The organism is Corynebacterium jeddahense (genome assembly GCF_028609865.1).
Classification (GTDB): domain Bacteria; phylum Actinomycetota; class Actinomycetes; order Mycobacteriales; family Mycobacteriaceae; genus Corynebacterium; species Corynebacterium jeddahense.
This window is the reverse complement of record NZ_CP063194.1, coordinates 675861-900484: the sequence shown is the minus strand read 5'-3', so window position 1 is coordinate 900484 and position 224624 is coordinate 675861. Positions and strand designations below refer to the sequence as shown.

Here is a 224624-nt window from a genome sequence, read left to right as displayed (position 1 = left end):
GCAGTACCACCGCACCGCCCACAGGATGATTTCACGGGGGAAATGCCGACCGGAGAAGATGTCCATGGCCGTGATTATTTCACGCAGGTCTTCCTGTCGCCCGAACTTTGCAACAGCACCGGACTACATATGGGCGGACATATGCTAAAGCGTATGCCGTGCCATATGCCTAAACATACGGCATGTACTGTGGGGCGTATATTCACCCGCCCCATCGCGGTAGCTATGCGTTTTTCAACGCCCGATACACCGTAGGGCTTGAACGGAATTCATGTAGGCGCAATCAGGGGCTATAAAGTATCGCATTACTTGCATCCAAACCTGTACATTCAGAGAATTGCCTTGGACTGGCGGTAACAGGTACCAGATATGCGTTCGTAAAATTCGCGCGCGTTAATGTCGCTCCACGAAGGTCTGACTCGCTAAGAATTGCGTTCGTAAAATCTGCGTCGGTGAAATCTGCCGATTTCAAGTTAGCCCATGCCACCATGGAGCCGCGAAACGAGCATCCTTTGCATATGCTTCCTTCGAGATTGATATCCGTCAGGTCATAGTTGGACATATCTTTCCCGGAAATGTCTTTCCCAGCGAGCTCCGTGGCCCACGATTGAGGCATCGTTTTGTACATTTGCTATTTAATCTGCGGTGAATTGATAATCCATTGCGGGCAACGGCCTTGGTAGCCAAGACAGTGGGTGGTTACAACGGTGCTGTTGCAAAGTTGGGCGGAGAGCCGAGACGACCCAGTTTCTCATTTCCTGATGGCCGCTGCGTGCCGGCGTTCTCAGGCCGTCTCGAAGGCCCGGTTGACGATCACCGCGTCCGGATTGGGGTGCCCATAAGCAAACATCGTGCCCTGACCTTTCCGCAATGAATGCATCTTCCATCCCTTTCAACGTCCGGTAGGCAGACGTCCGATTTTTGAACGCCCCCTTCGGTCCGAGGATCCGTTTCAGCCGCCCATGATCTCCTTCAATGACGTTATTGAGGTATTTCACCTGCCGGTGTTCCACGGTCTGCGGGCAGATTCCCTCTGACTTCAACTCGGCGATTGCCCTGGCCAGGGAGGGTGCTTTATCGGTGTTGATCACCCGCGGGAACCCGGTTATCGTGTTCGACCTCAGGGTCTTGGCCAGGAAACGCTTCGCTGCGGCGACGTTACGCTTTGGGGAGAGATAAAAGTCCAGGGTCTGCCCACCGGCGGTAATAGCCCGGTAGAGATAGCACCACGTGCCGCCGACCCGAATATAGGTCTCATCCACCCGCTAGGACCGGGCCTGCCAGTCGGGTACCTGCCGGTACCACCGAGTGTGCTTATCCAACTCAGGGGCGTATTTCTGCACCCAGCGGTAGATCGTGGTGTGATCGACTGGCACACCCCGCTCGGTCATCATCTCTTCGAGATCGCGGTAGCTCACGCCGTAGCGGCAGTACCACCGCACCGCCCACAGGATGATTTCACGGGGGAAATGCCGACCGGAGAAGATGCCCATAGCTGTGATTATTTCACGCAGGTCTTCCTGTCGCCCGAACTTTGCAACAGCACCACTTCCCCCTTCCTTGCCGGTTCTTCATTTTGGCGTACACCTAGTTCAACGCTTTGATCTCTATTTTATTCCCGACCCGCCCCCAGGGGGTGGAGTGTTGCGTTTTCCCGAATGTCCCATTGGGTACACCGACCTCAACCGCGACATCGCCGCACAAACAGGGCAAACAGCCTTCGGCAAAAGCGTCGCTCCCAACTTTTGGGCGCTGTGGTGCGTGACCAGCTTCCCTCTCCTATCGGTGGTCTCACTCTGCCGGCGGCGAGCGACAACCCTCCCACATTCTCTAACTGCCGGGAAGCGCTTTCCTGGTTACGTTCGCAACCATCTGTCCTCCGTTTTGCACTAGCCATTTCCTGGCTTCTGGAGAAACTGCGGCCATGCCGGCCGCGCCAAATGCAATTCCAATTCCGAGGACTACCTCTTTGTTGACCTTCAACACTTCCAAGTTGAATCGTTTATTGTTCAACTCATGTTCAAATAGTTTGTCGTCGTACCGCTCTAGGCGGTTAAGTGCATCCTGGCGTTCCTGCTCAGAACTATTGGGGTTGTGAATAATTTGACGGAGTATTTCTTTTGACGTGTCTATTTGCGCGTAAAGATTGTCTGAACTCCGGTCATTGCTGGCAACAGCCTTTTGGACACTATCGTCCATCGCCTGGGCAAACTGGAACATCGTGTCGGGCGCGATAGATCGTAACGCCGTAAGGACCGCCTCGTTAACTCCCTCTTTCTGCACCATCTTGACGAGGTGAAGAACTTTGTCGCTACTCATTCGCCGCAAGTCCTCTACATTGAGAGCGACCTTAAGATCATCGACTGTCTCGATCACCGTTCCCCCTTAGTACGTGGAAGGCTCAATCTTACTCACCTTTAGCCTGCAAGGCTTTAGCTGAAAAGCGTAAATGGGTACACCCCAAGCGAACAATTTGTGAATGACAAAACTTCCTGTTCGCTAGGGTTAGTTCCAAGACTAACGGAACAGAACCGTCACTGCCTCTGGAGATCACTGAACAGTTGGGTGCGATCTCAGGACAAAAGGTGGGCTATGCCCGGGTGAGTTCGAAAGATCAGAACCTTGATCGTCAGATTGAACAACCCAAGGCAGAGAAGGTCTTCACCTAATACACGGATAAGGCCAGTGGTGGATCGCGTGAGCGCCCTGGACGTGATGAAGCAATGCGATATGTCCGTGCAGGAGATCAGCTTGTCGTCACGTCGATGGATCGGTGCGCGCGTTCACTGACGGATCTGTACGCCATTGTTGACGAGCTAGTCAGCAAAGGAGTGTCGGTGAAGTTCCTCAAGGAGGGACAGACCTACTCAAAAGACTCCACCCCGATCGCCAAGCTGATGCTAGGGCTGTTGGGTTTTGTTCAGTTGGGTAAGGCCGTGAAAGAGCTGGATCAACACCGTGGAATAGTTGAAAAAATAACCCCGCAGGTTTCCCTGCGGGGTGTCGTTGTTAGAACGGTGCTTCGTCGTTGTCGGCGTCAGCGCCAGCCAGGGCGGCGTTCGCCGCCTCGCCTCCGCGACGGGCTGCGCGCGCAGCGGACTCTTTCTTGGAGTCGATCAGCTGCACGGTGTCGATACGGGCGACCAGCGGGTACTGCTTCTGGCCGTCCTTGTCGGTGTAGACGTCGGTTTTCAGCGAGTAGCTCACCGCGACACGATCGCCGGAGCCGATGCAGCCGAATACGCCGGGGTTCTTAGCGTCCTGGACGTAGCCGGTCAGCTCCACGATCTCGCTTTCCACCTTGCCGGTGGCCTTGTTCTTGAAGGTGTTGCGCGCATAGACGCTGAGCTTCACCGTCGCACCACCGTTTGCGTGCTCGAACAGCTTCGGTGCGCGAGCTGCGTTGCCGACGATGGTGCCGTTGTTGAAGGGGTTGGACATGATGGTTCTCCTTATGTGAGTGAGTGTGATTTGCTGTGCAATTTGGGTACTTCAGCAGCGGCTTTGCTGCTGCGGGGGTTGCGCTGCCGTTACAGCACTGCCCAGGGCAGCGGTGTGCCTGCCGCCTCTAGGTCGCGCAGTTCTTGTGCTGCGCCCGGATCGGCGTCCTCGCCGTCGATGCCGTCGGCGAGCTGGTAGAGCAGTTCCAGGTCGGTGTGGGTGATGTCGCGCATCACGTGCCTCCTTGTTCGGATTGGTGGTCAATCCGTCTGTTGGAGACAGCTCTGCTGTCTAGGGGTCGCTCCCCTACCTCGTTGAGGTGTCTGTCGTCGCAAGCCACGGCCGACGAGAAAAAAGAAACCCCGTTGCATCGCTGCAACGGGGTATGCGGTGTTACTCGGCAAACAAGATCGTGCGGGTCTTCTCGGCGCCTTCGCGGACAAGCTCGACCATCCGCTCACCTTGGCCGATATCGGTTAGCTTCGCTACCAACGACGGGAAGTTCTCGTCTGGCCCGATCTCGGTGGCTCGCTGCGCAGCCACGCCAGCTAGCCCCGGCTGGCCTGTGGCGTGCGCAAGCACTGCAACAGTGGCTGTGAGCTGCGCCCGCATCCCTGGCCAGCTGGTCGGGACAGCGCGCATGACCTGCTCTATGAACGCAAGGCCCGCCTGCGGTTCATCGAGCAGCGCGGCAAGCAGCGTATCCCGCAAGCGCGGCGTGGTGAAGCATTTCAGCGCAGATCGAACAGCGCGAGTGCTCGGCTGGGTGATCCCTGCCGCCGCCTGCTCGTATTCACGCTGCAGCATGTCGGAGAACATCGGCGGGATATACGCCAGCGCGTCTTCGATGATGTCCGCGTGCTCGGCAGCGTCGATGCCGTGATCGGTGCTGTTCAACCGTGCCTCGATGTCGTCTTTGCTCGGCTCCGGCAGCTCGCCGGTGTGCTCTAGCATCTGCTTAAGCGCCGCCGATGCGGCGACCTCGCCGACAACGCCGTGGCGCGGCTCGTCGATGAGCGGATGCTGGTACACAGACCACCAGGCAGCCCCGGTGACGATCTCGGGCACCTGCACCACCCCGAGCAGCGGCGGTAGGTGCACTGCCCCGCTGGTGAGATACGTGGCGGTTTCGTCGAAGATCGGTTGCGCAATGTCATCGCTGATCATGTACGCGATAACAGCGTCGAGTTCGAGGTGGTGGACCCACGCTGCGAACCGCTCGCGGCTCTCGGTGAGCTTCTCCACGGCCTCGTCCAGGTCGAACCGTGCGACCGGGCCGAGGCGAACGGTGTCGACGCCCTCGTCGTCGACGAAGAACGCGAGGATCAGCGAGTTGTTCGGGTAGAACCCGAGGATGCCGGGGAGGTTCGCGAGGATCTCGCCGTGGGATGCAAGCGTGTGGGAATGAGTGGACATTGCAGTGCTCCTTTGCACGAATACGGGGTGTACGTGGTCAATCCCGTATTCGGTCCGGCTCTGCCGGTCGCGCCCTGCCACGGCACCACCGCACCTGAAGCGTGCTGAGCGTCGCTAGCGCAGCCTGATGCTCGCTCGCTGGGTGCGAGCGCTAGCGACGCAGCCTGTGATTAAGCGTCGGCTTCGATGCGCTTGAGAGCGCGATAGATCGTCGGCCGCGAGACGTTGAATGTCCTGCCTACTGCGCTGAGGGACTTGCCGCCCTCGATAAGCTCCTTAGCGATCTGGGCCTGCTCAGCGCTGAGCTTCGGCTTCGGGCCGGCGACCCTGCCCTGTGCGCGGGCGTGCGCCACGCCTTCACGGGTGCGCTGGACAAGCAGGTCACGCTCCCACTCGGCAAGACTTGCCATGACGTTGATGACCACCTTGTCGGTGGGCTTCGACGTGTCCAGCGCTGGCTCCAACACCTTGACGTTGATGTCGCGCTCGGCGAGGTCAGCGATGGTGTTCACGGTGTCCGCGAGGCTGCGGCCGAGCCTGTCCAAGCGTGTGACAACGAGCGTGTCGTCGGGGCGCATGTACGCCAGCGCGTCATCGAGGCCAGGCCGTTGCCATTTCGTGCCGGAGATGGTGTCTGAGTAGATGTGCTGAGGGTCGCAACCAGCGTCGATCAGGGCGTCGCGCTGGGTGTCGAGTGACTGCCCCTGCTTCGAGGTGGAAACGCGGGCGTAACCGATGAGCATGGTTAGTCACCTGCTCCTATGCGTTACCTTTGGCACGGTTGTGGGACTTGCAGAGCAGCTCGCAGTTGCTTTCCTCGGTCTTGCCGCCCTTCGACCAGGCGGCGACGTGATCGGCGTCCATATCCTTGAGCGGCCAGATCTTCGCCTTGCCCCCCTCGTGACCGAGGGCGCAATACGAGCAGTTCGAGACACCGTTCTTCTCGGCGGCGTCTGTCTGGCGCTTGTACACGCGCTTTTTGACGGCCTCAGTGAAGACACGCACGCTAAGCAGCCGCGTCTCTTTCTTGCCGCCGAGAAGGTACTCGTAGATACCCTTCTTCGACTGAACCTGCGAGTCGGAAAGCAACTCGCGTGCTTCGGCGGTCATCTCTGTTGCGTCGTAGCCCTTGTCGCCGTACTGCTCATAGAGCTTGTTCCATGCGATTCCACGCATGGAACTGTCCGTCATCTTGAACACGCTTGCGGCCCAGTCGATGACGGTGGTGAAGTACGTCTGCAGTTCATTGCAGTCGTCGTCATCGCGGTGCTTAGCCATGTAGTTGTCGATACTCACGCCGTCACGCTGAGCGATCCAGTCGAGGGCGACTTCAAGCACCTCCTGGCGGGCGGGTTCACCGCGCACGAAATTCGACCACTTCGACATCAGTCGCCAAGAAGTCTTCCGGTGGTGCATGCGCTACAACACCCGCAGACGGCACTCCTGGTGCAACGTTCTAGCCCCCAATGACTTCGAAGCACTCACATCAGCTACGCTGACCCAAGCAGCATAGCTAACCCCCGACGTGTCTACTTTCCGGGGGTCAGGCCCGTGCTCGACAACCCCAGCGGACTCAACGCCCACGCCAGCGTCGCGGACCATGCGGCCGGGTACCGGAAGGTGGCCAAGGCCGCGGGCATCGCGATTTAATCCCGCGCAGAGCCGGAGACTGTGACCTGGCGATCATTGATGCGCAAGGTGCTGTCAGCGGCAGCAATAACTGCGGCATCGTGCGTGGCGGCCAGAACGAGTGCGCCCCCGTCCGCAGCTCGCCGCAGGAGCGCGATAACTTGGTCGCGGTTAGTGGGGTCGAGGGAGGCGGTCGGCTCGTCAGCGAACACATAAGCCGCGCCGCGGAGCAGGGCTCGGGCGATCGCCAGCCGCTGCTGCTCGCCTCCGCTGAGAATAGCTGCCGGCCCGTCGAAGGGGACATCAAGACCGACTTCGCCGAGGGAGTGCAGCAATTCTTCTTTGGAGTATTGCTTCCTGGATAGCCCGAGGGTGAGGTTATCTTCGCAGCTTAGTTCGGGAATGATTCCGTGGTCTTGGTGGATTATCGCTGCGCGTTCTCGCCAGAACCTCCGCCTCCGCTTCATCCTCCACGCGGAGGCATTCTCACCGTCTATCCGGAGGAGGCCGTCCGCCGGCGGCAGGAGCCCGGCCAAGGTGTTGAGCAGCAAAGTCTTTCCGGAACCGCTGGCTCCACAGATGGCGACAAAGCCTGGCCCGGGTAGGGAAAACGTTGCATTTTCCACGAGGGACTTCTTCACCATCCGCGTGCTGCGCCCCACAGAAAAAGTCGACTCCGCGGCGAGACAGAGATGAGAGGTGGAAATCTCCGGCGGCAGAGTGGGGGACTGATTGGGGCTAGCCAATGACATTGTGACTCCTAGGGGAGGCGGACATGTGCTGAGAAATACTGAGACGGACAAAACCGAGGTAGACGATTAAGACAAGGCAGCTTAGCGCGGTGAAGGTGTAGAGGAACGGGTTGGGAAGCAGTAGCGGAGCCAGGACGGACAATATGACGACAACTGTCAGGCTGACCAGTTGGCTTTTGAATAGTCGCCACATTGTTTTGTCCGGTGATTGCCCAGCGCTGTGGAGGAGTACCAGGAGGCGACGGTGAACTCGGAGCTGGATGCGCGCCTGGACTATCAAGGCCGCAAGCGTGGCGAGCAAAGCTCCGAGGGCGCTCAGGATACTCAGCCAGAACAGCGCCGTGCTGGCTACTAGTTCGGCCAGACCGCGATCGGCGGCGCGTACCGGGTAGACGTAGCCTTCGAGGCCGGCAGCGGTAAGTTCTGGACCCAGTTCCGAGAAATCCGCGAAGAGCAAATTTTCACTCGAAGCTGTGGAGCTTAGGAAGTCTGCGTCGAAGCCGGATAGATCGTCCGTTTCAAGCACGTAAAAACAATCGCCGGGAACCAGTTCCCCCGACATTGTTCCACTAATGAATCCGACCGCATGATCGGCACTGACCGGACCAATTTGCGCAGATTTAAGGAGCAGGTCGCCGGATTCCTGAGCCCACAGATCCACGGAAGCTGCGAAATGCTCTTGGGCTGCGGAATAGTCGACCGAGTGGTTGTCGTCTCCGGGACGGAACTGATAATCCTGCAGATCGTGCCATTGGCGGTTGGCAAGTGCCACGGGGCAGGAGTCCGGCACACCGGTACCTTCTTTCGGCAAAGTATGGCTGAGGACAGCCCCGTGCTCCCGTTCCCAGCTGAGCGCGAAGTCGCGGAAGTTCTGCTGCAGACTGGGCGGCAAGAGCTCGCCTCCTTCCACGCGGCCAGCAGGGCCGTCGAAGTTGGCTGAAAAATGCAAGGCTCCAAACTCCGCGAGAGATTTCCAGGTCTGCTGGGCCTCGGATTCCTGCTGGTAGGAGCGGAGCGCAGCCGCTGAGCTAAGACCCGCTGCTACAAAGGTCACGCAGGTAAAGACCGAAATTACTTTCAGCGCTTTTCCCGCCGCCTTCTCTGCGGGGGCACGCTGCCCCAGCAGCGCTACTGCGCGGCGCAACAATGGGGCGGTGACGGCTACGGCCAAACCGGTGGTAGCCAGGGCCAAGCCTATCCCGGCGGCGTAGAACCTGAGGAACAGGAGGGCAAAAGAATAGCTCCCTTGGCGGGCGAGGAATGTACTCGCAAGGCCAATGAGAACTAGGTGCGGGAGGATGACAAAGGTCCATTGCCGCCAATTGCCTTTTTGACTGCGGTGCCCTCCATTTATTGTGCGCAGCGCTGCCAATCTAAGACCGGAAACCCGAAGAACAAATACCAGGGCAAAAAGGGAAACGACAAATAGAAACAGGATCGCCACCAACGCGGGCAGGCGGAATACGACCGATTGGATGAGGTGAAGGAACTGCGTCTTTTCGCTTAGCCTGAGCCCGTCATTCCTGGCCGATTCGTAGAAGTGGTTCGCATTGCCACCCGTTGCTTTGGGAACCAAGACGTAGTCACCGTGGTAATCCAGCGACCCAAGCTCACTGGCCGCTTGGCTCAAGGCATCCGGCCGGTTGAGCCGGGGAATGCGTTCCGGTGCTGGATAACTTTGCTCCAGCGGGATGAAAACCTCGTGGGAAGTCCCGCTTGCGTCATCGGTGCCAGTCAGCCGGTAGATGGAGTAGCCGTTCTGCTCGGCCAATGAAACCAGTGAGTTACGGATTACCGTCGGTGCGTAGTCTGACTCAAGTTCCTCCGCGAGTGAAGTCTTAGGCTCGACGTAGTCAAGACTAAAGGTTGATTCGACCCCTAAGGACAAGGGCTTGGTGGAGTCAACCAGGGCTGTCAGCAGCCACCCAGTAGTCGCGATGACTGCAGCAAGAAGTAGGCTCAAAAGCCCAAGTACTAGGGGTCGAATGCGCATGAGTTCTAGCAGAAGTTGTAGTAGTAGCTATGCACGACGTCCCAGCCGCGTTGCTCGGCGAGGGCTTCGCAGTCCTGACGCTGCCGGTCGATGGCGAGGCCGTCCATGGCAGCATCTAACGAGATACGGAGGTAAATAGCAGCGCGTGTAGTCATACGCTATTCATAGCGCATTTAGGTTACATTGAAACGAAACTCCACGACGTCGCCGTCGGCCATCACGTAGTCCTTGCCTTCCTGGCGCACCTTGCCGTGCGCGCGGGCCTCGGCCATCGAGCCGAAGGAGTCGAGGTCGTCGAAGGCCACGATCTCGGCCTTGATGAAGCCCTTTTCAAAGTCGGAGTGGATCACGCCGGCCGCCTTCGGGGCGGTGTCGCCCTTGCGGATCGTCCAAGCGCGCGCCTCTTTCGGCCCCGCCGTCAAGTATGTCTGCAGGCCCAAGGTGTCGAAGCCAGCCTTTGCCAGCGTCTGCAGCCCCGGCTCGTCCTGGCCGACGGCGGCGAGGAGTTCCGCGGCGTCTTCGTCGTCAAGCTCAAGCAGCTCGGTTTCGGTCTGGGCGTCGAGGAACACGGCTTCTGCCGGGGCGACGAGGGCGCGCAGTTCCTGCTTCTTGGCATCGTCGGTAAGCACTGCCTCGTCCGAGTTGAAGACGTAGAGGAACGGCTTCGCCGTCATCAGGTGGAGGTGGTGCAGCAGCGCCAGATCGATGTCGCCGGTCTTGGACGCGGCGAAGAGCGTGCGGCCGTCTTCAAGCACCGCCTGCGCCTTCTTGGCCTCCTCGGCCTGGGCGGCGATGTCCTTGTCCTTGCGGCCGTCCTTCTCCAGGCGCGGCAGGGCCTTCTCGATGGTCTGCAGGTCCGCCAGGATCAGCTCGGTGTTGATCACGTCGATGTCGGATGCGGGGTTGACCTGGCCGTCGACGTGGATCACATTGTCGTCGGCAAACGCGCGCACCACCTGGCAGATCGCATCGGCCTCGCGGATGTTCGCGAGGAACGCGTTGCCCATGCCCTCGCCCTCGGAGGCGCCCTTGACAATGCCGGCGATGTCCACGAAGGACACGGTCGCCGGCAGCACGCGCTCCGAGTCGAACAGCTCCGCGAGGCGGTCCAGGCGCGGGTCCGGCAGCTCGACGAGGCCGACGTTCGGCTCGATGGTGGCGAACGGGTAGTTCGCGGCGAGCACCTCGTTTCGCGTCAGGGCGTTGAACAGGGTGGACTTGCCAACGTTGGGCAAGCCGACGATTCCAAGAGTAAGGCTCACGGCGCAATATCCTAGCTCACTGACTGGGCGGGACCGCGGGTGGCCGTGAGGACGTCGCAAAGCAATGTGCGATGGTGCACAATGGTGCGCGTGAGCGAACCGATCCAGCAGCGCGCGACGAACGAGAACCGAGAAGACCGCGTCGACCGCAGCCTGGTGTTCAACGCCTGGATCGCTTCGGCGGCAAAGCTGACGCTGCGCATCCTCGTGATCGCGGTGTTCCTCTACGCCCTCGGCAAGCTCATCGGCGCGTTCTGGGCCGGCGTGCTGCCGGTCGTGCTCTCCCTCATCGTGTGCACGGTGCTCGGCCCCGTCGCAGCAGCGTTGCGACGCCACAAGGTCCCCGACGGTTGGGCCGCTTTCATCACGCTCCTGCTGTTCATGGGCGTGCTTGCCGGCCTCGGAATGATCATCGCCCCTGACCTCGTGGGCCAGTCGCGCATCCTCTACATCCAGGCGCTCGAGGGCATCCAGCGGCTGCAACTGTGGCTGCAGGGCCCGCCGATGAACTTCGACCCGGAGAGCCTCAACGAGGGCGTCGACGAGATCACCAACTGGGTCCAAAACCAGGCGGGCGCGATCGCCGGCGGCGTCTTCTCCGGCATCAACACCGCGGCCGGGCTCTCGGTGACGCTCATGGTGCTATTCGTGCTCACCTTCTTCTTCCTCAAGGACGGGCATCGGTTCCTGCCGTGGGTGCGCTCCTCGACGGGCGGGCGCACCGGCCTCTACCTCACCGAGCTGCTCACCCGCGCGTGGAACACCCTCTCCGGCTTCATCCGCGCGCAGGCGGTGTGCTCGCTCGTGGACGCCATCGTCATCGGCACCGGCATCGCCATCCTTGGCGTGCCGATGGCGTTCACGCTCGCGCTGATCACGTTCATCGCCGGGTTCATCCCGATCGTGGGTGCGGTGGTCGCCGGCGCGCTCGCCGTGCTGATCGCGCTGGTCACGCTCGGCTTCACCAAGGCCCTGATCACCCTCGGCATCGTGCTGGCCACCCAGCAGCTCGAGGGCAACATCCTCTCCCCGATGCTGCAGTCGCGTGCGATGAACCTCCACCCGGTGATCGTGCTCATCTCGGTCACCGTCGGTGGCGGCCTGTTCGGCCTCATGGGCGGCTTCCTCGCGGTACCGGCGGCTGCAATGATCGCGGTGGTCTACCGCTACTTCGTGGAGATCTTGCGCATCAACGCCGGCGAGATCGGCGCCGCGGACCTCGACTTCGCCACCCACGAAGGCCAGCTCATTGCGGAGATCGCCGAGGAGGAGTCCGTGCACAAGCGCCAGGAGTGGCGCGCCGAGCGCGAGTGGGTGAACGCGCCGGTGGCTGAGGACGACGAGCCGCAGGAGCGCTTCGGCACCACGAGCCTGAAGAAGCTCCGCGTTACCGGCGGGCGCGTCGGCCGCCTGCGCGGGACCCGGCCGTCCGAACGCACGATCGAACACGACGAGTAGGGCGTCGGGGCGGTGTGGTTGACTCGCATACATGTCAACCGCAACCGTCCTCCTCGTCCTTGCCACGGGCATCCTCGCCGGCTTCGTCGCCGGAGTGTTCACCGGCGGCGCGTGGATGCGCCGCTCCACCCCGCAGCCCGCGCCCCCGCCGGACATGCGCCCCGTGGCGCGCGCCCTGCGCGACCTGCACGAGCAGCTCGACAGCCTGGACAAGCAGCAGGCCATCTCCGCCTCCGCGCTCGCCGGGCAGGTCCAAGCCATCGGGCGAACCTCGGCACGGTTGGGTGACCGAACCGACCAGCTCATCACCGCCCTGCGCTCCCCGCAGACCCGCGGGCGGTGGGGCGAGGTGCAGCTCGAGCGTGTGGTGGAGCTCGGCGGGATGCTCGAGCACGTCGACTTCAACACCCAGGCGCACATGCGTGTCGACGACGCCAGCGTCCGCCCCGACATGATCATCCGCCTCACGCAGGGCCGCAACATCGTCGTGGACGCGAAGGTGCCATTCGGCGCCTACCTCGACGCCCTGAACACCGATGACCCGGAGGAGCGCCAGGCGTTCATGCGCCGCCACGCCCACCTCGTGCGCGCGCACGTGGACACGCTCTCGTCGAAGGCCTACATCGACGCGTTCCAGCCGACGCCCGAGTTCGTGGTCCTCTTCGTCCCCGCCGACCCGTTCCTCGACGCCGCACTCTCCCTCGAGCCGGAGCTGCTGGAGTACGCGTTCGCCCGCGACGTCGTTATTGCGACGCCGACGACGCTCTTCGCGCTGCTGCGCACCGTCGCGCTCGGGTGGCGCCAGGAGTCGCTCAACGAGTCCGCGAGGCAGGTGCAGCGCTTGGGCGCCGAGCTCCACCACCGGCTGGGCACGATGGCGGAGCACTACAACCGAGTCGGGGCGTCGCTGGAGAAGGCGGTGGAGGCGTACAACTCCACGCTTTCCTCCATAGAGTCGCGCGTCATGGTCACCGCGCGCAAGCTCGAGGAGGCACAGGTGCCCGCGCGGCGCGGGAGCGCACCCGCCCTGAAACCGGTCTCCGCGCGAGCCAGGCACGCTACCGAGGAACCAGACAGGTAGACTGACCCCTCGTGTCTCACGTCTCCAGCCGGAACTCCGCATCCCCGTCCTCGACCTTCGTCGGGCTGCCCACGGGTTCCGGCATCGGGATCGTCTTCGCCGCCCTGTTCACCGGCGTGCTGCTGTCGCTGTCTACAGCGGCCATCTCTTGGCCGCTGCTCACGCTGTACGCGGTATCGGTCATCGTGGCTACGACGCTGGTCAACCCGCGCGGGCTGTTCCTCACCGTCGCGAGCGCGCCGCTGCTGTTCGTCCTCGCGGTGATGGCCACGGGGTGGGTGATGTCGCGCGGCGAGATCGCGGCCGGCGGCGCGTCCGGCAAGACCGCGCTGCTGTTGGTGATCTACCCCGTTACCGAGTACTTCCCGCTCCTATTCGCCGTCACCGCGGGCTCCATCGTCATCGCGGTGGTGCGGATCCAGCTGATCAAGCGGCAGAACGCAGCGCGCGCCCGGCGCGAGACTGCCGCGCGCACCGAGATGAGCGAGAGCAACCGGCGCACGAACTCGCAGGGCCGGCGCGCCCGCGAGCGGACGAAGGCGGTGCCGGTGGAGGAGCTGCTGCGGCGAGCGGACGCCGAGCGTGCGCCGAAGCCCGCCCGCCGCACCGGCTCGACCCGCGTGGGCGAGCGGCTCGGCGAGGACCTCTACAACAGCGAGAGCTAAGACCGGCTACTGCGCCACGGCCGGGTTGTCCCGGCGCGGCAGGCGCAGGTCGCGCGGGAGCGCGAACGTGATGGTCTCCACGGTGGTGGTCACTTCCTCGACGTCGGCGTAGCCGCGCTCGACGAGGTGGTCAAGCAGCTCGCGCACGAGGACGTCCGGCACGGAGGCGCCCGACGTCACGCCGACGGTGTCGACGCCCTCGAACCAGGCGTCCTCCACCTGCGCGGCGTAGTCCACCAGGTGCGCCGCGCCGGCGCCGGCCTCGAGCGCGACCTCGACGAGGCGCTTCGAGTTCGAGGAGTTCTGCGAGCCGACGACGATGACGAGGTCGCAGTTCGGCGCGATCTTCTTCACCGCCGCCTGCCGGTTCTGGGTGGCGTAGCAGATGTCGTCGCTCGGCGGGTTCTCCAGGTTCGGGTAGCGCTCGTGCAGCTTGTCCACGATCTGCATCGTCTCGTCCACCGACAGCGTGGTCTGGGACAGCCACACGAGCTTCTGGTCCTCGGGGAAATCGGGCAGCGCGTCGACGCCGTCCACCCCGTCGACGAGGTAGGTCGCCGCCGGCGCCTCGCCCGCCGTGCCCTCGACCTCCTCGTGGCCCTCGTGGCCGACGAGGAGGATGCGGTAGCCGTCGCGGGCGAATCGCTTCGCCTCGTTGTGCACCTTCGTCACCAGCGGGCACGACGCGTCGAGGGTGAGCAGGTTGCGGGACGCGGCGGACTCGCGCACCTCCGGGGACACGCCGTGGGCAGAGAAGACGAGGTGGGCGCCCTCGGGCACCTGGTCGGTCTCGTCGACGAAGATCACGCCGCGGTCGCGCAGGGTTTCCACGACGTATTTGTTGTGCACGATCTCTTTGCGCACGTAGACGGGGGCACCGTACTTCTCCAGCGCCTTTTCCACGGTCTCCACCGCGCGGTCCACACCGGCGCAGTATCCGCGGGGCGAGGCGAGCAGCACTTTTTTACCCTGATCTGTCATGGAACCAACCCTAACGAATGCACGTCAAAAACAGTAGGCGGGCAATATCGGCCCGCCAGGTACTGTTTGATTCGCACGGGCAATGCCCGGCACGCCGGAGAACCCGGAGAAAGGAGCGCGCGGTGACGGAAACGCAGGACGCGAAGCCCAAGAGCACGCCGGAGGCACCGTGGTCGGTGTCAAAGCTGAATACCTCGGTCAAGGGGTGGATCGAGCGGCTCGGCTGGCTGTGGATCGAGGGCCAGCTCACCCAAATCAACACCAAACCGTCGTGGCGGCTGTCGTACCTCACGCTGCGCGACACCCAGGAGCAGGTCTCCGTCCAGCTCACCGCGGAGACGAGCCTGCTCACCGGGATGCAGGTGCCGCTTCGCGACGGCGACCGCGTCGTCGTCCACGGCAAACCCACGTTCTACCCGGGGCGCGGGACGTTTTCGATGCGTATCGACGACATCCACCACGTCGGCGAGGGCGAGCTCCTCGCGCGCATCGAGGCGCTGCGCAAGCAGCTCGCGTCGGAGGGCCTGTTCGATCCGGCCCGGAAGCGGCCGCTGCCCTACCTGCCCACGAAGGTCGGGCTCATCACCGGCCGCGGCTCGGCGGCGGAGCGCGACGTGGTCTCCGTCGCCCAGGGGCGCTGGCCGCAGGTGCGGTTCGAGATCATCAACACCCCGGTCCAAGGCCCCACCACCGTCCCCGCGGTGATTGAGGCGCTCGAGGTGCTCGACCGCGACCCGGATGTGCAGGTGATCATCATCGCCCGCGGCGGCGGCTCCGTCGAGGACCTCCTCCCCTTCTCCGAAGAGGCCCTGCAGCGCGCCGTCGCCGCCGCCGGCACGCCGGTGATCTCGGCCATCGGCCACGAGCCGGACAACCCGGTGCTCGACAACGTCGCCGACGTCCGCGCCGCCACCCCCACCGACGCCGCGAAGCGCGCGGTCCCCGACGTCGCGCAGGAGCGGTTGCTTCTCGACGACGCGCGTGCCCGCATGGCCGCCGCCCTGCGCGGTTGGGTGCAGCGGGAGCGAAACGGGCTCGCCTCGGTGCGCTCCCGGCCGTCGCTCGCGGACCCGATGACGGCGATCAACCGGCGCCGCGACGAGGTCGACCGCGCGTCGTCGCTCATCCGGCGCGACATCGGCCACCTCGTGCAGCGCGAGACTCAGCACGTCGCGGCGCTGCGGGCACAGGTGTCCGCCCTCGGTCCGTCGGCAACTCTCGCCCGCGGCTACGCCGTCGTCCAGGTCCTCCCCCGCGACGGGTCCGAGCCCGAGGTGGTCACCTCGATCGAGCAGTCGCCGCCCGGATCCCAGCTCCGCATCCGTGTCGGCGACGGGTCCATCACCGCCGCCGCAATGTCCACCACCCACGCCGATTAACCACCACACGCACGCAAAGGAAACGAAACACCATGGCAGACAACACGTTCGGCTCCGGCCAGGCAAACGAGAACGCGCTCCCCGACCCGTCGACGCTGAGCTACGAGCAGGCCCGCGACGAGCTCGTGGAGACAGTGAAGATCCTCGAGCTCGGGCAGATGAGCCTCGACGAGTCGCTGAAGTACTGGGAGCGCGGGGAGGCCCTCGCGAAGCGCTGCGAGGTGCTCCTCGACGGCGCCGCACAGCGCGTCGAGGACGCGATCAACTCCCGCCAGGTCAGCGCGGGGCAAGCGGAGTAGCCGCGAACGCCGCGGCGATGAGCTCCTCGAACTCGCTGTCGTCGCCCGCGCCGGTGAGGAGCAAACGCTCGTCGGACGCGTCGACGACCCACAGGTCGCGCACGTCCTTGTCGTCCGAGGAGTACACCTGCGCCTCGGTGCCGTCGACCGGCACGGTGCGCGCGAGCGTGCGGGCCTTGTCGTCCACCTCCGCCCGCGCCGTGTCCGCTGCTTCGCCGGTCTGGGTGAGCTGGATATAGCCCGTGTTCGGGGTGACCCAGCCGACGACGGGGGCGGGCTGCCCGCCGATCATCGAGCGGCGCGCGGAGTTCGTCGTCCACCCGTCCGGCATCTCGGGGTAGCGCACCGGGAAGTCCACCGCGCGGGACTCGAGCTCGAGGAACGTCTTCGCGTCGACCTCCTGCACCGGCCCCTGCTCCGGCGCACCCGGGTTGAAACTGCACAACCCCGTCGCGCCCACCGCCACGAGCATGAGCACGACGATGAGCACGACGTTGATCGCCATGTCGCGACCGTCCTGGAAAATGCGGGGTTTGGAGTTGCTAGCCACGGCCAGCATTATGGCACGCCACCCCCTCCCCCCTTAAAAGGTGGGAAAACCCACCAACTCCCCTCGCGGTAGTGCCACAATGGTGGGGTTCGTACGCACTGCCTGAGGAGGGCCCATTTCTATGTCTGCACCGTCTGATCTCTACCCCGACCGCAACCTCGCGATGGAGCTGGTCCGCGTCACCGAGGCCGCGGCGCTCGCCTCCGGCCGCTGGGTGGGCCGGGGCAAGAAAAACGAGGGCGACGGGGCGGCCGTTAACGCGATGCGCAAAATGATCAACTCCGTGGACATGGACGGCGTGATCGTCATCGGCGAGGGCGAGAAGGACGAGGCCCCGATGCTCTTCAACGGCGAGCAGGTGGGCACCGGCCACGGCGCACGAGTCGACCTCGCCGTGGACCCCGTCGACGGGACCCGCCTCATGGCGGAGGGCCGCCCAAACGCGATTTCCGTGATCGCCGCGGCCGACCGCGATTCCATGTTCAACCCGCAGGACGCGTTCTACATGAACAAGATCGCCGTCGGCCCGGAGGCGGCCGGCGCCATCGACATCACCGCGCCCGTAGCCCACAACATCCAGGCCGTGGCGAAGGCGAAGGGGGTGCGCTCGGACGAGGTCACCGTCGTCGTGCTCGACCGCCCACGCCACGCTCAACTTGTCGACGACATCCGTGCCGCCGGCGCGAAAGTCCGCTTCATCATGGACGGCGACGTCGCCGGCGCGATCGCCGCGGCGCAGGACACCAACTCCATCGACATCGCGATGGGCATCGGCGGCACGCCGGAGGGCGTCGTCACGGCGTGCGCCATGAAGTGCCTCGGCGGCGAGATCCAGGGCATGCTCGCGCCGCAGTCCGACGAAGAGCGCGAGAAGGTGCTCGCGGCGGGCCACGACCTCGACCGCGTGCTGGGCCTCAACGACCTTGTCACCTCCGACAACTGCTACTTCGCCGCCACCGGCGTGACCAACGGCGACATGCTGCGCGGGGTCTCCTACCGCAAGTCAGGCGCGACGACCCGCTCGCTGGTCATGCGCTCGAAGTCGGGCACGGTGCGCTACATCGAGTCCCAGCACCAGCTGTCAAAGCTGCAGGATTACTCGGTGGTCGACTACTCGGACCCCACGAATAGCCAGCAGGCATAATCGGCTCTGCACCCAACACTCACAACGAAAGGACGATCATGGCTGAACAGGAATACCGCATCGAGCACGACACGATGGGCGAGGTCAAGGTGCCCGTCGACGCGCTGTGGCGCGCCCAGACCCAGCGCGCGGTGGAGAACTTCCCGATCTCCGGCCGCGGGCTCGAGGCCCAGCAGATCCGCGCCCTCGGCCTGCTCAAGGTCGCCTGCGCGCAGGTGAACAAGGACCTGGGCAAGCTCGACGCCGAGACGGCCGACGCCATCATCGCCGCCGCGCAGGAGATCGCGGACGGCAAGCACAACGACCAGTTCCCGATCGACGTGTTCCAGACCGGCTCCGGCACCTCGTCCAACATGAACACCAACGAGGTCATCGCCTCCCTCTGCAAGGCGAACGGCGTCGAGGTCCACCCGAACGACGACGTGAACATGGGCCAGTCCTCGAACGACACGTTCCCGACCGCGACCCACGTCGCTGCCACCGAGGCGGCGGCGAGCGACCTCATCCCGGCGCTCAAGGTTCTCCACGAGTCCCTGGACAAGAAGGCCAAGGAGTGGCACGAGGTTGTCAAGTCCGGCCGCACCCACCTCATGGACGCCACCCCGGTCACCCTCGGCCAGGAGTTCTCCGGCTACGCCCGCCAGATCGAGCTGGGCATCGAGCGCATCGAGAACACTCTGCCGCACCTCGGCGAACTCGCCATCGGCGGCACCGCGGTGGGCACCGGCATCAACACCCCGGCTGAGTTCGGCGGCAAGGTCACCGAGGAGCTGAAGAAGCTCACCGGCGTCGAGCACCTCGCCGAGGCGAAGAACCACTTCGAGGCGCAGGCCAACCGCGACGGCCTCGTCGAGTTCTCCGGCGCGATGCGCTCCGTGGCCGTCTCCCTGTACAAGATGGCCAACGATATCCGCCTCATGGGCTCCGGCCCGCTCGCCGGCTTCGGCGAGATCCACCTGCCTGACCTGCAGCCGGGCTCCTCCATCATGCCGGGCAAGGTCAACCCGGTGCTGTGCGAGACCGCCACCCAGGTCGCCGCCCAGGTCATCGGCAACGACGCGGCCGTCGCCTTCGCGGGCACCCAGGGCCAGTTCGAGCTCAACGTGTTCATCCCGGTGATGGCGCGCAACGTGCTCGAGTCCGCCCGCCTGCTGGCCAACACCGCCCGCCAGTTCGCCACCCGCCTCGTCGACGGCATCGAGCCGAACGTCGAGCGCATGCGCACCCTGGCCGAGTCCTCCCCGTCGATCGTCACCCCGCTGAACTCCGCGATCGGCTACGAGAACGCCGCCAAGATCGCCAAGACCGCGATCAAGGAGGGCAAGACCATCCGCCAGACCACCATCGACCTCGGCTTCGTCGACGGCGAGAAGCTCACCGAGGAGGAGCTGGACAAGCGTCTCGACGTGCTCTCCATGGCCAACACCGACCGGAACTAGGCCGCAACTAGCGCGCCGCTAGAATCAGCCCCCAGCACACTCACCGAGCTGGGGGCTTTTCCATGCCTGATTCCTTTTCCGACCTGCGCACCGCCGGCGGCCCGAACAAACCGTGGGTCGTCGGCGGCGTGCTCGCGCTCGTCGTCGCCATCATCGGCGTCGCGCTCGCAGCGGCCTACTGGTCGGCGCACCCCGCGCCCGAGGCGTCGGACGAGGTCCCCGCCACCGTCACGGTCACAGCGCAGCCGCAGTTGCGTATCGACGGCTCCGCCCCCACCGGCACCTACTCCGGCACCCTGAACAGCCTCGAGCCCGACGCGAAGACCAGGTCCTGGCCCGCCGTGGCCACGTTCGGCGGCGGCACAGCAAGTGTGACGTACCCGCTCACGGGGTGCACCGCGCTCATCGGCGAGGACGGCGAAGCGGTTCCGCTCACGAAGGGCTGCCACGGCGGAGGAGGCCGTTGGGACGTCGATACGCACGAGCCCGGCCTCGTGCACCTGACGTACTCCGAGGACGGAAACGCGCTGGTAGAAGGCACGCTTTCCGCGGGTTTGCCATAAAGTGCACTGGGTGTAATATTGCACCCCGTGCAAAACGAGGAGTACGGGATCAGGGAGCGCAAGCGCCGCGAGACGAAGCAGCGTATCCGCACCGAGGCCGCCCGGCTCATCGAGGAGCACGGCTACGACAACGTCACCGTCGACGACATCTGCCGGGCCGCCGGCATCTCGAGGCGCACGTTCTTCAATTACATGGATTCCAAGGACGAGGCCGTCCTCGGCGCGTTCCCGTTCACGTTCGGCGACGAGGCCCTCGCCGCCATCCGGAACACGCCCGCGGACAACGTCCTCGACCTGGTGATCCGCTCGATCGACGTCGCCCCCGGCGCGTTCGACGGTCCGAGCTCCGAGTGCCGGCGCGACCTGCTCGAATCCAACCCCGGGCTGATGCAGGCGGAAGCCGCGCGTAAACGCGGCTTTCTCACCCAGCTCGGGCGCGCCATCTTCGACCACCTCGAGCGCTACCCGAACGACCGCCGCCACCCCGGCTCTGCCGCCGAAGAAGCGCACTCCATCATCGTCCTGTTCCAGGGCGCGGTGACGCGCTACCTCTGGCACCCGCCCGAGGCCGCAGACGGTGTCGACGCCGATCCGATAGACACGCTCCGCCAGTACGCGCTACAACTCTCCGAATACGCAAAGGACATGAAATGGTAGAAACCCGCGAGACCGCTCGCGATGAGGCGCAGAAGAGCGCCGACGCGACCGCGCAGTCGCCGCTTGTGGCCGCTCCGCCGAACGTCGGCGTCATCTTCGCTGCCCTCCTGCTCACCATGCTGATGAGCTCGCTCGGGCAGATGATCTTCTCCACCGCCCTGCCGACCATCGTCGGCGAGCTCGGCGGCGTCGACCACATGAGCTGGGTGATCTCCTCGTTCCTGGTCACCATGACCATCGCGATGCCGGTGAACGGCAAGCTCGGCGACGTCCTCGGCCGCAAGTGGCTCTACATCACAGGCATCGGCCTGTTCGTCATCGGCTCCACCATCGGCGGCTTCGCGCACACCATGGAGCTGCTGATCGTCGGACGCGCGATCCAGGGCCTGGGCGCCGGCGGCATGATGGTGAACTCGCAGTCCATCATCGCGGAGGTTGTCCCCGCCCGCGAGCGCGGCAAGTACATGGGCGTTATGGGTGCTGTCTTCGGCGTCTCGTCGGTGCTCGGACCTGTGCTGGGCGGCTGGTTCACCGACGGTCCGGGTTGGCGCTGGGCGCTGTGGATGAACATCCCCCTCGGCCTGCTCGCCATGACCGTCTCCACGATGGTGCTCAAGCTGCGCAAGGGCTCCGCGAAGGACATGCACTTCGACTACATCGGCACGACCCTCATGGTCCTCGCCACCACCTCGCTCATCCTCACCACTACCTGGGGCGGCACGCAGTACGACTGGTCCTCCCCCACCATCATCACCACCTCGGCCATCGCCGTGATCGCCGCGGTCCTGTTCGTCCTCGTCGAGCTGAGGGCGACGAACCCGCTCATCCCGATGGATCTGTTCAAGAACCGCAACATGGTGCTCACCACCCTGGCCGGCACGGTGCTTGGCCTCGCCATGACCTCCGGCCTGGCGTACCTGCCCACCTACCTGCAGATGGTGCACGAGCTCACCCCGACCGAGGCCGGCCTCATGATGCTGCCGATGGTCATTGGCATGCTCGTCACCGGCATGGCCGTCGGCTTCATTATCTCGAAGACGGGCCGCTACAAGATCTACCCGCTGGTGGGCATGCTGATCACCACCGTCGGCCTCTACCTGTTCTCGCGCCTGGAGCCGTCGACCACGCTGACCACGCTGGGCGTGTACATGTTCATCTTCGGCTTCGGCCTGGGCCTGGTCATGCAGGTGCTGGTCCTGATCGTGCAGAACTCGTTCCCACTGTCACAGGTGGGCACCGCGACCTCGACCAACAACTTCTTCCGCCAGATCGGCTCCGCCGTCGGCGCGTCCCTGTCCGGTTCGCTGTTCACCCACAACATGCGTAACAACCTCGAGGAGCGCCTCCCCGACGCGCTGGCGCAGATGGGTCCGCAGGGCGCCGAGATGGCAAAGCAGTTCGGCGATGGTGCTGCCAATAACCTCACGCCGGAACTGGTGACTCAGCTGCCGGACCCGGTCAAGCAGGCGGTGCTCACAAGCTACAACGACGGCCTCACGCCGGTGTTCCTGCTCATGGTCCCGCTCGCGATCCTCGCGTTCTTGCTCCTCCTCCCCGTCAAGGAGGAGACGCTCAAGGACGATCTGAGCTAGTTGGCGTTACGACGGCTGCGCCGCCGACGGCAGAATCAACTCGTAGATGTCGCAGTCGCGCCACTGGCCTTGGCGCTCGCCGTACGTCATCTTGGCCATCTTGTGGAAGGTGCCCACCTTCTCGAATCCGCGGGAGCGATGCAGCCCCGCGGATCCTTCGTTTTCGGGAAAGATCCAGGAGTGGATCGACCACTTGTGCAGGTCGATGCAGGACTGGATGAGGTGGTCGAGCAGCGCGCCGGAGACCCCCTTGCCGCGCGCGTCGGGGTGAGCGTAGATCGAGTCCTCCACCACGCCGTAGAACACGCTGCGGGTCGAGGCTTTCGCGGCGCCGACCCAGCCGAGGATCTTCGAGTCGTCCTCCGCGTCCACGGCCACGAAGACCGTCTCGATGATCTTCTTGCGTGAGAATTGCTCCCACGACTGGCCCTGCGTCTCGTAGGACGCGTTGCCGGTTTGCAGGCCAAGCTCGTAGATGTCGCGCACCTGCGGGTAGTCCCAGGGCCGGATGGGCCGGATGTAAAAGTCCGATCTTTGCATGCGCCCCATTGTCCCGAACACCGCGAAAGCCCGCAAGGAACGCAAAAAGCGCCGCCCCGCGCGGTGCGAGTGCGGCGCTGCTCCAGGCGCGCGAGAGAATTACTTCTCGGTGACAATCGCGGTGAAGGCGTCGTTGGTGCCACCGCGGGTCCACTCGATGGTGCCGCGCTCGAACTCCTGGGTCCAGCCGGACTTGTCGGAGTTCTCGGTCTCCGGAGCCAGCGGGAAGCCGAGCTTCTTGTCCAGCCTCACGTCGGTCATCCACTCGTTGGCGATCTGGCCCCAGGTCGGAGCGCCACCGGTGTTCGGGTTCCAGGTGATGTAGTGCTCCTGGTCGTAGGTGACGATCCAGCCGTCCTCGACCTCCTCGACTGCCATCGGCTCGCCCCATGCCGGGTCGGCGTACTTGTCCATGGCGGCCTTCACGCCTGCTGGGACCATGGCGGTGCCAGCAGCGGTCTTGATCTCCTCGGTGGCCTCAGCGTTCGCGGAGGACGCGGTGGCGGAGGAGGAAGCCGCAGAGGAGGCGGAAGAGGTGCTGGTGTTGCCTGCGGTCTCGGTGGTGGTGTTGGTCTCGGTGGCGGTCTCGGACACAACCTCGGTGGAGGTGGTGGAGTTACCGTCGTCGTCGGAGCAAGCAACCAGGCTGGTAGCGCCCAGGGTCAGCACGGCAGCGGAAGCAGCGAGTTTACGGGAAAACATAATGTAACACCTTTCCTTCGTTGAGCAAGTTCATCTTTCATTATGAACATTGCGTTAACGTCGAGCCCTCTTCCCACCCGAACGGGGGTGAGCAGCGCCACGCGAGGAGCGTGCCGTGCGCCCCTTCGCAACCCCGACAAAGTCCTGCACAGCGTCACAATCGTCGGTCTTTCGCCAAACGAGCGCGACGGGTGTCACGGGCCCTTCCCCCGCCGGGAGCGGCAGCGCGGTGACCTGTTTCTTGGACAGGTTCTTCAGCAGAGGTAGCGGCGCGTACACCACCCCGACGTTCGCCGCGACAACCTGGAGGGCTGACCTGAGGTCGTCGATACGCGGCTGCGCCTCAAAGTCGAGGTTGACGATCTCTTCGGCGAGGTCGGCGCGCGAGACCGTCCCGACCTCGGCGAAGACCGAGTCCTTCGGCACCGCCACACCCGGTGCCTCCTCGTAGAGGCGCACGACGTGGAAGTCGTCGGTGACGCGCGCGTCAGGCAGCCGGGTGAGCGCGAGCACGGCCTCCGACCCGAGGAGCGCGAACGGGTCGTCCGCGGGGGCCACCGCGAGCTCGTCTCCCGTGAGCTCCTTGTAGCGGCGGAACCATTTTCCCGGCTCGGTGCCGGTGGCGAAGGCGATGGTGAGCATGGTGGGCAATGCTACCGTTTCCGCCATGACACACGAGACGCCCTCCGGCACCGCCATGCGGCCGGTCACCGCCGCGAAGAAGCTCGGCATCCACCTGCCCGCCACCCCGCAGGAGTTCCAGGACGGCGCGGTGACCCACGCCGAGCTGCGCGAACTGCAGGACAACCCGCCCGAGTGGCTGCAGGAGCTGCGCCTTCACGGACCGCACCCGCGCGCCGAGGTCGCGCGCAAGCTGGGCATCTCCGTCACGGCGTTAAAGAACTCCGGCGCCGCGCAGGTGATGACAACGGACGAGATCCGCTCGCTTCTCGACGACCAGCCGGAGTGGCTACGCAAAGCCCGCACCACTCTCGCGGAGCAGCGCGGGCACGCGGTCGGCGAGGGCGAAGGCTCCTAGAGCATCTTCCAGTCTTCGAGACCCGGGTAGAGCGGGTACTTCTCGGCGAGCGCCTCGACGCGCCCGCCCAGCGCCTCGGTGTCGGCGCCGACGCCCATGATGAGCGTCTCGGCGATGATGTCGGCGACCTCGCGGAAGTCGTCCTCGCCGAACCCGCGGGTGGCCAGCGCCGAGGTACCGATGCGCAGGCCGGAGGTGACCTTCGGCGGGCGCGGGTCGAACGGCACGGCGTTGCGGTTGACGGTGATGCCGACGGCGTGGAGGAGGTCCTCCGCCTGTTGGCCGTCCATGGGCGAGTTGCGCAGGTCCACGAGCACAAGGTGGACATCGGTGCCGCCGGAGACGACGGAGATGCCGGCGTCGTGCGCGTCGTCGCGAAGCAACCGCTCGGCGAGCACCTGCGCGCCGTCGAGGGTGCGCTGCTGGCGGTCCTTGAACTCCTCGGTGCCGGCGATCTTGAACGCCGTCGCCTTCGCCGCCACGACGTGCATGAGCGGGCCGCCCTGCTGGCCCGGGAACACGGCGGAGTTGAGCTTCTTGTGCAGCTCGAGGTCGTTGGTGAGGATAAAGCCGGAGCGCGGGCCGCCGAGGGTCTTGTGGACCGTCGAGGACACGACGTGCGCGTGCGGCACCGGCGAGGGGTGCAGCCCGGCCGCGACGAGGCCGGCGAAGTGGGCCATGTCGACCCAGAGGTAGGCGCCGACCTCGTCGGCGATGGAGCGGAACTCGGCGAAGTCCTCGTGGCGCGGGTAGGCGGACCAGCCCGCGATGATCACCTTCGGCTTCACCTCGCGGGCCTGCTCGCGCAGCTTCGCCATGTCGATGAGGTGGGTGTCCTCCTCCACCTGGTACGCCGCGACGTTGTAGAGGCGGCCGGAGAAGTTGATCTTCATGCCGTGGGTGAGGTGGCCGCCGTGCGCGAGGTCGAGGCCCAGGATGGTGTCGCCCGGCTCCGCGAGCGCCATGAGCACCGCCGCGTTCGCCTGCGCGCCGGAGTGCGGCTGCACGTTCGCGTACTGCGCGCCGAACACCTCCTTGGCGCGGTCGCGCGCGAGGTCCTCGACGACGTCGACGTGTTCGCAGCCGCCGTAGTAGCGCCGGCCCGGGTATCCCTCGGCGTACTTGTTGGTCAGCACCGAACCCTGCGCCTGCAGCACGGAGCGCGGCACGAAGTTTTCGGAAGCGATCATCTCCAGGGTGTTGCGCTGGCGGCCCAGCTCGGCGACGATGGCGGCGTGCACCTCGGGGTCGTAGGTGGCCAGATCCTGGTAGCGGAGGTCTTCAGACACTTCCACCGGGTCCTTTCTTCTCACGTTGCAATGACGCTTCGAAGTATAGGGAAGCCCGGGGCCGCGTTTGCCCGGTTTCGCGGCCCGTTCGCCGGCCTGTGCAGCCGACCCGTCCGCGGGGTGCGACAATGTTCGCTATGTCACGAGCCGACACCTCGCCGTACCTCGACTTCCACCGCCGCGACTGGCGCGAACGGCGCGCCACGATGCCCCAGGTGCTCACCGAGGACGAGCTGGAGGCCCTCTCCGGCATCGGCGAGAACCTCGACCTGCAGGAGGTCGAGGACATCTACCTGCCCATCTCGCGCCTTATCCACCTGCAGGTACGCGCCCGGCAGAAGCTGACGAAGGCGACAGAGACCTTCATCGGCGACGACCCGGGGCACGTGCCGTTCATCATCGGCCTCGCGGGGTCGGTGGCGGTGGGCAAGTCCACCACCGCCCGCGTGCTGCAGGTGCTGTTGCAGCGCTGGGAGTCCCACCCGCGCGTCGACCTCATCACCACCGACGGCTTCCTCTACCCCGGCGAGGTGCTCAAGGAGCGCGGCCTCATGGCCCGCAAGGGCTTTCCCGAGTCCTACGACCGGCGCAACCTCATGCGCTTTGTCACCGAGGTGAAGTCCGGCCAGCCCGTGGTCAAGGCGCCGATCTACTCGCACGAGGCCTACGACATCCTCCCCGACGAGGTCATCGAGGTGCGCCAGCCCGACATCCTTATCCTCGAAGGCCTCAACGTCCTGCAGACCGGCCCGACCCTCATGGTCTCCGACCTGTTCGACTTCTCCATCTACGTCGACGCGAAGACGGAAGACATCGAGCGCTGGTACATCGAGCGCTTCCTCAAACTGCGCGACACCGCCTTCCAGGAGCCCGGGGCGCACTTCGCGCCGTACGCCGAGCTTGACGACGCTCAAGCGGCCTACGCCGCCCGCGAACTCTGGCAGACGATCAACCTGCCCAACCTCGTGGAGAACATCCTGCCCACCCGGGTGCGCGCCTCGCTCGTGCTGCGCAAGGACTACGACCACACGGTCCAGCGCGTGCGCATGCGCAAGATCTAGCTCCTTATTTGCCGAAGCGGCGGGAGCGCTGCGAGTAGTCGCGCAGCGCGCGCAAGAAGTCGATCTTGCGGAACGCCGGCCAGTACGTGTCCGTGAACCAGATCTCGGAGTACGCGGCCTGCCAGAGCAGGAACCCGGAGAGGCGCTGCTCGCCGGACGTGCGGATGACCAGATCCGGGTCCGGCTGTCCCGACGTGTACAGGTGGGCGGCGATCGACTCGACCGTCACCTCGTCGGCGATGTCTTGGGCGGCGACTCCGGCGGCAGCTTTGTCGTCGATAAGCGAACGCACCGCGTCGACGATCTCCTGGCGCCCGCCGTAGCCGACGGCGATGTTGACGGTGAGGCCGGGTTTCTCGGTGGTGGCGGCGGCGCTCTGGCGCATGCGCGCGGCGACGGCGTCGGGCAAGAGGTCGAGCTGGCCGACGAGGCGCACCCGGCAGGAGTAGTCCTCCGTGGCCAGGTCCTCGATGACGCCGGAGATGATGTCGAAGAGGAACTCCACCTCTTCGGTGGTGCGCTGCAGGTTTTCGGTGGACAGAAGGTAGATCGTGAGCACGTCGATGCCCATCTCCGCGGACCAGCGCACGAGCTCGCCGATCTTCGCGCCGCCGACGCGGTGGCCGTGGGAGATGTCCTCGAAGCCGGCCTCGCGCGCCCAGCGGCGGTTGCCGTCCGCCATCACCGCGATGTGCTTCGGGCGCTTCTTGCCCCGCAGCTCGCGCTTCAGGCGGGCCTCGTAGAGCGGGTACATGAGGTAGCGAACCTTGGACAGGACAGTCACGGTCTCGATCCTAACCCGCTAGAAGACGCGCTTCTTGTGCTGGTCGAGCAACCCGGCCTCGGCCATCGCCTTGTCCACGGCCTGCTCGTCGAACGGGTCGATCCCGTGCGCCTCGGCGAACGCCTGGCGGCGCTTGAAGCGCGAGAAGCGGCGGTGGAACGCGTAGCCGATAGCCAGCACCACCACGCCGAGCGCAACGATGATGAGCAACCCCACCGGGGAGGCTTTGCCGAAGTCCGGGCCGACCGGGTTCTCTGCGGGGGCCTGGGCGACGACGTACAGCGACGCGTTGGTCGCGGCCGTAATAAATGTCTGCATGGTCTACTCGCTCTCTTCCGGGATGCCGGCGAAAAGATCCGTCTCGGGCAGCTGCGTGTCCACCCTGCTGCGCGCGAGCTCGAACTCCTCGGTGGGCCACACGTCCTGCTGGTCCTCCACCGGGCTGGCCAGGAACGCGCCCGCCGGGTCGATCTGCGTGGCGTGGGCGGTCAGCGCCGCGGCACGCTGGCCGAAGTAGTCCCCGCACTCGACCTGGGTGGTCACCCGGTCAAACACGTCGCCCTCGGCCTCTTCCCACCGCTTGATCATGAGCTCGTAGGGGCTCTTCTCCCCGCGCTCGTAGAGCCGCTCCTGCAGCAGCTTCATGCGCTGGAGGATGAAGCCGTGCGAGTAGTAGAGCTTCAACGGGGTCCACGGCTCGCCTGCCTCGGGCGCGAACTCCGGGTCGCCCGCCTTGTCCCAGGCGATCATGGATACCGCGTGCACCATGAGGTGGTCCGGGTGCGGGTACCCGCCGTTCTCGTCGTAGGTGATGATGACGTGGGGCTTGAAGTCGCGCACCTGCTCCACGATCTTCACCGCCACCGCCTGCGGGTCCTGCACCGCGAACGAGCCTGCCGGCAGCGGCGGCAGCGGGTCGCCCTCGGGCAGGCCCGAATCCTCGTACCCGAGCCAGACGTGCTCGACGCCGAGGGCCTCGGCCGCGCGCGCCATCTCCTCGCGGCGCACCTCGAGGATGTTCTCGAGGACCCCGGGGCGGTCCATCGCCGGGTTAAGCACGTCGCCGCGCCGGCCGTCGGTGCAGGTGACCACCTTCACCCGGTTGCCCTCCGCGGCGTACTTCGCCATCGTGGCGGCGCCCTTGGAGGACTCGTCGTCGGGGTGTGCGTGGATCGCCATGAGACGGAACCCGGTCACTCGCTTGCTCCAACTTTCGTAGGGGTTAGTTCTTTACCTCCGGGCTATCTTAGTACCATCGACCAGGAATTCCCCCACCTGCAAGGAGCCGACAGTGAGCACCACGACATCCCGCCCAGCGCAGCGCTACGGTTCGTCGTCACGCGGCGGCACCACGGGCGGCAAGGTGGTTGCGGTGATCGCGGTGCTCCTCGTCACGGCCATCCTCGTCGTGAGCGCGCGCGCCCTCCTCGAGCGGTTCAACCGCCCCGTCACGGCCGAGTTCATTTCGCAGGAGCGTATCGACGACTCCACGGGCCGTCTCTGGATCGACGTCGACCGGAAAGACCCCTCGCAGCCCGCGTACTGCATCGTCACCGCGGTGGACTACTCGCACGCGGAAGTGGGCCGGCGCGAGGTGATCCTGCCGGCCGGCGGCGAGAAGCACGAACGCCTGGCCGTAGAGCTGCCCGTGCGCGAGCCGCTCGTCTCAGGGCGCATCTACGGCTGCTCCGACAAGCTGCCGTTCTACATGGACCCGGACAGCTCGTTCTACGGCGCCCGGTAGGCCCGGAAGCGCAGGCCCGTGTGGTAATCTTCTGCGCGTATATCTGCACATGCAGGCCCGCATCCGGCGGGCCCGTTTCACGTATGAGGGAAGGTTCTCACCCCAATGGCTGAATCCCAGCAGCAGTACATCACCCCCGAAATGAAGGCCAAGCTCGAGGCCGAACTGCAGCAGCTCATCGATAACCGCCCCGTCATCGCGGCCGAGATCAACGAGCGCCGCGAGGAGGGCGACCTCAAGGAGAACGCGGGCTACGACGCCGCCCGTGAGCAGCAGGACCAGGAAGAGGCCCGCATCAAGCAGATCTCCGAGATCCTCTCCAACTCCACGACGGAGCGCACCGGCGTCGTCGAGGGCGTCGCCCACGTCGGCTCCGTGGTCCACGTGTACTACGACGGCGACGAGAACGACCGCGAGACCTTCCTCATCGGCACCCGCGCCGCCTCCACCGGCAACGCGGACCTGGAGACGTACTCCGAGAACTCCCCGCTGGGCGCGGCCGTCGTCGGCGCCGCGGAGGGTGAGACGCGCACGTACACCGCCCCGAATGGCCGGGAAATTCAGGTCACGGTCGTTTCGGCCGAGCCGTATGATTCAGACAAGGCCTCCACGCCCCGTTCGAAGTAGCCGCACAACCTCTTTTTACAACGAAGGATTTTCCCCGTGATTTCCACAACTTCCCGCAAAGCAGTCGCCGGCATCGCCGCCCTCGCGGCGCTCGCCCTCGCAGGGTGCACCCCGCCCCACGAGAACTCCTCGGACGTCAAGGTCGACACCGCGAAGACCCAGGATCCGGATTCGCTCAAGGGTGCCACCACCACCGCGCCCACCTCCGCCACGAACGTGACCGAGGCCGTGGAGAAGAACAAGACCACCGGCACCGCCGAGCTGTCCCCGGAGAAGACTCCGATGTTCAACAACTGCGATGCGACCCACCTGCTGCGCCCGGCGAAACTCACCGTGGACTGCAAGAACCAGGACGACTTCCTCGAGGACATCGTCTGGGACAAGTGGGGAGAGGACCTCGCCGAGGGCACCGCGACGCGCGTGGTGAAGAACCCCGACAACCGCGAGGAAGGCATCAAGGTCGTGCTGGGCAACCCGCAGATTGTCAACGGCGACCTGGTGTTCACCACCATGTCCGTCAACGGCGCCCCGGTGAAGCCGGAGAACGACTACTAGAGCAGTAACGCCGAAGCCCCGCCCACGCGCGAATCGCGCGGGCGGGGCTTTGCCGTATTGCTGCTACCGCTCGTCGGCGAAGTAGGACAGCAGGCGCAGGATCTCCGTGTAGAGCCACACGAGGGTGACGGCGAGGCCGAGGGCGACGCCCCATGCCTCGCGCTCCGGCGCGCCGGTGCGAACAAGCTTGTCAGCGAGGTCGAAGTCCTGGAGGAACGACATCGCCGCGAGGATGACACAGAACACGCCGAAGATGATCGAGATGGTGCCGCCGTCGCGCAGCGGGCTCACCCCGCCGAAGATGGCGAGCAGCCAGTTGCCGATCGCCATGATGGCGACGCCGAAGACAGCGCCGGTGATCGCCCGGTTCAGCCGCGGGGTGACGCGGATCGCGCCGCGGCGGTAGACGAAGAGCATGCCGACAAACACGCCGACCGTGCCCAGGATGGCCTGGAAAATCATCTCGCCCGCGTCCGCGCCGCCGAGGGAGAACCAGCCGGAGACGACGAGCGAGAACCCGCCGAGGAACAGGCCCTCGAACACGGCGTAGATCAGCGTGACCGCCGGTGAGCCGAACTCCCGGCGGAACGCGTGGACGAGGGTGGTGATGAAGGAACCGATGATGCCGACGAACGTCAGCCCCGCCCCGAGGGCCGGGTCGACGTAGGCGTAGAGGAAGAAGTTGAGCAGCGCGACCGCGATGATGACGGCGAGGGTGATGCCGGTCTTGCTCACCACGTCGTCCACCGTCATGGGGCGGTCTTGGCGGACCTCCGGGGCGTATCCGGCGGCAGGCTGGCCGTCGTAGCCGCCGTCCGCCACCGCGCCGGGGAGGTTACGGAGTACTGGGTTAGTGCTTCTCAAGACGCACAAATCCTTTCGAGTCTTCTGCGGGTCCGATGTTGAACTCGGGTCCCATGTCACCGTCTACAACGTCACGCCACGCAAAAAGGTTCCCAATCCTAGAATCGGCGACCATGGGAGTCTTCGACCGGATGCGCCGCGGGCCGCTCACACAGGGCGACGCCGTGCGCGGGCACCTCGCCCGCGCCACCGCCGGGGCGGACGCCTACACGTACAACTACCGTGGCCTCGAGGTGCACGCGTACTTCGTCGACGAGCCACTCCCCCACATCCTGTACTGCACGTTCGGGGTGTCCGAGGTCGCGTCCTCGCAGCCGACGGCGGGAACGCAGACCGAGCTCACGCTGCGCGTCCCGGTCGCCGCTGGCCTGCCGCCACAGTGGCCCGCGGACCAGCTCGCCAGGCTCGCCGGCATGGGGCTGGCCCCGGGCCACCACGTCGCCGTCGCGAGCGGCCCCGGTTCCCTCACCGGGTTCGTGTGCGTCACCGACCCGGTGCTCGGGCTTCTCGACGCCCCCACGGGCCTCACCCGCTTCACCTACGCCGCCGGGCTCAACGGGGACGACTACGAGCGGATGCTGCGCTGGGACCCTGTCAAGTTCGCGGGGCTGCTCGGCGAGCACGTGCCCCTCGGGCTCACGGACCCCCGCCGCGCTCCGTTGTCGGCCCGCCCGGGGCTGCGCGAGCGGCTGGACGCGGCGGCGGGGGCCGAAGGGTCGTCGATACGCGCGATGCTCGCGGGCCGACTCGACGTGGATGCGGACGGCGAGACGGCGCTGGTGGCGGTGGATGCGCAGGCGGCGCGCGACCTCCTGCGCGCGGCGCGCTACCGGCTACTCAAGGGGCGCGCGTTCGCGCTCGTTCGCGGCGAGGCGTGGCTGCTGCTCGACCCAGGCGCGACGTACCCCGAGCTGGGCCCCGCCCACGCCGTCGTGCCCGCCCCGGCGGCGCTCGCGCACGAGCTGCTCGCCGTGCTCGACGCGGCGCCGGGGACGTACCGCCTGCGCACCGCGCCACTCACGCTGCGGGTTGCGTAGCGGCGATTATTTGAACACGGTGCCCCACTCGTCGCGCTTGTCCAGGAACTCCTGCGCGGCCTGCTTCGCGGCGTCGAGGTCGTGGTTCGCGCCCCAGCCGCACTGTTTCTCGTTGGCCGCCGGGACCTCGCTGGCGTTCGTGATGTCGGTGAGCGTCTGCTCGACGAGCTCCGCCACCTCCTCCTCCGACGGGTCGCCGGCGAGCATGAGGTAGAAGCCGGTCTGGCAGCCCATCGGGCCGAAGTCGATGACGTTGTCCGCGTGGTTGCGGGCGTGCTCGGCGAACATGTGCTCCAGCGAGTGCACCGTCTTCATCTCGAGGTGGTCCTCGTTCGGCTGCTTGAAGCGGATGTCGTATTTCACCAGCACGTCGCCCGCGGGCAGTTCCTTCCTGTCGGCGAGGCGGATGAAGGGTGCGGCTACCTTGGTGTGGTCGAGGTTGAACGACTCGACGTTCATGCGGGATTCAGTCATGGACCCGACTGTACTGAAAGGCTCGACATGCCCACCACCCTCGTCTGGTTCCGCGACGACCTGCGTCTTACGGATAACCCGGCACTGACCTGGGCCGCCGAGCGCGGCGACGTGGTCGGCGTGGTGGTGGACGAGACCACATCGAGGCCGCTGGGACGTGCGGCAACGTGGTGGCGCGACCACTCCATCGCGGAACTCAGCGAAAGGGTCCCGCTTACGCGCGCGGCAGGCGACCCGCGGGAGATTATCCCGAAGATGGCCAGCGAGCTTGGTGCGGAGGTGGTGTGGAACCGCCGTTACCACTCCACCGAGATCGACGCGGCGGTCAAGGACGCGTGCGGCGCGCGGTCCTTCCCGGGCTTCCTGCTGACGGAGCCGTGGGAGATGCGCACGGGCTCCGGCATGCCGTACCGCGTGTTCACCCCGTTTTATAAGGCCGTGCAAGCACACCTCGCCGCCCACCCGCCGTCGGTGCTGCCCGCGCCGGCACTCGAGGGGCAATCGCGTATCGACGTCCCCACGTACCCTGCCTGGGCAGACACACTCGCAGAACACAACACCCCCGGCGAACTGGCTGCGCTCGACCGCTTCCACGCCTTTTTGGACGGGTTGGCGGACGGCGCCCACTACTCCAACAACGACCTGACCCCGGGCGCGACCTCCGGGCTGTCGGCGCACCTGCGTTTCGGCGAGCTCTCCCCCGGCTACGTGTGGGCCGAGACGGTGGCGCTAGCTGAGGCGCACCCAGCCGCAGCAGCGGATGCGTACGCGTTTCTGCGCCAGCTGGTTTGGCGCGACTTCGCCTGGCACCGCTTCTACCACCTGCCGGATTTACACCTGCACAACGTGCGCAGCCAGTTCGACGCGTTCGACTGGGCGTGGAGCGAGCACGCCGACCCGATGGCGCACCCGTACGCCTTCGCGAGGCCCGAGATGGACGGCACCGCAGAGCACCTCGGGCAACTCGCCGCTTGGCAGCGTGGGGAGACCGGCATCCCCCTGGTCGACGCGGGCATGCGGGAGCTGTGGCTCACCGGGACGATGCACAACCGGGTGCGCATGGTGGTGGGATCCTGGCTGACGAAGAACCTGGGCATCCACTGGCGCCACGGCGAGGAATGGTTCTGGGACACGCTCGTGGACGCCGACGTCGCGTCCAACCCGTTCAACTGGCAGTGGGTCGCGGGCTCCGGCGACGACGCCGCACCCTACTTCCGCATTTTCAACCCCATCACGCAGCAAGAAAAGTTCGACCCCTTGGGTAAGTACGTGACCAAGTGGCGGCCGGCAGCGCTGCTCCCCGGCTACCCGGAACCCATGGTGGACGTCAAGGAATCCCGCAAGGTCGCCCTTGCCGCTTACGAGGACATCAAGGGCGTGTCGGGACCGCAGGTAGGGTGAGCCCTTGTGACTTCCCTCTTGCGCAAAGCCGTCGCTGTCCTCACCGCCGCCGCGCTAGTCCTCTCTCCCGCGCCCGCCGCCGCGCAGCCCGCCGCGGCGAACGTGGTGGTCTTCGGCGACTCGTTTGCCGCGAACCCGGACCAGTACCGGGCAACCGCGCTGCAATCTACGGGCGCTTCGAGCCTGTCGAGCATATTGGGCGCACCGGAGCGGATCTTCGAGTCGTACCCGCACCAGCGCGGGTGCCTGCAGGGGCCCGACAACTGGCCGCGGCAGCTGCAGGCCGCGACGGGCAGGCAGGTCGCCGACTGGTCCTGCACCGGCCACACCTCGGCCGAATTACTCCCGCGTATCGACGACGCCGTGCGCGCTGGGTCCCTCACCCACGCCACCCGGTCGGTAGTGATCTCAGTTGGGTTCAACGATTTCTGGCGCGGCCCGGCGGTCAACCTCACCGCGGGCTACGACACAGCCGCCATCCAGGACGCCTACCTGCGGAACCTGCGTGAGGCCGCGGGAAAGATCCGCGCGGCGGCGCCCGGAGCGAGGATCGTCATGGTCGGGATGTTGTCGGTGACGGAGGCCGCCGGCGCCCAACGGGTGTGCCTGCTCAACGTGGTGCCGAACTTGCCGCTTGGTATCCCGGTACCCCCTGTTCAACGGTTGGAGTCCCTGAACCAGGACAACCAGCGCCGCGCCGCGTCCCAGATCGGTGCCGCATTCATCGACATCAAGGCGATGTCTGCCGGGCACACTACCTGCGCGCCCGACTCGCAACGCTGGGTGGCTGGCCTCATTGACACCACCACGGACAGTTACAACATGGCGCTGCACCCGTCGCGTGCGGGATCCACCTTTGTCGCCCAGCAGGTAGCGGGTGCGCTGTGATCGAGTTTTGCCACGTACAAAAGCAGTACCCGGGCACCGACGCCGCGGCCGTCGTCGACTTTTCATACCGGGTGGATGAAGGCAGCGCTACCGTCTTCGTCGGCCCCTCCGGTTGCGGGAAGACGACGCTTTTGCGCATGGTGAACCGGATGGTGGAACCAACTTCCGGCGAGGTAATGGTGCGGGGCCGCAACGTCGCCGATGAGGACCCGGTGCAGCTGCGCCGTTCCATCGGCTACGTGATGCAGCATTCTGGCCTGATGCCGCACCGGTCGGCCGTCGATAATGTGGCGGACATCGCGCGGCTGGCTGGGGCGAGCAAGCGGGAGGCGCGCGAGCGCGCGATGGAGATGTTGGAGCTGGTCAACCTCGACCCCTCGCTGGCGAAGCGCTACCCCGCCGAGCTGTCCGGCGGCCAGGCGCAGCGCGTCGGCGTGGCGCGCGGCCTGGTCAACCGCCCCGACATTTTGATGATGGACGAGCCCTTCGGCGCCGTCGACCCCGTGGTGCGCCGCAAACTGCAGGAGGAAGTGCTGTCGCTGCGCGGGCGCTTGGGCACCACGGTGCTCATGGTCACCCACGACATTGACGAGGCCTTCATTATCGGCGACCAGGTCGTCGTCCTCGGGCCACAGGCACGCATCGAGCAGGCCGCGACACCTGCGCAAATCGTCTCCCACCCAGCCAACGAGACGGTGCGCGACTTCACAGGCGCGGCCTCGCGTGAGCTCTCCGTCGTCGAGCGCGACGGGAGCCGTCTGCTTATCGACGCCTCCGGCACCGTCAAAGGTGTCCTGAAATGAACTGGGGTTGGTTGAGCGCCAACAGCGGGCGCATCGGGTCGCTGGCCCTGGACCATCTGGCGATTTCCGCCCCGGCGATCCTGCTGGCGTTTCTCGTCGCGGTGCCGCTTGGGTGGCTCGCGCACAAATCCGGCCCCGCCCGCGAGGTGCTGGTGGTGCTCACCAGCTTGATTTACGTCGTCCCGTCGCTCGCCATGTTCATCCTCATGCCGCTGGTGCTGGGCACGTCGATCCTCTCCCCGCTCAACGTCGTTGCGGCCATGACGCTCTACGGCATCGCGCTCATGGTGCGCTCCGCCGCGGACGCCTTCGACGCCGTGCCTGCGGACGTGCGCCAATCCGCCACGGCTGCAGGTTACGCCCCGGCCCGGCGCGTGCTCGCGGTCGAGCTGCCACTCGCCACGCCCGGGCTCATCTCCGGGCTGCGCGTGGTGGCGGCGTCCACGATCAGCCTGGTCTCCGTCGGTGCGCTGATCGGCGTGCAGTCGTTGGGCACCCTGTTCACGGAAGGGTTCCAGCGCTCCTTTACCACCGAGATCCTCGCGGGCCTTGTCGGCACCGTGCTGCTCGCCGTGGTGGTGGATCTTCTCATCGTGGCGCTCGGCCATGCCGCTACGCCGTGGACACGGTCAGGGGGCCGATGAATGCAGTACCTCCTTGAGGCGTTTCACTACCTGTTCGACCCCACTCACTGGCGCGGCTCCTCCGGTCTCGCCGCGCGCGCAGCGGAGCACCTCGGCTACACCGCGCTCGCGGTCGCGGTGACCGCGCTCATTGCCGTCCCCGTCGGCGTGTGGGTGGGCCACACCCGCCGCGGGGCCTCCGCCGTCTTGAGCGTGGCGGGCGCCCTCCGCGCGCTTCCGGCGCTCGGCATGATCACGTTCCTCGCCGTGGCACTGCCCATGGGCGTGCGCGTGCCCCTCGTTCCGGCCACCATCGCGCTTGTCTTGCTTGCTGCGGCTCCCCTGGTGACCGGCATTGTGGCGGGCTTCGAGTCCGTCGACCCCGAGGTCATCCATTCCGCACGCGCCGCCGGCTACTCCGAGCGGCAGATCCTCACCCGCGTGGAACTCCCGCTCGGCGCCCCGGTCATGGTCGGAGGCTTGCGCTCCTGCGTGGTCCAAGTGCTGGCCACGGCCACCGTGGTCGCGTACATCGGGCTCGGCGGCCTCGGGCGGCTGCTTATCGACGGCCTCGCGGTCCAAGACTATTCCCGCATGGTCGCCGGAGCCCTCGCCGTGACCGCCCTGGCGCTGGTCGTGGACCTGTGCCTCGCCGCCCTGCAGCGCTGGGCCCGGCCGAAAGTCCATTCCACGGACTAACATGGGCGCGCATGCATACTAAACCCCTCGCGGCCGGGTTGGTCGCATTTGCCACACTCACCCTCGTCTCGTGCTCCAACGATGACCCGCTCGACTCCGCCAGCACAGATTCTGAGGCTGCCGCGCAAACGGTGGTGATCGGCACCGCGAACTTCCCCGAGTCTGAAATCATTGGCCAGATCTGGGCTGAGGCGCTGCGTGAGGAAGGCTTCGAGGTCAAGGTGAAGTCCGGCATCGGGTCGCGCGAGGTGTACCTTTCCGCACTCCAGGACGGCTCGATCACCATCGTGCCGGAGTACTCCGGCAACCTCACCCAGTTCTTCGGTGAGCTGCCGGAAGGCGCGGACGAAAAGCAGGTCCGCGACACGCTCGCCAGCGTGCTGCCCGCGGATTTGGCCGCCGGCGAGTTCAGTCCGGCCGAATCGAAAGACGCTTACCGCGTCACCCGCGCCACCGCCGACGAGTACGGCCTGACCACCATCGGCGACTTGGACAAGCTCAAGATGATCACCGTCGCCGCCCCGCCCGAGTTCGCGGAACGCCCATACGGCCCGAAGGGGCTTACCAGCGCATACGGTATCGACGCCGCAAAGATCTCCGTCAACCCGATCTCCGACGGCGGCGGCCCGCTCACCGTCGCCGCACTGACACAGGGCAAGGCTGACGCGGCTAACATCTTCACCACCTCGCCCGCGCTGCTGGACAACGGCGAGCCCGCAGACCTGGTGATCCTCGATGACCCGAAGCACCTCATCCCGCCGCAAAACGTCCTGCCCGTCTACCGCTCGGGTGAGCTTCCGGACGGCGCCATCGACGTGATCAACCGCATCGACGCAAAGCTGACCACGGAGGATCTCGTAGCGATGAACATGCGCAACGTCGGTGAGGAACGAGCGGAACCGAAAACCATTGCCAAAGACTACGTCGAAGGACTGAAGTAACCATGACGCCACTGCAGAAATTCCTCATCCCCCTTTTCGGCGGTGCGGGAGCCCTCCACTTCCTCAAACCCGAGCCGTTCGATTCCATTGTTCCCCCGCAGCTGCCCGGCAAGGCACGCACCTATACCGAGGTATCGGGAGTCGCCGAGCTCGCCGCCGCGTCACTGATTGCGGTGCCCAAGACCCGCAAGCTCGGGGGCCTGTTCTCTGCCGCGCTACTGCTCGGCGTGTGGCCCGCAAACTTTTACATGGCCTGGCAGTGGCGCGACAAGTCCTGGCCGCTGCGCCTCGGCGCCATTGCGCGGCTGCCACTCCAAGTGCCGATGATCAAGGCCGCGCTCGGGCTGCGAAAAGCGTCCGCGCGTGGCTGAGGGGCCGGATTTCCGGCGCGCGATCGTCGATAAGCTTGCTGCTCGCGCTGAAGCTTCTTCGATTTGCCCCTCCGAGGTGGCGCGCGAGCACGGCGGCGACGACTGGCGCGACCTGATGGACCCCGTGCGCGCGGCCGCGGGTGAGCTGGTGGATCGCGGCATCGTCGTTATCACGCAGGGCGATCAGACGGTTGACCTGGCGACGGTCAAGGGGCCGATCAGGATTCGACGTGGGCCGCATTGGAGCGGTGACAACGGTTGATGTGCCATTCGAGCTCTTGCTCGGCAGCCACTGTAGGCGTGAAGTAACGCAACGCTTTCGCGGGAAATGATGCATGTCTGTGCCTTCACGGGATGTCGGTGCCCAGCGTTTCCGGACACACAAGAACCTAAGCCGGCGAACCCTTGGTGACAATGGAAAAACCCCAGGTAGAGACCGACGTTTCCGGCATTGGAACGAAAGGCCAGACCCACCCCTCCCACGCGGAACTTTCTGTCCCCGACTTGTGCCCCCAGTCGGACTCGAACCGACACTGGGCGGATTTTAAGTCCGCTGCCTCTGCCAATTGGGCTATAGGGGCTCCGCGGGCAAGTGTAGTGTCGCCCCCGGCTCTCCCAGAAATCCGCTAGCGCAGGAACCGCCGAACGGGCTGCAGAAGCTTGCACTGCGAAGCGAGCTTCGACCCCTTAACCTAGCTGTGCGGGACATAAGTAATTCCTGAGCGCCCGCACATACACCTTGCTCCTACCATCACCTTGGGGTTTTCCATGCGCATTCAGCTTCCTCCCACGCTCCAATCTCTTATCCGAAATTTGAACCTCGAGCAGATTCTGGCCGCAGCCGTCGGGATCTTCGTCGCTGGCGGGCTCATCGGCGGCGCAATCGGTGCCGCGGCCGGTGCAGGCAGCTCTACGTCTCGCACAGGCATCGCGTCTGCCGAGACCACGACCTCCGTGTCCGCTACGTCTTCAGCCACTGTCGTATCATCCACCGCCACAACAGCAGCTCCCACTACCGCATCGCCCACCTCTACTGCGCCAGTTACCGGCACGACCACACCCGTCGAACCGACGACCACGTCTTCTGCCCTGAAGGGTCCACAGCTTGAGGCGAGGGCGAAGCTGAGCGCTCTCTATCTGGCTGAGGGCCCTACCTCCGGCAAGGACACCACCGCGAAAAACGGGCAGAACCCGCCGTATAACGGGCAGGTCATCCCTGGTTTCTCCGGCATGATCGAGATCGGCGACGGGACGTTCTACGGGCTCCCCGACAACGGTTTCGGTGCGAAGGCGAATTCCTCTGATTTCATGCTGCGCATTTACCAGGTGAAGCCGGACTGGGAAACCGCAGAGAACGCCAAACAGCCCGGTGATGCCGGTGGCGTGGAGGTGTTGCGCTACATCTCCATTAACGACCGCAACAACCTCATTGGCTGGGACATTGTGAACGAAGACACGAAGGACCGTCTCCTCACCGGCGCAGATTTTGATCTGGAGTCGTTTGTTCAAGACGCCGATGGCTCGTTCTGGATCGGCGAGGAGTTTGGTCCCTACATCCTGCACGTCGACTCCAACGGAACACTGCTTGATGCTCCGTACCCGTACCCAGGTGTGAAGAGCCCCTCGAATCCGACCCTTGGCGCCGCTGAAGAGCCCAACTTACGCAACTCGAAGGGATTTGAGGCGATGGCGTTCGACGGCCGCTATCTCTACCCGATCTTCGAGGGCTACCTCAACGATGCCGCGGACAAGAAGACCCGCGTGATCTCCCAGTTCGATACCACCACGGGCGCGTACACGGGCGCAACGTGGAACTACACCGCAGAACAGGATGATGCACTCATCGGCGATGCCTTCCTGACTGAAGACGGCCGCCTGCTCGTTCTCGAGCGCGACGACTTCTTGGGCACGAACGCAAAGCTGAAGAAGATTTTCGAAGTGACAAACTTCAAAAACGCGGCACCGGGTTCCATCCTGCAGAAGTCGCTCATGATCGACCTCCTCTCAATCCCGAACCCCGGCAAGATCGGCATGGTGTCGGACGCTCGCGCATACGGCATCGGAGATCCATTTTCGTTCCCGCTGCTCAGCGTCGAAACGATTATCCAGCTGGCAGACGGTCGCTACCTCACCGCCCTGGACAACAACTTCCCGGGCGATGACGCTCGCTACCGCGGCGTGCCGGACGACACCGAAATGATCATCTTCTCGATCCGCTAACGCAGGAACCGCCGCACGAGCTCCGCGACGGTGGCTGCGTAGCCCGCGCGCACAATGCGTGACGACGACTTCCGGACCCCCCACGCTCAGCACCGCATTCGACGCAGCAACGGCGAGCGCGGGCACCGGGGATTCGCCACGTTTCTTCTCGTTGGCGGCCGCCACGGTTGCGAGGACGGCCGTCGCAAGGTTGAGGGGCACCTGGGTGAGCGGCTTCCCGCTCACCACGCCAGCGGCGATTGCCGCCAGGTGAAGCGGGGTCGCCACCGATCCGTACCAAGCGGGGTCGGTGTCCTTCGCCGCGGCGCGCACCGCATCCTCGAACCGCATGTTGCCGCCCTCGGGCGCACCCACCAATTCCTCTAGGTCACGCTCCTTGACCACGGTGTCCACGCTAACGGATTCGAAAATCGGCAGAATCTGCTGGTAATCCAGCGGCGTGAGCTGGCCCAGGCCCCACGCTGCGAGCTTGCGGGTGAAAATCGGCGCGGTGACGTAGGGGCGGCGGCGAAGCCCCATCGCGTCCGCGTATCGCTGCATCATGTCCACGTACGGCATCGAATCCGGCCCGCCCACATCGAATGTGCGGTTGACCTCTGGTGGCAAGTCGGCTGCGCGCACGAGGTAGTGGGCAATGTCGCGGGCCGCGATGGGGGTGATGGAATTCGTGATCCAATCCGGCGCGATGAACGCTGGCACGCGCTCGGTGACGTGGCGCAGCAGCCTAAATGACAGGGAACCGTCGCCGATGACGACGCCCGCCTGCAGCACGGCCGTCGGCACGCCTGATGCGAGCAGGATCTCGCCGACACGGACGCGGGAGGCGTGGTGCTCGCTCATCTCCTCGCCCTCGGGGTGCAGGCCGTCGAGGTAGACGATGCGCCCCACACCTGCCTTTCTCGCTTCCTCACCGAACTAGCGCGCCATGTCCGCTTCCTGCTCGGCGAAGCCTGCACCGTCGTCCATGGAGTGCAGTAGGTACCACGCGCAATCGACGTCTTGGAGCGCGTCAGCCACGTCCGCACGCTCGGTGGCGTCGCCCTCGAAGATCTCCACATCATCGCCGAATGGCTTGCGCTCCGCCTTCTTCTCGCTTCGCGCCAGCACCTTTACGCGCCAGCCTTCCTCGAGCAACTGCTTGACGACGAGCCCGCCAACGTACCCGGCCGCCCCAGTCACCAGGGCCGTCCTCTGATTCTCCATGTCCATTACCGTAGGCCCCATGACGCGACAATGGCTGTTCCTTGTACCCTGCGTGCTCGGCGCGCTCGGGCTGTATACGTCCCGACGCGCCGGTGACGGCACCGCGGGGTTCTACGCGGCGACGGTATTCACTGCAATCGTCTATGCCGCTGCCTGGTGGGCATGGGGCAACCGGCGCGCGTTCGCCGGACCCGGCAAGGCGGCCGAACTTCTGCGTGGCTCCCTAGTTGGTGCTCTCCTTGCCGGAGTATTCATCCTCGGCGCGCTGGTCGTACAGCACATCCCGGTACTCTCAGAACCCGCCAGCCAGCTCCTGGACACCCCGTCCAAGGGCGGCTACGCGCTCACCCTCTTAGTCCTGGTCATCAACGGTATTGGCGAAGAGCTTGTCTACCGCGACGTCGTGCCACGCCAACTGCGCGCACACGGTCAATCGGTCATGCAGGCGGGCGTGTGGTCGACGGTGATATACGCCCTGGTCACCATCTCCATGGGCGTGCCACTACTCGTCTTCGCCGCCGCCGTACTCGGAGCGGTGACCTATGACGAGGCAGCTCGCACCGGCCGGCTCTACTCCCCCATCGCCGTGCACCTCACGTGGAGTACCGCGATGGTGCTCATCCTGCCGAGCGTTTTCTAAACCGCCCGACTACTCACTGACAGAGAAGACCTTTTTCGGTTTCTCCTCGGCCGCAGTGGAGCCGGCGACGGAGATCTTGGGGGCATCCAACAGGTCGGTGAGCACGTCGGCGACCCACTGGAGCAGCTCCATGTCGCGGAGGTTCGGTGCGTTCAGTGCCCGCTGCGCACCCCCCTCGCGCGGCATCGGCAGCTGCACAGTCTTCGCTGCGGCGCGGTAGTTCGCCCCCGCGTACAGCCGCTTCAGACGCACCTGCTTCGAGTCCGGCAGCTCCACCGGGTGCAACTTGATGCGGGTTCCCTGAGTGAGGATGTCGGCGACCCCCACCGCGCGGGCCTGGTTGCGAAGTCGGGCCACCGCCATGAGGTGCTCCACCTCGACGGGGAGCGGGCCGAAGCGGTCGACCATTTCGTCGGCGGCGGCGCGTAGGTGGTCGTCGTCACGCGCTTCGGCGAGCTTGCGGTACACCTCCAGGCGGAGGCGCTCGGAGTTGATGTATGCCTCGGGGATGTGGGCGTCCACGGGCAGGTCGACGCGGATTTCCTTCGGCCCCTTGTCGGTGGCGTCGATGAGCTCGCCGCTCATGAGGCCCTTGAAGGTTTCCACCGCCTCCGAGACCAGTCGGACGTACATGTCGAAGCCCACGCCGGCGATGTGGCCGGACTGCTCGGCACCCAAAACGTTGCCGGCGCCGCGCATTTCCAGGTCCTTCTGCGCCACGGCGATGCCGGCGCCCAGGTCGTTGTTCTGGGCGATGGTGGCCAGGCGGTCGTAGGACGTTTCCGTGAGCACCTTGTCCTTGGGGTACAGGAAGTAAGCGTAGGCGCGCTCGCGGGAGCGGCCCACGCGCCCGCGCAGCTGGTGAAGCTGGGACAGGCCCATGTTCTGGGCGTTCTCCACGATCAGGGTGTTGGCGTTAGCAATGTCCAGGCCGGTTTCCACGATGGTGGTGCACACCATCACGTCGTATTCGCGGTCCCAGAACCCCTGCACGGTCTGCTCGAGTACCTGCTCGCTCATCTGGCCGTGCGCGACCACAACGCGCGCCTCGGGCACCAGTTCGCGCAGGTTACGGGCTACTTTTTCGATGTCGGAGACTTTGTTGTGGATGTAGAAGACCTGGCCGTCGCGAAGCAGTTCGCGGCGGATTGCAGCGGCGACCTGCTTGTCTTCCTGCGGGCCCACGTAGGTGAGCACCGGGTGGCGGTCCTCCGGCGCGGTGGTGATCGAGGTCATCTCGCGGATGCCGGTGAGTGACATCTCCAGGGTGCGCGGGATCGGGGTCGCCGTCATGGTGAGCACGTCCACGTGGGATTTCAGCGCCTTGATGTGCTCCTTGTGCTCCACGCCGAAGCGCTGCTCCTCGTCCACGATGATCAGGCCGAGGTTCTTCCATTGCACGCCGGTCTGCAGGAGGCGGTGGGTGCCGATGACGATATCGACGGAGCCGTCGGCAAGCCCGGCGAGGATCTTTTTGGAATCGGCGGCGGTGGTGAAACGCGACAGCTCCGCGATGTTCACTCCGAAACCGTCCATGCGCTGCGTGAACGTCGAGTAGTGCTGCTGGGCGAGCAGCGTCGTGGGCACGAGCACCGCGACCTGGGTGCCGTCCTGCACCGCCTTGAACGCGGCGCGCACGGCAACCTCAGTTTTGCCGAAGCCCACGTCGCCGACGATGACGCGGTCCATGGGCACCGGCTTTTCCATGTCCTCCTTCACAGCCTCGATGGCGTTGAGCTGGTCCTCGGTTTCCACGTACGGGAACGCGTCCTCCATCTCGTGCTGCCACGGGGTGTCGGGCGCGAACGCGTGGCCGGGCGCCGCCTGACGCTTGGCGTAGAGTTCCACAAGCTCGCCCGCGATTTCGCGCACCGCCGCGCGCGCCTTGCGCTTGGTGGTTTTCCAGTCCGAGCCGCCCATCTTGCTTAGCGACGGCTGCTCGCCGCCCGTGTACTTACTCAGCAAATCGAGCGACTCCATGGGCACCCAGAGCTGGTCCCCGGGTTGGCCACGCTTGGCCGGCTGGTACTCGAGCACGATGTATTCGCGGCGCGAGTCCTCGTCGCCGGCCTTGATGGTGCGCTCCGCCATTTTCACGAACTTGCCGATGCCGTGGGTGTCGTGCACCACGAAATCCCCCGGCTGCAGGGCCAACGGATCGACCCGGTTGCGGCGGCGCGGGGCGCGGCGCTTGGCGCCAGCGATGTCTCCCACGCGGTTGCCTGTGACGTCGGTTTCGGTGACCACCACCAGGTTCGGCCCGCCGAAGACGAGGCCGGCGTGGGACAGCGCCTGGTAGAGGGTGACCGCTCCCTCGACAGGTTCGAGCCCAGGCGTGGCCACACGCGCGGACACGCCGCGCTCGCGCAGCCTCTCCGCCATGCGCTCCACGGTGCCCTTCGCCGGGGCGACGAACGCGGCGCGGCCGTGGTTTTGCAGGTGCAGTTTCAGCGTGGCGTAGAGCTGCTCGATCTGTTTCGGGTCACCCTTCGGCGCGGGAGCGGCCTCGAATTCCAGCGGCAGCGTCAGTGTGTCGTCGGCGCCGAACATGCCGGGCGGCGCAAACGTCCACCAGGCGTTGCCCGCCTTGCGCGCGGAGATCTCCAGCGACTCGTAGGAACGGTAGGACGAGGCGGAGACGTCGAGGCCCTCCACCGCCAGCGGGCCCTCGGCGCCCATGGCGGCGGCCTCCCACCCGGCCTCGAGGAACTCCTGGTCGGTGGCCTCCAAGTCCGCGATGCGGGCCTTCACTTTCTCCGGGTTCGTCACGAGCACGATCGAGCCGGCCGGCATGAGCTCGGGCAGCACGGAGAACGTGGCGTCGATCAATGCGGGGATAAGCGCCTCCATTCCGTCCGCGGGCACCTTCTCGCTCACGCGCGCCAAAAGGTTGGACAGGGTGGGGTTGGAGGGGTATTTGCGGGCGAGTTCGTCGGCTTTGGTGGCCACGGAGTCGTCGATAAGCAGTTGGCGCGCGGGGTGGAGCTCGACCGAGGTGACCTCGTCGACGGTGCGCTGGTCCGCAACCGCGAAGGTGCGGATGTCGGTGACTTCGTCGCCCCAGAACTCGATGCGCACGGGGTTGAGCGCGGTGGTGGGAAACACGTCGATGATGCCGCCGCGGGTGGCGAACTCGCCGCGCGCCGCAACCATGTCCACGTGCTTGTAGGCGAAGTAGGTGAGCTCACGGGTGAGCTCCTCGAAGTCGTACTCCGCCTCAAGCGCGACGCGGATCGGTTCGACCGCGGGAAGCACCGGCTGGCACACCGCGCGGGCGGCGGCGACAATGACCTGCGGCATCTCCCACAGCACCTTCGAGCGGCGGCCCACAATGTCGGCGGCTGGCGAGAGGCGCTCGTGCGGCAGCGTTTCGTAGGCCGGGAAGTGGGCAACCTTCTCCTCGCCCAGAATGGCCTTGAGCTCGGCGGTCAGATCCTCCGCCTCGTGGCCGGTGGCCGTGACCAAGAGCAACGGGGTCTCGCGGGCGATGGCACCCGCGGCCCACGACCGGGATTGGTCGATGCCCGTGATGTGCAGGTGCTCGTCGCCGACGTGGGTGACCAGGCCCTTGAGCTTCGGATCCGTCAGGGCGGTGGTGAGAAGCCCGCCGAGAACCGGCGGGGTGGCGTCAGTCATTCGATACTTTCTGGTCGTTCGTGTTCATGCCTTGAAGCTTCGGCTGCGCCTCCATGCCGCACAGACCGTTCCAGCACAGGTTGGAAATGTGGGCGGCCACGGTGTGCTTGTCCGGCGAGCGCTCATCCAGCCACCACAGCGCCGTATTCGACACCGTGCCGACGAGCGCCTGACCGTACAACCCCGCCATCGACTCGTCTAATCCACGGTGCGCGAACGCCTGCGCCAGAAGGTGCGACACCTCGGCGGTGACCCGGTTCAGGATAGTGGAGTACGTCCCCACCTCCCCCGGCAGCTGGCCGTGGACGAGAATGACAAATCCGTCGGTGTTTTCCTCCACGTACGTCAGCAGCGCCACCGCACCGTTTTCAATGCGCTCGCGCCACCGCCCATCCTGGATCGACGCCGTGATCGTGGCCTCCAGCGCCGCCATCTCCCGCTCGACGACAGCGAGGTAGAGCCCCTCCTTGCCCCCGAAATGCTCGTACACGACAGGTTTGGACACCCCGGCGCGCGACGCGATCTCCTCCATCGAAATCCCGTCGAAACCGCGTTCCGCGAACGCCGCGCGACCAACGCCGATCAGCTGATCACGACGTTGGGAACCTGTCATCCGGGTACGAGCCATGTTTGACAAGCATAGAGCGCCTGTGGGAGCTACTCCCCGCTGCCCGGGTTGCCGAGCTCGATCATGCGCTCCAGCGACGCGCGCGCCTTGCCGGCGATTTCCGGATCGACCGTGACCTCGTCTCGCATCTGCCGCAGCGACTCCACGAGTTTTTCAGGCGTGATCATCTTCATATAGCGGCATTCCGCACGCGGGTTGACCGGCTTGAAGTTGGTTTCCGGGGCTGCCTGCTGCAACTGATGGAGCATGCCGGTTTCGGTGGCGACCAGCACGGTGCCGCTCTGCTCCCCGTGCGCCCGGTCCAACATCCCCCCTGTGGACAGCATGTGCACGCGCTCCGGCTCCACCACCCCTTCGCCGGCCAGGTAGATCGCGGAGTTGGCGCACCCGCACTCCGGGTGGATGTACAACGGCGCGTCAGGGTGCGCCTGCGCCTGCTCGGCGAGCTCTTTGCCGTTGATGCCAGCATGCACGTGGCATTCGCCCGGCCAGATGCGGATGTTCTCCCGCCCGGTTTCACGCTTGACGTGCGCGCCGAGGAATTGGTCGGGGCAGAACAGGATCTCTCTGTCCGGGTCGATGGATTCGACCACGTCAACGGCGTTCGAGGACGTGCAGCAGATGTCGGTCAGTGCCTTGACCTCAGCGGTTGTGTTGACGTAAGAGACGACCACCGCATCCGGGTACTGCGCTTTCCATTCTGCGAGCTGTTCAGCGGTGATAGAGTCCGCCAACGAACAGCCCGCCCTCTCATCCGGGATGAGCACCGTTTTGCCGGGGCTTAAGATCTTCGCGCTTTCAGCCATGAAGTGCACTCCGCAAAACACGATCACATCCGCGTCGGTTGCCGCGGCTTGGCGCGACAGCGCGAGCGAATCGCCGGTGTAATCTGCGATGTCTTGGATCTCCGGCAGCTGGTAGTTGTGCGCAAGGATGACCGCGTTGCGCTCAGCCTTCAGGGTTGCTACTTCGTCTTTCCAGCTCATGCGTCCAACCCTATATCCAGCACACGCACCGAATGGGTCAATTCCCCAACCGCGATGTAGTCCACACCGGTCTCGGCATACTCGCCGGCGTTTTCCAACGTCAGCCCGCCGGAGGCCTCCAGCTTCGTTTCGGGGCTTAGGGCATCTCGCTTCTCGACGGCTCCGCGCACCCCCTCAGGCGAAAAATTATCCACCATGATCAAATCCGGCTTCAGCTGCAACATCTCTTCGAGCTGCTCAAAGGTGTCGACCTCTGTTTCTACTGGGACGGCGGGAAACCGGTCACGGACGCGTCGGTAAGCAATTGCTGCTCCTCCTGCCGCCGCAATGTGGTTGTCCTTGATCAGCGCGGCGTCACTGAGGCTCATCCGGTGGTTGACGCCGCCGCCCGCGCGCACGGCGTACTTCGCCAGCGCGCGGTAGCCGGGAAGCGTCTTGCGGGTGTCGCGGACCTTGGCGTTCGTGTCCGCGATGGCGTCCGCCCACTGGCGGGTGCGCGTGGCGATGCCGCTGGCATACGTCAACAGGTTTAACGCCGTGCGCTCCGCCCCCACGATGTCGATGGCGTTGCCCTCGACGGTGGCGAGCCTGGTGCCCGGTTCAACCCGGTCGCCGTCAGCGGCTGTGAATGTGATCTTGATGTCGGGGTTGAGCTCGTGCATCGTCCACTCGATGATCTGCAACCCGGCCACCGTGCCATGCTGGCGGGCCGTGAAGTGGGCCGTCATAGTCTGGTCAGGGTCCAGCGTGGAAGTTGCGGTGACATCCGGGCCGTCCCTGAAGTCCTCCTCCAGGCCCATCCGGATCAGCGGCAGAACATTTTCTTTGCGTAGCGGGTCCATGGCACACCATCACACCACGTTTGGTCCCTTGTGTGGTGTGGGGTTTGGTGAGGTGCGGTGGGCGTGGGCTACAATGCGGGATGCTGTTCCCCATGGTGTAATCGGCAACACTACGGTTTTTGGTACCGTCATTCTAGGTTCGAGTCCTGGTGGGGAAGCTTTTTCGTATGGAGGGGTCTATGAAGCGAAACTTCGCGGGGTTACTTGTCGGTTGCGGCCTCCTCGCCGGATGCTCGGGGCCCTCGCTTATCGACGACCACAGGTCCCCCTCCCCCACCCCAACCACCGCGGAGACCACACCCGGCGGTGGTGGCACCGATGCTGCCACGTTCGTATTCGACAGCGGCGTCCTGGAAATCGGCGACTTCGACCCGTACACCCTCGGCGACAACATCTTCGACCCCTGCACCGAGATCTCGCCCGAAGAATTCGCGGCCGCCGGCTTCGACAACATCGAGCCCATGCCCGAGGAGTACCGGGGTTTGGCGCGGGGGTTGAGCGTCTGCGATTTTTCCAAGCACCCAGAAGTTCCGAGCGAGGGCTTTTCGAACAACAACGCTTCGAGAAAAGAGATCGAAGCACAGGGTTCGCTTTATGAAAAATATAGGTCTGACTTGCTCCCCAGCATGTTTGTCTATGGTCCTCGAAGCGGAACCGGAACTTACTGTTACGCACAAGTCGACACGCTTCGTGGCGGACTGGTATCCCAAATCGCAGGTTTCGAAGGATACCAATCGCAGGATGTGACCTGCTCCCTTGCGATCGAAAATCTTGAGAACCTTTTCAGAGCAACCCGTGCAAGTTAAGCCTGTCCACTTCAGTGGACAATCTCTTCAGTCAAGAGAGAATTGACGTTAGATTGATCCCCAGAATCGTTGTTTCTAGGGGGTCTTCCAAAATGGGTGTATTGATTGACACCGAACAAATTGAAAGTTCGATTAAGCAACTGCGTCGCGTCGCCTCGAGACTTTCGCAAGCTACGAGGTCAGAATACCAAGGGTCTTTGACCAGCTTTTCCACGGTAAGTGGTCTAGATGAAGCAGGCGAGCGACTGAACCCGATCTCTGCCGAACGAGCACCCGAGGCCACACAAGCACTCGTCCTCTACCTCATGGCTGCGGCTGACCGGCTCGACGCCGCCCTCAGCAACACCCGCTGCGCGGACGACAGTTTCGCGGGGTTCGTGTCGTCGTTTGGCGGTGCGCTCAGCGACCGCGGCGCGATGGCAGCGCCGGGACTGGCGTTTACCGCCCACGCCATCCGCACCGCGGATCCAAAGACGAACGAGTTCGACAACTCCGCGGCGATCGCTGGTTCCGAAGGTTCCCTGAATTCGGTGAATCTGAAACTCGATTCGACCGACACCGGCCTTGCCCTGGCCGCATCCGATTTCTGGACTGCGAATGCAAAGCTCATCAACACTGCGGTCGAAGACCTCAACGAGGTGCACCACCTACTCAGCTCCTCGGCAGAAACGTTGTGGGTCTCCGAGGCAATGAAGAAGATCACCCAGATCCAAAACGCGGGGCACGAATACGCCGCAAACTCGACTTCGCTGGCAACACACACGTCGATGCTGGCTGACGCGGCAGACGCGGAGTCGTCGATCGCGAGAGCAGCGATGGCGGCGTACACCGCTGCGGAAACACCGGAAGAAAAACAGGCCATCGAACACTCGTACCTGAGTTCCTTCCCCGGGCGCATGACCGGCAACCTCGCCCCCACCATCCCGACGTTCAACAGGCTGTTGCCGGAGCCCTCCGCGATGCCGGCAGAGCCGTACAACATCGGCAGCATGCCGAAACCCGTCGCTCCGCAGTTCGAACCGGCTCCACTGCCCACCCCGCTGCAGGAGGCGTTCACGCGACAGGGCTACGGCGATCTGGCGAACACGCATACAGCGTCGGAGATCGTGCAGCAGTTCGGGCGTCCGACCGGCACCAGTATCGACGGCGTTCCGTCAAGCGCTGCGCGCACCCACGCCGCATCTGCGGTGATGGCCCCGCCGAACCCGGCAGCGGCCGGTGCATTCGCCCCCACTGGGCCGAGCGTTGCAGGCACGCCCGGCGTCGGTCACGCGTTTGCCGGCGGAGGTCTCACACCCGCGGCCGTGGGCCAGTACGGCTCGCAGCGCGGTGGTGTCGGGACTGCGGGTGCCGGATCGGCAGCTCCGGGCCTCGCTGGAACAGGGCCGCGTTCCGGAGCTGGCGGGATAGGCGCTGACGTCGGCTCGGGCGCGGGTAATCGCTCGCTTGGCGGGAACACCCTCGGCGGGAACGCAGGCCGCGGGCCCGGCAACGGCGGCGCCGCAGCACGCGGCGGGGCGGCGGGCTTCGGCCCGCGCGCGGGCGTGGTGCCCGGCCTTGGCGGCGCACCGGGCGGTGCGGGCAGCCTGGGGCACGGCGCCGGTGCTCACGCTGTCCGACCCGGTTTCGGGACCGGGGCAGGCACGGGGCCAGGCTTGGGGTCCGGCGCGGCGGCCGGCGCCGGGATGCACGCCGCGCGTCCGGGCTTCGGCAACGCTGGCTTCGCACCGGGCACCGGTTCGGGTGCGGGTTTCGGCGCCGGGGCAAGTGGCGGCGCTGGGGCAAGTGCCGGGGCAAGTGGCGGCGCGGGCAATGGCATGGGCGCGGGACACGGGGCGGGCCCCGCCGCAGGCACAGGCGCGAACGCGACCGGCACCAGCACCAGCGCGCCCGGCGGGTCAAGCGCGGCGCACTACGGAACGGCGTCGTCAAGCAATGGCTCCCAAGGGGCGCGCGGGTCCGTCGTGGGCGGCGGGCACATGGGTGCGGCCGGGGCGGGCCAGAACCGGCGCCAGGACAGGGGCGCGGCCAAGGTCAAGACGGTGACCAGCGCGGTCGAGCGCGATGGCAACCTGCGCGCGCTGCTCGGCGAGGCCCCACTGTTGCTGCCCGGCATCATCGGCCACAACGTGCGCGACTAGCCGGCGCTCACCGGCGCACTGGCTCAGCGCGGCGGCGCGAGCGCGGGCTTCTCGCCCGGCTTCACCACGACGAACTGCCCCATCATGCCCTTATCCTCGTGGTTGAGCATGTGGCAGTGGTACATGTACGCGGTCGTCGGGTCCGGGTAGTAGCCGAACTCAACAAGCAGGGACACCGTCGCCAGCGGCGGCACGGCGATGGTGTCGTGCCAGCCCGAGGTGAACTCCACATCGCCGTCTTCGACGCCCTGCACGGCGAACCGGGCGTTGTGGATGTGGAAGTTGTGCAGCATGGCGGAGTTCTCGTTGGTCACGCGCCAGATTTCGGGGCCCTCGTGGTCGATCACCTCGTCCACGCGCGACATGTCCATGGTTTTCTCGTTGATCTCCATGCCGTTGAGGCGGAACTCGCGGGTCACCGTCGCCGAGGTGGGCGCGTCGAACGGCACGAGCGTGCTCGCCAGCGCGGGGGACGCGGGCACGGTCTCCGGGGGTGCCGCGATCTCGAGCAGGTCGAACTTCCGGTGCACCTGGAATTCCTCGACGGCGTCCTTGTCGGTAAGGCCGCCGTCGTCCGGGAGGGCGTCGCTACGCAGCATGAGCTTCTTGCCCGGCTCGAGGTCAACGACGATCTCCACGCGCTCACCGGAGCTGAGCAGCACGCCGTCGACCTCGACCGGGTTCTCCAGGAACCCCTGGTCCGTGGCCACCACCGTGAACGGCACGCCGAGGGTGAGGTGGAGGTAGCGCATCGTCGTGCCGTTGAGCACGCGCAGGCGCAGGCGCTGGGTGGTGGGCTCGAAACGGGGTTTCGTGATGCCGTTGACTAGGACGGTGTCGCCGAGCCAGCCGTTGTCCTCGTCGAACTGGCCGTCGTCGGTGAAGTTCGCGTCCTTGATAATCACGGGGATGTCGTCCACCCCGTAGTCGTTGGGCAGGCCGGAGAAGGCGGAATCGTCGTCGTCGATAATGAGGCCCCCGGCGAGGCCGCGGTAGGCGTGCAGGGCGGACTTCTCGTGCGGGTGCGGGTGGTACCAGCACGTCGCGGCCGGCTGGTCGACGGTCCACGTCGGCGACCACGTCTCGCCCGGGCCGAACATGAGCGCCGGCCCGCCGTCCGCGGTGGCGGGCAGGTGCAGGCCGTGCCAGTGCACGACCGTGGGCTCGGGCAGCTCGTTGCGCACCGTCATCTCGATCGTCTCGCCGCGGCGCATGTACAGCGTCGGGCCGAGGAACGGGCCGTTGAAGCCCCAGGTCTTAGTGTTCGTACCGGGGACGATCTCGTACTCGCCCTCCTGCGCGGTGAGCTCGAAGCGGCGCACGTTGCCCTGGAGCGTGCCCTGCTCCAGCGGCGGGATGGGCAGCGGGCGGGGGTCCGCGTCCGCGCCGCGCGGCTTCGGCTGGCTCGAGCACCCGGCCGTGGCCGCCACCCCGGTGGCCGCCGCGGCGAACACCATGCCCTTGAAAAACGTCCGTCTGTCCATCTCCATCGCTCCTCCCGGTTCGCCGATCTTTGCCAATGATCCTACTATCCGCAAGTATGCATAACGAGGACGCGAACGCCCGCCGGTTCATCTGGTCGAACGGCCTGCAAAACATCGGCGACCAGATCGTCGCCCCGAAAACGACGCTGCCGTGGCTGTTCAGCGCCGCGGGTGTACCGGCGGTGCTCACGTCGTTCCTCGTGCCCATCCGCGAGTCTGGCTCGATGCTGCCGCAGGCGTTCTTAAGCCCGTGGGTGACCTCGCAGCGCTCGCGCAAGCGCGTGTGGCTCATCGGCTCGTGGGGCCAGTTCCTCGCCGCCACCCTCATCGCGGTGAGCGCATTGCTTCTCGACGGCGCAGCGCTCGGCGCCGCCGTCCTCGCCCTGCTCGCCGTGCACGCGGTCTTCCGCTCCATCTGCTCGCTCGCCGGCAAGGACGTCCAGGGGCGCACGATCTCGAAGGGCCGCCGCGGCGAGATCACCGGCCGCGCGACCGAGCTTGCCGGCGCGTTCACGCTGGCGGTGGGCCTTATCCTCTCGTTCGTGCCGAACGACCTGCCGCGGTGGGCGCTCGCCGCGCTGCTCTTCGGCGGCGCGCTGACGTGGGCGCTCGCCGCCGTGGTCTTCCGCCGTATCGACGAGCCGGAGGCCGAGCCGGCCGCGAAAGACGGGCAGAGCCTCGCCGAAATGTGGGCGCTGGTTAAGGGCGACACGGACCTGCAGCGCTTTCTCCTCGTGCGCTCCCTCATGCCCTCACCGCGCTGTCCACGCCGTTTATCGTCGTGCTCGCCGGGGACCAGGGCGCGGACCTCACCGGCCTCGGCGCCTTCGTCATCGCCTCGGGCGGCGCGTCGCTCGTCGGCGGGCGGATTTCGGGGTTGTGGTCCGATAGGTCGTCGAAACGCACGATGGCGTGGGCGGCGGGCATCGCCTCCACCGTTATCGTCGCGCTCGTGCTCAGCGCGCGGGCGTTCGGTCCCGGGGTCAACGCGTGGGTGATGCCGCTCGGCTTCTTCCTGGTCAACCTCGCGCACACCGCGGTGCGCGTGAGCCGCAAGACGTACCTCGTGGACATGGCCGCCGGGGACAAGCGCACGATGATCACCGGGGCATCCAACACCGTCATGGGCGTGGTGCTGCTTGTCGTCGGCGCGATCTCGTCCGCGGTTGCGCTGCTCGGCCCCCAGGCGGCGCTTCTCTTCCTCGCGGTCGTGGGGTACGCGGGCGTGTTCGGTGCGTCGAACCTCAAGGAGGTCTCGGGCGCGCGCGGCTAGGCGTTATGCTGGGCACGTCATTACAGCCCCACACCAAGGAGCAAACGAGTGCCGAACCACTCCGAACGCGCCGTCGTCGTGCTCGCGGCCGGCGCGGGAACCCGCATGAAGTCCGACCGGCAGAAGACCCTGCACGAGATCGGCGGCCGCAGCCTGCTGTCCCACTCGCTGCACGCCGCCGCCGGGATCCACCCGTCGCAGCTCGTGGCCGTCGTCGGCCACCAGCGCGACCAGGTCGCCCCCGCCGTCGAGGCCATCGCGGACGAGATGCAGGTGGAGATCCGCCAGGCCGTCCAGGAGGAGCAGAACGGCACCGGGCACGCCGTGCAGGTGGGGCTCACCGCGATCCCGGACTTCGACGGCACCGTCGTGGTCACCAACGGCGACGTGCCGCTGCTCACGCCCGAGACGCTTGAGGCACTCGTGGACAAGCACGAGCAGGAGCACGCCGCGGTGACGGTGCTCTCCCTCGACTTCGAGGACCCGACCGGCTACGGGCGCATCATCCGCGGCGAGGCGGGCGACGTCCTCGAGATCGTCGAGGAGAAGGACGCCACCGACGAGCAGCGCAAGGTCAAGGAGGTCAACTCCGGCGTCTTCGCGTTCGACGGCGCCGTGCTGCGCAGCGCGCTCGAGCGCATCACCCCCGACAACGCCCAGGGCGAGTTCTACATCACCGATGTCTTGGGCATCGCGCGTCACGACGGCCTCCGGGTCGCCGCCTTCACCGCCCCCGACGCGCGCGAGCTCGCCGGCGTGAACGACCGGGTGCAGCTCGCCGAGGCGGGCAAGGAGCTCAACCGGAGGCTCGTCGAGAAGGCGATGCGCGCGGGCGCGACCGTCATCGACCCGGCGACGACCTGGATCGGCGTCGAGGTGGAGATCGGCCGCGACGTGATCATCCACCCGAACACGCAGCTGTGGGGCTCCACCGTCATCGGCGACGGCGCGGAGATCGGCCCTGACACCACACTGACCGACATGGAGGTCGGCGTCCGCGCGAAGGTCGTGCGCACGCAGGGCGAGCTCGGCGTCATCGGCGAGGAGGCCACCGTCGGCCCGTTCACCTACATCCGCCCCGGCACCGAGCTCGGCGCGCGCGGCAAGCTCGGCGGCTTTGTCGAGTCCAAGAACGCCAAGATCGGCGAGGGCTCGAAGGTGCCGCACCTGACCTACATCGGCGACGCCACCGTGGGCCGCGAGTCCAACATCGGCGCATCCAGCGTCTTCGCCAACTACGACGGCGTGAACAAGCACCACACCACCATCGGCAACTACTGCCGCACCGGCTCGGACACCATGTTCGTCGCGCCCGTGATCATCGGCGATGGCGCCTACACCGGCGCGGGTACAGTGGTCACGGAAGATGTGCCGGCCGGCGCGCTCGCCATCAAGGAGGGCCGTCAGCGCAACATCGAGGGCTGGGTGGAAAAGCGCCGCCCGGGCACCGAGGCCGCGGAAGCGGCGAAGCAAGCACGCGAAAAGCGAGAGGGTTAAACATGACTGGTTACTCCACTGAAAACCACAAAGACCTCAAGGTCTTCACCGGGCGCGCGCACCCCGAGCTCGCGGAGGCCGTGGCCAAGGAGCTCGGCATCGACCTCGTGCCCACCACCGCGCGCGACTTCGCCAACGGCGAGATCTTCATCCGCTTCGAGGAGTCCGTCCGCGGCGCTGATTGCTTTGTCATGCAGTCTCACGCCCAGCCGCTGAACAAGTGGCTCGTTGAGCAGCTCATCATGATCGACGCGCTCAAGCGCGGCTCCGCCAAGCGCATCACCGCGATCCTGCCGTTCTACCCGTACGCGCGCCAGGACAAGAAGCACCGTGGCCGCGAGCCGATCTCCGCCCGCCTTATCGCGGACCTGCTCACCGCCGCCGGCGCGGACCGCATCGTCTCGGTCGACCTGCACACGGATCAGATCCAGGGCTTCTTCGACGGCCCCGTCGACCACATGCACGCGATGCCGATCCTCGTGGACTACATCAAGTCCAAGTACGCGCTGGACAACCTCGTCGTGGTCTCCCCCGACGCGGGCCGCGTGAAGACGGCCGAGAAGTGGGCCAACATGCTTGGCGACGCTCCGATGGCCTTCGTGCACAAGACCCGCGATGTCGACGCCGCAAACAAGGTTGTCTCCAACCGCGTCGTCGGCGACGTGGAGGGCAAGGACTGCATCCTCCTCGACGACATGATCGACACCGGCGGCACCATCGCCGGCGCCGTCGGCGTGCTCAAGGAGGCGGGCGCGAAGTCCGTCGTCATCGCCTGCACCCACGGCGTGTTCTCCGACCCGGCCCGCGAGCGCCTCAACGAGTGCGGTGCCGAGGAGATCATCACCACCGACACCCTCCCGCAGAACACCGAGGGCTGGAAGAACCTCACGGTGCTCTCCATCGCCCCGCTGCTGGCGAAGACGATCCACGAGATCTTCGAGAACGGCTCCGTGACCACCCTCTTCGAGGGCCAGGCGTAATCACTGTGGGTGGCTCCGAACAGGCCGGCGTATCCCTAGAAGAACGGGACGCCGGCCTTTCCCGCGGCATGTCCAGCCGCCAGATGCGCATGATCGCACTCGGTTCAGCCATCGGCACCGGACTTTTCCTCGGTTCAGCCGAGTCGATTGGCTACGCCGGGCCGGGGGTGCTGGTCGCGTTTCTGATCGTCGGCATGATCGTGTATTCGCTCATGCGCATGCTGGGCGAAATGGCCGTGGCCAACCCTGTTTCAGGATCATTCGCCGCGTACGCGCGCGACTACATCGGCCCCCGCGCCGGATTCGTCACCGGCTGGAACTGGTGGTACACCACCATCGTCGTGGGCATGATCGAGCTCACCGCGATGGGAGCGTTCCTTGACCTATGGCTACCTCAAGTACCGCACTGGGTCACCGCCCTGGTCACGTTAGTTGTGATCGTGGGCATCAACGCTGCCAGGGTGAGCGTGTTCGCGGAGGCCGAATACTGGCTCAGCCTGATCAAGGTCATTGCCCTTCTGGCCATGATCGCGCTCGGCGTAGTCCTGGCCTTCTCGCCGGGCTCGGAGGCCGGGCTGCACAACCTGGTCGACCACGGGGGCTTCTTCCCCAACGGTGCAACCGGTGTGGTGTTCTCGCTGGTCGCGGTGACCTTCACTTTCGGCGGCATCATGTCTATCGGCACCGCCGCGGGTGAGACGGAAGATCCCTCCCGCGCCATCCCCAAGGCCATCAACTCCGTGATCTGGCGCATTCTTGTGTTTTACATCGGCGGCATCGGGGTCATCTTGTTGCTCGCCCCGTGGGACGCGCAAGATACCGGCGCCAGCCCCTTCGTCCGGGTGCTGCAGTTCGTGGGCATCGATGGCGCGGCCCACGTGTTGAATTTGGTGATCCTCACCGCCGTGGCGTCGGTGTGCAACACGATGACCTATTCCGGGTCCCGCATGCTGCGTGACCTGGCTATTAACGGCCAAGCTCCCCGCTTCTTCGCGGCGACGACTGCGAAAGGCCTTCCCCTGCGAGCACTGCTTTTCGACGCCACACTCATGGGCACCGTCGTCCTGTTCAATTACTTCTTCGAGGGCCGCGTCTTCCAGGTACTGCTCGCCGTCGTTGTAGGAAGCGAACTGATCACCTGGGCCGCGGTGAATTTCGCGCACCTGGGCTTCCGCAAACGGGGCCTGAGCTCTTCTTTCAAGGCGCCTTGTGCCCCGTACGCCAACTACCTCTGCGCTGGCTACTTCGTGTTGGTGCTGGCGCTCATGGCGTGGTTGCCGGAATACCGGGCCGGCTTACTCGCGCTCGCCATCTGGGTGGCACTACTCTCCATCGCGGCGAGCCTGCGGCCGTACCATAGTCCGCATGATTCGACCCGACCTTGAGCGCCTCCCCGCCTACGTCCCCGGCGCCCGCAACGAGCGCGCGCTGAAGTTATCGTCCAACGAGTCGGCCGAGGCGCCACTGCCGACCGTCGCTGAGGCGATGGCCCGTTCACTCGCGCAGGTCAACCGCTACCCGGACATGGGCGCGCTCGAGCTGCGCGAGGCGCTGGCGTCGCACCTCGGTGTCGAGGTTGGGCAGGTGGCCGTGGGTACGGGATCCTCCGCCCTGTGCCAGCAGCTGGTCACCGCGGCCGCCGGCCCGGGCGACGAGATCGTCTTCCCCTGGCGCTCGTTTGAGGCGTATCCCATCTTCGCCCAGATCGTCGGCGCCACCCCGGTTCCGGTTCCTCTCACCGCCGACCACCGTCTGGACATGCCAGCGTTGGCCGACGCGATCACGGATGCAACCCGCGTGGTATTCGTGTGCAACCCGAACAACCCGACCGGCACCACCATCACCACCTCCGAGTTCACGCAGTTCATGACGCGCGTCCCCGCCGATGTCATCGTCGCGCTCGATGAGGCCTACTTCGAGTACAACGCCGCCACCGACACCCCCGTCGCTACCGAGGAGATCCTGCGCCACCCCAACGTCGTGGGGCTTCGCACCTTTTCCAAGGCGTACGGCCTTGCCGGAGCGCGCGTGGGCTACGCGTTCGGCCCCGAGCCCATCATCGCGGCACTCAACAAAGTGGCCGTCCCCTTCTCAGTCTCGGTCCCCGCTCAGGCGGGCGCCCTAGCCTCGCTTTCGCTTGTCGACGACCTCCGGTCCCGCACCACCTCCACCGGCGCTCAGCGCGACCGGCTAGAAGCGTTCCTGGCACCCTACGGCACCCCGCACTCGGAGGCGAACTTCGTGTGGGTACCCGCCGAAGCACTCCGCGCCGCCCATGGGGTGAGCCCGCAGGAGGCCGCCGCCACCCTGGCGGAGGCCGACCTGCTGGTGCGCGCCTTCGACGAGGGCATCCGCATCACGGTAACCAACCAGGAAGAGGCGGACACCTGCATGCGGGTGTGGACTGAAGTTCTCTAGGGTGCTCTAACCGCGCGCGTAGGGGTCGCGCACGCCGATCATCTGCACCTCGGTGTACTCGAACATGCCCTCCTTGGACCCCTCGCGCCCCAGGCCGGAGGCCTTCACGCCGCCGAACGGGATGGATGCGTCCGAGACCACGCCGGAGTTGTAGCCGATGAGACCGAACTCGAGGTTGTCGGATGCGCGCCACAGCATGTCCGGGTTTTCGGAGAACACGTAGGAGGCCAGGCCGTACTCGGTGTCGTTGGCCATCTCCCACGCCTCCTCCTCGGTGGAGAAGGTGAAAATCGGGGCGATGGGGCCAAAGATTTCCTCTTTGAACACCCGGGCGTCGCGGGATGCACCACGGATAACGGTGGGTTGGAAGAAGTTGCCCGGGCCGTCGATCGCCTCACCCCCGGTGAGCACCTCGCCGCCTGTGGCCTTCGCGTCCTCGACCAGCTCGCGCATGCGGTCGACCTCCTTGGCCTCAATCAGCGGGCCAACCTCCACGCCCTCTTCCAGGCCGTTGCCCACCTTCATCTCGGAGACGGCCTTGGCAAACTTCTCGCTGAATTCGTCCGCGATGGACTCGTGCACGAGGATGCGGTTTGCGGCCGTGCACGCCTCGCCGATGTTGCGCATCTTTGCAGCCTTCACGCCCTCAACCGCAAGGTCGATATCGGCGTCGGCGAACACGATGGCCGGGGCGTTGCCGCCCAGTTCCAGCGACATTTTCAGGATGTTTTCGGAGGCCTGCGTCATCAGCGCCGCGCCCACCGGAGTTGAGCCTGTGAACGACACCTTGCGGCAGCGCGGATCGGCCATGATCGGCTCGGACACGTCGCGCGCGGACGTGGAGGACACGATGTTGATCACGCCCGCGGGCACGCCAGCTTCCTCCATCGTCTGCACGAAATACTGCATGGTCAGCGGGGTGAGCTTCGCCGGCTTGATAACGACGGTGTTGCCCGCCGCAAGCGCGGGGGCGATCTTGCGGGTGGCCATGGAGAGTGGGAAGTTCCACGGGGTGATCAGCAGGCACGGGCCGACGGGCTTGCGCACGGTAATCATTCGGTTGTCCTTGGCCGGGTACTGGTTCGTCTCACCGTAAAAGTGGTTCGTCTCCTCCGAGAACCACAGCAAATAATCCGCCCCGTAATCCACTTCGCCGCGGGCCTCGGTGAGCGCCTTGCCCATCTCCACCGTCATGATGTGGGCGAACTCTTCCTTGCGTTCCTTGACCAGGTCGTACCCCTTGCGCAGGATCTCCGCACGGGTGCGCGGTGCGGTGCGCTCCCATTCCTTGCGGGCGTTGTCGGCGGCCTCGAGCGCGCGCAGCGAATCCTCGCGAGTCCCCGACGCGAGAGTTGCAATGACCTCACCCGTTGCCGGGTTTTCCACCTCGTACGTCTCGCCGTTGGCGCCGTCGACCCATTCACCGCCGATGTAAAGGCGCTTTTCTACCTTGTACAGCAGAGCTTGAATGTCCATGTGTCTGTGTTTACCACCCGAGCCCGACACCAGAAGCGGTTTTCGGCGGTTCCCCCAGCGCACGCGGCGGATTGCTGTGTACGTTAATCGCATGACGTTGACACCTCCCGGCGCCGCAGCGCCGACTAGTCAGGAACGCCGCCGGGTCATCGCCGCGACGACGATCGGCACTGCCATCGAGTGGTACGACTACTTCCTCTACGCCGCCGTTGCCGGCCTAGTGTTCAAGGAGGTGATGTTCGCTCCGCTCGGCGCCGCGGCCGCGACCATCGTCAGTTTCCTTACCGTCGGCCTGTCGTTCCTCTTCCGCCCCCTCGGCGCGGTGCTCGCCGGCCACTTCGCCGATAAGGTCGGCAGGCGCACCGTGCTCATGGTCACGCTGTTCGGCATGGGTCTGGCCACCACGCTCATTGGTCTTCTGCCCACCTATGCCACCGCTGGCTGGCTCGCTCCGGCTCTGCTTATCTTCCTGCGCATAGTTCAGGGCATTTCGGCGGGTGGCGAGTGGGGTTCTGCCGTGCTTATGGCCGTCGAGCACGCCCCGGTGAACAAACGCGGGCTATACGGCGCCGGGCCGCAGGTGGGCGTGCCCGCGGGTCTACTGCTGTCCTCCGCAGCGCTGGCGCTCGTGAACGCAATCGCCCCTGGCGAGGCGTTCATGCAGTGGGGTTGGCGCGTGCCGTTCCTCTTCTCGCTTGTGCTCATGCTGGTGGGCTGGTGGATTCGCACCGGGGTGGATGAATCCCCGGTTTACACCGAGATGGCGGCAGATCGCGCCCACGAGGCGGCCAACCCGCTCGGTGTGCTGTTCCGCCGGCACTTTCCGCTCGTACTCGCCGCGGCGCTCGCGTTCGCGGCCAACAGTGCAGTCGGGTACATGACCACGGGCGGGTTCGTCCAAAACTACGTGACCAACCCGGAGGGCCTGGCCATCCCGCGTGGGGACATACTCTGGGCAGTCACGGCATCTGCGGCCGTATGGATGCTCAGTACGGCCTTCGCCGGGTGGCTATCGGATTATTTGGGCCGCACCCACACCCTCGCCATGGGATTTATCGTGCAAGCAGTCGGCGTCGGGCTCCTCTTCCCGCTGGTGAACACCGGTGACCTGGCCAAGATCTACTTCGCGCTCATTTTTCTCTCCCTCGGCATCGGGTTAACCTACGGCCAGATTGCCGCCCTGTTCGCGGAGCTGTTTCCGGCTTCGGTGAGGGCCTCTGGTGCGTCGATAAGCTATGCCTTGGGTGCGATCTTGGGCGGAGCCTTCGCACCGACGATCGCGGCGAGTTTGTACGAGGCCACCGGCGGCACGCGCGCAATCACCGTCTACCTGCTGGTGATGACCACAATCGGGTTCCTGGTCGCACTCGCACTGCGGGAGCGCAAGGGCATTGCGCTCGGCCACGAGAATGAGGAACAGCAGGCAGTGGGCCATTTTGTGTGGCAGAAGGCCCCTGTTAGGCTGTAGCGGTCTCGGCGAGGGCTGCCGCTGCGCATCAGCGAAAGCCGTTATCGACGCGATAGAACGCTTTCACGCGATCACTCGACGAGGACACAACCGTTCAAGTGGTCGCGGTTTTTGCTTCCGCGGCCCTTCCAACACGAAGGAGCATCACATGGCTATCACCCCCACCGTGATCAAGGCTGAGCGCCGCGAAGAGTTTGGCAAGGGCTCCGCCCGCCGCCTGCGTCGCGACGGCAAGATCCCCGGCGTCCTGTACGAAAAGGGCGTCGACAACGTTCACTTCGCAGTCGACCGCATCGAGATGACCGCGGTCGTGCGCAACGAGGGCACCAACGCCATCGTCGAGCTCGAGGTTGACGGCGACAAGCTTCTGTCCATGGTCAAGCACATCGACCAGAACGTGCTCTCCCTCGAGATCGACCACATTGACCTCCTGGGCATCAAGCGCGGCGAGAAGGTCACCGTCGAGGTCCCGGTTGTTACCGAGGGCGAGGCTGCCGACGGCGCTGTCGTGCTGCAGGAGAACGAGGTCGTGGAGATCGAGATCGACGCGCTCCAGATCCCGGACGAGCTCACCGTGTCCATCGAGGGCAAGGAGATCGGCGACCAGATCTTCGCTTCCGACATCACGCTGCCGGAGGGCGCGACCCTGATCACCGATCCGGAAACCCTCGTGGTCAACGTCACCTTCGAGCAGGTTGACGAGGAGCTCGAGGCTGCCGCAGCCGAGGTTGAAGAAGGCGGCGCCGAGGCTGGTGCCGACGCCGACGAGACCGTTGAGATCGCCGACGGTGGCGAGGGCGACGAGGGCGCTTCCGAGTAAGCTCTCCCCGCTTCTGCTTACGCAATTCTCTGAGCTCTACACCCCGCACTGCAGGGTGTAGAGCTCAACGCGTTTCCTGGGGGAAAGCGACTACAAAACCCCAGGTGGAATGTTTTTACATTTCCTTGAGCTCTACAACCCGGGCCGCCGGTTGTAGAGCTCGAGCGCTCTTGCTCCTAGAACCGCGGCAACGGGGGAAGTTGCGGGAACTGCTCCCGGAGCTGATCCTGGTTTTCGCTGACGTAGTACGCGCCTGCGCCGATCGCGCCGAGTGCCGCGACGAGGATCAGAATCCACCACGGCCCGTCCGAGGAACCGGAAGAGCGATCCTGACCGGATTGGTCAGCCACGCTTGCTTGTCCAGGCTGCCCCGCACCGGCAGGCTGCCCCGCCCCTGCTGGTCGCTCGGTGCCGGACGGTTGCACCGCCTGGGACGCCCCCTGCGGGCGCACACCGACCTTGACCGGGACAACCTCGCTCGTGCCGTCCGGGTAGGTGGCCCGCACGCCGATGACGTATTCGGCATTTGCCAGCGCATCCGAGGGGAGCTCAACCGAGATTTCGCCGGTGCGCGGGTCGACGGTGGCGCGCAGGCCACCGTCGTCGGCGACGTCGAAGAGCGTGCCCGACGGGACCGTGTTTGCCAGAGGGACGCGGACGGTCTGACCCGGCCCGCCGACTTGGTCACGGAACTCGGGCTCCACGGTCGCTGTATTCAGGCGGGCGTCGCTGACCCCGACGGGCGCGGTCAGCTCGTCCACGCTGCCGTCGGCGTAAAGCACGTGCACCTTGAGATCCAGCGGCGTGGGGCTCGACACAGGCGCGGTGGCGAAAATCTCGCCGGTCTCCTCGTCGATGGCAACTTGCCAGCCGCGGAGATCCTGGTCGGGCGCGAGGGTGAACTCCGCGATCTCGCTGACCCGTTGGAGCCCAACCTGCGCCACCTTCACACGCTGGCCGGGGCCTGCGGTGACGCCGTTGACGTAGCGCGGGGCGTGGGTATCCGCAAGCGTTTCCTCCGCAACCTCGAACGGTGCGTCCACGACAGACTCCGAGCCATCCGGGTAAGTCACGGTGACCTTCGCGTTCACGACCGATCCCACTTCCGCGTCAGCGGGGATCCGGTACGTCACGCGCCCGGTCTCCTCGTCCACCTGCGCATTAGCGCTACTGAACCGTGTGCCCGCAGGCGCGGTTTGGTTGGCATAGATGAAGGTTTTCGCGGTGACGTCGAAAAGCGGGGCGAAGTTTGTGGCCTCGTGCCCGCGGCGGCCGAGCGCGGTGGCGTAACGCGCGGTGTAGCGTTCGGCGTCGGGCACGGGCGCCGCAACCGAAACAGGCACAACCGTGCGCTCGCCGGTCGGCGCCACGACGGTGACCTGGTACTGCCCTGGGGTCACGTCGGCTGGCGGTGCGATGTCGACCTCCCCGCTCGGGTAGACGGTCGCCCACTCCGGGTTGTCCTCACCCGCGGTGAACGGCTCGCCAGTCGCATCGCTGCGATCAGCGCTCACCGACGTTCGGTCACCAGCGCGGACGATGATGAGGTCCTCCGAGGTGTACTCCGGGAACTGGACGGACGTCGTCGTGGTGGTCGAGGTCGTGGTCACCGCGGTGGTTGCGGTGGTCGTGCGGTCGACCGTCGTGGTCGAAAGTGCCGTCGAGGTCGCGGTCGAGCGCCGCGTCGTCGTCTCAGTCGTCGGTGCGGGAGTCACAGTCGCCGTGCGTTTCGACGTCTCCGTCACCACCCCTGGGTCCAACACCCGGGTCTCGGTGGCGAGCGTCTCACGGGTCACTGTCGTGGTAGCCGTAGTGGTCTCTTGCAGAGCGCGCACCGTCGATGTCTCGCGCGGGAGGGTGGTGGTGAGCCTAGTCCGCTCGGTCACCGCCGGGGTCGGGGGTGTGACGATCACGGTAGACGTGGGGGTGACGGTGCTGGTGTGCCCAGTGGCTGTGGCGGTGGCTGTAGCTATGCGGGTTGTGGTGGAGGGCACCGTCGTCACCCGGGTCACGGTGGGCGATGGTGCGGTGCTGGTAGTGGTGGCCGTCGTGGACACCGTTGAAGTCACCTCAGCCGGGCTGATGGTGAGCGTGCCCAGCGCCTGGTTGATGGGGTTGCCGGACGCGTTGCGGATCGGTGTGCCGTTTGCTTCTGCGGTGGCGCGCAGCGGGAACGACCCGGTAGTGGTCGGGGTTCCCTCGATCACGCCGGCCTGCGCGTTGTACGTCAACCCGGCGGGCAAACCCGTCACGTTCAGTTCGGCGTTGCGGGGGAGCTTGGTGGCGTCGACACGAGCGACGTAGCGTCCGCCCTGGTAACCAACCGGAAGCTGCGCGGTGATCCGTGCGTCGGCCGAGAGGGGGTTCTTCTTGTTCGAGTCGTCCCCAACTTCGACGGAGTCGATCACGCCGTCGCCGTCATCGTCCGGGTCGTACATGTCAGCGTTGCCGTCGCCGTCGGTGTCCAGGAGGAAGTGCTTCTGCGACGTGGTGGAGCCGTTCGCGCTCCAGAAGGTCACGTCCACCGGCAGGTTGAACTCGTCCGGAGTGGCGTTGGAAAGGTTGGCGTTGAGCGACGCGGACATCGTCCCGCTGGCGTTGTCCACCTCCGCCGACACACCGCTCGGGGGCCGTGCGGTGAAAGACTTCTGGTAGCGATCGAAACCGTCGTTGAATCGGCCCGTCACCTGGACCTTGTCCTGCGCCGTCACAAGTTCTGGATCCGCGTCGAAGATGTAGCGGTCCCTGTCGTTGAGCGCACCCGTGACGATGAAGCTTTCGTGAGTGATCGGGGTGCCATTGGAGAGGACCTCGAACGAGTACACGTCGCCGCGCTGCGCGTACGAAGGGATCTGGAGTGTGGCACATCGGTTGAGCTCTGTTTGCGTGAGTCGCACAATCGAGGTGGTGCCATCCTGGTTCGTAACCGTGCGTTCTTCCGAACAGCTTTTTTCCACCCGGTCCTCGGTTTCGTTCCTCCACCGGTAACTCACCTTTTCACCGTTATGAGCGAGGAATTGCAGTGACTGAGCATTGCCGTTATTCCATCTCAACGCGTGCGCGATCTGCCCGGCGCGGGCGGGAAGCTGCGAGGAGTCAAATTCTGCGATTTCCGAATCACTGGAGACGTGCAGAGCCCCAGACGAGGTGATTCTCAGATCCACTCTGTCCCCAGGTCGTGGAGCGACGAAAGCATAGGGTTGAGCTTGGGAGTAACCGATTACCCTCACTGAAGCTTGATGGCGGTATGGGACGTAAGCATCCAGCTGAACTCTTTGTTCAGGGGCCGCCGTAAACGAATGGATACGTCCGGTTGCATCCACCCAATCCGGTACAGCGAACGCGTAGTAGCCGCGGCTCTGCCCCAGGCTGTGAGTCCTTGCGGTGTACATAGGCGATGTTTGACCGTCTCGGTCGATCCAGCGCAGGTAAACGAAGTTACCATCGGTATAACTCGAGCCGTCGCGTTCGTCTGAAACGCGTCCATAAACCATGTGTTCAGCGGATTGGAAATCAGCCACTGCCTTAATTTGCCCGGAAGCAATGGCATCCACGTCGAACATATTTTGAGTTTCGGAAACGATCGACGCTGGTGTTGCGTCGTGCACGATGTGGTGGATAACAGATGCCTGACGCGTGACCAACGCCTGCGCCTGAGCTTCACCCGCGCCCACGCTTACCAACGACACCGCCAACGTCCCGGCCAACACCGCAGCAACGGCCTTTCGGCCAGCTTTCTTGTTGAAATTCCGCATGGTTACTTCCCTCCGATCGGCGCGACCAGCTTTTGTACGTCGGCAAGCCCCGGTACAGCCCCGATGGCGGCGGCGACCGCTCCACCGAGAGTCAAGGCCGCGGCAGCGAGCGCGACACCTGCGGCGATGAGGTTGCCTTTCGTATCGACGACCGCCGTCTCGGTGACCACCTCAGTGGACCGTTGGGTGGTGGTCACGGTATTCATTCGGGTGGCGGTCACAACTTCGGAGGTGACCGTAGTGTCGGTCACATCAACCGTCCTGGTGACCGCAGGTGCGGACGCCGTTGACGTGGCGGTGGCTACCCGGGGCGCGGTGATCAACGGCTGCGGCCTAAACGACGTCGTTGTGTAAGTCCGGTTGACTGTCGTTGTTTCCGTCGACGTCAGTCGCGCCGGTACTTCCGTGACGGTCACCGGATCTGGGGTGACCGTGACCGCTTCTGTCAGCCGCACCGTTGCGGTTGCGGGCGTCGCTTTCGTTGAGGTCACAGTTGTCGCGGGAGCGGTTTCCGTCCTCGTAGTGGGAGCTGCAACCTGTGTCGTCGTCCATGTCTCGGTCACCGGTTGGGCCACGGTTGCCGTAGTGGTTCGCGCGGGCGGGGTCACTGCCGTTGTGCGCGAGACGACCTGTGTCGTCGTCGCGGTTCCGGGAGCACTCACACCCGAGACCGGTGCATACCGCGCATCGACGGTCAGGTTTTCGCCTGGCTTCAGGAACACCCGCTTACGCAACGTCATGCCGCTGTAGCGGCCGGTGCCCTCCGAAGTGATGAGATACTCCCCCGGCTGCGCATTTCCAAAGTAGAGACGACCGTTGTACCCGGTGTAGGTCTTGCGCCCCGCTGGCCCGGTGACGTCGAACACCGGGAAACCCGCGCTCGGATCGGGATTGTCGTCGTACACAACGCTGATCGAACCGCGCTCGTACGGCATCGTAACGTCCTCGAGTGCGCTGCTCTGACCCGGATTAAGGATTCCGACAGACACGGGCTGATGGGGGCGGAATCCCGAATACTTCGGAGGTGCATCAAGCTGGACCGATGCCGGCACACATGGGGCAACATGGCCAAATTCGAACGCGCCATCCAAACGGGGGCGGGTTGAGGCCACGGTCACTCCATCGACCTGCAGGTTGGCTCCGAGACGCGGTTCGGGGTTCCCGAATTCGTTGACTACCCGCCCGTCCACGAACGCTGGTGGGATTGTGAACAATCGCGCTTCGACACTCCGGGTTCCCCTCGGAGTTGGGAGGTTGTGCGATCCATCCTTTCGAATCAGTATCGTCCCGAGCCCCTTCGTTCTCATGGGAAGGAAGACGTACAGAATTGGGCGGCCCGTTTCGTCGACGCTGCCGTACCCAGGCACCCGTTGGTACTCGGTCTGTGGGGTATAGCGAACCTCATAGAAATCGGCCGAGGGAAACCTCGCGTTTTCGTCTTCCAAAGTGATATGTCCAGGAAACGACACAACAGCCGCAGTGAACCCTGGAGCCGTTGAGGTGGTCACTCTTTCGTCGACGTACACGTTCGCCAGCCAACCGTCACTGAGATCTACTACAGAGGAGTTGACATACGCCCTAGGTTGTCCCAGGCACGAAGCTGGGTTCTCGACGGCCGCGGCCGGGGGTGCGACGACCGGGGCGATGGTGGTGGCGGTGAGGGCGGCGACGGTAGCCGTCGATAAGCAAAGGCGCGTGAGTGCTTTCATGTTTCTTCCTCGCTAGAACGGCAGGTTCGGGATTTGGATGAGGCCCTGGCTCACGGCGAAGGCGCCGGCGCCGAGGAGGCCGAAGACGGCGAGAACGATCGCGATGATGCCTGCGGTCGAGCTGCCGCCGTCGTTCCCCGGAGCGGGCTGCGGTGCGGGCGCGGGCTGCTGGGGTGACTGAGACTTCTGGGGCACCTGCGGCGCGGGGGTGCCAGTGTGTGCCGTGTCGAGGCGGGCGCGGGCACGATCCTTGACGGCCTGGTCGGCACCGGACCGCTCCAGCTCGCTGAGCGCCTTCGCAGCCTGGTCGCGGTTGTAATCGAGGACGGAGACGGCGAATCGCTCGTCGAACACGACTCCACTGGTGCTACGGACCTGGACGGTGACGTTAGTCTTTGGCCCCTTGAGCACCGCGGCGTTCGGGACCGGGATGCGGACGTCAGCAGTGGATCCAGGCTTGAGCACGCCGGGAAGTTTGATTGTCTGGGTGTGGCTGGCACCGTTGGCAAACGTTGCGGTAACTGTGAAGGTGTGGTCGTCCAAGCCGAGGTTGGACAACTGGCCGCGTAGGACGTTGTCGTTGCGCAAGGTGACAATTCCGTTATCTTGCCCTTCGGTGAGCTCGAATCCGGCCTTGCCTTCGTTCTGGTCTGCGGCGGCGATGGTGAGGTCGCGTACCGTCTCATCGTCATTTTGAACGACGGGATCAGTGTTCTGCGGTTCCTCTACCTCCACATACCGCTTCGAGGCGTTGGTTCCGTAGTGGTTACCGCGCAACTGCAAGCTCACCCAGTCGGCCGGCACAGAGTAGTTGCCGTCGAAGCAGCTGTAGGGTCTGCACGTCTCGGGCCGCTGGCCACGGCCGTTCGCCTCCGTGGTGGAGAAATTGAACGGACCAAACTGGTACAGGTAGTTCATGGCAGAGAAGTAGTCCGGCAAGAACTGATCTGGGCGGACACCGGTTGGCCGTCCAGGCGCGCCGTAGTGGGTCAGGCCGAGTGTATGGCCGAATTCGTGCAGGATCGTGTTGCGCAGCATGTCCTGGGAATTCAATCCGGCTCCCTTGGCCACGAAAAACGCGCCGTCGCCGACCATGCCTTCCCCGGAGGATCGGTCGCCCACCTCTTTCTTATCCCCGATGACGCCGACACGGAACACCCCGACGCGATCGCCCAGCATCTCGTTGCGGGTGCGCAGCAGCGCCAAGCCCTTCGACTCGCCCGGTTTGAAGAACCCCTCCCGGTGGTCCAGTTTCTTGCCGCCGTGGCGTTCGCTGTAGCCCACCATGTCCGCGCTCTTATACAGTTCGCCGGCGTCGATGTGCAGCGCAATCCCCTGCTGCGCAAACAACTGCTCCAGCTGGCGCAGCGTGGAAATCGACGGGCGGTAGGAGTTCGTGTTCTTGTAGGAGCAGATGAGGAACTTCTCCAGTTCCTCGCCTGTAGGCGCATACTGGTTCACCCTGTCGCACCCACTGGTTTCCCATTCGGACTTCATCCAATTCAGCTGAAGGAACAGGTCCTTGCGTGTCGGGTCTGCTCCCCAACGGTGGAGGGGGAGGACGGAGCCGTCGGCAAGCGGGTAGCCCTTGGTCTCCCACTCGTCGAGGAGGCCGTCGCCGTCGGTGTCCAGCGCGCCGGGCTGAAGGTTCACACTGAACGTTGCTTTACCGGTGACGCTCTCCCCCGGCTCCAGATTCTTCACCCATCGGCCTGCTTGAGCGGTGGGGTTCCCGCCACCGCGACCATTCACTGCAGCTGCAAGGCTGTCACCCGCCCCCACGTCAGAGGTGCCAGGGAATGCCGCCTCGATGGTGTAGCCGCGGCCGCTCGTATCCGTAATCGTGAGCGTCTCACTCTGCGTCGCCTCGTAGGTTGGGGGGTTCTGCCGATTCGACGACAACTGCTGGGCAACGGCAACGATGGCGCTGGTCGGGGTGAAGCCCACGTTGGTCACCTCGACAGCGACGTCAATGCTGCCGCCGCGGACGGTATAGCTCCGCGTGATGTCCACTCCGGCCGCAGTGTCGCGGCTGACGAAGCGCATCGTGTCGCCGCTGCGTGAGGCGGTGACCGTTGCCGGATCGAACTGCACCTGGCGGCCACGCGCGTGGACAAGAGTGACAATCTCCGCCTCCAGACGGGCGACGCCGGATGCAGGGTGCAAATAGGTGTAATTCGCTCGACCACCGCGGTCGAACTGGCCTGCCACGATGGAACCCGTTTGTGCAGGTGACGCAGTGAAGGCGAATCCTCGCGCTGTCGTTTCGACGGCTGCCTGCGCGGTCACAGGGTTGGCAACGACGCCGCCAGATGCAACCGCTGCGCACAGCGCGATAGCGAGAAATCGGTTGGATGGACGCACGGCGTGACCCTCATTTCGTCGATAAGCAACTGCTATCGCAGCCCGGAACTTCTCTAACGAAATTACGTGTCCTCCCAGGCAACTACAACCGCACTACAACATTATTTTCGGCCTCGCCGGCCAGTTATCCTGTGCCGTGTGACCATTTTGATCGTGGGCCTGGGCAACCCCGGCCCCCAGTACGCCGATACCCGCCACAACGCCGGGGTCGCTGTGATCGAGGAGCTCCTCGGCCGCACCACCCCGATGCCCGCCACGCTCTCTGTGCACAAGCGAACAAACACTGAGGTCGCGGAGCTCGCCGCCGGCCGCCTGATCGCCGGCGACCAGGTGGTGCTCGCGCGGACGCGGTCGTTCATGAACCTCTCCGGGGGCCCGGTCAAGGCGCTGATGGAATACTTCCGGGTCCAGCCGAGCGACCTCTACGTGGTCTACGACGAGCTGGATCTCCCGCTCGGCGAGGTGAAGCTGCGCGAAGGCGGCGGCGACCACGGCCACAACGGGCTGAAGTCCGTGACCAAATCACTCGGCGGGAAGCCCTATAACAAGGTCGCCGTGGGCATCGGCCGTCCGCCGGGGCGCATGGCTCCCGCGGATTACGTGCTCAAGCCCTTCACCGCGAAGGAGCAGGTCGAGCTCACCATCGCTGCCGCGGACGCGGCCGACGAGATCCTGCGCGCTCTAAGCTGACCCCATGCGACTTGCCACCCTGAGAACCGAAAGCGGCACCCGAGCCGCCCGCATCGTCGATAAGCACAGGGCTGTGCTTATCGACGACTTCAGTGACGCCGGCGCGCTCCTCCAGCAGCCGAACTGGCGACACGTCGCCGCGGAGAACGGGCCGGGGATCGACTTTGCGCCCACCGATTTGGCTCCTGTCATCCCCCGCCCGGGCAAGATCATCTGCGTCGGCCTGAACTACGCGAAGCACATCGAGGAGATGGGGCACGACAAACCGGAAGTGCCCACCTTGTTCATCAAGTTCCCGGAGGCACTGACCGGGCCGTATGACGATGCGGAGGTGCCCAGCTTCAACGCCGAGACGCTTGACTTTGAGGGCGAGCTCGCGGTGGTGATCGGCAAGATAGCGCGCCACGTCCGCGAGGCTGAGGCCGCTGGCTACATCGCCGGTTACAGCGTGATCAACGACTACACACAGCGCCACTACCAAAAGCGCACGCAGCAGTGGCACCAGGGGAAATCGCTGGAGAAGACGGCCGGGTTCGGCCCGTGGCTCGACACCGAATGGCAACCGGGCCCTGCGCTTACCACCACCGTCAACGACGAAGTTATGCAGCACGCCCCCACCGACGACCTGGTGTTCACGCCTGCGAAGCTGGTGGAGTTCATCTCACACCTCTACCCCCTCGAGCCCGGGGACGTGATTGCCACCGGCACCCCGGATGGCGTGGGCCACGCGCGAGACCCACAGCGCTACCTCGCTGACGGGGACGTGGTGCGGGTTGAAATCGAGGGCTTGGGCGCAATCGAGAACACTACGCGGGTGATCTCACGATCATTGAGCAGCAGCTAGAAACGCTTCGATCTCTGCGGCCGGGGCCTCCATGAGCTCGCCGCGGTCCGCGCCCACCAGGCAGTAGTCGTTTTCTAGCGTCATGGGACGCAAGTACGGGTAGATCGGCGGCAGGTCAGGGTGCGCCCGCGTGAACGCTGTTTCGAGCCCTCGTGCGTAACGGCCGGAAAAAGCTCGAGTGCTCACCGACGGCGCGTCAGAGCGCAGGAGCTCCCGGTTACGCTCGCTCGTCCCAGCCTCATCCGCCAACAGGAAAGCCGTCCCGCACGCCACACTTCGCGCACCCAACGCATGCAGCTTATCGACGTCCTCCGGCCCCCGCACCCCGCCCGCCGCAATCACCGGCAACCCCAATGGAACGATCTGGGTAAGCAGCTCTCCGAGTGAGGCATCCCCCGGCTCGGTGCGCTGATCCCACGTCCCACGGTGCCCGCCGGCCAACGGGCCCTGCACGATCAGCCCGTCGGCGTGCAGCGCCTGATGCGCCTCGGAGACGCTCGTCACCGTCACCCAGGCCTGCGACCCCACCGCGCGCAACTGGTCCACCTGCTCGTGCGTGAACGCACCGAACATGGAGGACACCACTGCGGGGGCCGCTTCGAGTACCAGCGAGAATTTCTCTTGGAAGCCGGACGTCACATCGACAGTCGGGACGTCGGTGTGGAGGAGTTGGGCGGTGACGGAGACGTCGTCAAGCAATGGCTCCTCTTGCGGAACGAAGAGGTTGGCGCCGAAGGGCGCCTGGCATTGCGCGAGCCACTGCCGGGCTTGCACGGGCGTGCAGGTGCCCAGCGCGAGGAACCCGAAGGTGACCGCGTTGACCAGAGCTGGCGTGGTAGGTCCGCCAGCCATGGGCGCTGCGACGATGCGTGGGAATTGCATGGGTACATTATGGGGCGTGTTCGGATTCTTCAGGCGCAGACGCGAAACGAAATTGCAGGCCGAGTGGCTGGTGGTGGGCTTGGGCAACCCTGGCGCAGAATATGCTGCTACCAGGCACAACGTGGGGTGGATGGCGCTGGATCAGCTGGCTGAAACGCTCGAGCCGGTGCGGGGGATCAAGGCGCGGGTGGCTGTCATCGATAGTGTGGCCTACGCGAAGCCGCAGACCTACATGAACGCCTCGGGCGAAGCGGTGGCGCCGCTGGCGCGCAAGCTCGGCGTCGCCCCGGAGCGCATCGTGGTGCTGCACGACGAGCTCGACCTGCCCGCGGGGACGGTGCGCGTGAAGCTCGGGGGCAACGAAAACGGCCACAACGGGCTGAAGTCCATCACCGAGCACCTGGGCACGCGCGACTACGTCCGCGTGCGCATCGGGATCGGGCGCCCGCCGGCCGGCACGAGCGTGCCGGACTGGGTGCTCTCGCCGGTCTCAGGCGAGGAGGCGATTGCAACGGCCTCGGAGGCGGCGCGCCTCGTGGTCACGGAGGGGCTGGCGAAGGCGCAAAACGTTATCCACGCGCGCTGAGCGCGCCCTCGAGGTCGGTGAGCATCCGGTCGAGCGCGCCCGCGTTGGCCGCCTTCGCTTCATCGAACTCTCCGCTGAAGATGGAAAAGCCCACCTGGTTGCGCACGTCGAACATGGAGAAGTTGGCCACGATCTGGCGCCAGTGCTCCACCGCGCGGATGGCCTTGTCCGCGCCATAGCCGACGAAGGCGACGGGCTTGCCCGCCCACTCCGGGCCGAGCGAGTCGAACGCGTTCTTCATCGCGCCCGGCACGGAGTGGTTGTACTCCGGGGTGACAAAGACAAAGCCGTCGCAGGCGTCCACGGCCTTCGACCAGGCGGTGACGGCCGGGTCCTCGTACTGATTGTTCGCCGCGCCCGGCGTGACGGCGGCGGTGAGCGCCGGGACGTTGAACTCGGCGAGGTCGAGCAGCTGGTAGCTGAACCCCTCGCGGGCCTGACCGGCGTCGACCACCCAGTGGGCCACGGCCTCGCCGAAGCGGCCCTGGCGAACAGACCCGAGAATGACTCCGATGGTTGGCTCGTTTGTCTCGTTTGTTGTCATGGACACGACTGTACTCTGCCGGAGGTGCGTCGATAAGCTAGCCGCTTATGAGTACCGTTTCCGAGGCCGCGCGCCGCCGCACATTCGCCGTCATCGCCCACCCGGACGCCGGTAAGTCGACGCTGACGGAGGCGCTGGCGCTGCACGCGCACGTCATCTCGGAGGCGGGCGCCGTGCACGGCAAGGGCAACCGCAAGGCGACAGTGTCGGACTGGATGGAGATGGAAAAGGATCGCGGCATCTCCGTCGCCTCGTCCGCCCTGCAGTTCGAGTACGCGCCCGAGTCTCACGACGGCGAGCCGTACATGATCAACCTCGTGGACACCCCGGGCCACGCCGACTTCTCCGAGGACACCTACCGCGTGCTCTCCGCCGTCGATGCCGCGGTCATGCTTATCGACGCAGCCAAGGGCCTCGAGCCGCAAACCCTCAAGCTCTTCCGCGTGTGCAAGGCGCGCGGGTTGCCGATCGTCACCGTGATTAACAAGTGGGACCGTGTGGGCCGCGAGCCGCTCGAGCTCGTCGACGAGATTGTCACCGAGATCGACCTGCAGCCGACCCCGCTGTACTGGCCCGTGGGCGAGGCTGGCGACTTCCGCGGGCTCGCGCACGTCTCCACCGACGGCGAGGTTGACGGCTACATCCACTTCATCCGCACCGCCGGCGGCTCCACCATCGCGCCGGAGGAGCACTACTCGCCCGACGAGGCCCTCGCCCGCGAAGGCGACGCGTGGGAGACCGCGATCGAAGAAGCCTCGCTGCTCCTTGAGGACGGCGCCGTCCACGACCAAACGCTCTTCGAGCAGTGCGTGACCTCCCCGATCATCTTCGCCTCCGCGATGCTCAACTTCGGCGTGCACCAGATCCTGGACACGCTGTGCGCCATCGCCCCGGCGCCGGAGGGGCGCAGCTCCGACCCGCGCGCCGTCGAGGCGTCCTCCACTGCGATGGACGAGCGCCGCGAGGTCGGCGACGACTTCTCCGGCGTCGTGTTCAAGGTCCAGGCCGGCATGGACAAAAACCACCGCGACACCCTCGCCTTCATGCGCGTTGTCTCCGGCGAGTTCGACCGCGGCATGCAGGTCACCCACGCCCAGTCGGGGCGCTCCTTCTCCACGAAATACGCGCTGACGGTCTTCGGCCGCTCGCGCGACACCGTGGAGACGGCTTACCCGGGCGACATCATCGGCCTGGTCAACGCGGGGGCGCTCGCGCCTGGCGACACGATCTACGCCGGCAAGAAGGTGGAGTTCCCGCCCATGCCGCAGTTCGCGCCGGAGCACTTCCGCACCCTGCGCGCGAAGTCCCTGGGCAAGTACAAGCAGTTCCGCAAGGCGCTCGACCAGCTCGACGCCGAGGGCGTCGTGCAGATTTTGCGTAACGACGCTCGCGGCGACGCCGCCCCCGTCATGGCCGCCGTCGGCCCCATGCAGTTCGAGGTCATGCAGGCGCGCATGGAAAACGAGTACAATGTGGAAACCGTCACCGAGCCGATCCCCTACTCCGTGGCCCGGCGCACCGACGCCGCCTCCGCCCCGGAGCTGGGCCGCCAGCGCGGCGTGGAAATCTTCACCCGCACCGACGGCGAGCTCATCGCCCTGTTCGGCGACAAGTGGAAGCTCGCGTTCGTGGAGAAGGAGCACCCGGAGCTCACCATCGAGCCGCTCATCGCGGATTAGCGCTGCGCGGTGAGGAACTCCTTCATCGCCGGCCAGTCCCGCTCCACCTGCTCCGCACCCGCGCGGTAGTTCGCCCGCAGCTTGTCGGCGTCGAGTTCCGTCGACTCGACCCCCATCGCGTCGGGGAAGAAGATGTAGGCGTTGTGGGCGTCAGCTTCGTCGAGAAGCGATTGCTTCGCGGCGTTGTAGATCTCCGGCCTGGCGACCATCGCGTCGGCGACCTTTGGGGTGCTGCGCAGGATGCGGCGCACGGCGCGCTCGCGCTTCTGCGGGCCCTTGACGTAGTCGCGCGGGCGGGTGAGCACGGCGAGGAAGCGGGTGTAGCCGGCGGCGCGGGCGGCGTCGATAAGCAGGCCGCCCGAGGTGCCCAGCGCGCCGTCGACGTAGGGCACGCCGTCGATCTCGCGCATCTTCATGAGGATCGGCAGCGTCGACGACGTGCGCGCCGCGAGCGCGACGTCTTCGAGCGTGTTCAGGTCGCTGCGGTTGAAGGCGACCGTCTCCCCCGTGTCGGCGCGCACGGCCTCGACGTGGACCTCCTCGGTGGTCCTGGAGAAGGCGTCGAAGTCGAACGGCAAGACGTCCTCGGACTCCTCGTACGCCCACTCGCCGTTGATGAGGCCCTTGCCGCGCACGACCGAGCGCCAACCGCCGAACTTCGGGTTGGCCACGAATTCCGTGAAGGCGTTTTCGGAGCGCCACGTGTCGCGGGAGGCGAAGTTCAGCGCGTGCACGCTGCCTGCGGAGATGCCGCCGACCCAGCCGAACTGCACCTCCTCCGCGATGAGCTTTTCCACCACGGGGGCGGTGTAGGAGTTGCGGGTGCCGCCGCCCTCGAAGATGAGGGCGGTGTCGCGGGCGTCGATCATGCCCGCGAGCCTACGCCCCCGGCGACGGGGTCCGGCTCGCGGGAGCGCCGGCGCGGCTCGGCTCTGGCGCGGCTCGGCCCGGCCCGGCCCGGCGCCGGCCCACCCAAATCGCCAAATCCAGCTAATAAGACCCAGCTATTCGGCTCCTAGGGGCGATTAGCTGGGTCTTGGTAGCTGGATCTGCAGCCGAGACGGCGGAGCGAGGCCGCGCCAACCCGCGCTACGGCGTCAGCGCGCCGCCGGTGACCGCGAGCGTCTCGCCCGAGACGTAGGACGCGGCCTCCGAGGCGAGGAACACGTACGCGCCGGCGAGCTCCGCCGGCTGGCCCGGGCGCCCGATGTCCGAATCCTGCGCGAAGTTGTCCACGACCTCGGCCGGCTGGCCCTCTGCGGGCTGGATCACGGTCCAGATCGGGCCCGGGGCGACGGCGTTAACGCGGATGCCCTTCGACGCCAGCAACTCCCCGGACAGGCCCTTGGCAAAGTTGTTGAACGCGGCCTTTGTAATGGCGTAGTCGAGCAGCTCCTTCGACGGGTCGTACGCCTGGATGGAGGTGGTGAAGATGATGGACGAGCCTGGCTCCATGTGCTTGACCGCTTCCTTGGTCACGCGGAAGGCGGCGTAGATGTTGGTCTTCATGGTCGCGTCGAAGTCCTCGTCGGAGATGTTGAGGATGCCGTCGTTCCACACCTGGCGCGAGGCGTTGTTCACCAGGATGTCGATGCCGCCGAGGTCCTCGACCGTCTTCGTCACGGCGTTCACGCAGTTCTCCAGCTCCTGCAGGTCGCCGGGGATGGCCACGGCCTTGCGCCCGGCGTCCTCGATGAGCTGAACGATCCGCTCGGCATCTTCCTGCTCCTCCGGCAGGTAGGAGATGGCCACGTCCGCACCTTCGCGGGCGAACGCGATCGCGGTGGCGGCGCCGATGCCGGAATCGCCGCCGGTGATCAGGGCGCGGCGGCCCTCGAGCTTGCCGGAGCCGACGTAGGAGTCCTGGCCCAGGTCGGGTGCGGTGGCCATCTTGACGTCCAGGCCGGGGTTGACCTGGCGCGGCTCGGAGGGGAAATCGGACGGGTATTTTGTGCGGGGATCAATAAGTGCCATGGACGCCACCCTACCCATACCCGGGTGTTCAACTGTCTAAGATTTCTTGCGCCGCCCGGTCCGTCCACCGCCGCGTCTGCAGCCGCCACGCCGCCCCGTTGCTGGACCGCGGAGGCGCCTGGATGCAGCGGCGCGAATCGATGCCCGCCTGCAGCTCCTTCGCGCGCAGCACCTCGGCGTCGATCTTCACGCCCTCGAGCAGCACGACGTTCATCGCCCACACCAGCACCAACACCGCGAGCACCGACCCGAACGCCCCGTACGTGCTGCGGATACCCACGAGCCGCAGGTACCAGCCGAAGCCCACCCACAGCACCGCGACCACGGCGAGCGCCAGCGCCGAGCCGAGCGTGAGCAGCCGGAAGCGCCCAGGCCGCACGTTCGGCGTGAAGTGGTAGAGCACGCTCACCAGCGCGATGGCGACGACAGCGATCACCGGCCCGCGCAGCCAGTCCCACACCGGGAGAAAAATCGACGTGAGGTATTCCAGCTGCTCCTCCAGGTGCAGCGGGCGCGCGATGGGGCCGAGCACGGCGCCGACGATGCCGTCGGTAAGCAGCGCGCCGAGCACGATGACCACCGCGCCGACCACCAGCACGAGCGTGACCATCCACATCGTCGCCCACGTCACCGCGATCGGCCTGCCCTCGGTGCGCCCGTAAATCAGGTTCGCGCTGCGCGAAAACGAGCGCACGTACCCCGACGCGGAGAGCAGCGAGATCACCACGGACACCGTCAGGGCGATTGTGCTTTGCGACGGCGTCCCGACAATCGTCAACAACAACTTCAACGCATCTGCCTGCAGCTCCGCCGGGACGTAGGTCTGGATGAGCTCCGCCAGCAGCGAATCCGGCGCGTCCTCCTCACGCGGCATGAGCAAGCTGAAGATGGAGTAGCCGGCGAGCAGCATCGGCGCGACGGACAGCAGCGTGTAGTACGTCATTGCGGCGGCGCGGTCCACCATGGCGTCGTTAGTGAAATCCGTGACAACGCGCCGGAACACCAACTTCCACCCGGCCCGCGTGAGCCGGTTGCGGCGCCCGAGGGGCGACTCGTAGTCGTGCGGCGAGACCACGAGATCGCCCGTGCCGTACGTCATGACCAGTTCGGCGAGGTGTGAGGAACCCGGCGCGTGCGCGAATCCCTCCGGTGTGCCAGCGTTTCCCATGCCTGCCACTGTAAATGCTGCCGCGGTTCGCGCCGGGGAAGACGCGGTTCCCGGCGCCCACCCTATACACTCGGGCGGCATGGGACTGCTCGAGCGCGCGCGAAAGCTTTTCGGGATCGGGCCGGCGCCGCTGGTGGATGTGCCGGCGCGGGTGGAAGCTGTAGACGTCGATAGGCTGCATGTGCACACCGCGCGGATCTCGCCGGATTCCAACGAACGGCTGGTGATCCTCACCGTGTCCGCGGGCGCGCTCGAGCACATGGGTAAGGCCGTGCAGCTGACGCACCCCACCGAGCGCGCGGTGACGTTCGTGCCGGTAAAGCAGGCCGCCGACCCGGTGCTCGACCCGAAGCTGGGGTGGATCATCCCCGTGACGCCCGAGACGGCCGCCGAGCTCGCCGCGCTGCCGCCCGGCCCCGGCGAGCACGAGCTTTCCAGCCTGCACCTGGGGCTCGTGCTGGTTTAGACCAGCCCGATCCAGTGCCAGTACGTCGCGGAGAGCAGCAGGATGAGCAGGTAGCCGATGATCGTCAGCGGGATACCGGTGCGCAGGAACTGCTTCGAGGTGAACGCGCCGGTGCCGTAGGCGAGCATGTTCTGCGGCGCGGAGACCGGCAGCAGGAAGCCGAAGCAGATCACGAACTGCTGGATAATGACGAAGCCGAGGCCGCCGTTGGGCACGTCAAGCGTGGACGCGAGCGCGATGAACACCGGGATGAGCGCCGAGGCGAGCGAGGTCGCGGACGCGAAGCCGAGGTGGATAACGATGTTGAACAGCGACACCAGCGCGATCGCGGCGATGATCGGCATGGACGACAGGCCGATGGCGCCGAACGTCTTCTCCGACAGCCAGGTGGCGGCGCCGGTGTCGAGCAGGAACGAGCCGAGCGAAATGCCGGCGGCAAAGACCACGAGGGTGCCCCAGTTGATCTTCTCCTGCGCGTACTTCCAGGTCATCACACCCACGCCCGGCATGAGCATGATGCCGACGGCGACGATGGTGATCACCGCGGAGCTGATCGGGTGCAGCACGTCCTCGGTGGCCCAGAAGAACAGCAGGGCGATGGCGATCGCGGTGAGGCGCTTCTCAGCGCCGGACATCGGCCCCATCTCCGCAAGCTGCTTTTCGACGAGTTCCCTCCCGCCCGTAATCGACTCCGTCTCCGGCTTGATCGCCCAGCGCATAATGAAATACAGCGCGATCGACATCAGCACCGACCACGGCGCGGCCCACATGAACCATTGGCCCCAAGACACGGACTGGTCCATCTGGTCTTCGATGAAGCCGATGGCCACGAGGTTTTGGGCGGCGGCGGTCTTGATACCCACGTTCCAGATGGACACCGCCTGGGTTGCGGTGATGATCAACAGCGCGGACAGTTTCGAATCGGTGGGCAGGCCGAACGCGGCCACCATGCCGAGCAGGATCGGCACGACAGCGCCGGCACGGGCGGTCGCCGACGGGACGAAGAAGGCCAGCACGATCGAAATGACGATCGCGCCGATGACGATGGCGGATACCTTTTCACCTGCAAACTTCAAGATGTAGAGCGCCAGGCGGCGGTGCAGGCCGGTCGCCTGCATGGCGGTGGCGAGCGCGAGCGCCGCGGCCACCAGCGCCACCGCGGACGACGAGAAGCCCGTCATCGCGGTCGAGAGCGCTTCCTTCGACCCGACTAGTTTCTCTGGGTTCTCCGGGTCGGGGGCGAACGTGAGCAAAATCGAGATGAGGCCCACGATCATGACGGCGCTGACCGGGTAGCTCACCGCCTCGGAAACCCACATGATCACGGCGAACGCGAGCATGGCAAGCGCGATCTGGCCGGTGTAGTCGAGGCCCGGAATCGGGATGAGCAGCACCGCAATCAGCGCGGCGAACGCGAGGAAGAATGCGACCGTTTTGCCTTTGCCACGTTCTTTGTCACCTGCGTCTGCGCCGGCGCCGGCGGCTGTGCTGTTGCCGGTACCGGTGGTCGGGGCGGGTTGCTGGTGATCCTGTAGCGCAGTTGGCTTCGGGTCGTTCCCGTTGCCGCTGACGGCCGTGCTCACGGTGTGCCTCCTCAATATTTAGGTGTTATCACCGACTTTAATCGCACTTATTCCCTCGGCCAAACAGTGCCGGTGTGATTTCCGCTGTATAACGGCCTATTTCCTGTCGCGCTACAGGGGGTGCGTAGCATCGGGGGCATAAATTTGAGTTCCGTCCTCACTCGCAACATGCACGCCGGCGCGGAGGATCTGCGGATCCTGCTCACCACCGATGTGACGAACAACTTCCTCGCCGCCTCGTGGCAGGCGTCGCTTGACGCGTTGAGCTACTCCATCGTCGGCCTGTGGGACTCGATCATGCGGGCGTTCGCGATCTTTGGCTAACCAACACGAGCTGCGCTCGTACTCGCCGGCCGAAAGACGGCGACCACGTCGTGGCCGCTCGACCCATCGATCACAGAAGGCACGCTCAACATCGTCGTCGACGGCCGCGGCGACCCCGCCGCGCTCATCCGCGAGATCAAGGTCGACCCCTTCCTCGAGGTCACCGAAGACTTCGCCGCTACCGAGGGCGAGGGCGACCTCTCACTCGAGCGCTGGCGTCGCGAACACCGCGCGTTCTTCGCCCGTGTCGCCCCGTATTACGGCCGCGAGTTCTCGGACGCCGAGCTCGTTCAGTGCGAGACCTTCGAAGTGGTCCACCCCAAGTAGGGGCGTTAGTACACCTTGTTGGTGCCGCCGTCGGCCATGATGGTTTGACCGGTGACGTACTTAGAGTCATCGCTGATCAGGAACGCCACCACCGGCGCGACATCCGTCTCCGGGTCGCCGAAGCGGCCGAGCGGGATGCGCTGGAGCGACTGCTGGTACAGCTCGGGCGCGGCTTCGGACCACTTCTGTACGCCCTCCGTCATCGCCATCGGGCCGACGACGTTGACTCGGATGTTATCCGCCGCCCACTCGTTGGCCACCACGCGCGAAAGGCCGCGGATCGCCTCCTTCGCCGCCGCGTAGGCGGCCTGAGTGGGCTGGCCGTTGATGCCGGCGCCAGAGCAGAAGTTCACGATGGAACCGCCGGCCGTCTTCAGCTGCGGGTACGCGGCGAGCATGAAGTTCTTCGTCGCCTCGAAACCGGTGCCGAAGGACAGGTCCCAGTCAGCCTGCTCGAGATCAGTGAACGGCTTCTGGCGCGACGCGTGCGCGTTGTTCACCACACCATTCAGTCGACCAAACGTGCTCACGGCCGTATCAACTGCCTGCGCCGCAGTCTCCGGCTTGCTCACGTCGCCGCTGATGAACACCACGGAGTCACCGAGTTCCTGCTCTAGGGCAGCACCGGCATCGTCGTTAATGTCCACCGCCACAACCTTGGCGCCGCGGGCGACGAGCGTGCGGGTGATGCCGCCGCCGATGCCTGCCGCGCCGCCGGTGACGATTACTACCTTGTCGTTGAGTGTTTCAGCCATGCGCCCCACAGTAGGCGCTGTAGGCGCGCCGCACGGCTAGCGGTGCGTGAAGTTCGGCTCCCGCTTTTCCACAAACGCGGCCATGCCTTCTTTCTGGTCCTCCGACGCGAATAGCGCGTGGAAGCGGCGGCGCTCAAACAGCAGGCCCTGGCTCAACGTGGTTTCCTGCGCCACGTTGATTTCTTCCTTGATCGCGGCGGTGGCGACGAGGGATTTGGAGGCGATGGTCTGGGCGGTGTCGAGGGCATCGTCGAGAAGCTGTGCTGCGGGCACGATCCGCGCGACGAGGCCGGCGCGCTCCGCCTCTTCGGCGTCGATGTGGCGGCCGGTGAGGCACATTTCCATCGCCTTCGCCTTGCCCACGGCGCGCGTGAGGCGCTGTGAGCCGCCGATGCCCGGCGAGATGCCGAGGTTGACCTCGGGCTGGCCGAACTTGGCGCCGTCGCCGGCGAGGATGAAGTCGCACATCATTGCCAGCTCGCAGCCTCCGCCGAGCGCGTAGCCGTTCACCGCGGCGATGATCGGCGTGCGCGCGCGGCTGATGTCCTCCCAGTTGGCGAAGTAGTCGAGGCGGTCCATCTCGGTCGCACTTTTCGGAGCCATCTCCTTGATGTCCGCGCCGGCGGCGAACGCCTTCTCGGAGCCGGTGATGACGATGCAGCCGATCCCCTCGTCCGCGTCGAACTCGGCGACCGCGGTGGTGACCTCGCGCATCATGTCGCTGTTCAGCGCGTTGAGCGCCTTGGGGCGGTGCAGCGTGATCAGGGCGACGCGGACGCGGGTTTCGGTCAGGATGTTCTCGTACTTCGTGCGCGTCCTTTCGGTCTACGGCAGCTGGATTATGCCTTGATTGACGGCCCAGCCGAACCCAAGGGCACCGAGGCCGAGCACGCCTAGCAGCGAACCTAGAACGATCGCCCAGGTGGACACGGGGCCTTCGCTTGACGACGATCCCTTCTCCTCCCCCGTCTCCTTCACCTGCGTCGCCGGCGCCGGTTTGGGCTGTTGCACCACGGGTTCTTTGAGACCGCTCAGGCGGGCCTCGGCGAACTTGATCAGTTCCGGATCAGCGTTGGTGGCGCGCAGTTCCTGCAGCACCTTGCGGGCTTCCTCCGGGGTGTAGTCCAACGCGGAAACCTTGAATGTGTCCTTGAACACCTGGTTGCCCTTCGAGTTGGTGACAGTGATCTCCACCGGCACGACGGGTGTGTTGATGAACGCGGACGGGGAGATCGCGATGTCGACGTCGCGGACCAAAGTTTTACCTTGGATGCCGGGCATGTAATAGCTGTTCTTGAAGCGACCCACACCGTAGTCCGCCTCCACCGTGAACGTGTCTGGCTCGCTGCCCAGGTTCAGGAGTTCGCCCTGGAGGACGTTGTTGCCCGAGAGGGTGACAATGCCGTTGTCGTTCTCGCTGCCGCGCGCCATGCGGAAACCCGCCTTGTAGTTGTTCTGCGCGGCGGCAGCCACCACCAGATCGTCGGCTGAGACGTCCTCTTTCTCAAACTTCACGTCGGCGACGATGTCCTCCGGCTCGTCGGGGCTGGCCTTGACGCCGCTGCCGATGATGCCGTTGGCCAGGTGCAGGTGGTTCCAATCGGAGGGGATGGTGTAATTCACCTTGTCGCTGAAACCGGGGATAATTTCCCCGTCCACCATTGTTCGCTGGCTGGTCAGGCCGCGGTTTCCGAACTGGTGGGCGTAGCTCATCACCGACTCGTAGCCCTTGAGGTAGTCGTAGTGCAGGTCCGCCGCCGTGTTGTCGGCGGTTTCGCGGCCCCAGTGGCGCAGGCCCAGGGTGTGGCCGAACTCGTGGAGGATAGTGTTACGCAACTGGTCGTCGGTGCTCAGTAGGTCGGAGGAGACGAAGAACGTCGACCCGCTGACCTGGCCCAGGCCGGTCACGCGGGATGCGTTATCGAAACGCGAGCCGATCAACCCGGCACGGAACACGGCCTTGCGGTTCCCCAGCAGGTGCTCGGCCTGATCCTGGAGTTTCCTCGCCTTGCCGTAGTTGTCCAGCCCCTTGAAGTACTCGGCCTCGTACGGCTCGGTCTTGCCGCCCTTGCTGTGCGCGTCCGACATGTTCGCGAGTGTTGTGCTGCGGTAGTGATCGCCGGCGTCGATGTGCAGGTTGATGCCTTCCTTGGCAAAGATCTGCTCGAGCTCCAGCAGCACAGCCGGGTCGGGCGCGTAACTCTTGGTGTTGGCCGTGGCGCAGGCGGCGAACTTCTTGAAGTCCTCCGCGGTCGGCTCGAAGCGCGTCTTGCGGTCGCAGCCTAGGGTCTCCCACTCCGACTTCATCCAGTTCAGCTGCAGGTAAAGGTCGGGGGTGTTCTGGTCGGCGCCCCAGCGGTTGATGGGGAGGCGGGTGCCGTCGTCAAGCAAAAGCCCCTTAGTTTCCCACGTGTCGCGGAGGCCGTCGCCGTCGCTGTCGAGCGCGTCGCGGGTGATGGAGACGGTGACCGTCGAGGTCGCCTCGAACTCCTCGCCCGGCTCGAGCGCGCGTGTCCAACGCCCGTCCGTCGCACCGGGGGATTCGGCGCTGACATCGTACGCGTCGGTGCTATCCGCCTGGACCTTCGCGCTTACCGTGAGGTCCTGTGTTGCGCCAGAGGTGTTGCGCGCGTGCACTTTGGCCTCGACGCGGTTGCCGTCGATGGTGAAGGTGCGCGTGATGGTCACGCCGTTGATGGTCTGTGTGTGGGTGACGATGTCCGCCGTGCCGCTTCGCGACGGGACGGCGCTGGAGCCCCACGGGTTGCCCTTGCTGCCGCCGACTGTCGCCTCGAGGGTGAAGTCGACGTTGTGGGGCAGCGCTGCCGCACCCGGTTTGGTGTACGTGAGCTCGGCCCTGCCGTCTGGCCTGATGTAGCCGTTGATGTAGCCGGACTCCCCCGCTTCGGCGGCGCGATTCACGCGGACCTGGGCCCCGGCTTGCTCGGCGACGCCGAACGCGTCGGGTGCGGTGACACCGCTTGTTGCGATCGCGGCGCAGAGGCTGAGCGCGAGGGTGCGCTTCGAAAACGTCATGTCGATTCCCCTTTAGATGTTGATGCCGAGTTGGTTGAGGAACCGGCGGACCTCGTCTTGATTGAGCCAGAGGGCGTACCCGGTCGCGCCGATCGCCGCGAGGGCGCCGATAAGCACCACAACGATGTCGATCGTGGACGAGCCGGTGGCCGCACCGTCGGCGCTGGTCGGCTGCACCGCCGTCACCGGGACAGCAATCGTGGCCGTGGAGCCGTCCGGGTACGTCAGCGACACCGGCACCAGCACCTCCTGCTTGTTGGGCACGGTTGCGTCGGTGGTGACAGAGAGCTGGCCGGTCTCCTCGTTGATCGTGACCGTCCAGCCGTCTTTCTTGAAGGTGTCCGGGATCGCGAACTTCGTGCCCACCGGAACGTTGCGCACTTGGCTGAGCGAGGCTTTCTCCCCGATCCGCACCTCAGTGCGCGGGAACTCGGGCTTGAACGCCGTCGCCTGGTTGACCACGTTCACCGTCGCCGTGATCTCGCGGGCGCTGCCGTCCGGGAACAACGCGCGCACGCGGGTGGTCAACGGTTCGTCCTCGCTGGCCTGCTCGGGGACTGTGACGGTGACTTCGCCCGTCACCGGATCGACCGCGATGTCCTCGCGTGGCGTGCCGACGAGCTCGAAACGCGTCCCGGCCGGCACCTCGCCCGTGAGCGCCACGCGCACCTTCGTGCCCGGCGTCGCGGTCGCGGGCTGGTACGGCGGGTTGGTTTGCGCGGCCTGCGTGTCGGCGCCGGCGACCTCGAACTGGGCGTTGAGCTCGCGCGTCGAGCCGTCCGGGAAGAACGCCACCACCGGTACAGTCAGTGAGTTGGCGTCTGCCGACGGCGGCGTCGCACGCACCGCGCCGGTTTCCTCGTTGACGCTGACCAGCCATCCGCGCAGGCTGGCACCGTTTCGCAGCCCGAAGGTGGTGCCCTTCGGCAGCTGCGCGTGCTTACCCAGCGATACCGTCGCGGAGCTGCCCGCCGGCACCGGGGCAGATTTGCCGTATTCGACCGGGAAGCGGTGCTGCATGAGCGGCTCACCCACCTCGAATACGACCGTGAACGAGCCGGTGCTGTCGTCCGGGAACGTGACATTGACAGGCACATTTACCCGGCCAGGCTTCGCGTTCGCTGGCGGAGTGAACCTCACGCGCCCATGCTTATCGACGCTCGCCCCCGGATGCGTCGTCCTAAACTTCGTCCCCTTCGGCAGCGCGCGGTCCGGATAGCGCAGGCCGCCCTCGGTCACGTCAGCGCGTGGGATTGCAGACAACCCTTCGGAGCCGGCGGGCGTGACCACGTCAGGTGCGGTGACGACGTAGCGCTCCGCCATCGACAACTCGGGTCGCACGGTGACGGTGACGGTCTCTGGCTCGCCGGTTGGGTCGATCACCTCGACGCGGTACTCCCCAGCCTTGGTCCCCGTCGGCGGCGCGACCACGAGTGCGCCGTTCGGCTGCACTTCGATCCACTCGGCGGCGGTCTCGACCGGTTCGGTGGACCCGTTGTCTCCAACCTTGACCACCCGGCCGGTGGTGAACCCTTCACTCTGGCTGGGTTCTACAGCTGGAAGTGTGGATGTAACCGTGGTGGGCTCACCCGGTCGAACTGCGGTGGTGGTTACCGGCGGGCGCATTACCGTCGTAGTGCTCGTCACTGGTGTGTTGTTCTGAGTGGTGACGAAAGTGCGTGTCTCAAGGGTCGGCTGGAGCGTCTGGACCACGGTAGTCGGTGGCGTGGTGATCATCGTGGTGATGATCGGATCGCTATTCAACTGGGGAACGCGCTCAGCTACCTTGATCTCCCCAGCAGACACCTCAATTGGCCCCCATCCGAAGCTGGAGGGCTTTTCTGTCACCGTCGGGGTGATTGTGGATGCCAGGGTTTGAGTCACCGTGACAGGTGCCGCCGTCACCGTGGACTCCGCGTAGTTGGTCGGAGTGTTGGTGACCGTCTGAGCCGGAGCGCTCACGGTCGGCGCAGTCACTGTCTGCGTGGGGCCGACCGCCGTTACCTGCCGCACGGCAGTGGGCGTGGTGGTCAATCGCACAGTCTCAGTGGGGGTGCTGGTTACAGTCACAACCGGTGTTACCGTCACGGCTTGTGCTCTTCGGGTGACCGCTGGCGCGGTGACCGTGACTGTGTTTGTCGGGGCGGTCACGGTCGGGGTCGAGCGGATGGTCGCTGTCGGCGTGATGGTCACAGCCGGTGCTTGCACTGTCGTGGTTATGGGGGCTGCCGTGACCGTGGGAGTGGTTGTTCGAATCGCCCGCGGTGTAATCGTCGTCGGTCGTGCTTGTTGCGTCACCGTGGTGGGCGCAGCTGTCGTAGTTGAGGACGTTGTCCTGGTCACCGTGGGTGTCACTGTCGTCGCTGGGGCGAGAACCGTGACGGTCCTGGGCCCTGCAGTCACCGTCGGCGTCACCGCTTCCGTCGGTGTACTCAGCCGGGCCTCCGGGTATCCCGTGGCTGTTGGCCCCTGAGCTGTCACGCCCGCGCGGATTGGAAGGGTGTTCGCCGCACCAGGTTTTCTGATCTGTAGACCTGCGCCGTCGGTCAGCGTGACATCCTCGGGTAGGTCTACGTCGAGCCAGCGGTTGCCAGCGGTATCGGAACCGCCAAAGCCCGTTAACGTGCCGAGGTCTTGCAGCTGCGATGTCCCCCGCACCAGCCTCACATCATAGGTGTCTTCTGCCGGGAAGCCTAAGCCCGCTCCCGCGTTGGAGCCGAAGTGCAGTCTGACGGACCGAATAGTCTTCGGTGTGTAGTCACCGTCGGCGAGGCGGATGGTTCCTAGCCAGCCTCCCCCACCGAGCGAATCCTTGGTCGCAGTGGCGCTGAGGGTGTACTCGGTCTGTGCCACTGCCCGCGCGCCGGTATCCGTCGACAACACAGGCACGGCCACCGCAGACACTGCAACGGCGAAGGAAGTTGCGGCAGCGACTGTGCGCCGAAGTGCTCGGTCGAACCGTTGATTGTGGCGTGCCGACATCGGGGACTCCTTGTTGGCTGGATGCGGGTCGGGGTGGGAAGGCAGGAAAGCGTCGAAAAGCATGCTTTAAAACTCGAGTCCGAATTGCGCGAGGGTGTGGCGGATCTCGGTGCGGTTCATCCAGGCGGCGCCGCCGACGACGGCCAGGGCGGTGAGTGCACTGGCCACTACGGCAATCCATGTCCCGCGTGAGGAGGCCTCGTCCGTCTGTGGCTGCTTAGTATCGGGTCTGATGACTGCAAGCTCCTGCGGGTCTTTGACAGCGACCGTCGTAGCGAACTCACGTGTAGAGCCATCCGGGAAATACGCGACAACCGGTAGCTCTAGCGCACCGCCGCCGGATGTTGGTGCGGTCACCCTAATTGCCCCAGTTGACTTATCCACCGTAGCAATCCATTCACCAAATTCAGTGATGTCGCGCAGAGCAAACGTCGTACCCGCGGGCAAACTCTCATCACTGGTGAGTTTTAGAACTGTGGTGTTACCTGCGGCAACCGACGCCCCGGTTTGGTACTCGAACGGAAAGCGGTCCGCCATCAGCGGCTGCCCCTTCATGAACTCGCCGTTCGGCTGGGACATTGCGCGTTCCTCCGGGCGGGCGTGCACCTCCGCTGAGCTGGGGGAAAGAGCTCCCTGTAGCGCACTGGGGGCAGACGCAGCAGGTTGGCTGACAGGCAAGTTGCGATTTTGACCCAGCATCGTCGCCGCACCTGGTGCGGTTGAGGTGGGCGCATTCGGACGGACTGTGCGCGTCACCGGCACGGTTTCGACAACCTCCGTTTGTACGGTCACAGTCGGGGTGACCGTGCGGGTGCTGGCGATGATGGTCTTAGGAGTGCCGTCGACTGTCACTGTCGGTGTCACCGTCGGGCGTGACGTCACCGTCAGTCTCGTGACTACGGTCCGCGTGACGGTGGTAGGCGCAGCCGTCGCTACTTCAGTCGTCGTGTAGGCAGCGGCCCGGACGGTTTCAGTCCGTGTTGGGGCGGTCACTGTGGTCGGCGCTTCGGTCGTCGTCGGGGTGGTGAATGTTGTTGTCGATGGCGTAACCACAACAGTCCTAACCGGCTGCGTTGTGGTTGTCGCACGGGCGGTCACTGTGGGGGTGCTCCGCTCGGTCGAAGTCGGTGTCACCGTCAACGCTGACGCGGTTCGAGTGATGGTGGTCGTCGGCGCCGTCACGGTCGGGACCTCGATTACTGCCGAGGTCGGCGTGATTGTGCTGACGATAGTTTCCACCAGCTCGGTGGCTTTCGCAGTCACGGTTGGGGTATTGGTCACGGTCAGCGTCGGGGTCACCGTTACGGTTGGCGCAGTGCTGGTCACCGATGTCGTCGAGCTCTGGGATCCTGCAGGATCGGGATCTTCGTTCAACCCGACCCTGGTGAATCGTGATCCACTTACCCCGCTCCGATACGGAGTGGGGAAATTAGACCCCTCCCCCGGCGCAACGAACGAAATCTTATCGTTAGCCTCGATTTTTGTGCCTTGAGGCAAAATAAACGCAATCTTTATAGTGTTCCTCTCCGTGCTCGACGCGCTCAGGGTGCGGTACCCGGGCACGTCAACGGTGGAAACGACCTTTCCGTTCCGAACGTGGTCGAAGCGATACGACCTCTGCTCGGGGATCCTGGAGAGTACCGAGTCACCGGCAGAAGCCGAATCCTTAGGATTACTCGAAGATGGTGGGACGAATTCGACGGTCACAGTGTCCAGCGTCATCGGTTTATGGAAGAAAACGTCGACCTTCCAGTCCTTTCCATCCTGGATCACTCCGACGTTGCTGACACCGTCGGGGAGCGGCACTGCGGTTTGCGCCGAGGCCGTATAGACGGCGTTGTCGGAAAGGATCGGGGTTGTGGGGACGGCTACCGCCACCGCCAGCGCGGTCACTACAGCGACCGACTTGCGCGGGGGTGCAACGTAAAAATCCCGTTTGCTTGATTTCATCCCTGAACTCCCAGTACGAAAATATGATGTGTAGACCATATCGGATTCGCGCTTGCTGTGCACCTAACACCCACGTTGGCAGCAGCTGAGATTTAACTCGACAGTGCGTCGCGCATAGAAGCAATAGCTCTTTCACCTAACGTTCATCTCTCTCGGCGGGTCCATGCACCGGTTTTTGGGTCTTTGATCAGGGTTTTCTCGTCCATCCATGCCCGGTAGAGCGTGGAGTATTCGTGCAGTTGCGCACCCCATGCGGCAGCTTCATCCAGGGTGGCGATTCGGGTCAGTTTCAGCGCGAGTTTGTAGATGGTGCGCCCGGCATCCGTGCGTGGGTTGCTGGTGGTGTAGCGGCGCACCACGCGTTGGGCGTGGACGAGGCAGCGTGACGCCGACGCTCGCGTCCATGATCGGGCTCGCCGTGGGCATCGATTACTCGTTGTTCATCGTGGCGCGCTTCCGCAACGAGCTCATCTCCTCCTCCGGCCTCAACGACCTCACGCCGAAGGAGCTCGCGAAGCAGCTGCGCACGATGGACAAGGCGACGCGCGCCCACGCGATGGGCATGGCGCTCGGCACCGCGGGCGGCTCCGTCGTCTTCGCCGGCACGACCGTCCTCATCGCGCTCGCCGCGCTGTCCATCATCCGCATCCCGTTCCTCACAACCATGGCGCTCGCCGCCGCGGCGACGGTCGCGGTCGCCGTGCTTGTGGCGCTGACGTTCCTGCCGTCGCTGCTCGGCCTGCTGGGCACCCGCGCCTTCGCCATCCGCATCCCCGGCCCGCGCGTGCCGGATCCGGAGGACGAAAAGCCGACGATGGGCCTGCTCTGGGCCCGCCAGATCCGCGCCCGCCCGTGGGTGAACCTCATCGCCGGCGTGCTGCTCCTGGGCATCCTCGCCATCCCCGCCGCGAACCTGCGCCTCGCCATGCCCACCGATGGCACCGCGAAGCTCGGCTCCCCGCAGCGCGAGGCGTACGAGCTTATCGACGACGCCTTCGGCCCCGGCCGCAACGCCCCAATGGTCGCGTACGTCGACGCCGCGAACGTCGCCGAGCAGGACCGCGCGGGCGCCTACCAGACGCTGCTGAAGGACTTCGCGGGCACCGAGGGCGTGGTCAACGCGCAGATCGTCGGCACCACCGACAACATGGACGCCGCGCAGATACCAAGGCGCTGCCGAACCTGGACATCGAGGGCGAGAAGCTCCACCGCGTGCACTCGCGCGAGCCCGAGCCGGTTACGGTGTAGACCATGAGCCTGCGCGAAGAGAAGAAGGCCGCCACCCGCAACGCCATCTCGGAAGCGGCGGCGTCGCTGCTGCTCGAAGAGGGCATGGGGGCCGTCACCGTCGCGCGGGTCTCCGAGCGCGCGGGCGTGTCCGCGCGCACGTTCCACAACTACTTCGCCGACATCGACGAGGCGCTCGTGGAGTTTCTCCGCAAGGTGTTCGCTGCCATCGCCGAGCAGCTCTCGTCGCTGCCCGCCGAACTCACCGCCGCGGAGGCGATGGAGGCAATCATTATCGACGCCCTCCGGGACGACGGCTTCGAGCTCTACTCCGCCTCCACGCTCGTCCTGCTCGGCGATCGCGCCCGCGCCGCGTCGAGTGAGCCACCGACCGAGGAGACGATGCGCGAGCTCGGGGCGCCGCTCGTGGAGAGCATGCGCGGGCGTACCCCCGGCGCCACCGAATTCGACGCCGAGGTGCTGCTCAACTCCTACGGCATCGCCGGGGCAACCGCCATCAAGGCGTACCTGGCGCTACCGGAGCCGCGCGACCCGGAGCAGGGGCGGGCGCTCGTGCGCCGGGCGTTCGAGGTGCTTCGCGACGTGCGCTAGCGCCGCTTGATGCTGTCCACGAGCCGCGGTTCCGCGCCGGCTGCGCATCATCGTGGACACGCGAAGTGTTGCGGGGGGCGGCTGGGGGCTTTAGTGTCGTCGATACGCGGGAGCGAGGGGGCTCCCGACCGACATCCTTGGGGGGATACCAATGACCTTTGCCACCTACGAACTGTACTACCTCGACTCCTACGACGACCATGTCGCGGACGTTGTCGACGACTTCGACCTCGACCGCGACGACCCCGGCTTTGAGGAGGAGGTCGCCTGGCACATTGATGCCGAGTACGTCATCGACTATGGCGTGAAAGCCGCCGTCATCGTCCACGACCTGGACACGCACGAGGTCGAGGTCGCGCTCGTGCAGCCCGGCAGCCCGCACGCGCCGGAGTGGTACACGGACGAGGACGTGCTCGCCGCTGCCACGGAGCTGCAGCGCATGCTCGTCGCGCTGGACGACCACACCGTGCGGATCGTCGAGCCGCAGGACCCGGCGTTCGCGCTCAAGCGCTGCAGCGCGTTCCAGGCCGAGAGCCTCAGCACCGCCACCGTGGCGATGATTCAAGACTCGCAGGACAACGCGTTCTACACCGTGTTTTGCATCGAGTTCCGGCCGAACCTCATGTCCGATTTCTCGTTCCCGGTCGCGGTGTTCGCGTTCGACCCGCGCATCGGGCGCATCACCGGGCACATGCTTCTCGACGACAACCCCTTCGCCCCGCCGACCTTCAACCGGAAGCAGCGGAAAATCGTCGAGCGGCGCCTCGCGGAGCTACTGCAAGAAGTGCAGGTTGCCGCGGCAACGGGCAGCGAGACGAGCCCGTTCAAGAACCTGGGGCCGCAGTTCCGCTCCGAGGGGCTGCCGACGGTGGAGGCGGTGGACACGCACCACGCCATCGACCAGTCAATCGAGTATTTGAAGCGGTACTACGCGGAACGGGCGTCGTAACGCTTAGGCCTCCATCTCGGGCGGGTCCACCTTGAACCCGCGCGTGATGCGCGCAAGCACGCCCACGCCAATGACGAGCCAGATGGCGCCGACGAGCAGCGCCGCGCCGTCAAGCTGGGTCATGAGGAAGACCGCGACGAGCGCGCCGAGGGCGGGCGCGACGACGTAGCCAAACACGCTGAGGCGCTCGCCGCGGTGCTTCGACCAGTAGTAGATGACGGAGAGGTTCACCATGGCGAAGCCGATGAACGCGCCGAAGTTGATGAACGAGGTGGACGTCTCCACGGACATAACAATCCCGATGAGCCCGACCGCGCCGGTGAGCACGGTGTTGAAGACCGGGGTCTGCCACCGCTCGCTGAGCTGGCCGAAGAAGCGGCGCGGCAGGACGTTGTCGCGGCCCATGGCGTAGAGCAGGCGTGTCGCGCCCCACTGGCACGTCAGGCCGGAGGCGAACTCGCCGATGATCACACCCGAGATGAAGATCGCGCCGAAGAGTGGCCCGCCGATCTGCGCGACGATGTCCACGGCGGCGGTGTCCGGGTTGTCGAAGAACGGCTCCGGGTGCACCAGCTGCGCGAAGTACGCGAGGCCGACGAAGATGACGCCGCCGAGCGCCGCGACGAGCATGACGGCGCGCGGGATGCGCTTTCGCGGCTCGTGCGTCTCCTCCGTCAGCGTGGTCACGGCGTCGAACCCGAGGAACGAATACGCCGCGATCGCCGCGGCGGCGGAGATGGCGCCGAAATTCGTGCCGTCGTTGTAGAACGGGTCGAGGCTGAACCCGTGCCCCTCCGGGCCGGCGATCTGGCCGGCGGCGAGGATGACGAAGAAGATGATGATGAGGAACAGTAGCGCCATGAGTATGAGGTTCGCGCGGTCCGCCACTTTCACGCCGAGGATGTTGAGCACCGACGTGATCACGATGAACAACACGATGCACGCCCACAGTGGCAGCGCCGGCACCGCCTCGTGCAGGTAGTTCGCGCCGATGAGCCACACCACGAGCGGGAGGAACATGTAGTCAAGCAGGATCGCCCAGCCGGAGAGGAACCCGACCTTCGGGCCGATCGCCCGGCGCGCGTACGTGTAGGCCGAGCCGGAGACCGGGTAGGCGCGCGCCATCTTGCCGTAGCTCGCGGCGGTGAGCAGCATGGCGAAGGTGGCCAGCAGGTACGCGCCCGCGGACGCGCCGAGCGAGTTCTCGGAGATGACGCCGAAGATGGCGAGCAGCTCAAGCGGGGCCATGTAGGCCAGGCCGAAGACGACGAGGGACGGGGTGCGAAGCGCGCGTTTCAGCTCGGTGGTTGCCGCGGCGGGTGTTTCCATGAATCAGCTCGGTTCCGTGTACAGGCGAAAAATGACACAGGAAACATACCCCGCCTAGAACGGCGCGGCGACCAGACCTTGGTCGACGGCCCAGCCGTACCACGCCGTGCCCGCGCCGACGAGCGCGAGCAGCACGCCGATGACGATGGACAGCGTCGAGGCCGAGCTGCCCTGCGGGGTCGCAGGGATGCTTGGCTGCGCTTGCTTCGCCCTCGTCACCTTCTGCTCCGGGTCGGCGGGGTTGAGCTTGCGGGTGGCGAAGTCCTTGAGCGCCTGGTCTTTGTCGGAGGCGAGCACCTCGCGCAGCACGCGCTGCATCTCCTCGGGGGTGTACTCGAGGGCGGAGAGGCGGAAGGTGTCGCTGACCACCTGCTCGCCCTTCGAGTTGGTGACGGTGACGTGCAGCGGCACGACGGGGCTGTCGATGAAGGCGGCGCGGTCGATCGGGATGTCCACCTGGTGCGCCGCGTCCGCGTACTGGGCGGGCGCGAGGCGGTACTGCTTGCGGAACGTCCCGGTGCCGTAGTCGACGGCGACTGTGTAGGTCTCCGGCGTCGAGCCGAGGTTGCGCACCTCGCCGCGCACGACGTTGTCGCCGTCGAGCTGGGTGACAATGCCGTTGTCGCCGTTTTTCGTGGCCAGCATCCGGAAACCGGCCTTGCCCTTGTGCTCGTCGGCCGCGTTTCGCACGAGCGTTTCCACGTCCGGTTCTGCGGGGTGCTCGTGCGGCTTGGCGTTGGTCTTGCCGTTGCCGCTCTCGGCGTCGCCGCCGGTGCCATTCTCAGCGCCCTTCGTGCCGACGCTGATCGCGCCCTTGCCCACGTTGTTGCCGGGCAAATTGAGGTTCGCCCAGTCCGCCGGGATCGTGTAGTTGCTCGAGGACTCGTCCTTCGACGAGTAGTCGAAGTGGTTGAACTGGTGGGCGTAGCTCATCACCGAGTTGTACCAGTCCAGGTCGTTCGTGGCCGGGGCGGTGTTGCCGGGCACGTGCGCGCCGTTGTGGCCCAGGTTCAGGGTGTGGCCGAACTCGTGGAGGATGGAGTTGCGCAGCTGGTCCTGGGTGGTCATACCCTCGTGGTTGGCCACGTAGAACACCGAATCGTTCATGACGGACACGCCGGAGGCCTGGTTGCCGGCGTCCATCGCGTCGCCGATGATGCCGACGCGGAACACGGACGCGCGCTTGCCCAGCAGGCGGTCGCGCTCGCGCAGCAGCTTCGTGCCGGCGTCCTCGCCGTCGAAGTAGCTGGCCTGGTAGTCGAGCGTCTTGCCGCCCTGGCGCTCGCGCATCGCGGCCATGTCGGAGGAGACGTAGCCCGCGCCGGCGTCGATGTGCAGCGCCACCCCGTTCTGAGCAAAGAGATCCTCAAGCTCCTTGAGCGTTTCCGGGGTCGGCGCGTAGTCCTTCGTGTTCGCCTTGGCGCACTTCGCAAACGCCTCGAAGCCGTCCACCGTGGCGCTGAAACGCGACGCCCGGTCGCAGCCGAGGCTCTCCCATTCCGACTTCATCCAGTTCAGCTGCAGGAACAGGTCGGGCCGCGTCTGCTTGGCGCCCCACTCGTGGATGGGCAGCGACGTGCCGTCGGCGAGCGTGATGCCGTTGGCCTCCCAAACGTCGCGCAGGCCGTCGCCGTCGCTGTCAAGCGCGCCCGGCTGCGCCGCCGACGTGATGCCGGTGCGCGCGATGAGCGCCTCGCCCGGCTGGAGCGTTTTCGCCCAGCGCGCGGCCTGGACCGTCGGCGCGCCAGCGCCCACGCCGCCCGCCGCGAGCGCCTCCCCCGCGCTCGGCCCGGTGCCCGCTTGCTGGGGCGCGCCGAAGTACACGGTGGTCTCGTAGCCGCGCGCTGCCGGGGAGACGACGAACGAACCGTCGCGCACCTGCGCCCGCGCCGCCCCGTCGTCCACGGTGTTGGCCACGTCCACCTGCACCTTCGCCGCGGTGTCGCGCGCGTTGCGCACTGTCACCGTGACGTCCACGCGGTCGCCGTCGGTGCGGAACGTGCGCGCGACGGTCACGCCGCCGACGCTCTGCGTGTACGTGACGGTGTCCGCCCCGAGATGGGTGTTTGCCACCGGCTGCGCGGACCAGTCCGCCGGCACGGCCGCGCCGTCGATGGCCACGTCGCTGGTCACGTCAAAGCGGTGCACGTCGACGACGGACTCAGGATTGTCGTAGGTGAACAGCCCGTGGCCGTCGGGACGCACCTCCGCGTTGATGCGCGGCGCCCACGCACCGGCCGCCTCCCCGGTGACGCTTACGTGGTTGTCCGCCACCTGCACCGCCGCGCGCGCCGGGGCGGCGCATATGCCCGGCACCACCGCCGGGACGAGCACCGCGGCCAGGATTGCTTGGTGAGATTTGCGCACGTTCCCGCTCCTAAATTGCAATTCCGCGCTCCTGCAGCGCCCCGGCGATGCGATCCTGGTTCAGCCACGCGGCGTAGCCCGCACCCACGAGCGCGGCGAGCGCGCCGAGGAGGATGACCAGCCAGTCGAGGTTCGCCGAGGACCCCTGCGACTTCACCGGCGCCTCCTGCTCCGCGGCGGTGAACGGCACCTCCACGCGGGCGGTCGAGCCGTCGGGGTACGTCACGTCCACCGGCACGGCGATGGACTGCCCCACCGGCACCGACGCGCTCGGGCCGACGGCGAGCTCGCCGGTTGTGGGGTTCACGGTCGCGCTCCAGCCGGGCTGCTTGAACGTCTCCGGCACGGAGAACCGCGTGCCGTCCGGCAGGCCCGCCGCCGGGCGCTGGGTGGAGTTGCCGCCGACCGGGGTGTGCGCGCCGGTGAAGTCGACGGTGTGCCGGCTTGCGTCGGAGACCGCCGAGACGAGTATCGGCACCTCCTTCGTGCTGCCGTCCGCGTAGCGCACGCGCACCAGCACCTTGTAGATGGCGTCGAGGGGGGCGTCCTTTGGGACGTCGACACGCAGTACGCCCGAATACGTATCGACGGCCACAGGGAGCCCGCCGTCATCCACCACCTCGAACGTGGCGCCGGCCGGCACGCCGCCGGTCACGCCGACGGTCGCGTGGGTGCCGCGGGTGCCACGCACGTCCTCGTAGCCCGGGTTCGTGCGGGCCGCCTGGGATCCGGGCTCGGCTACACCGACCCTCGTCTGCAGGCTTTTCGACGAGCCATCCGGGAAGAACGCCGTGAGCGGGATGACAATGCCGGAGGTGCCGTCGGCGGGTGCTGTGACGCGCACGGCGCCGGTGGACGCGTTTACGGTCGCGCCCCACCCGCCGAGTTTCGCGCCGTTGGATAGGGCGAACGTCGTGCCCTCGGGCAGGACGGTGTCGTCGCTGCGCAGTATGGTGACGGAGTCGCCGCGGACGACCTTGAGGCCGGTCTCCAGGCCGATCTGTGCGAGATCCGCGAGTAGCGCGTCGCGGACCTCGTAGGTGGCCTTGGCGGTGCCGCGGCTGCCGTCCGGGTAGGCGATGTCGATGGCGACCGTGTGCGTTCCCTTCGCCGCGTTCGCGGGGACCGTGAGCGTGAGGCGGCCTTCGCCGTCGATGGCGGTCACGGCCGCGGCGGCCGGGTCGGACGGATTGTGGAGCGTGAACGTCGTGCCCTCGGGCAGCGCGCGGTCCGGGTAGACGAAGCCGGCCTCGGTTACCGACGCGCGCGGAGCGCCCGACTGCGACGCCATGCCCGCCGGGGCGCCGACGGCGGGGTAGGTCACCGTGTAACGCTCCGCCATGGTGGGCGCCTGCGTGACCACGATGGTCACCGTGTCGCGCTCACCCGTCGTGGCGACGACCTCGAGCGTGTACTCCCCCGGCGCCATGCCGCGCGGCGGGGTGGCCACGAGCGTGCCGTCCTTCTGCACCGCGACCCAGCTGTCCGCCGGCACAGCGCCGCCCGCGCCGGAGACTTGCGTGACGGACACCTTCTCAAACTGCGCCTGGCCCGCCCCGCTCTTGCGGCTCGGGGAGGTCACGCTCACCTCGCCGGGGGCGACCTCAACGCGCTCCCACGCGAAGTCGTCGGGGGCGGGCTTCGCGCTGGTTGTCGGCGTCGGCTTCGGCGTCGGGGCCACCACGATCCGCGACGCGAGGAGCTCGCCGAGCGCGACAGCGTCGCCCGGCTTCACGGTGATCTGGCGATCCTTCGGCGCAGTGTAGGTGCCCGGCACGGTTGCGGAGACGGTGTAGTCCCCCGGCTTCACGGCGGTGCTGGAGAACGTGCCGTCGGCGCGCACGGGCAGCTGCGTTCGCGTGCCGTCTTTGGCCACGAGCGCGACGCTCGCGCCCGCCACCGGGGCGCCGGCGCCGTCGACGATGCGGCCGGTGACGGAGCCGTCGAGAGGCGAAATGCTCAGCGCGGCGGTCGCAGTGGCCTTCGGGGCGACGGTCACGGTGGCTGGGCCGGAAGCGGCGTAGCCGCGGGGCGCCTCGGCGGCGACGGTGTACGTGCCCGGCAGCAGGTCGGACGCGGTGTAGCTCGCGCCGCTGCGGGTCAGCGGCGCGGGGGTGGCCAGGCCGCCGCCGAAGATGGTCACGGCCGACGGCGCGACGGACCCCGTCACGGTCGCGGCGACGCCGCCGCGGATCAGCGGCGCGGTCAACCGCACCGGGTCGGCGCGTTTGCCCGCGACGAGGTCGACTGTCTGGGAATCCGAGCCGTGCGTGCCGGTAGCGGGCACCGTGACGGTGTACGAGCCGGCGGGAAGCCCCTCGAAATGGAACGTGCCGTCGGAACCCGCAGTGGCGGTGCGGCTCGCCTTGCCGCCGAGGGTGACCTTCGCGCCGGCGAGCGCGCCGTGGTCGTCGACAACGGTGCCGCTGATCTCGTTGAGCGAACCGACGTGCACCGTCGCGGAAGCATCCTTGCCCACCTTGGGGTTGAGCGCCGCGCTGCCGCCGGAGTACCCGCCGGTGCCCTTCACGCTCGCCTCGTAGGCCACGCCCGGGGCCAGCCCGGTGAAGATGACGGTGCCCTGGTCGTCCGCCGTCGCCGACGCGATGACCTCCCCGCCGCGGGCGAGGTCGACGGTGGCGGCGGGGACAGGCTGGTTGGCGTCGTTACGCACTGCGATCGTCGCGTTGACGTCGCGGGCGGCGATGGCGAAATCGGCGCGAGCGGTGCCGCCCGGCTCGACGGTGACGCGCCGCGGACTCGGCACGGTGTAACCGGCGGGCACGTTGACGAGCTGGACGGTGTACGAACCGGCGCGCAGCGACAGCGAGTACGGGCCCGTGGCGTCCTGGGTGAAGTGTTTGCCCGTCGCCTCATCGGTCGCGCGGACGGCGACCTTGCTGCCGGCCGGCAGCCCCGCCACCGACCCGGCGAGCGTGACCGGCTGGTAACGGGCGGTGGTGTAGCCGAGGGCGTAGGGAACGTCGTCCGGCCACCAGTTGCGCACCGGCATGTCGTTGAACGCGTCCGGCTTGCGGAGCATGAGCACCGAGTCGTCGATGATCTTGGCGTCGCGGGGCAGGTCGATGTCGAGCCAGCGGTTGCCTTCGCCGTCCTTGAAGCCGTAGCCGGGCAGGGTGCCAAAGTCCTCGAGCACCTCGGAACCGCGGATGAGCGTGACGTTGTAGTTGCCCTGCTCCGGGAACTCCTTGCGCCCGCAGCGCCGCGGGTCGCAAAACATGCGCACGGAGCGCACGGTGCGCGGCTCGTGCTCGTCGGCGGCAAGCCGGATCTGGCCTGTCCACCCGCGCCGGCCGGGCGTGTCGTTCGCCGAGGCACCGAGGAGGAACCCGCCCTCGGTGGCTACCTGCGCGTGCGCGGACGGAGCGGCGTCGGGAGCGGGCACCGCGAGCGCGCTCGATGCCAGCGCGACAACGGTCGCACCTGCGACGATGCGACGGGCCGGCCGGTGGCCGTTGTGCTGCATACGAACTCCCTCAACGTGCGACTAGAAATCGTAAGAAACACTACCAGCTAAATTGTATCTCTTACCCAATTCTCCCCGTCAGAACGGCGCCGTCACAACGCCCTGCTGCACCGCCCAGCCGTACGCCGCCGCGCCGAGGCCGAGCAGCCCGAGCAGCACGCCGATGACGATCGCGAGCGGCGAGTCGGAGCTGCCGGAGCCCTTCTTCGGGGCCTCGGGCGTATTGCTTGTCGACGGCGCAGGCGCCGGCTTCCGTTCAGGCTTCGGCGCCGTGGAGGTGCTCGTCACCCGGCCGGTCTCCTTCACCGGGGCGAGGCGCTGCTCGGCGAACGCCTTGAGCGCCGGGTCCTCGTTGGAGTTGCGCACGAGGTCGAGGACCTGCTTCATCTCCTCCTCGGTGTAGGTGAGGGCGGAGACGTTGAACGTGTCGCTAAAGACCTGCTTGCCCGCCTTGTTCTCCAGACACCGAACCCGTAGTCGGCGACAGAGAGATTCCTTCAAAACGCCGGTCGGAGTAGCCGATCGCCGTCGGACCCGGGGCGGTAAGACCCGCCCGGATTGGCAGTGAATTGGCGGCTCCTGGTTTGCGAATTTGCAAAGTGAGCCCATCTTGGAGTGTGACAGGCGAGCGCAGATCGAGATCGAGCCAGCGGTTTCCGGAGCTGTCCGACTCCCCATACCCCTCAATGGTCCCTGAGTTTTGGAGCACAGTCGTACCCTGGACGAGCCTAACGTCGTAGGTGTCGTGGGGCGGAAAGCTGAGTCCGTTGCCCGCGCTGGAGCTGAAGTTGAGACGCACGGACGAAATCGTTTTCGGCGCATAATCTCCGTTCATCAGGCGAACAGACCCGAGCCAATCCCCTCCACCGAGAGAGTCCTTGGTCGCGGTCGCCCCGAGCTGGTACTCAGTCTGCGCCTGCGCCACCGCGCTCAGTGGGCCGGCCGGCACGGCGGTCGCCCCGCCTGCCAGCGCCAACGCCGTGGCTACGGCGGCGGCCCGGCGCGCCCGGCTGTTCTTCATGGATGGACGAGGGGACATGCGGCTCCCAACCTTTCCAACGTGACGGCGAAGCGAACACTCCGGCAAAACACAGGGAACATTACCACTGAGTTGTATTGTCCACCCGCTATGTATTCAAGGGACGCGGGGTGCCGTGAGGGCGTCGATAAGCGGGGTCCTCGTCGCCCGGCGCGGAGGCCGCTGCACAGGTAACCTGACGCGAAATGCTGGATACGAAAGGTGGGCAACGGTGAAGATTGCGGTCCTCGGCGGCGACGGTTTTTGCGGCTGGCCCGCCTCGCTGCACCTGTCGAGCCTCGGCCACGACGTCGCCATCGTGGACAACCTCTCGCGACGCCGCATCGACGCCGAGCTCGGGGCGGAGTCGCTCACGCCGATCGCCACTATCGACGAGCGCCTCGCGGCCTGGCGCGAGGTCACTGGCAGCGAGATCGCGTTCCGCAACATCGACATCGCCCAGGACTACGACGGGCTGCTCGCGTTCATCGAGGAGTTCGCGCCGGACGCGGTGATCCACTTTGCGGAGCAGCGCGCCGCGCCTTACTCGATGAAGAACTCGCGCACGAAGCGCTACACGGTGGACAACAACGTCAACGCCACGCACAACCTGCTCGCCGCGATCGTGGAATCCGGCCGGGACGTCCACGTCGTGCACCTCGGTACGATGGGCGTGTACGGCTACGGCACCGCGGGCATGAAGATCCCGGAGGGCTACCTGGACATTCAGGTGGATGCGGGAGAGAACGGGATTGTGGAGCAGCAGATCCTCTACCCCACCAACCCGGGCTCCGTGTACCACATGACGAAGGTGCTGGACCAAAACCTGTTCGCCTACTACGCGAAGAACGACGGGCTGCGCATCACGGACCTGCACCAGGGCATTGTCTGGGGCACGCACACCGCGCAGACGCTTCGCGACGAGCGCCTGATCAACCGCTTCGACTACGACGGCGACTACGGCACGGTGCTCAACCGCTTCCTTATGCAGGCCGCGATCGGCTACCCGCTCACCGTTCACGGCACCGGCGGGCAGACGCGCGCGTTCATCCACATCCGCGACATGGCCAAGTGCATCCAGCTCGCGGTGGAGAACCCGCCGGCGCGCGGGGAGCGGGTCAAAATTTTCAACCAGATGACGGAGACCCACCGCGTACGCGACCTGGCGGAGCTCATCGGCCGCATCGCCGACGCCGAGGTGCAGATGGTGCCCAACCCGCGCAAGGAGTCCGCGGAGAACGAGCTCCACGTGGTCAACGACGCCTTCCTCGACCTGGGCCTTCGGCCCACCAAGTTGGAGGAGGGGCTGCTGGTGGAGGTCGAGGACGTGGCTCGTCGATACGCGGACCGCGTCGACCGCTCCAAGATTCCGGCGCGTTCCCTGTGGACCTCGAACCAATCAGAGGGCGTGCCGCAGGGCGAGAAGTAAATGCGCATCGCGGTACTCACCGAGGTTTTCCTGCCCAAGATCGACGGCGTGGTCACCCGGACCACCCGCCACCTGGACCAGCTGGCGGAGATGGGCCACGAGGTGCTGATCTTCGCCCCCGGCAACCCGCCCGCGAGCTACGCCGGTTTCGAGGTCGTGCCCATCGCATCACGCAGCTTGAAGGTCTACCCGGAGGTCAAGCACGGGATGATGGGTCCGCGCGCGTTTCGCCGTCTGCGAGAGTTTGACCCGGAGATCGTGCACGCGGTCAACCCGATCTGGACGGCCGGCTGGTCCACCCTCATGGTCGCGCGCCGCGGCTACCCCATCCTGGCGTCCTTCCACACCGACGTGCCCGAATACTGCCTCAAGCTGGGCATCCCGTGGGTGAAACCCATCGCCGAGTGGGGTTTGCGCACCTTCCACGGCAAGGCCCAGGTCAACCTGGTCACCTCCGGGCCGATGATGGACAAGGCCGCCGACTACGCCATCCCCAACGTGCACCTGTGGCCGAAGGCGGTGGACACGGAGTCATTCACCCCGGACGCGCGCACCCTCGAGGCCCGCGCCCGCCTCACCGGCGGCAACCCGGACGCGCCGCTGGTGCTCTACGTCGGCCGCATCTCCGCGGAGAAGTCTGTGGAGCGCTGCGTCCCCGTCGTCGAAGAGGTGCGAAAGCGCGTCCCCAACGCGCGCCTCGCACTCGTGGGAGAAGGCCCTCTTTACGACGAGCTCCGCGCCGACCCGCCCGCCTGGGCCACCTTCACCGGGTATTTGTCCGGGGCGGATCTCAGCGCAGCCTACGCCTCGGGCGATGTGCTGCTGTTTCCCTCTACCACGGAGACGTTGGGTTTTGCGGCACTGGAGGCGTTTGCATCGGGCGTGCCGGTGGTGGCGGCCAACGCCGGCGGTCTGCCGTTTGTGGTGGCGGACGGCGACACCGGTGTCTTGGTCGACCCGGAGGCACCGGACACAGCCTGGGCCGACCCGATCGAGCGTATTTTGACGCGGCCGGAGCTGCGCGAGCGCATGTCTGCGGCCGGCCGCGCCGAGGCGGAGCGCTGGACGTGGCGCGCCTCAACCGAAACGGTGCTTGGCTACTACGACGAGGTCATTCGAAGCGCAAGACGGTGACCTCGGCGGTCTCACCGTCCGCGAACTCGCGGGATTCCGTCGCCGTGCGCACCGTCGCCGCCGGGTCGATCTCCCCGTAGGCCTCCACGCCTGACCCGCAGGCGTCGACTTTGCGCGGGTCGAACCACTCGATCTCCGCACGGTCGCCGGCAATCACGCCGATGCCGGAGGCGGTCTCCCAAGCCTGTGAGTTGTCGTCGATGCCGGGCACGTCCTCCGGGTCGAAGCCAAGGCGCTGCGCTTCGGCCTTGTCCGTGTACGGGCAGAATACGTAGGCGCGCTCCACGTCCGGCCCCGCCGCGTCCGCGACGGTGAAGTCCCCGGCCAGCGCGGCGTCTTGCAGCCCCATCTCGGTTCCGTGCGCGCCGCAGCCAGCCAGCGCGAACGCGCTGGCTATTGCGATGATTTTGCGTAACATACCCCGCAGCATAGCTCCGCCCCGGCCGAAACGGGGCCGAGGCGAAGCTTTTTACGTCGAGAAGCTACTGGATCTCGGACGGATCCTTGCGCTCCGGATACACCTTCGGGCGCACGCCGGCGATGTCCTCGACGACGCGGACCACCTGGTGGGAGTAGCCGTACTCGTTGTCGTACCAGACGTAGAGCACGAGGTGGTTGCCGGAGGCGATGGTGGCCAGGCCGTCGACGACGGAGGCGTGCGTCGTGCCGAGCAGGTCGGTGGAGACGACCTCGGGCGAGTTGACGTAGTCGATCTGCTGGCGCAAGTTCGAGTCGGTGGACACGCGGCGCAGGAAGTTGTTCACCTCGTCCTTGTCCACCTCTTGCTCGAGCTCGAGGTTGAGCACGGCCATGGACACGTCCGGGGTGGGCACGCGGATGGCGTTGCCGGTGAGCTTGCCCTCGAACTCCGGTAGTGCCTTGGACACGGCCTTCGCGGCGCCGGTCTCGGTGAGCACCATGTTCAGCCCGGCGGCGCGGCCGCGGCGGTTGCCCTTGTGGAAGTTGTCGGCGAGGTTCTGGTCGTTGGTGTAGGAGTGCACCGTCTCCACGTGGCCGTGCGTGACACCGTAGCGGTCGTTGATCACCTTGAGCACCGGAGTGATGCCGTTCGTGGTGCAGGACGCAGCGGAGAGCACGCGCTCGTCGCCGATCATGTCCTCGTTGATGCCGTAGACGATGTTCGGGATGTCGCCCTTGCCCGGCGCGGTGAGCAGCACGCGATCCACGCCCTTCGACTCGAGGTGCTTCGACAGGCCCTCGCGGTTGCGCCACGCGCCGGTGTTGTCCACGACGATGGCGTTGTCGATGCCGTAGGCGGTGTAGTCGATCTCCGCCGGGTCGTTCGCGTAGATCATCTGGATGGGGGTGCCGTTGGCCCAGATGATGTCGTTGTCCTCGTCGACGGTGATGGTGCCGTTGAACGGGCCGTGGACCGAGTCGCGGCGCAGGAGCGAGGCGCGCTTGACGATGTCGATGTCGCCCTTCTTACGCACCACCACCGCACGCAGGCGCACGCCGCCGTACATCGCCTCGCGGGCGATAAGGATGCGCGCCAGCAGGCGGCCGATGCGGCCGAAGCCGTAGAGCACGACGTCGCGAGCCTCGAGCTCGGAGGAGGTGCCGATGACGTCGGCGAGCTCGCGCTCGAGGAAGGGGCGCAGCTCCCCGCCCTCCGTGCGGAAGTCGGCGGCGAGGCGGCCCAGGTCAATGGACGCGGTGCCGAGATCCATGTCCACGAGCTCGCGCAGGATCGGCAGCGTCTCGTCCAGGGGCAGCTCCTGCTCGTCGATGCGGCGGGCGTAGCGGTGCGCCTTAATAATGTCGATGTCGGTCACACCCACCAGCAGGCGGCCGTAGACCGACGTCGCCGCGTTGTGCTCGCGGTGCAGGCGGCTGATCAGCGGCAGCATCTCCTGCGCCAGAGTCAGCTTGTGGTTCCAGTCGTCGCGCTGGGTGGTGGTTTCGGTCACGTCGCTCCTCCAGGGAAAAATCAACTTTCGGGCCCACGGAATGTGGGAATCGGGGGCAATTTCGGGCCCCGAACCGCCCTCTACCTTACCGCCCGCGCACTACGAGGACAGCACCTTGCGGTATTTCTCCGGATCCGGCTGGGGCGCGAAGTCAGCGTCCTTCGTCTTATCCACCAGCACCGCGCGCACGCCCTCGGCGAAGTCCGGCTCGCGGTACACCACCCCGCCGAGCACCAACTCGTTGGCAATCGCCCGCTCCAGGTCGAGGTCCTTGTTCGCCTCGAACAGCTCCGCGGCTGCTACCAGGGACGACGGCGACGCGCCCACCGTGAGCTCCTCCACCTGCGCGCGGAACTCCTCCGGCGCGTCCGCGAGTTTCGCCTGGATCTCGGGCCAGGAGCCGGTGAAGACCGGGGCGATGTCGTCGATACGCGATACGAGCTCGCTGTCGCCCTGCGGCAGCGCGACTGTGTCCAGGTACCCCGGCCCCTCGGCCACGATGCCGTCGAGCACGCCGTCGAGCGTGGCCACCTTGTGCGAGGCCAGGCCGGTGGCCAGCATGTCGTCGGCAGTCATGCGGTAGCCGGTGAGCCCCAAATAGGTGCCCAAGCTTTGCGACGGCACCTCCGGCAGCTTCTGCAACAACCACGACATGCCCACGTCGGTGATGTAGCCGATGAACATCTCCGGCATCGACGCGAAGGCGTCCTCGGTGACCACCATGTACTTCGCGTGGGCGGAGACCCCCATTCCGCCGCCCATGATCACGCCATTGCACAGCGCAATGTAGGGCTTCGGGTAGTTCGCGATATCGACGTTCAGCGCGTACTCCTCGCGGAAGAACGTATCCACCCGGTCCAGGTCGCCTGCGAGCACGCCGTCGCGGACCTGGCGGACGTCGCCCCCCGAGCAGAAGTGCTTGCCGCTGGACACGATGACGACCTGCTCGATGGCGCTGTCGTCGCGCCACTGATCCAGCGCGCCCTGGATCGCGGTAACCATCTCATGGGTCAGGGAATTCAGCGCCTTCGGGCGGTTGAGGGTGATGATGCCGGTGGTGTCCCGGACTTCCGTGATCACGTGCTGTTCGCTCATGCGGACCAGTGTTCCACATCACAGCGGAGTGGGGGCCTGAGTTCATCCCTTCTACTGATTCAGATTAGGCAAGGCTTCCCTTATGATATTCAGGCAACTACCCATAATTACCGTTCCGACCGTGGAGGATTCAATGACCACCACCCTGCCGACCACCAGTGAGCAGCTTTCCGTTGCCCTGAAAGCGCAGATCGCAACCGCGCACACCAACGCCGAAAACTCCCGATTCATGGCAAACCTGGGCAAAGGGAACTTGGACCGCGACGCGGTGGCCGAGCTCACCCTGCAGTACTTCCACATCTACTCCGCGCTCGAAGCGGCAGTGCGTCGGGCGGCGAAGCACCCCGCTGTGGCCCTGATCTTCGATCCGCGCCTCGAGCGGGTTGATGCCCTGACCGAGGACCTGACCGCATTGACTGGAGCCGCCTGGCGCAATGAAGCGCCACTCGCCGCAACCCAGCGCTACGTGAGCGAGCTCGAACAGCTTGGCCCTGAGGACGGGCCAGAAGTGGTGGCCCACCACTACGTGCGCTACCTCGGGGATATCGCGGGCGGGCAGGTGCTGGCCCGAGTCTTCCGCAACGAGTACGGCGTGAGCGAGGACGCCCTGCATTTCTACGACTTCTCCACCGTAGGCAAGATCCCGCCCTACCGTGCGAAGTACAAGGCCGCGCTCGACAACATGAACCTCACCGGGAATGAGCAGACCCGCCTCATCGACACCGCCGAGCACGTCTTCGTCCTGAACCAGGCGGTGTTCACCGACCTCGCCGCTTTACGCGGACTGAACTAGAGACGAGCATTCGCCTCAGTGCCCCACCGAGGGGCGATCCACGTACGCGATCGCCCCCCAGGTGACGACGCCTGCAAAGAGCGCTGTGATCACCCCACCTGTAAGTGCGAACTTTGCCGGTACCAGAAACAGCACTAGGGCGATGACGGCAACAATGATTGCCCACACAGCCCCCAGGACCACGCCAGCGCGACGGCCGAGCGCCCCATTCCGCCCGCGGTGACTAGGCAAAGCAGGCAGCGCAAATAACACGCCAACCATGACCACGCAGGCGGGAAACGCCACCCAAATATTGCCCACCGCTCCGCCAAATGCAACAACGCCTGCAATGAGGGCGATGAGCGCCCGCTCCCATGTGGCGATGTGCGGCTGCGCGTCCGCACGCTCTCCCCCACTTTCTGGGGCATCAACCACAGGAATGAAGTCGGTTACCGGTTCTGTTTCAGGGGCCACCATGGCCACCCCCTTTGTTTCGCAATGCTTACCTTAGTTAGCTAAGGTTAACCTATCTCTCCGAAGTTGACCCTAAGGACCTGTCGAGGGAAATATGCACTTCCACAAAGCTTGCGCCGCAGCCGCCGCCACCGGCCTCGTGTCCGTTACCGCACTTGCCTTCGGCCCCGCGCCAATGATGACTACCCCGGCTTACGCCCAAACCGCAGCTTCCTACCGGTCTGTCACCGCGGCAACGATGGATTGGGGCGTGCGCGAATCATTCCGCAAATACATCGAGACCGGCGTTGCCAAGGGCACCATTTCCACCAGCGGCGGCACCACCCGCTCGGGCTCCACCTTTCAATTCCCCTTTGAATCCGCCGCCATCAGTTCGGCCGACTCGGGCCAGATCAACTTCACAGGAGAGGTGCACTTCACCGGCCACAATGGGGCACTGGACATGTCTCTGCGCAACCCGATCGTGGTGGTGAATGGGACCCAGGGTGAACTACGCGTGGATTACACCTCGCGGAAATACGAAGGCATGGAAAAGACAGGCGCAATCCGTGAAGGGCGCCAGGAAGTCCTGGCCACGATTGCGCTGACGCACGCCCCCGATTTCACTGCGCCGCAAACCACTCTCTCGGGCACCGCTACGCTGACGGCCAGCGGAGCCAATATCTTCGGTGGATTCTACGAAGTAGGCGAGGCGCTCGATCCAATCTCGATCACTCTCTCGCTCACCGACGCGTCCGGACCAGCCCCGACGCCGCAGTTCTCGGTCGGTGCTGCGCAAGGTGTCTCTCCAAGTGGCACCGGCGGCACGGGTGCGACCCGCTCCAACGCGACCTCTGGACCCGCGAGCCTGCTCGGCACCATCAACGACACACTCATTGAGCTCAACGGCCTCGTGGTCAACTCTGACAACCTGTTGAAAAATGGCGAGGCACTGTACAACCGGACCAATCCCCCTACTGGGCTAACGCAAGCGGCGTCACAGGCCCAGGCACTAGCACCGCAGCCAACCGGCGGCGCTGGTGGAACCAGTCGTCCGACCGGATCGGGTACTGGCACCGCTTCGGGGACGAGCACGAGCGGAACCACGGGATCAGGTGCGGGCAAAGGCGTTAGTACTGGAACGACCGCCAGGCAAACGGGCGTCACCCGGAGCGGCAACGGCGCAGCAGCTGGCACGAGTGGCTCGACCGGTGCTGGCGCAGCCGGTGGCGGTGCTCCAGGTGCGGTGTGCACCGGTGCGAAGTCGAAGGGCGTGACCAGCGCGGAAGCGAAATGGGGTGTGCGAAAGTCGTTCCGCACCTACATCCGAGGCAACATCGCGAAGGGCTCGTGGGAACTGACCGGCGTGGGAGATGACGGTGACGCGTTCAATTTCACCGGCAACTCAGGCGCTGTCGATCCAGATTCACGCTCTGGGTCCATTCTGTACCCGGGCTCAATCCGTTTCACCGGCCACGGCGGGGTGTTGGACACGAGATTCTCCAACATGGAGATCCAATTCAACGGCAATACGGGCCAAATCATCCTCAACGCCTCCTCCAACAGCACGGAAGGTAAATCAAACGATTTTGGGCGCATTGCCATTGCAAACCTGCAGTTCACTGACCTCAACGTGGGGGACTCGCACGTCTCCGGCACCGCTACCGCATCGCTGACCGACGTCGGTGCAGAAGCCTTCGGGCAGTTCTACCCAGCCGGGGATGCACTCGATCCGATCAGCTTCACGGCACAACTCGGAGGCTCCGCCAACTGTGTTGAAGGCCAGGCCGAGACAACTTCGGCGGCCGCGACCGGCAAAGGCGGCTCCGCTAATGACGCGGCAAAACTCCGCGGCGGCACGTCGCAAGCGCAGGCCAAGCTGCAATCCGGCGGCGCCAGCATGGGCGGCTCCGTGTTCGACGAAGTGGAAGGAGCTGAGACTGTGGCTTCGGCCAAGCAACCTGAAGGCGGAAAATTCCAGATAAAGAACGTGGCTGGGGATTCCAACACCGGAACTGGCGGGTGGGATGACGAAGTGGTGGCCAAACTGCTCCTGCTCATCGCCTCACTCGTTGGTGCAGGTGGTGCCCTCGCGCGGTTCGCAATGTCGGCTTAAGGAACCCGATTGGGACACAAAGGAAACAACACACAATGAAATTCAACAAGACGCTCGCTGCAGTGTTGCTCGCTGCGACGCTGCCACTTGCGGGCTGCGCCGCGTGGGACAACCCGGTTCAGGTGGAGACTCAGCAGCTTGCGGATTCGCTGCACGCAGGAGGTGACCCACACCAAGCACAGGGGGTCGCCATGGTCACGGAGATTTCAGAGGTGGAGCCGGTAGATGCCCCGCGGCAAGAGGCGCTCCCGGTTGAACTCACCGATGCTGACGGCTACGACGTCACAATCACCGACACGTCGCGCATCCTCGCCCTCGACATATACGGCACCTACACGAAGACCCTGCGCGGCATTGGGCTGGCGGACAACATTGTGGGAAGGACGGTGAGTTCAGCGGAGCCGTCGTTAAGCCATCTGCCCGTCGTGACCGAAAACGGGCATTCCCTCAACGTTGAAGCCATCCTCAACCTGCGCCCGACGCTGGTGATTGTGGACCACTCGGTAGGCCCGATTGAAGCCATCGACCAGATTCGCGCGGCCGGCGTGACCACGGTCGTGATGGAGCCGACGCGATCGATGAAATCCATGAGCGAAGACATCATCAACCTCGCAACGATTGTTGGCGAGCCAGAAGCCGGTCGGCTCTTGGCCGAGCGCAGCCAGCGGGAGGTGGACGAGGCGCTCGCTGCCATCGCGCAAGTTGCGCCAGCTGAGCCGCTGCGCATGTCGTTCTTGTACGCCCGCGGCACTGGCGGCGTGTTCTACCTTCTCGGCGGCGAAGACGGCACGCAGGATCTGATCGAAGCACTCGGCGGCGTAGACGTGAACACCCAGCACGGTATGGGAGGCTCCTCCCCCGCGAGCCCCGAGGCGTTGGCGGAAGTGAACCCCGAGGTGTTCGTGATGATGAACGGCGGGCTGAAATCAACCGGCGACATCGAGGGTCTGCTCCAGCGCCCTGGCGTTGCCGAAACCACCGCCGGACAGAACAAACGGGTGCTCTCCCTTCCCGACGGCGACTCGCTCGCCTTTGGGCCGCAAACGGGTGAAATGCTGCTCCGCGCCGCCCACGCTCTGTACGGGGAGGATGAGTGAGCTCCCAACTCTCCGCCTTCCAGGCCCGCCGCAGGGGCCGCGTTGTGCTCTTTGCTGTGACTGTTGTGCTGCTGGCATGCACCGCGGTGGCCTCGATCATGGTGGGCCAATTCGAGCTTTCTCCGGGCGAGCTGTGGCCGATCATCACCGCCGGGCCGATGTCTGCGACCACGCTCGACGCCTCTGTAGTGTGGCAAATTCGTCTTCCGAGGCTCGTCCTCGGACTCTTTGTCGGCGCCGCACTCGGTGTGGGCGGGGCACTCATGCAAGCTGTGTTTGCCAACCCTCTCGCGGAACCAAGTGTGATTGGTGTGAGCTCCGGCGCGGGCGTGGGCGCCGCCACGGCGCTGGTATTTGGAATCAGCTCCTTCGGCACAATGACGGTGCCCGTCTTCGCCTTCCTCTCCGGCACGCTCGCCACCGCCGTGGTCTACTACCTCTCTCGTTCCGGAGGAAAGGTGCGGGTGATCAACCTTATCTTGGTTGGCATCGCGGCAAACGCCATCAGCGGCGCCGTGATTTCCCTGCTGACGTTCATGGCGCCCACCACAGCCCGCGACCAGATCATCTTTTGGCAGATGGGCACCCTCGCTGGGGCGAATTGGGCCCAGACGGGTGCCGTGGCCGCAGTCGTGGCGGTCTCCCTCGTCCTCGCGATGTTTCTGGGACGCAAACTGGACATCCTCGCGCTCGGGGATCAAGCGGCCTACCACGTGGGCATCAATGTTTCCCGGCTGCGGATGGCTGCGATTGTGCTGTCGACACTGCTCACCGCAGCAGCAGTGTCGTTTGCCGGGTTGGTTGGCTTTGTGGGGTTGGTCATTCCGCACATCGTGCGGACGGCCGTGGGCCCGTCGAACGCTGTCCTGCTTCCCGCCTCTGCACTCGGTGGCGCACTGCTGATCGGAGCGGGCGACATCTTCGCCCGCACCATCATCCCGTTTGCAGACCTGCCCATCGGGATCTTTACCGCGCTCATTGGCGGACCCACCTTCTTCTTCCTGCTGCGCCAAACGCTGCGAAAGAGCCACGAGCTATGACGGTGCGGGCACACGGCGTGACCGTGGTGAAACAGGGACGCACGATCCTCGACAACGTCAGCATGAGCGCCAACGCCGGAGAGGTCACGGGCCTCATCGGACCGAACGGGGCCGGCAAATCGACGCTGCTCGCCGCACTCTCCGGCGACATACCGATTGCGGGCGGCACAGTGGAATTGGCAGGCAAAGAGACGTCACGAAGCAATGCTCGAGAACTCGCACGGACGCGAGCCGTCATGTTGCAGGACGTGGCTGTCGCATTCTCTTTCCTCGTGCGCGACGTGGTAGAGATGGGCCGACACCCCTGGGGAGCGGGACCCGAAGACGCTGAGATTGTGGACGACGCGCTCGCCGCCACCGGTATGACGCACCTGCAAGACCGGGAGGTAGTGACGCTTTCCGGCGGCGAACGCTCGCGCGCAGCATTTGCCCGGGTACTGGCGCAACGGACACCTGTGGTGTTTCTGGACGAACCGACGGCAGCGATGGACGTCCGCTACCAAGAGCAGACGATGGGGCTGGTGCGGACGCTCGCCGCGAAGGGAGTCACCGTGATCGTGGTGTTGCACGACCTGCAATTGGCGGCGCGTTACTGCGACCGTGTGGTGTGCCTCAAGGAGGGAACGATTGCGGCGTCAGGACCGGTACACGAGGTGTATTCGGGGGATGTCTTGAGCGCTGTGTACGACTGGCCGATCGCGGTTTCGCGTGTCGACGGGCACGTATTTGTATCTCCTGCCAGGGCAGACAGCACGGGGTAAGGCTACCCCAACTACCCCCAATAGGTTGATAAGGTTAGGCTTACTTTAGTAAGATAAGCGTGACCTTACTGTTACCGCCTCCTGGCCCAATTTTGAAAGGACGTCCGATGTCCCGCACCTCCACCCTGGCACTGTTTACAGCTGCCGCTGTCGCCTCCACTTCCCTGTTCGCACCCACGGCTTTCGCTGCGACGCCTGAGATCCAGTCCGGCTCTGCCACCTGGAATATCAAGGAATCCTTCCTGCGCTACGTGCAGGCCCCGTTCGTCGCCAGCACCATCACCGTTTCTGAGGGTGCTGAGAAAGTAGAGAAGGACGGCAAGCTCGTCGACTTCAAGTTCCCGGTCAACGCTGCAGACTCTGCATTGAATGAGAAGGGCGAGGGCACGATCAACCTCGACGGCGCCTTCCGCATCGAAGGCCACCACGGCGCCATGGACATCCAAATGTCCGACTTCAAGATCGTGATCAACGGCGAAAAGGGCCACCTCCAGGCCGACTACGTGCGCAAGGGCGGCATGCCCGGCAGCGAGCCGACCACCTCCACCGGCGACGACAAGCCGATCGTCGAATTCGAGGTGAAGGAAGCCCCGAAGCCGGTTGCCGGCGAGAAGAAGGAGCTCACCTTCACCCCGACCAAGATGACCGAGTTCGGCGTGGACATCTTCGGTACCAGCTACGAGGTGGGCAAGCCAATCGAGGACAGCAAGGTGGGTGCGACGGTCGAGTTCAAGGCTGCACCGAAGCCGGCCAACACGAAGCCTGCGCACCCGAAGCCGGCCGACCCGAAGCCGGCCGACCAAGACGGCTCCGCCAAGCAGGACGGCGCGCTGTCCCCGGGTGCGATCGCTGGCATTGTGATCGGCATCCTCGCGGTCGTCGGTGGCCTGGCCTACGCCTCCACCCTGCCGCAGGTAAAGGCCATCATCGCCCAGTTCATGCCGTCCTAATGCGCCGCGCACTCGCAACCTGCGCCGCCCTGTCGGTGGCACTCACGCTTGTTCCTTCTGCCGCGGCAGAAGAACAGCCCGTCGTAAAGCAAAGCTCGGTCGAACAGATGTCCTCGACTGAGAAGGGGTCACCCGCGGCACAGGCCACCACCGTGGTCACTTCGGTGCTCGCAACCGCAGGCGTGGCGCTGGTGCTCGCCGCGCTGGTGCAAGGGACGGCCAGGATCCTCAGCCTCGCCCCTCCCCCGCTGCCGCGGCTGCCGCAGCCTTAACTTCTCGCAACCCACCTCGAACACTCCACAAGCCTCACTGGCCGCGTGCTCGCGGTGGGTATTTCCATCCAAAAGTAGAGAAAGAAAAGAACCTCATGCCCGCCACAACCACCAGGCCCGGAACGGCGATTGCAACAGCGATTGCCCTCTGCTCTGCGGCCCTTGTCACCGCCCCCTCTGCCGCAGCTGCCCCAAACCACCCGGTGCAAGGAACGTTCGTCTGGCCGATCTCTAAAGGGTTCATCAACCAAGCTGTAATCAAGGGCCAAGGTCAGGCGCTGACTGAAGGCGGTGCCACTTACGACCCGGAAACCCTCAAGTTCACGTTCCCGATCGCCTCCGCGACAAACACGGACGGAACCTGGACATTTGCGCTCGACGGCGCAGCCCATGTGCAGGGGTACAAGAACGCGGGCGGTTCTAGCGGTTGGGCAGTCGACGTCAAGTACTGGGATCTCAAGGTGCAGGTGCAAGGCAAGGAGGCCACGCTCTACGGTGACTACAAGCTCAGCGGCGTGGCCAACAAGACCTACGAGGCGGTTGCCGCTGAGGGTGACGACCAGCCTCTGGTTACCTTCACGCTAGACAAGGAAATCGCCCCACCGCGTGACATCATGGAGACCAACCGGGAAATTACCTCCGCTATCGGCACGGAACGGTCGCTCAAGCACTACCCCAAGGGAACGGTGTTGAAGGACTCTGGGGTTGACCTCAACGTGCAGTTCGAGCAGACATCCCGGCTCTCGCCTTCCGCAATCGCTGGCATTGTGGTGGCGGTGCTCGGGGTTGTCGGTGGTCTCGCGTTCGCCTGGACACGTCCGGAGGTGCAGGCGCGGCTGGCGCATTTCCTTCCGCGCTAGGCTCGACCGGGTGAATGCACCCAGACTCGTAGCCTTGGACATGGACGGCACGCTGCTGATCACCGGCCAGGACATCCCCGATTCGTTCTGGCCGGTGCTCCAGAAAGCGCGACAGCGGGACCTGGTGATTGCTCCGGCGTCCGGCCGCCAGCTGGCCACGCTCCGCCACATGTTTGCCGCGGACCCACCAGAGACTTTCATCGCCGAAAATGGCGCAGTGGTGTGGCATCAAGGCGAAATTGTGTCCACGACGGCGATGTCGGCGACCCCGGTTCGGCGCCTGCTCGAAGCCCTCGAAGCTGCGCCGTTCACCTCATACGCGGTCGTCTGCGCGCCGGAGGTCTGCTTCACGCGGAATGACCTTCCACCGGAGATCAGCGAGGAGGTCTCGCGGTACTACCGCTCGCGCGAGGAGCTTTTTTCGCTTCACGACGCCCCGTTGGACAACGTGGTCAAAATCGCCATCTACGTCCAAGGGGATGCCGAGGCTGAAGCACTGGACTGGGTCGAATCCCAGGTGCCCGAACTGCGCGTGCTGCTCAGCGGCAAGCACTGGATCGACGTCATGGACCCCGATGCCGACAAAGGTCACGCGCTTGAGGCCCTAGCCTCCACGTTGAGTGTGGCGCGGCAGGACACAGCCGCCATCGGCGATTATCTCAATGATCTCGGCATGCTCAAGGCTGCGGGCCATGCGGTGGCGATGGGCAACGCGCATGAAGATGTCAAAGCGATCGCGGACGAAGTGGTCGGTCGCTGCGAAGACGGTGGCGCCATCGAAAAGCTGAAGGCTTGGCTGGCATGATCGAGTCGTCGATCGATTTCACCCAGCCTGCCGACGTCGTCGGCCCGCAGCTGCTCGGCTGCGTGGTCACCCACAACGGGGTGAGCATCCGCCTCACCGAGGTGGAGGCGTACCTCGGCGCCGACGACCCGGCGGCGCACACGTACAAGGGCAAAACGGCGCGCAACGCCACGATGTTCGGCCCGCCCGGGAGGTTCTACGTCTACTTCTCGTACGGCATCCACCACAACGGCAACATCGTGTGCGCGCCGGAGGGCGTCGGCCAGGGCTGCCTCATGCGCGGCGGCGAAGTCGTCGCCGGTGAGGAGCTCGCCCGCGAGCGGCGGCAGCGCCCCGAGCGCGCGGAAATCGCGTTCGAGAGCCTCGCGCGCGGGCCGGGCAACCTCGGCCAGGCGCTGGGGCTCACACTCCCGGACAACGGCACGCCGGTACAGCTCACCCCGCGCGCGGAGGAGCCGGAGTGGGTGGCGGGCCCGCGCATCGGGATCTCGAAAAACTCGGACGCGCCGTGGCGGTTCTGGATCCCCGGCGACAAGACCGTCTCCTCGCCGCGGGGGTACCCGAAGCCGCGCTAGCTACTTCTTGTGCTTCTTCTTTTTCTTGCCACCGCGCTCAAGATCCGCCGCGACGTCGGGCACGTAGCGGAACTCGTCGCGCGGGGGGCGCTCGTAGTCGGTGATCTCCGGGCGGTCCGGGATCTCCGGCAGCTCCGGGCGGACGTGCTCGTAGGGAATCGTCGACAAGAGGTGCGAGATCACGTTGATGCGGGAGCGCTTCTTGTCCTCGCTTTCCACCGTGTACCACGGCGCGGACGGGATGTCGGTGTGCACGAACATCTCGTCCTTCGCGCGGGAGTACTCCTCCCACTTCGTGATGGACTCGAGGTCCATCGGCGAGAGCTTCCACTGGCGCAAGGGGTCGTTACGGCGCGACTGGAAGCGCTTGTACTGCTCCTCATCGGAGACGGAGAACCAGTACTTGCGCAGCATGATGCCGTCCTCGACGAGGAGGCGCTCGAAGATCGGCGCCTGGTGGAGGAAGCGGCGGTACTCCTGCGAGGTGCAAAAGCCCATGACGCGCTCGACGCCGGCGCGGTTGTACCAGGAGCGGTCGAAGATGACGATCTCGCCCTTCGTCGGCAGCTTTTCCACGTAGCGCTGGAAGTACCACTGGCCGGCTTCGCGGTCCGTCGGCTTCGGCAGCGCCTCGACGCGGCAGGTGCGCGGGTTCATGTACTGGGTGATGCGCTTGATCGCGGAGCCCTTGCCGGCGGCGTCGCGGCCCTCCATCACGATGACTACGCGCTCGCCGTTCTCCACGACCCAATGCTGCATGGCGACGAGCTCCGCCTGCAGGCGGAGCAGCTCTTTCTCGTAGGCCTTCTTCGACAGCTTCGCGGGCTTGTTCTTGTCGGTGTTGCTGGTGCTCATAGGGCTGTACGGTACTCGGCAACCCGCCGTCCCCCCGAATGCGGTGGTGATACCTAAGAAGGCACCATCATTTTCGCTAGCATGCACATTGTTGAACAATGCATGGGCTATACTCATGTCAGTTCTTAGATAATTGGTCGGTCACCTGCGGTTCCCCGCAGCCCGGCGCACGAGCCTAACGGATGCCATGCTTGCACATAACGTTTCCGCCGAGATCCGCCGCGCGATCTCCCGCGGCGAGTTCGCCCCCGGGCAGAAGCTCAATGAGGTTGCCCTCGCGGAGCGTTTCGGCGTCTCCCGCAACACCTTGCGTGAAGCGTTCGCGATGCTGACGTCGGAAGGCCTGTGCGAACGCATCCCCAACCGCGGCGTGTTCCTGGCCACCCCGTCCCCCGAATTCGTCACGGACACCTTCCGCGCCCGCGCCGCCATTGAGCCGGCCGCGCTGCTGTGGGGCCCGGACCTCGACGTGGACCGCCTCGAAGAGCTCAACGCCGAAGCGCGCGTGGCCATCGAGGAGGAGGACGACGACCTCTTCATCGCCGTGAACCAGGCGTTCCACCACGTCGTGCTCGCCTCCATGGGCTCGAAGACCCTCGGCGACACGATGGACCAGCTCGACGCGTTCATGCGCCTGGCCACCCTGCCCATCCTCGAGCGCGACCCGTCGTTCAACCGCCACTTCATCGACGTCAACGAGCGCATCGTCGAGATGGTCAAGGCAGGCGACCGCCAGGGCGCGTCCGACTACCTGCAGACGCAGCTGCTCGCGCAGAGCGAGGAGATCATCGAGATGATCGAGAAGATCAACAACGGGGATGTGAACTAGGCGACACCCCCCTGGCGGTATAACTAGGGTCATGCACATCGACCTCAACGCAGACCTCGGGGAAACCACTGCCGGCAACCCAGTCGCGGACGACGCGGCGATGCTGGAAATGGTCTCCAGCGCCAACGTCGCCACCGGCTTCCACGCCGGCGACCCCCACTCCATCGCAGGCACCTTAAAGGACGCCGCGGCCCATAACGTCACGCTCGGCGCCCACGTCGCCTACCACGACCCCGTCGGCTTCGGCCGCCGCTTCATGGACTACGCCCCGGCCGAGCTCGCCGACGAGACGCTCTACCAGATCGGCGCCCTCGACGCCCTCGCCCGCGTCCACGGCCTCACCGTGAAATACGTCAAGCCCCACGGCGCGCTCTACAACACCATCGTCCACCACGAGGCGCACGCCCAAGCCGTCATCGAGGGCATCAAGGCGTTCAGCCCCGACCTCGCTGTCATGCTCCTGCCCGGCGGCGTCGCCGTCGACATCGCCGAGCACGCCGGCCTGCGCGTCATCCGCGAGGCCTTCGCCGACCGCGGGTACAACCCCGACGGCACGCTCGTGTCGCGCCGCGAGCCGAACGCGGTCATGCACGACCCGGAGGACGTCGCCAAGCGAGTGCTCCAAGTCGCCGAAACCGGCTCCGTCACCGCCATCGACGGCACGGAAGTGAAAGTCCAGGCCGAATCCGTCTGCGTCCACGGCGACTCGCCGGGCTCCGTCGAGCTCACCCGCAGCGTCGTGCGCTCGCTCAACGAACAGGGCATCCGCATCGAGGCCGTCCTGTGAACGTCAAACGCGTAGGCACCCGCGGCCTCATCGTCGACCTGCCCGACCTCGCCACCGTCATGGACTGGTACGCCGCGCTCTCGGCCGCCCCGCTCGACCACCAGACCGACGTCGTCGCCGCGGCACGCACCGTGCTGCTCACCTTCGATTCGCCGACGGCCACCACCCGGGCGATCCGCACCCTCGAGACCTTCTCCCCCGACGCCGCGGAGCTCGGCGAACCGCGCGACATCACCATCGACGTGCGCTACGACGGCGAGGACGTCGCGGCGCTCGCGGCGTCGCTCGGCATGGGCGAGGACGAGCTCGTCGACTGGCACACGTCGACCACCTGGGTCGCCGCGTTTGGCGGCTTCGCCCCCGGCTTCACCTACTGCGTGCCCGAGGACGCCTCGCGCGCGCTCGAGGTGCCGCGCCGCGACACCCCGCGCACCGCCGTGCCCGCGGGCGCCGTTGCGCTCGCCGGCGAGTTCTCCGCGGTCTACCCGCGCACCTCGCCCGGCGGCTGGCAGCTCATCGGCACGACGAACACGCCGATGTGGGACTCCACCGCCACCCCGCCCGCGCTCGTCGCGCCTGGCGACCGCGTGCACTACCGCGCCGTCGACGCGCTGCCGGGCGACGCCGAGCTCGCCCACAAGCACCTCGCCACCCCGCCACGCCGGCCCGTGTTCACCCTCGACGACGCCGGCCTGCAGACGCTCTACCAGGACCTCGGCCGCCAGGGCAACGGGAACTTAGGCGTGACGACGTCCGGTTCCGCCGACCGCGCCTCCGCCCGCACGGCGAACTCCGCGGTGGGCAACAAGCGCAACGCCACGCTGCTGGAAAACGTCGGCGGGTGCGCGCTCACGGCGCTCGCCGAGACGGTCGTGTGCGTCACCGGCGCCGACGCGGACGTCACCGTCGGCGGGCGGCCCGTGCCGCTGGCCACGCCGACGATTGTGCCGGCGGGGGCGGAGCTCGTCGTGAAGCAGCCGCGCCTGGGCTTCCGCAACTACATCGCCGTGCGCGGCGGGCTCATCGCCGACACCGAGCTCGACTCCGCGGCGACCGACATGCTCTCCGGCCTCGGCCCGAAGCCGCTCGCCGCCGGCGACACCATCGCGATGGCGCTCACGCAGCCGCAGTCCGCGAACTCGCTGCTGTCCAACCCGCTGCGCGTCGAGCGCGTCGGCGGCGACGTCGTGGGCACCGTGCGCTGCGTCCTCGGCCCACGCGACGACTGGTTCGGCGAGGCGGCCGTCGAGCAGTTCTTCTCCACCACCTTCACCGTCACCGGCGAATCCAACCGCGTGGGCCTGCGCCTCGAATCCGACGTGCCGATCACCCGCACCCGCGACGGGGAGCTGCCGAGCGAGGGCATGGTCGCCGGCTCCGTGCAGATCCCGCCCAACGGTCAGCCGGTACTTTTTCTCCGTGATCACGCCGTGACCGGCGGATATCCCGTCATCGCGACCGTGATCAACGAGGACGTCGACATTGCGGCGCAGCTGCCGCCCGGCGGTAAACTCCGCTTCGAGCGCTATCCCATTGCAAAGGACTAATACATGACTTTGAACGCTGTTCTCATCGCTAACCGTGGCGAGATCGCCGTCCGCATCGCCCGCACCGCGCGGGATCTGGGTGTTCGCTCGATCGCGGTCTACTCCGAGCCCGACACCGGCGCGCTGCACACCCAGGTCGCCGACGAGGCGTACCTCCTGCCCGGCAAGACGTCCGCCGAGACGTACATGAACATCCCGGCACTCATCGAGGTCGCCCACCGCGCCGGCGCCGACTGCCTCCACCCCGGCTACGGCTTCCTCTCCGAGAACGCGGACTTCGCGCGCACCGTGCGCGACGCCGGCCTGACGTGGATCGGCCCGTCCCCGGAGGCCATCGAGCTGCTCGGCGACAAGCTCTCCGCCCGCGCGCTCGCCGTCGAGGCCGACGCGCCGCTCGCCCCGGGCACCGGCGAGCCGCTGCAGACGTGGGAGGAGGCCCGCGACTTCGCCAACGAGTACGGCATGCCCATCGCCATCAAGGCCGCGTTCGGCGGCGGCGGGCGTGGCCTCAAGGTCGTCTTCGACGAGGACGACATCGAGGAGGGCTTCGCCTCCGCCGGCCGCGAGGCGAAGGAGGCGTTCGGGCGCGGCGAGTGCTACGTGGAGAAGTTTCTCGTCCACCCGCGCCACGTCGAGGCGCAGGTGCTTGCCGACGCCCACGGCAACGTCGCCGTCCTCGGCACCCGCGACTGCTCCACGCAGCGCCGCTTCCAGAAGCTCATCGAGGAGGCCCCCGCGCCGTTCCTCACCGACGAGCAGCGCACCGCCATCGAGGAGGGCGCGCGCGAGATCTGCCGCAAGGCCGGCTACCAGTCCGCGGGCACGGTCGAGTACATCGTCTCGGAGGACGGCACCGTGTCGTTTTTGGAGGTCAACACCCGCGTGCAGGTGGAGCACCCCGTCACCGAGGCCGTGACCGGCGTGGACATCGTCGCCGAGCAGTTCCGCATCGCCGACGGCAAGCCGCTCTCGTTCGCCGAGGGGAATGACGCCGAGGGGAATGACGCGGACGGCGGGATCGACCCGTCGATACGCGGGCACGCCTTCGAGTTCCGTATCAACGCGGAGGATGTCACGAACGGCTTCGCGCCCTCGCCGGGGACGGTTACGCGTTTCGACGTACCTACCGGCCCCGGCATCCGCGTCGACACGGGCGTGCGCACCGGCGGCGAGATCCCGCCGTACTACGACTCGCTCATGGGCAAGCTCATCGTGTGGGGCCCGGACCGCGACACCGCCCTGCGGCGCGCCGAGCAGGCGCTTGCTGAGTTCGAGATCGAGGGCGTGCGCACCGTGCTGCCGTTCCACCGCGACATGGTGATCGCGCCCGAGCTCACCGGCGACTCGCTCGACGTCTACACCGACTGGGTGGACCACAACTACTCGCCGTCCGCGCGCCACAACGGCGTGGACATCGAGCACCTGTACGACGAGCGCCGCAACATCGTCGTCGAGATCGACGGGCAGCTGCACACGATCGGCTTCCCCGTCTCCCTGCTCGGTGCCAGCGGCGCGGGCGCGACGGATGGTGCGGGTGCCGCGGACGCCCCGGCCGGCGACGCGGCGGGCGCGGTGACCACAAAGTACGAGGCGACCATCGTCGAGTGGCTCGTCAGCGACGGGGACGTCGTGGCGCAGGGCGACCCGATCGCCACCATCGAAGCGATGAAGATGGAGTCCGCGATCAAGGCGCCGCGCGACGGGCAGATCTCGCTCGCGGCGAAGCAGGGCGAGCGCGTGAAGGCGAACGCCACGATCGCGACGATTTCGTAGGCGTTGGCGCTCCCCTAACCAGCGCCTCGGTTGCTACCGGGGCGCTTTTTCGTACCCGAAGAGTTGGTCCATCGCCCCGCGGTCGGAGTTTTTCACCGGGACCCCGCCGGGCGAGATCCACGTGGGCGCGCCGCGGATCATCGCGATGCGCCCGCGCACGCTGCGCCACGGATCGTCGTCATTGACCCGGTTGTGGTACCGACACAACGGCGCGAGGTTGTCCACGTTCGTCTCCCCGCCGTGCTTCCACGCCGTCACGTGGTGGATCTCGCACGCCTCCGCCCCGTGCCGGCACCCCGGAAACGCACACACCGGCATCGAAAGCCGCGCCAAATCCCGCTGCTTCCCATTCGCCAACCGCTGCGTGCGATACAAGTTCACCGCACCCGCCGCCGGGTGAAACGCCGCCACCTCAAGCTCCTCGCCGAACTCCAAGGCGAGAAACTTAGCCCCCGTCATCGTCGTGCCGTCCGTCATCGCCAGCACAACATCATCGCCCTCGCCCGCCAAGATCCGGGTAAACGCCGGCAACGGCACAAGCACCATCGGCCGGGGCGCCGCCGCAGGGATCCCGCCGTCGCCGAAGAAGCGCTCCACCAAGTTATCCGCAAGCTGCTGCGCCGCAGGCTTCGACGGGTCAATCCCCTGCCGGCCGGCGTGCTCCATGTCGGCCATCTCGCGCTCGTCGTAGGTCAAGTGCAGCGTGCGCTTACCCCGCCGCGACGGGCCGAACTTCGCCTGGTTGACCGCCGGCGCCTCCTCGGCCGGGACAAGCTCGCGCGCCGCCTTCTCGATCGCCGCATAACCCCCCGCAACCCCCAGCAGCGCCAGGCGCAACCCCCACCGCTGCCCCGCGTCCGTCACCGGCTTGATGCGCCGCTCGATGAGCGCGAGCTCGTCGAGGGAACGCCCCCGCGCCAACCGCACCGCGTCGCGCTGCTTGCGCGTGAACTTCGTCACCCCGAAATACACCTCACGCAGACGCGCCCACGCCCGCGCCCGCCCCGGCTCCACACCGGCGGCAAGCGCGACATCGAGGTCGAAATGATCCAGCGTCTCCAACGCCGCGACCGACATCGCCTCAATCAACGCATCAAACGGATTCATGGGCCCAGACTCGCAAGGCCGGCGCCGCCCCCGCAAGACCCCACCCGAATTCTGTGGATAACCATGACTCCGAGGGCGACGAATTATCCACAGTCGACCCCGTTATGGAACCTGGTAGGCGAGATCGCGCGCGTCAGTGACGAGCATCTTGCCCGGCGCGTGGCAGATCGCCAGCTCCGGCTTCGACGACATGACGATCGACTGCGGCGTCACCCCGCACGCCCAGAACACCGGCACGGTCCCGGCGGGGATGTCGACGGCCTCGCCGAAGTCCGGCGCGTCCAAGTCGCGAATGCCTATCGACGCCGGATCGCCCACGTGCACCGGCGCCCCGTGCACGGCCGGGTAGCGCGACGTGATGCGCACCGCGTCCGCAACCTGCGACGCCGGGATCGGTCGCATGGACACGACCATCTTCCCGGAGAACACCCCGGCGGGTTCGCAGTCGATGTTGGTGAGGTACATCGGCACGTTGCGGCCCTGCGCGATGTGGGCGACGGGCACGCCGTTGTCAAGCAGCGCCTGCTCGAAGGTAAAGGAGCAGCCGATGAGGAACGCGACGGTGTCCTCGGTCCAGTAGGCGGTGGCGTCCGTTGGTTCGTCGATAAGTGACCCGTGCGAAAAGACGCGGTAGGCGGGGATGTCCGTGCGGATGTCGCCGCAGGCGAGCAACGGCGAGGCGACCTGGCCGGGCTCGAGCACGCCGAGGATCGGGCACGGCTTCGGGTTGCGCTGGGCGAACAGCAGGAAGTCGAATGCGTAGCGTTTGTCCAGCGCGATGAGGTTGGCCTGCGCGTAGCCGGCGCTGTAGCCCGCGGTGGTGGCGACGTCGCGCTCGCGAAATAGCGCGCGCGCCTGCGCCGGGGTCATGGTCGAGGGCTGCATGGCTAGAGATCGGACAGCTTGGCCAGCGACGAAACACCCATCCAAACCGTGCCGGCGAAGACGATGATGCCGAAGATAGTGAGCCACTTCGGGTGCTTGTAGCCCTTGAGCAAGTCCTTGCGGAAGATCGCCGCGAAGAGCACGACACCGAAGCCGATGGGCAGGATGATGCCGTTGAACGCGCCGGCGAAGATGAGCAGCTTCTGCGGCGTCTGCTGCAGCACCAGGAAGATCACCGCGGAGATGAGGATGAAGCCGACCGTAATCCAGCCGCGCTTCTTTTCGTCGAAGCCCTGCTTGGTCATGAAGGACACGGACGTGAACGACGCGCCGACGACCGAGGACAGGCCCGCCGCCCACAGCACAAGGCCGTAGGAGCGGCGGCCGAACTCGCCGGCGGCCGCGTAGAAGACGTCCGGGCCGACGTTGTCCTTGGACACCGCCGCGCCGCCGGCGATGACGCCGAGCACCGCGAGGAAGAGCAGGATGCGCATGATGCCGGTGACGATCACGCCGGAGACGGAGGACTTTGACAGGTAGTCGGCGTTTTCGGGGCCGGTGTGCCCGGCGTCGATGAGGCGGTGCACGCCCGCAAACGTGATGTAGCCGCCGACGGTGCCGCCGGTGATGGACGTCAGCGCGAGGACGGAGAACTGATCCGGCGCCACGGTCTGCTTCAGCGCGTCGCCGACCGGCGGGTTGGAGCTGAACGCGACGTAGATCATGAGCCCGATCATCACCGCGCCGAGGACCGCCACGATGCGGTCGAGGGCGACGCCCGCGCGCTTGGACAGGAACACGACGATCGCGATGGCAGTGGAGATCGCCGCGCCGACGCGGGTGTCAATGCCGAACATGATGTTCAGGCCCATGCCGGTGCCGCCGACGTTGCCGATGTTGAACACGAGACCGCCCAGCGCGACCAGGCCGGCGAGCACCCAGCCGAGGCCGGGGAGGATTGCGTTGCCCAGTTCGTTTGCGCGCAGGCCCGAGACGCCGAGGATGCGCCAGACGTTGAGCTGGATCGCGATGTCCACGATGATCGAGATCGCGATGGCGCACGCGAACGCCGCCCCGAGGTCGATGGTGAACTTGCCGGTCTGGGTGAGAAAGCCCGGGCCGATGGCGGAGGTGGCCATGAGGAAGATGGCGCCGACCATCGGGCCGATGCCGCGCGCGGCGGCCGGGGGCTTGGCGTTGGCGGCGGTGGTACCGCCGTCTGCGGGAGTGGTCATGGTGGCCTCCCCTTTCGTGTGCGTGAAAATGTGACGGAGGAGATATTAAGCCATCACTGCGCCCCCGATGACATCTTTCGGCGCAGGGGTCACCCCTCGAGGCGTTCGCCCAGCTCCAGCCACTCCATCTCGTACTCCTCGCGGGCGCCGCGCGCCGCCGAAAGCTCCTTCGTCTTCGCGCCGATCGCCTCGAAGTCGCCGGCCTCGGACAGCGCCGCGATCTCGGCTTCGAGCGCCGCCGCGCGCTCGTCCTCCTTCGCGATCTTTCGCTCCAGCGCGTTCATCCGCTTGCGCAGCTCGCGCTCCTCCTGCGAGCTCAGGGCCGGTTGCGTATCGACGACCTCCGGACGCTCCTCCCCCAAATCCAGCGTGCCCGCGGCCTGCGACTCCGCGGCGCGGCGGTCGAGGTACTGCTGGATGCCGCCCGGCAGGTTGGTGAGTGTGCTGTCGCCGAACAGCGCGTAGGTGGTGTCGGCGATGCGCTCGATGAGGTAGCGGTCGTGAGAGATGACGACGAGCGTGCCAGGCCACGAGTCGAGGAGGTTTTCCAGCTCCTGGAGGGTGTCGATGTCGAGGTCGTTCGTGGGCTCGTCGAGCAGCAGGACGTTCGGCTCGGCCATGAGCACGCGGGTGAGCTGGAGGCGGCGCCGCTCGCCGCCGGAGAGGTCGCGCACGGGGGTGCGCTGGCGTTTCGGGGAGAAGCCGAGGCGCTCGGCGAGCTGCGAGGCGGACAGCTCCTTCTTGCCCAGCTGGATGTAGGTGGCCACGTCCTCGACCGAGTCGATGACGCGGCGCTCCGGGTCGAGGTCGTCGAGTTCCTGGCGCAGCCAGCCAATGCGCGCGGTCTGGCCCTCGATGCGCTTGCCCGCCGCGAGCGGGTACTCCCCGGCGAGGGAACGCAGCAGCGTCGTCTTGCCGGAACCGTTCACGCCGACGAGCCCGATCCGCTCGCCCGGCGCGAGGCGCCAGGTGAGGTGGTCGACTAGCGTGCGCCCGTCGGGGGCGTCGATGCGCGCGTCCTCGAGCTCGATGACGACGCGGCCTTGGCGCTGCTTCGAAAACGCCATGAGCTCGACGGTGTCGCGCGGCGGCGGCACGTCCTTGATGAGGGCCTCGGCGGCCTCGATGCGGTAGCGCGGCTTCGACGTGCGCGCGGGCGCGCCGCGGCGCAGCCAGGCGAGCTCCTTGCGGGCGAGGTTTTGACGGCGCTGCTCGATGGCGTCGGCCTGGCGGGCGCGCTCGGCGCGGGCGAAGGTCCAGTCGTTGTAGCCGCCCTCGTAGACGTCGACGGCGCCGTCGTGGACCTCCCACGTGAGGTTCGCCACCGTGTCGAGGAACCAGCGGTCGTGCGTGACCACGACGACGGCGACCTTGCGGGACAACAGGTGGTCGGCAAGCCACTGCACGCCCTCGACGTCGAGGTGGTTTGTCGGCTCGTCGAGCACGACGAGGTCGAGGTCCTGCACGAGCGCCGCGGCGAGGTTGACGCGCCGGCGCTCCCCGCCGGAGAGCTGGCCCACCGGCGTGTCCAGGCCGAGCTCGACGACGCCGGTGCCCTGCAGCACCTCGCGCACCTTCGCGTTCGACGCCCACTCGAAGGTCTGCAGCCCCAGTGGCTCGACGACGGCTTGGCCGACCGTGAGGGCGTCGTCAAGCGAGAAGCGCTGGGTGACCACCGCCATGCGCAGGTCGGAGGTGTGGGAGACGCGGCCGCTGTCCGGCGGCTCGATGCCGGTGAGGACCTCGAGCAGCGTGGTCTTGCCGCCGCCGTTGACGCCGACGATGCCGATGCGCTCGCCGGACTGCACGCCGAGCGAGACGCCGTCAAGCAGGGTTTTTAGCCCCCACGTCTTGGAGACGTTTTCCAGGTTGATCAGGTTAGCCATAGGCTCCCAATGTTACGCAGGCAGCAGCGCGTGCAGCCCCCTCGCCCGCTGGAGTTGCGCGACGATGTGCGCGCAGGCCAGCGCGTCCGAATCCGCACGGTGGTGGTTGAGCCGGAACCCCGGCGCGCAGTAGGCGGCGACGGTGGGCAGGGTGTGGTCCGCGAGCTCGGGCATGAGGCGGCGGCTCGTGCGGCAGGTGCAGTAGAACGCCTCCGGGTACGTGCCGGTGAAGTAGTAGCGGTCGAGCCCGCGCCACACCGACGCGTCGAACGTGGCGTTGTGCGCGTAGACCGGCGCGGACCCGACGAACTCGACGACCCGGTCGGCGATGTCGAACCAGCTCGGCGCGTCCTCGACGTCGCCGCGGTCGATGCCGTGGATGTGGCTGAACTCGAAGACGATGTGCTCCTCCGGCGGGCGCAGGTACGTGCACAGCGTATCGACGACGTCCCCGCCCGCGACCTTCACCAGCGCCACCTGGCACGCCGACGCGCCGGCGACGCGGTTCGCGGTTTCGAAGTCGACGGCGACGAACTCGTCGCGCAGCAGCTCGCTGCGCCGCGGGATCCACTTCGCCGGCGCGCCCGCCCGACCCCTGCGCGCGGGCGCGGCGGGCGCAGCGGCTGGGTCAGCGAGGTCGGCGAGGCTCGTCTCCACGTGGGAGGTGTTGCCGTCGAGGTAGTTGCGCGTGGCGTCGAGCAGAGACATGCCCGGCACCTTACCGGCCCCGCCGACCGCCGCCGCGCGCGGCTAGCACACTCGTTCGACGACGGCGCCCCCGTCCGGCCCTTCAGCGACGAAGACCTCCGCCCCGTCGAACTCCGCGGCGAGGTGCTCGGCGGCCCAGCGGGCGTGCTCCGCGTCGTCGCAGAGCACCGCGACCGTGGGCCCGGAGCCGGAGACGACGGCGCGGCGACCCGCCTCACCGGCCGCTTCGAGCAGGCCGCGCAGGACCGGGCGCATCTGCAGCGCCGGCGCCTCGAGGTCGTTGTGCAGCGCGGCCGCAACGCGGGTGGCGTCGCCGGCGGTGAGCGCCTGCGACAGCTCCGCTGTGTTGAGGTGCGGGACGAGGGCGGGGTTGGTGTGCCGGAGGTCGTCGAGAAGCGAGAACGCCTCGCCGGTGGGGATGCCGATCTTCGGGTTGACAAAGACCCAGTGCAGCCGGCCGCGCGAGAGCATCGGCGCGAGCTCGTCGCCGCGGCCCGTGCCGAGCGCGGTGCCGCCGGCGAGCGCGAACGGCACGTCCGCGCCGAGCGAGGCCGCGAACTCGTGGAGCGCCTCGGGCGGCAGCGCCGCGCCGTATTCCGCGGCAAGCGCGTTCGCGGCGACGAGCGCGGCGGCGGCGTCCGCGGACCCGCCGGCCATCCCGCCGGCGACGAAAACGCGCTTGTCCACCTCGATGCGCACCTTCGGCAGCGCCACGCCCGCGCGCGCGGCGACGGCCTCGACGGCGCGCCACGCGAGGTTTTTCGGCCCATCGATGTCCTCGCCCGGCCGGTCGACGAAAAACGTCGTGCGCATCGACTCGACGACAGGCCCCGCCCCCGGCTCGCCCACGACGGCGAGGCGCACCGTCTCGCGCCGGTCCACCGCGTGGAAGACGCTCACCAGGTCGTGGTAACCGTCCGCGCGCGCCTCGCCGACGCCGAGGTGGAGATTCACCTTGCCCGGCGCGGACGCCACAATCTCACGCACCACGGCGGGCCTCCCCGAGCCGGACGAAGTCGTCCACGGTGAGCTTCTCGCCGCGCAGGCCCGGGTCGATCCCGGCCGCGCGCAGCGCCTCCTCCGCGTCCGCCGCCGAGCCGTAGAGCGGCGCGAGCGTTGAGCGCAGCGTCTTGCGGCGCTGGGCGAACGCAGCGTCGACCAGCGGGAACACGGCGTCGCGCAGGTCACGGGGGTGGCCGGAGGTGACGTCGATACGCACGAGCCCCGACTCGATGTTCGGCGCCGGCCAAAAGACGTTTTTGCCGATCGTCCCGGCGCGCGAGACGTCGCCGTAGAACGCGGCCTTGACGCTGGGCACGCCGTACACCTTCGAGCCGGGCGTTGCGGCGAGGCGGTCGGCGACCTCCTTTTGCACCATGACGAGCACTCTGCGTATCGACGGCAGCTCCGCCAGCAAATGCAGCAGCACCGGCACCGACACGTTGTAGGGCAGGTTGGCGACCAGGGCCGTCGGCTCTGCGCCGACCGCGGCGAGGTCGGCCCGGCGCGCCTGGAGCGCGTCGGTGTTGATGACGGCGAGGCGGTCGGCGAACTCCGGCGCGCGCTCGGCGACGGTGCGCGGCAGGCGGCCGGCGAGGCGCGGATCGATCTCGAGGGCGGCGACGCGCGAGACCGTGTCCACGAGCCCGAGCGTGAGCGAGCCGAGGCCGGGACCGACCTCGACGACGACGTCGTCCGGCTCGAGCTCCGCCGCCGCGACGATCATGCGCACCGTGTTCGGGTCGTGGAGGAAGTTCTGGCCCAGCTTCTTCGTGGGCGTGACGTCGAGCTCGGCCGCAAGCTCGCGGATCTCCGCGGGGCCGAGCAGCTGCGACTGCGCCATCTAGCGGATGCCCAAGCGGGCGGTGCAGGCCGGCCAGGCGCCCCAGCCCTGTGCCGCCTGGACGCGCTCGGCGACGGCGATCTGTTGCTCGCGGGTAGCCTGGTCGGCGCTCGGTGCGTAGGCGGTGCCGCCGTAGCCGGCCCAGGTAGACGGGGTGAACTGCAGGCCGCCCTGGAAGCCGTTGCCGGTGTTGATCGCCCAGTTGCCGCCGGACTCGCACGCAGCGATGGAGTCCCACACGCTGCCGTCGGCCACGGACGGGGCCGCGGCACCCGTGTTGCCGGAGGCCGCCTGCGCCTTCTTCGTGCCGCGCGCGATGACGGCCGGCTTGGCCTTCTTCACTTCCTTCTCGCCCGCGACGCCCTCGGCCTCGACGACGCCGTTGACGGTCACGGTGCGGTGGATGACCTTCGTCTCGCCCTGCACGGCCTCGCGGCGGACCTTCTCGGTGCCCTCGTCGAGCGTGTCGTCGTCGACGTACTCGGCCGGTGCCTCGACGACGACGGTCTCCGGGCGGTCCGTCGTGGTCACGCGATCGAGGACGATCTCCATACCCGGCGTGATCGGGTCGGTGAGCGCGTGGTTGAGGCGGTCGTCGGAGTCGAACGTGACGCCGCGGGCGGCGAGCAGCTCACCGACGGTCTTCGCGGCCGCGGAGACGTAGACGAGGTTGCCGCCGTCGCGCAGCGCGACGATCTTCGGCGTGGTCACCGCAACGTTGAGGCCGTCGGTGACCGGCTGGTCACGGTCGACGTCGAGCGCCGCCGCGCCGGCCACGCCCGCCTGATCGAGCAGCTCACCGACCGTGCTCGCGGTAGACGTGAGCTGCTGCGCCACGCCGTCGACGACCACGGCGACCGGCTTCGCGGTGCGCACCGTCACCGTGTCGCCGCTGGCCAGCTTCTCCTCCGGGGCCGGGTAGACGAGGTCCTGCGGCGCCACCTCGACGCCCGCGGCCTGCAGCGCGCCCGCGACGTCCCCCGCGTAGGTGCGCACGTGCTGCGCCTCGCCGTTGACGTCAACGGTGACCTGCTTCTGCGCGGCCACCGCGGTGCCCGCCGCGCCGACGAGCGCGGCGCCGGCGACGGTGCCGGCCGCGACGCGCCTCGCTGCCGAGTTCTTCGGGTTGATCCGCTTCATCTGACGGGACATGCGTGCATCCTTCACGACGGTGCTGGGAGTGAACCCGGGTAACAATACGGTAACGCCCGCCCGGTTTCAAGGCCTTGCCCGCGCCTATGTGTCGAGGTCACACCCCATAGACCCGGGAAAACGTCTCTCCAATCTCACGAGCCACATCGGCCACTTCCATGCCCCTCGCATCGGCGAGAACGCGCGCGGTGTGGCCGATGAGCGACGGCTCGTTGCGCGCCCCGCGGAACGGCTCCGGCGTCATGTACGGCGCGTCCGTCTCCACGAGCAGCTGCCCGGGCGGGGCGAGCCGCGCCGCCTCGCGCAGCTCCTCGTTGCGCTTGAACGTGACGTTGCCGGCGAAGCTGAGCACGTAGCCGCGCTCGATCGCCTCGCGCGCCACGTCGAGCGGGGACGAGAAGCAGTGCAGGATGACGTGCTCCGGTCGCGGCGCGTCGTCGAGGATGCGCAGCATCGCCGCGTCGCCCTCCCGGTTGTGGATCATGAGCGCCTTGCCCGACTCCACGGCGAGCTCGATGTGCCAGCGAAACGCCTCCTCCTGCACCTCGAGCGGGGCGGTTCCCTCGGCGTCGTGGGTGAGCCAGTACGTGTCGATGCCGGTCTCCCCCACCGCCACGCAGCGCTCGTCGGCGGCCATGGCGGTGAGGCGGACGCGTGCGGCGTCGTCAAGCTCGAGCGCCCTCGTCGGGTGGATCGCGCACGCCGCGAACACCCGCTCGTGCATGTGCGCGGCCGCGAGCGCGTCCTCCGCCTCCGCGAGCCCGTCGCCGACGGTGCACATCCGCTCCACCCCGGCGGCCAGCGCGCGGCCCACGATTGCGTCGACCTCCTCCTGCGTGCGCGCGCCGCAGGAGGCGAGGTGGGTGTGGGCGTCGACGAGGCCGGGGATCGGCTCGGCGGGCACGGGAGTGGGACGAGGTTTCTTCTTGCTCATACGATGCAGACTATGGCATTTGCAGACATCGACTCAGCTACCCAGACCCAAATCGACGCCGACCTCGCCGAAGCCGCCGGCCGCGGCGTCAACGGCTCCCCCGCCGACATCGTCGGGTCCTTCGAGGCGGAACTCGCCGACTACCTCGCGCTCCCCCTCGACGCGCGCCGCTCCTACCCACGCGGCGAGACCGCGCGCCTCTACGGCACCGCGCTCGGCCAGGCGCTCGTTCGCGAGGGCTTCTCGTGGCAGTTGCTTAGCGACGCCTACGGCACCGACCTCGTCGTCGTCAAAGACCCGGGCGGGCCCGGCGAGAAGTACACCGCGCCGCTTGTCGTCGTGGACCAGCGCTTCGAGGACGAAGAGCCCGGAAAGCTCACGGAGTTCCTCGGGCAGTTCCTGTAGCGCGGGCGGCGCCCCCTCACCACGCCCCCGCACCACGCCCGCACCACGCCCCCACCGCCCCAAAACCGCGGATCCAGCTACTAAGACCCAGCTAATCGGCTCTGGATGGCGATTAGCTGGGTCCTGGTAGCTGGATCTGCCGAACTGGGGCGCCGACCCGGGCTCGGACGTCGCCCGCCGCCGACCCCCTACTGCACCGGCGCCCACTCCGGGCCGGTCTCGCCGAGCTCCGGGTCGAGCTTCGCGATGAGCGGCTCCGGCTTCGCAAGCGGCGTACCGGGGACGGCGTCCACGCGCTGCCACACGGCCTGCTGCTGGGTGTAGTCGCCGGTGATGGTGAGGTAGGTCTGCCCCTTCTCGGGCAGGCCGACGCCGACGAGGTTGTAGTCCGCGTCGTCCACAACCTCCTCCACGCGCGGCTCGGCGGCCCACACCCCGGTGCGGCCGAGGGTCTCGTGCACCTTCTGGGCGGTGTGCGGGAGGAACGGGGTGAGCATGGCGTTGCAGTCGCTGACCACCTGCAGCGCGGTCCACAGCACGGTGGCCAGGCGCTCGCGCTGGGCATCGTCCTTCGCCAGCTTCCACGGCTCCTGCTCCGCGATGTAAGCGTTGGCCTCGCCGACAACGTGCATGACTTTCGTGATGGCGGCCTTGAAGTGCGCCTTCGCCAGGTCGGCGCCGGCCGTGTCGAACGTCTCGGCGGCGAGGGCGAGGATGCGCTCGTCGGCGTCTTCAAGCTCGCCCGGCACGGGGACCTGCCCGAAGTTCTTGTGCGCCATGGACACGGTGCGGTTGACCAGGTTGCCCCACCCGTTGGCCAGCTCGTTGTTCACGCGGCGAACGAACTCGTCCCAGGTGAAGTCGGTGTCGTTGTTCTCCGGGCCGGCGACGGCGATGAAGTAGCGCAGCGGGTCGGGGCCGAACTCCTTGAGGAAGTCCTTGACGTAAATGACCACGCCCTTCGACGAGGAGAACTTCGAGCCGGACATGGTGAGGAACTCGGAAGAGACGACCTCGGTGGGCAGGTTCAGCTCGCCGAGCTCGTGGGCCTCGCCGCCCTTCGAGCCCTTGCCGGCGTAACCGAGCAGCTCCGCGGGCCAGATCTGGGAGTGGAACGTGATGTTGTCCTTGCCCATGAAGTAGTAGCCGGGCGTGGCAGGGTCCTGCCAGAAGTCCTTCCACGCGTCCGGGTTGCCGGAGCGGTGGGCCCACTCGATGGAGGCGGACAGGTAGCCCACCACGGCGTCGAACCAGACGTAGAGCTTCTTCGACGGGTTGTCCTGCCAGTCCTCCACCGGGATCGGGATGCCCCAGTCGATGTCGCGCGTCATCGCACGCGGGCGCATGTCCTCGAGCAGGTTGAGCGAGAACTTCAGCACGTTCGGGCGCCAGTCCTCGCGGGTGGACAGCCACGCTTCGAGCGCGCCGTGCAGCGCGGGCAGGTCGAGCATGTAGTGCTCGGTCTCGATGAACTCCGGGGTCTCGCCGTTGATCTTGGACACCGGGTTGATCAGGTCCGCCGGGTCGAGCTGGTTGCCGCAGGTGTCGCACTGGTCGCCGCGGGCGTCGGTGGCGCCGCAGATCGGGCAGGTGCCCTCGATGTAGCGGTCCGGGAGCGTACGGCCTGTCGACGGCGAGATCGCACCCTTCGTGGTCTCCTTGACCATGTAGCCGTTGTCGTTGAGGCCCCGGAACAGCTCCTGCACCACCGCGTAGTGGTTGCGGGTGGTGGTGCGGGTGAACAGGTCGTAGGACAGGCCGAGGCCAGCGAGGTCCTCAACGATCTGGGCGTTGTAGCGGTCCGCGAGCTCCTTGACGGTCACGCCTTCCTTGTCCGCCTGCACGAGCAGGGGCGTGCCGTGCTCGTCGGTACCGGAGACCATGAGCACGTTCTTGCCGGTCATTCGCTGGTAGCGGGCGAAGACGTCGGAGGGCACGCCGAAGCCGGCGACGTGGCCGATGTGGCGCGGGCCGTTGGCGTACGGCCAGGCAACGCACACAAGAACGTTTTGGTTGGTCTCAGCAGCAGTCATGCCAACCAGCATAAGTTATGGCCCCGCGCGGCACGGAAATGCCGGCGGGGCCGAAACCGGAGGGCGTCGTCAAGCGAAATTCGCTACTTCGCGCGCGGCTTGAGGCACGCGAGGCGTGCCCGACCCCTACCCCCGCGCCGCGAGCGCCGCGTCGTAGAGGTCCCCCACCTTCACGCCGTGCTCCTTGGCCACCCGTTTCACCGCGTCCTTGAGGCGCTCGCCCGTATCGACGAGCTCCGCCACCTGCCCGACCAAATCCTCCGGCTCGCGCTGCTCGGTCTCCCCGCCCTCGATGACGAGCGTGATCTCCCCGCGCACGCCCCCGGCCGCCCACTCGGCCAGCTCGCCGAGGGTGCCGCGCTTGACCTCCTCGTACGTCTTGGTCAGCTCGCGGCACACCGCGGCGCGGCGGTCGCGGCCGAGGACGCTGGCGGCGTCGATAAGCAACTGCTCAATGCGGTGCGGGGACTCGAAGCAGCACACGGCGCGGCGCTCGCCCGCGAGCGACTCGAGCCACGCCCGGCGCGCGCCGGGCTTGCGGGGCGCGAAGCCGTCGAAGATGAAGTGTCCGACGTTGAGGCCGGACAGCGCGAGCGCCGTGGTCACCGCCGACGGCCCGGGGATGCAGGTGACCGGGACGCCCGCGTCGTGCGCGGCGGCGACGATGGAGTGGCCGGGGTCGGAGACGAGCGGCATGCCGGCGTCGGTGACCACGAGGACGGTGCCGGTGCGCGCCGCGTCGAGGAGGTCCTGCGCGCGGGCGTCCTCGTTGTGGTCGAAGTTGGACACGACGCGCCCGGTGATCTCCACCTCGAGCGCGGCGGCGAGCGCCCGGGTGCGGCGGGTGTCCTCCGCGGCGACGACGTCCGCGCTGCCGAGCGCGTGGGCGAGGCGCGGCGAGGCGTCCGCGATGTTGCCCAGCGGGGTGGCCGCGAGCACGATCCCGGTCGGCGGGAGCGACGCCGCGACATCGGCCTCGGTACCGGCCGCGGCGTCGGCCTCGGTGGCGAAGGAATCGTGCGGGGCGGACATAGAGGTAAAGCATACGCGCCAGGCGCTAGTATCTTCGTCCGTGACCACTATCGCGAGCACAGCACACGAAACCAACGGACCGGACCACGCACCCGGTGCGGCGGCTGTCGGCGCAGCAAGCGGGCTGCACCCGAAGCGGCCCGCCCCGAGCGCGCCGGTGACCACCCCCTGGACGCGGCGCGACACCGTCGCCGTGACGGTCATCGGCTTGCTCGCGGCCTTCACGCGCTTCCTCGGGCTGACCGAGCCGACAAGCTCCGGCACCCCTGTCTTCGACGAGAAGCACTACGTGCCGCAGGGCTGGGACATGGTGCGCGACCGGTTCAACCCGGTCCTCGGCGGCATCGAGTCCAACCCCGCCTACGGCCTCGTCGTGCACCCGCCGCTGGGCAAGCAGCTGCTCGCCATGGGCGAGACGGTCTTCGGCTACACCCCGCTCGGCTGGCGCATCATGACCGCGCTGTTCGGCGTCGCCGTCATCGTCTTCACATTCCTGCTCGCCCGGCGCGTGAGCCAGTCCACCAGCATCGCCGTCCTCGCCGGCGTCATCGCGCTGTGCGACGGCGTGCTGCTCGTGTCCGCGAAGTTCGGCATGCTCGACGTCTTCCAGGTGCTCTTCATCGTCATGGCCGCGTGGACCATTGCCGGTGACATGCGCCAGGTACACGAGCGCTGGCACGATGCGTGGCTCGCCGGCAAGCTCGAGACCGCCGGCCCGTACGGCCCGCGCCTGGGCTTCCGCTGGTGGCGCTTCGCCACCGGCGTGCTGCTCGGCCTCTCACTGTCGGTGAAGTGGTCGGGCCTGATCATGTTCTTCGGCCTGCTCTCCTCGTTCTGGGATCTCTTCTTGCGCCGCCGCTACGGCGTTGAGAAGCCGATTGCGGGCACGCTGCTTCGCGACGTCCCTCCGGCCCTCGCGTCCCTCGTCCTCGTGCCCGTGGTGCTCTACCTCTGGTCCTGGCGCGCCTGGTTCGCCTCCGAGACCTCGGTGTACCGCCACTCGCTGTCCGACGGCACCATCGCCGGCTCCGAGTGGCCGTGGCTGGAGAACCTGCCCGAGCCGGTCGCCGGCTGGCTGTACTACCACCTCTCGGTGCTCAAATTCCACGCGTCGCTGACGTCGTCCTCGGGCCACCACCACCCGTGGGACTCCAAGCCGTGGGCGTGGCTTGTCTCCGCGCGCCCGATCCTCTACTACTCCGCCACCGACTTGGACTGCTCCATGGCGTCCGGCGACGGGAAGTGCCGGGAGATGATCTACATGTTTGGCACCCCCGCCATCTGGTGGCTCACCGTCCCGGTGCTGCTCTGGGCGTGCTACGTGTGGCTCACCCGCAAGGACTACCGGGTGATCGTGCCGGTGATCGCCTTCGCCGCGGGCTTCCTGCCGTGGCTGGCCGCGTTCGACCGCCAGATGTACTTCTTCTACGCCACCGCGCTCGTGCCGTTCACCATCGTCCTCATCGCGCTCATGCTGGGCAACGTCGCCCAGAAGGGCGGGCCGGTGACGTGGAGCTGGGTGAACAAGCTCGCTGGCGTGGAGTTGCGCTGGGGGCAGCTCGCGGTGATCGTCTACATCGCGCTTGTGGTGGCCAGCTTCCTCTACTGGTCCCCGATCCTCTACGGCTACATGATCCCGGATTCCTGGTACGAGTCCATCATGTGGCTGCCGAGCTGGAAGTAGCCCTGGCACGGGCGCGGCCGGGGAGCTAGCTCGGGTTCGCGTCGAGCATCCGCCACGCCCTGCGCCACGCACCGCCGCGGTCGGCCACCCAGGTCCACACGAGTGCCGCGAGGCTGAGCAGCGGCACGAGCACGCCGGCGAGCTCGAACTGCCCCATTCCCAGCACGGCGTCGCGCACCGCGAAGCCGAGCGTGAACGTGAACATCGTGCCCACGATGAGCAGCACGCCCGGGATCTGCTGCGGGCGCCACGCGGTGAAGCCGAGGGCGAGCGCGACGCCGAAGCGTACCGACGCCGTCGACGCGATCACCGGCTCCTCCCCGCCCGAGACAATGAGGCGCACCGCCCAGACCACCCACACCGCCGCCATGGTCACCAGCGCGATCCTGCCCACCGCGAGACCGAGCTCGCGGCGGCGGGAGAACCGGCGCCACTCGTCGTCCACGCCGGCCAGGATCGCCGCGGACAGGTCTACCGGCGGGGCGAGCTGCGCGGGCGACCCGGCGTGCAGCTGGCGGTCGAGGGCGAGCGAGCGGTCGAGAAACGCGCGGCACTCGTCGCAGCCGGAGACGTGCGCGTCGACGATGGCGTCGTCGAGGCCGGTAGGTTCGCCGTCGATACGCGACGAAAGCGCCGCCTGGATCTCCTCGTGGCTAATCACGCGTGAGCACTCCGTCGAGGCTCGCGCGGCCGGTGCCGAAGACGACGATCATGAACAGCGACGCAGCGAGCACGAGCGTGTACTCCACCCCGCCGTCCGCGACGAAAAACCCGTTGCCCAGGTGCACAAAGTAGGTCGCGGCGAGGGCGAGCAGCGCGAGCAGCGACGCCGCAATCGTGGTGAGCAGCCCGATGGCGAGGAACGCGCCCCCGATAAGCTCCACCGTGCCCGTAAGATAGGCGGACAGCTGCGGCTGGGGCACGCCCAGGTCCGCGAACTCGCGGCCGGTGGCGCTCATCCCCGCGTCGAACCAGTGCTGGTAGCCGTGGGCGACGAACACCGCGCCGAGCACGAGGCGGAGCAGGAGCAGCGCGAAGTCGCGGACGGCGGGCCTATTCATGCCAACGAGCGTACCCGGGGAACCGAGACGCCAAAATTCGAGTCTGATACGTATGACTGAACCGAACACGACACCACCAGGATCACCAATCATCGGACCCGACGGGCTCGCGCGCCCGCCGTGGGCCGCCACCGACCCCCTCTTGCGCGAGTATTACGACACCGAATGGGGCATGCCCGTCACCGACGAGCAGGGCATGTTTGAACGCGTCTGCCTCGAGGGCTTCCAGGTGGGGCTGTCGTGGCGGCTGATCCTGCAGAAGCGCGAGGCTCTGCGTGCGGCGTTCCGCGGTTTTAACCCGGAGGAGGTCGCAGGCATGAGCATCGAGCATTTGCTTGACGACGCTTCCTTGATCCGCAACCGGCGCAAACTCGAAGCAGCAGTGAAAAACGCCCAGGCAACGCTCAACCTGCGGGAACAGGGCACGCACCTGGGCGAGTTCGTGTGGTCCTACCAGCCGGCGAACACGCCGGTGCCGCGCACGATGGCGGAGGTGCCGACACGCTCGGCGGAGTCCGAGCAGCTGGCGAAGGATTTGAAGAAGCGCGGCTTCACCTTTGTGGGGCCGGTGACCATGTACGCGCTGATGGAATCCACCGGCATCATCGACACCAACCTGGTGGGCACGTGGCGCCGCGGCGCATCCGGGGTGTGGGTCTAAGCGGCGTCTAGGCGGCGTTTAGGCGGCGTTTAATCGTCGTCCGTGTCCGCGAAGGCGTCCTCGACGGAGTCGTGCTCCTCGCGGGAGGCCTCCCAAACTTCCTTGGCAGCCGAGAGGTTGATGGCGGCGATGATCGCGCCGACAACGATGTCGAACCAGGCGGTCTCCCACACGAACGTGAGCAGGCCGGCGGCGATTGAAGCGTCCTGGGTTTAGTTCCTACCTCTGCTAAGGAAGGATTGGCACTATGCCCAGAAAGTATTCCGCCGAATTCAAGGAGAAGGCGATCCATCAAGTCCTAGAGATGGTCCGTCTGGAGTCCTGCTCACGGCAACGCGCGTACGAGGAAGTCGGAGAGCTCCTTGGCGTGTCCCACCACACGTTACGCGCCTGGTACCGTGACAGCGTCGCCCATGAGCAGACGGCACCAACAGGTGGCGAAACCATGGAAGAAGAGCTCAAACGGCTACGCCGGGAAAACCGCGAGCTGAAACGAGCCAACGGAATCCTCAAGACTGCCTCGGCTTTTTTCGCGGCGGAACTCGACCGACCCACGACCAGATGATCTCCTACATCGACGAGTACAAGGAGCAATTTGGGGTCGAGGCCATCTGCCGTGTTCTGAAACAAGCAGACCGTGGATTCATCACCTCCCGCGGCTACCGTAAAGCCACCACCCGCGCCCCGAGTGCGAGGGCCTTAAGCGATAGCCTGCTTATCCCAGAGATTCAGCGCGTCCATGCGGAAAACTTCTCGGTCTACGGCATCCGCAAGATGTGGCACGCCATGAACCGTGAGGGCTTTCATATCGGCCGCGACAAGACCGCACGCCTGATGAAACTTGCAGGTGTGTCTGGTCGACGACGTGGACGCACCCCGGTGACCACGATCAGCCCTAAGGTGCCGGATCATCGTCCGGATCTTGTGCAGCGAAACTTCCGGGCCACAGCACCTGGGCGACTTTGGGTCGCCGACATTACCTATGTTCGTACCCTGTCAGGATTCGCCTACACCGCGTTTGTCATTGACGTCTACAGCCGCAAAATAGTCGGTGTTGCCACCCGATCTACGATGCGCACTGATGCGCTGCCGATGGAGGCACTGGAACATGCGTTAACGACTGCAGGGCGAATCCACGGCGACCAGCTGATACACCACAGTGACCGGGGAAGTCAGTACGTGTCACTGAAATACTCCACCGCACTGGCCGAAGCCGAGATCCGGCCGAGTGTCGGCACAGTCGGAGATTCCTATGACAACGCGCCGGCCGAGACAGTTAACGGTCGCTACAAGGCTGAACTTATCCATCCTCAAGGCCCGTGGACATCAGTAGGAGAAGTCGAGCTAGCCACCCTGCGGTGGGTGCACTGGTGGAACACCAAACGTCTTCACGAGGCGTTGGACTACGCCACCCCACAAGAAGTAGAAACCGAGTACTATCTCACCGAGCCCATCAACACAGGGCCGTAAAAGAAGCGGAACCAAACCCAGGACGTTTCAAAAGCACACATTTTGTCGCTTAACCCTACATAAGGCAGACTGCTCTGTATGGAACTGCTGTTGACCTACCTTGCTGTCGTGTTTGGCTGCGGGCTGATCGCATGGGCTGTCCGCCTCCCACCACTTATCGGGTTTCTGGCGGCCGGGTTCATCCTCAACGCCAGCGGCGTCGCGCACGTCGAGGCTCTCGATCTCTTCGCCGACATCGGCGTCACCCTCATGCTCTTCGCCATTGGCCTGCGCCTGGATTTGCGCGCATTGACGGATAAGGCCGTGTGGCTCACCGCCGGAGCCCACGCCTTGGTCATGACGATTGTTGGCGCGGGATTCATCACCGCACTCGGCGCGCTCGGCGCTTTCGGTCCCGCGTCCTTCTCGATTGCCGTCAACGTCGCCCTGGTCTTGAGCTTTTCTAGCACCATCGTCGTGATCAAAATCTTGCAGGACCGCGGCGATGAGCAGGCGCTCTACGGCAATATCTGCGTGGGCGTGCTGATTATGCAGGACATTCTCGCCGTCGCCTTCATGAGCATCCTGCGCGGCGAACCACCGCGCTTGGCGGCCCTGGGGCTCGTCGTTATCGTGCCGCTGCTCGCTTTGATCACGCGTCGCTGGTACAAGCTTGGCCACGGCGAATTGGGGGCGCTTTTCGGGATCGTCATGGCTCTGCTGCCCGGCTACGCCCTTTTTGAGTGGGTCGGTCTTTCCGGCAGCCTCGGCGCCCTCATCATGGGCGTCGTGCTCTCCCGTTCTTCGGGGGCTGAGCAACTCAGCCACTCACTGTTCACACTGAAAGAGCTGCTGCTTGTCGGATTCTTCGTCAACATTGGCTTCCTCGGGCTGCCGAACTGGCAAAACATGCTCGACGCTGGATTACTTCTCCTACTCCTGCCCTTGCAAGCCGTCGCCTACTGGGCAATCCTCTGGGGCCTGGGCCTACGCAACCGCACCTCGGTGCTTGCGGCGCTCTTGCTTTCCAATTACTCAGAGTTTGCCCTGATCATCGCCGCACTTGGTGTCAAAGATGGCTGGTTGAATCAACGGTGGATGCTTTCCCTGGTGCTTGCCGTCTCGCTCAGCTTCGTCATCTCGGCAATTCTTAACCCACAGAGCGTTTCGCGCACCACCCGCTTGGCCAAGCGTTTACCCACACGCCCGCCGCACAAAATCCATCCGGGGGATCGCCCCATCGAGCTTGGCGACGCCCACGCACTCGTCCTGGGCGTTGGCCGCCTCGGCATCGCCTGCTACACCGAGCTGACTGAGGTCTACGGTGTGCGGGTCCTTGGCGTGGAGCACGACACAGCTCGCGTCCGCCACCTGCAGGAACGTGGCTACAACGTGGTAGAAGGAGACGCTACGGACGTCGACTTCTGGGAACGCGTCAAAGACAGCCACCAGATCGACATGATCATGCTCGCCATGCCGGCCCAACACGCCAACCTGGAATCAGTAAAGCAAATTTACGCTTCCCGCATCAACGCTGATGAGTGCACGATCAGTACTGTCGCCATGTACCGCGAGGACGTCGAAGAACTCGAAGAGCTCGGTCTCGACGTCGTCGTCCACCTGCAAGGGGGCGCCGGTGAGTCACTTGCTGAGCGGACCTTCACCGCAAATGAGCAGCGCCGCCTGCGCGTCGCAGGAGGTGCTGCGGAATAGGGCGCACGTCACCGCACATACCTCTGGACTTTGCCGACCGAGACAGTTTCTGCACCCAAAGGCATGGGCTGTCGAGACTTCCATGCCCCTCGTCGGTCTCGACGTCAGCTGCCAGGGTCAGCGTCTCGTACCAAGGCTAAACCTGCGCGGGGGCCTTACCTGGCGACACGGAATGCGGCGCAGCCGTCGATATCACAGCCGCGGATAGCCACGTGCGCGCACGCAGCATACGCAAGCGGCAAAAAGACTGTGCCAAATGTCCGCGCGTCGCGGTAAGCTGGTGAGCAGACAACCCCACCTCACGCGCGGGCCACAGCGCTCCGACCCGTAATCATCTCGGCCAATGCGCCCGTACAGCGTCGAACGAGACTTCATACCACGGCAACACATGGCAACGTGTGGCAACAAAGGAATAGTGCACCTACCAGGGCAGATACAACAAAACCCCTGGCCAATCACGACCAGGGGTTTTATCGAATTGTGGAGCTAAGGGGAATCGAACCCCTGACCTTCGCATTGCGAACGCGACGCTCTACCAACTGAGCTATAGCCCCTCGGCTGTTTGGAAAGGTTACTCCTTCCCATCGCTGAGGTTAAATCGCCAGCGTAAGGACGGTATTCGGCGCTAGCTCGCGCGGGTGCCGTACCCGCCGAGGTAGCCGTCCTCCGCGTCGAAGTCCCGGCCGAGGCGGCTCGCACCGTCCGCGCGGTCCTCGCGGTCGGCGTGCGCGCGGGTCGCCGGGAGCGCGTCGAAATCGGGGCTGTCGTCATCGAGGTCGAGCACCACGGAACCGGCGCGCAGGCGCGCGTCCCGGGCACGGTTGCCGTCCTCGGCGGTGGCCACGCCCATGCGGGCGCGGCGCAGCTGGCGCAGGCGCTGCTCGTGGAGCGCGCGCTCCTGCAGCACCACCTTGCGCAGCGCGACCATGAACCAGACAGTGAGGCCGAGCGAGAGCAGCGGCAGGACCCACGTCCATCCGCCGGACACGAACGCGATGACGAACGTGACCACGCACGCCGCAATGAGCCCGAGCAGCGTGCGCTGGCGGCGGTTGAACCGGTCCGCCGCCGTCTTCTTCTCGCGCTCCGGGTCGTAGCCGCCGCGGCCGCGGCGCGACGCCGCGAAGGCGATGTCGGCCTCGTCGGCCTCGCTTGCCTTGCCGGCCTCGCTCGCCTCGCCGGCAGACGCGGGCTCCACGTTGCGACGCGTGGTGGTGTCAGCCGCGTCCGCTTCGGCGTCGGTATCGGCCTGCTCCGCGACCGGTGCATCGGTCTTCTCAGCGCCGCGTGCGGAGGCGTAGCCGTAATCCTCGGCGGAGGTGAACGACTCGTCGAGCTCGTAGCGGTCCTCGACACCCTCTTCGTCTGAGGCGTCCTCGGCGGCGGATGCGTCGTCCGCCCGCGCGACGACGGTGGAGCCGCCCTCGAGCTTGGCCACCGTCGAGCCGGACGTGGCCTTCGCGGCCGAGACCTTGGTCGAGCCGCCGGCAGCCTCGTCCTGCTCGTCCTCGATGTGTTCGATCAACTCGCCCTCGACGGTGCTGGTCGCAGCTGCTGCGTCTGTATCGGCGTCGGTATCGGTGTCGGTGTCTGCGGCGGCGCCGCGGCGGAAGATGGTGCGCAGGGCGGGGGCGTCGTCGATAAGCACGCCCTCCTCCTCGGCGGTGGCCTCGACGACCTCGTAGTCCGCGCCGTCGGCGTCGCCGTGGCGGTGGATGTCCGCCGCCGTGAGCTTCGGGCGGCGACGCGAGGCCATGGGCGCGGTGCCGCCCTCGTGCAGCACGCGCGTTTCCTCGTAGCCCTCGCCGGAGCGCCGGATCGGCTTGTTGTTGCCGAACATGAGCGGGGCCAGGACGATGACCCAGACGACGAGGATCAGGACGATCATTAAGCTCGGGCTGCCCATGGGGAGTAGCCACCTTTCCGCGATTTTCGTGCACCCAGTAATCAGGTGTCAACGGTATCGGCCAACACGGCGCGGGCAGGTGTGGCGCGCCGCAGCACGCGGCGGAAATTCCGCGCGGGCGCAGTCCTAGCGGATCCTGCCCGCCGCCCGCAGCCGCTCGACGGCGGTGAGCGGGTAGTCGTCGGCGTTGAGTGCCACGAAGACGTGGCCGCGCCACTGCCCGTCGATGTGCAGGTTGCGCCGCAAGAACCCCTCCTCGCGGAACCCGTTGGCGGCGAGCACCTTGCCGGACGCCGGATTGTCCGGCAGGTACGTCGCCGTGATGCGGTGCAGGCCCACGCGCCCGAAGCCGTGGTCGACGCCGAGCGCGCACGCGGCCGTGGCCACGCCGCGCCCCATGTACGGCGAGTGCACCCAGTAGCCGATCCAGCACTCGGAGACGATGCCGTGCTGGATGTTGCCCATCGTCACCTGCCCGGCAAACGCGCCATCCACCTCGATAACCAGCGGCACCACGGTCCCCTGCCCCGCGAGCTGCTTGAGGTTCAGCCACGTGCTGCGCCACGCGGCCCGGCTGTGGGCGGCGTCCCAGTCGCCGTCGACCGTCGGCTCGACGGGCTTGAGCCATTGCTTATCGACGATCCTCGTGCCCGACCAGTCCGCCCCGTCGCGGCTGGTGAGGGGGCGCAGGCGCACGGTCACGCCGTCGAGAAGCGTGATGCTCGGCGTCGCCTCGGGCCAGCCCGGGGTGGGCGGGCGAAACATCCCAAACACGGCGGGTGGCGTCCTAGCTGCGCTGGCTGAGGAACTCGACGTCGACGACGTCGCCGGGGCGCACGTGGGTGGCGTCCTCGGGGAGGTGGATCATGGCGTTGGCCTCGGCAAACCCGGCGAGCAGGTGGGTCGGCCCGGCCTCGAGCGCGGAGAGCGCCTCGACGAGGTACTCGCCACTGTCGGCGTCACGCATGAGACGGGCGCGGATGAAGCCGCGGCGGCCCGGGATCGAATCGAGCTCGCGCATGGAGCGGGCCTGGACGGTGCGGCGCTGCAACGCGGACTTGCCGAGCGAGCGGCGGATCGCGGGACGGATGAACGTCTCCGCGATGACGAGCGCGCTCACCGGGTTCGACGGGAGGAGGAAAACGGGCACCCGCTCCTCCCCCAGCAGGCCGAAGCCCTGCACCGAGCCGGGGTGCATGGCCACGCGGGAGGTGTCGATCTCGCCGAGCTCGCGGAGGATCTCCTGCACGGGCGCAGCGCCGGAGCCGCCAACCGCGCCAGTGACAACGACGAACTCGCTCTTGGCCACGTGCCCGGCGATGGTCTCGCGCAACCGGCGCGGCTCCGCGTTGATGATGCCGGCGCGCTGCACATCCGCCCCCGCCTCCTTCGCGGCGGCGGCCACGACGTAGGAGGCGATGTCGTAGACCTGGCCCAGGCCGGGGTCGCGGTCCAGCTCGACGAGCTCGAGCCCGTAGCTCATCACCGTCACGCGCGGGCGCGGGTAGACGAGCAGCTTGTCGCGCCCGGCCGCCGCGGCGAGACCGATCTGGGCGGGGCCGAGCACCGTGCCCTGACGCACCGCGACGTCGCCGGGCTGGATGTCGTCGCCGGGCTTGCGTACGAAGTCTCCGGAGCGCACGGCGCGCTCGGGCGTGACGCGCTTGCGGCCGCGGTCCGTCCACTCGAGCGGCAGCACCGCATCCGCGAGCGTGGGCAGCGGCGCGCCGGTGGCCACCCGCACCGCCTGGCGCGGCTGGAGGCGCAGCGGCTTCTGGGAACCGGCGGGCACCTCGCCGACGACGGGCAGCGCGCGCTCGCGGGGCGGGTGTGGCGGCTCCCCGCCGTCGTCGGCCTCGCCCGCGTCGGCCTCGCGCCTGCGCAGGCCCACCGAGCCGCCCACGTCCACCGCGCGCACGGCGAAGCCGTCGACGGCCGCCTGGGCGAAGCCGGGCACCTGGCGCGTCGCGGTGACCTCCTCGGCGCACATCATGCCCAGCGCGTCCGTGAGCGCGACGCGGATCGGCTCCGGGGTGGCCGCCGCATCGACCACCATCGCCAGCTGGTCCTCAACGCTGCGCATTCGAGTGCCCTATCTAATCTTGCGCGGAAGCGCCGCCGGCAAGCCCGGGGTGCTCCGCTTCGTAGTCGGCGATGATCTTCTTCACCGCGGTGTACAGGGCCGGGCCGTACTTCGCGTCCCGCAACCCGAAGTCCACGTTCGCCGGGATATACCCGCCCGGGTTCCCCAGATCGTGGCGCTTGCCCTCGTGCACCACCACATGCACCGGATGCCCCTCCGAGATCATCAACTCAATCGCATCCGTGAGCTGCAACTCCCCACCCTTGCCCGGCTCGATGCGGCGCAACGCATCAAAAACCCCCCGATCCAGCAAATACCGGCCCGTGGCCACCAACGTCGACGGCGCATCCTCAACAGCAGGCTTTTCCACCATCCCGCGCACCCGACGCACCTCAAACCCGTCGAAGCCGTCGACCGGCTCCTCCACGTCGAACACCCCGTAGTTGAACACCTCATCGCGCGTGACGTTAAACGCGCACAACACCGAACCCCCGAGCTGCTCGCGCACCGCCACCATCTTCTCCATCACGCCCACCGGCAACACCAGGTCATCCGGCAGCATCACGGCGACAACATCCTCGTCCTCGTCGAGCGCCGCCTCCGCGCACCCCACCGCGTGCCCGAGGCCCAGCGGCTGATCCTGCGTTACCGCCACGGCCTCGATCAGGCCGTTCGCGCGGCCGACCTTCGCCGCCTGCTCGTCCTTGCCGCGGGCGAGCATGATCCGCTGCAGCTCGGCGAACTCGCCGAAGTGCCGCATGATCTCCTCCTTATTCGGCGCGACCACCACGGCCAACCGCTGCGCCCCCAACGCCGCGGCCTCCTCCGCGATCAACTCAATGCCCGGGGTATCCACCACCGGCAGAAGCTCCTTCGGCACCGTCTTCGTCGCCGGCAAAAACCGCGTGCCCATCCCCGCCGCCGGCACCACCACAGTCTTCACGCTCGGGCCGCCAGCGCGGCTCGCCCGGGTGGTCTGGTCAGTAGAATCCTGCATGAACGTTGAGCCTACAGCCCACACATGCCCGAACCCGTATGCGACCCCAGGAGCGCCGTGACAACCGCCCCGCCGCCAGACCCGGCGCCAGACCCAGCAGACGCCGCCGCGGCGAAGCGCGCCATGCGCGCCGCGCACGCCGCCGCCCGCGCAGCGCTGCGCGCGCAGCCGGAGCGCAAGCACGTCCTCGACCGCGCGCTCGTGGCGGCCACACTCGACTGCATGGAGGAGTTCGGCGCGGTCGGTGCAAACATCGCGGCGTACAACCCCCTGCCCTCCGAACCGGGCCCGGCGGACTTCGCGCAGCTGCTCGCCCCGCACGCGCGCACGCTGTTCCTCCCCATCTCGCTGCCCGGCGGAGTGCTCGCGTGGGCGCAGCTCGGCGGGGCGACGGCGGCGGGCGCCCTCGGCGTCACAGAGCCGGGCGGGGCGCGCTACACCTCGGCGGTGCTGCGCTCCTGCGGGCTGGTCATCGCCCCGGCGCTCGCCGTCGATACGCAAGGAATGCGCCTGGGCAAGGGCGCGGGCTACTACGACCGTGCGCTCGCCGGGCTCGGGGTGCCCGTCGCGGCGGTGGTCTTCGACGAGGAGGTCGTCGACGCGGTCCCCCACGACTCGCACGACCAGCCCGTCGACGCGGTGATCACCCCGGCGGGTTTTTTCCGCGTCGGCGGAACCGCGGGCGCCGTCCGCGCGTCTAATGCCCATGGACCTTTCCGCACAGATTGATCGCCTCCGCACTCCCGGCTACCGCCGCTCCGTGCTCCTGCGCAGGCTCGCCGCCGCCGCGCTCGTGCTCGCCGCCGCGCTGCACGTGCTGCTGAGCGCGGCGCGCGCCGACCCACTCACCCTCACCTTCGCCCGCGACGTCGCCCCCGGCACGACGCTCACGGCGGACGACGTCGTGCTCGCCAGGCTGCCCGCGCAGGCGGTGCCACGCGGCGCGCTTTCGGACCCGGCGCTCGCCGAGGGGCAGGTCCTCGCCGCGGCGGCCGCGGAGGGCGAGGTGGTCACGTCGGTGCGCCTCGTCGGTCCCGACCTCGCCGCCGCGCTCACGGCCGGTGCGGCGGAGGGCGAAGAGTTCTCCATGGTGCCGGTGCCGCTCGCGGAGCCCGGGATCATCCCCATGCTGCACCACGGGGCGGTCGTGGACGTTGTCGGCCAGGGCCCGCGCACCGTCGCCTCCGGCGGACGCGTGGTCACCGTCGCGGACGAGGGAACCGCGCTGGTCCTGCTGCGACAGCCGGAAGCGCTCGCCGTCGCGGCCGCAGCGTTGAGCGAGCCGCTCACCCTCGTGTTGAGCAAGCGTTCAACCCCATTTAGTATTCCGTAGCATGCTTCAAGGTTTTAAAGAATTCATCATGCGCGGCAACGTCATCGAGCTTGCCGTCGGTGTTGTTATCGGTGCGGCATTCACTGCCGTGGTCACTGCGTTCTCCGACGCCATCATCAACCCGCTGCTCGCCGCCCTCGGCGGCGTCGATTACTCCGGCCTGGGCTTCTACGTCCGCGAGGGCAACGAGAACACGTTCGTCGATTTCGGCGCCGTGCTCACCGCCATCATCAACTTCCTGCTCATCGCCGCCGTCATCTACTTCGTGCTCGTCATGCCGATGAACAAGCTCGACGAGGCGCAGAAGCGCCGCAAGGGCATCGACCCGGAGAAGCCGGAGCCGACCGACACCGAGCTGCTCGCCGAGATCCGCGACCTGCTCGCCGGCCAGAACCCGAACTCCACCACCACCCGTACGACGCTGAACTAGTCGCCGTAGTGCGGAGGCCGCTCCGCCTCGTAAAAATCGCGGCCCGAAAGCCCCGGCTCTTCGTCGTCGAGCAGCACCTCGCGCTCGTCGTCGAAGGCCGGGCTTTTGCGTATCGACGGCGTGTCCGCCGACCTGTCATACTCCACCTCGGCCTTGCGCACCGCGCGCCGCCTGCTGCGCCGTTCCATGTGGTGCGCCGGTTAGACCGTGTACTGGTTGAGCTCGCCGATGAGGTGGGTGACCAGCGGAGCTATCGTCGATACGCCGTCGCGGATGGCCTGGCGGCTCGACGCCAAGTTGACCACGACCGTCGAGCCAGAGACCCCGCACACGCCGCGCGAGGTGCAGGAGTCAACGGCGCCGCACGCCTGCCCGGAGGCGCGGATGGCCTGGCTCACGCCCGGCACCAGCTTGTCGATGACGGCGCGCGTGGCCTCCGGCGTCTTGTCGCGCGGGCCTACCCCGGTCCCACCGAGCGTGAGCACGAGGTCCACGCCGCCGACGACGCCCGTCTCGATGGCCTTTCTGATCTCCGATTTCTTCGACTTCACGCGCACGACGCCGTCGACCTGGAAGCCCACCTCCTGGAGGAGCTCGACCACCATTTCGTCGGTGTTGTCCCCCGGCGCGTCGTACCGGCGGTCGCCCACGAGCACCACGATGGCGCACGGGTGGGCGGGCGATCCGCACTCCAATTCGGAGGCGCGCAGGCTCGCCTCGTCGGGCTCATTGATGTCGAGCGAGTCGAACAGTTCCGGCATCGGTGTCAGGCTCCCGTCGGGCGAGTATCTGGGCGGCTACGTCCGTTAAGAACTTACTCCGAACTTAAGGTCACCTCTACCGGAATCGGATCCGAGCTATTGCCACGCATCACCTGCAGCGTCACAGTCTGGCCGAAGTCCTGGGAGCGGGTCGCGGCGATGAGGGCGTCCGCCGAGTCGATCGTACGGTCGTCCAGTTTGATGATCGTGTCGCCCTGCTTGAGGCCGGCCTTCTCCGCGGGGCTGCCCGGCTCCACCGCCGCGACGACGGCGCCGCTGGTGAGGGTGTCCTGCGCGCTCACGCGCACGCCGAGCATCGGCTGGGTGGCCTGCCCCTTCTCGATGAGCTGATCCGCGACGCGTTTGGCGAAGTTCGAGGGGATGGCGAAGCCGAGGCCGATCGAGCCGCCCGAGCTCTGCTCCCCGTAGCCGCCGGAGGACAGCGACGCGATGACCGAGTTCATGCCGATGAGGTTGCCGTGCATGTCCACGAGCGGGCCGCCGGAGTTGCCCGGGTTGATCGCGGCGTCGGTTTGGATGCCGTCCATGAGCGAGCTTTCTCCCCCGCCCTGCGCGGCACGCACCGGCCTGTTGAGCGCCGACACGATGCCGCTGGTCACGGTGGCCGAGAGGCCGAGCGGCGAACCGACGGCGACGACGCCCTGGCCGACCTTGAGGTCGTCGGAGTTGCCGAACTTGATCACGGGCAGGTTGTTCACGTCGTCGATCTTGATCACGCCGACGTCCGTATTCACGTCGGAGGCGACGAACTTGGCACTGTGGCGCGAGCCGTCGTTCAACGTGACCTGGATCTCTGCCCCCGGGTTCGCCGCGTCCGCGATGACGTGGTGGTTGGTGAGCACGTAGCCGTCGGAGGAGATGATGGAGCCGGAGCCCTCGTCGCCGCCGCGGCGCGTGGCCACCTCGATGGACACCACCGAGGGCAGCACGTCCGCCGCGACCTGCTCGACGGAGCCGTCCGGGGCCTCGTCGTGGCTGGCGACGGTGGGGTTCTTCAGCGCGTTGTCCGGCTCGGAGGAGGTCTGCGAGTCCGTGTGGCTCGTCGAGCTCGAGCTGTCCTTCGCCGAGCCGGCGAGGTAGCCCGCGCCGCCGCCGGCGACGAGCGCGGTCGCGAGCGCGACGGCAAACGCGGTGGCGGCGCCCCCGCGCTTCTTCGCCGGCGCGGACGCCGCGATTTCGGGCGGCACCGTGTAGACGCCGCCCGTCTGCGGCGCCGAACCGGTGGGGGCGTAGTACTGGCTGGTGTTGTACTCGCCGTTCTGCTGCGGCGTGTAGGCGGGGTAGCTCGACGTTTCTCCCGGATCCGCGGCCCGTTCCCGGCCGTCCTCGGGGTTGTACTTCTGGGTCATGAGGGGACAGTATGCCCGCCCCTCCTGTGCCGGTTCTTCAGGGCGAGGAGGGTGAATCGTAGCGTTTCCTGAACGATTGCTGTTAGCTGTAGCTCTTCTTCGGGATGACGCGCGAGGTGCGCTCGGACGCGAGGTCGCGCGAGTCGTCGTCAGGCAGCCGCCCGGGGAAGACGACGCGGAAGCGAGCGCCGCCGTCGTCCGACTCCTCCACGACGATCGTGGCGCTGTGGCGGTTGAAAACCTGCTTCACAATTGCGAGGCCGAGTCCGGAGCCCGGCATCGAACGCGACTCCGGGGCGCGGTAGAACCGCTCGAAGACCTTCTCGCGCTCCGCCGGGGCGATGCCGGGGCCGGAATCGTCCACGATGAGCACCGCGTTCCGGGTCGCCGCCTTGAGCGAGACGCGCACCGTGCCGCCCTCGGGCGACCACTTCGCGGCGTTGTCGATGAGGTTGATCGGCGCGCGGCCCATCGCGAAACGGTCGCCGTGGATGACCCACGGGTCCGCCTCGAACAGGAAGGTCACGTCGGGGCGGCGGCGGCGCACGCGGTTGACGGCCTCCTCGAGCACCTCGTCGAGCCTAAAGTCTTCCGGCTCCGCCCCCTGCGCCTCGTCGCGGGCGAGGTTGACCAGGTCCCCGATGAGGATGGACATCTCCTCCATCTGCGCCATGACGTCGCGCTCGAGGTCCTTGCGGTCCTGCTCGGAGATCTGGTCCTGCTGCCCGGTGTTGTGCAGCATCATGAGCAGTTCGATGTTCGTACGCATCGAGGTGAGCGGGGTTTTCAGCTCGTGGCCGGCGTCCGCGACAAGCTGCGCCTGCCGTGTCTTGGAATCCTCGAGGGTGCTGATCATGGTGTTTACCGACGTGGTGATGTCGGCGAACTCGTCGTCGCCCTCGACCGGCAGCTGCTCGAGCTGGTCAGACTCGTTGGCCGAATCGATCGCGCGGTGCAGGCGCCGCACCGGGGCGAGCCCGACCGCGGAGATGAGCGCGCCGGCGCCCCACGCCAGCAGCCCGCCGGTGCCGATGAGCACGAGCGCCGCCGCGGCCCAGCTGCCGGAGAAGACCCCGAACGGATCCTTCGGGCTCGACATCGCCACCGTCAGCCCCGACTGGCTGCGCCGCACCACGACGCGGTCGGAGCCGATCGTCTGCTGCGACAGCTCGTCGCCGGTGGAGGATGCGACGGTGAACGGGCCGGTCACCGGCACCGGGTCGCCGTAATAGACGTCCTCGTCGGCCGGCGACACAGCGACCTCGAACCACGGGTTGTAGCGCTTGAACGACGCGAGCTCGCTGCGGATCTCGTCCGGGTTCGCGTCGCGCAGCTGCAGTGAGACGCCGAGCGTCTTCGTGCGCAGGTCGTTGTCCATCACGTTCATCCGCGTCGTCAGCGCGAGACGGTACGCGAACAACGCGGTGACGAGGATGACGACGGCGACGATGATCCCCGCCAGCGCGGCGAGCCGGAGGCGGAGCGAATGCCCGGCCCCGGACAGGTGCGGCTGCGCCTCCCCGCCGGAACGGCGCAGGATCACGGGGCGGTCTCCCGCAGGACGTAGCCGACGCCGCGCACGGTGTGGATCAGGCGGGACTCACCGCCCGCCTCAGTCTTGCGGCGCAGGTAGCCGATGTAGACCTCGAGGGCGTTGCCGGACGTCGGGAAGTCGTAGCCCCACACTTCCTCGAGGATGGTCTGGCGCGCCAGCACGTGGCGCGGGTTCTGCATGAGCAGGTGCAGCAGCGCGAACTCGGTGCGGGTGAGCGAGATCGGCCGCCCGGCGCGGGTGACGTCGCGGGTGGAGGTGTCCATGACGAGGTCCTCGAACTGCAGCGTCGTCGACGGCTCCTCGGCGACCTTGCGCGACTCCGACCGGCTGCGGCGCAGCAGCGACCCGACGCGCGCGAGCAGCTCCTCGAGCGCGAACGGCTTCGGCAGGTAATCGTCCGCGCCCGCGTCCAGGCCCGCGACGCGGTCGGACACCCCGTCACGCGCGGTGAGCATGAGGATCGGCCCGTCGTACCCGGACGAGCGCAGCGTGCGGCACACGCCGAGGCCGTCGAGCTTCGGCATCATGAGGTCGAGGATGGTCAGGTCGGGCTGTTCCGCGCGGATCTGCTCGAGCGCGTCCTCCCCGTCCTCCGCGAGCACAACGTCGTATCCGTTGAACCGGAGGGAGCGGCGCAGCGACTCGCGGACAGCCTGCTCATCATCGGCGACGAGAATTTTCATAGGGATATTATGACTTATTTTTCTTTAAGTGTGAAATGACAGCAAGAAACCGGGTCCTGTGAGGGCACCCGGTTAGTGGCGAGGTTGGTGACGCGGACTCGCACCCGCGCGTGCGGCTAGAACTGCTCGACGTCGATCAGGCCAGCCTGCGCGGCCTTGACCAGGCGGCGCGGGATGCGGACCTCGCGGCCGTCGACCTTCACGGTCTGCAGATCCGCGTTGTCGGCCTTCCACTGCGAACGGCGGGAGTGCGTGTTCGCGCGGGACATCCTGAACTTCGGGGTTGCCATGGTGTTTCTCCTTTGTGACCTTTAGTTTGCGCTCTTCTTCTTGCGGCGGGCCATGCCACCGAAACGCTGGTTGAACTTCTCGACGCGGCCAGCGGTGTCCATGAGACGCTGAGCGCCGGTCCAGAACGGGTGGGACTCGGAGGTCACGTCGACCACGACGAGCGGGTACTCGTTACCGTCTTCCCACTGTTCCGTGCGCGCGGAGGTCAGGGTGGAGCGCGTCAGGAACTTGTCGCCCGTGTTCGCGTCCTGGAAAATCACCGGGTGGTAATCCGGGTGAATGTCATTCCTCATAGTATCTTCGTCTCCCTCAGGATTGAACTACGGGTCGGTTCCGCGGCGAACCTGCGGATCGTGCCCGAGTTGGGTGCGAAATGGATGTTTCGCCCGGCGGGCGCCGGACAACTCGCAATAGCATACAGTTCACCTGCACACTCGCCTAATCGCGATTTCGCTTCTCGACGCCACCCCTCCCGGACCTCATGCCCAACCAGACCGCCCCTTATAAAGCCCCGGCCGCAGCCGCCGCCGCGCTCGTCGCCCTCGCGTGCGCCGACGCCTCCGCGGCCGGCGAGCTCGTGCTGCGCCTGCTCCCGGTGCTCGGCTTCGCCGCGGCGATGTCCGTGCTGGTGAACTTCGCGTCGCGCGCCGGGGTCTTCGCGTGGGCCGTCGACAGGCTGGGGCGCGCCACGGGGCGCCGCAGCGCCGTCATGGTCGGCTTCTTCTGCCTGTGCGTCGCCTCCACCGTATTCCTCTCCTTGGATACGACCGCGATCATGTTCACCCCGCTCGCGGTGGTGCTCGCGCGGCGCTTCGGGTTCCACCCGGCCGCGCTCGGGCTTGCCGTCGTGTGGACGGCGAACCTCGCCTCCCTGCCGCTGCCGGTCTCAAACCTGACGAACCTGCTCGCAGTCGGCGGTGGCGTGTTCGCCTCCCCCGGCGAGTACATCCGCCTTGCCGCCCGGCCGGCTGCGGCGGGCATCGCCGTGGCCGCCGCGGCCTCCCTCGCGGCGAGTCGGCGCTTCCCCGGCCGTCCCGGGCATGCGGCGCCGGAGGCGGGCGCGGGTAATCCCCCAGCGCGCCCGACCGCGGCGCTCGCCGTCCTCGGGTGCACCGTCGCGGCGCTGCTCACGCCGGTGCCCTACTGGGCCACCGCCCTCGTCGCCGCCGGGGCGATGGCCGCCGCGGTCGGGGCGGAACACCGCCGCGGGCCAGCGCGGGACATCGCTACCCTCGTGCCGTGGGGCGCGCTCGCGCTGACGACGGCGCTTTCGGCGGCGGCGTCGCTGGTGGGCGTGCTGGGCGGTAACGACGTCGTCACGCAGGCGCTCGATGGTGCGCACCCCGCGGCGCTCGCTGCGGCCGGGGCGCTCGGCGCCAACGTGATCACCAACATCCCGGCGTACCTCGCGCTCGAGCCCGCCGCGGCGGACGCGCCGCACGCGCTCGCGTTGCTCGCGGGGGTGAACCTTGGGCCCGTCGTCACGCCGTGGGCGTCGCTGGCCACGCTGCTGTGGGCGGACCAGCTCAAGCGGGCGGACGTGCGGGTGCCGTGGCGCGTGTTCGTGGGGTGGGGGCTCGCGATCGCTCCGGCCGCGGTGGGCGCGGCGGTCCTCGCGCTGCCGTAGCACCGCAGAGCGGCGGGGAGCAATTAGGAATCCGGCCCGCCAGGCTGTATGGTTGTCACTCGCTGTTGTCGAAGTACACGTATACGCCTGCGTCAACCGATTGCACGAGCACCGACCGCGGACCCTCACTCCGCCCCTCACCTGGTGCTTTCCTCATTTTGTGATCGATGCGTGGGCGGCAAGAAGAGTAAGGAAGCTAACCCATGTCGGCACATTGCCAGGTCACGGGACGTCAGCCGTCGTTCGGCAAGACCGTCTCGCACTCGCACCGCCGCCACTCTCGCCGTTGGAACCCCAACGTGCAGAAGCGGAAGTTCTACCTGCCCTCCGAGGGCCGTACCATCACCCTGAACGTCTCCACCAAGGGCCTGAAGATCATCGACCGCGACGGCATCGAGTCCGTCGTGGCCCAGATCCGAGCACGAGGTGAGAAGATCTAATGGCACGCAATGACATCCGCCCGATCATCAAGCTGAAGTCGACCGCGGGCACCGGCTTCACCTACGTCACCCGCAAGAACAAGCGCAACAACCCGGATCGCATCTCGCTGAAGAAGTACGACCCGATTGCGCGCAAGCACGTCGAATTCCGCGAGGAGCGATAATCCATGGCGAAGAAGTCCAAGATCGCTAAGAACGAACAGCGCAAGGAGACCGTCGCTCGCTACGCAGAACGCCGTAACGAGCTCAAGGCGATCATCAAGAACCCGGAGACGTCCGACGAGGACCGTCTCGATGCTCAGTTCGAGCTCAACCGTCAGCCGCGTGACGCCTCCCCGGTGCGCGTGCGCAACCGCGACTCGCGTGACGGCCGCCCGCGCGGCTACCTCCGCAAGTTCGGTGTTTCCCGTGTCCGTATGCGCGAGATGGCCCACCGCGGTGAGCTGCCTGGCGTCCGTAAGTCTTCGTGGTAAGGAGGACTGAGAATGAAGCGCAACAACACGCGTAAGCCGCGTATGGAGCAGTCCCGTCGCCCGAAGAAGAACCCGCTGAAGGCGAAGGGCATCGAGAAGGTCGATTACAAGGATGTGGAGACCCTGCGTCTGTTCATCTCCGACCGTCACAAGATCCGCTCCCGCCGCGTGACGGGCCTGACTCCGCAGCAGCAGCGCCAGGTTGCTACCGCGGTGAAGAACGCCCGCGAGATGGCTCTTCTGCCGTTCACCACCCGCTAATCAGCCGGTTGACGATGACAGCGTAGAGTCTTCGGCTCGAAAGCACCCGCACTCCCCTCCCGCAGGGTTGAGCGCGGGTGCTTTTCATCTATAGTTAGCGCCGGTTCATGGAGAGGAGTGCACATGGCTAAACCAGTCGGCCGCCCGCGCAAGCAGAGCCCGCGGCGCCGCGGGGCCACCGCCCGAGACGAGATCCTCGACGCCGCCTCGGAGCTGTTCACAAGGAAGGGCTTCGCTACCACGTCGACGCACGACATCGCGGACGCCGTCGGCATGCGCCAGGCGTCGCTGTACTACCACTTCCCCTCCAAGCGCGACATCTTCATCACCCTCCTCATGGGCACCATCCAGCCCGCGCTCGACCTCGCCTCCGACCTCGCGGAGACCGACGAGACCGCCGCGGTGAAGCTCTGGGCGCTCGTCGCCGCGGAAACGCGCATCCTCCTGTCCTCGAATTGGAACGTCGGGCGCCTCTACCAGCTGCCCGTGCTCTTCTCCGAGGAGTTCGCGGAGTACCACGAGGCCCGGCAGCGCCTCGAGGACATCTTTAAGGGCCTCGCCGCGCAGATCGTCGGCGAGGACGACCCGCGCATCGAGCTGCCCTTCCACATGACGCTCGCCGCCATCGAGATGCGCGACAACACCGGCACCGCGCCCTATCCGCTTGTCGACGACGCCCTGCCGGAGCCCTCCGTCACCATCGCGGACGCCGTGCTCGACGTCCTCCACACCGACCTGCCAGAGCGGCGCACCGAGCGCATGCTCGAGCTCGTCGCGCTCGTGTCCGACGAGCGTGGCACCGAAGGCACGGACAGCGCCGACGGGAAGGCCGGCCGCTAGGGCTGGCAGCTCGCAACGGGCAGCGCCACCGCGTTCGCGGCGAGCTGCTGCGCCGCGGCGTTGAGCATCGCCTGCCCGGTGGCGTACGAGCCGTCCGCGGGCAGCGCCGTGAGCGCCACGGGCGCGAACGTGCCGTCGCCGCGCGGCATGAGCCCGAGCTGGCGCACCTGGTACATACCGGCGGCGTCCGGGCCCCACCCGCCCTTGAACAGCGCGCCCACCGAGCCGAGGCCGTACGCCTGGGAGGCGTCCACCTGCCCCATGAGCGATAGCACGTCGGCCGCGCCCGCGAGGCAGGCGAGGTGGTCCGCGAGCGCCGCCTCGTCGGCAACCCCGAGCGCGGTCTGCCCGAACGTGCTGAATTCGGGGCGCACCTTGACCGTGTTCACCGCAGCGTCGAGCCCTGCCTCCGCAAGCACCGTATCGACGGGCTCCGGCCCGACCGTGGCAAACATCAGCTCCGCCGCATTGTTGTCCGAGAGCGTGATCGCCGCGCGCACCGAGTCGGCGAGCTCCGGGTGCGTGCGCATCGTGGCAACCGCGATGGGCACCTTGATGGTGGACCAGGCCGGGCTCGCGTCGGTGAAGCCGGCCGCGATCGGGCCCGCCTCCGCGAGGGTGGCGGCACCGAGTTGGCCGCCGAATGAGGCGACTGTGTCGGCCACCGTGGCGTCGAGAAGCGACTGCGCATCCGTGGCGTCGACGGGCGAGGGCGGCGCGGGTGGTGCGGCGGGCGGCGGCGCGGGGGCCTGGGCCGGCGGGATGTACGACGTGCTGGTGACGGTGACCGGGGTGGGCGCCTCGTCCGTCCCGCATCCCGCGAGGGCGAGCGTCGCGCAGGCGAGCACGCCGGCGGCGCGAGCGCGGCTGCCTACCAAATCTTGACCTGCGCGTTGTTGCCGCCGGAGCAGAGCACCGTCGCGGCGCCGCTGCAGGACATGCGGTAGGTCTGGCCCGTGGCGGGGCTGTAAGCGGAAACGGTGATGTTGGCGTTGCCGGTGCGGTTGTACTCGTCGATGAACGCGGAGTACACGTTGGCGGCGAACCCGGAGCTGGTGACACTCGTGTTCGGCGCGTAGTTGCTGTAGGTGCGACGGCTCGGCTTCGCGGGCTCGGCTGGGGCCGGCGCCTGGGTGGCGCTGGATCTCTCCATGGTCTGGGTCTCCACCACGGTGGACGTCACGGGCTCGCTCGACCGGTTGAAGGCGCCGGTGCCGCCGAGGTACGCGAGCGCGCCGACGATGCCCGCGACGAGCAGCACGAGGAGCGCGATGAGCCAGCCGTTCATCCCGCGCCGTTCCGGCTGGGGCTGCTGCGGGTAGCCGCCCGCGTAGGGCTGGGCGTACTGCTGCTGGTATTGCGGCTGCTGGTACTGAGGCTGCTGGTACTGGGGCTGTCCGTACTGCTGCGGGTACTGCTGCTGCGGCACCGCCCCGAATTGCTCGGTACGCCCGATCTCGGGGTCGGTATTGTACCGCTCGTCTGGGTAGAACCCGTTGGAATTCTGGTTGGACATGTCCGCGCCTTCCCGCGGCACCGCGGCGGCGCCAGCGTCTACCTCGTTGCTGCCTCGCAGCTGGTCGCAATAAATTCTAAAACACCGGCATACGCCGCGCAGCACCGCGGTCAGCAGCGCGATGGCGACAGATCCGCGCGCATCCCCGCGAGACCGTTCGCCAGCTCGCTGAGCATGGCGTAGCTGCCCTCGTGGCCGTTCGGGCTGTACGCGGTGATGGCCACCGCGACGTCCCCGTTCGGCCCGGGGATGAGGCCGAACTGCCTGGCCAGGTGGCCGTTCTGGTAGTAGTTCCACCCGCCCTTGAACCGGGCCCCCGGGACGCGGCCCAGGCCCCACCGCTGGTAGTCCACGATGCGGCCCATCATCTCCAGCACCGGCTCGTGGCCCCGCACGCAGCGCAGCCCGGCGGCGAAGGCGGCCTGGTCGCTCGTCGTCCACATCGTGCTCATCTGGTACGCCGCCGAGTTGGTGGTGCGCGATCCCGCCTCCGCGATCACGGACCCGTACGCCTGCGACGGCACCTGGGCGAACATCCGGTACGCGGCGGCGTTGTCCGAGCGAGTCACCGCTGCCTCGGCGTCCGGGTAGAACGCCTGGCTCTGGCGCAGCGCCGCAATGGCAAGGGGGACCTTCATCGTCGAAAACGCCGGCTCGGGCCGGTTGTCGCCGGCGGTCACGCCGCCCACGGAGACGGCCGCGCGTCCCCCGTGGCGCGCCACCACGTCCGCCACAAGGCGGTCGAGGGCGGCTTGCGTATCGACGCGACGTTCCGCCTCCTGCCGCTCCGGCGACGTCAACGGCAGCGGCAGGTGGATCGCCCGCTGCACCTGCGGCGGGAGCTGGTTGTACGCTTGCACAATCGGCTGGCCGACGACCGGGATCTGTTCGATGGCCGTGTAGGTGGGAAGCGCCAGGCCTGCGGACAGCGCCAGCGCGGCAGCTTTGGAAGACACGGGAATTTTCTGGGGTGTAGCTAGTGGGCGAAGTGGCGGGTGCCGGTGAGGTACATGGTCACGCCTGCCTCCTTGGCCGCGGCGATGACCTCCTCGTCGCGGATGGAGCCGCCCGGCTGAACCACGGCCTTCACGCCGGAGTCCGCGAGCAGCTGGAACCCGTCAGCGAACGGGAAGAACGCGTCGGACGCGGCAACGGCGCCGTTCGTGCGGTTGCGCCCCTCGTCGAGAGTGTTCGCGCGGTCCACGGCGAGCTTGGCGGAGTCGACGCGGTTGACCTGGCCCATGCCGATGCCTACCGACGCCCCTTCGGACGCGATGAGGATCGCATTCGACTTCACGCAGCGGATGGCCCGCCACGCGAACGCGAGGTCCGCCAGCGTCGCCTCGTCCGCCGGCTCGCCCGCGGCGAGGGTCCAGTTCGCCGGGTTGTCGCCCTCCGCCTGGAAGCGGTCGCGCTCCTGGACGAGCCAGCCGCCGGCGATCTGCTTGCGCTCCTCCTCCTGCTCGCGCGGCTGCACCTCGAGGATGCGCAGGTTCTTCTTCGTCTGCAGCAGCTCGAGCGCGTCCGGCGCGTAGGACGGCGCGATGACCACCTCGGTGAAGATCGGCTTGATCTGCTCCGCGAGCTCGAGTGTGACCTCGCGGTTGCAGGCGATGACCCCGCCGTAAGCCGAGACCGGGTCGCAGGCGTGCGCCTTCGCATGCGCCTCCGCGATCGAGGTGGCCGACACGGCGACGCCGCACGGGTTCGCGTGCTTGATGATGGCCACGCACGCCTCGTCGTGGTCCCACGCGGCGCGCCAGGCGGCGTCCGCGTCCTGGTAGTTGTTGTAGCTCATCTCCTTGCCGCCGTGCTGCTTCGCGCCGGCCAGGCCCCAGCCCTCGCTCTCCAGGCGGGCCGCCTGGTGGGGGTTCTCGCCGTAGCGCAGCGGGGTGGACGCGGCATCGCCGGAGGCGTCGCCAAGCTGGGATGCGAACCAGGAGGACACGGCGGCGTCGTAGCGCGCGGTGTGCGTGAACGCCTCGAGGGCGAGCTGCTTGCGCTCGTCGAGGCTGAAGCCCTCACCGCGCACGGCCTCGATGACGTCGGCGTAGCGCTGCGGGGAGGTGACCACGGCGACGGACGGGTGGTTCTTCGCCGCGGCGCGGACCATCGACGGGCCACCGATGTCGATCTGCTCGACGCACTCGTCGTAGCTGGCGCCGGAGGCGACGGTCTCCTCGAACGGGTACAGGTTGACCACCACGAGCTGGAACGGCTCGATGCCCAGCTCCTCGAGCTGCCGGGCGTGGTCGTCCTTGCGCAGGTCGGCGAGGATGCCGGAGTGCACGCGCGGGTGCAGCGTCTTCACACGCCCGTCGAGGACCTCGGGGAAACCGGTGAGCTCGGCGACCTCGGTGACGGGCACGCCCGCCTCCGCGATGCGCTTGGCGGTGGAGCCCGTGGAGACGATCTCCACCCCCGCCTCGCCAAGGGCTCGGGCCAGCTCCTCCAGCCCGGTCTTGTCGTAGACGCTGATCAGCGCACGCTTAATCTCGGTCGACATAGAAAACAGCCTTTCCGTCTTGAATGGTCGCGTTACTGAGGACGTCCACGATCTGCTCGCGCTCGGCCTTCTTGATCCGCTCGTGCAGTGTGAGCCTGGTATCGCCCGCTTCGATGACCACGGGGCGCTGGGCGATGATCTCGCCGGTATCCACGCCCGCATCGATGTAGTGCACGGTGCAGCCGGTGACCTTCACGCCGTAGTCGAGCGCGTCCTGGACGGCGTGGGCACCGGGGAACGCGGGCAGCAGCGAGGGGTGGGCGTTGATGGTGCGCCCCTCGAACCGCTCGAGGAACGCGGGGCCGAGCACGCGCATGAAGCCCGCGGAGACCACGAGGTCCGGCTCGACCGCCGCGACGGTGGCCGTGAGCTTGGCGTTCCACTCGTTGCGGTTCGTCTCCATCGGCACGATGGCGGTGCGGATCCCCGCATTCTTCGCCCGCTGCACCCCCGGACAAATTTGATCCGCCACCACGAGGTCGACGCGGTAGCGGTCCTTTTGGTTATCGAGTATCGCTTTCAGCAGCGTGCCAGTGCCCGACACGAGCACGGCCACCGAATTCGCAGAGTCACTCACCCGCATCAGTGTAGTCACCGCGCCCGCGCGTCGCGCGTTGCCTCAGCAGCGCCACGCCGCGGGCCAGCGCGCCGATCGCGGCGACCCAGATGAACAGCAGCATTGCGAGGACAAACGGGTCGGTGCCGACGAGCCCGTAGGCGCCTGCCGTGCCGGACGCGAACACGCCGAGCAGTGCACCGACGAGCGCGGCCCAGGTTGCGGCGGCGACGGTGTCGCGCAACGGCAGCGGCGCTGTGAGCAGGGCGTGGAGGATCACCGCGGCCGGGACGACGAGGAGGACGGGCGCCCACCCGGGCAGCTCGGCCGGGATCGCGGCGAACAGCGGCAGCGGCGGGTAGGCGACGTTCGTGAGCGCGAAGAGGTTTGCACTGCCGCCGCCGCACGTGAACGCCCCGCCGAGCAGCACCGCGAGCTGCGCAACGACCGCGTTGGGCAGGTAGAGCAGGCTCACGCCCGCGAGCCCCGCCTTGCCGCCGGCGCCGAGCTGCGGGAACTGATCCGCCAGCTCGCCCACGCGGTGGTAGCCGGCCGCGAGCGCGACGAGGTAGACGACGGCCGCCGCCACGGCGAGCCGCACGACGAGCTTCCCGGCCGCCTGGGCGGCGCCGACGACGCCCTTCGGCACGTCGGCACGGGCCGCGAGCGCGCTCCACACCACCGGCTTGATGCCGAGGACGAAGCCGACGAAGTGAACCACGAGCGGGCTCGCCAGCGCGACCGCCACGTTCGGCGTCTCCACGGGGAAGACCGCGGAGGCGTCGTAGACCATGAACAGGGCGATCAGGCTCAGCACGAGCGGCAGCGCGAGGATGAGCGTGAGCAGGGCCAGCAGGTCGAGGATGCTCACCCGCTTCGCGGTCGCCTTGCGCACTTGCGTGGCGACGATCCCCGTCACGGCAAGCGGCGGCAACAGGGGCATGTTGGTGAGCGTGACGCCGTCGATACGCAACGGCACCCCGTGGAGGACGAACCACGTCTCCCCCACCGCGGAAGGCAGGTAGGCCAGCCGCCACCCGCAGATGAGGATGACGGCGAGGCACACGGCGACGGCGCCGAGCGCGAGCGCGAGGTTGGGCACGAGCGCGAACTGGAGGTAGTGGCGGAACCGCTCGCGCGTGGTCTGCGGGACGCGGTCGGTCTGCTCCCGGCGCCGGACGCCGGTGATCCGGCGGTTGGCGTTGCCGCCACGCTGGCGCCGCGGGGATGCCTCGGGCCGCCCGGGGCGCATGCCGGAACGTGTCTGTGGGTTCGTGCTCATCGGTACTCACTCTGCCATTGCGCGGCGGGTGCGCGGCGAAGTGACACCCGCTACACCTGCGACGTGCGCCACGTTCATGCCGGCTCGGAACGGCGTGGCGTGGGGTTTTGAGGTCGGGCGCGATGTAACGTTCGCGAGTTTGGACGCGATTTAGAGTTTTTTCAGATTCTGTGTTGCCTGTATGAAACCAATTCGTTACAGTAACCTCTCGTAGATAACAGGAAGGTCACGGTTCTGCGCTGAGCCGCGGGTGCGACCAACGGACGATCTCGAAGAGGGCTCATGTTCAACTCCACAAAGCAGGGCGGGAAGCACCGCAAGCAGTCCCCGAACAAGGGGCGCGTCGCAGCCGTGGCTGTGGCCACCGGTGCCGTGTCCACCGCAGGGTTCTCCGGCCTCGCCGCTGGCGCGCTCACCTCGCACGACGCTGAAGGCGATGCCGTGAACATCAAGCTCGCCTCCGACGCCGCCGAGCTGCAGTCGCAGCCGGCTGCGGGTGAGGCCGCGGAGCAGTCCCCGCAGATCCTCGCGATCGCCGAGTACAAGCCGGTGGACAACCTGTCCGACCAGCTCACCAAGGCCGTGCAGCACTCCGACGAGGTCGCCCGCCTCGACGAGGCCGCCCGCGCCCCGCTGTCCATCAAGCCCGCCGATGGCGCCTACACCTCCGGCTTCGGCATGCGCTGGGGCGCGATGCACTCTGGCGTGGACATCGCGAACGTGCCCGGCACCCCGATCCGCGCGGTGGAAGAGGGCACCGTCATCGACTCCGGCCCGGCGCAGGGCTACGGCCAGTGGATCCGCATCCGCCACAACGACGGCGCGATCTCCGTGTACGGCCACATGCAGTCCCTCTACGTCTCCGTCGGCGAGCACGTCCAGGCCGGCCAGACCATCGCCGGCATGGGCAGCATGGGCTTCTCCACCGGCACCCACCTCCACTTCGAGATCTGGCCGGACGGTGCCACCGCGGTCGACCCGGCGCCGTGGCTCGCCGCGCGAGGCATCAGCCTGTAGCCGCAATTCCCGCGCTTCCCTCGACGGGGCCCGCCGCTTTCCATAGCGGACGGGCCCCGTTTTCGCGCGCCCGACACGCGCCGGACCCGGCGCCGGGGGTACGTTCCCCACCCCCGCACCCTAACCACATTGGTAACTTTTTTCACACCAGTAACACGCGCGGTGAGCTGGACGTTCGGTCAAGACAGGCCGGGAATTAGAACAAACGTGCACGTCAAAGCGTTGCCTGGGCGCTGGGCGGGCGATACATTCTACGGCTGTGCTCGCGGCCAGGCTGCGTCTTCGCCGCCCCTGCGCCGCCCCTTGCTGCCGAGAAGAAAAGGTATCCCGCCCCATGAACCGAGGACTCCGTCCGCGTCTCGCGTCCGCCTCGCTGGCCGCCGTGCTCACGCTCGCATTGGCGCACTCACCCGCCTCCGCGCTCTCTTTCGCCGTCGGCGGTGCCCCCGCCGACGGCGGGCAGGCGCTCGGCGCCGTGGCGAAAGCCGCCGGCGCGATCAAGAACAGCGGCGCCACCATCTCCGCCGGCGACTACACGATCGTCTACGACCCCCGCGCGCTGGACACCCCGCTCGCCGGCGCCTTCGCCCCGGCCGAAGCCAGCGACTGGGTCGCCCCGCAGCGCGGCCGCACCGCGGACGGCCGCACCGTCGTGCTGCCCGCCTCGGGCCACTACACCTCCGGGTTCGGCCCGCGCTGGGGCCGGGTGCACCAGGGCATCGACATCGCCAACGACCTTGGCACGCCGATCTACGCGGTCATGGACGGCACCGTCACGGCCGCCGGCCCCGCCCAGGGCTTCGGCAACTGGGTCGTGATCAAGCACGACAACGGCGAAGAGTCCGTGTACGGCCACATGCGCTACTACGACGTCGCCGTGGGCCAGCGCGTGACGGCGGGCCAGAAGATCGCCTCCATCGGCAGCGAGGGCCAGTCCACCGGCCCGCACCTCCACTTCGAGATCAAGCCGGACGGCGCCACGCAGGTCGACCCGGTGCCCTGGTTTGCCAAGCAGGGCATCAAGATCTAGAGCTTCTCCATCGGCACCCCGCCGATGAGCATGAGACGCACGGTGCCGGACGACCCGAAATCAACCGTCACCGTCTCGCGCACGCCGCTGCCCTCCACGGTGAGCACGGTGCCGAGGCCGTACTTCGCGTGGTTGACCCGGTCCCCCGGCGCGAGGTCGAGGTGCTTGTTCACCTTCACCCCGCCAGCGCCGTGTGACCGCCGCGGGCGCGCCGAGGTGCGCGGCCGCGCGGGGGCGCCCCAGGCGTCCGAACTGAAGGAGCGCTCCGGTTCCACCCTGCGCCAGTCGACGAGGTCCTCCGGGACCTCTGCGAGGAAGCGGCTGGCGGGGTTGGTCACCGGAGAGCCCCACGAGGCGCGCAGGATCGCGCGCGTGAGGTAGAGCCGCTCCTTTGCGCGGGTGATGCCCACGTAGGCGAGGCGGCGTTCTTCCGCGAGCTCCGCCGGGTCGCCCAGCGCCCGCAGGTGCGGGAACTGCCCGTCCTCCCACCCGGTGACGAAGACGACGGGGAACTCGAGGCCCTTCGCCGTGTGCAGCGTCATGAGCGTGACCACGCCCTGCTCGTTGTCCGGCAGCTGGTCCGCGTCGGCCACGAGCGAGACCTTTTCCAAGAACGCCTGGAGCGAGCCCGGCGCGGGCTCCCCCTCCTGCATGACGTCCTCGAGCTCCTCGTCCGTCATGTACGCGACGTGGTTCGCGGCCTCCGAGGAGAACTCGCGGGCCACGGAGACGAGCTCGTTGAGGTTGTCCAGGCGGGCGCCGTCCTGCGGGTCGTTCGACGCCTCCAGCTCCTCCTTGTAGCCGGTGTCCTCCAGGATCCGGGTGATCAGCTGCCCGAGGTCGGGCATCCCAGTGACCTCGTTGCGCATCGACGGCATGTCGTCCCGGATCTGCCGCATCATCTCAACGAAGCGGGTGATCGAGTTGGCGGCCGCTTTCGCGACCATGTCGACGCTGCCGGAGGTGACGTCGATAAGCGAGCGCCCAAAGCTCTGGTTGTTCTGCTCGGCGTGGAGGGCCACCATGGCCTGGGCCTTGTCGCCGATGCCGCGCTTGGGCACGTTGATGATGCGGCGCATGCTCACCGTGTCGTCCGGGTTGTCCAGCACCTTGAGGTAGGCGACGATGTCGCGGATCTCGCGGCGCTCGTAGAAGCGGGTGCCGCCGACGACCTTGTACGGGATGCCCGAGCGGATGAAGATGTCCTCGAGCGCGCGGGAGGCGTTGTTCGTGCGGTACATCACCGCGATGTCGGAGTACGGCACGCCCCTGTCCGCCAGCGCGTCGATCTCGGCGGCGACGAAGCGGGCCTCGTCGTGCTCGTTGTCGGCGACGTAGCCGACGATCTTCTCCCCCGTGCCCTGGTCGGTCCACAGCTTCTTCGGGCGGCGGCCCTGGTTCTGCGCGATGACGGCGTTCGCGGCGCTGAGGATGTTCTGCGTGGAGCGGTAGTTCTGCTCCAGCATGATCGTCGTGGCGTTCGGGTAGTCGCGCTCGAACTCCTCGATGTTGCGGATGGTCGCGCCGCGGAAGGCGTAGATCGACTGGTCCGAATCGCCCACCACGGCGAGCTCCGGCGCGTCCGCGCCGTCCCCGACGAGGGTGTGGATGAGCTCGTACTGCGCGTGGTTGGTGTCCTGGTACTCGTCCACGAGTACGTGGCGGAAGCGGCGGCGGTAGTACTCCGTGACCTGCGGGTGCTGTTTGAAGATGCGCACGACCTCGCCGATGAGGTCGTCGAAGTCGAGCGCGTTGGACTGGCGCAGCCGGCGCTGGTACTCCGCGTACACCTTGGCCACCGTGGTCTCGAACGGGTTGTGCGTCTTTTCCGCCTCCGCGAGCGCCTCCTCGGGGCCGACGAGCTCGTTCTTGTGGTTGGAAATGCCGTTGGCCAGCGTGCGCGGCGAGAACTTCTTCAGGTCCAGGCCGAAGTCTTTGCCGATCATGCCGAGTAACCGGCGCGAATCGTCCGAGTCGTAGATGGTGAAGTTGGTGTTCAGCCCCGGGACGAGCTGGGCCTGCTGGCGCAGGATGCGCACGCAGACGGAGTGGAACGTGGCCACCCACATCCGCTCCGCGTCGGGCCCCACGAGCTGGGCGACGCGCTCCTTCATCTCCGCAGCCGCCTTGTTGGTGAAGGTGATGGCCAGGATCTGCCAGGGCGCGACGCCGCGGTTCTGCAGCAAATACGCGATGCGCCTGGTGAGCACCGCGGTCTTGCCGGACCCCGCGCCCGCGACGATGAGCAGCGGGCTGCCCTCGTGGACGACGGCGGCCTGCTGCTGCGGGTTGAGTCCCAGAGTCAGATCAGTCATGGCCGTTACTGTACTAACGCCGCCGACACGACCCGCAGACGTGTTCGAAATGGCATAATCGGCTCCCATGAGTGAACTTGAAATCCGCATGCCGTCCGGCACCGACGATCCCCTCTCGGACGCGGAGATTCAGGAGTACCGCAAGGAGATCGACCGGCTCGACCGCGTCATCCTTGACGCGGTGAAGCGCCGCTCCGAGATTTCCCGGGCCATCGGCAAGACCCGGATGGGTTCCGGCGGGACTCGGCTGGTGCACACGCGCGAGGTGGCCATCATCAACCAGTTCCGCGACGAGCTCGGCGAGGAGGGCCCGGGACTCGCGCAGATCCTGCTGCGGCTCGGGCGCGGGAAGCTGGGGTAGGCCTGCCCCGCCACCGCTGCCGCGTTTTGGCTACCGTTGATCCCGGACACCACACCGGCGCCTACGCCGGACACTGCGACCGCCACCCGGGAGGCACACATGCACGACATCACGTCCACCGAAAGCTGGGGCAACCTGGAAAAACTCCACGCCGAGAAGTCCCGCACCACGCTGCGCGACCTCTTCCGGGCGGATCCGGATCGCGCGGAGCGCTACACGTTCGACGCCGCCGGGCTGCACGTGGATTTGTCGAAGAACTTGATTGACGGGGACGTCGTCGAGACGCTGCTTGCCCTCGCCGAAGAGGCGCAGCTGCGCGACCGCATCGAGGCGATGTTCACCGGCGAGCACATCAACGCCACCGAGGACCGCGCCGTGCTCCACACCGCGCTGCGCGCGCCGGCGGACGCCGCGCTCACCGTCGACGGCCAGGACGTCACCCACGACGTGCACGAGGTACTCGGCCGCATGGGCGACTTCGCCGATGCGCTGCGCTCCGGGCGGTGGCGCGGCCACACCGGCAAGGAGATCACGAAGGTGGTCAACATCGGCATCGGCGGCTCGGACCTCGGCCCCGCGATGGCGGCCAAGGCGCTGCGCACCTACCAGGACGCGGGCATCGCCGCCGAGTTCGTCTCCAACGTCGACCCGGCGGACATGAGCCGCGTGCTCGCGGGTGCAGATCCGGAGCAGACGCTGTTCATCGTCGCGTCGAAGACGTTTACCACCCAGGAGACCCTCTCTAACGCGCACGCCGCGAAGCGCTGGCTGCTCGAGCAGCTCGGCGGCGATGAATCCGCGATTGCGAAGCACTTCGTCGCCGTGTCCACCAACGCGGAGAAGGTGGCGGAGTTCGGCATCGACACCGCCAACATGTTCGGGTTCTGGAACTGGGTCGGCGGGCGCTACTCCATGGACTCCGCGATCGGCCTGAGCCTCATGTGCGTCGTCGGCCGGGACAACTTCGCGGACATGCTCGCGGGCTTCCACGACATGGACGAGCACTTCCGCTCCACCGAGCTCGAGCAAAACGTGCCCGCGCTCATGGGCCTGCTCAACGTCTGGTACCGCAACTTCCACAAGGCGCAGACCCACGCGGTGCTGCCCTACGCGCAGGACCTCTCGCGCTTCCCGGCGTACCTGCAGCAGCTCACGATGGAGTCGAACGGCAAGCACACGCGTATCGACGGCGCAAGCGTCACCGCCGACACCGGCGAGATCTTCTGGGGTGAGCCGGGCACGAACGGCCAGCACGCCTTCTTCCAGCTCATCCACCAGGGCACGACCCTCATCCCGGCGGACTTCATCGGCTTCGCGCGGCCGCGGCAGGACCTGCCCACGGCGGACGGCACCGGCTCGATGCACGACCTGCTCATGGGGAACCTCTTCGCGCAGACGAAGGTCCTCGCCTTCGGCAAGACCCAGCAGGAGATTGAGGCGGAGGGCGTCTCCCACGAGCTCGCGCCGCACAAGGTGATGCCGGGCAACCGCCCCACCACGACGATCCTCGCCGAGGAGCTCACCCCGCACGCGCTCGGCGCGCTCATCGCGCTCTACGAGCACATCGTGTTCACCGAGGCCGCGATCTGGGGCATCAACGCCTTCGACCAGTGGGGCGTGGAGCTGGGCAAGGCGCAGGCGAACGACCTCGCCGCCGCGGTCGCAGGCGAGGAGGCGCCGGACACGGGCGACGCCTCGACGGACCACCTGATCACCTGGTACCGGGAGCACCGTTAATGGGCGACGCCGTCTCCTCCGACACGTATACCCCGCGCCAGCGCACCACCTACCGCCGGCGGCTCGAGGACGAGCTCGAGCGCTTCGACCGGCACCTGCAGCAGGCGGACTTCGTCGACCAGGGCACGATCGGGCTCGAGCTCGAGCTCAACCTCGTGGACGACGCGATGCAGCCGCACCCGAATAACCAGGCGGTGCTGGGCCTGCTCGACGACGAGTACCAGGCCGAGATCGGGTCCTTCAACGTGGAGATGAACCACCCTCCGCTGAGCATCGAGGGTGATGGGCTCGCGCGGCTTGCCGAAGGCGTCGAGAAGCGACTCGGCGTTGTGCGCGACGCGGCGGAGCGGGCCGGTTCCCACCTCGCGATGATCGGGACGCTGCCGACGATGACCGCGCCGTTCCTCGAGGGCGACGAGTGGATGACGCAGGAGAACCGGTACGCGGGGCTGAACAACTCGATCCTCGAGTCGCGCGGCGAGCTGGTGAAGATCGACCTGCGCGGGGAGGAGAAGTACGTCCGCTACTTCGAGAGCATCGCACCCGAATCCACGTGCACCTCGATGCAGCTGCACCTGCAGGTCGCGCCGAACCGCTTCGCCGACGCGTGGAACGCCTCCCAGGCGATCGCCGGGGTGCAGGTGGCGCTGTCCGCGAACTCTCCGCTGTTCATGGGGCACAAGGTGTGGCACGAATCGCGCATCCCGGTGTTCAAGCAGTCCCTGGACACGCGCACGCAGGAGCTGATCAACCAGGGCGTGCGCCCGCGCGTGTGGTTTGGCGAGCGCTGGATCACCAACGTCTTCGACCTATTCGAGGAAAACGTCCGCTACTTCTCCCCCATCCTGCCCGAGGGGCGCGCGGACGCGGGCACCCCGTTCATGAACGGCGACAACCCGGGCCTGCACTACCTCAACCTGCACAATGGCACGATCTGGCGCTGGAACAGGCCCATCTACGACCCGAATGGCGAGCTCAGCCACATCCGCGTGGAAAACCGCCTGTTGCCGGCCGGCCCCACCGTCATGGACGTCGTCGCGGACGCCGCGTTCTACTACGGTCTGGTCAAGGCGCTCGGCGAGCAGGCGCGCCCGGTGTGGTCGCGCCTCACGTTCGAGGCGGCGAACCGGAATTTCCTCGCGGCGGCCCAGGATGGCATCCGGGCCGAGGTGGAGTGGCCGACGCTGGGGACGGTTGGGGTGGCGGAGCTCGTCGAGAAGCATCTGCTCGAGCTCGCGTACGACGGGCTGCGCGCCCTCAAGGTAGACCAGGCGTGCGCGGACGAGTACCTCGGCGTCATCGAGGGGCGCGTGCGGGCGCGGCAGAACGGCGCGTCGTGGCAGCTCGCGGCGCTCGACCGCGTCGCCGGCGGCTCGAAGCCCGCGACGAGCGAGCGGGCGGACGGGCTCGCGCGGGTGCTGCGCCAGTACCTGGAAAATCAGCGCACCGGCGCGCCGGTGCATACTTGGACGCTCGACGTCGCGTAGGGCAAGATAGGCCCAATGCAGAGCATTATCGACTGGATCGTCGGCCTCATGGAGACCCTCGGCGCCCCCGGCGTCGGCATCGCGATCCTCCTTGAGAACCTCTTCCCGCCAATCCCGTCCGAGGTGGTCCTGCCGCTCGCCGGCTTCACCGTCGCCCAGGGCACCCTGAACATGTGGGCCGTGTTCATCTGGTCGGTCGTCGGCTCCGTCGCGGGCGCCTACGCGCTCTACGGCATCGGCGTGTGGCTGGGCCTGGAGCGGCTGCGCAAGGTCGCGGACTGGATGTGGCTCGTGCGCGCCTCCGACGTCGACGCGGCGATGCGGTTCTTCACCAAGTACGGCCGCTCCAGCGTCTTTTTCGGCCGCCTCATCCCAGGCGTGCGCTCGCTCATCTCCATCCCCGCCGGCCTGGGCAAGATGAACCTGCTCACGTTCGGCCTGTGGACGACGCTCGGCTCCGGCATCTGGAACGCCGTGCTCATCTACCTGGGCTACGTCCTCGGCGACAACTGGGAAAAGGCGACCGGGTACGCCGACACATACTCGAACGTCATCTACGGCGTGCTCGTCCTCATCATCCTCGCGTTCCTGGTCTACTTCATCCGTCGCGCGGTAACGGACCGCGAGGAGGAGGTGCTGGTGCCGCCGGAGTCGGAGTAAGGGTTAGGAGACCCGCTCTCCTTTCTGCCAGTAACTCGCCAGATCGGGCAACTCCTCGGCCCTGAAGTAGCGCGAGTGGGTGACTTTAAGGTCTTCAATGGATGGGGTTTCTCCCGCAAAAATCCGAAATCCACGAATCCCCCTTCTCGCTCAGAATGACAATATCTCAAGGCTCCGGCTGGCACCGCGGGCACCACCAAATCACCCGCTCGAGGTCGCCTTCGCCGCCGAGGAACCCCTTCGTGATCAAGGTGCCGCACCGCCTGCACGGCTTGTTGTTGCGCCCGAACACGTAGCTCGTCTCCCCCGTCCGCCTGACCCCGGTGGTCACGCGGACGGGGGCGTCTTTGTTCGCCCACATGAGCCGGCGCGCGAGGCGCACATGCTTGACGACGTCCACGTTCCGCACCAACACGGCCGGATGCGTGCCCGCGAGAAAGTTGATTTCCGCGCGGTACTCGTTGCCAATGCCGGCGAGGTTGCGCTGATCCAGCAGCGCCCGCCCGATCTCCAGGTCGGGGTGCGCCTCGATGCGGCGCACTGCCTCGCCCTCGTCGAAGTCCTCGGCGAGCAGGTCGGGGCCGAGGTAGCCCATCTGCTGGTCGTACTCGCGGGCCGGGAAGACGCGGACGAGGCCGAGCGAGAACCCGACGAGCTCGATGTCGGCCTGTGGTGCGTCGCTAAGCGAAAGCACCACGCGCGCGGCGTGGGCGGGCTTCTTCCACCGCTCGCCGGCGCGGTGCATGGCCCAGGTGCCCTCCATTTTCAGGTGGGTGTGCAGGATCTGTGGCGCGTGCCCGGGCGCGGTGAACTGCATGAACAGGTGCTTGCCTCGGGGCCAGACGCGCTCGCAGGTCATGCCTGTGAAGTCGACGGTGGCGTAGCGCGGGACGCGGATGCTCGTGGCCGTGACTTCGCGGTTTTGCATCCACTGCAGGCGCTTTGACAGCTGATAGACGGAATCACCTTCGGGCATAGTGGGGTCTATGTTCCAATTTCTGCGCAAGATCTTCAACACTGTTAACACTGGCCCGACGCCGGAAGAGTCGCTCGTGGGTTTCTTCCCCGACATGGACGCCGCCGTCGAGTGGGCGCGCGGGGTGCTCGCAGAGACCGGCACGGACCCCAAAGCGCAGTTTGTGCGCGCGGTGAAAGACGTGCGTGAGGCCAATCCCCGACTTGGTCTTGCGGCTGCGAATCACCTGGTCAAGCAGCTAGGTTAGCACTTATGTTCTAATTTGGGTTGGGCGTGTCGGACGCGTTGTTACATTGACATCCAACACCCGCGAAATGTTGCGGAAAGGAGGGTGTCATGGAAGGAATCGCCGAGCTCGTGGACCAGGTCGCCGACGGCCTGTCGCAGTTGCGCCAGCTTCTGGACGACCCTTCGACCCTCCCCCTCGCCACCATCACCCGCGACATCGCGCGCCTCGAACGCGCGATGGATAAGAAGGCCTACGTGGACGCCGCCTTCGCGCAGGCGTGCGTGCTGGCGGACGCCGGCAAGCTGGTCGGCGCGAACCACCCGGACGCGTACCTCACCGAAAAGCTCGGCATCTCCCGCGGCGAGGCGTACAACCGCATCGCGCGGGCGAAGGCGCTTTTCGACGCTCCGCCCCCGCCTGAGCCGGATTTGGGTGACCTCTTTGAGGATGACGGCTCGGAGGAGGACCGCTCCGCCGCCGAGGAGGCCGCGCGCAAGGCTGCGGAGGAAGAGGCGGAGCGCCGCCGCAAGGACCAGGAGGAAGCGCGCAAGCGTGCCGACGAGGTCCCGGCCGCCAAGCAGGACATCATCCGCCGCGAGCTGGACAAGCTGCTTAAGGCGGCCGAGGGCGAGCGGATGCGCATCTACGCCCGCGCGATGGAGGAGGCCAAGTACCGCGACGAGAAGGACCTGCGCCTGTTTGTGAAACGCCTGGTCGCCGATGCCAACAAGCCCCACGTGAAGGCGAACCCGAACGCGGGCTTTGAGAAGCGCGACGCCTCGCTGGGCAGGGAGAACGTGGACGGCACCTTCGACGTGACGCTGTCGATGACCCGCGCCGACTACGCGCTGTACAAGGCGCTCACCGACAAGGGGTTGTCGCCGAACTCCAACATCCCGGAGGAACTCCAGGGCAACCGCGACCCGCGCACCAAGGGGCAGCGCCGCTACGACCAGTACATGGCCATCCTGCGCCAGTACGAGGAGAGCCAGCAGGCCGCGAACGGCGGTGCGGCGTCGGTGGTGGTGTCCATTACGTTGGACGACCTCGCCGAGGCCGACGCCACCACGCTGTTCCAGACCAACGTCGGGGTGGAGCTCGACGCCTTCGACCTGGTCCGGCTCGGCATGGACGGCACGAGCGATTTCCTGCTTACCGTCGACGGGCTTTCCGGGGTGCCGCTGCACCTCGGCCGGTCGCGGAGGCTCGCGTCGGTGGGCCAGCGCATCGCCATGTTCGCGGTGCAAGGGGTGTGCTCCTGGGCCGGCTGCACGACCTCCATGAGCGAGTGCGAGGCCCACCACATCATCTCCTGGCTGCGGTACGGGGCGACCGATATCGAAAACCTCACCGGACTGTGCCCCACCCACCACAGGTGCAACAACGACCACCGGGACGGCTCGTTTAACAAGGGGTACATGGACTACGACCCCGACACCGGCGGCGCCGTTTTGGTCAAAGCCGACGGCACCCGCCACACCAACACCACGGACCCCGCCATGCACTCGGCGGTCAACCGGATCAAGGCGAAACGGGCCTCAATATCGGCGCCGCCACCTGCGGAAACGCACTGGCCCACCTCCCCACCGCCACCACCGGGGCGCATGGGGCATCCTGGGCACGCCAACCAGCCAAGCCACCGCCCCAATCGACCTGGTCACCGCATGCCGATGCGGCCCTAAACAGCATGCGCCGCACCCTGAATTAGTCGTCGAGTTAATCGTCGAAGGTCAGGCCGTCGACCGGGCCACGCGCTCGATCGCGCGCGCCTGGGCCGCCTTCGATACCTTCGCTGCCGCCGAGCTCCCCCAGCGCCTCCGCCACGCTGCGCCCGCGCCGCTTCGGCGGCGCCGACGCCTTGCCGCCGATCTTCACGCCCCTGTGGCTCACGGTCGCGCCGTACTCCTTCAGGCCGAACGCGGGCCCGCCGTTGAGCTTCTCCACGCCCAGCGGCTGCATCCGGCCCGCCCGTATCGCCCGCGCGAGCGCGTCGACGACCAGCGGCATCGGGTCCCCGACCCCGTCCGGGAAGGCGTCGAAGAAGGTGGTCATCGTCTTGCCGCCGCGGGTGATGTGGGCGGCCAGGAGCCCGTCGATAAGCACGACCACCGCGCCCGCCGCCCGCGTCGGCCCCTGGGCCGGCCACGGCAGCGCCGCGCCGTACGGGTTCGCCGGGTCCGCTGCCGCGAGCACGTGCACGTGCGGCTCGCGCGCGCCGGAGGGCCAGCCGACCACGTCGTCGGAATCCTGGTGGCCGCGCAGCCGGTCGATCGTCGCCGGGGTGGAAAACTGCGAGGCCCCGAGCCCCTCGACAAGGTAGCCGCGCATCGCCTTGCCGGACGCCTCGAAGCCGGAGAGCGTCTTGTAGGCCAGCGCGAACCCGCCGAGGATGTCCTCTGCCACGACGGAGCCGCGCGTGACCACGCCGTAGCGGTCCAGCAGCGACTCGCCGAGCGCGACGGAGCGGCGCGTCGCGTCGTCGTCAGGCATGGGCGTGAGCGACCACCGCCCCACCATGTCCGGCGGGGTCGCCGAGGCGAACGAGGTGCGCCCCGAGCGCACCCTGCTGCGCTGCGGCCGCCGCTTCGCCCGGTGCGCCGCCTTGCCGCCGGCGAGCCGCGCCCGGATCGGGGCAAACGAGTCGGGCGCGAGGAACCCGGCCTCGACGAGGTCCCACATCGCCTCGCGCAGCTCCTCCGCCGTTGTGGTGGGCTCGAGCAGGTCGCTGAACAGGTACCCGCCGCCGCGGCGCACCTTCTCCATTACCTGGGACTGGGTGAGCGAGAGCAGCGGCTCGTCCACCTGCGGCGCGAGCTGGGCGGCGTAGTCGGCGGGCAGCAGCATGATCCAGGGGTCGCGCGCCCCCGCCTTGCCGGCGCCGACGATGGCCACCTCGCCCGAGGCGGTGAGCTCGTCCAGCATCGCCGGGGAGTAGTCCCCCACCCGCGCGGGCAGGATGTGCGACTCCCACGCGGATGCCGGCAGCCGCACACCAGCGAGCTGCTCCAACACCGAGTACACGCCGTCGGCCCCGCGTAGCGCGGGCACGACGCCAACCGGGGCGACGTTCGACCAGCTGGGGAGGAACCGCCCGTAGGCGGACTGGGACACCGGCCGGGTCTGGGCGCGCGCCGCCGCGAGCGAGCGCGACCGGATGATGCGCAAGACCTCGGCGGCGACGTACTCCTCTTCCTCCATACCCTGCCGGTAGCGCCCGGGGATGACCTTGTCCTTGTCCACCAGGGGCTGCAGGGCGGCGTGGGCCGCGCCGACGGCGAGCCCGAAGGCGCCGGCAAGGTCGCGCAACACAAACGGCCCCCGGGTGCGCACCCAGCGGCCCACCAGCTGCGCCAGCGCGTCCGGGATGGTCTGCACCTGGGCGGCGACGCCGGGCGGGACGGGCACACCGAGGCCGTCGCGAAGCAGCGGGGCGTCCAACACTTGGGCGACGTGGTCGCGGCCGCCGATGCGCACCCGCATCATCCGCGCCCCCAGGACCTGCTCCAAGGACTCGAGGGGAACGGCGGTGTAGAGGCGGAGCTCGTCGAGAGGCACCGGCCCCACGATGCGCAGCGTGTCCGCGAATTGCTCGCTCGTCTCGGCGCGGCCCACGCGGCGCAGCGAGGCGTCGACCTCGGCGATGATGTCCGCGTCGAGGAGCTCGCGCAGCTCGACGGTGCCCAGCAGCTTGGCCAGCAGCGACGGGTCGAGCGAGAGCGCCGCGGCCCGCTTCTCGGCCAGCGGGGTGTCGCCCTCGTACATGAACGCGCCGGTGTAGTTGAACAGCAGCGAGGACGCGAACGGGCTCGGCTGGTCCGTGGTCACCTCGGCGATGCGCACCCGGCGCGTGTTCACGTCGCGCATAACCTCCTGCAGCGCGGGCAGGTCGTAGACGTCCTGGAGACACTCGCGGACCGTCTCCAGGATGATCGGGAACGAGGGGTAATTCCGGGCGACGTCAAGCAGCTGCTCCGCGCGCTGGCGCTGCTGCCACAGGGGCGCGCGCTTGCCGGGGCTGCGGCGCGGCAGGAGCAGGGCGCGGGCGGCGCACTCGCGGAATCTAGAAGCGAAAAGGGCGGAGTTACCCACCTGCTGGGTGACGATGTCCGCGATCTCGTCCGCGTCGAACTGGAAGAGCGACCCGTCCGGCTCGCGCTCCCCCTGCGGCAGGCGCAGCACGATGCCGTCGTCGCCGGCCACCGCCTGGGCGTCCATGCCGGTCTCCTGCGACACGCGCCACCCGGTCGCGAGCGCCCACGCGGCGTTGACCCCCTTGCCAAACGGGGTGTGCAGCACCACGCGCCAGTCCCCCAGCTCGTCGGTGAAGCGCTCGAGCACGAGCGTCTTCTCGTCCGGCAGGATGCCGGTCGCCTCCTCCTGCTCCTCGAGGTACTGCAGGAGGTTGCGGCGGGCGCGCTCGTCGAGGCTGGGGTCGAGGGAGCCTTTCGCTTCTCGACGAAACGTCCCGACCGCCTTGCCCAACTCATACGGCCGCCCGAGCCCGTCGCCCGTCCAGAACGGCAGGCGCCCGGTGTGGCCCGGCGCGGGGCTGACTTGCACCTGGTCGCGCGTGATGTTCTCGATGCGCCAGCTCGAGGCGCCGAGCGTGAACACGTCGCCGACGCGGGATTCGTAGACCATCTCCTCGTCGAGCTCCCCGACGCGGCGGGGCGCCGCCCCCTCGGCGTCCGTCCCCACGAGGAACACGCCGAACATGCCCCGGTCCGGGATGGTGCCGGCGTTTTGCACCGCGACCCGCTGCGCGCCGGGGCGAGCCTTCAGCGTGGAGCCCTCGAGGATCGCGCGCGGGCGCAGCTCGGCGAAGTCGGTGGACGGGTAGACGCCGACGACGAGGTCGATCACCGAGTCGAACACCTCGCGCGCGAGGTCCCGGTACGGCCAGGCCCGGCGGACCGTGTCGTACCACTCGTCCACGTCGAGGTCCTCCACCGCGACCGCGGCGACGGTCTGCTGCGCGAGCACGTCGAGCGGGCTGCGCGGGGTGTGCAGCTCCTCGATGAGCCCCGCTCTCATCCTGGGCACCGTCACGGCCGTCTGCACGAGGTCGGCGCGGTGCTTGGGGTAGAACGTGCCCTCGGAGACCGCGCCGACCGTGTGCCCGGCGCGGCCCACGCGCTGCAGGCCGGAGGCGACCGAGGGCGGGGACTCCACCTGGATGACCAGGTCCACCGCGCCCATGTCGATGCCGAGCTCGAGCGAGGAGGTGGACACGACGGCGCGCAGCGCGCCCTCCTTGAGCATCGTCTCGGTGAGCGCGCGCTCGTCCTTGGACACGCTGCCGTGGTGGGCGCGCGCGATCACGGGGGCGGCGTGGCCGGCGGTGTCGACGTACTTCATCAGCTGCGCGGGCGGGCGCCGCGTCGGCGGGCTGAGCGCGTCCGGGTCGTGCTCGGTCGCCCACAGCTCGTTGAGCTGGCTGGTCAGCCGCTCCGCGGTGCGGCGCGAGTTGACGAAGACGATGGTGGAGCGGTGCGCCATCACCTGCTCGTAGATGGCCCGCTCGATGTGGGGCCAGATCGACGCGGAGGCGGCGGGGGGCGGTTGGGGGCCGGAGGTGGCGTCGTCAAGCATGAGCGCGTCGTCGAGCACCACCTCCCCGATGGTGGAGGCGTCCTCGGGGACGGGCAGGTCCGACATGTCCTCGACGGGGACGCGGACCTCGAGGCTCCAGCGCTTCTCGGCGGGCGGGTTGATGATCGTCGTTTTCGGCCCGAGGAAGTTCGCCACCGCCTCGATCGGGCGCACGGTGGCGGACAGGCCGATGCGCTGGAAGTCCCCGGCGATCCGCCGCAGCCGCTCGAGCGAGAGCGTGAGGTGCACGCCGCGCTTCGTGCCGGCGAGCGCGTGGATCTCGTCGACGATGACGGTGTCCACGGTCTCTAAGATCCCCGCCGCCTTCGACGTGAGCATGAGGTAGAGCGACTCAGGCGTGGTGATGAGGATGTCCGGCGGCTTGCGCACCTGCCGGTTGCGCTCGGCCTGCGGGGTGTCGCCGGAGCGCACGCCGACCGAGATGTCCGGCATGTCGCGGCCCATGCGCTGCGCCACGCGCGCGATGCCGTTCAGCGGCGCGCGCAGGTTGTTCTCCACGTCGACGCCGAGGGCCTTGAGCGGCGAGATGTAGAGGACCTTCACGCCGCCGTGGGTGGAGCGCTGCGCGCCGTCGATGGGCAGGGCCTGCTGCCCGGCGCGCTCGACGAGGGAGTTGAGCGACCAGAGGAACGCGGCGAGCGTCTTGCCGGAGCCGGTGGGCGCGACCACGAGCGCGTTCTCCCCGTCCGCGATCGCGCGCCACGCCCGCTCCTGCACGGGCGTGGGCGCCGCGAAGACCTCGGTGAACCACGTGGCCACCTGGGGGTGGAAGCGGTCGAGGATCGGCGCGGTCATTCCGCCGACTCTAGCCCGTGGAGTTCGGCCCGTGTCTGCAGGTGGCGGTAATATCGGGCGCATGACTGCTGAGTACTCGGATTCGCGGCTGACCAACCTCATCGCCGAGGGCACCGGCGAGATCCTCAAAGGTGTGCGCGGCGTGGGGCTGCTGCGCGGCCGCGAGCTCGGCGAGGCGGGCGATGAGCTGGCCCAGAACTGGACCGCCCGGGTGCTCGCGCAGCACCGGCCCGACGACGGGTTCCTCTCCGAGGAGGCCGCCGACAACCCGGAGCGCCTGGGCAAGGACCGGGTCTGGATCGTCGACCCGCTCGACGGCACCAAGGAGTTCGCCACCGGGCGCCAGGACTGGGCGGTCCACGTCGCCCTCGTCGAGGACGGGGTGCCCACCCACGCGGCCGTCGGCCTGCCGGACCTGGGCGTGGTGTTCAAGTCCTCGGACGTGCGCCACGTCTCGGGCCCCTTCGCGGGCAAGGTTGCGCTGTCGCGGAATAGGCCCCCGGCCGTCGCAACGTATGTCGCCGATGCGCTCGGCTTTGCGACGGTTCCTGTCGGCTCCGCCGGCGCGAAGGCGATGCACGTCCTGCTCGGCGACTATGACGCCTACGTCCACGCCGGCGGGCAGTACGAGTGGGACCAGGCCGCCCCCGTCGGCGTCGCGCTCGCCGCGGGCCTGCACGCCTCGCGTCTCGACGGCTCCGCCCTGCGCTACAACAACCGGGACACCTACATCCCGGACATCGTGATCTGCCGCCCAGAGCTCGCCGACGACATCCTCGAGGCCGCCGCGCGCTACCGCGACGAGCACGGCTCCTTCGAGGGGGTGGATAAGTAGATGGCCGAGGTGAAGACCCCCTACGAGGACCTGCTGCGCGACGTACTCGAGCACGGCGCCGAGAAGGGCGACCGCACCGGCACCGGCACCCGCAGCGTGTTCGGCCCCCAGATCCGCTACGACCTCGCCGAGTCCTTCCCCTTGTTGACCACGAAGAAGGTGTACTTCAAGGGCGTGGTCGGCGAGCTGCTGTGGTTCCTGCGCGGCGACTCCAACGTGCGCTGGCTGCAGGACAACGGCATCCGCATTTGGAACGAATGGGCGGACGAGAACGGCGAGCTCGGCCCCGTCTACGGCGTGCAATGGCGCTCCTGGCCCACCCCGGACGGCGGGCACATCGACCAGATCGCGCAGGCGCTGGACACGCTCAAGGCAAACCCGGACTCGCGGCGCAATCTCGTCTCCGCCTGGAACGTCGCCGAGCTCGACGAGATGGCGCTCATGCCCTGCCACCTGCTGTTCCAGCTCTACGTCGCCGGCGGGCGCCTGAGCATGCAGGTCTACCAGCGCAGCGCCGACATGTTCCTCGGCGTGCCGTTCAACATCGCGTCCTACGCCCTGCTCACCCACATGTTCGCGCAGCAGGCGGGACTCGAAGTCGGCGAGCTCGTGTGGACTGGCGGCGACTGCCACATCTACAACAACCACCTCGACCAGGTGCGCGAGCAGCTCTCCCGCGAGGCGCGCCCCTACCCGCAACTGCGCCTGCGCAAGGCGGCGTCGCTCTTCGACTACGGCTTCGACGACATCGCGGTCGAGGGCTACGACCCGCACCCGACCATCAAGGCGGAGGTGTCGGTCTAATGCTGGGAGCGATCTGGGCCCAGAGCCTCGACGGCGTCATCGGCGACGGGACCGAGATGCCGTGGCACCTGCCCGAAGACCTCAAGCACTTCAAGGAAATCACCCTCGGCCACCCGATCATCATGGGGCGGCGCACCTGGGAGTCGCTGCCCACCCGGCCGCTGCCGGGCCGCACGAACCACGTGCTCTCCTCGCGCGAGCCGGGCGCGTGGTCGCGCGGCGCGTACGTCTCGCCCGACCTCCCCGACCTCGAGGCCGACGCGTGGATCCTCGGCGGGGCCCAGGTCTACGAGGCCACCATCGACGAGGTGGACGTCATCGAGCGAACGCTTATCGACGTCCATCCGGACCTGCCCGCGTCCCGCGCCGTCTACGCCCCGCGCATCGACGACGAGTTTGAGCTCGTCTGGGAGGGGAACTGGGAGACGTCGAAAAGCGATGGCCTCCGCTACAAATTCCAGCGATTCGAAAGGAAACAATGACCGCCCCTGAAACCAGCGCGCACGTAACCATTTTCGCGGCCGAGTGGTGCCCGTTCTGCAAGAAGCTGCGCCAGCGCCTCGACCGTACTGAGACGCCGTACGACCTCGTCGACGTCGATGCCGACGGGATGGAAGACGTCAACGCGTGGATCGAGAGCGTCAACGACGGCAACCGAATCGTGCCGACGGTGCTGTACTCCGACGGCACCCACGCCACGAACCCGGAGGCCTCCGCGGTGCGCGCGAAGCTGCGCGAGCTCACCGGCGAGGAGTAACTGCTACCCCGCCTGCACCACGACCATCCAGATGGCCACGAGGTGGAGCACCGCCGCCACGATGGTCGCGGTGTGGAAGTGCTCGTGGTAGCCGTAGTATCGCGCCGTGCGCCCCGGCCACTTGAAGCCGTAGACCAGCGCGCCGAGCGTGTACACCACCCCGCCGGCGAACAGCAGCCACACCACCGCCGCACCCGCCTCGCGCCACAGAGTGGGCAGCAGCGGCACGATGATCCACCCCAGCCCGACGTAGACCACCACGTCCAGCCAGCGCGGGTGGTTGATCCACACGAGGTTGAGCACCGCTCCCCCAATGCCGCCCGCCCACGCAACCGCCAGCATCACCGTCGCGGTCCTCGGCTCGAAGATGATCAGGCACAGCGGTGTGTACGTAGCGGCGATAAAGACGGAGATGGTGGCGTGGTCCGCCCGGCGCCACCACTGCACAGCGTCCGCGGTGCGCCACGGCCAGCGGTGGTACATCGCCGACACTCCGAAAAGCAGGGACACCCCAGCACCGTAGATGGTCACCCCGAGGGCCTGGAACCACGAGAGCGTCATCCACGCGAAGGTGATCAGCACCGCCGCCGCGAGCGCCGACAGCAGCGCCGCGCCGAGGTGGAACCAGCCGCGGATCACGGGGCGCTCGCCTCGGTCCGCCATCACGTAGCTGCGCTGCACCTGCCCCTGTTGGAGTTCGTGGTGAGGTCTCGTTGCCGTCACGGTTCACCCCCGCTTCATCGTCGGAATGGCACTCACCTTAGACCGTTTCGAACCTACGGGGAAGTAGGTTCTTTAAGCGAAGTCCCGCAGCGCGGCCTCTGCGGCCCACCACCCGGGCATACCGTGCACACCTGCGCCCGGTGCCGTCGACGACGACGCCATGTACAGCCCTTTCCGCAGCCGGTGGGGCTGGCGCAACAGCAGCTGCGCACCCCCTTGGGCCACGTCCCCTTGAGTGGAAACTATCTCCAGCCAACCATTCGAAATTTCATTCGATCATTTTGCAAGTGGCGTCGCGCCTGCTGATACTAATTGAGTTGAGCGCTTGATCTGAGCGCGCAAACAGTGTCCGCTAGTCAAGGAAGGGGCGAAATGGCTGTCGGAGTTCCCGCAGGAGCAGCAAGATCTAATACTGAGTTTGAAATCTCTTACAAAGGAAAGATTTCCCAGGCGGAAATCCTTTCACGAGTGCGACCAAAATCATTCCGGGTGCTACACCAACCCGATCACCCGACCGACAACACACTGTACTTCGGCGACAACCTCGACATTCTCGAAGGTTTGGCCGCCGACGACCGTTTGGCAGGTCAAACCCAGATGATCTACATTGACCCTCCCTACGCAACCAACAGCCGGTTCAGCAACCGCAACCTGGAGTTTGCTTACGAGGACACAATCGACGGGGCGGACTTTCTGGAATTTTTGCGACAGCGATTGATCTTGATGCGGGAACTACTTTCAAACGACGGTGCCATCTACGTGCACCTGGATTCGAAGATGATATTCGAGACCAAGCTCATCATGGATGAGATATTCGGACCTAAGAACTTTCGAAGCTTCATCACTCGAAAAAAATCAAACCCAAAGAATTTTTCAAAGAAGCAGTTCGGCAACGTATCCGATTACTTGCTCTTTTACTCCAAGTCCAAGTCAATGAAATTCAACTTGCAGCACACCCCCTGGACAGAAGAGGCGGGAAACAAGGAGTATCCCTATATAGAAGAAAAAACGGGCAGGCGATTTAAGAAAGTTCCGATCCACGCCCCTGGTGTTCGAAACGGTGCCACCGGCAGAGAGTGGCGGGGAATGCTGCCACCCCCTGGAAAGCACTGGCAGTACACTCCCGAGCGGCTCGATGAAATGGATGCGAAAGGCGAAATTTATTGGTCGCCGACCGGCAATCCCCGCAGGAAAATCTATCTCGACAGTGCCCCCGGCGTTGCGATGCAAAACATCTGGCTCGAGTACAAGGACGCACACAACCAGAACATCAAAATCACCGGGTACCCCACGGAAAAGAATTTGGACCTTCTCAAAACTGTGATTCGCGCTTCTTCGGACGAAGGTGATCTTGTCCTGGATGCTTTTGCGGGCAGCGGAACGACTCTGGAAGCATCTGCAAGTCTTGGACGCCGGTGGATAGGCATCGACAACTCTTCGCTCGCAATCAAGACAATAGAGGACCGATTCGAACTCGGATCAGCTAAAATGGGCGATTTTCGCCCCAAAACTGCTGCAGCTCAGACCGCCTTAGATCTGGGGGAAAGAAGAGCGAAAGACTTCTGGATTAAGGAGTTGAGTGACTAGCTGTCACTCAACAACCAGTCCTTAGTTAGTCGCTCGTCCAGCATCTTTAACGTTGTAACCATTGTGAAATCCGGCCCATACACATCTTCAAGTTGAACATAATCGCGGAACATGGAACCCAGCACGAAACCAGGGCCGTCGTTCAAGAAAATGATTTTGATTTTCTTATCTGGATGTTCTGCTCGGTATTTGGAGAGTTTGGTGATTTTATCTCGGTTCCCGCTAATACGATCATCCTCTTGAGACCCACCCCTATCACTGTCGTAGCGGGCGTACCCGATCGCTACGACGTCCCCTGCTGTCCGTGAACGTATGACAAAATCTGTGGGCGTGCCAGGATCAAAGCCCGGAAGAATATCTGCCAACTCGATATCTTTGCCCGCTCCCCGAGGTCCATCGATCGTGAAGTCCTCAGCCAAATTGTTCTCGAACCATTCGAAAAAGAAGTCGGTCAACTCATACCCGCTTTGTCCACGATTTTGAGTCTCGAACAGGACGGCCATCAGCGGTAGTTCAAACGCTTCCAGATTGTCCGAGTATGCGGCGTATTTTGCCTCTACTACATCGATATTCCGAAAACGATAACCGTAGTTGGAAATAATTTCTTCCACATCTCGAACCCGTTTGAGCATCTCGACGGACGTGTCCGGAGACACTAGCCGGCGGAAAAGTTTGAGGAGGTTACTGCGCTTTTCTTTGGGAGCCTTAACTATCTGCCGAAGTAGGTCTGCCGAAGAATCACAGGTTATGACTAGTTCATGAAACCGATCAAATGCTTCCTTATACACAACCTCTACACCATCCATGTAATCCGGATAGTAAGGCGAGTCCACGAAAGTGATTTGAGTCTTGTAATCATCGCCATACTCTCGAAGCTTTTTCAACCTCTATACCTTTCCAGCCTTAACTTCTATGGTTATCGAGACATTATAGTATGAAGCGTTCGCCGCTTCTGGAGAACGGATGTCGCCACTTCGTTCTCCTTGAAATCGACAACATGGCACGCGAGCGGTCTCGCCGGTGGACCGTTTCTTAAGCGAAGTCCCGCAGCGCGGCCTCCGCGGCCCACCACCCGGGCATACCGTGCACACCTGCGCCCGGTGCCGTCGACGACGACGCCATGTACACCCCTTTGCGCAGCCGGTGGGGCTGGCGCAACAGCAGCTGCGCACCGTCCATTGCCCCACCCGCGATGTCGCCGCCGACCAAATTCGGGTTCCACTCCTCGAGCGCCCGCGGCGAAGTGGTGACCGCATTTCGCACCACGTTGCTGAACCCGGGCGCGAACCGCTCGATCTGCTGCGTGATCCTTTCCGCGACCTCGCCCGGGTGGCGCTCGCGGTAGCCGTGCGGCACGTGCGCGTACGTCCACAACACCAGGCCACGCGACGGGTCGGCGGCGTACTGCTGGCTCACCATCACGAACGGCCGCTGCGGCAGCACTCCCCGAGCCACGTCCTTCTCGGCGCGGACAATCTCTTCCACAGTGCCGCCGACGTGAACCGTCGCCGCCTGCCCCACCCTGGGATCTGCCCACGGCACCGGGGCGTCGAGGACGAAGTCCACTTTGTGCACGCCGGGGCCGTAGCGCCAGCGGCGCATGGATCTCTTCCGGCGGGTCGGTAGGCCGGCGCCGTCGATATGCAGTGCCTGCTGAGGCGTGAGGTTGAGGATCACGGCATCCGCCTCGGGAAGCGTCGTGACCTCATCGCCGCAGCGCACGACCCCGCCGTGTTCCTCCACTATCCTCCGCAAGGCGGCGCTGATCGCACCCGATCCTCCCTCGGCGACGGGCCACCCGCGTGTCATACCGAGTGCTCCGAAGAGCAACCCGAACGCCCCGGTGAACGGTTGCGAAGGCGACGTGATCGCATGCGTCGCGCTGCCCGCAAAGAGTGCGCATGCCTCCTCGGTGCGGAAGGCGGCGCGCCCGAGCGTCGTCGCAGGCAACACACCGCGGGTGCCGAACCGCGCCAAGGCGACCGGGTGCTTCGGCCAGTGCGGCATGGGGGCAAGGACGCCGGTGAGGATGTCGTCGACACGCTCCACCACCGGCCGGTGCAGCCGCAGCCACGCCCCCTCGTCCGGGCCGAGACCCGCAGCGGTCTGCCCCAACGATCCCGCCAGCACCGCCGCGCCACCGTCGAGCGGATGCGCCATCTCGTACGGCGCGCGCAGCCACCGCACCCCGTAGTCCTCCAGGCGCAGCGCGCGGAACGCGGGGCTCGCGGCACCGAAGGGGTGGCAGGCGGCTCCGAGATCGCGCAGTAAAACGTCGTCAAGCATCTGCGTTGAAGCCGCGCCCCCGAATTCGCTGGCGCGCTCGCGCACCTCCACCCGCCACCTGCTGGTGGCGAGGCGCGCGGCCGCCGTCAGCCCGTTCGGCCCGGCGCCCACGATCACTGCGGATGGTCTCACCGGCCCATCTAAACACACCCGCTAAACTGCGGCGCATGAACGCGAAGCAAATCGGTTGGATGCTGCACTGGGTCGTGCGGATGGCGGCTTTTGCTCTGCTCATGCCGTACGCGCTGGCCAAACTCGGGCTCATGCAAATGGCTCGGCCCGACTACCCGGAGCTGCTGATCACCCTCGGCGAGAAGTCGCCGATGGGGCTGCTGTGGACCTTCATGGGGTTCTCCCCGGTCGTGCAGTTCCTCGCCGGACTGGCCGAAATTGTCGCCGCCGTGCTCGTGCTGTGGCGGCGCACCGCGTGGCTCGGCGGCCTGATCGGGTTCATCGACCTCGCCATCGTCTGGCTTTTGAACATGACCTTCGACGTGCCCGTCAAAATCCCATCCGCGTTCCAGGCGCTGCTGTATCTGCTGGTGTTGGCGCCGTGGCTGCCTCGCCTCTTCCGGTTCATCGCTGGCCGGGCGACCGAGGCAGTGCAACCGCCCCGCGCGATCACGAACGAGAAAATCCACCGCGTGACCCGCTTCTTCCCTGCCCTGGCCACGGTGGTCGCGCTTGGTGCCGGCGGGTTCGCGATGGCCACCGGCATTCCGCGCGCACTCGACCGCGACGGCACCGAGTTGTCCGGCGTGTACGCAGTCGCCGGTGGCAACATCGAACCCGCGGAGGACCTGGCGGCGGATCACCGCTGGGAATCGGTAGCATTCGGTTCCTTCGACGGCTTCGAGGCCGGCAACTTCTACCGCGTCGAGGGTGAGACTCCGGAGGGCGAGTTCCACGGGCTTTTCGCTTTGCGACGTGCCTCCGGCGACCACCAACTGGGCTTCTACACCCTCCACGGAGACCGCGTGACAATCCAGCTGACAGCCCCGATGACCGACGACCGCGTCAACGCCGCCCCGCGCGGCCCCATCGAAGACACGCTCGAGTTCGATTGGCGGGCCAACGGGGAGAAGCTCGAGCTCACACCCGAAAACGGCCCGGCGTTCGAGCTTGCGCCATCGGAGCTGGGAACCACGCTGCTGGATCAGCCGTTTACCTGGGTTTCCCCACCGTATAACCGCTAGGCGTTGCAGCGAAGGGACATTCAGCAAACTCCCCAACCTTTAGCTCCGCCGCCGCTTACACGTTTTCCGCCGCTTCCTTACCACCCCGCAACGACCCCGTCCCGGAAACCGCCGCGAGTCTCGAAGCGAAACCCCTACCGACCTTCGCGCGGGAATCATTCTGCCACGCGGGCGGGCCAAGAAACTGGACAGACTGTAAGCAATATACGGTTCCCCGTGCGCTAGCACGGGAGCATTTACTTATGGTTCGCAAGACAGCCGAGAAGCTAACAAAATTAATGGTGGGATTGTTGTCCGGGTTCTATAACAGTCCTATCTAAGTTGGATAATTATCGAGTGACACTGCACTGTCGAGGTTGAGATGTAGTCGGTGCGCACAATAATAGAAAGGCGAAGGTTCACCCCAAAGATTGGAGGAAACGATGATCCGTAAGAGAACTTTCGGAAAGGTTGCAGGGGCAGCTCTGATGGGAGTGGGGCTAGCGTTTGCGCCAGCTGCGTCAGCGGACGCACAAGAGGGGGACTATGCAGTAAGTCAGGTGGGCGATAATTCTTTCGTCCTACAAGGCGCTGATGGGCTGACTCGATCAACCTTGCCTGTTGATCAGCCGGGTGTCCAAGGCCGACACATAGAGCTGCAACCTGGCGACAGAATTGAGATCAGCGGTGATGGACAAATCGCTGACCTGGTCAATAAAGACGGCGATGTCGTAGGTTCATTTACTGCACCACAGATCTATGACGCTGACGGCAACGAGCTATCTGCAAGTTTTATTCAATACGAAGATATGCTTATTCTTGCTGAAACAGGTCTTTCATCCCGTGATGCTTGCACCAAAGCTGCGGTAGGCAAGTGGACATACCGTGTAGGGGCTACTGGAGTATGCGGAGCGCTTGGTGCAGGGACTGGAGGTGTTGCAGCGGGAGCTTGCGGTCTCGGTGCAGCATGGGCAGAAGATAATATCAACTTTGATTCTGCATGTTAGTGAGGGGAAAGATGTCCAATTTTCGCAACCCGAAAAAAATCGCTACATCATTTGCCTACCTCATCGCTGGGATATGGGTCTACTGCCTGATCGTAGCTCCACTATTCTCTGAAGCCAGTTACGCCAATGTGGCCCTAGAGAAATCAAAAGATATCGGCATTGGATTTACGATTGTGGCGCTTCTTGTAGGGACCGTATGGTTCCTGATTGCCAAAAATAAATCTGACGCATAAAACCGTGTGAGGCTACCCTGCTTTTATGACTGCGGAGTGGCGCAAGGAGTACGGCCGCCGCAACACCATTGAGTCGCGCAACGCCATGCTCAAAAACGGTTCTTACCAGAGTGCCGGAGACGTGACGAGCCGTCTTATGCGCGGTTGGGCGGCACAAATGCTGTGCATGGCCATGGCCACAGTAGGGGTGAACCTCGCCATGCTCGACGCTGCCGCCTGGTCGCGCCCGCACACGAGCCAGAAGCCGACTCCGCCTCCGCCGCGGGGCGGCCGCAAGCCCAGCTCGGACGACATTGAGCAATGGCAGTTGGGCGACAACGCACCACCAAAGGCTGCATAAGCCACAAGGCCACCGGCGAAGACCTCGTTTTTCGAGGCCTTCACGCCGAGTGGCCTACAGGTCGTGGAAAGCACTGGTTTTGACACAAAAAACCGGCCGGCAAAGCCCTTTGAGGCTGAAAAACCGGCCGGTTTTCGTCCTCCCGGGGATAGTCTCTCCAAAAGCCACCCAATGTTGAAAACCGGGTTTAACCTGGAAGGAGTTTCCTGAATTGAACGGAAAAGTTAACCGACCCCCCGTTCAAGAGCGCCCCAGAGAGGAATCGAACCTCCGACACCTTCTTTAGGAGAGAAGTGCTCTATCCACTGAGCTACTAGGGCAATGGCGTTAGGGTACCGCAGCGCCCGCCCAACCCGGAAACCGCGCTCCCGCGGGCCTGGCGCGAATAACTTACGGTGGAGTAGGGTTGCCGACATCCGACGGGAGGCGCCCATGACAACCCTGCAAGAAGGCCAAATCGAGCGCACCGTCGTGGTCGCGGACCGCGGCGAGCGCCCCGCCGTGCGCGGCTGGTGTCACCTCGTCGCCGCGCTGCTGTCCGCGATGTCCTCGGCGGTGCTGATCACGTTCGCGTGGATGACGCTGCCGTGGCTCCAGGCGCTCGGCGTGACGGTGTACGGCGTCGGCGTGGTGCTGCTCTTCGGGGTGTCCGCCGCGTACCACCTGTGGCCGTGGCGCTCCGCCGCCACCGTGCAGTGGTGGCGGCGCGCCGACCACGCGACCATCGCCGTCTTCATCGCCGCGACGTACACCCCGCTGTGCCTCATCGTGTTCGAGCCGCGCACCGCGGCAACCATGCTGGCCGTTGCGTGGGCGGGCGGGATCGGCGGCGCGGCGCTCAACCTCGCCTGGATTGACCACCCGCGGTGGCTCGACGTCGCCGTGTACGTCGCCCTCGGGTGGCTGATCGTGCCGCTGCTGCCGACGCTGTGGCGCGCCGCCGGGCCCGCCGTCGTGTGGCTGCTCGCCGCCGGCGGCGTCGTGTACACGCTCGGCGCCCTGGCGTATGGGTTCAAGTGGCCGGGGCGTTCGGCCCGCTACTACGGCTACCACGAGCACTTCCATACCGCGACGGTGGTCGCCGCGGTGTGCCTCCTCGTCGCGGTGTGGATGGTGGTCGTGTAGGTGCGCACTTTAGTGTGCAAAGTGTTTACAGTGCGTTTGTTGTGCGGTTAGCGTGATCCGCATGATGTTTAACGAATTCTGCGAAGCCGGTGTCGAGGTGCTCGCCGGTTTCTCCCGCGACGCCGCCCTGGCCGCCGGCCTGTCGACGACCCGGGTGCGCGACCTGGGGCGGGTGTGGGAGGCCTACTACGGGCCGACGAAGTTCACCCGCAAACAGGCTGATGCGCTTGTGTTTGCGGCGGGGATGCCGCTCGACCAGTTGGTGCTGATTGAGAAGAAGCTGCGTGTGGTGGCGGATGCTGCGGAACGGTGGCGCATCCGCCTCGACCTCGTGCGCCACCGCGGCTCGTATCGCGCCCTGTCCAAGCGCATCACCCGGTTGGTGAAGGTCCCGGTGCGCGCACCGCAACCCGCCTGCCGCTTTGGTAAGTCCGTCGCCGGGATGCGCACCATGATCTGGACCTACAACGAGCGCGACATCGCCGACCTCGAACACCTCCTACGTAAGATGGCCGAATCCGACATCCCCGGTGCCGCGGATCTCGCCCACGCCCTCCACGCCTTGTTGCACGACGGGGCTGCCGTCCCCCACGCCGCACCCCGACCCATCGTGCTCGTGCCCATCCCGGACTACCTGCGCATCACCTCCGGCACCGGGGACGACATCACGCTGACGCTCACGGACGGCACGACGATGAGCGGGGCGGAGTTTCTGCAGCAGGAGTACGGGGCCACACTCGAGGTCGCGGCGTTCCACCCGCAGGCAGGGGCGGTGAACCTCTACCGCACGAGCCGGCTCGCCAACGGCAAGCAGCGCACCCTGTCGAAGTTGGTCAGCCCCGCGTGCGCGTTCCCGGACTGCCGCCACGCCGCGGAGTCGTGCCAAACCCACCACATGCGGGCGTGGAAACACGGGGGCATGACCAACATGAACAACCTCGTGCAACTGTGCCCCCACCACAACGGGGCCAACGATGATGACCGGGAGCGCGCGTGGCGCGGCCACATTGATACCCGCGGCGGGCGCATCCGCTGGATCGCCCCGAACGGGGCCGAAGTGCCCATGACCACCCCCGGCGCCATGGAGCTGCTCTTCGACTAACCCCCACCACACCCCAAACCCGCCCCAACAGGGCGGGCAATTCGGCGCGCCCGCGATCGCGCGGGCGGCGGTTTGGGGCTACTGTTACGCGTGTGAATACCTTTGACCGCCGCACGTTCATGAAATCCGCCGCCGCGGCCGCCGCCACCGCGAGCGCCGCGTCCCTCGCGTTCTCCCCCGCCGCCCGCGCACAAGCCCGCCCCGTGCTCGGCACGGTGATCGACTACTCCGCCGCCGTCCCGTCCGCGCGCGCCGTCAAGGCCGCCGGCCACCTCGGTGCGGTGCGCTACGTTTCCGAGCGCCGCCCGGGCGCCGAGTGGATGAAGGGCAAGCCCGTCACCCTCGCCGAGACCCAGGACTACAAGGCGAACGGGCTCGCCGTCGCCTCGGTGTACCAGTTCGGCAAGGGCGAGACCTCGGATTGGCGCCGGGGCGCGGTCGGCGCAGCCACCCACGCCCCGCAGGCGATCGCGCTCCACGCCGCCGCGGGCGGGCCGACGGGGCGGCCGATCTACGTCGCCATCGACGACAACCCCACGCTCGACCAGTTCAACTCGCTGATCAACCCGTACCTCAAAGCGATGGGCGTCGCCCTCAACGCCGCCGGCTACCAGCTCGGCGTGTACGGCAACTACTACACCATCGCGTGGTGCCTGGAGGACGGCATCGGCAGCTACTTCTGGCAGCACGACTGGGGTTCCCGCGGCCAGATCCACTCCCGTGCCAACCTCCACCAGGTCGCCGGCAAGCAGGGCAGCATCGAGGGCGTGCAGGTGGACACCAACAACGTCTACACCGCCGACTGGGGCCAATGGACGCCGGGCCTCGGCACCACCACCGCGAACATGACGCCCGGTGACTGGGCGACGTTGCTCAGCGGGAGCAGCCAGCTCTCGTCGAGTCGGTGGCTGGGGCGATAGCTGCGTCGTCAAGCAAACGCGCGGTTCCTGAGAAAAATTGAACGGACGCTTGGCATTTCTTTAGAATATGCTGCGTCCGTTTTAATCCGTCTATCGAAATCTCGAGGAACCATGAACCGCACCCGCTCCCTCGCGCTGCTCACCGCCGCGGCGCTCACCACCGCGACCGTCGCCCCAGCCGCCCACGCCGCCGACTGGATGTCGCATGTCTACAACCCCACCTACGCCAGCGCCGAAACCGCACCGGGCGCCGAGGCGCGCCTCACCCTCAACGGCTCGTACCCGGCGGGCACCACCTTCGCGGTCGCGGCCGCCGGCGCCGGCTGGGACCTCTCCGTCGACGACCGCGGCACCGTCACCGCGCGCCCGCTCGGCCAGTACCCGGGGGCGTACGTGCAGAACTACGTCACCGTCACCTACCCGGACGGCACCGTCGACTACGCGCCGTTCACGGTCCGCGTCGTCCGCCCGGCCGTCTCGCTCGCCGATTCGCTCCAGCTCAGCTGGGGTGACGCGACCGTCGCCCCCGGCGGCTCCGTGACGCTGCGCCCGAGCGTGCAGCTCCCCGAGGGCACCCAGCTCGCGGCGCCGGCGGGTTCGGGCGGGTGGCGTATCGACGCCGACCGGTCCTCCGGCAACGTCACCGTCACCGCCCCCGCAGGCGCGCGCGCCGGCGCCGGCATCGCGCTCACGCTCGGGGCCGCGTTCCCGGACGGCTCCACGAAGCAGTACACCTCCCGCGTGACCGTGGGGCAGGCTGCGGCGACCACCACCGCAGCCGCCACCACCGCGCCGACGGCTACCACGAAGCCGTCGACCCCGACGCAGCCGACGACCCCGCAGCCGGCGCCGGGCGCGCTCTCCTACGCGGACACACCGGTCCCCGCCGGCAGCCAGGTCACGGTGTACCTCAACGGCACCCTGCCCGACGGCTCCCGCGTCTACGGCCCGAACCAGAAGTACAACGGCTGGACGCTGCGCACCGACGAAGTGACCGGTGCGATCACCTACACCGCCCCGGCCGACGCGAAGCCAGGGTACGCGCTCAAGCTCGACGTCACCGTGGTCTTCCCGGACGGCACCCGGCGCACGGTCCCGGCGTCGGTCCACGTCCCTGCCGCCACGACCACCACCGCGCAGCCGACCACCACCGCGCAGCCGACCGCCACGACCACCCCGCGGCGCCCGGCGTCCGAGACCGCGAACGTGAGCATCGACAACGCGACGATCAAGGCGGGCGAGTCGATCGTCGTGACGCCGAAGGGCCTGCCGGCCGGCGCCCGCGTGTTCGTCACCGAAGAAACCCGCGGCGGCTGGACCATCGCCCGCGACGGCGACACCGGCATCCGCATCACCGCCGCGCAGGGCATGGCGCCGGGCAGCGTGCTGCGCATCAACGCCGCGATCCTGTTCGCGGACGGCTCGTCGGTGAACCGCACCTTCGACACGACGGTCGCCCCGCGTCTCGACGCCGCATCGCTTTCCTACCCCGCCGCCACCGTCGCCCCGGGCGGGTCGGTCAACGTCACCCCGGCCGGCGTGGTGCCGCGCGGCACCACGTTCCAGGTCGGCCAGGTGCCGGACGGCTGGCGCGCCACCGTGAACCGCACCACGGGCAGGGTCACCGTCCGCGCGCCCCGCTCCGCGGGTGAGGCGGTGAAGGTGCCTGTGGTGGCGTCGCTAAGCGACGGCTCCACGCACACCTACGAGCTCGACGTGCGCACGACGGGCGCGGCGACGACCACCGCGCCGGCGCCCGCCCCGACCCCGAGCGACCCGGGCAACCCGGGCAACCCGGGCGCCATCGCCGCCGGCGTCCTCGCCGGCCTCGCGCTCACGCTCGGCATGCTCGGCCTCCTCGGCGGCTACATCCCGTTCTTCTAGGCGTACGAAAAAGGGCCCGGCCGCACGCGGTCGGGCCCTTTTCGGTTGGTCTAGTGCTGGACGGGGGCCTCGACGCCGACACCGGTCAGCGAGCGGACCTCCATCTCGGCCTGGAGCTTGTCGAAGTTATCCGGCTTGCCCAGGTAGGTGCCGACGATGCCGGCCAGGAAGCCGAGCGGGATGGACACGAGGCCCGGGCTGGACAGCGGGAAGATCGACCAGTCCGCGTTCGGGAACATCGAGCTCGCGCTGCCGGAGACCGCCGGGGACAGGATGATCAGCACCAGCGCGGAGATGAGACCGGTGTAGATCGACGCGACGGCGCCGGTGGTGTTGAAGCGCTTCCAGTACAGGGAGTACAGGATGGTCGGCAGGTTCGCGGACGCCGCGATGGCGAACGCCAGGGAGACGAGGAACGCGACGTTCTGCTGCATCGCCAGGATGCCAAGGATGATGGAGACGATGCCGAGCACCACCACGGTGATGCGCGAGACGCGGACTTGCTCTTCTTCGGTGGACTGGCCGTCGCGAAGCACGGCGTCGTAGATGTCGTGGGCGATGGACGCGGAGGCGGTGATGGCCAGGCCAGCGACCACGGCGAGCACGGTCGCGAACGCCACCGCGGAGATGAGCGCCATGAAGATGGAGCCGCCGAGCTCGAACGCGAGCAGCGGCGCCGCCGAGTTCGCACCGCCCGGCGCGGAGAGGATGCGGTCCGGCCCGACGAACGCGGACGCGGCGTAGCCCAGCACGAGGGTGAGCAGGTAGAACGAGCCGATGAGCACGATCGCCCAGGTCACGGACTTGCGCGCCTCCTTGGCGGTGGGCACCGTGTAGAAGCGCATGAGCACGTGCGGCAGGCCCGCGGTGCCGAGCACGAGCGAGAGGCCGAGCGAGATGAAGTCGAGCTTCGAGGTCGTGGTCTTGCCGTACTTCAGGCCCGGCTTGAGGATGTCCTCGGCCTGGTAGCCGTGCTCCGCCATGTAGTTGGAGGCGGCGTGCATATCGATCGCGCGGTCGAACACCGCGTTCAGGCCGCCCTTCGCCATGACGAACGCGAGCACGGTCATGATGGCCACGCCGGTGATGAGCAGCACCGCCTTAATCATCTGCACGTACGTCGTACCCTTCATGCCGCCGACGAGAACGTAGATGATCATGATGACGCCGACGATGCCCACGCAGACGGCCTGCGCGGTGTAGGAGTGCAGGTTAAGCAGCACGGACACGAGCGAACCGGCGCCCGCCATCTGCGCGATGAGGTAGAAAAGCGAGACGAACAGCGTGCCGAAAGCGGCGGCGACGCGCACCGGCTTCTGGCGCAGGCGGAACGACAGCACGTCCGCCATGGTGAAGCGCCCCACGTTGCGCAGCGGCTCCGCGACGAGGAGCAGCGCGACGAGCCACGCGACGAAGAAGCCGACGGAGTAGAGGAACCCGTCATAGCCGTTGAGCGCGATGGAGCCGACGATGCCGAGGAAGGACGCGGCGGAGAGGTAGTCGCCGGCGATGGCGAGGCCGTTTTGCGTGCCGCTAAACGACGCACCTCCGGTGTAGAAGTCTGCGGACTCGCTCGTCGTCTTGCCGGCCCGGGTGACGATGTAGAGGGTGATGACGATGAAGACGCCGAAGATGGTGATGTTGAGCGCCGGGTTGCCGGTCGCCTCCGGCGCGTCCGCCGCGAGCGTGAATACGTGCATGGCCTAGCCCTCCATTTCTTCGCGGATGTGAGCCGCGCGCGGCTCGATGTTCTTGTTTGCCCACTTCACGTACACCCAGGTGATGAGGAACGTGGTGAAGAACTGGGCGAGGCCCAACCACAGTCCGACGTTGAGGCCGAGGAAGTCGCGCGCCATCGTGTCGGGGGCGAACGTCGCAAAGATGACGTAGAAGACGTACCAGAGGAACGCCGCGATCATCACCGGGAAGGTGAAGCCGCGGAAGGTGCTCCTGAGCTCCTGGAATTCGGGGCTTTGCTGCATCGCGACGAACTCGTCGGGAGTTGGCTCGTGACGCTGCGGGACAGCGGTCGATCCTGCCATTGCCTCGATCCTTTCTAATTCACGGGAAAGTTAGTGCTGCCTCGCCGGAAATATGGAATCTCCGACTCAACGGACACAATGTAACCTATCCCACACAACCCCGTCCCGTGTTTGCAATATCTCACGAGAAAAGCCCGCCCCGTCGCGGGTGCGAGGGGGCGGGCTACGGGCCGAAAGCGCCGGTTATCCCGGGAACGTGAGGGGGTCGCCGGAGAGACGCTCCCCGGTCACGCCGTCGAGAAGCGAGATGTCCTCGTCGGTGAGCTTGATGTCCACCGCGCCGAGGTTCTCCACGAGGCGCTGCGGGTTCGACGTCTTCGGCACCACCGAGCAGCCGAGGCGCATGAGGTACGCCAGCGACACCTGCGCCGGGGTAGCCTCGAGCGCGTCGGCGACGGCGCGGATCGCCGGATCCTCGAAGTTCGAGCCGCGGGCGATGGGCGCCCACGCCTCGGTGAGGATGTCGTGCGCCTCGTGGTAGGCGCGCAGCTCAGGCTGGGTGAAGCCGGCGTGCAGCTCCACCTGGTTGAGCACCGGCGTCACCCCGGTCTTCTCGATGATCTCGTCGAGCACCTCCGGGTAGAAGTTGGCGACGCCCGCCGACTGCAGGCGCCCCATCCCCTGGAGCTCGGCGATCTGCTCGAACGCCTGGACGTAGGTGCCGTGCTGCGGCCACGGCCAGTGCACGAGGTAGAGGTCGACGAACTCGAGGCCGAGGCGCTCGAGCGACTCCTGGTAGGCGGCGGCGACGCGCTCCTGGTCGTCGTTCCACAGCTTCGTGGTCACGAACAGGTCTTCGCGGGTGACGTCGCCCGCCTTGATGGCGTCGTTGATCGCCTTGCCCACCTCGACCTCGTTGCCGTACAGCGAGGCGGTGTCGATGTGGCGGTAGCCGAGCTCGATGGCGGAGCGCACGATCGTCTCCACGTCGTCGCCCTGGAGCTTGTAGGTGCCCAGGCCGAGGAGCGGGAAATCGTAGCCGTCGTTGAGCGTGGTCACGGGGACGCGCATGCCGGGCCTCCTAGTTCGCGTCGAGCAGGTCGATGATGAAGATCAGCGTGAGGCCGGACAGCGTGCTGCCGCCACCGGCGGGGCCGTAGGCCATCTCCGGCGGGACGATGAGCTTGCGGCGGCCGCCGACCCGCATGCCCGGGATGCCTTCCTGCCAGCCCTGGATGAGGCCGGGCAGGGGGAATTCCACCGGGCCGCCGCGGTCCCAGGTGGAATCAAACGTCTCGCCGGTTTCGTAGTCCACCCCGAGGTAATCCACCTTGACAAAGCCGCCGGGCACCGCCTCGGCCCCGTCGCCGACGATGATGTCCTCGATGACGAGGTCCGTCGGCGCCGGGCCCTCCGGCTTCTCGATGAAAGGCTTTTCCATTGCGCGTTAACTCCTTGCAGGTTATGCGGTTGCACGAAGAAACCGCCGAGCACTTCCTCCCGAAAGTATAAGGGAAGAGCAATGCACGGCGGTTGCTCCGCAGGCTAGCGCTGGTCGCGCGGGACGAAGTCGCGCTGGGTGTAGCCGGTGTAGATCTGGCGCGGGCGGTTGATCTTCGTGTTCATCGCCAGCTGCTCGCGGTACTGCGCGATCCAGCCCGGCAGGCGGCCGATGGCGAACAGGACGGTGAAGAAGTCCGTCGGGAAGCCCATGGCGCGGTAGATCAGGCCGGTGTAGAAGTCGACGTTCGGGTAGAGCTTGCGCTGGATGAAGTACTCGTCGTTCAGCGCGATTTCCTCGAGCTTCATCGCCAGGTCGAGCAGCTCGTCGCCGCCGAGGTGGTTGAGGACCTCGTGTGCGGTGTCCTTCACAATCGCCGCGCGCGGGTCGTAGTTCTTGTACACGCGGTGGCCGAAGCCCATGAGGCGGACGCCCTTTTCCTTGTTCTTCACGCGGTTCATGAAGTCGGTGGCGTCGCCGTCGTGGTTGTTCTTGATGTCCTCAAGCATCTCGAGCACCGCCTGGTTCGCGCCGCCGTGAAGCGGGCCGGCCAGGGCGTTGATGCCGCCGGCGATGGCGACGAACATGTTCGCCTGCGCCGAGGCGATCATGCGCACGGTCGAGGTGGAGCAGTTCTGCTCGTGGTCCGCGTGGAGGATGAGCAGCTTGTCCAGCGCGTCGGTGAGGATCGGGTCGATCTCGTAGTCCTCGGTCGGGTACCCGAACATCATGCGCATGAAGTTCTCGCGCGGGTTGAGCGAGTTGTCCGGGTACATGTACGGCTTGCCGCGGGAGGCACGGTACGCGTAGGCCGCGAGCATCGGCACCTTCGCCATGAGGCGGACGGTCGCCTTATCCAGCTGCTCCTCGTCGAGCGGGTTGAGCTGGTCCTGGTAGTAGGCGGAGAGGATGTTCACCGAGGAGGCGAGCACGGCCATCGGGTGCGCGTTGCGCGGGAAGATGTTGAACGCGGCCTTAAAGTCCTCGTCGAGCAGGGTGTGGTGGCGCAGCTCGGAGTTGAAGTTCTCCAGCTCGTCGGTGGTCGGCAGCTCGCCGTTGATGAGCAGGTACGACACCTCGTTGAACGTGGCGTTGTTCGCCAGGTCCGCGATGTCGTAGCCGCGGTAGCGCAGGATGCCCGCGTCGCCGTCGATGTAGGTGATCTTGGACTCGGTGGAGCCGGTGGAGACGTAGCCCGGGTCAAAGGTGACCAGCCCGGTCTCGCCGAGGAACTTGCCCAGCACGACGCCGTCGTTGCCCTCGGTGGCGTGCATAATGTCCATTTCGTACTCGCCACCGGGGTAGTGGAGTACCGCCTTGTCCTGGTTCTCAGAAGCCATTGGTTTGCCTTTCCAAGGTAGATCTTTCGGCACCGTCGCACGGGCGCTCCGGCAACCTTTTTTACGTAACGCACTGTAGCAAAGATTGTGACGCGCCTGACAATATCCAGCGAGCGCTGTGGGAGGCCACAGAAGGTGCCGGAAGGCGTCGATACGCAATAGCATGCGGGGCGTGCTAGAGCTTCCTGCAGACCTCATTCCCGCCGACGGCCGCTTCGGGTGCGGGCCGTCGAAGGTGCGCCCGGCGCAGGTCGCGGCGCTCGCGGACAGCCCGCTGGGCACGTCGCACCGGCAGGAGCCGGTGAAGCGCCTCGTCGGGCGGATCCAGGAGGGCCTCGCCGAGCTGTTCGCGCTACCGGACGGCTACGAGGTGGTCCTCGGCGTCGGCGGGGCGAGCGCGTTCTGGGACGCCGCGACATTCGGCCTCATCGAGCGCCGCTGCGCGCACCTGTCCTACGGCGAGTTCACCGCGAAGTTCGCTGCGGCCACCTCGCGCGCGCCGTGGCTCGCGGCGCCCGAGGTCGTCGAGTCCACCTCCCCCGCCAACCTCGCCGACACGGACGCGGACGCCGTCGCCTGGGCGCACAACGAGACCTCGACCGGGGTGGCGGTTTCCGTCACCCGGCCGCACTCGGAGGCGCTCGTGCTTATCGACGCCACCTCCGGCGCCGGCGGCCTCCCCGTCGACATCGCTGCGGCAGATGCCTACTACTTCTCGCCGCAGAAGTGCTTCGCCTCCGACGGCGGCCTGTGGCTGGCCTGCATGAGCCCGGCGGCGCTCGAGCGCGTCGAGCGCATCCATGCCTCGGGCCGCTTCGTCCCGGCGTTTCTCGACCTGCACGCCGCGGTGGAAAACTCGCGGAAGCGGCAGACGGTGAACACGCCGGCCGTGGCCACGCTTGTGCTGCTCGACCAGCAGCTGCGCTGGATGCTCGAGCGCGGCGGGCTCGACGCGATGGTGGCGCGCACCGCGGCGTCCTCGGCCGCGCTCTACGCCTGGGCGGACGCCCACGAGCTGGCGCAGCCCTACGTCAGCGACCCGGCGCTGCGCTCCCAGGTGGTGGGCACGATCGACTTCGCGGAGCACGTCGACGCCGCGGCGCTCGCGGCGGCGCTGCGCGCGAACGGCATCGTCGACGTCGAGCCGTACCGCAAGCTCGGGCGCAACCAGCTGCGCGTGGGCATGTTCCCCGCCGTGGATCCGGAGGACGTGCGCACCCTCACCGCCGCGGTGGATTACCTGCTCGCCGCCGGTGTGGGCACCCGTTGAGGCGGGGCGTCGTCCGTTAAGCTGGACGGCGTATTTGTCCCGCGGAAAGGTGTCCCATGCGCGAGCTGCACTTCTTGGAGGAGGAGTCGACGGAGACGTTCTTCGTCCTCCGCGACGATAACGGCATGCGGTACCAGCTGGCCCGCGCCGAGCTCACCACCGAGCCCACCACCGAGCCCACCACCGAGCCCGAGCCACCGCGTGACGACGCCCCTCCGGCCGGCACGAGCACCCTCTACGTGCCCGAGCAACCGGAGCACGCCGAGGAGCCCGCTGCCGAGCCGGCGCCGGCGCCCGCGCCGGTCGAGCGCACCCTCCCCGAGCCGGACCCGCTCTACGCCACCCCCCTCTCGCTGCGGCCGAACGAGATCCAGTCCCGCATCCGCGCGGGCGCGTCAGCCGCGGAGCTCGCCGCGGAGATGGGCGTTGCGGAAAGCCGCCTCGACGCCTACGCGCACCCCGTCCTCCTCGAGCGCGCCCAGGTCGCCGACGCCGCGAAGCAGTCCCACCCCGTGCGCGAGGACGGCCCGGCAAAGCAGACCCTCTTCGAGATCCTGGCCACCGCGTTCGCGGCCCGCGGCCACTCCATCGCCGACGCGACCTGGGACGCCACCCGCGAGCCGGGCGACAGCTGGGTCGTCCACGTCACGTGGCAGGCGGGCCTCACGGAGAACGAGGCGCTGTGGTCGTTCCGCCGCGCCATGGGCTCCGCGCCGCAGACGGAGGCCCGCAACGCCATGGCCGCGGACCTCACGGACCCGGACTTCGCGCAGCCGGTGCGCTCGCTGTCGGCCGTGTCGCACGTGTCGCACGTGTCGCAGATCCCGCAGCAGCAGGACACGGACGCGCCGGAGGAGGCACTGGCTGGGCAGGATGATCCGGAGGTCGTCGATACGCGGGAGGACGTGCTCGAGGGCGACTTCCTGCGCCACCCCGACGAGGAGGACCAGCCGCAGCAGCGCCTCCGCAAGGCCGTCACCCCGCACTGGGAGGACGTGCTGCTCGGCGTGCGCACGAATACCAAGCGGCCGAAGCGCTGAGCATTTTAGGATGAACGCATGAGTTTCCCAGCGGTTGTCACGCTTTGGTTCGTCAACACCGCCACCCCCGGCGATGTCCTCGCGCGCGAGCCGAAGGCGGACCGCGGCTTCGGGCGCAAGCTGCTCGCGCAGGTCAACCCCGCGTGGCCCATCACGCCGATCGGCTCGTTCCCGCTCAACCGCTCCTCCACCCCGGGCCGCGACGAGTACTACATCGCCGGCTTCCCGGGCGTGTCGGTGGTGCGCATGCGTGTCGACGACGCGTCCGCCCTCTCCGCCGGAAACCAGTGGCTCGGCGCGCTGCCGGCCGCCGACGTCTTCGCGGTGGCGACCGGGACAGACAGCGACTACGGCGGGTTCGCCCACTTCACCGGCGAGACCGTGGTGCGCAGCTTCTGCGCGACGCGCACCCACGTCATCGAGGACATCGGCCTGCCGGAGCCGTTCGAGGCGCCCTACTGGGCCGGCGAGAAGGCGGAGCAGGCCGGCGGGATCGCGCTGCCGTTCGAGCCGCAAGACCTCGCGCTCGCGGCGGAGCGGCACTGGCTCGGCGCGGACATCGGGGCAGATGGCCCGGACATCAACGTTGTGGGCTACGCGGTCGACGGGCACCCCGAGCCGAAGATCGAGGCGCCCAAGCCGCCGGCGGTGAAGTCCGTCGACGCAGTGGCGGCGAAATTTGCCGAGAAGGACAAGACGTACGACGACTACGAGGACGCGCCCGTGCAGAGCGAGGGCGACGAGTTCGCCGAGCTCGCCGACGCCTCCGTCGCCGCGGCGAAGCGGGTGGGGCGCGACGCGCGTCGGCGCTGGAAGCAGTTCTGGGCGGCGCTGCGGCAGCGCGTGCGCCACTTCGACCGTTAGCGGTTACCGGTTTCGCTCGTAGAAGGCGACGGCCGCGGAGGTGGCCACGTTGAGCGAGTCGGTGCCCGGCGCCATGGGGATCTTCGCGCGCACGTCGGTGGCGGCCATCGCGTGCCGGGTCAGCCCCGGGCCCTCACCCCCGACGAGGAAAGCGACCTTCTCGTGGCCGGCGACGGCGTCCTTGAGCTCGACGGCGTCGTCGGCGGGGGTGAGCGAGACGAGCCACCAGCCCGCCTCGCGCAGCTGCTCGAGCGAGCGCTGCCACGTCGTCGGCGTGCCGTCGAGGTGCGCGAACGGGGTGCGCAGGACGTGGCCCATGGAGACGCGGACGCTGCGGCGGTAGAGCGGATCCGCGGTGGAGGCGCCGAAGAGCACGCCGTCGACGCCCATGCCGGCAGCGTTGCGGAAGATGGAGCCGATGTTCTCGTGGTCGCCCACGCCCTCGAGGACGACGAGGGTCCGCGCGCCGTCGATGACGTCCGCCACGGCGAACGGCGCGGGCTTATCGGCGGAGACGAGCAAGCCCCGGTGCATGTCGTAGCCGGCGACCTCCCCCATGATCTCCCGGGTGATCTCGTAGACCGGCACGCCGCGGCGCTCGAGCTCGGCGCCGTAGTCTGCGAGGAAGGACTCGAGGCGCCCGCCGAAGCCGAACACGGCGCGCACCGGGAAGCGCGATTCCACGAGCCGGCCCGCGACGAGCGGCCCTTCGGCGAAGACGAGGTCTTTCTGCTGGTCCGAGTGCTTCAGGTCGCGGATGTCGTCGAGGCGGGGGTCCCTTGGGTCGTCGATACGCAACTGCATCTAGTTCAGCGCCGCCATGATCGGGCCCTGCGCGAAGTAGACGACGAAGAGGGCGGAGACGAGCCACATGATCCAGTGGATGTCCTTCGCCTTGCCGGCGAAGAGCGCCATGAGGGTGAACGCGATGAAGCCGACGCCGATGCCGTTGGCTATGGAGTAGGTCAGCGGCATGGTGACGATGGTGAGGAACGCCGGGAAGGCGACGTTGAAGTCGGCCCAGTCGATCTGGCCGACCTGCATCATCATGAGCGCGCCGACGATGACGAGCACGGGCGCGGCGGCCTCGATGGGCACGATCTCGTAGAGCGGGGTGAAAAACATCGCGGCGAGGAAGAGCACGCCGGTGACCACGTTGGCCAGGCCGGTGCGCGCGCCGTCCGCGATGCCGGCCGAGGAGTCGACGTAGACGGTGTTCGACGACGACGAGGCCGCGCCGCCGATGACGGCGCCGAGGCCCTCGACGATGAGGGCGCGCTTCATCTCCGGCAGCACGCCGTGCTCGTCGGCGAGGCCCGCCTGGCGCCCAAGCGCCGTCATCGTGCCCATCGCGTCGAAGAAGTTCGCGAGCACGAGGGTGAACACGAGCATCGACGCCGCGATGACGCCGAGGTGGGTGAACGCGCCAACGAGGTTGACGTTGCCGACGATGGACAGATCCGGCACGCCACCGAAGGAATCCGGCAGCGACGGCACGGCGAGGTTCCAGCCCTCCGGGTTGTCGGCGGAGGAGCCGGCGCCCGTGAGCGCCTCGACGATCATGGCGATGACGGTGGTGGCCACGATGCCGATGAACAGGCCGCCGCGAATCTGGCGCACGACCATGAATCCGCAGATGACCAGGCCGACGATGAAGACGAACGTGGGCCACGACGCGATCGAGCCGCCGGTGCCGAGCTGGACCGGGACGGTGGTCATCGCGGAGTCGGGCACGCGGCGCACGAAGCCGGCGTCGACGAGGCCGATCGTCGCGATGAACATGCCGATGCCCACGCTCATGGCCACCTTCATGGCATCCGGGATGGCGTTGAACACGGCGGCGCGGAAGCCGGAGGCAGCGAGCAGGACGATGATGATGCCGTCGATGACCACGAGCCCCATCGCCTCGGGCCAGGTCAGGCCCTGCTGCCCCACGAGCGTGACGGCCACGAGGGTGTTGATGCCGAGGCCGGTGGCGATGCCGAACGGGTACTTCGCCACCACGCCGAAGAGGATGCACATCACGCCGGCGGCGAGCGCGGTGGCGGCGGCGACCTGGGGGATGCCCAGCACCACGCCGTCGCGGTCCGGGCTCGTGCCTAGGATGAGCGGGTTGAGCAGGACGATGTAGGCCATCGCGAAGAACGTCACAACCCCCGCGCGCACCTCGGTGCCGACGGTGGATCCACGCTCGGTGATATGGAAGAAGGAATCCAGCGCGCCGCGCGGCTGCGGCCGGCCCTCATGCAGTTGTGCTCCCGTGGTCGTACTCACGTCGCAATAGTGTCGCACCCAGCCTGCGAAAACGCCAATCGTTGGGGCGGCCCAACGATTACTCGGCGACCGTGGTGTCCGAGTGCGCGCCGCAGCCGTAGGAGGACGCCACCACGTGCCCGTCCGCGGAGTACTCGTTGGCGCAGATGCCGAAGTGCTCCCCCACCGGCTGCTCGAGCGGGATGTAGAACGCGCAGGTTCGGCACGACAGCGCCGCCTGCTCGGCGAACTCGCTGTTCGGCCCGAAGTCGCCGGTGCGCCAGCGCCGCTTCGCGTCCTCGAGGCCGCGCACGGTGAGGTAGCGCTTCGTCTCGCGGCCGGTGAACGTAACGGCGTCGCGGGAGAAGGAGTCCTCGGTGACGCGGGCGTCGTCGGGCGCGAGCTCCATGATGTCGCCCGGGCCGAGGTCGCCGGGGCGCAGCCGCTCGGCGTACGGCACCCAGTCCGGCGCCTCGAGCGCGCCCTGCGATGGCACGAGCGCGACCTCGTTGACCGTCACCCAGTCGGCCCCGTCGGCGCAGGCGACCACGGCGTCCCACTCCCACCCCGCGTAGCCGGGGACGTCCGCGGCGAAGCGGTGCGTGGCCACGTTGCGGCCCAGCCCGGTCACGCCGATGTGCTCGCCGACCTCGCCGTCAGCGATCTCCGCGAGCGCCTCCCGCGCGGTGCGGACGGCGTCCTCGCCCAGAAGCGGGTTGTGCGAACGGGAGCGGTTGTTGGAACGTGACACGCTTACCCATTATGCGCGACGGGGTGCCGGCATGGTGCAGGATGGTCTCCATGGGTCGATTCGAAGCGCTCTCCGCCACCGTGTGCCTCGCCGCGCTGCTCGCCGGCTGCTCCCCCGCGACAGATGCCCCAGCCGACTCCCCGTCGGACAGCGTCGAGTACCTCACCGCGCGCGTCGAGGAGCGCCTCCCCTTTGACGCGTCCAGCTTCACGCAGGGCCTCGAGGTCGCGCCGGACGGCAACCTCTACGTGGGCACCGGCATGGAGGGCGAGTCCCGCCTCTACGTGCGCACCCCGGCCGGCGAGGAGCTGCGGTCGGTGGACCTCGACCCGCTGTTCTTCGGGGAGGGCATCACGCGTATCGACGACACCGTGTGGGAGCTGACGTGGCTCAACGGGACGGCGATCCGTCGCAACGCTGCAACGCTCGAGGAAACGGGGCGGGCGAGCTACGACGGCGAAGGCTGGGGCGTCTGCGCGCGCCCGGACGCGGACGAGGTGATCTTCTCTGACGGCTCGGCCGAGCTGCGGCGGATGGACCCGCGCACGCTCGAGGAGCGGGGCCGCTTCACCGTAACCATGAACGGGCGGCCGGTGAGCGGGCTCAACGAGCTCGAGTGCGTGGGCGGGGACGTCTACGCGAACATCTTCACCACCACCGACATCGTCCGCATCGACGCCGAGACCGGGCGCGTCACGGCGCTTATCGACGCCTCCGGTGTGCCCAACAACGCCGCCGACGACCCGAACAACGTGCTCAACGGCATCGCGCACATCCCGGGGACGGACGAGTTCTACCTCACCGGCAAGCGGTGGCCGGACATGTACCGCGTGACGTTCGCGCCCGCGGGGTAGGCAAGTAGGCTAGTCCGCCATGGCACAACAGCGCGCGACGCGGCAGCAGTGGAAAGTTCTCGCCATCGCCCTCGTGGGGGTTCTGGTGTTGGTCGGGGTGGTCTACGCCGTGCTGGAGCACCAGCGCAACCGCCCGGAGACGCCAGTGCGCGACCTCACCGTCGGCGTCCAGGCGGGCGAGCAGCACGAGGACGTGCCCGTGTACACGGTGTGCGAGCTCGACGTCGAGTGCCCGGGCGGGGACGCGCCGCGGATGCAGCTCGGCGGTGCGGGCGAGGTGACGCTGACCGTGCCGCGCGAGATCGAGCAGAACAGCTGGCGCCTGCTGCTCGTCTACGACGACCCGGCGGCGAACGAGGAGCGCGTGTTCACCTCCGGGGAGTCCGGGCAGGAGACGGCGCAGGTGGAGAAGGACGGCGCGCACCTCGTCGTCGCAGAGGTGTCAACCCTCGACATCGATAAAGGCGACAACGGGGAGGAAACCCCCGTCATCGCCACGTGGTCGGTCGGGTTCGAGTAGGGCCGCAACGTGCGGCCGAGAGGGCGTCGCTACGCGTCGAGCTCCCGCGCGACGGCGCGCAGGATCTCTGCGACCTGGCGGCCCTCCTTGCGGTCCGGGTAGTGGCCGCTCGTGAGCGCGGGCTGGACCTGGGTCTCGATGAGCGTCATCACATCGGCGAGCATGCTGCCCAGCTCCTCCGGCTTGCGGCGGTTGGCCGCGCGGCGCTTCGGGGTGTCCAGCACCTTCACGCGCAGGGCCTGCGGGCCGCGGCGGCCGGCGGCGAAATCGAACTCGATGCGCTGGCCCGGCACGAGCTCCTCAACCCCCTCGGGCAGGACGGACTTGCCGATGAAGACGTCCTCGTCGCCCGGGTTCGACGCGAAGCCGAATCCCTTCTCGGCGTCGTACCACTTCACCTTTCCAATGGGCATGGCGTCCTCCTTGCAGTGTCGGTCGGGGTGGCCCGCAGGTCTGGAACATCGCTGGGGCCAAAACAAAGAACTCACGATACACCGCGACCCGAGCGCTACCATTGTGTCCCAGAACACTCTTTTCCGTCCCGCCGCGCGCGAACTGCGGAAATGCCGGTGCCCGACCCCTCCCGAGGGTCAATTCGTGCCAGTTGCGTGACACAATCGTTACAAATGGTTAGGCTGTCCCGAGAATTGGCGGTCAACGACGAGAGGAAACGAATCATGGGACGCCACTCCAAGAAGACCACCTCCACGGGCAAGAAGGCTCTGGCAGGTACCGCAGCCGTCGCAGCGCTGGCAGGCGTTGTCGCGCCGCAGGCGACGGCGGCACCCGACTCCGACTGGGACAAGCTCGCGCAGTGCGAGTCCGGCGGCGACTGGGCCATCAACACCGGCAACGGCTACTACGGCGGCCTGCAGTTCTCCTACGGCACCTGGCTGGCGTACGGCGGCGGCGAGTTCGCCCCGACCGCGAACCAGGCCACCCGCGAGCAGCAGATCATCGTCGCCGAGCGCACCCTCGCAGCCCAGGGCTGGGGCGCCTGGCCGGCCTGCTCCGCGCGCTACGGCCTGAACTCCGCGCCGACCAACCGCGACGCGCAGGCGGCCGCCCCCAAGCCCGCGCCCGCCCCGGCCCCGGCCCCCGCTGCCCAGGCTCCGGCGCAGCAGGCCCCGGCCCCGAAGAAGGCCGAGACCATCGAGGTCGACGCCCTCTACCACCAGCTGCGCGACGCGATCAACGCCATGGGCTTCCAGGTGCCCACCTCGGTGCAGACGAACTACGCCGCGAACCGCAACGACTACAACGCGTTCTACCTGGCGAACCAGACGCTCATCGACGCCGCCCTTAACGGCGACTTCGCCACCGTCGCCCGCGAGCTCGGCGCGAACGTCGCCGCCGCGCAGGCAGACTTCGGCGCGCAGGTGAACAACACCATCGCCTCCCTGCAGCAGACCTACCTCGCCCGCTAACCCGGCGCACACGAATAGGAGCTCACGCGCACTGCGTGAGCTCCTTTCGCGTTGCCGCGGCCCCCGGCTAGCGGTTGATGCGCGTCGTCGGGTGGACGTACCCGGTCTCCTCCGCCGGCATCGGCAGAATGAGGTCGTCGCCGAACGGGCTGGACGCGCCGGTGAGCTTCGAGGAAATCTCGGTGACCGGGTGGCCGTTACCAGGGGTGTGCGTGGGCCACGCGGGGTTTGCGCGCCCGATCTTCTCTACATCTTTAGCCATGCTGCTTATTCTTTCACGCCCCGCGCGAAAACGCACGTAAACTCACCCCCGCGATGTCTACGTTCCCCGAGTACCTGCGCCAGCTTGACAGCGACGAACTCCGCGCCCTCGTCGGCGCCCGCCCCGACGCCTTCTTCCCCACCCCGCCGAGCGCCGGCTCGCTGGCCACGCGGCTCGCCCTGCCCGGCTCGGCGTCGAGGGCGCTGCGCCAGCTCACCGCCGCCGACCTCGCCGTGCTCGAGCGCCTTGCCGACGCCGGCGCGGAGCTCGAACCCGTCGACGCGACCGGCATGGGCGACACCTCCCACCTGCGCGAGCTCGCGCTCGTCTACGGCCCGGACGCCCAGCTGCGCGTCTCCCCCGGCACGCTGTCCGCCCTGCCCCCGACCTGGCGAGTGACGGACACGCTGCCGCCCGGCGCCGCGGACGCGCTGCAGTGCCTGCCCGCGCGCGAGCGCAAGGTGCTGCAGACCCTCGCGGCCTCCGGCGGCGTGGGCACGACGGCAGCGGCGGGGCCGGACGCGGACCCAGACGCGCCCGTCGCCAGCCTGTTGGCCAAGGGGCTGCTCGTGCGCGTCAACGCCACCACCGTGCGCCTGCCCCGCCCGGTGCGCGACGCGATGCGCGGCACTCCCCCGCGCGAGTACCCGCTCACGCAGCCCGCGGCCCCGGCCGTCGACCAGGCCGCCGTGGACGAGGCGGCTGCCTCGCAGGGCCTCGACGCGGTGCGCCAGATGCGCCAGCTCATCGTGGCGCTGCTCGAGGCGCCCGTCGCGCTAAACAAGGACGGCTCCGTCGGCGTGCGCGCGGAGGCGAACCTGGACAAGCAGCTCGGCTTCCCAGTGCGGCTGCTGGTCACCGCCGGCGAGTCCGCCGGGCTCGTCGGCCGCGGCAACGTCGACGACCAAGACGTGCTCGCCCCCACCCGCGACGCGCTCACCTGGCTCGACGCGCGCCTCGCCGAGCAGTGGGCGATCCTGCTCACCGGCTGGCTCGCCTCCCCGTGGCGCTCGGACACCGGGGCGAAGCTGCTGTCGGCGGACATGCACGCGCCCGCGGTGCGGCATGCCCGTGCGACCATCGCGCGCCACGCGGGCCGGCTCGACAGCCTGCTCTTCGCCGCCCCGCTCGAGGCGGCGTCGTTTTCGCCGCAGCTGATCCACGCCACCGTGGCCGAAGCCACCGCCCTCGGCGGCCTCGCCGGCGCCGCCCCGGGGCTCGCGCCGTCGACCCCGCTGCGCGCGCTGCTGGGCGGCGGCGACGTCGTGGCGGCGGCCGACGCGCTCGTGCCGGAGGCCGTCGAGACGCTTATCGCACAGGGCGACATGACCATCATGGCGCCGGGCCCGCTCGAGCCCGCGATGGCGTCGTTCCTCGAGCGCATTGCGGAACTCGAGTCGCCGGGGCTGGCGAGCGTGTGGCGGGTGACGGAGCCGTCGGTGCGCCGCGGCCTCGACGGCGGGCTCACCGCGGGCGAGATCCACGCCTGGCTCGCCGCGCACGTCCTCGACGAGGTGCCCCAGGCGATCACGTTCCTCATCGACGACACCGCCCGCGGCCACGGCGCGATCCGGGCCGGCGCGGCACTCAGCTACGTCCGCTCCGACGACCCGGCGCTCATCGCCGCGGCCGTCGAGCGCTGCGGGCTGCGCGCGCTCGCCCCCACCGTCGCTATCGCCGACGTGGCGCTGCCGAAGCTCGTGGCGGCGCTACGCACGGCCGGGCTCCAGCCCACCGCCGAGGACGGCGCCGGGGTTGCGCTCAACGTGGCGCCCGAGCCGGCGCTCGTCCCCGCGACGCCGTCGACGCTGCCGGCCGCCCCGCGGGTCGCTCCCGAGCAGGTCGAGGCGATTGTGGCAAAGCTGCGCGCGGGCGAGGACGACGCCGGCGAGGGCGGCAGCGACGCGTTCGAGACCCTGCGCGCCGCCGCGCGGGCGAGGCGGCATGTCACCGTCGGGTTCGTCGATACGCAGGGGCGCGGGCGCACGCTCACCGTCCTGCCACTATCGGTCTCCGCGGGGCAGGTCGACGCCCTCGACGAGGCGGCCGACCGCGTGGTGCGCATCGCGCTACCCCGCATCACCAAGGTGGTGCTGGCCTAGCGGCTCACGCGCTCGAGGATCTCCAGGACGTGCTCGTAGTCTTCGCCCGTCGCGGCGGTCAGCCCCAGCTCGCACGTGCGGTTCGACGACGCGTGGCAGGCCGAGTGCAGCTGCGCCGCCTCCTCTGCCTCGCGCTTCGTCGCCGCGTGCGTGAGCTCAGGGTGCAGCATGCCGCGGTCGCCCGCGTAGCCGCAGCAGTTCCATTCCGCGGGCACGCGCACGTCCTCCGCCGCCGCGGACGCGACGCGCTTCAGCGTATCGACGATCCCGAGGTGCGTCGCCGAGCACGTCGGGTGGAGCGTGACGGAGTCGACCTTGCGCTTCACGTTCAGCTTGTCCACAACGTGCTGGTCGACGAACTCGATGGCGTCGATCACGTCGTTGCCGATGCCCTCGAGCATGTCGCGGAAGCCGTGCGTGCAGCTCGAGGCGTCGACGACCACGGGCAGGCGCCCGCCGTCGGTGGCGGCGATGAGCTGGTCACGGACCTTGCGCTGCATGATCTCGTGCCCGGTGGCCATGCCCTTCGACGTCCACGGGGTGCCGCAGCACATCCCGTCGATGCCCTCCGGCACGACAAGCGCGACGCCGGCGCGCTCGGCGAGTTTCGCGAACGCGGCGGACGCGCCGACACCCTCGCCCTGCGGCCCGAACATCGAGTTCACGCAGGCCGGGACGAACACGCCGCTCGGCTCGACGCCCGGCGCGCCGACGCGGGTGCCGAAGGCCCGCGAGCGGATCTTGCCGCCCTTCGACAGCTCCGGGCGGTACTCCGGCATCGTGTCGGCGCCGACGATGGCGCGGGCGACGTCGGTGACCTTCTGCACGAGCGAGGTCGGCATGAAGTAGGCGCCGGTGAGCGCCGCGGAGGCGAGCGCGTTGCCCGGCCCCCACGCCTTCGCGGCGGCCGCCCAGCCGGCGGACTCGACCGCGCCGGCCTCGCCGCGGCGCAGGGACTTGATGAACTTGCCGGTGTCGATGCCCACCGGGCAGGCCGTCACGCACATCGAGTCGACCGCGCAGGTGTCGATGCCGTCGTACTGGTACGCCTCGTCGAGCTCCTTGACCAAGTCCGCGTCGCCGTCCTGGATCGCCTTCGCGCGGGCGCGGCGCACGACGATGCGCTGGCGCGGCGTCATGGTGATGTCGCGCGACGGGCACACCGGCTCGCAGTAGCCGCACTCCACGCAGGAGTCGATCTGGTCTTCCACCTGCGGGTTGAGCTTGAAGTTCTTCATGTGCTCGCGCTCGTCGTCGGTGATGATCACGCCCGGGTTCATCACCCCGCGCGGGTCGGCGGCGCGCTTGAGTTGCACCATGACGTCGTAGAGCTCGTCACCGTACTGGCGGCGCACGTACGGGGCCATGACGCGGCCCGTGCCGTGCTCGGCCTTGAGGTTGCCGCCGGCGCCGAGGACGAGGTCCACCATCGACTCGTTGAAGCCGTCGTAGCGCTTGAGGTTCTCGTCGCCCTCGAAGCGGTCGGTGATGAGGAAGTGGATGTTGCCGTCCTTGGCGTGGCCGAAGATGACGGCCTCGTCGTAGCCGTAGGCGTCGAAAAGCTGCTGCAACCCGCCGCACGTGTCGGCGAGGTCGCCGACCGGCACCGCGATGTCCTCGAGCAGCGCGGTCGTGCCGGACGGGCGCGCCTCGGCGACCTGGGCGTAGAGGCCCTTGCGGAACGCCCACGCCTTCGCGGCCTGGGCGGGGTCGGTGGAGAAGGCGGCCGGGGTCTGCAGGTCGAAGCCCTTCAGCAGCTTCGCACCCGCGGCCTCGTATTCGCGAAGCTCGTCGGCTTCGTTGGCGTGGTACTCGATGAGCAGCGCGGCCTGGCCGTCGAGCTCGAAGCCGGTGATCTGCTCCGGCACCGCGTCGAAGGTGCGGCCGACCTTGATGGAGCGCGAGTCCATGAGCTCGAGCGTCGCCGCGTGCGAGTCGAAGAGCGCGGGCAGCGAGCGCGTCGCCGCGTCGAGCGTCGGGTAGACGGCGATGGTGGTGGTCTTCAGCTTCGGCACCTCGACGGTGCGCAGCACGGCCTCGGCGATGAATGCGAGCGTGCCCTCGGAGGCCACGAGCAGGTGCATGAAAATGTCCAGCGGCGAGTCGTAATCGAGGAACGCGTTGATGCTGTAGCCCATCGTGTTCTTCAGCGCGAAGTGGCGCTCGATGGTGGCCACGGATTCCTGGTTGCCGCGCACGCGCCGCTTGAGGCGCTCCAGCGTCTCGACGAGCTCCGCCTCCTCCCGCGCAAACTGTGCCTCCGCGTCCTGGTGCGCGGTGTTGATGACGGTGCCCGACGGCAGGACGAAGGTCATCGACTCGATGGTGTTGTACGTGTTGTACGTCGTGCCGCACGCCATGCCGGAGGAGTTGTTGGAGATCACCCCGCCCATGGTCGCCGCGCCCTCGGACGCCGGGTCTGGGCCGATCTTGCGCCCGTAGGGGGCGAGGTGGGCGTTGACCTGGCGCACGGTGGAGCCGGGCTGGACGCGCACGCGCTTGCCGCCGTCGAGGACCTCGACGCCGCGGAAGTGCTTGCGCACGTCGACGAGCATCCCGCCGCCGCCAGCCTGGCCGGACAGGGACGTGCCGCCGGCGCGCAGCACCACCGGGGAGCCGGAAGCGGCGGCCGCGCGGAAGGCGGCGGCGACGTCGCTCGCGGTGCGGGCCTCCACCGCCACGTCCGGGGTGTAGAGGAAGTGCGACGCGTCGTGGGCGTACTTGATCCGGTCGATCGGGCGGGTGGAAAGCGCCTGGTCGGAGCCGAGTTCGCGGGACAAATGGTGTGCGGGGGAGGAAATGGTTGCGGTCATAAACCCATGCTAGACCCCTGCACCCGCTGGCCGATCTTTTGTTATTTTCAACATGTGACCACAATCGAAATCCGCGACCTGAACAAGCGCTTTGGCAGCGTCCAAGCCCTCGACGGCATGAGTTTCACCGTCCACGACGGCGAGATGTACGGCTTCGTCGGCTCCAACGGCGCCGGCAAGTCCACCACGATGCGCATCGCCCTCGGCGTGCTCGCCGCCGACTCGGGCGAGGTGCTCCTGGACGGGCGCCCGCTTGACGACGACACCCGCCGCCGCATCGGCTACATGCCCGAGGAGCGCGGCCTGTACGGCAAAGAGAAGATCCTGGAGCAGCTGGTCTTTCTGGCCAAGCTGCACGGCGTCGACGGCAAAGCCGCCAAGCAGCGCGGCACCGAGCTACTCGAGGAACTCGGCCTGGGCGAGCGTGTGAACGACAAGCTCGACGACCTCTCCCTGGGCAACCAGCAGCGCGTCCAGCTCGCCGCCAGCCTCATCCACGACCCCGACATCCTCATCCTGGACGAACCGTTCTCCGGCCTCGACCCCGTCGCCGTGGACGTGATGAGCACGATGCTCACCGACCGCGCCCGGGCAGGTGTGCCCGTCATCTTCTCCTCCCACCAGCTGGATCTGGTGCAGCGCCTGTGCGACCGCATCGGCATCGTCACCCGCGGCCACATGGTGGCCGAAGGCACCGTCGACGAGCTGCGCGCCCACGGCCCCATCCGCTTCAAGGTGGGCACCCAGGCCCGCGGCTGGATCCCGGAGGGCATTTCGCTAATCGACGACTCCGCCACCCACGTCATCCTCGAAGCCCCGAGCGTCCAGGACGACCAGCGCATCCTGCAGGCCGCTATGTCCGCAGGGCCTGTCCACGAGTTCACCCGGGTCGTGCCCGACCTGGCCGACCTGTTCAAGGAGGTTGTGCAGTAATGAAGGCTTACTCACCCATGCACACGATCACCACCACCGCGGCGCGCGAGATCCAGATCCTGCTGCTGAAGAAGGGCGTGATCATCACCTTCGTCATCCTCCTTCTGGCCATGGCCGGCTTCATCGGCTTCGCCTCCTGGCAGAAGAGCAAGGACGACGCTGACGGCGGCGACGCGAAGACTGCGGTGGCGACCGTAGGCGTCGATAAGCAACTGCTCGACGGTGCCGGGTACGACGCCCGCGAAACTGCGAGCCGCGACGAGGCGGTGCAGCTGGTGCGCGACGGCGACGTCAAGGCCGCGCTCGTGGCCGAGGGCGACCAGTGGGAGGTCATCTCGGACGGCACGCCGTCGGCCGGCATCATGGAGGGGATGGAGGCGCTCGCCGACAGCTACACCCGCGCCGAAACGCTGAACACGCTGGGCATTTCGCCCGCGGATTACGAGGCTGCCTCCCCGAACATCGACATCGTGCCGGTGGACGTGGACGAGGCCAGCGGCGAAGACTTCGAGCAGCAACTGCTCCGCCTGCTCACCACATTCGTGGCGCTGATGGTGGTCATTTTCACCGTGATCACTTTCGCCGCCCAGGTGGGCAGCCGCGTGACCGAGGAGAAATCCTCCCGCGTGGTCGAGCTCGTGCTCGCCTCCGTGCGCCCGCTGGATTTCCTGGCGGGCAAGCTGCTGGGCACGCTCGTGCTGGGCTTCCTCGCCACCGCAGTGCTGCTCATCGTCGGCGGCGTTGGGCTGAAGGTCTCCGGGCTCGTGGACGACATCGAATTCGACTGGTCCGTCCTCCCCGTCCTGCTGCTCGCCTGGCTGCTGGCCATGCTGTTCTTCGGCGCCCTCTACGCCGCCGCCGGCGCGATGGTGCAGCGCACCGAGGACCTGCAGTCCACCCAGATGCCGATCCTGCTGCTCATCATGGCTTCCGCCTACATCCCCGGCTTCGGCTGGATGAACACCGATGCCACCTGGATGCAGGTAATGAGCTGGATCCCGCCGTTTTCCATCTTCGCCGCGCCGCTGTCGTATGCCGCCGGGGACTTCACCGCGCTGCAGTTAGCCGGCTCGTTCGCCCTCGCCGCTGTGGCGACGGCGTTGGCCGTGTGGGCCGCCGCCCGCATCTACAAGCGCACGATCCTGAATAACGGCAGCGTGACCAAGTGGTCGCAGCTGCTGCACAGGGGCTAGCGTGCGCGCATTTTGGCGATGAACTGCTCGGCGTCGAACTCGGCGCCGAGTTCTCCTTTTTCTACGGCGAGTGTCAGCGCGTCGAACTTCTGCTCCCGCTCCTCCACCAGCCGCAGCCCCTCGCGCAGGACTTCGCTGGCAGACGCGTAGCGGCCGTCTTGGATGAGCCGGGCGATGAACGCGTCGTAGCGTTCCCCGAGTACAACTGAAGTGTTCTTAGCCATACCGGCACGCTACCAACATTTAGGAGTAGATCGCATGGCTCTCGGCGACGGCCCCCTGATCGTCCAATCGGACAAGACCGTCCTGCTCGAAGTCGCGCACCCGGACGCGCCCAAGGCCCGCGCCGCGCTCGCCCCGTTCGCGGAGCTTGAGCGCGCCCCCGAGCACGTGCACACCTACCGCATCACCCCACTCGCGCTGTGGAACGCCCGCGCCGCCGGCTTCGACGCCGAGCAGGCCGTGGACGTGCTCGAACAGTTCTCCCGCTTCCCGGTGCCGCAGGCGCTGCTCGTGGACGTCGCCGAAACCATGGCCCGCTACGGCCGCCTCAAGCTGGTCAAACACCCCGCCCACGGGCTCATCCTCGAGGCGGACGACCCCGCGATCCTCTCCGAGGTCACCCGCAGCAAGAAGATCCAGCCACTCATTGCCAAGCCTATCGATGACACCACGGCCCCCGTCCACCCCTCGGCCCGCGGCCAGATCAAGCAGGAGCTGACCAAGCTGGGCTGGCCGGTGGAGGACCTCGCCGGCTACGTCGACGGCGAATCCCACCCGATCGCGCTCAACCACGACGGGTGGGAGCTGCGCGACTACCAGCAGTACGCCGCCGAATCGTTCTGGGAGGGCGGCTCCGGCGTCGTGGTGCTGCCCTGCGGCGCCGGCAAAACCATCGTCGGCGCAGCATCGATGGCCCAGGCGCAGACCACCACGTTGATCCTGGTCACCAACACCGTCGCCGGCCGTCAGTGGCGGGACGAGCTGCTGCGCCGCACCACGCTCACCCCCGAGGAGATCGGCGAGTACTCCGGTGAGAAGAAGGAAATCCGTCCCGTGACCATCGCCACCTACCAGGTGGTCACCCGCAAGACCAAGGGCGAATACCGCGCGCTCGAACTTTTCGACTCCCGCGACTGGGGCCTCATCATCTACGACGAGGTCCACCTCCTGCCCGCCCCCGTCTTCCGCATGGCCGCCGACCTGCAGTCGCGCCGCCGACTCGGGCTCACCGCCACCCTCGTGCGCGAGGACGGCCGCGAAGACGACGTCTTCTCCCTCATCGGGCCCAAGCGTTACGACGCCCCATGGAAAGAACTCGAGATGGCCGGCTACATCGCCACCGCCGAATGCGTCGAGGTCCGCACCACGATGACCGACGAGGAGCGCCTCACCTACGCCACCGCCGAGACGCGGGAGCGCTACCGGCTCGCCGCCTGTTCGCGTGGGAAGCTGAAAGTCGTCGATACGCTGCTTGCGAAACACGCGGGCCAGCCGACCCTCATCATCGGGGCGTACGTGGACCAGCTCGAGGAGATCGCATCGCGTATCGACGCTCCGCTGGTCGACGGCAAAACCACCACCAAAAAGCGCGAGCAGGCCTTCGACGCGTTCCGCGCCGGCGAGATCACGACCCTGGTGGTTTCGAAGGTGGCGAACTTCTCCATCGACCTCCCCGAAGCCGCCGTGGCCATCCAGGTCTCCGGCACGTTCGGCTCACGCCAGGAGGAGGCCCAGCGGCTGGGCCGGCTGCTGCGGCCCAAGGCCGACGGCGCCGAGGCAGTGTTCTACACTGTGGTCGCGCGCGACACGCTCGACGCCGAGTATGCCATGCACCGGCAGCGCTTCCTCGCCGAGCAGGGCTACGCGTACCGGCTGGTGGACGCCGCCGACCTTTAAACTTGGATGCCATGAGTGGCATGAAGGTTTTCAAGTTCGACGTCGACGAGGCCTACGCGAAGCAGCACAACGAGATGGTGCGCGACACCCGCAGCCTCGTCGCCTCCGGCGTGACGCTCTTTGTACTCTCCGTCGCCGGCGCCGCGCTCGTCTGGTTCCTCGTGGACAGCGGCTCCCCCTGGCACATCCTCGGCTCGCTTGGGCTTGCGTTGTTCGGCGTGCTCATGCTCGTGGTGGCGCTGCTCATCCCCCGTAGCGTGGGCAAGACGCAGCAGCTTTACGACGCCCACCCCCTCGCCCCCGCCATCATCACCGAGCGGGCTGGAACCACCGTCACCCTCACCGCGCTGGTGAACAAGAACGTCGACCCAGCAGCACCCCCGGCGTGGGCCATCACCTCCCGCGTCGTACATCCCATCCCGAACACCCCGGACGCGACGGGCACTAAGGTTCCGGTCGCCGCAGTTGGTGCACAGCGCTCCTCCCGGGACCAGCAGCACTGGATGACCATCACCCCGATGCCCATCGCGTGGGGCACCCCCGACACGGACGTCATCACGGAGGCACGGAAGGCAGTCCCCCAGGAACAGTGGGTCGCGCTGCAGAAGGCCGCGAAAAGCCCCGAACTCATCGAGCGCTCCAAGAACAGCGTGGTTGAGCTGTAGGTCGGGGTGCGCCGGGGCCGACCGGGGTTGGCTCGGGGGTTCTGGATGCGGTTGCTAGCCCTCAGCGTGGTGGCCCACACGTTTTGCCTGGTGGCCTGTTACTCGTGTGACAGCCTTGTCGTTGAGGGCTAGTGAGCTGGTGCCCGTGCTAGCCCTCAGCGTCGTGCTCCGCGGGTTTACCCAGGTGGCGTGTGACTAATGTGGCGGTTTCCGCGCTGAGGGCTAGCAGCACTGGCAGCGTTCCGCCCCTCCAATGACATCCAAGCCGCACTGCGGGGTGTGAGGCGATTGCGCTGTCCGCAGCGCAGAAGTCCGCAGTCCGGAGTGGCGGGATCCGCAATGAGGCCAGAGCATCTTCCCGCGCTGCGCTCCAGGTCCGGTATCCGAAGTGTGTAGGTACCCGCGTTGTCCGCAATGCGGAGCTGCGGTGTCCGCAATGCTTAACCGGTGTTGTCCGCAACAAAACGAAAGTCCCTTCCTCACCGCGAAACAAGTCCGCATTGCGGAGTATGTAGGTACCTGCAGTGTCTGCAATGCGGAGCCGCGGTGTCCGCCAGGAGTCCGCAATGAGGTTGGGCCGTCTTGCACGCCGGGAAGTCTGCGTTGTGGAGTGTGAAGGTACCAGCGTTGTCTGCAATGCAGAGTCGCGGTGTCCGCAATGAGGGTGAAGTACCTTTCCCCACTGCGAACCAGGTCTGCATTGCGGAGTGTGTAGGTACCTGCCGTGTCCGCAATGCAGACTGGTGGAGTCCGCAATGAGACTGAACCGACTTACCCGCCGGAAAGCCCCCGTCGCGGGATCGGTGGGTACCTGCAGTGTCCGCAATGCGGTGTCTGCGATGCGCGTGCGTGGTGTGTGCTGGGGGTTGGGTATAAGGCAACACCCGCCGCGCACCATTAGGGTTGGTGTGTGGCGGGTGTTGGTGTGAAGTTGTTGGGTCGGCGGTAACCTACTCTCCCACCTCCTCCCGGGGGCAGTACCATCGGCGCGGGCGGGCTTAGCTTCCGGGTTCGGAATGGGACCGGGCGTTTCCCCGCCGCTATCAACCACCGACACATCTATGTGGGGGGTACACGATGTGTCTGTGTGTATTTGGTTGTGTGATTGTGTTGGTGTTGTGTCAGTGACTGCACAGTGGACGCGGTGGATTGTTTTCTTGTCGTGTTTCGTGTTTGGTTGTTTGGTGTTTTGCACACTTGGTTGAGCGTGTTGGTGTGTTTATTGGTGTATTAGTACCGGTCGCCTCCACACCTTGCGGTGCTTCCAGTTCCGGCCTATCAACCCAGTAGTCTGCTGGGAACCTCGAATGAAACCTCATCTTAAAACAGGCTTCCCGCTTAGATGCTTTCAGCGGTTATCCCTTCCGTACGTAGCCAACCAGCGATGCTCCTGGCGGAACAACTGGCACACTAGAGGTACGTCCGTCCCGGTCCTCTCGTACTAGGGACAGCCTTTTTCAAGTTTCAACGCGCGCGGCGGATAGAGACCGAACTGTCTCACGACGTTCTGAACCCAGCTCGCGTGCCGCTTTAATGGGCGAACAGCCCAACCCTTGGGACCTACTCCAGCCCCAGGATGCGACGAGCCGACATCGAGGTGCCAAACCATCCCGTCGATATGGACTCTTGGGGAAGATCAGCCTGTTATCCCCGGGGTACCTTTTATCCGTTGAGCGACACCACATCCACAAGTAGGTGCCGGATCACTAGTCCCGACTTTCGTCCCTGCTCGACTGGTAAGTCTCGCAGTCAAGCTCCCTTGTGCACTTACACTCTTGCACCTGATTGCCAACCAGGCTGAGGGAACCTTTGGGCGCCTCCGTTACATTTTGGGAGGCAACCGCCCCAGTTAAACTACCCACCAGGCACTGTCCCCAACCCAGATCATGGGCCAAGGTTAGATATCCACTACGGTCAGAGTGGTATTTCAACAACGACTCCACCACCACTAGCGTGACGGTTTCACAGTCTCCCACCTATCCTACACAAACCGCACCGAATGCCAATACCAAGCTATAGTGAAGGTCCCGGGGTCTTTTCGTCCTGCCGCGCGAAACGAGCATCTTTACTCGTACTGCAATTTCACCGGGCCTGTGGTTGAGACAGCAGGGGAGTCGTTACGCCATTCGTGCAGGTCGGAACTTACCCGACAAGGAATTTCGCTACCTTAGGATGGTTATAGTTACCACCGCCGTTTACTGGGGCTTAAATTCTCCGCTTCGACCCAACAAGGGGTCTAACAGGTCCTCTTAACCTTCCAGCACCGGGCAGGCGTCAGTCCGTATACATCAACTTCATCGTCTTCGCACGGACCTGTGTTTTTGATAAACAGTCGCTCCCCTCTCTTCTCTGCGACCACCCTCAGCTTCCACCACGTGTGTGGTGTCACCGAGTGTGGTCCCCCTTCTCCCGAAGTTACGGGGGCATTTTGCCGAGTTCCTTAACCACAGTTCACCCGAGCGCCTTAGTATTCTCTACCTGACCACCTGTGTCGGTTTAGGGTACGGGCCGTACACGCACATCGCTAGAGGCTTTTCTCGGCAGTCCAGGATCACCAACATCACCCAACGTTTGGGCTACGCATCACGCCTCACACATAGTGACAGCCACATTTGACATGCTGTCGTGCCACACGCTTGCACCGCAATCCAATAAGCGGCTCGGCTACCTCACTGCGTCACCCCATCACTGACCTACCACGGATCAGGCCCCACGCGTTACCACCAACTGATCATCAATGATGATCATGCCGGCGGGTCAGGGTGGTTAGTATCACCGCTTCGATACTGGGCGCGCGTATACGGGTACGGGAATATCAACCCGTTGACCATCGACTACGCCTGTCGGCCTCGCCTTAGGACCCGACTCACCCTGGGAAGACGAACTTGACCCAGGAACCCTTAGTCATCCGGCGGGCAAGATTCTCACTTGCCATTCGTTACTCATGCCTGCATTCTCACTCGCGTGCAGTCCACCCCGCCTTACGATACGGCTTCACCCCACACACGACGCTCCCCTACCCAACAAAACATTGTTGCCGCGGCTTCGGCGGTGTGCTTGAGCCCCACTACATTGTCGGCGCGGAACCACTCGACCAGTGAGCTATTACGCACTCTTTCAAGGGTGGCTGCTTCTAAGCCAACCTCCTGGCTGTCATCGCGATCCCACATCCTTTTCCACTTAGCACACCCTTAGGGGCCTTAACCGGCGATCTGGGCTGTTTCCCTCTCGACTATGAAGCTTATCCCCCACAGTCTCACTGCAATGCACCACTTCAACCGGCATTCGGAGTTTGGCTGACGTCGCTAAGATGATAGTCCCGCTCAACCAACCAGTAGCTCTACCTCCGGCAAGCTCACATCACGCTGCACCTAAATGCATTTCGGGGAGAACCAGCTATCACGGAGTTTGATTGGCCTTTCACCCCTACCCACAACTCATCCCCTCAGTTTTCAACCTAAGTGGGTTCGCGCCTCCACAACCTCTTACAGCTGCTTCACACTGGCCATGGGTAGATCACCCCGCTTCGGGTCCAGGACATGCCACTCAAAAACACCCTATTCGGATTCGCTTTCGCTACGACTACCCCACACGGGTTAACCTCGCGACATGCCGCTGACTCGCAGGCTCATTCTTCAAAAGGCACGCCATCACACACATACAGGTGCTCTGACGGATTGTAAGCGCATGGTTTCAGGAACTCTTTCACTCCCCTCCCGGGGTACTTTTCACCATTCCCTCACGGTACTTCATTCACTATCGGTCACACTGAGTATTCAGGCTTACCGGGTGGTCCCGGCAGATTCACAGCAGATTCCACGAGCCCGCTGCTACTCGGGAACACAAACAACACAACCACACATGCCTTCACGTACGGGACTTATCACCCACTCCGGTGCACCATCCCAGATGCTTCCGCTGACACACGCGCATCATGCTCACAGTTGACAGCCTGCGACATTCATGCCCCACAACACCGCACACGCAACCCCTGCCAGGTATCACACGCACACGGTTTAGCCACCATCCGCTATCGCTCGCCACTACACACGGAATCACAATTGTTTTCTTCTCCTACGGGTACTGAGATGTTTCACTTCCCCGCGTCAACCCCCACACAGGCTATGCATTCACCTGCAGGTAACACCACACAACTGGTGCTGGGTTTCCCCATTCGGACATCCTCGGATCAACGCTTTGTTGGCAACTCCCCGAGGCATAACGCAGCCTCACACGTCCTTCATCGGCTCAGCATGCCAAGGCATCCACCATACGCCCGTAACAAAACACACGGACACACAATCAGCGCACAAAACACTAAAACACAAAAAAAGAAAGAAAAATAATGCTCGCGTCCACTATACAGTTCTCACACAACACCACCCCCCACAAGCACACCACCACCAACACAGCAGCAGCACACCCACGACAGGGGCACAATCAGGAACACACACACTCGTGCTGCCCCAGACACCCAACAGTGCACCAACAAACCACTTTTGCCACGCAACCAGGTCACTCAACCCACCACACACACACCGTGTTCACGCGCAACCCCTTTGTGGTTGCTCCCTATCCACCCCACACACAATGAGGCAGGTGCGCATCCACTCCGGATTTCTCAAAATACAGGTGGCAGTCACACACTCGGTGACATCAACCACCACACCCACAACTGCGGGCAAACATAAAGCTCCTTAGAAAGGAGGTGATCCAGCCGCACCTTCCGGTACGGCTACCTTGTTACGACTTCGTCCCAATCGCCGATCCCACCTTCGACAGCTCCCTTTCACAGGCCACTGGCTTCGGGTGTTACCAACTTTCATGACGTGACGGGCGGTGTGTACAAGGCCCGGGAACGTATTCACCGCAGCGTTGCTGATCTGCGATTACTAGCGACTCCGACTTCATGGGGTCGAGTTGCAGACCCCAATCCGAACTAAGGCCGGCTTTCAGCGGTTAGCTCACCCTCACAGGCTCGCGGACGCGTTGTACCGACCATTGTAGCATGTGTGAAGCCCTGGACATAAGGGGCATGATGATTTGACGTCATCCCCACCTTCCTCCGAGTTAACCCCGGCAGTCTCTCATGAGTCCCCGGCCGAACCGCTGGCAACATAAGACAAGGGTTGCGCTCGTTGCGGGACTTAACCCAACATCTCACGACACGAGCTGACGACAACCATGCACCACCTGTACACCAACCACAAGGGAAACTACATCTCTGCAGCGATTCAGTGTATGTCAAGCCCAGGTAAGGTTCTTCGCGTTGCATCGAATTAATCCACATGCTCCGCCGCTTGTGCGGGCCCCCGTCAATTCCTTTGAGTTTTAGCCTTGCGGCCGTACTCCCCAGGCGGGGCGCTTAATGCGTTAGCTACGGCACGAACCCCGTGGAAGGGACTCACACCTAGCGCCCACCGTTTACGGCATGGACTACCAGGGTATCTAATCCTGTTCGCTCCCCATGCTTTCGCTCCTCAGCGTCAGTTACTGCCCAGAGACCTGCCTTCGCCATCGGTGTTCCTCCTGATATCTGCGCATTCCACCGCTACACCAGGAATTCCAGTCTCCCCTACAGCACTCAAGTTATGCCCGTATCGCCTGCAGTCCCGCAGTTAAGCTGCGGACTTACACAAACGACGCGACAAACCACCTACGAGCTCTTTACGCCCAGTAATTCCGGACAACGCTCGCACCCTACGTATTACCGCGGCTGCTGGCACGTAGTTAGCCGGTGCTTCTTCTCCAGGTACCGTCAATTCCTCTTCGTCCCTAGCGAAAGGAGTTTACAACCCGAAGGCCGTCATCCCCCACGCGGCGTCGCTGCATCAGGCTTGCGCCCATTGTGCAATATTCCCCACTGCTGCCTCCCGTAGGAGTCTGGGCCGTATCTCAGTCCCAATGTGGCCGTACACCCTCTCAGGCCGGCTACCCGTCGACGCCTTGGTAGGCCATTACCCCACCAACAAGCTGATAGGCCGCGAGCTCATCCCACACCGAAAAAACTTTCCACCACACCATCCAAAATGCGGTCCTATCCGGTATTAGACCCAGTTTCCCAAGCTTATCCCGAAGTGCAGGGCAGATCACCCACGTGTTACTCACCCGTTCGCCACTCGAGTACCAGTGCAAGCACTGGCCTTTCCGTTCGACTTGCATGTGTTAAGCACGCCGCCAGCGTTCATCCTGAGCCAGGATCAAACTCTCCACAAAAAAGTTTCAACAAAACCAGTGAAACAGGCCGTGAAAAGCCCAAAACCCAACCAAAAAACAAACCAAACCAACACCACCACCAATAACAGCAGCA

The 224624-nt window shown here is 66.7% G+C and carries 208 protein-coding genes, 3 tRNA genes, 3 rRNA genes and 7 pseudogenes (1 of these 221 only partly in view); 110 read left to right on the top strand and 111 right to left on the bottom strand.

The window, feature by feature from the left end; genetic code table 11:
* From CJEDD_RS04445 to CJEDD_RS04435, 4 genes and pseudogenes are all read right to left on the bottom strand, one after another.
* Positions 1-66: the beginning of an IS6 family transposase gene (locus CJEDD_RS04445; RefSeq protein WP_271694428.1), read on the bottom strand. 645 nt of this gene lie to the left of the window's left edge; 66 of the gene's 711 nt are visible here — the first part of the coding sequence; it begins with the start codon at positions 64-66; its stop codon lies off the left edge, out of view.
* Positions 67-283: 217 nt separating this feature from the next.
* Positions 284-562 (bottom strand): pentapeptide repeat-containing protein, encoded by a 279-nt coding sequence (locus tag CJEDD_RS12345; RefSeq protein WP_158093103.1) that lies wholly within the window; start codon positions 560-562, stop codon positions 284-286.
* A 222-nt stretch (positions 563-784) separates the two neighbouring features.
* A pseudogene (locus CJEDD_RS04440) lies at positions 785-1493 on the bottom strand (IS6 family transposase).
* A 337-nt stretch (positions 1494-1830) separates the two neighbouring features.
* Positions 1831-2376 carry a hypothetical protein gene (locus CJEDD_RS04435; protein WP_052333762.1) on the bottom strand — a complete coding sequence of 182 codons (546 nt, stop codon included), beginning with the start codon at positions 2374-2376 and terminating at the stop codon, positions 1831-1833.
* Between the two features lie 347 nt (positions 2377-2723).
* On the opposite strand from CJEDD_RS04435, the pseudogene CJEDD_RS04430 reads away from it, so the two are divergent.
* Positions 2724-2864, top strand: a pseudogene (locus CJEDD_RS04430) (recombinase family protein); the annotation flags it as partial.
* 145 nt (positions 2865-3009) lie between these two features.
* Here the strand turns inward: CJEDD_RS04430 and CJEDD_RS04425 are convergent.
* The 5 genes from CJEDD_RS04425 to CJEDD_RS04405 all read right to left on the bottom strand — a co-directional run bounded on the left by CJEDD_RS04425 (position 3010) and on the right by CJEDD_RS04405 (position 6243).
* On the bottom strand, positions 3010-3441 hold the full coding sequence (locus CJEDD_RS04425; protein WP_042406442.1) for a single-stranded DNA-binding protein: 432 nt from the start codon (positions 3439-3441) through the stop codon (positions 3010-3012).
* 89 nt (positions 3442-3530) lie between these two features.
* Positions 3531-3674, bottom strand: a complete 144-nt coding sequence (locus CJEDD_RS04420) for a hypothetical protein (protein ID WP_016456431.1) — start codon at positions 3672-3674, stop codon at positions 3531-3533.
* Positions 3675-3834: 160 nt separating this feature from the next.
* Positions 3835-4857 (bottom strand): DUF4192 domain-containing protein, encoded by a 1023-nt coding sequence (locus CJEDD_RS04415; protein ID WP_042406444.1) that lies wholly within the window; start codon positions 4855-4857, stop codon positions 3835-3837.
* Positions 4858-5027: 170 nt separating this feature from the next.
* Positions 5028-5600, bottom strand: coding sequence for a recombinase family protein (locus CJEDD_RS04410; RefSeq protein ID WP_038589516.1), 573 nt, complete (start codon positions 5598-5600; stop codon positions 5028-5030).
* Positions 5601-5616: 16 nt separating this feature from the next.
* Positions 5617-6243 carry an HNH endonuclease gene (locus tag CJEDD_RS04405; RefSeq protein WP_052333763.1) on the bottom strand — a complete coding sequence of 209 codons (627 nt, stop codon included), beginning with the start codon at positions 6241-6243 and terminating at the stop codon, positions 5617-5619.
* Between the two features lie 4 nt (positions 6244-6247).
* Between CJEDD_RS04405 and CJEDD_RS04400 the strand changes: the two are divergent.
* Positions 6248-6370 (top strand): annotated as a pseudogene (locus tag CJEDD_RS04400) (IS3-like element IS1206 family transposase); the annotation flags it as partial.
* A 133-nt stretch (positions 6371-6503) separates the two neighbouring features.
* Here the strand turns inward: CJEDD_RS04400 and CJEDD_RS04395 are convergent.
* From CJEDD_RS04395 to ychF, 4 genes are all read right to left on the bottom strand, one after another.
* Positions 6504-7130 carry an ATP-binding cassette domain-containing protein gene (locus tag CJEDD_RS04395; protein WP_005530794.1) on the bottom strand — a complete coding sequence of 209 codons (627 nt, stop codon included), beginning with the start codon at positions 7128-7130 and terminating at the stop codon, positions 6504-6506.
* A gap of 94 nt (positions 7131-7224) precedes the next feature.
* Positions 7225-9009 (bottom strand): hypothetical protein, encoded by a 1785-nt coding sequence (locus tag CJEDD_RS04390; protein ID WP_232297695.1) that lies wholly within the window; start codon positions 9007-9009, stop codon positions 7225-7227.
* A gap of 227 nt (positions 9010-9236) precedes the next feature.
* Positions 9237-9338 (bottom strand): recombinase family protein, encoded by a 102-nt coding sequence (locus CJEDD_RS04385; protein ID WP_232297696.1) that lies wholly within the window; start codon positions 9336-9338, stop codon positions 9237-9239.
* Between the two features lie 66 nt (positions 9339-9404).
* Complete coding sequence (gene ychF / locus CJEDD_RS04380; RefSeq protein ID WP_042406450.1) at positions 9405-10493, bottom strand: redox-regulated ATPase YchF; 1089 nt, start codon at positions 10491-10493, stop codon at positions 9405-9407.
* A gap of 90 nt (positions 10494-10583) precedes the next feature.
* Here ychF and CJEDD_RS04375 point away from each other — a divergent pair, with 90 nt between their 5' ends.
* Genes CJEDD_RS04375 through CJEDD_RS04365 form a run of 3 tightly spaced genes read left to right on the top strand, consistent with a single transcriptional unit; the run spans position 10584 to position 13697 of the window.
* Positions 10584-11951, top strand: coding sequence for an AI-2E family transporter (locus CJEDD_RS04375; protein WP_232297697.1), 1368 nt, complete (start codon positions 10584-10586; stop codon positions 11949-11951).
* A gap of 31 nt (positions 11952-11982) precedes the next feature.
* Positions 11983-13032: a DNA recombination protein RmuC gene (locus CJEDD_RS04370; RefSeq protein WP_042406455.1), complete on the top strand. Its 1050-nt coding sequence runs from the start codon at positions 11983-11985 to the stop codon at positions 13030-13032.
* Positions 13033-13043: 11 nt separating this feature from the next.
* Complete coding sequence (locus tag CJEDD_RS04365) at positions 13044-13697, top strand: DUF6542 domain-containing protein (protein WP_074432505.1); 654 nt, start codon at positions 13044-13046, stop codon at positions 13695-13697.
* Between the two features lie 6 nt (positions 13698-13703).
* Here CJEDD_RS04365 and CJEDD_RS04360 read toward each other — a convergent pair whose 3' ends face one another.
* Positions 13704-14678, bottom strand: a complete 975-nt coding sequence (locus CJEDD_RS04360) for a 4-hydroxy-3-methylbut-2-enyl diphosphate reductase (protein WP_042406458.1) — start codon at positions 14676-14678, stop codon at positions 13704-13706.
* A 122-nt stretch (positions 14679-14800) separates the two neighbouring features.
* Here CJEDD_RS04360 and xseA point away from each other — a divergent pair, with 122 nt between their 5' ends.
* On the top strand, positions 14801-16057 hold the full coding sequence (gene xseA, locus CJEDD_RS04355) for an exodeoxyribonuclease VII large subunit (protein ID WP_042406460.1): 1257 nt from the start codon (positions 14801-14803) through the stop codon (positions 16055-16057).
* Positions 16058-16089: 32 nt separating this feature from the next.
* Complete coding sequence (locus CJEDD_RS04350) at positions 16090-16356, top strand: exodeoxyribonuclease VII small subunit (protein WP_042406462.1); 267 nt, start codon at positions 16090-16092, stop codon at positions 16354-16356.
* Here CJEDD_RS04350 and CJEDD_RS04345 read toward each other — a convergent pair.
* The gene (locus CJEDD_RS04345; protein WP_081764511.1) at positions 16334-16906 is read right to left on the bottom strand and encodes a DUF4245 domain-containing protein; all 573 of its coding nucleotides are present in this window, start codon (positions 16904-16906) and stop codon (positions 16334-16336) included. The genes CJEDD_RS04350 and CJEDD_RS04345 overlap by 23 nt on opposite strands.
* 121 nt (positions 16907-17027) lie before the next feature.
* Between CJEDD_RS04345 and glpX the strand changes: the two genes are divergently transcribed.
* From glpX to CJEDD_RS04320, 5 genes are all read left to right on the top strand, one after another.
* Positions 17028-18050, top strand: a complete 1023-nt coding sequence (gene glpX, locus CJEDD_RS04340) for a class II fructose-bisphosphatase (RefSeq protein WP_042406467.1) — start codon at positions 17028-17030, stop codon at positions 18048-18050.
* 38 nt (positions 18051-18088) lie between these two features.
* Complete coding sequence (locus tag CJEDD_RS04335) at positions 18089-19489, top strand: class II fumarate hydratase (protein ID WP_273657639.1); 1401 nt, start codon at positions 18089-18091, stop codon at positions 19487-19489.
* Positions 19490-19551: 62 nt separating this feature from the next.
* Entirely contained in the window at positions 19552-20052 is a 501-nt protein-coding gene (locus CJEDD_RS04330) for a hypothetical protein (protein ID WP_042407804.1), read from the top strand.
* Between the two features lie 27 nt (positions 20053-20079).
* Positions 20080-20709 (top strand): TetR/AcrR family transcriptional regulator, encoded by a 630-nt coding sequence (locus tag CJEDD_RS04325; RefSeq protein WP_052333819.1) that lies wholly within the window; start codon positions 20080-20082, stop codon positions 20707-20709.
* Positions 20703-22301 carry an MDR family MFS transporter gene (locus tag CJEDD_RS04320; protein ID WP_081764549.1) on the top strand — a complete coding sequence of 533 codons (1599 nt, stop codon included), beginning with the start codon at positions 20703-20705 and terminating at the stop codon, positions 22299-22301. The genes CJEDD_RS04325 and CJEDD_RS04320 overlap by 7 nt, the downstream gene beginning before the upstream one ends.
* Positions 22302-22307: 6 nt before the next feature.
* Here CJEDD_RS04320 and CJEDD_RS04315 read toward each other — a convergent pair whose 3' ends face one another.
* The 3 genes from CJEDD_RS04315 to CJEDD_RS04305 all read right to left on the bottom strand — a co-directional run bounded on the left by CJEDD_RS04315 (position 22308) and on the right by CJEDD_RS04305 (position 24185).
* Positions 22308-22841 carry a GNAT family N-acetyltransferase gene (locus CJEDD_RS04315; RefSeq protein WP_042407844.1) on the bottom strand — a complete coding sequence of 178 codons (534 nt, stop codon included), beginning with the start codon at positions 22839-22841 and terminating at the stop codon, positions 22308-22310.
* Between the two features lie 99 nt (positions 22842-22940).
* Positions 22941-23543: an LGFP repeat-containing protein gene (locus CJEDD_RS04310; RefSeq protein ID WP_042407807.1), complete on the bottom strand. Its 603-nt coding sequence runs from the start codon at positions 23541-23543 to the stop codon at positions 22941-22943.
* 54 nt (positions 23544-23597) lie between these two features.
* Positions 23598-24185: a LysR family transcriptional regulator substrate-binding protein gene (locus CJEDD_RS04305; protein WP_042407810.1), complete on the bottom strand. Its 588-nt coding sequence runs from the start codon at positions 24183-24185 to the stop codon at positions 23598-23600.
* Between the two features lie 25 nt (positions 24186-24210).
* Here CJEDD_RS04305 and CJEDD_RS04300 point away from each other — a divergent pair, with 25 nt between their 5' ends.
* Positions 24211-24582 carry a DUF5997 family protein gene (locus CJEDD_RS04300; protein WP_042407848.1) on the top strand — a complete coding sequence of 124 codons (372 nt, stop codon included), beginning with the start codon at positions 24211-24213 and terminating at the stop codon, positions 24580-24582.
* On the opposite strand, the gene glyA is transcribed toward CJEDD_RS04300, so the two are convergent.
* The gene (gene glyA, locus CJEDD_RS04295) at positions 24579-25871 is read right to left on the bottom strand and encodes a serine hydroxymethyltransferase (protein ID WP_042407850.1); all 1293 of its coding nucleotides are present in this window, start codon (positions 25869-25871) and stop codon (positions 24579-24581) included. The two genes, CJEDD_RS04300 and glyA, sit on opposite strands and share 4 nt — an antisense overlap.
* Before the next feature lie 137 nt (positions 25872-26008).
* Between glyA and coaA the strand changes: the two genes are divergently transcribed.
* Complete coding sequence (gene coaA / locus CJEDD_RS04290) at positions 26009-26932, top strand: type I pantothenate kinase (protein WP_042407813.1); 924 nt, start codon at positions 26009-26011, stop codon at positions 26930-26932.
* 4 nt (positions 26933-26936) lie between these two features.
* On the opposite strand, the gene CJEDD_RS04285 is transcribed toward coaA, so the two are convergent.
* The 3 genes from CJEDD_RS04285 to mca are packed head-to-tail and all read right to left on the bottom strand — an operon-like array spanning position 26937 to position 28895.
* The gene (locus CJEDD_RS04285; RefSeq protein WP_232297725.1) at positions 26937-27686 is read right to left on the bottom strand and encodes an isoprenyl transferase; all 750 of its coding nucleotides are present in this window, start codon (positions 27684-27686) and stop codon (positions 26937-26939) included.
* Positions 27687-27734: 48 nt separating this feature from the next.
* Positions 27735-28034 carry a hypothetical protein gene (locus tag CJEDD_RS04280; RefSeq protein ID WP_042407815.1) on the bottom strand — a complete coding sequence of 100 codons (300 nt, stop codon included), beginning with the start codon at positions 28032-28034 and terminating at the stop codon, positions 27735-27737.
* A gap of 3 nt (positions 28035-28037) precedes the next feature.
* Entirely contained in the window at positions 28038-28895 is an 858-nt protein-coding gene (gene mca / locus CJEDD_RS04275; protein ID WP_074432538.1) for a mycothiol conjugate amidase Mca, read from the bottom strand.
* A 112-nt stretch (positions 28896-29007) separates the two neighbouring features.
* Here mca and CJEDD_RS04270 point away from each other — a divergent pair, with 112 nt between their 5' ends.
* The 3 genes from CJEDD_RS04270 to CJEDD_RS04260 all read left to right on the top strand — a co-directional run bounded on the left by CJEDD_RS04270 (position 29008) and on the right by CJEDD_RS04260 (position 30642).
* Complete coding sequence (locus CJEDD_RS04270) at positions 29008-29460, top strand: DUF4307 domain-containing protein (RefSeq protein ID WP_042407820.1); 453 nt, start codon at positions 29008-29010, stop codon at positions 29458-29460.
* 105 nt (positions 29461-29565) lie between these two features.
* Positions 29566-30087, top strand: coding sequence for a transcription elongation factor GreA (gene greA / locus CJEDD_RS04265; protein WP_042407822.1), 522 nt, complete (start codon positions 29566-29568; stop codon positions 30085-30087).
* A gap of 36 nt (positions 30088-30123) precedes the next feature.
* A complete protein-coding gene (locus CJEDD_RS04260; protein WP_052333820.1) occupies positions 30124-30642 on the top strand; it encodes a hypothetical protein in 519 nt (172 codons plus the stop codon).
* 63 nt (positions 30643-30705) lie between these two features.
* Here the strand turns inward: CJEDD_RS04260 and CJEDD_RS04255 are convergent, their stop codons facing one another.
* Entirely contained in the window at positions 30706-31506 is an 801-nt protein-coding gene (locus CJEDD_RS04255) for a Bax inhibitor-1/YccA family protein (protein WP_042407825.1), read from the bottom strand.
* A gap of 113 nt (positions 31507-31619) precedes the next feature.
* On the opposite strand from CJEDD_RS04255, the gene CJEDD_RS04250 reads away from it, so the two are divergent.
* Positions 31620-32543 (top strand): suppressor of fused domain protein, encoded by a 924-nt coding sequence (locus CJEDD_RS04250; RefSeq protein ID WP_042407827.1) that lies wholly within the window; start codon positions 31620-31622, stop codon positions 32541-32543.
* Positions 32544-32549: 6 nt separating this feature from the next.
* On the opposite strand, the gene CJEDD_RS04245 is transcribed toward CJEDD_RS04250, so the two are convergent.
* Positions 32550-33017: an S-ribosylhomocysteine lyase gene (locus CJEDD_RS04245; RefSeq protein WP_042407831.1), complete on the bottom strand. Its 468-nt coding sequence runs from the start codon at positions 33015-33017 to the stop codon at positions 32550-32552.
* Positions 33018-33044: 27 nt separating this feature from the next.
* On the opposite strand from CJEDD_RS04245, the gene CJEDD_RS04240 reads away from it, so the two are divergent.
* Genes CJEDD_RS04240 through CJEDD_RS04205 form a run of 8 tightly spaced genes read left to right on the top strand, consistent with a single transcriptional unit; the run spans position 33045 to position 39005 of the window.
* A complete protein-coding gene (locus tag CJEDD_RS04240) occupies positions 33045-34418 on the top strand; it encodes a cryptochrome/photolyase family protein (protein WP_273657638.1) in 1374 nt (457 codons plus the stop codon).
* A 6-nt stretch (positions 34419-34424) separates the two neighbouring features.
* Positions 34425-35306, top strand: coding sequence for a GDSL-type esterase/lipase family protein (locus tag CJEDD_RS04235; RefSeq protein WP_042407517.1), 882 nt, complete (start codon positions 34425-34427; stop codon positions 35304-35306).
* Positions 35303-36109, top strand: coding sequence for an ABC transporter ATP-binding protein (locus tag CJEDD_RS04230; RefSeq protein ID WP_042407514.1), 807 nt, complete (start codon positions 35303-35305; stop codon positions 36107-36109). Before CJEDD_RS04235 ends, CJEDD_RS04230 begins: the two co-directional genes overlap by 4 nt.
* Positions 36106-36753, top strand: a complete 648-nt coding sequence (locus CJEDD_RS04225) for an ABC transporter permease (protein ID WP_042407512.1) — start codon at positions 36106-36108, stop codon at positions 36751-36753. Before CJEDD_RS04230 ends, CJEDD_RS04225 begins: the two co-directional genes overlap by 4 nt.
* Positions 36754-37431, top strand: a complete 678-nt coding sequence (locus CJEDD_RS04220) for an ABC transporter permease (protein ID WP_042407507.1) — start codon at positions 36754-36756, stop codon at positions 37429-37431.
* Between the two features lie 11 nt (positions 37432-37442).
* Complete coding sequence (locus CJEDD_RS04215) at positions 37443-38372, top strand: ABC transporter substrate-binding protein (protein ID WP_042407505.1); 930 nt, start codon at positions 37443-37445, stop codon at positions 38370-38372.
* A gap of 2 nt (positions 38373-38374) precedes the next feature.
* Positions 38375-38743: a DoxX family protein gene (locus CJEDD_RS04210; RefSeq protein ID WP_042407501.1), complete on the top strand. Its 369-nt coding sequence runs from the start codon at positions 38375-38377 to the stop codon at positions 38741-38743.
* On the top strand, positions 38736-39005 hold the full coding sequence (locus CJEDD_RS04205; protein WP_052333805.1) for a DUF3253 domain-containing protein: 270 nt from the start codon (positions 38736-38738) through the stop codon (positions 39003-39005). Before CJEDD_RS04210 ends, CJEDD_RS04205 begins: the two co-directional genes overlap by 8 nt.
* Before the next feature lie 245 nt (positions 39006-39250).
* Here the strand turns inward: CJEDD_RS04205 and CJEDD_RS04200 are convergent.
* Positions 39251-39324: transfer RNA gene (locus CJEDD_RS04200), tRNA-Leu, on the bottom strand.
* Positions 39325-39556: 232 nt separating this feature from the next.
* Here CJEDD_RS04200 and CJEDD_RS04195 point away from each other — a divergent pair.
* Complete coding sequence (locus CJEDD_RS04195) at positions 39557-40963, top strand: esterase-like activity of phytase family protein (RefSeq protein WP_232297716.1); 1407 nt, start codon at positions 39557-39559, stop codon at positions 40961-40963.
* A gap of 915 nt (positions 40964-41878) precedes the next feature.
* Here the strand turns inward: CJEDD_RS04195 and CJEDD_RS04190 are convergent.
* Complete coding sequence (locus CJEDD_RS04190) at positions 41879-42166, bottom strand: SDR family NAD(P)-dependent oxidoreductase (RefSeq protein WP_232297715.1); 288 nt, start codon at positions 42164-42166, stop codon at positions 41879-41881.
* A 19-nt stretch (positions 42167-42185) separates the two neighbouring features.
* On the opposite strand from CJEDD_RS04190, the gene CJEDD_RS04185 reads away from it, so the two are divergent.
* A complete protein-coding gene (locus tag CJEDD_RS04185; protein ID WP_042407498.1) occupies positions 42186-42806 on the top strand; it encodes a CPBP family intramembrane glutamic endopeptidase in 621 nt (206 codons plus the stop codon).
* A 9-nt stretch (positions 42807-42815) separates the two neighbouring features.
* Here CJEDD_RS04185 and mfd read toward each other — a convergent pair whose 3' ends face one another.
* Genes mfd through nadC form a run of 4 tightly spaced genes read right to left on the bottom strand, consistent with a single transcriptional unit; the run spans position 42816 to position 48898 of the window.
* Positions 42816-46442: a transcription-repair coupling factor gene (gene mfd / locus CJEDD_RS04180; RefSeq protein ID WP_042407496.1), complete on the bottom strand. Its 3627-nt coding sequence runs from the start codon at positions 46440-46442 to the stop codon at positions 42816-42818.
* Complete coding sequence (locus CJEDD_RS04175) at positions 46435-47070, bottom strand: TetR/AcrR family transcriptional regulator (RefSeq protein WP_042407493.1); 636 nt, start codon at positions 47068-47070, stop codon at positions 46435-46437. The genes mfd and CJEDD_RS04175 overlap by 8 nt, the downstream gene beginning before the upstream one ends.
* A 29-nt stretch (positions 47071-47099) precedes the next feature.
* On the bottom strand, positions 47100-48056 hold the full coding sequence (gene nadA, locus CJEDD_RS04170; protein ID WP_081764538.1) for a quinolinate synthase NadA: 957 nt from the start codon (positions 48054-48056) through the stop codon (positions 47100-47102).
* Positions 48053-48898, bottom strand: a complete 846-nt coding sequence (gene nadC, locus CJEDD_RS04165) for a carboxylating nicotinate-nucleotide diphosphorylase (protein WP_273657637.1) — start codon at positions 48896-48898, stop codon at positions 48053-48055. The genes nadA and nadC overlap by 4 nt, the downstream gene beginning before the upstream one ends.
* Positions 48899-49077: 179 nt before the next feature.
* Here nadC and CJEDD_RS04160 point away from each other — a divergent pair, with 179 nt between their 5' ends.
* Together CJEDD_RS04160 and CJEDD_RS04155 are read left to right on the top strand one after the other, a co-directional pair.
* The gene (locus CJEDD_RS04160) at positions 49078-49704 is read left to right on the top strand and encodes a DUF3558 family protein (protein WP_081764469.1); all 627 of its coding nucleotides are present in this window, start codon (positions 49078-49080) and stop codon (positions 49702-49704) included.
* A 197-nt stretch (positions 49705-49901) separates the two neighbouring features.
* Positions 49902-51845, top strand: coding sequence for a hypothetical protein (locus CJEDD_RS04155; protein WP_157034383.1), 1944 nt, complete (start codon positions 49902-49904; stop codon positions 51843-51845).
* 23 nt (positions 51846-51868) lie between these two features.
* On the opposite strand, the gene CJEDD_RS04150 is transcribed toward CJEDD_RS04155, so the two are convergent.
* Complete coding sequence (locus CJEDD_RS04150; protein ID WP_273657636.1) at positions 51869-53365, bottom strand: multicopper oxidase family protein; 1497 nt, start codon at positions 53363-53365, stop codon at positions 51869-51871.
* Between the two features lie 20 nt (positions 53366-53385).
* On the opposite strand from CJEDD_RS04150, the pseudogene CJEDD_RS04145 reads away from it, so the two are divergent.
* From CJEDD_RS04145 to CJEDD_RS04125, 5 genes and pseudogenes are all read left to right on the top strand, one after another.
* Positions 53386-54602 (top strand): annotated as a pseudogene (locus CJEDD_RS04145) (MFS transporter).
* A gap of 105 nt (positions 54603-54707) precedes the next feature.
* Positions 54708-56099: a bifunctional UDP-N-acetylglucosamine diphosphorylase/glucosamine-1-phosphate N-acetyltransferase GlmU gene (gene glmU / locus CJEDD_RS04140; RefSeq protein WP_042405221.1), complete on the top strand. Its 1392-nt coding sequence runs from the start codon at positions 54708-54710 to the stop codon at positions 56097-56099.
* A 2-nt stretch (positions 56100-56101) separates the two neighbouring features.
* Complete coding sequence (locus tag CJEDD_RS04135) at positions 56102-57079, top strand: ribose-phosphate diphosphokinase (protein ID WP_042405180.1); 978 nt, start codon at positions 56102-56104, stop codon at positions 57077-57079.
* Between the two features lie 5 nt (positions 57080-57084).
* The gene (locus CJEDD_RS04130) at positions 57085-58464 is read left to right on the top strand and encodes an amino acid permease (RefSeq protein ID WP_232297659.1); all 1380 of its coding nucleotides are present in this window, start codon (positions 57085-57087) and stop codon (positions 58462-58464) included.
* Positions 58445-59497 (top strand): histidinol-phosphate transaminase, encoded by a 1053-nt coding sequence (locus CJEDD_RS04125; protein ID WP_042405185.1) that lies wholly within the window; start codon positions 58445-58447, stop codon positions 59495-59497. Before CJEDD_RS04130 ends, CJEDD_RS04125 begins: the two co-directional genes overlap by 20 nt.
* Before the next feature lie 6 nt (positions 59498-59503).
* Here the strand turns inward: CJEDD_RS04125 and CJEDD_RS04120 are convergent, their stop codons facing one another.
* A complete protein-coding gene (locus CJEDD_RS04120; RefSeq protein WP_042405187.1) occupies positions 59504-60973 on the bottom strand; it encodes an NAD-dependent succinate-semialdehyde dehydrogenase in 1470 nt (489 codons plus the stop codon).
* Between the two features lie 91 nt (positions 60974-61064).
* Here CJEDD_RS04120 and CJEDD_RS04115 point away from each other — a divergent pair, with 91 nt between their 5' ends.
* Together CJEDD_RS04115 and CJEDD_RS04110 are read left to right on the top strand one after the other, a co-directional pair.
* Positions 61065-62441: an MFS transporter gene (locus CJEDD_RS04115; protein ID WP_042405190.1), complete on the top strand. Its 1377-nt coding sequence runs from the start codon at positions 61065-61067 to the stop codon at positions 62439-62441.
* Positions 62442-62589: 148 nt separating this feature from the next.
* Positions 62590-63261 carry a 50S ribosomal protein L25/general stress protein Ctc gene (locus CJEDD_RS04110; RefSeq protein WP_042405192.1) on the top strand — a complete coding sequence of 224 codons (672 nt, stop codon included), beginning with the start codon at positions 62590-62592 and terminating at the stop codon, positions 63259-63261.
* Positions 63262-63437: 176 nt separating this feature from the next.
* On the opposite strand, the gene CJEDD_RS04105 is transcribed toward CJEDD_RS04110, so the two are convergent.
* The 3 genes from CJEDD_RS04105 to CJEDD_RS04095 form a co-directional block, all read right to left on the bottom strand.
* Complete coding sequence (locus CJEDD_RS04105; RefSeq protein ID WP_157034384.1) at positions 63438-66158, bottom strand: Rib/alpha-like domain-containing protein; 2721 nt, start codon at positions 66156-66158, stop codon at positions 63438-63440.
* An 860-nt stretch (positions 66159-67018) separates the two neighbouring features.
* Entirely contained in the window at positions 67019-67951 is a 933-nt protein-coding gene (locus CJEDD_RS04100; RefSeq protein WP_042405196.1) for a hypothetical protein, read from the bottom strand.
* A 786-nt stretch (positions 67952-68737) separates the two neighbouring features.
* The gene (locus tag CJEDD_RS04095) at positions 68738-71089 is read right to left on the bottom strand and encodes a hypothetical protein (protein ID WP_157034385.1); all 2352 of its coding nucleotides are present in this window, start codon (positions 71087-71089) and stop codon (positions 68738-68740) included.
* A 138-nt stretch (positions 71090-71227) separates the two neighbouring features.
* Between CJEDD_RS04095 and pth (CJEDD_RS04090) the strand changes: the two genes are divergently transcribed.
* Together pth (CJEDD_RS04090) and CJEDD_RS04085 are read left to right on the top strand one after the other, a co-directional pair.
* Positions 71228-71779, top strand: a complete 552-nt coding sequence (gene pth / locus CJEDD_RS04090) for an aminoacyl-tRNA hydrolase (protein ID WP_081764467.1) — start codon at positions 71228-71230, stop codon at positions 71777-71779.
* Positions 71780-71783: 4 nt separating this feature from the next.
* Positions 71784-72623 (top strand): fumarylacetoacetate hydrolase family protein, encoded by an 840-nt coding sequence (locus tag CJEDD_RS04085; protein ID WP_042405200.1) that lies wholly within the window; start codon positions 71784-71786, stop codon positions 72621-72623.
* Here the strand turns inward: CJEDD_RS04085 and CJEDD_RS04080 are convergent.
* Positions 72606-73505, bottom strand: coding sequence for a nitronate monooxygenase (locus CJEDD_RS04080; RefSeq protein WP_042405201.1), 900 nt, complete (start codon positions 73503-73505; stop codon positions 72606-72608). The genes CJEDD_RS04085 and CJEDD_RS04080 overlap by 18 nt on opposite strands.
* Here CJEDD_RS04080 and pth (CJEDD_RS04075) point away from each other — a divergent pair.
* Positions 73504-74091, top strand: coding sequence for an aminoacyl-tRNA hydrolase (pth, locus tag CJEDD_RS04075; protein WP_042405203.1), 588 nt, complete (start codon positions 73504-73506; stop codon positions 74089-74091). The genes CJEDD_RS04080 and pth (CJEDD_RS04075) overlap by 2 nt on opposite strands.
* Here pth (CJEDD_RS04075) and CJEDD_RS04070 read toward each other — a convergent pair.
* Entirely contained in the window at positions 74075-74635 is a 561-nt protein-coding gene (locus CJEDD_RS04070) for an NADPH-dependent FMN reductase (protein WP_042405205.1), read from the bottom strand. The genes pth (CJEDD_RS04075) and CJEDD_RS04070 overlap by 17 nt on opposite strands.
* 47 nt (positions 74636-74682) lie before the next feature.
* On the opposite strand from CJEDD_RS04070, the gene CJEDD_RS04065 reads away from it, so the two are divergent.
* Positions 74683-76314, top strand: coding sequence for a peptide chain release factor 3 (locus tag CJEDD_RS04065; protein WP_042405207.1), 1632 nt, complete (start codon positions 74683-74685; stop codon positions 76312-76314).
* Here the strand turns inward: CJEDD_RS04065 and CJEDD_RS04060 are convergent.
* From CJEDD_RS04060 to CJEDD_RS04050, 3 genes are all read right to left on the bottom strand, one after another.
* On the bottom strand, positions 76311-77183 hold the full coding sequence (locus CJEDD_RS04060) for a patatin-like phospholipase family protein (RefSeq protein ID WP_042405209.1): 873 nt from the start codon (positions 77181-77183) through the stop codon (positions 76311-76313). The genes CJEDD_RS04065 and CJEDD_RS04060 overlap by 4 nt on opposite strands.
* 220 nt (positions 77184-77403) lie before the next feature.
* Positions 77404-78288: an SDR family oxidoreductase gene (locus CJEDD_RS04055; RefSeq protein WP_042405226.1), complete on the bottom strand. Its 885-nt coding sequence runs from the start codon at positions 78286-78288 to the stop codon at positions 77404-77406.
* Between the two features lie 28 nt (positions 78289-78316).
* Positions 78317-79456, bottom strand: a complete 1140-nt coding sequence (locus tag CJEDD_RS04050) for a YihY/virulence factor BrkB family protein (protein WP_042405211.1) — start codon at positions 79454-79456, stop codon at positions 78317-78319.
* Between the two features lie 79 nt (positions 79457-79535).
* Here CJEDD_RS04050 and CJEDD_RS04045 point away from each other — a divergent pair, with 79 nt between their 5' ends.
* Positions 79536-79922, top strand: coding sequence for a hypothetical protein (locus tag CJEDD_RS04045; protein WP_052333709.1), 387 nt, complete (start codon positions 79536-79538; stop codon positions 79920-79922).
* On the opposite strand, the gene CJEDD_RS04040 is transcribed toward CJEDD_RS04045, so the two are convergent.
* The gene (locus CJEDD_RS04040) at positions 79919-81505 is read right to left on the bottom strand and encodes an SLC13 family permease (RefSeq protein WP_081764468.1); all 1587 of its coding nucleotides are present in this window, start codon (positions 81503-81505) and stop codon (positions 79919-79921) included. The two genes, CJEDD_RS04045 and CJEDD_RS04040, sit on opposite strands and share 4 nt — an antisense overlap.
* A 144-nt stretch (positions 81506-81649) precedes the next feature.
* On the opposite strand from CJEDD_RS04040, the gene CJEDD_RS04035 reads away from it, so the two are divergent.
* On the top strand, positions 81650-81829 hold the full coding sequence (locus CJEDD_RS04035) for a hypothetical protein (protein ID WP_157034386.1): 180 nt from the start codon (positions 81650-81652) through the stop codon (positions 81827-81829).
* A gap of 69 nt (positions 81830-81898) precedes the next feature.
* Positions 81899-82156, top strand: coding sequence for an ASCH domain-containing protein (locus CJEDD_RS12340; protein ID WP_420536345.1), 258 nt, complete (start codon positions 81899-81901; stop codon positions 82154-82156).
* Between the two features lie 5 nt (positions 82157-82161).
* Here the strand turns inward: CJEDD_RS12340 and CJEDD_RS04030 are convergent, their stop codons facing one another.
* The 4 genes from CJEDD_RS04030 to CJEDD_RS04015 are packed head-to-tail and all read right to left on the bottom strand — an operon-like array spanning position 82162 to position 87462.
* The gene (locus tag CJEDD_RS04030) at positions 82162-82911 is read right to left on the bottom strand and encodes an SDR family NAD(P)-dependent oxidoreductase (protein WP_042405213.1); all 750 of its coding nucleotides are present in this window, start codon (positions 82909-82911) and stop codon (positions 82162-82164) included.
* A 36-nt stretch (positions 82912-82947) separates the two neighbouring features.
* Positions 82948-83706, bottom strand: a complete 759-nt coding sequence (locus tag CJEDD_RS04025) for an enoyl-CoA hydratase (protein WP_273657697.1) — start codon at positions 83704-83706, stop codon at positions 82948-82950.
* A 30-nt stretch (positions 83707-83736) separates the two neighbouring features.
* Positions 83737-85947 (bottom strand): zinc metalloprotease, encoded by a 2211-nt coding sequence (locus tag CJEDD_RS04020; protein ID WP_042410187.1) that lies wholly within the window; start codon positions 85945-85947, stop codon positions 83737-83739.
* Positions 85948-85959: 12 nt separating this feature from the next.
* Positions 85960-87462: a Rib/alpha-like domain-containing protein gene (locus CJEDD_RS04015; protein WP_042410184.1), complete on the bottom strand. Its 1503-nt coding sequence runs from the start codon at positions 87460-87462 to the stop codon at positions 85960-85962.
* A gap of 469 nt (positions 87463-87931) precedes the next feature.
* Between CJEDD_RS04015 and CJEDD_RS04010 the strand changes: the two genes are divergently transcribed.
* Entirely contained in the window at positions 87932-88420 is a 489-nt protein-coding gene (locus tag CJEDD_RS04010) for a hypothetical protein (protein ID WP_273657635.1), read from the top strand.
* A gap of 575 nt (positions 88421-88995) precedes the next feature.
* Here the strand turns inward: CJEDD_RS04010 and CJEDD_RS04005 are convergent.
* Positions 88996-90942, bottom strand: coding sequence for a YPDG domain-containing protein (locus tag CJEDD_RS04005; RefSeq protein ID WP_157034399.1), 1947 nt, complete (start codon positions 90940-90942; stop codon positions 88996-88998).
* Between the two features lie 92 nt (positions 90943-91034).
* A pseudogene (locus CJEDD_RS04000) lies at positions 91035-91265 on the bottom strand (IS1249 family transposase); the annotation flags it as partial.
* Between CJEDD_RS04000 and CJEDD_RS03995 the strand changes: the two are divergent.
* The 3 genes and pseudogenes from CJEDD_RS03995 to CJEDD_RS03985 form a co-directional block, all read left to right on the top strand.
* Positions 91262-92044: pseudogene (locus tag CJEDD_RS03995) on the top strand (MMPL family transporter); the annotation flags it as partial. The pseudogenes CJEDD_RS04000 and CJEDD_RS03995 overlap by 4 nt on opposite strands.
* A gap of 86 nt (positions 92045-92130) precedes the next feature.
* Positions 92131-92718, top strand: coding sequence for a TetR/AcrR family transcriptional regulator (locus tag CJEDD_RS03990; RefSeq protein WP_074432476.1), 588 nt, complete (start codon positions 92131-92133; stop codon positions 92716-92718).
* Between the two features lie 151 nt (positions 92719-92869).
* On the top strand, positions 92870-93667 hold the full coding sequence (locus CJEDD_RS03985; RefSeq protein ID WP_042405410.1) for a hypothetical protein: 798 nt from the start codon (positions 92870-92872) through the stop codon (positions 93665-93667).
* Positions 93668-93670: 3 nt separating this feature from the next.
* Here the strand turns inward: CJEDD_RS03985 and CJEDD_RS03980 are convergent, their stop codons facing one another.
* The 4 genes from CJEDD_RS03980 to CJEDD_RS03965 all read right to left on the bottom strand — a co-directional run bounded on the left by CJEDD_RS03980 (position 93671) and on the right by CJEDD_RS03965 (position 101351).
* On the bottom strand, positions 93671-94996 hold the full coding sequence (locus tag CJEDD_RS03980) for an APC family permease (protein ID WP_042405408.1): 1326 nt from the start codon (positions 94994-94996) through the stop codon (positions 93671-93673).
* A gap of 54 nt (positions 94997-95050) precedes the next feature.
* The gene (locus CJEDD_RS03975; protein WP_157034398.1) at positions 95051-97363 is read right to left on the bottom strand and encodes a hypothetical protein; all 2313 of its coding nucleotides are present in this window, start codon (positions 97361-97363) and stop codon (positions 95051-95053) included.
* 10 nt (positions 97364-97373) lie between these two features.
* A complete protein-coding gene (locus CJEDD_RS03970; protein WP_042405404.1) occupies positions 97374-100850 on the bottom strand; it encodes a Rib/alpha-like domain-containing protein in 3477 nt (1158 codons plus the stop codon).
* A gap of 78 nt (positions 100851-100928) precedes the next feature.
* Positions 100929-101351, bottom strand: coding sequence for a hypothetical protein (locus CJEDD_RS03965; protein WP_157034397.1), 423 nt, complete (start codon positions 101349-101351; stop codon positions 100929-100931).
* Positions 101352-102100: 749 nt separating this feature from the next.
* Here CJEDD_RS03965 and CJEDD_RS03960 point away from each other — a divergent pair.
* Together CJEDD_RS03960 and CJEDD_RS03955 are read left to right on the top strand one after the other, a co-directional pair.
* Positions 102101-103297: an NAD-dependent epimerase/dehydratase family protein gene (locus CJEDD_RS03960; protein WP_042405399.1), complete on the top strand. Its 1197-nt coding sequence runs from the start codon at positions 102101-102103 to the stop codon at positions 103295-103297.
* A complete protein-coding gene (locus CJEDD_RS03955) occupies positions 103298-104431 on the top strand; it encodes a glycosyltransferase family 4 protein (RefSeq protein WP_042405397.1) in 1134 nt (377 codons plus the stop codon).
* Here the strand turns inward: CJEDD_RS03955 and CJEDD_RS03950 are convergent.
* The 3 genes from CJEDD_RS03950 to CJEDD_RS03940 form a co-directional block, all read right to left on the bottom strand.
* Positions 104409-104849, bottom strand: a complete 441-nt coding sequence (locus tag CJEDD_RS03950; RefSeq protein ID WP_157034396.1) for a hypothetical protein — start codon at positions 104847-104849, stop codon at positions 104409-104411. The two genes, CJEDD_RS03955 and CJEDD_RS03950, sit on opposite strands and share 23 nt — an antisense overlap.
* 64 nt (positions 104850-104913) lie before the next feature.
* Positions 104914-106302: a glyceraldehyde-3-phosphate dehydrogenase gene (locus tag CJEDD_RS03945; protein WP_232297662.1), complete on the bottom strand. Its 1389-nt coding sequence runs from the start codon at positions 106300-106302 to the stop codon at positions 104914-104916.
* A 159-nt stretch (positions 106303-106461) separates the two neighbouring features.
* The gene (locus tag CJEDD_RS03940; protein WP_042405390.1) at positions 106462-107457 is read right to left on the bottom strand and encodes a 3-hydroxyisobutyryl-CoA hydrolase; all 996 of its coding nucleotides are present in this window, start codon (positions 107455-107457) and stop codon (positions 106462-106464) included.
* A 133-nt stretch (positions 107458-107590) separates the two neighbouring features.
* On the opposite strand from CJEDD_RS03940, the gene CJEDD_RS03935 reads away from it, so the two are divergent.
* Entirely contained in the window at positions 107591-108250 is a 660-nt protein-coding gene (locus CJEDD_RS03935; RefSeq protein ID WP_042405388.1) for a biliverdin-producing heme oxygenase, read from the top strand.
* A 15-nt stretch (positions 108251-108265) separates the two neighbouring features.
* Here CJEDD_RS03935 and CJEDD_RS03930 read toward each other — a convergent pair whose 3' ends face one another.
* The gene (locus tag CJEDD_RS03930) at positions 108266-108706 is read right to left on the bottom strand and encodes a hypothetical protein (protein WP_157034395.1); all 441 of its coding nucleotides are present in this window, start codon (positions 108704-108706) and stop codon (positions 108266-108268) included.
* Between the two features lie 247 nt (positions 108707-108953).
* Between CJEDD_RS03930 and CJEDD_RS03925 the strand changes: the two genes are divergently transcribed.
* The 9 genes from CJEDD_RS03925 to CJEDD_RS03885 all read left to right on the top strand — a co-directional run bounded on the left by CJEDD_RS03925 (position 108954) and on the right by CJEDD_RS03885 (position 117158).
* A complete protein-coding gene (locus tag CJEDD_RS03925; protein ID WP_198132958.1) occupies positions 108954-110798 on the top strand; it encodes an HtaA domain-containing protein in 1845 nt (614 codons plus the stop codon).
* Between the two features lie 35 nt (positions 110799-110833).
* Positions 110834-111895, top strand: a complete 1062-nt coding sequence (locus CJEDD_RS03920; RefSeq protein WP_042405382.1) for a heme/hemin ABC transporter substrate-binding protein — start codon at positions 110834-110836, stop codon at positions 111893-111895.
* 65 nt (positions 111896-111960) lie between these two features.
* Positions 111961-112935: a FecCD family ABC transporter permease gene (locus CJEDD_RS03915; RefSeq protein WP_420536344.1), complete on the top strand. Its 975-nt coding sequence runs from the start codon at positions 111961-111963 to the stop codon at positions 112933-112935.
* Positions 112932-113696, top strand: a complete 765-nt coding sequence (locus CJEDD_RS03910; RefSeq protein WP_042405379.1) for a heme ABC transporter ATP-binding protein — start codon at positions 112932-112934, stop codon at positions 113694-113696. Before CJEDD_RS03915 ends, CJEDD_RS03910 begins: the two co-directional genes overlap by 4 nt.
* Positions 113697-113803: 107 nt before the next feature.
* Positions 113804-114646: an HtaA domain-containing protein gene (locus tag CJEDD_RS03905; protein WP_042405378.1), complete on the top strand. Its 843-nt coding sequence runs from the start codon at positions 113804-113806 to the stop codon at positions 114644-114646.
* Positions 114647-114753: 107 nt separating this feature from the next.
* On the top strand, positions 114754-114918 hold the full coding sequence (locus CJEDD_RS03900; RefSeq protein ID WP_157034394.1) for a hypothetical protein: 165 nt from the start codon (positions 114754-114756) through the stop codon (positions 114916-114918).
* 95 nt (positions 114919-115013) lie between these two features.
* Complete coding sequence (locus tag CJEDD_RS03895; RefSeq protein WP_042405376.1) at positions 115014-115778, top strand: HtaA domain-containing protein; 765 nt, start codon at positions 115014-115016, stop codon at positions 115776-115778.
* A gap of 40 nt (positions 115779-115818) precedes the next feature.
* Positions 115819-116583, top strand: coding sequence for an HAD family hydrolase (locus CJEDD_RS03890; protein WP_042405374.1), 765 nt, complete (start codon positions 115819-115821; stop codon positions 116581-116583).
* Positions 116580-117158 (top strand): DNA-3-methyladenine glycosylase, encoded by a 579-nt coding sequence (locus CJEDD_RS03885; RefSeq protein WP_042405372.1) that lies wholly within the window; start codon positions 116580-116582, stop codon positions 117156-117158. Before CJEDD_RS03890 ends, CJEDD_RS03885 begins: the two co-directional genes overlap by 4 nt.
* On the opposite strand, the gene ppk2 is transcribed toward CJEDD_RS03885, so the two are convergent.
* Positions 117159-118013 (bottom strand): polyphosphate kinase 2, encoded by an 855-nt coding sequence (ppk2, locus tag CJEDD_RS03880; RefSeq protein WP_042405369.1) that lies wholly within the window; start codon positions 118011-118013, stop codon positions 117159-117161.
* 187 nt (positions 118014-118200) lie between these two features.
* Here ppk2 and CJEDD_RS03875 point away from each other — a divergent pair, with 187 nt between their 5' ends.
* From CJEDD_RS03875 to CJEDD_RS03860, 4 genes are read left to right on the top strand one after another with little or no spacing between them, the layout of a single operon-like run.
* Positions 118201-118842: a GntR family transcriptional regulator gene (locus CJEDD_RS03875; protein WP_273657634.1), complete on the top strand. Its 642-nt coding sequence runs from the start codon at positions 118201-118203 to the stop codon at positions 118840-118842.
* 31 nt (positions 118843-118873) lie between these two features.
* Positions 118874-119629, top strand: coding sequence for a LamB/YcsF family protein (locus CJEDD_RS03870; RefSeq protein ID WP_042410080.1), 756 nt, complete (start codon positions 118874-118876; stop codon positions 119627-119629).
* Positions 119626-121176, top strand: coding sequence for a 5-oxoprolinase subunit B/C family protein (locus tag CJEDD_RS03865; RefSeq protein ID WP_042410082.1), 1551 nt, complete (start codon positions 119626-119628; stop codon positions 121174-121176). Before CJEDD_RS03870 ends, CJEDD_RS03865 begins: the two co-directional genes overlap by 4 nt.
* A 3-nt stretch (positions 121177-121179) precedes the next feature.
* The gene (locus tag CJEDD_RS03860) at positions 121180-122949 is read left to right on the top strand and encodes an acetyl/propionyl/methylcrotonyl-CoA carboxylase subunit alpha (RefSeq protein ID WP_042410084.1); all 1770 of its coding nucleotides are present in this window, start codon (positions 121180-121182) and stop codon (positions 122947-122949) included.
* A 33-nt stretch (positions 122950-122982) separates the two neighbouring features.
* On the opposite strand, the gene CJEDD_RS03855 is transcribed toward CJEDD_RS03860, so the two are convergent.
* The 9 genes from CJEDD_RS03855 to CJEDD_RS03815 all read right to left on the bottom strand — a co-directional run bounded on the left by CJEDD_RS03855 (position 122983) and on the right by CJEDD_RS03815 (position 132699).
* On the bottom strand, positions 122983-124056 hold the full coding sequence (locus tag CJEDD_RS03855) for an HNH endonuclease signature motif containing protein (RefSeq protein ID WP_273657633.1): 1074 nt from the start codon (positions 124054-124056) through the stop codon (positions 122983-122985).
* A 102-nt stretch (positions 124057-124158) separates the two neighbouring features.
* Entirely contained in the window at positions 124159-124941 is a 783-nt protein-coding gene (locus CJEDD_RS03850) for a putative hydro-lyase (RefSeq protein ID WP_042409146.1), read from the bottom strand.
* A 2-nt stretch (positions 124942-124943) separates the two neighbouring features.
* Entirely contained in the window at positions 124944-126176 is a 1233-nt protein-coding gene (locus CJEDD_RS03845) for an NRAMP family divalent metal transporter (protein ID WP_042409145.1), read from the bottom strand.
* Between the two features lie 89 nt (positions 126177-126265).
* Positions 126266-128062 (bottom strand): ABC-F family ATP-binding cassette domain-containing protein, encoded by a 1797-nt coding sequence (locus CJEDD_RS03840; protein WP_042409141.1) that lies wholly within the window; start codon positions 128060-128062, stop codon positions 126266-126268.
* 12 nt (positions 128063-128074) lie between these two features.
* On the bottom strand, positions 128075-128770 hold the full coding sequence (locus tag CJEDD_RS03835) for an exonuclease domain-containing protein (RefSeq protein WP_081764587.1): 696 nt from the start codon (positions 128768-128770) through the stop codon (positions 128075-128077).
* Between the two features lie 42 nt (positions 128771-128812).
* Positions 128813-129760 carry a 4-(cytidine 5'-diphospho)-2-C-methyl-D-erythritol kinase gene (locus tag CJEDD_RS03830; protein WP_042409139.1) on the bottom strand — a complete coding sequence of 316 codons (948 nt, stop codon included), beginning with the start codon at positions 129758-129760 and terminating at the stop codon, positions 128813-128815.
* Positions 129750-130613, bottom strand: a complete 864-nt coding sequence (gene rsmA, locus CJEDD_RS03825; protein WP_042409137.1) for a 16S rRNA (adenine(1518)-N(6)/adenine(1519)-N(6))-dimethyltransferase RsmA — start codon at positions 130611-130613, stop codon at positions 129750-129752. Before rsmA ends, CJEDD_RS03830 begins: the two co-directional genes overlap by 11 nt.
* On the bottom strand, positions 130614-131765 hold the full coding sequence (locus tag CJEDD_RS03820) for a resuscitation-promoting factor (protein ID WP_042409134.1): 1152 nt from the start codon (positions 131763-131765) through the stop codon (positions 130614-130616).
* A gap of 97 nt (positions 131766-131862) precedes the next feature.
* Positions 131863-132699, bottom strand: a complete 837-nt coding sequence (locus tag CJEDD_RS03815) for a TatD family hydrolase (RefSeq protein ID WP_273657632.1) — start codon at positions 132697-132699, stop codon at positions 131863-131865.
* 12 nt (positions 132700-132711) lie between these two features.
* On the opposite strand from CJEDD_RS03815, the gene CJEDD_RS03810 reads away from it, so the two are divergent.
* Positions 132712-133104, top strand: coding sequence for a DUF3806 domain-containing protein (locus CJEDD_RS03810; protein WP_273657631.1), 393 nt, complete (start codon positions 132712-132714; stop codon positions 133102-133104).
* Positions 133105-133292: 188 nt separating this feature from the next.
* Here the strand turns inward: CJEDD_RS03810 and metG are convergent, their stop codons facing one another.
* Positions 133293-135149: a methionine--tRNA ligase gene (gene metG, locus CJEDD_RS03805; protein ID WP_042407903.1), complete on the bottom strand. Its 1857-nt coding sequence runs from the start codon at positions 135147-135149 to the stop codon at positions 133293-133295.
* A gap of 114 nt (positions 135150-135263) precedes the next feature.
* Entirely contained in the window at positions 135264-136169 is a 906-nt protein-coding gene (rsmI, locus tag CJEDD_RS03800) for a 16S rRNA (cytidine(1402)-2'-O)-methyltransferase (RefSeq protein WP_081764551.1), read from the bottom strand.
* A 124-nt stretch (positions 136170-136293) separates the two neighbouring features.
* On the opposite strand from rsmI, the gene CJEDD_RS03795 reads away from it, so the two are divergent.
* Positions 136294-137853, top strand: a complete 1560-nt coding sequence (locus CJEDD_RS03795) for a dolichyl-phosphate-mannose--protein mannosyltransferase (RefSeq protein ID WP_232297729.1) — start codon at positions 136294-136296, stop codon at positions 137851-137853.
* A gap of 25 nt (positions 137854-137878) precedes the next feature.
* Here the strand turns inward: CJEDD_RS03795 and CJEDD_RS03790 are convergent, their stop codons facing one another.
* Both CJEDD_RS03790 and CJEDD_RS03785 read right to left on the bottom strand, forming a co-directional pair.
* On the bottom strand, positions 137879-138514 hold the full coding sequence (locus CJEDD_RS03790) for a zf-HC2 domain-containing protein (protein WP_042407912.1): 636 nt from the start codon (positions 138512-138514) through the stop codon (positions 137879-137881).
* Positions 138507-138914 carry a DoxX family protein gene (locus tag CJEDD_RS03785; protein WP_042407916.1) on the bottom strand — a complete coding sequence of 136 codons (408 nt, stop codon included), beginning with the start codon at positions 138912-138914 and terminating at the stop codon, positions 138507-138509. The genes CJEDD_RS03790 and CJEDD_RS03785 overlap by 8 nt, the downstream gene beginning before the upstream one ends.
* A gap of 52 nt (positions 138915-138966) precedes the next feature.
* On the opposite strand from CJEDD_RS03785, the gene CJEDD_RS03780 reads away from it, so the two are divergent.
* Entirely contained in the window at positions 138967-139575 is a 609-nt protein-coding gene (locus CJEDD_RS03780; RefSeq protein WP_042407919.1) for a DNA-3-methyladenine glycosylase I, read from the top strand.
* Between the two features lie 29 nt (positions 139576-139604).
* On the opposite strand, the gene CJEDD_RS03775 is transcribed toward CJEDD_RS03780, so the two are convergent.
* Complete coding sequence (locus CJEDD_RS03775) at positions 139605-139748, bottom strand: hypothetical protein (RefSeq protein WP_198133004.1); 144 nt, start codon at positions 139746-139748, stop codon at positions 139605-139607.
* A gap of 74 nt (positions 139749-139822) precedes the next feature.
* On the opposite strand from CJEDD_RS03775, the gene CJEDD_RS03770 reads away from it, so the two are divergent.
* Positions 139823-141045, top strand: a protein-coding gene (locus tag CJEDD_RS03770) for an IS3 family transposase (RefSeq protein WP_157034491.1) whose coding sequence is annotated in 2 segments (ribosomal slippage) — positions 139823-140099 and positions 140099-141045 — 1224 coding nt in all. Because the reading frame shifts where the segments join, the coding sequence is not laid out codon by codon here.
* 78 nt (positions 141046-141123) lie between these two features.
* On the top strand, positions 141124-142737 hold the full coding sequence (locus CJEDD_RS03765; protein ID WP_042407927.1) for a cation:proton antiporter family protein: 1614 nt from the start codon (positions 141124-141126) through the stop codon (positions 142735-142737).
* A gap of 481 nt (positions 142738-143218) precedes the next feature.
* Here the strand turns inward: CJEDD_RS03765 and CJEDD_RS03760 are convergent.
* From CJEDD_RS03760 to CJEDD_RS03740, 5 genes are all read right to left on the bottom strand, one after another.
* Positions 143219-143291: transfer RNA gene (locus tag CJEDD_RS03760), tRNA-Ala, on the bottom strand.
* Between the two features lie 71 nt (positions 143292-143362).
* Positions 143363-144643, bottom strand: a complete 1281-nt coding sequence (gene sepX / locus CJEDD_RS03755) for a divisome protein SepX/GlpR (RefSeq protein WP_157034492.1) — start codon at positions 144641-144643, stop codon at positions 143363-143365.
* Between the two features lie 126 nt (positions 144644-144769).
* Positions 144770-145408 carry a GNAT family N-acetyltransferase gene (locus CJEDD_RS03750; protein ID WP_042407933.1) on the bottom strand — a complete coding sequence of 213 codons (639 nt, stop codon included), beginning with the start codon at positions 145406-145408 and terminating at the stop codon, positions 144770-144772.
* 22 nt (positions 145409-145430) lie between these two features.
* Entirely contained in the window at positions 145431-146726 is a 1296-nt protein-coding gene (glp, locus tag CJEDD_RS03745) for a molybdotransferase-like divisome protein Glp (RefSeq protein ID WP_042407936.1), read from the bottom strand.
* Positions 146727-146739: 13 nt separating this feature from the next.
* Positions 146740-147723: a UTP--glucose-1-phosphate uridylyltransferase gene (locus tag CJEDD_RS03740; protein ID WP_273657630.1), complete on the bottom strand. Its 984-nt coding sequence runs from the start codon at positions 147721-147723 to the stop codon at positions 146740-146742.
* A gap of 57 nt (positions 147724-147780) precedes the next feature.
* Between CJEDD_RS03740 and CJEDD_RS03735 the strand changes: the two genes are divergently transcribed.
* The 3 genes from CJEDD_RS03735 to mscL are packed head-to-tail and all read left to right on the top strand — an operon-like array spanning position 147781 to position 149486.
* The gene (locus tag CJEDD_RS03735; RefSeq protein WP_074432583.1) at positions 147781-148452 is read left to right on the top strand and encodes a 5-formyltetrahydrofolate cyclo-ligase; all 672 of its coding nucleotides are present in this window, start codon (positions 147781-147783) and stop codon (positions 148450-148452) included.
* Positions 148430-149056 carry an SAF domain-containing protein gene (locus CJEDD_RS03730; RefSeq protein WP_042410128.1) on the top strand — a complete coding sequence of 209 codons (627 nt, stop codon included), beginning with the start codon at positions 148430-148432 and terminating at the stop codon, positions 149054-149056. Before CJEDD_RS03735 ends, CJEDD_RS03730 begins: the two co-directional genes overlap by 23 nt.
* A gap of 1 nt (position 149057) precedes the next feature.
* Entirely contained in the window at positions 149058-149486 is a 429-nt protein-coding gene (mscL, locus tag CJEDD_RS03725; protein ID WP_042410125.1) for a large conductance mechanosensitive channel protein MscL, read from the top strand.
* Here mscL and CJEDD_RS03720 read toward each other — a convergent pair.
* From CJEDD_RS03720 to CJEDD_RS03690, 7 genes are all read right to left on the bottom strand, one after another.
* Positions 149483-149674 carry a hypothetical protein gene (locus CJEDD_RS03720; protein ID WP_042410120.1) on the bottom strand — a complete coding sequence of 64 codons (192 nt, stop codon included), beginning with the start codon at positions 149672-149674 and terminating at the stop codon, positions 149483-149485. The genes mscL and CJEDD_RS03720 overlap by 4 nt on opposite strands.
* 12 nt (positions 149675-149686) lie before the next feature.
* A complete protein-coding gene (locus CJEDD_RS03715; protein WP_042410118.1) occupies positions 149687-150247 on the bottom strand; it encodes a MogA/MoaB family molybdenum cofactor biosynthesis protein in 561 nt (186 codons plus the stop codon).
* A 53-nt stretch (positions 150248-150300) separates the two neighbouring features.
* Positions 150301-151617: a S1C family serine protease gene (locus CJEDD_RS03710; RefSeq protein WP_273657629.1), complete on the bottom strand. Its 1317-nt coding sequence runs from the start codon at positions 151615-151617 to the stop codon at positions 150301-150303.
* 82 nt (positions 151618-151699) lie between these two features.
* Positions 151700-153160, bottom strand: coding sequence for a HAMP domain-containing sensor histidine kinase (locus CJEDD_RS03705; protein ID WP_042409490.1), 1461 nt, complete (start codon positions 153158-153160; stop codon positions 151700-151702).
* On the bottom strand, positions 153157-153855 hold the full coding sequence (locus CJEDD_RS03700) for a response regulator transcription factor (protein WP_042409493.1): 699 nt from the start codon (positions 153853-153855) through the stop codon (positions 153157-153159). The genes CJEDD_RS03705 and CJEDD_RS03700 overlap by 4 nt, the downstream gene beginning before the upstream one ends.
* A 116-nt stretch (positions 153856-153971) precedes the next feature.
* Complete coding sequence (gene rpmF / locus CJEDD_RS03695; protein ID WP_042409496.1) at positions 153972-154145, bottom strand: 50S ribosomal protein L32; 174 nt, start codon at positions 154143-154145, stop codon at positions 153972-153974.
* Between the two features lie 21 nt (positions 154146-154166).
* A complete protein-coding gene (locus CJEDD_RS03690) occupies positions 154167-154439 on the bottom strand; it encodes a type B 50S ribosomal protein L31 (protein WP_042409499.1) in 273 nt (90 codons plus the stop codon).
* A 188-nt stretch (positions 154440-154627) separates the two neighbouring features.
* On the opposite strand from CJEDD_RS03690, the gene CJEDD_RS03685 reads away from it, so the two are divergent.
* The 6 genes from CJEDD_RS03685 to CJEDD_RS03660 all read left to right on the top strand — a co-directional run bounded on the left by CJEDD_RS03685 (position 154628) and on the right by CJEDD_RS03660 (position 157787).
* Positions 154628-155773 (top strand): SLC13 family permease, encoded by a 1146-nt coding sequence (locus CJEDD_RS03685; protein WP_042409502.1) that lies wholly within the window; start codon positions 154628-154630, stop codon positions 155771-155773.
* Between the two features lie 203 nt (positions 155774-155976).
* A complete protein-coding gene (gene rpmB, locus CJEDD_RS03680) occupies positions 155977-156213 on the top strand; it encodes a 50S ribosomal protein L28 (RefSeq protein WP_042409504.1) in 237 nt (78 codons plus the stop codon).
* Entirely contained in the window at positions 156213-156377 is a 165-nt protein-coding gene (gene rpmG, locus CJEDD_RS03675) for a 50S ribosomal protein L33 (RefSeq protein ID WP_042409507.1), read from the top strand. Before rpmB ends, rpmG begins: the two co-directional genes overlap by 1 nt.
* 3 nt (positions 156378-156380) lie before the next feature.
* Positions 156381-156686 (top strand): 30S ribosomal protein S14, encoded by a 306-nt coding sequence (gene rpsN, locus CJEDD_RS03670; RefSeq protein WP_042409509.1) that lies wholly within the window; start codon positions 156381-156383, stop codon positions 156684-156686.
* Between the two features lie 12 nt (positions 156687-156698).
* Positions 156699-156947, top strand: coding sequence for a 30S ribosomal protein S18 (gene rpsR, locus CJEDD_RS03665; protein WP_042409513.1), 249 nt, complete (start codon positions 156699-156701; stop codon positions 156945-156947).
* Between the two features lie 123 nt (positions 156948-157070).
* Entirely contained in the window at positions 157071-157787 is a 717-nt protein-coding gene (locus CJEDD_RS03660) for a TetR/AcrR family transcriptional regulator (RefSeq protein ID WP_042409515.1), read from the top strand.
* Here CJEDD_RS03660 and CJEDD_RS03655 read toward each other — a convergent pair.
* The 6 genes from CJEDD_RS03655 to CJEDD_RS03630 all read right to left on the bottom strand — a co-directional run bounded on the left by CJEDD_RS03655 (position 157784) and on the right by CJEDD_RS03630 (position 163647).
* Positions 157784-158665, bottom strand: a complete 882-nt coding sequence (locus tag CJEDD_RS03655) for a serine hydrolase family protein (protein WP_273657628.1) — start codon at positions 158663-158665, stop codon at positions 157784-157786. The genes CJEDD_RS03660 and CJEDD_RS03655 overlap by 4 nt on opposite strands.
* Entirely contained in the window at positions 158659-159303 is a 645-nt protein-coding gene (locus CJEDD_RS03650) for a hypothetical protein (protein WP_157034543.1), read from the bottom strand. Before CJEDD_RS03650 ends, CJEDD_RS03655 begins: the two co-directional genes overlap by 7 nt.
* Positions 159304-159413: 110 nt before the next feature.
* Entirely contained in the window at positions 159414-160259 is an 846-nt protein-coding gene (locus CJEDD_RS03645; protein ID WP_052333882.1) for a serine hydrolase, read from the bottom strand.
* A 20-nt stretch (positions 160260-160279) separates the two neighbouring features.
* Complete coding sequence (gene purH / locus CJEDD_RS03640) at positions 160280-161809, bottom strand: bifunctional phosphoribosylaminoimidazolecarboxamide formyltransferase/IMP cyclohydrolase (protein WP_042410109.1); 1530 nt, start codon at positions 161807-161809, stop codon at positions 160280-160282.
* Entirely contained in the window at positions 161793-162392 is a 600-nt protein-coding gene (gene purN / locus CJEDD_RS03635; RefSeq protein WP_042410103.1) for a phosphoribosylglycinamide formyltransferase, read from the bottom strand. Before purN ends, purH begins: the two co-directional genes overlap by 17 nt.
* Positions 162379-163647 (bottom strand): cell division protein PerM, encoded by a 1269-nt coding sequence (locus CJEDD_RS03630; protein WP_273657627.1) that lies wholly within the window; start codon positions 163645-163647, stop codon positions 162379-162381. Before CJEDD_RS03630 ends, purN begins: the two co-directional genes overlap by 14 nt.
* Positions 163648-163929: 282 nt before the next feature.
* Here CJEDD_RS03630 and CJEDD_RS03625 point away from each other — a divergent pair, with 282 nt between their 5' ends.
* Positions 163930-164664, top strand: a complete 735-nt coding sequence (locus tag CJEDD_RS03625; protein ID WP_042408373.1) for a M23 family metallopeptidase — start codon at positions 163930-163932, stop codon at positions 164662-164664.
* Positions 164665-164998: 334 nt separating this feature from the next.
* Positions 164999-165694 (top strand): M23 family metallopeptidase, encoded by a 696-nt coding sequence (locus tag CJEDD_RS03620; RefSeq protein ID WP_042408378.1) that lies wholly within the window; start codon positions 164999-165001, stop codon positions 165692-165694.
* On the opposite strand, the gene pcrA is transcribed toward CJEDD_RS03620, so the two are convergent.
* On the bottom strand, positions 165691-168009 hold the full coding sequence (gene pcrA / locus CJEDD_RS03615) for a DNA helicase PcrA (protein WP_042408380.1): 2319 nt from the start codon (positions 168007-168009) through the stop codon (positions 165691-165693). The genes CJEDD_RS03620 and pcrA overlap by 4 nt on opposite strands.
* Positions 168010-168076: 67 nt before the next feature.
* Here pcrA and CJEDD_RS03610 point away from each other — a divergent pair, with 67 nt between their 5' ends.
* From CJEDD_RS03610 to CJEDD_RS03595, 4 genes are all read left to right on the top strand, one after another.
* A complete protein-coding gene (locus CJEDD_RS03610; RefSeq protein ID WP_042408382.1) occupies positions 168077-168370 on the top strand; it encodes a chorismate mutase in 294 nt (97 codons plus the stop codon).
* 99 nt (positions 168371-168469) lie between these two features.
* A complete protein-coding gene (gene pgi, locus CJEDD_RS03605; protein ID WP_074432553.1) occupies positions 168470-170107 on the top strand; it encodes a glucose-6-phosphate isomerase in 1638 nt (545 codons plus the stop codon).
* On the top strand, positions 170107-171594 hold the full coding sequence (locus CJEDD_RS03600; RefSeq protein ID WP_042408384.1) for a glutamate-cysteine ligase family protein: 1488 nt from the start codon (positions 170107-170109) through the stop codon (positions 171592-171594). Before pgi ends, CJEDD_RS03600 begins: the two co-directional genes overlap by 1 nt.
* Before the next feature lie 15 nt (positions 171595-171609).
* On the top strand, positions 171610-172254 hold the full coding sequence (locus tag CJEDD_RS03595; RefSeq protein WP_042408387.1) for a DedA family protein: 645 nt from the start codon (positions 171610-171612) through the stop codon (positions 172252-172254).
* 166 nt (positions 172255-172420) lie between these two features.
* On the opposite strand, the gene CJEDD_RS03590 is transcribed toward CJEDD_RS03595, so the two are convergent.
* Positions 172421-173230 (bottom strand): DNA-formamidopyrimidine glycosylase family protein, encoded by an 810-nt coding sequence (locus CJEDD_RS03590; RefSeq protein ID WP_042408389.1) that lies wholly within the window; start codon positions 173228-173230, stop codon positions 172421-172423.
* A 10-nt stretch (positions 173231-173240) separates the two neighbouring features.
* Between CJEDD_RS03590 and CJEDD_RS03585 the strand changes: the two genes are divergently transcribed.
* Both CJEDD_RS03585 and CJEDD_RS03580 read left to right on the top strand, forming a co-directional pair.
* Positions 173241-173477 carry a YciI family protein gene (locus CJEDD_RS03585; RefSeq protein ID WP_157034504.1) on the top strand — a complete coding sequence of 79 codons (237 nt, stop codon included), beginning with the start codon at positions 173241-173243 and terminating at the stop codon, positions 173475-173477.
* An 89-nt stretch (positions 173478-173566) separates the two neighbouring features.
* Positions 173567-175141, top strand: a complete 1575-nt coding sequence (locus CJEDD_RS03580) for an HNH endonuclease signature motif containing protein (protein ID WP_273657626.1) — start codon at positions 173567-173569, stop codon at positions 175139-175141.
* A gap of 34 nt (positions 175142-175175) precedes the next feature.
* On the opposite strand, the gene CJEDD_RS03575 is transcribed toward CJEDD_RS03580, so the two are convergent.
* Positions 175176-179867 carry an ATP-dependent helicase gene (locus CJEDD_RS03575; protein ID WP_273657625.1) on the bottom strand — a complete coding sequence of 1564 codons (4692 nt, stop codon included), beginning with the start codon at positions 179865-179867 and terminating at the stop codon, positions 175176-175178.
* Between the two features lie 61 nt (positions 179868-179928).
* On the opposite strand from CJEDD_RS03575, the gene CJEDD_RS03570 reads away from it, so the two are divergent.
* Genes CJEDD_RS03570 through CJEDD_RS03555 form a run of 4 tightly spaced genes read left to right on the top strand, consistent with a single transcriptional unit; the run spans position 179929 to position 182263 of the window.
* The gene (locus CJEDD_RS03570) at positions 179929-180702 is read left to right on the top strand and encodes a 3'(2'),5'-bisphosphate nucleotidase CysQ (RefSeq protein ID WP_042409951.1); all 774 of its coding nucleotides are present in this window, start codon (positions 179929-179931) and stop codon (positions 180700-180702) included.
* Positions 180703-181506, top strand: coding sequence for a thymidylate synthase (locus tag CJEDD_RS03565; protein WP_042409954.1), 804 nt, complete (start codon positions 180703-180705; stop codon positions 181504-181506).
* On the top strand, positions 181506-181988 hold the full coding sequence (locus CJEDD_RS03560) for a dihydrofolate reductase (protein WP_042409958.1): 483 nt from the start codon (positions 181506-181508) through the stop codon (positions 181986-181988). Before CJEDD_RS03565 ends, CJEDD_RS03560 begins: the two co-directional genes overlap by 1 nt.
* Positions 181985-182263 (top strand): mycoredoxin, encoded by a 279-nt coding sequence (locus tag CJEDD_RS03555; RefSeq protein ID WP_042409960.1) that lies wholly within the window; start codon positions 181985-181987, stop codon positions 182261-182263. Before CJEDD_RS03560 ends, CJEDD_RS03555 begins: the two co-directional genes overlap by 4 nt.
* A gap of 3 nt (positions 182264-182266) precedes the next feature.
* On the opposite strand, the gene trhA (CJEDD_RS03550) is transcribed toward CJEDD_RS03555, so the two are convergent.
* Positions 182267-182926: a PAQR family membrane homeostasis protein TrhA gene (trhA, locus tag CJEDD_RS03550; protein ID WP_081764612.1), complete on the bottom strand. Its 660-nt coding sequence runs from the start codon at positions 182924-182926 to the stop codon at positions 182267-182269.
* Between the two features lie 132 nt (positions 182927-183058).
* A pseudogene (locus tag CJEDD_RS03545) lies at positions 183059-183217 on the bottom strand (FAD-dependent oxidoreductase); the annotation flags it as partial.
* A gap of 141 nt (positions 183218-183358) precedes the next feature.
* Here CJEDD_RS03545 and CJEDD_RS03540 point away from each other — a divergent pair.
* Positions 183359-184573, top strand: a complete 1215-nt coding sequence (locus CJEDD_RS03540; protein ID WP_273657623.1) for a site-specific DNA-methyltransferase — start codon at positions 183359-183361, stop codon at positions 184571-184573.
* Here the strand turns inward: CJEDD_RS03540 and CJEDD_RS03535 are convergent.
* Together CJEDD_RS03535 and CJEDD_RS03530 are read right to left on the bottom strand one after the other, a co-directional pair.
* Positions 184570-185457, bottom strand: coding sequence for a hypothetical protein (locus CJEDD_RS03535; RefSeq protein ID WP_042409007.1), 888 nt, complete (start codon positions 185455-185457; stop codon positions 184570-184572). The genes CJEDD_RS03540 and CJEDD_RS03535 overlap by 4 nt on opposite strands.
* Positions 185458-185605: 148 nt before the next feature.
* A complete protein-coding gene (locus CJEDD_RS03530) occupies positions 185606-186991 on the bottom strand; it encodes a phytoene desaturase family protein (RefSeq protein ID WP_232297757.1) in 1386 nt (461 codons plus the stop codon).
* Positions 186992-187026: 35 nt separating this feature from the next.
* On the opposite strand from CJEDD_RS03530, the gene CJEDD_RS03525 reads away from it, so the two are divergent.
* From CJEDD_RS03525 to CJEDD_RS03510, 4 genes are all read left to right on the top strand, one after another.
* The gene (locus CJEDD_RS03525; protein WP_052333848.1) at positions 187027-188055 is read left to right on the top strand and encodes a DUF167 domain-containing protein; all 1029 of its coding nucleotides are present in this window, start codon (positions 187027-187029) and stop codon (positions 188053-188055) included.
* 539 nt (positions 188056-188594) lie between these two features.
* Positions 188595-189041, top strand: coding sequence for a hypothetical protein (locus CJEDD_RS03520; protein ID WP_198133014.1), 447 nt, complete (start codon positions 188595-188597; stop codon positions 189039-189041).
* An 11-nt stretch (positions 189042-189052) separates the two neighbouring features.
* Positions 189053-189274: a hypothetical protein gene (locus CJEDD_RS03515; RefSeq protein WP_074432569.1), complete on the top strand. Its 222-nt coding sequence runs from the start codon at positions 189053-189055 to the stop codon at positions 189272-189274.
* Positions 189275-189299: 25 nt separating this feature from the next.
* Positions 189300-189614: a hypothetical protein gene (locus tag CJEDD_RS03510; protein WP_042409017.1), complete on the top strand. Its 315-nt coding sequence runs from the start codon at positions 189300-189302 to the stop codon at positions 189612-189614.
* 247 nt (positions 189615-189861) lie between these two features.
* Here the strand turns inward: CJEDD_RS03510 and CJEDD_RS03505 are convergent.
* Positions 189862-189934 (bottom strand) — tRNA-Arg (locus CJEDD_RS03505).
* A 112-nt stretch (positions 189935-190046) separates the two neighbouring features.
* Between CJEDD_RS03505 and trhA (CJEDD_RS03500) the strand changes: the two genes are divergently transcribed.
* From trhA (CJEDD_RS03500) to CJEDD_RS03485, 4 genes are all read left to right on the top strand, one after another.
* Positions 190047-190739, top strand: coding sequence for a PAQR family membrane homeostasis protein TrhA (trhA, locus tag CJEDD_RS03500; RefSeq protein WP_042409019.1), 693 nt, complete (start codon positions 190047-190049; stop codon positions 190737-190739).
* A 61-nt stretch (positions 190740-190800) separates the two neighbouring features.
* The gene (locus tag CJEDD_RS03495) at positions 190801-191841 is read left to right on the top strand and encodes an HNH endonuclease signature motif containing protein (RefSeq protein WP_074432570.1); all 1041 of its coding nucleotides are present in this window, start codon (positions 190801-190803) and stop codon (positions 191839-191841) included.
* Positions 191842-191933: 92 nt separating this feature from the next.
* Entirely contained in the window at positions 191934-192761 is an 828-nt protein-coding gene (locus CJEDD_RS03490; protein ID WP_415857859.1) for a DUF1906 domain-containing protein, read from the top strand.
* Between the two features lie 111 nt (positions 192762-192872).
* Complete coding sequence (locus CJEDD_RS03485) at positions 192873-194645, top strand: YPDG domain-containing protein (RefSeq protein ID WP_273657622.1); 1773 nt, start codon at positions 192873-192875, stop codon at positions 194643-194645.
* A 50-nt stretch (positions 194646-194695) separates the two neighbouring features.
* On the opposite strand, the gene CJEDD_RS03480 is transcribed toward CJEDD_RS03485, so the two are convergent.
* The 5 genes from CJEDD_RS03480 to CJEDD_RS03460 form a co-directional block, all read right to left on the bottom strand.
* Complete coding sequence (locus tag CJEDD_RS03480; protein ID WP_042407671.1) at positions 194696-196345, bottom strand: solute symporter family protein; 1650 nt, start codon at positions 196343-196345, stop codon at positions 194696-194698.
* 3 nt (positions 196346-196348) lie between these two features.
* Positions 196349-196687: a DUF485 domain-containing protein gene (locus tag CJEDD_RS03475; protein ID WP_042407668.1), complete on the bottom strand. Its 339-nt coding sequence runs from the start codon at positions 196685-196687 to the stop codon at positions 196349-196351.
* Between the two features lie 183 nt (positions 196688-196870).
* Complete coding sequence (locus tag CJEDD_RS03470) at positions 196871-197698, bottom strand: aldo/keto reductase (protein ID WP_042407667.1); 828 nt, start codon at positions 197696-197698, stop codon at positions 196871-196873.
* 10 nt (positions 197699-197708) lie between these two features.
* Positions 197709-198068, bottom strand: coding sequence for an FKBP-type peptidyl-prolyl cis-trans isomerase (locus CJEDD_RS03465; RefSeq protein ID WP_042407663.1), 360 nt, complete (start codon positions 198066-198068; stop codon positions 197709-197711).
* Between the two features lie 104 nt (positions 198069-198172).
* Complete coding sequence (locus tag CJEDD_RS03460) at positions 198173-199468, bottom strand: citrate synthase (RefSeq protein WP_042407662.1); 1296 nt, start codon at positions 199466-199468, stop codon at positions 198173-198175.
* 163 nt (positions 199469-199631) lie between these two features.
* Between CJEDD_RS03460 and serC the strand changes: the two genes are divergently transcribed.
* Genes serC through CJEDD_RS03445 form a run of 3 tightly spaced genes read left to right on the top strand, consistent with a single transcriptional unit; the run spans position 199632 to position 202642 of the window.
* Positions 199632-200738 carry a phosphoserine transaminase gene (serC, locus tag CJEDD_RS03455; RefSeq protein ID WP_042407659.1) on the top strand — a complete coding sequence of 369 codons (1107 nt, stop codon included), beginning with the start codon at positions 199632-199634 and terminating at the stop codon, positions 200736-200738.
* A 56-nt stretch (positions 200739-200794) separates the two neighbouring features.
* Positions 200795-201778: a septation protein SepH gene (sepH, locus tag CJEDD_RS03450; protein WP_042407656.1), complete on the top strand. Its 984-nt coding sequence runs from the start codon at positions 200795-200797 to the stop codon at positions 201776-201778.
* A gap of 18 nt (positions 201779-201796) precedes the next feature.
* A complete protein-coding gene (locus CJEDD_RS03445) occupies positions 201797-202642 on the top strand; it encodes a DUF6928 family protein (RefSeq protein ID WP_273657621.1) in 846 nt (281 codons plus the stop codon).
* Positions 202643-202645: 3 nt separating this feature from the next.
* Here CJEDD_RS03445 and CJEDD_RS03440 read toward each other — a convergent pair whose 3' ends face one another.
* From CJEDD_RS03440 to CJEDD_RS03430, 3 genes are read right to left on the bottom strand one after another with little or no spacing between them, the layout of a single operon-like run.
* Positions 202646-203446, bottom strand: a complete 801-nt coding sequence (locus tag CJEDD_RS03440; protein WP_042407650.1) for a TrmH family RNA methyltransferase — start codon at positions 203444-203446, stop codon at positions 202646-202648.
* Positions 203447-204916 carry an NCS2 family permease gene (locus tag CJEDD_RS03435; protein ID WP_042407647.1) on the bottom strand — a complete coding sequence of 490 codons (1470 nt, stop codon included), beginning with the start codon at positions 204914-204916 and terminating at the stop codon, positions 203447-203449.
* A 58-nt stretch (positions 204917-204974) separates the two neighbouring features.
* Positions 204975-205646, bottom strand: coding sequence for a DUF3027 domain-containing protein (locus CJEDD_RS03430; RefSeq protein ID WP_042407645.1), 672 nt, complete (start codon positions 205644-205646; stop codon positions 204975-204977).
* A gap of 50 nt (positions 205647-205696) precedes the next feature.
* On the opposite strand from CJEDD_RS03430, the gene CJEDD_RS03425 reads away from it, so the two are divergent.
* Complete coding sequence (locus CJEDD_RS03425; protein ID WP_081764544.1) at positions 205697-206500, top strand: glutaminyl-peptide cyclotransferase; 804 nt, start codon at positions 205697-205699, stop codon at positions 206498-206500.
* A gap of 19 nt (positions 206501-206519) precedes the next feature.
* Entirely contained in the window at positions 206520-207020 is a 501-nt protein-coding gene (locus CJEDD_RS03420) for a DUF2771 family protein (RefSeq protein ID WP_042407637.1), read from the top strand.
* Positions 207021-207049: 29 nt separating this feature from the next.
* Here the strand turns inward: CJEDD_RS03420 and CJEDD_RS03415 are convergent, their stop codons facing one another.
* A complete protein-coding gene (locus tag CJEDD_RS03415; protein ID WP_042407632.1) occupies positions 207050-207433 on the bottom strand; it encodes a cold-shock protein in 384 nt (127 codons plus the stop codon).
* 264 nt (positions 207434-207697) lie between these two features.
* Here CJEDD_RS03415 and CJEDD_RS03410 point away from each other — a divergent pair, with 264 nt between their 5' ends.
* Complete coding sequence (locus CJEDD_RS03410; protein WP_337956179.1) at positions 207698-208447, top strand: resuscitation-promoting factor Rpf1 domain-containing protein; 750 nt, start codon at positions 207698-207700, stop codon at positions 208445-208447.
* Between the two features lie 67 nt (positions 208448-208514).
* Here the strand turns inward: CJEDD_RS03410 and CJEDD_RS03405 are convergent, their stop codons facing one another.
* Positions 208515-208709 carry a hypothetical protein gene (locus tag CJEDD_RS03405; protein WP_042410649.1) on the bottom strand — a complete coding sequence of 65 codons (195 nt, stop codon included), beginning with the start codon at positions 208707-208709 and terminating at the stop codon, positions 208515-208517.
* Between the two features lie 53 nt (positions 208710-208762).
* On the opposite strand from CJEDD_RS03405, the gene CJEDD_RS03400 reads away from it, so the two are divergent.
* A complete protein-coding gene (locus CJEDD_RS03400) occupies positions 208763-210811 on the top strand; it encodes a helicase-associated domain-containing protein (protein WP_273657620.1) in 2049 nt (682 codons plus the stop codon).
* Here the strand turns inward: CJEDD_RS03400 and CJEDD_RS03395 are convergent.
* Positions 210808-213624 carry an FAD-binding and (Fe-S)-binding domain-containing protein gene (locus CJEDD_RS03395; RefSeq protein WP_042408908.1) on the bottom strand — a complete coding sequence of 939 codons (2817 nt, stop codon included), beginning with the start codon at positions 213622-213624 and terminating at the stop codon, positions 210808-210810. The genes CJEDD_RS03400 and CJEDD_RS03395 overlap by 4 nt on opposite strands.
* 54 nt (positions 213625-213678) lie before the next feature.
* Here CJEDD_RS03395 and CJEDD_RS03390 point away from each other — a divergent pair, with 54 nt between their 5' ends.
* Both CJEDD_RS03390 and CJEDD_RS03385 read left to right on the top strand, forming a co-directional pair.
* Complete coding sequence (locus tag CJEDD_RS03390) at positions 213679-214557, top strand: ABC transporter ATP-binding protein (protein ID WP_081764578.1); 879 nt, start codon at positions 213679-213681, stop codon at positions 214555-214557.
* Positions 214557-215750 carry an ABC transporter permease gene (locus CJEDD_RS03385; protein WP_042408902.1) on the top strand — a complete coding sequence of 398 codons (1194 nt, stop codon included), beginning with the start codon at positions 214557-214559 and terminating at the stop codon, positions 215748-215750. Before CJEDD_RS03390 ends, CJEDD_RS03385 begins: the two co-directional genes overlap by 1 nt.
* Here the strand turns inward: CJEDD_RS03385 and CJEDD_RS03380 are convergent.
* Positions 215747-215974: a type II toxin-antitoxin system ParD family antitoxin gene (locus tag CJEDD_RS03380; protein ID WP_042408901.1), complete on the bottom strand. Its 228-nt coding sequence runs from the start codon at positions 215972-215974 to the stop codon at positions 215747-215749. The genes CJEDD_RS03385 and CJEDD_RS03380 overlap by 4 nt on opposite strands.
* Before the next feature lie 34 nt (positions 215975-216008).
* Between CJEDD_RS03380 and CJEDD_RS03375 the strand changes: the two genes are divergently transcribed.
* Positions 216009-217649 (top strand): DNA repair helicase XPB, encoded by a 1641-nt coding sequence (locus tag CJEDD_RS03375; RefSeq protein WP_042408898.1) that lies wholly within the window; start codon positions 216009-216011, stop codon positions 217647-217649.
* 11 nt (positions 217650-217660) lie between these two features.
* On the top strand, positions 217661-218314 hold the full coding sequence (locus CJEDD_RS03370; protein ID WP_337956178.1) for a DUF3239 domain-containing protein: 654 nt from the start codon (positions 217661-217663) through the stop codon (positions 218312-218314).
* A gap of 937 nt (positions 218315-219251) precedes the next feature.
* Here CJEDD_RS03370 and rrf read toward each other — a convergent pair.
* The 3 genes from rrf to CJEDD_RS03355 all read right to left on the bottom strand — a co-directional run bounded on the left by rrf (position 219252) and on the right by CJEDD_RS03355 (position 224530).
* Positions 219252-219369: ribosomal RNA gene (gene rrf, locus CJEDD_RS03365) — 5S ribosomal RNA — on the bottom strand.
* A 156-nt stretch (positions 219370-219525) separates the two neighbouring features.
* Positions 219526-222606: ribosomal RNA gene (locus CJEDD_RS03360) — 23S ribosomal RNA — on the bottom strand.
* A gap of 409 nt (positions 222607-223015) precedes the next feature.
* Positions 223016-224530, bottom strand: a 16S ribosomal RNA gene (locus CJEDD_RS03355).
* The 16S, 23S and 5S rRNA genes sit together here, the layout of an rRNA operon.
* Positions 224531-224624 lie beyond the last annotated feature (94 nt).

Excerpts from the sequence above, each read along its gene's own strand:
- CJEDD_RS12345 (WP_158093103.1), bottom strand. The coding sequence starts at position 562 with ATGTCCAACTATGACCTGACGGATATCAATCTCGAAGGAAGCATATGC.
- CJEDD_RS04425 (WP_042406442.1), bottom strand. The coding sequence starts at position 3,441 with ATGTCCAACCCCTTCAACAACGGCACCATCGTCGGCAACGCAGCTCGC.
- CJEDD_RS04420 (WP_016456431.1), bottom strand. The coding sequence starts at position 3,674 with ATGCGCGACATCACCCACACCGACCTGGAACTGCTCTACCAGCTCGCC.
- CJEDD_RS04415 (WP_042406444.1), bottom strand. The coding sequence starts at position 4,857 with ATGTCCACTCATTCCCACACGCTTGCATCCCACGGCGAGATCCTCGCG.
- CJEDD_RS04410 (WP_038589516.1), bottom strand. The coding sequence starts at position 5,600 with ATGCTCATCGGTTACGCCCGCGTTTCCACCTCGAAGCAGGGGCAGTCA.
- CJEDD_RS04405 (WP_052333763.1), bottom strand. The coding sequence starts at position 6,243 with ATGTCGAAGTGGTCGAATTTCGTGCGCGGTGAACCCGCCCGCCAGGAG.
- CJEDD_RS04395 (WP_005530794.1), bottom strand. The coding sequence starts at position 7,130 with ATGGTGAAGAAGTCCCTCGTGGAAAATGCAACGTTTTCCCTACCCGGG.
- CJEDD_RS04385 (WP_232297696.1), bottom strand. The coding sequence starts at position 9,338 with ATGGACGGCCTCGCCATCGACCGGCAGCGTCAGGACTGCGAAGCCCTC.
- CJEDD_RS04370 (WP_042406455.1), top strand. The coding sequence starts at position 11,983 with ATGTCAACCGCAACCGTCCTCCTCGTCCTTGCCACGGGCATCCTCGCC.
- CJEDD_RS04360 (WP_042406458.1), bottom strand. The coding sequence starts at position 14,678 with ATGACAGATCAGGGTAAAAAAGTGCTGCTCGCCTCGCCCCGCGGATAC.
- CJEDD_RS04350 (WP_042406462.1), top strand. The coding sequence starts at position 16,090 with ATGGCAGACAACACGTTCGGCTCCGGCCAGGCAAACGAGAACGCGCTC.
- glpX (WP_042406467.1), top strand. The coding sequence starts at position 17,028 with ATGTCTGCACCGTCTGATCTCTACCCCGACCGCAACCTCGCGATGGAG.
- CJEDD_RS04335 (WP_273657639.1), top strand. The coding sequence starts at position 18,089 with ATGGCTGAACAGGAATACCGCATCGAGCACGACACGATGGGCGAGGTC.
- CJEDD_RS04330 (WP_042407804.1), top strand. The coding sequence starts at position 19,552 with ATGCCTGATTCCTTTTCCGACCTGCGCACCGCCGGCGGCCCGAACAAA.
- CJEDD_RS04320 (WP_081764549.1), top strand. The coding sequence starts at position 20,703 with ATGGTAGAAACCCGCGAGACCGCTCGCGATGAGGCGCAGAAGAGCGCC.
- CJEDD_RS04315 (WP_042407844.1), bottom strand. The coding sequence starts at position 22,841 with ATGCAAAGATCGGACTTTTACATCCGGCCCATCCGGCCCTGGGACTAC.
- CJEDD_RS04310 (WP_042407807.1), bottom strand. The coding sequence starts at position 23,543 with ATGTTTTCCCGTAAACTCGCTGCTTCCGCTGCCGTGCTGACCCTGGGC.
- CJEDD_RS04305 (WP_042407810.1), bottom strand. The coding sequence starts at position 24,185 with ATGCTCACCATCGCCTTCGCCACCGGCACCGAGCCGGGAAAATGGTTC.
- CJEDD_RS04300 (WP_042407848.1), top strand. The coding sequence starts at position 24,211 with ATGACACACGAGACGCCCTCCGGCACCGCCATGCGGCCGGTCACCGCC.
- coaA (WP_042407813.1), top strand. The coding sequence starts at position 26,009 with ATGTCACGAGCCGACACCTCGCCGTACCTCGACTTCCACCGCCGCGAC.
- CJEDD_RS04285 (WP_232297725.1), bottom strand. The coding sequence starts at position 27,686 with ATGTACCCGCTCTACGAGGCCCGCCTGAAGCGCGAGCTGCGGGGCAAG.
- CJEDD_RS04280 (WP_042407815.1), bottom strand. The coding sequence starts at position 28,034 with ATGCAGACATTTATTACGGCCGCGACCAACGCGTCGCTGTACGTCGTC.
- mca (WP_074432538.1), bottom strand. The coding sequence starts at position 28,895 with ATGGCGATCCACGCACACCCCGACGACGAGTCCTCCAAGGGCGCCGCC.
- greA (WP_042407822.1), top strand. The coding sequence starts at position 29,566 with ATGGCTGAATCCCAGCAGCAGTACATCACCCCCGAAATGAAGGCCAAG.
- CJEDD_RS04250 (WP_042407827.1), top strand. The coding sequence starts at position 31,620 with ATGGGAGTCTTCGACCGGATGCGCCGCGGGCCGCTCACACAGGGCGAC.
- CJEDD_RS04245 (WP_042407831.1), bottom strand. The coding sequence starts at position 33,017 with ATGACTGAATCCCGCATGAACGTCGAGTCGTTCAACCTCGACCACACC.
- CJEDD_RS04240 (WP_273657638.1), top strand. The coding sequence starts at position 33,045 with ATGCCCACCACCCTCGTCTGGTTCCGCGACGACCTGCGTCTTACGGAT.
- CJEDD_RS04225 (WP_042407512.1), top strand. The coding sequence starts at position 36,106 with ATGAACTGGGGTTGGTTGAGCGCCAACAGCGGGCGCATCGGGTCGCTG.
- CJEDD_RS04220 (WP_042407507.1), top strand. The coding sequence starts at position 36,754 with ATGCAGTACCTCCTTGAGGCGTTTCACTACCTGTTCGACCCCACTCAC.
- CJEDD_RS04215 (WP_042407505.1), top strand. The coding sequence starts at position 37,443 with ATGCATACTAAACCCCTCGCGGCCGGGTTGGTCGCATTTGCCACACTC.
- CJEDD_RS04210 (WP_042407501.1), top strand. The coding sequence starts at position 38,375 with ATGACGCCACTGCAGAAATTCCTCATCCCCCTTTTCGGCGGTGCGGGA.
- CJEDD_RS04190 (WP_232297715.1), bottom strand. The coding sequence starts at position 42,166 with ATGGAGAATCAGAGGACGGCCCTGGTGACTGGGGCGGCCGGGTACGTT.
- CJEDD_RS04185 (WP_042407498.1), top strand. The coding sequence starts at position 42,186 with ATGACGCGACAATGGCTGTTCCTTGTACCCTGCGTGCTCGGCGCGCTC.
- mfd (WP_042407496.1), bottom strand. The coding sequence starts at position 46,442 with ATGACTGACGCCACCCCGCCGGTTCTCGGCGGGCTTCTCACCACCGCC.
- CJEDD_RS04175 (WP_042407493.1), bottom strand. The coding sequence starts at position 47,070 with ATGGCTCGTACCCGGATGACAGGTTCCCAACGTCGTGATCAGCTGATC.
- nadA (WP_081764538.1), bottom strand. The coding sequence starts at position 48,056 with ATGAGCTGGAAAGACGAAGTAGCAACCCTGAAGGCTGAGCGCAACGCG.
- nadC (WP_273657637.1), bottom strand. The coding sequence starts at position 48,898 with ATGGACCCGCTACGCAAAGAAAATGTTCTGCCGCTGATCCGGATGGGC.
- CJEDD_RS04160 (WP_081764469.1), top strand. The coding sequence starts at position 49,078 with ATGAAGCGAAACTTCGCGGGGTTACTTGTCGGTTGCGGCCTCCTCGCC.
- glmU (WP_042405221.1), top strand. The coding sequence starts at position 54,708 with ATGAAGTCCGACCGGCAGAAGACCCTGCACGAGATCGGCGGCCGCAGC.
- CJEDD_RS04135 (WP_042405180.1), top strand. The coding sequence starts at position 56,102 with ATGACTGGTTACTCCACTGAAAACCACAAAGACCTCAAGGTCTTCACC.
- CJEDD_RS04125 (WP_042405185.1), top strand. The coding sequence starts at position 58,445 with ATGATTCGACCCGACCTTGAGCGCCTCCCCGCCTACGTCCCCGGCGCC.
- CJEDD_RS04120 (WP_042405187.1), bottom strand. The coding sequence starts at position 60,973 with ATGGACATTCAAGCTCTGCTGTACAAGGTAGAAAAGCGCCTTTACATC.
- CJEDD_RS04115 (WP_042405190.1), top strand. The coding sequence starts at position 61,065 with ATGACGTTGACACCTCCCGGCGCCGCAGCGCCGACTAGTCAGGAACGC.
- CJEDD_RS04110 (WP_042405192.1), top strand. The coding sequence starts at position 62,590 with ATGGCTATCACCCCCACCGTGATCAAGGCTGAGCGCCGCGAAGAGTTT.
- CJEDD_RS04100 (WP_042405196.1), bottom strand. The coding sequence starts at position 67,951 with ATGCCGTACGAGCGCGGTTCGATCAGCGTTGTGTACGACGACAATCCC.
- CJEDD_RS04085 (WP_042405200.1), top strand. The coding sequence starts at position 71,784 with ATGCGACTTGCCACCCTGAGAACCGAAAGCGGCACCCGAGCCGCCCGC.
- pth (WP_042405203.1), top strand. The coding sequence starts at position 73,504 with ATGGGTACATTATGGGGCGTGTTCGGATTCTTCAGGCGCAGACGCGAA.
- CJEDD_RS04080 (WP_042405201.1), bottom strand. The coding sequence starts at position 73,505 with ATGCAATTCCCACGCATCGTCGCAGCGCCCATGGCTGGCGGACCTACC.
- CJEDD_RS04070 (WP_042405205.1), bottom strand. The coding sequence starts at position 74,635 with ATGACAACAAACGAGACAAACGAGCCAACCATCGGAGTCATTCTCGGG.
- CJEDD_RS04065 (WP_042405207.1), top strand. The coding sequence starts at position 74,683 with ATGAGTACCGTTTCCGAGGCCGCGCGCCGCCGCACATTCGCCGTCATC.
- CJEDD_RS04060 (WP_042405209.1), bottom strand. The coding sequence starts at position 77,183 with ATGATCGACGCCCGCGACACCGCCCTCATCTTCGAGGGCGGCGGCACC.
- CJEDD_RS04055 (WP_042405226.1), bottom strand. The coding sequence starts at position 78,288 with ATGGCACTTATTGATCCCCGCACAAAATACCCGTCCGATTTCCCCTCC.
- CJEDD_RS04050 (WP_042405211.1), bottom strand. The coding sequence starts at position 79,456 with ATGGGAAACGCTGGCACACCGGAGGGATTCGCGCACGCGCCGGGTTCC.
- CJEDD_RS04045 (WP_052333709.1), top strand. The coding sequence starts at position 79,536 with ATGGGACTGCTCGAGCGCGCGCGAAAGCTTTTCGGGATCGGGCCGGCG.
- CJEDD_RS04030 (WP_042405213.1), bottom strand. The coding sequence starts at position 82,911 with ATGGCTGAAACACTCAACGACAAGGTAGTAATCGTCACCGGCGGCGCG.
- CJEDD_RS04020 (WP_042410187.1), bottom strand. The coding sequence starts at position 85,947 with ATGACGTTTTCGAAGCGCACCCTCGCGCTCAGCCTCTGCGCCGCGATC.
- CJEDD_RS03990 (WP_074432476.1), top strand. The coding sequence starts at position 92,131 with ATGAGCCTGCGCGAAGAGAAGAAGGCCGCCACCCGCAACGCCATCTCG.
- CJEDD_RS03985 (WP_042405410.1), top strand. The coding sequence starts at position 92,870 with ATGACCTTTGCCACCTACGAACTGTACTACCTCGACTCCTACGACGAC.
- CJEDD_RS03980 (WP_042405408.1), bottom strand. The coding sequence starts at position 94,996 with ATGGAAACACCCGCCGCGGCAACCACCGAGCTGAAACGCGCGCTTCGC.
- CJEDD_RS03970 (WP_042405404.1), bottom strand. The coding sequence starts at position 100,850 with ATGCAGCACAACGGCCACCGGCCGGCCCGTCGCATCGTCGCAGGTGCG.
- CJEDD_RS03955 (WP_042405397.1), top strand. The coding sequence starts at position 103,298 with ATGCGCATCGCGGTACTCACCGAGGTTTTCCTGCCCAAGATCGACGGC.
- CJEDD_RS03950 (WP_157034396.1), bottom strand. The coding sequence starts at position 104,849 with ATGTTACGCAAAATCATCGCAATAGCCAGCGCGTTCGCGCTGGCTGGC.
- CJEDD_RS03945 (WP_232297662.1), bottom strand. The coding sequence starts at position 106,302 with ATGCTGCCGCTGATCAGCCGCCTGCACCGCGAGCACAACGCGGCGACG.
- CJEDD_RS03940 (WP_042405390.1), bottom strand. The coding sequence starts at position 107,457 with ATGAGCGAACAGCACGTGATCACGGAAGTCCGGGACACCACCGGCATC.
- CJEDD_RS03935 (WP_042405388.1), top strand. The coding sequence starts at position 107,591 with ATGACCACCACCCTGCCGACCACCAGTGAGCAGCTTTCCGTTGCCCTG.
- CJEDD_RS03930 (WP_157034395.1), bottom strand. The coding sequence starts at position 108,706 with ATGGTGGCCCCTGAAACAGAACCGGTAACCGACTTCATTCCTGTGGTT.
- CJEDD_RS03920 (WP_042405382.1), top strand. The coding sequence starts at position 110,834 with ATGAAATTCAACAAGACGCTCGCTGCAGTGTTGCTCGCTGCGACGCTG.
- CJEDD_RS03910 (WP_042405379.1), top strand. The coding sequence starts at position 112,932 with ATGACGGTGCGGGCACACGGCGTGACCGTGGTGAAACAGGGACGCACG.
- CJEDD_RS03905 (WP_042405378.1), top strand. The coding sequence starts at position 113,804 with ATGTCCCGCACCTCCACCCTGGCACTGTTTACAGCTGCCGCTGTCGCC.
- CJEDD_RS03900 (WP_157034394.1), top strand. The coding sequence starts at position 114,754 with ATGTCCTCGACTGAGAAGGGGTCACCCGCGGCACAGGCCACCACCGTG.
- CJEDD_RS03895 (WP_042405376.1), top strand. The coding sequence starts at position 115,014 with ATGCCCGCCACAACCACCAGGCCCGGAACGGCGATTGCAACAGCGATT.
- CJEDD_RS03890 (WP_042405374.1), top strand. The coding sequence starts at position 115,819 with ATGGACGGCACGCTGCTGATCACCGGCCAGGACATCCCCGATTCGTTC.
- CJEDD_RS03885 (WP_042405372.1), top strand. The coding sequence starts at position 116,580 with ATGATCGAGTCGTCGATCGATTTCACCCAGCCTGCCGACGTCGTCGGC.
- ppk2 (WP_042405369.1), bottom strand. The coding sequence starts at position 118,013 with ATGAGCACCAGCAACACCGACAAGAACAAGCCCGCGAAGCTGTCGAAG.
- CJEDD_RS03875 (WP_273657634.1), top strand. The coding sequence starts at position 118,201 with ATGCTTGCACATAACGTTTCCGCCGAGATCCGCCGCGCGATCTCCCGC.
- CJEDD_RS03870 (WP_042410080.1), top strand. The coding sequence starts at position 118,874 with ATGCACATCGACCTCAACGCAGACCTCGGGGAAACCACTGCCGGCAAC.
- CJEDD_RS03860 (WP_042410084.1), top strand. The coding sequence starts at position 121,180 with ATGACTTTGAACGCTGTTCTCATCGCTAACCGTGGCGAGATCGCCGTC.
- CJEDD_RS03855 (WP_273657633.1), bottom strand. The coding sequence starts at position 124,056 with ATGAATCCGTTTGATGCGTTGATTGAGGCGATGTCGGTCGCGGCGTTG.
- CJEDD_RS03850 (WP_042409146.1), bottom strand. The coding sequence starts at position 124,941 with ATGCAGCCCTCGACCATGACCCCGGCGCAGGCGCGCGCGCTATTTCGC.
- CJEDD_RS03845 (WP_042409145.1), bottom strand. The coding sequence starts at position 126,176 with ATGACCACTCCCGCAGACGGCGGTACCACCGCCGCCAACGCCAAGCCC.
- CJEDD_RS03840 (WP_042409141.1), bottom strand. The coding sequence starts at position 128,062 with ATGGCTAACCTGATCAACCTGGAAAACGTCTCCAAGACGTGGGGGCTA.
- CJEDD_RS03835 (WP_081764587.1), bottom strand. The coding sequence starts at position 128,770 with ATGTCTCTGCTCGACGCCACGCGCAACTACCTCGACGGCAACACCTCC.
- rsmA (WP_042409137.1), bottom strand. The coding sequence starts at position 130,613 with ATGGCGCAGTCGCAGCTGCTCGGCCCCGCGGAGATCCGCGAGCTTGCG.
- CJEDD_RS03820 (WP_042409134.1), bottom strand. The coding sequence starts at position 131,765 with ATGTCCCGTCAGATGAAGCGGATCAACCCGAAGAACTCGGCAGCGAGG.
- CJEDD_RS03815 (WP_273657632.1), bottom strand. The coding sequence starts at position 132,699 with ATGAGCAAGAAGAAACCTCGTCCCACTCCCGTGCCCGCCGAGCCGATC.
- CJEDD_RS03810 (WP_273657631.1), top strand. The coding sequence starts at position 132,712 with ATGGCATTTGCAGACATCGACTCAGCTACCCAGACCCAAATCGACGCC.
- metG (WP_042407903.1), bottom strand. The coding sequence starts at position 135,149 with ATGCTGGTTGGCATGACTGCTGCTGAGACCAACCAAAACGTTCTTGTG.
- rsmI (WP_081764551.1), bottom strand. The coding sequence starts at position 136,169 with ATGTCCGCCCCGCACGATTCCTTCGCCACCGAGGCCGACGCCGCGGCC.
- CJEDD_RS03785 (WP_042407916.1), bottom strand. The coding sequence starts at position 138,914 with ATGAATAGGCCCGCCGTCCGCGACTTCGCGCTGCTCCTGCTCCGCCTC.
- CJEDD_RS03780 (WP_042407919.1), top strand. The coding sequence starts at position 138,967 with ATGACTGAACCGAACACGACACCACCAGGATCACCAATCATCGGACCC.
- CJEDD_RS03765 (WP_042407927.1), top strand. The coding sequence starts at position 141,124 with ATGGAACTGCTGTTGACCTACCTTGCTGTCGTGTTTGGCTGCGGGCTG.
- sepX (WP_157034492.1), bottom strand. The coding sequence starts at position 144,643 with ATGGGCAGCCCGAGCTTAATGATCGTCCTGATCCTCGTCGTCTGGGTC.
- CJEDD_RS03750 (WP_042407933.1), bottom strand. The coding sequence starts at position 145,408 with ATGTTTCGCCCGCCCACCCCGGGCTGGCCCGAGGCGACGCCGAGCATC.
- glp (WP_042407936.1), bottom strand. The coding sequence starts at position 146,726 with ATGCGCAGCGTTGAGGACCAGCTGGCGATGGTGGTCGATGCGGCGGCC.
- CJEDD_RS03740 (WP_273657630.1), bottom strand. The coding sequence starts at position 147,723 with ATGCAGGATTCTACTGACCAGACCACCCGGGCGAGCCGCGCTGGCGGC.
- CJEDD_RS03730 (WP_042410128.1), top strand. The coding sequence starts at position 148,430 with ATGGACCTTTCCGCACAGATTGATCGCCTCCGCACTCCCGGCTACCGC.
- mscL (WP_042410125.1), top strand. The coding sequence starts at position 149,058 with ATGCTTCAAGGTTTTAAAGAATTCATCATGCGCGGCAACGTCATCGAG.
- CJEDD_RS03720 (WP_042410120.1), bottom strand. The coding sequence starts at position 149,674 with ATGGAACGGCGCAGCAGGCGGCGCGCGGTGCGCAAGGCCGAGGTGGAG.
- CJEDD_RS03715 (WP_042410118.1), bottom strand. The coding sequence starts at position 150,247 with ATGCCGGAACTGTTCGACTCGCTCGACATCAATGAGCCCGACGAGGCG.
- CJEDD_RS03710 (WP_273657629.1), bottom strand. The coding sequence starts at position 151,617 with ATGACCCAGAAGTACAACCCCGAGGACGGCCGGGAACGGGCCGCGGAT.
- CJEDD_RS03700 (WP_042409493.1), bottom strand. The coding sequence starts at position 153,855 with ATGAAAATTCTCGTCGCCGATGATGAGCAGGCTGTCCGCGAGTCGCTG.
- rpmF (WP_042409496.1), bottom strand. The coding sequence starts at position 154,145 with ATGGCAACCCCGAAGTTCAGGATGTCCCGCGCGAACACGCACTCCCGC.
- CJEDD_RS03690 (WP_042409499.1), bottom strand. The coding sequence starts at position 154,439 with ATGAGGAATGACATTCACCCGGATTACCACCCGGTGATTTTCCAGGAC.
- CJEDD_RS03685 (WP_042409502.1), top strand. The coding sequence starts at position 154,628 with ATGCCCAACCAGACCGCCCCTTATAAAGCCCCGGCCGCAGCCGCCGCC.
- rpmB (WP_042409504.1), top strand. The coding sequence starts at position 155,977 with ATGTCGGCACATTGCCAGGTCACGGGACGTCAGCCGTCGTTCGGCAAG.
- rpmG (WP_042409507.1), top strand. The coding sequence starts at position 156,213 with ATGGCACGCAATGACATCCGCCCGATCATCAAGCTGAAGTCGACCGCG.
- rpsN (WP_042409509.1), top strand. The coding sequence starts at position 156,381 with ATGGCGAAGAAGTCCAAGATCGCTAAGAACGAACAGCGCAAGGAGACC.
- rpsR (WP_042409513.1), top strand. The coding sequence starts at position 156,699 with ATGAAGCGCAACAACACGCGTAAGCCGCGTATGGAGCAGTCCCGTCGC.
- CJEDD_RS03660 (WP_042409515.1), top strand. The coding sequence starts at position 157,071 with ATGGCTAAACCAGTCGGCCGCCCGCGCAAGCAGAGCCCGCGGCGCCGC.
- CJEDD_RS03650 (WP_157034543.1), bottom strand. The coding sequence starts at position 159,303 with ATGTCCAACCAGAATTCCAACGGGTTCTACCCAGACGAGCGGTACAAT.
- purH (WP_042410109.1), bottom strand. The coding sequence starts at position 161,809 with ATGTCGACCGAGATTAAGCGTGCGCTGATCAGCGTCTACGACAAGACC.
- purN (WP_042410103.1), bottom strand. The coding sequence starts at position 162,392 with ATGCGGGTGAGTGACTCTGCGAATTCGGTGGCCGTGCTCGTGTCGGGC.
- CJEDD_RS03630 (WP_273657627.1), bottom strand. The coding sequence starts at position 163,647 with ATGAGCACGAACCCACAGACACGTTCCGGCATGCGCCCCGGGCGGCCC.
- CJEDD_RS03625 (WP_042408373.1), top strand. The coding sequence starts at position 163,930 with ATGTTCAACTCCACAAAGCAGGGCGGGAAGCACCGCAAGCAGTCCCCG.
- CJEDD_RS03620 (WP_042408378.1), top strand. The coding sequence starts at position 164,999 with ATGAACCGAGGACTCCGTCCGCGTCTCGCGTCCGCCTCGCTGGCCGCC.
- pcrA (WP_042408380.1), bottom strand. The coding sequence starts at position 168,009 with ATGACTGATCTGACTCTGGGACTCAACCCGCAGCAGCAGGCCGCCGTC.
- CJEDD_RS03610 (WP_042408382.1), top strand. The coding sequence starts at position 168,077 with ATGAGTGAACTTGAAATCCGCATGCCGTCCGGCACCGACGATCCCCTC.
- pgi (WP_074432553.1), top strand. The coding sequence starts at position 168,470 with ATGCACGACATCACGTCCACCGAAAGCTGGGGCAACCTGGAAAAACTC.
- CJEDD_RS03600 (WP_042408384.1), top strand. The coding sequence starts at position 170,107 with ATGGGCGACGCCGTCTCCTCCGACACGTATACCCCGCGCCAGCGCACC.
- CJEDD_RS03595 (WP_042408387.1), top strand. The coding sequence starts at position 171,610 with ATGCAGAGCATTATCGACTGGATCGTCGGCCTCATGGAGACCCTCGGC.
- CJEDD_RS03590 (WP_042408389.1), bottom strand. The coding sequence starts at position 173,230 with ATGCCCGAAGGTGATTCCGTCTATCAGCTGTCAAAGCGCCTGCAGTGG.
- CJEDD_RS03585 (WP_157034504.1), top strand. The coding sequence starts at position 173,241 with ATGTTCCAATTTCTGCGCAAGATCTTCAACACTGTTAACACTGGCCCG.
- CJEDD_RS03580 (WP_273657626.1), top strand. The coding sequence starts at position 173,567 with ATGGAAGGAATCGCCGAGCTCGTGGACCAGGTCGCCGACGGCCTGTCG.
- CJEDD_RS03575 (WP_273657625.1), bottom strand. The coding sequence starts at position 179,867 with ATGACCGCGCCGATCCTCGACCGCTTCCACCCCCAGGTGGCCACGTGG.
- CJEDD_RS03570 (WP_042409951.1), top strand. The coding sequence starts at position 179,929 with ATGACTGCTGAGTACTCGGATTCGCGGCTGACCAACCTCATCGCCGAG.
- CJEDD_RS03565 (WP_042409954.1), top strand. The coding sequence starts at position 180,703 with ATGGCCGAGGTGAAGACCCCCTACGAGGACCTGCTGCGCGACGTACTC.
- CJEDD_RS03560 (WP_042409958.1), top strand. The coding sequence starts at position 181,506 with ATGCTGGGAGCGATCTGGGCCCAGAGCCTCGACGGCGTCATCGGCGAC.
- CJEDD_RS03555 (WP_042409960.1), top strand. The coding sequence starts at position 181,985 with ATGACCGCCCCTGAAACCAGCGCGCACGTAACCATTTTCGCGGCCGAG.
- trhA (WP_081764612.1), bottom strand. The coding sequence starts at position 182,926 with ATGGCGGACCGAGGCGAGCGCCCCGTGATCCGCGGCTGGTTCCACCTC.
- CJEDD_RS03540 (WP_273657623.1), top strand. The coding sequence starts at position 183,359 with ATGGCTGTCGGAGTTCCCGCAGGAGCAGCAAGATCTAATACTGAGTTT.
- CJEDD_RS03525 (WP_052333848.1), top strand. The coding sequence starts at position 187,027 with ATGAACGCGAAGCAAATCGGTTGGATGCTGCACTGGGTCGTGCGGATG.
- CJEDD_RS03515 (WP_074432569.1), top strand. The coding sequence starts at position 189,053 with ATGTCCAATTTTCGCAACCCGAAAAAAATCGCTACATCATTTGCCTAC.
- CJEDD_RS03510 (WP_042409017.1), top strand. The coding sequence starts at position 189,300 with ATGACTGCGGAGTGGCGCAAGGAGTACGGCCGCCGCAACACCATTGAG.
- trhA (WP_042409019.1), top strand. The coding sequence starts at position 190,047 with ATGACAACCCTGCAAGAAGGCCAAATCGAGCGCACCGTCGTGGTCGCG.
- CJEDD_RS03495 (WP_074432570.1), top strand. The coding sequence starts at position 190,801 with ATGATGTTTAACGAATTCTGCGAAGCCGGTGTCGAGGTGCTCGCCGGT.
- CJEDD_RS03485 (WP_273657622.1), top strand. The coding sequence starts at position 192,873 with ATGAACCGCACCCGCTCCCTCGCGCTGCTCACCGCCGCGGCGCTCACC.
- CJEDD_RS03480 (WP_042407671.1), bottom strand. The coding sequence starts at position 196,345 with ATGCACGTATTCACGCTCGCGGCGGACGCGCCGGAGGCGACCGGCAAC.
- CJEDD_RS03475 (WP_042407668.1), bottom strand. The coding sequence starts at position 196,687 with ATGGCAGGATCGACCGCTGTCCCGCAGCGTCACGAGCCAACTCCCGAC.
- CJEDD_RS03470 (WP_042407667.1), bottom strand. The coding sequence starts at position 197,698 with ATGCGCGTCCCCGTGACCACGCTCAACGACGGCTACGATTTCCCGCTC.
- CJEDD_RS03465 (WP_042407663.1), bottom strand. The coding sequence starts at position 198,068 with ATGGAAAAGCCTTTCATCGAGAAGCCGGAGGGCCCGGCGCCGACGGAC.
- CJEDD_RS03460 (WP_042407662.1), bottom strand. The coding sequence starts at position 199,468 with ATGGCTTCTGAGAACCAGGACAAGGCGGTACTCCACTACCCCGGTGGC.
- serC (WP_042407659.1), top strand. The coding sequence starts at position 199,632 with ATGCGGGGCGTGCTAGAGCTTCCTGCAGACCTCATTCCCGCCGACGGC.
- sepH (WP_042407656.1), top strand. The coding sequence starts at position 200,795 with ATGCGCGAGCTGCACTTCTTGGAGGAGGAGTCGACGGAGACGTTCTTC.
- CJEDD_RS03445 (WP_273657621.1), top strand. The coding sequence starts at position 201,797 with ATGAGTTTCCCAGCGGTTGTCACGCTTTGGTTCGTCAACACCGCCACC.
- CJEDD_RS03440 (WP_042407650.1), bottom strand. The coding sequence starts at position 203,446 with ATGCAGTTGCGTATCGACGACCCAAGGGACCCCCGCCTCGACGACATC.
- CJEDD_RS03425 (WP_081764544.1), top strand. The coding sequence starts at position 205,697 with ATGGGTCGATTCGAAGCGCTCTCCGCCACCGTGTGCCTCGCCGCGCTG.
- CJEDD_RS03420 (WP_042407637.1), top strand. The coding sequence starts at position 206,520 with ATGGCACAACAGCGCGCGACGCGGCAGCAGTGGAAAGTTCTCGCCATC.
- CJEDD_RS03415 (WP_042407632.1), bottom strand. The coding sequence starts at position 207,433 with ATGCCCATTGGAAAGGTGAAGTGGTACGACGCCGAGAAGGGATTCGGC.
- CJEDD_RS03410 (WP_337956179.1), top strand. The coding sequence starts at position 207,698 with ATGGGACGCCACTCCAAGAAGACCACCTCCACGGGCAAGAAGGCTCTG.
- CJEDD_RS03405 (WP_042410649.1), bottom strand. The coding sequence starts at position 208,709 with ATGGCTAAAGATGTAGAGAAGATCGGGCGCGCAAACCCCGCGTGGCCC.
- CJEDD_RS03400 (WP_273657620.1), top strand. The coding sequence starts at position 208,763 with ATGTCTACGTTCCCCGAGTACCTGCGCCAGCTTGACAGCGACGAACTC.
- CJEDD_RS03395 (WP_042408908.1), bottom strand. The coding sequence starts at position 213,624 with ATGACCGCAACCATTTCCTCCCCCGCACACCATTTGTCCCGCGAACTC.
- CJEDD_RS03385 (WP_042408902.1), top strand. The coding sequence starts at position 214,557 with ATGAAGGCTTACTCACCCATGCACACGATCACCACCACCGCGGCGCGC.
- CJEDD_RS03380 (WP_042408901.1), bottom strand. The coding sequence starts at position 215,974 with ATGGCTAAGAACACTTCAGTTGTACTCGGGGAACGCTACGACGCGTTC.
- CJEDD_RS03375 (WP_042408898.1), top strand. The coding sequence starts at position 216,009 with ATGGCTCTCGGCGACGGCCCCCTGATCGTCCAATCGGACAAGACCGTC.
- CJEDD_RS03370 (WP_337956178.1), top strand. The coding sequence starts at position 217,661 with ATGAGTGGCATGAAGGTTTTCAAGTTCGACGTCGACGAGGCCTACGCG.